A 230,686-nucleotide genomic window follows, 5' to 3' on the forward strand; every position below is an offset into this window, starting at 1 on the left:
GAAGCCCATGCCGACGCACACCGTGATTGATCCTGCCATCCTCTACTTCGGAACACCCGTTGCGCTTCTCAGTACGATCGACCGCGACGGTGCCACTAATACGTCCCCGATGTCGTCCGTTTTCTGGCTTGGCCAGACTGCCCTCCTTGGCATGGGCGCCCGGTCCTTGACTGCACAGAACCTTCTCGACACCCGCGAGTGCGTCATTAACCTCCCCACTGCCGAACTAGTCGAGGCGGTAGACAGGATAGCGTTGACGACCGGTCGCATGCCCGTCCCTCCTGGCAAGGCTGGCGTTGGCTATCGATACGAGCCCGACAAGATAGCCTGTGCCGGTTTGCATGCCCGACCTGGTGACACCGTCCGAGCGGAACGGATCGACGAATGCCCGGTTAATCTCGAAGCCCGCATCGTTCATTCGCGTCCCCTCGAGAAAGATGACCCGGCCGATGGCGACACGTTCATTTTCGAAGCCAGGATCACGAGGGTGCATGTCCACGAGTCGATCCGCGTGAAAGGGTCGAAGAATCGTATCGATCCGAACTTGTGGCGGCCTCTGATCATGAATTTTCAGCGTTTTTACGGACTCGGCGACGAGTTGCATCCCTCGCGTTTGGCTCAGACGGACGAGGAGTGGTACCGCTAATGGCGCCCTGACAGCTCATCTCGCCAACGAGAAGCCCTGGCGCCTTGCCGAATCGGTGATCAGGAATGCGACGAAATGCCCTAACCGGGCCGTCTGAACACGGCAAAACGCGATCGAGAAGTGCCGAACGTCGGTGTCGTTCGTAGAACTGGACGGGCATTCTATTGTTGTGAGTGCAGGTTACGCACGTGGAGCCAGATCGTGATGGCGAAGAGTGGAATGTGGCGTGCCGGAAGATTTCTGGCAAACCAGACTGGCAGGTACGTCGGTGGCTGAGCCGCGTTCATCGCCCAGCGACTTTGCGAATCCCGTCAGCGGGCACCTCCCTGCACCGGCGATGAAAACCATTGACTCAGCGCCGATGATCGTCGAAAAGCGGCATCGGCGGTCTCCGGCGAGACTGCAACGGATGACGGATTAGAAGCCGCGATGGTTCGAGCAATCGGCGACGCCGTCTTGATGTGGTGGACATCGATGGCTTGGCTCGGGCATCTCGGAGCGTTTGGAGATCTTGGAGTCGAGCTTGGTGAAGGACTCGCACCGAAGCCCTGAACATTTTCCGTGGCTCAAAGATCACCAAGTCCGTCATCGTCCGTTCGATTGTGCAATGCGATCCGGATGGCATCTCGCAGCAATCCGTCTTGCCTCTCAGCCTCGACTCGCGCAGCGTCGATTTCGGCGTATGCCTTCATTCCCGCGTCGCACACTTTGGGGATTTTTGCTTGGAGGATCTGTTTTCTTACCGTGTCCTCGTCGGCTTTGTTGCAGGCGTTCCAAGCGTTCAGTACGGATCGTCGAGCGATGGCTTCTGCGCGCCCGGATAAAGCGAATCGATCGGTTGATTCGTACTGTTGAGGGATATCGACACCTTCGATCTTGCCCATGTTTAGTACGGCGCTTCTGTGCTGGCTCCGTTGGGCGATGAAAGTCAAAATATCGGCGTAGAGGAGCATCTGCTTTTCCAGCAGCCGCGCCTGCCTATCTGCCGTGATCGTGCGCTTCAGAGAGGCGTCCGAATTCTCCCCAGCGCGCTTTGTAGCTCGACTGGTATTCCAGAAACCGAACAATGCCACTACCAGCACGGCCAACGGCGGGAGCCACACTGAGACTGGCACGCCGATGATCGACCCGGCAGCGGGCGCTTTCGATAGGGCCGTTGTAAGGATGTCCATTCGGACAGCGTAGCGACGCGCTTTCCATCATTTGACTATGGTCTCGGCTACCTTTGCGGTCAAAGGAGAAGCATGAAGATCGCACCACCCCGGGGTTCGACGACCGGCTGAGGCTCGGCACTCATACGCCGACCGTCGGGATCCTGATCTGCGGCCACCGAAACGACTCGACGCTCCGGTACGCGCTCGGCCGTGCAGGATCCCCAATGGCCGTCGCGACCTATACCTATGACGGCTTTCCCGACGCGGAGAAACGAGCACTTCCTCCTGCCGAACGGTTGCTTGCCGCGTTCAACCGCCGGTCGATGCGATGGCAGTCAGCAATGAGCCCCCCGCACCGTTAGACACTCGTAACTATTTTCTTGCAGCCCTGACATTCCTGTGGGGGATACTGAGCTGGTCGATCCCGCTTGAGCGGTGTCGAAAAAATTGAGCAGCGATGCCAGGAGACCGGATGACCATGACGCAGTCGACCCTCCAAGAAGCTGTAGCGCGGGTAACGGCAGTAGCCGCCGCTCACGCCCAACAGGTTGATGCCGATGGCAGCTACCCTGTTGATTCAGTCGCGGCACTCAGGTCGAGCGGGCTGCTCGGCCTGGTGATCAGCGAGGACGCTGGCGGCATGGGGGCCGGGCCGGTCGAGTTCACGGAGGTGCTGAGCGCAATTGCGGTGGCGTGCGGCTCTACCGCGATGATCTACCTGATGCATGTCGCGGCCGCGGTGACGGTGGCATCCGCCCCGCCTGCCGCGATGCCGGAACTTCTCTCGCGGATGGCTTCGGGCGAGGTGCTCGGTACGCTCGCGTTCAGTGAGAAGGGGTCGCGATCGCACTTTTGGGCTCCCGTGTCCGAGTCGGTAGTCGACGGGGCTGGCCTTCGCTTCACGGCCTATAAAAGCTGGGTGACCTCGGCCGGGTATGCCGACGTGTATGTGATGTCGTCGAAGAGTGCGGTCGACCCGGAGACCGTCGACCTGTACGCGATCCCGGCGGCGACGCCGGGTTTGGATATCGCCGGTCCGTGGAGCGGATTGGGGCTGCGCGGCAATGCGTCGAGCCCGATGACGGTAGCGGTCACTATTCCGTCCAGTTATCGTCTCGGTGAGCCGGGCAGCGGGTTTGGCACGATGATGGCCACCGTGCTTCCCTGGTTCAACCTGGGCAACTCCGCAGTGTCGCTCGGGCTCTGCACCGCAGCTGTTGATGCCGCGGTCGCACACGTGACCGGTGCCCGGCTGGAGCACCTGGACCAGGCTCTGTCCGCTTTGCCAACGATTCGGGCACAGATCGCGAAGATGAGCATCGCGTTGATGGCGCAGAAGTCCTACCTTGCACAGGCGGCCGCGAAAGTGGCGAGCCCCGCCGAGGATACTCCGTTGTTCGTGCTCGGGGTGAAGGCCTCCGCGAACGATGCCGCGTTGATGATCACCGAATCGGCGATGCGGGTGTGTGGCGGAGCGGCGTTCTCAAAACACCTACCTATCGAGCGGGCCTTCCGGGATGCGCGTGCGGGGTCGGTCATGGCCCCGACCGCCGACGTGCTTTACGACTTCTACGGGAAGGCTGTCACCGGCCTTCCGCTGTTCTGAGCGCCTGATGTCGAAACTCGTCGGAGCGCCCCTGCTCATTGGAGCGGTCGCTTACACGCCCAACGTTGTTCCCATCTGGGAAGGCATTCGCGAATATTTCGATGAACCGGATACGGCGATGGATTTCCTGTTGTTTTCGAACTATGGCCGCTTGGTCGACGCGCTGCAAGCGGGGATGATCGACATCGCCTGGAACACGAATCTTGCGTATGCGCGGGCTGTGCTTCAGACCGACGGGCACGTGCGGCCACTGGCCATGCGCGACACGGACGCCACATTTTCGACGGTGTTCGTCGCGGCCTCGGGAAGCGGCTGGTCCGGCCCCGGCGATATCGCGACCCGGCGCCTGGCACTCGGATCGGCAGACTCAGCGCATGCCGCGATTCTGCCCTTGCACTATCTGCGCGAAGCCGGAGTGGATGTCGATCACCTGCACATTCAGCGCTTCAACAGTGACATCGGCAAGCACGGTGACACCGGTCGCAGTGAGCTGGACGCGATCGATGCGGTGCTTGCCGGTGACGCTGATGTCGCTGCGATCGGTATCACGGTGTGGGAGAACATCGGCCGCGGCGACCTGATGCCGGGCATGCTGGAGCCGGTCTGGCAGACCGAAACCTACTCGCACTGCATGTTCACCGCCCTCGACACCTTGCCCGAGTCGGTCTACGCACCGTGGGTGGCGAAGCTGCTCGCGATGGACTGGGAGGTGCCGGCGCACCGTCGCATCCTCGAATTGGAGGGTCTGACCCGATGGGTCGAGCCACACCTCGAGGGCTACAACGGATTGTTTGCGGCGATCAAGGAGCAGGGCGTGGACGCCCGATGGTAGTCATGGCGCTGATGCGGACCGTGGAGCAAATGGCCGAAGGCGACACGGCAGAGTTTGCGGTGGCGTCGGCGAGCGAACTGGAACTCGTGCGCCGATGGTGCGAGAAAACGGGCAACACCCTCGTCAGCACTTTGATGGTCGAGCAGGACACCGGCCACGTGACCGTGTGCCGGGGCCGGCCACGCAATCCTGGCAGCATGATCCCCGCCGACCGGATGCCCGGAGCGCGGCTCTGGCTCTACACGAACTTTCACTGCAACTTGGCCTGCGACTATTGCTGCGTCGCGTCGTCGCCGAAGACCGACCCGCGCCTGCTCGGCATCGACAACATTCAGGCACTCGTCACCGAGGCCGCCGACTGGGGCGTGAAAGAGCTCTACCTCACCGGCGGCGAACCGTTCCTGCTGCCGGACATCGACGTCATCGTGAGAGCCTGCGTCGACCGGCTGCCGACCACACTACTGACCAACGGGATGCTGTTCCGCGGCCACGGGCTACGCAAACTACAGGCGATGCCACGTCAAGGCTTCGCGCTCCAAATCAGTGTGGACTCACCCACCCCCGAGGTACACGATTCCCACCGCGGTGTCGGCAGCTGGAAACGGGCACTCGCCGGCATCCGAGTCGCACTCGACGAAGGATTCACTGTGCGGGTCGCCGCGACGATCTCGGCGCACGACGACCCGGCCCTCGATCAGCTGCACGCGCTCTTCGACGGGCTTGGGATCCCGCGAGCCGACCAGGTCATCCGCCCCATCGCGCTGCAAGGCGTCGCCGAAGAGGGGGTCGCATTCACGCGCGAATCACTGATCCCCGAGGTGACCGTGACGGCGGACGGTATCTACTGGCATCCCGTCGCCGCCCGTGACGAAAACGCGCTCGTGAGTCGCCAGATACTCCCCCTGGCTCCCGCGCTCGACCGGGTCAGCGAACTCTTCACTCAACAGTGGTCATCGGCAACGTCCGCCACGTCGATGTTCGCCTGCGCCTGAAACGAAAGGAGAACGCGATGACCATCACCCGCACCACCGCACCGGCACATATCAACCAGATTGATTCCGGGCGTCTCACTCGCGCGGTGCTCGCCGCCGTGCGGATCGCCGTGGGGTTGATGTGGCTACAGAATGTGAACTGGAAACGCCCGCCCGACTTCGGGCAAGCCGCGCACGACGGCCTCTACCAGTACACCGCTGACGCCGTGGAGCATCCGGTGCTCGGAGCTTTCAGCTGGCTGGTGCAGAATGTCATCTTCCCCAACTTCGCGCTCTTCGGCTGGGGGGTGCTGATCGCGGAATTCTGTCTCGGCGCGTTCCTGCTCGTGGGATTCCTGACACGCTTCTGGGCGGCCATCGGCATTCTCCAGACCATCGCCATCACTCTCTCGGTGCTGAACACCCCCGGGGAGTGGCAATGGAGCTACTACCTGATGTTCGCAGCGCAATTCGTCCTCCTGGCAACCGCCGCCGGAAGGATCGCCGGCGTCGATGGACTGCTGAGACCCCGGTGGTCGCTCGCCTCGGGCCGGCCGGCTCGGATTGCAATGGCCCTCTCATGAGCGCCACCCCACTTACCGGTGGTACAGCTTCCACCTCAGCAATCTGGCGCACCCGCGGCCTGATCGTCGCCGGTTTCACTGCGCTCAGCTCGTTGTTCTCGCTGCTTGACTACACACCGCTACAGTTCATATCTGTCAACCTTGTGCAAGCACTCGTCTTGGTCGGACTCGGTGCCCTCGCCGCGCTCGGCTGTGCACTGCGAATGCCCGCGCTCCTGTTAGCGGCCGGCGCGATCCTCATCGTCGTCGGGCTGGTTCGCCTCGTCACCTACGCTGCGACTATCGGCATCATCTCCGGTTCTGTCAACGCCGCCGCCCTAATGACCGGACTCGGCACTGCTCTCACCGCCATTTGGATCACCTCATGGCCGATGCCCAAACGTGGTTGAAGACACCACGGTTGATTGGCAGGTCCAACAGGCCCATCGTCACGACCACCAGCGCACTCCGCACCTGAAACGGTGCGAGCCACGCATCCCCCTCGAAAGCCCTTTGCGTTGAGTGGGCAGGCCCCGAACAACCCTCTACAGGGTTGCCACGCGATGCAGCATCAGCACGATCAGAAGCCACAAGCGATGGCCTCCCCGTTGGCGCGCAAGCCGACGGGCTTGCGGGACAGCGTTCGGAGGCGTCGGGGCCGGGCGTAGCCTGCCAAGCATGAAACGGGACGTGGACGAGGACCTGAAGGGCGCGGAATTCCGCGAGTGCAACCTGAAGAACACCCGTCTGATCGGCGTGGTTATGCAGGGCACCGTGATCGACGGGCTGGTGACCAACCTCGTTGTGAACGGCGTCGAAGTCATGGAGAACGTCGAGGCCGAGCTCGACCGTCCTCACCCGGTCCGCCGACTCATCAGATCGGACGACCTGGCCGACGTTCGCCGAGGGTGGCGGCAGCTGCGCACCGGCTGTGCGGCGACCGTGGCGCGCATGCGGCAGTCGCCGGGCATCGAGCACGAGCGTGTGAACGACGAGTGGTCGGCTGTGCAAACGCTGCGCCACCTGGTCTTCGTCCACGACTCGTGGTTTCGGCGCTGCTGTCTCGGGTCGACCGACCGATTCACTCCGATGGGGCTCGGCATCGACTCTGTGCCCGGCCGCGAGGAGGAGGGTCTCGACCCATCGGCGAACCCGACGCTCGACGAGGTGCTGGCGAGCCCAGAGCTCATTGTCGGGCAGGCAGTGTCGGGCAGTCACCGTCGGGCCAGAATAGGTGGTACGTGGTTAGAGACGAGGGGGGCGATGAGATCGACAGGGTTCAAGGCGACCTCGGTTCTTGCTAGCGCGGGCGGACTCCTCACCAATAGCGGAGTCGACGACGCGGTCGACGTGCTGCTTATGATTGTGGCGGCCTCGGCGTCGGGCTCGAACGTTCACCCCGAGGTAGTCAACGCCGCCCGGCCCCCTCTCGCGCGAGGGGATCGGGCAATCGAGGCCGAGATCGGTCGGCCTGCCCATCGTGTGGCAGCGACATGAACACCGTGACCCTGATCGGCGACATGTCCGCCCTGCTGCATGGGGCTCGGCGATGACGGCCGTCGTGGTGATCGCCAAGGAGTGCCTGCCCGGTCGGGTGAAGACCAGGCTGCACCCGCCGCTCAGCCTCGAGCAGGCGGCGCTGCTCGCGGCGGCAAGCCTCGACGACACGCTCGCGGCCGTTGGGGCTCTCCCGGCGACGCGTCGCATCCTCGCCTTCGACGGTGTCACGCCGCCGGTCGCCGCCGACGCCTTCGAGATCCTGCCCCAGACGTCCGGCCGTCTCGACGCACGCCTCGCGGCCATCTTCGACTCCCTCGACGAACCCACCCTCCTCATCGGCATGGACACACCCCAGGTCACCACGGCGCTGCTCGAGCCGGTCTTCACCGACTGGGACGACACCACGGATGCCTGGTTCGGCCCAGCGAACGACGGCGGCTTCTGGGCGCTCGCGCTCGGCGACCCGCGCGGCCTGCTGTCGCGTCGCGTGCAGTCGAGCGGCGTGCTGTCGCGTGGCGACCTGATCCGCGGCATCCCGATGTCCCAGGACGACACCGGCGCCCGGCAGCTCGCCCGCCTGCACGAGGCCGGGCTCCGGGTGCGGCGGCTCCCACACCTCACCGACGTCGACACGGTCGCCGATGCCGACCGGGTGGCGGCCCTCGCCCCCGGGGGCCGGTTCGCGGCGAGCCTCGCCACGATGCGGCCCGCGGTGCCAGGCAGGCCCGACGCGGGGCTGACACCGAGCGGGTAGGAGCTGTCGCCGGGCCAGTGATGCATCCGACCTCGCTAGTGTCCTGCGCCGTTAGCGTTAGTTCGTTGTAGAAGTCTGCTGAGGGATTCGAGGATCTGTTCGGCGGGCTTGGTCCAGATGAATGACTTCGGGTTCTCGTTCCAACCCTTGACCCATTTGCGGATGTCGGATTCGAGGGCTTGAAGGTTTTGCCGAGGCGTCCCGGACACACGCGGGCCCGGTGGTTGAACGTTGTCTGGCGGCATCACATGGCTGCGGTTCAGCTATTCAGCTGACTCGAGCCATGTGTCTACGGCGTCTCGTGCGGCGGCGGGCCGTTCATGGAACAGGAAGTGGCCGGCGCCCTCGATGATGGTGAATGTGGCTGCGGGCATTGCGGCGGTTGTTTCTTCGGCGGCGGCGAGGGGGATGAGGCGATCTGCAGCCCCGTGGATGATCGCCGTGGGACACGTTATCGACGGCAGTATCGAGCGGAGGTCAGAGCGCTGAACGACAGCACGCTGTTGGCGCAGGAAGGCGCCCGGGCCAACTGGCGCTGTCATGGCCCGCCATGTGGCCAGCAGCGCCTGGTCAGACTCGTTGTTGGCTGCGACGACGCCGGGGAAGGCGGCGTCGACGAGGGCGTCGAAATGCCCGTCCTCGACGAGTGCGGATTGGCTGGACCGCGCCTTGACCTGCTCTGTGGTGTCGGCTCGGGCGGACGTGCTCACGAGGGCGAGGGCGGTGACTCGGTCGGGTGCTTGCCGGACGACTTCCAAGGCGACGTACCCTCCCATGCTGGTACCAAGAATGGCGAATTCTCCGGCGTTCTCGCGGAGAATCCGTTCAGCCATTGCCGCGATCGTGTCGTCATGGCGGGTATCGGCAATGGTGACCTGACCGTGGGACCAGACAGTGTCGATCACCGGCGCGTAAGCGAGGGGGGAGCAGAGCAGCGGCGGAACCAGGACGATCTTCATGAATCCATTCTCACCCGACCCACCGACAGTCAAGTCGAACGCCACCTCGTAACGTCCAGTTGGATGAGGCAAGCGTGAGTTCATTTGGCTTGTTCTGCCTGGATGGTTGAGGTTGGTGCGTCGATCCAGGCCGCGGCTGGGGAGGCGAGGAACTTTGGCTCGCCTCTGGTGCTGAAACGCTCGCGGTTCCCCTTACGGGTCAGTGAACCGTCCCGGTTTTCCTGCCGCTTTCTTTCTGGTGAAAGGATTCGGATATGCCCAAGAAACACCCAACAGAGGTTCGCGAACGAGCGGTCCGTATGACCCTTGACCGTTTGAAGGATTACCCATCGATGTGGGCCGCGTGCCGCGACCTTGCACCGAAGCTCAATATCGGCGCGGAAACGCTCCGGAAGTGGGTCACCCAGGCCCAGGCCGATGCCGGCGAACGTAGCGGGCCCACAAGCGAAGAGCTCGAGGAAATCAAGCGCTTGAAGCGCGAGAACCGCGACCTTCGAGAAACGAACGACATCCTCAAAGCAGCCGCGTCTTTCTTCGCGAGGGAGCTCGACCCTCGCAACCGTCCATAGTCGCTTTCATCGTTCAGATGAAGGCGAATGGCCATGGAGTCGAGTTGACGTGTGGCGTCCTGCGCGAGCAGGGCGTTGCTGTCACTTCACGGTCATTTCGGGCATGGAAGACCCGCGCCGCCGCAGCGCGAGTTCAGAGCGACGCTGCCCTCGTCGATCGGCTCAAAGCGTTGAAGGCGCGAGATACCCAGGGCCGTCAGCAACCTGAGATTCTCTACGGTCGGCGGAAGATGACGGCGTGGCTGAACCGAGGCGAGTTCGCCGGCGTTTCCAAGCACACGGTCGACCGGTTGATGCGCCTCGAGGGCATGAATGGCCTCGTAAGGGGCCATAAGCCCCGGGAGTCGGCGTCGGCTGGCAAGGACTCACCGCGAGCTCCTGACTTGCTCAAACGTAACTTCAGTGCGCCCCGCCCTAACCATTCCTGGGTCACGGACTTCACCTACGTACCAACGTGGGGCGGCTTCGTCTACGTAGCTTTCGCAATCGACTTGTACTCCCGAGCGATCGTGGGCTGGCATGCGTCAACGGCCAAAGACACGCCGTTCGTGGAAGTCTGTTTGAACATGGCGCTCTGGCGTCGCGATCGCGCCGGCCACGCCGTGGGGCCCGGTTTGATACATCACAGCGATGCCGGATCTCAATACACATCGATTAAATTCACCGAGACTGTCGCTCTGGAAGGGCTCATCGCCTCGATCGGAACTATCGGTGACGCGTACGATAACGCGGCCGCGGAGACCGTCATGGGGCTCTACAAAAACGAGGCCGTGGCGAAGAACTCACCCTTCATGACGGGGCCGTTGAAGACTCTCGCGGACGTCGAGAAACTCACCTTCGATTGGTTGGATTGGTACAACAATCGGCGCCTGCACAGCGCGCTCGGGAACATGCCGCCCGAAGAATATGAACGCAACTACTACGCTGAAACAAACGGCCCGATAGATATCGAAGCCGCCAACAAAACGGCGGCATGAAAACCGGGACGGTTCACAGTGCTGTCCTCTCGCAAACATTGCGCTCCGAATTTTTCCTGGCACTTTCTATCGGCTCAGCTACGCAGCAGTTATCAGGAACGCTTCTCGACAAATAATTCGAACTCGACTCAATTACGGCGACAACACCTCACTGGGCGACGATGTCGTGCTCCGCGGCGCAGACGAACCAACCGATACGTCAGCTGAGGGCGGTCAGAAATTTCTGAGTGGACCTCGCGGCGCACAGAACTGGGAATTCGTTCAACTGCACCGCTACTTCTGGGATCCCTTGTTTCCGCCCAGTGAATCCATCGCCTTGGGTCAGGCCGTGTTCGATGCCCCGGAGCAGCACCTGGACGTCAGATTTGCCTTGGGCCAGACCCTTGTCAATGATTGCCAGACCAATGCTTCGATCAGTGCGGATGACGAGTTGGTGCTTCTCCTCAACGGCCGTGCCAACGGCACCCCCTACAACTGCAAACCGTGAGGACCATCATGAGAAAACGCACTCGTTTCGGCTTGGCCGGCCTCGCCGCCATCGGCCTGGCAGCACTGGTCGTCGCTAACCTTCCCGGTCACGCGGAAGTGGCCGTGAATTTCAGCGATCCCAGCGTCGGCTTCCGTGACCAAGCCAGCGGCGCATACCTGCGCATCGACCTGGACTCCACGGCTGCTGGAGTGGGCCAGTTCTACTTCAGCGCACCGGGCGTGGGACTCGTCGTCCCCGCGAAGCCGGCGACCCTGGACCCACACAGCGCCCACGACGAACAGTTCCGCTTCAACGGTGCCGGCACCCAGTATGCCTCGGCCGTGCTGACCAGCGACATCGCCCAACCCGTCCCGAGCGGGGCATCCAGCAACGCAACTATCAAAATCATTGGTCATGACGACCCGACCGCGCGCGCCGCGAACGTGGAAGTGTGGATCAACGGCAAGCACTTCACCCTGAAAGCTGCGCCCGCCCCGCACAACGCCGGCCCCACCCTGACCGCGGTCATCACAGCGCTCAAGGCAACAGACCTGGGTGCGCTCTACGATCTGGGAGACCCGAGCCTGCGAAACGGGCTCACCCGGGAACAGTTCGTCGCCACCATCGGCGCTACCGGCGGCGGCAGCGTCACAGGTTTGGCTCCCACAGGCGCCACGACGTACGTCACAACCAGTGCCGGGGCGGACTTCGCGCTCACCCCGATCACCTTCGACTACGTCAAGAACGGTGCTCCCGGTGAAGTCACAGCCCACCTCCGCCTCATCTACACCGGAGGCCAGTGGCGTTACATGACCATGCAACCAGACAACGCGCCCTCGAACTCGGACAGCAACACGCCTGACCCGACCGTGCCCTAGGAGCGTGAGTCAGTAACGCCTATTCGGCTTTGATGCCAATGAATGCCTCCGATGTCGTCGGGTTGGGTTGGGGCGTTGCCGACGCGATCGTCGTGGGCTGGGGCTCTGTATCCGTTCGCGTGCCGATCGAAAATAGGGCCACGGCCGTGTTGACGACGCAGGGCAGGATCGCTGTCGCCCGTCAGGGCGGTCTTGCCTGGTCTTTAGGTTGCCGGGTGGGGAGTGCTTTGCGTGGCGAGGCGGGCTTTGGTTTGCAGGGTGTGGAGTTTCATTAGGTTGTGGCAGGCGGCGATCAGGTCCCACTCGTGGGCTGCTTGCTCCAACCCGCGCAGCAGCAGGAATTTTCCTTGCCTCGTGTGGATTTGACCGAACACGGGCTCCACGATCGCTTTGCGCCTGGCGTAAACGGCGCGGCCTTTCTTCGTCTTCAACTTCCGGGCCATGCGTTCCCGGAGCGTCGCATCGGCGGGGATCCGGCCCCGAGGAACCTCGGGAACACGTTCGCCATGCTTGACCCGGCCGGTCGCGATGAAGAACTCGGTCCCGCCGTCGCTGGCCGTCTCAATGGTCTTGGCGTAGTCCAGGTTCGCGGCTGAACAATACCCGGCATCGGCGAGGACCTGCCGGGGCAGAACGCCCGTCGTGGTGTGGAGTTTCTCGACCAGGGGCACGACCTGTTCAACATCCACGCCAATATTCGTCAGCGTCGTCGCGACGATGATCTGATGATCCGCATCCACGATGGCCTGCGCGTTGTAGGCGTAATGGAAGGACCCGTCAGCGGTCTTCATGATCCGCGCGTCCGGGTCGGTGAAGTTGCGTTGAGCCTTCGGATTCACGACCGCGTTCTCGGCCGCATCCTCACCCTTCGCCGTGACAGCATCGTCGTCATCGCCCTTATCCCGGGCTTTCTTCTCGGCCTCTTTCCGCGCCCGGGCGGCCGCGTCCGCCTCCAAAGCGGCGCGCGCCTCGGCCAGTTTCACGAGGCGTGATTCCCGCCTCGCGAGCTCCGGCGGCAACTCATCACCGCGTTTGTCTTTCCCGAACCGGGCATCCTCGGCCTCATCGATCGCATCGGCGTCCGCCAGGAGGGCGGAGACTTCATCGGCGAGGACTTTCTGCTTCTCCGTCAACCGGGCGTAACTCATCGCTTTGCGCCTGGACGCGTTCGCCCGGACCTTGGTGCCGTCCAACGCGACCTGCCCCAGCGACACCATCCCAGCCGCACGACACAGTTCCAACGCCTGCAAAAACACGTTCCCCAGGCTCGCGAGGTGCCGTTTCCGGAACCGGGCGATCGAGCGAAAATCCGGTGCCTGCTGCGCGGCCAACCAACGAAAAGCGACCACGTCCACACAGACCCGCTCCAACTCCCGTGACGAGCGAACCCCGACGCAATACCCGTAAAGCAGCACGCGGACCATCAGCCGAGGGTCATAAGGCGGCTGGCCCTTCGACTTCGCGTAGGACGCGTAGAACTTCTTCAGGTCAATTTGAGTTTCGACGATGTCGGCGATGAAACGAGAGAGGTGGTTCTGCGGCAGCCACTCATCCAAAGACGGTGGAACCAACATCACGGCCGCCGGCTCGAACGCCCGGAACCGCTTGTTCACGCCGGCGCCAGCCTCGACTCCGTCGTCCATGACCAGGTCAACATGTTCGAGTTCTGTCGCGGGAAACAAACCATCAAAATCGCTCATAAGCAATTTTCCCAGACCAACAACCCCAGCCCAGGAAATCCGTCGGCGTTTTAAACTTCGCCGTTACTGACCCACGCTCCTAGTATCCCAATTGACCAACGCGACGCGGCAGGCAGGGAGAACGGTGCGAAGAACGACTCGGTTTCTGAGCGTGGTGACCGCAGCCAGCATGTGTTTGCTCTTGCTGACTGGCTGCGTGCCGGGACAATCCATCGACAGCCTGGCCAAACAACCCGAAGCCGCATTGACCTACCCCGGCAGCACCGATGTCCGGATCAACAATGACCCGGGACGGGTTCAATTCGGCCTCGATGGCGGCGACGTGGCCGTCACCGGTATATCCGGGACGACAACCCACACGCAACGCGAGGTCATCGCCTTCTACTCGCGGGCGCTGGCAGCGAACGGCTGGACACAAACCACGGACACTCCCGGTGCCCATACGGAAGCGGGACTGCCATCTCACTGGATCAGTTGGGACAGGACGAAGCTTCATCTCGGCTATCTCGTTGAGGCTTGGACCGAGGGTGCAACCACGAAGTACTACACACAGCTGCGATCGTTTCGGTGATCCGTTGGATTCGGGGTCTGTCAAGTTTTCGGTGTAACTGGGTTTGATTTTTAGTTGTCGCGGATGGAGAGTCGGCCGTTGAAGGTGATGTCGAAGGCGTTGAGGGCTGCCTTCCATCGTTGGGTCCAGCGGGCTCGTCCTTGGCCGGTGGGGTCCAGACTCATCACGGCCAGGTAGACGCATTTCAGGGCGGCTAGCTCGTTGGGGAAGTGGCCGCGGGCGCGGACGGCTTTGCGGATCCTCGCGTTGACGGACTCGATCGCGTTCGTCGTGCAGACGATCCGGCGGATCTCGGCATCGAACTGCAGGAACGGCACGAACTCGGCCCAGCTCGACTCCCACATCCGCACGATCGCCGGGTACTTCTTCCCCCACGCCTCGCCGAACTCAAGGAAGCGTTCCTCGGCCGCGTCGACAGTCGCGGCGGTATAGACCGGCTTCAGGGCCTTCGCTATCTTGTCCCAGTCCTGCCGGGCGGCGTAACGGAAACTGGCCCGCAGCAAGTGCACGACACAGGTCTGGGTGATCGCTTCAGGCCACACGGCCCCGATCGAGTCCGGGAGGCCTTTCAGTCCGTCGCAGACGACCATGCACACGTCCCGGACACCCCGGTTCTTGATCTCGGTCAACACCTGCAGCCAGTACTTCGCTCCCTCGCCACCATCCCCGGCCCAGAGCCCGAGGATGTCGCGGTTGCCCTCGATCGTCACGGCCAGGGCTACGTAGATCGGCCGGTTCGCGACCTGCCCGTCGCGGACTTTGACGTGGATCGCGTCGATGAAAATCACCGGATACACCGGGTCAAGAGGCCGGTTCTGCCACTCCGTCATGCCCTCGAGCACGCGGTCGGTGATCGTGGAAATCGTCGTCTTAGACACCTCGGCCCCATACACCTCAGCCAGGTGAGCGCTGATATCGCCGTGGGTCAGCCCGCGCGCCGACAGCGACAACACCAGCTCGTCCACCCCGGTCAAGCGCCGCTGGTGCTTACGCACGATCTGCGGCTGGAACGAACCGTCCCGGTCTCGCGGCACCTCGATCGGGACCGGGCCGATATCCGTCAGGACCGTTTTCGTCCGGGACCCATTCCGTGCGTTCGAGGCCGACCCGGACCTCTCGTGCTTCTCGTAGCCGAGGTGATCGGTGATCTCGCCCTCGAGTGCGGATTCCAGGACCATCTTCGTCAGCTGGCCCAGCAACCCTTTCTCGCCCGTCAGCGCGAGACCCTGTTCCCGGGCCCGTCCGACCAGCTGGTCCACGAGCCGGCCATCCACCACGTCCTCCTGCTTCACCGTCGCCACGGCTTCGTCCTCCATCACGTCAAGAATCACATCAGTCATCAGGCACCTCCATTGTTAGGAGTTACACCGAAAATCGTATAGTCCCTGGATTCGCGGTCTAATTATAAAGCCATGCCCGTTGATCTCCGCGTCGGAGTAGAGAAGAGGCAACGCTGCGGCGGGATGGACGAAATCTGGCCGCGGATCTGTCGCGCTAGCCGTTCCCCTTACGGGCGGTTGATGGTGGGCATCGCCTCGACCGGTGCTGGTCCATCTGCACTGTCCTCGGCGGAGCGTGTGGGCTTGACGCGATTCAGGCGTGTTCGCACGGCGATGCCAGCGCAGAGGATGACGGCGGTGCCGCCGATGATGGTCTGCCAGGTGAGTTGTTCGTGGAGGATGAGTGCGGCCCAGAGGATGCTGAGGACGGGTTGGATGAGTTGTACCTGGCTGACCTGGGCCATGGGCCCGATCGCCAGTCCGCGATACCAGGCGAAGAATCCCAGGAACATGCTCACCACTCCGAGGTACGCGAAGGCCGCCCATTGGGTGAGCGTGCCGGTAGGTGGCTGGTCAACGATGGCAATTGTCGTCAGGGTGACCATGAGGGGAGCGGCTAGAACGAGGGCCCACGATACGGTTTGCCACGCTCCGATCTCGCGCGCGAGCAGGCCTCCTTCGGCGTAACCGATGGCCGCGGCCATGACAGCACCGAACAGGAGCAGGTCTGACCATTGCAAGCGGATGCCTTCGCCTCCCTGCAGGGACGCGAAGGCTACGGCCACCATGGCTCCGACGGTGGCCATGATCCAGAACGAGAGCGGTGGTCGCTCTTTTCCCCGGATGACAGCCATGACGGCCGTCGCGGCCGGCAGGAGCGCGATGACCACGGCGCCGTGACTGGCTGACGCCGCCGTGAGGGCAAAGGATGTCAGGAGGGGGAAGCCGATGACGACACCACCCGCAACGACGGCGAGGCGAGACCACTGGTGGCCGCGCGGAAGGCGTTGCCGCGTGATGATCAGGGCGGCCGTGGCGAGCACGGCAGCGACGACAGCGCGGCCGGATCCGATGAACAGGGGAGCCATGCTCTCGACGGCCACGCGGGTGAAGGGCACGGTGAAGGAAAACGCGGCGACACCGAGAAACCCCCAGGCGAGGCCGGCCCGTGAGGGTGATAGCGGTGCGGACATCCGATTGATAGCGCTATTATGATCTGACATGGATAACGATAGCAGTTTTCGGATTGTGGCCGCACTGCATGAGTGGATCGCGGGCCGGGCGCCGGGCGCCCGGCTGCCCACCAGCCGGATGCTCGTCGTCGAGTATGGGGCGAGCCCGGTGACGGTGCAGAAAGCCATCCGGACTCTTGTGGGGCAGGGCTTGATCGAAACCCGGCCCGGCGCCGGCACCTTCGTTCGCGCAGTGCGTACCGCTCGGCCGCTCGACTTTAGCTGGCAGACCGCCGCGATGCGTTCGCCAAACAGCCACCTCGGCGCGTTGAATCCTGCGCTACGTGCCGCTCCACAGGGGAGCATTGCTCTGCATTCCGGGTATCCCGACCGGGAGCTGTTACCGGAACGATTGCTCCGGTCGGCGCTGGCTCGCGCGGCCCGAAGCGAGGCGGCTCTGACGCGTTCACCGGTCGCGGGGCTTCCGGAGCTGCAGTCCTGGTTCGCCGGGGAGCTCGGTTCTGCGACACCGGTCGGCGTGACTCCGCCCCTGCCGAGCGATGTCATCGTACTCCCGGGAAGTCAAAGTGGTCTGGCCACGATCTTTCGTGCCCTGGCCACCGCTGGAGCGCCGCTGCTGATGGAATCGCCCACGTACTGGGGCGCGATCCAGGCTGCGGCTCAAGCCGGGGTTGACGTGGTCCCGGTTCCCTCAGGACCCGAGGGGCCCGATCCCGATGACCTCGCTCGGGCGTTCCAGGAAACTGGTTCGCGGGTCTTCTATGCACAGCCGACCTATGCGAACCCGACGGGCGCACAGTGGTCAGAGTCCACCACGACGCAGATCCTCGACGTCGTTCGGGCGCACGGCGCCTTCCTGGTCGAGGACGATTGGGCCCATGACTTCGGCATCGATACCGACCCGCAACCGGTCGCCGCGCGCGATGACGCCGGCCATGTCGTCTATGTGCGATCCCTCACCAAGAGCGTCTCGCCGTCGCTGCGCGTGGCGGCGATCATTGCCCGGGGTCCCGCCAAAGAACGCATTCTCGCCGACCGCAGTGCAGAATCGATGTACGTCAGCGGGATCCTTCAAGCCGCAGTGCTCGACGTCGTCACCCAACCGGGGTGGCAGACGCACCTGCGCAACCTTCGCCCGCAACTGCGGGCCCGGCGAGACCTGTTACTGACGAGTCTGCGCGAACACGCACCCGACGTGCACATCGCCACCGTTCCGGCGGGCGGTCTGAATTTGTGGGCGCGCCTGCCGGATGGGACGAATCTCGAGCGGCTGGTCGCAGACTGCGAAGCCGCGGGGGTCCTGATCGGTGCCGGCTCGAGTTGGTTCCCGGCCGAGGCCACCGGCCCCTTCATGAGGCTCAACTACTCCGGACCCAACCCCGGGGCATTCCCCGACGGAGCCCGCATCATCGGCCAAGCACTTTTGTCCAATTACTGACGGTGCCCCTGACCCGCGAGCGCGTCTGCTCGAACGCACCGCGCATAGTTGGCGACCGCGGGACTACTGTCTCACCTGCCCCGTAGGGGGTTGGCCAATTGGTCTTCCTCTTCCGTGGCGCTTCACTCAGGGGCGAGTATCGTCCATGACGTGGAAACCTCCTCGCAGCGGTCTGCGCGATTGCACGCCAGCAGCCAAGCGCTCTGGCGGATGGCCAAGTTCGGGTGGGGCCTGGCGCTCCTGATACTTGTCCTCTCAATCGTCGAGCTCTTCCTCACCTGGCCACAGGGAATTGTGCAAGTGACACGGTACGTAGCGTTGGCTCCGGCCGTCATAGCTTCAGGCTTCTGGGGAGGGTCGAGAGCGCGCGAGCGGGATTCTTTGATCGCCGAGGTGGAAGGTGACGAGCCTCCGATTGACGAATAGTGCGCCGTCGTATTCGACGTCCGGCTAACGGGCGCGGACTTCAACGAGGTATCTGGATTCTGGGCAGATCGCCCCGCGCTCGAGAAGTACTCTGGAACGCATGATGCCTGCGTTGCCGATCCTCATCTCTGCGACATCGCCGACGTCCGCTGAAGCCAAGGATGTGTCGTTTCGGTACTACGAAGACATTGTGGGTCGCTACCATGGGCGACCTGCATCACGGCAGGAGATTTTGGATGCCCAGGCCGGGTACTCCAGTGATGACCTTGTCGCACCACGGGGGATTCTTTTACTCGCCCGTCAAGGGCTCACGGTTCTCGGCTGCGCAGGATTGCGGGTTCGCCCCGGCGAGATCGGCGAGGTGACGAGAGTCTTCGTGGAACCGACGGCACGAGGTAAGGGCGTGGGACGCCTGCTCATGGAGGAACTGGAGCGCGAATCCCGCGAACTGGGACTGGATGCGTTGCGGTTGGACACGCGAACCGACCTCGTCGAGGCGCGACGCCTGTACGCGTCGCTTGGCTTCATCGAGGGGGAAGCGCACAATACGGACCCCTACGCGAACCACTGGTTCCGCAAAGAACTGCTGTGAAGTCATGACAGGCGCGGACAGCACGCCAGGCCCCGGACCGGTTCCGGAGCTTCTTGTCACCTCTCTTGAGGAGAGTTTAGATTTCTGGTGCCGTCTCTGCGGATGTGAGATGCTGTATGACCGCCCCGAGGAGGGGTTTTCCTACATCACCAGTGGCACGGCACACATGATGCTCGAGCAAAGGGGCGTGGGGGCGAAACTGGGTGCCAGCTGCGTTGGATCTGCCTTTGGGTCGCGGCGTCAATTTCCAGATCTCCGTAGCGTCGATTGACCCGATCGTAGGTGCTCTGGAGCCGGAGACGAAGTGGTACCGGACAGGCCAGACCGGGGCTGGCGTAGTTCAGTTTCTCGTGCAGGACCCGGATGGGTACTTGATCCGATTCCAAGCATCGCTGGGCCGAAGGTCTGTCGCCCTTGTCGTGTAAGGGGTTCCGCTTGCGGGCATCTCACCTGGTCATCGCTCCGATGCCTGATCCAGTCGCCTGGGCGCCCGTTCAACGTCCGGCTTGCGGGCATTGTAGGGACGCCAACATCACGATGTGTCTGATTATGTGTGAGCGACCTTCGGTCCACGGATTTGACCCTGCACTATGGTGCAGGGTCAACAGTGGGGGAATGACTTCCTCGGCTGTTCGAAACACTGTCCGCATATCCGCTTTCTACGATCTGATTGTCACTGCTGGCTTCGCATTGCCGTTCACAGCACCAGCTCTCTTCGAAGGATTCGGAGCGCTTCAGGTAGCCCTTGGGCTCCCTGGTTCAGTGCCCGATGCGGGCGATGTGTTTACCCTGATGTTCGCCAACTTGATGGGATCGCTGGTGGTGGTGTGGTCGGTGTTCAGGCTTGCGCGCCCATCGAGGGCAGCAGGCGCCGCGGACACTGCAGCAAGGTTCCTTTTCTCGCTCGGGATGGCGGCAGCCCTGATTCACGGCGCGTCGCCGCTCGTGCTTGGCATGCTCATCCTCGAGGTGGTGTGGGCTATCGTGCAGGGAGCTGTCATGGCCTCCGCCCGCCTTCCAGTAGTGGCTTAGAGTCGGCTTGTGCTAATAGCAGAACTAGCCCTGCGAGCCGGGGTTAAAATATCTACGGTTAGGTTCTACGAGCGAACAGGTGTCCTCGCGAAGCCAGAGCGGACAAACAGTGGATACCGCGACTATCGCGACTCCGATGTCCGCCGAATGCGCTTTCTTCGTCGCGGCCAGGAACTTGGTTTCACTTTGGCCGAGTTGCACGAATTCGACCGCTTCTCACAGACAGTACGTGCCGGGAGCGTGACGGCTGGCGACGTCGCGGAGGTTGCTGCGCAAAAGCTCCGCGAGATCGATGAAAAGATCGCTGACCTCCAGCGCACGAGCCTCGCCATCAAGGGACTTCTTGAAGTGCAGTGCGTTGATGCATCAGTGCCTTGCCCAATTGTCAGCGCCCTCGCCGGCCAATAGGGAGACTCCCGCACTAGCGCGCATGAGTGAGAGTGACAGTGCCCGTTGAGCGATCCCCGTGCGTGGTCTTGACCCCGGAGAGTGGACACGGGTTAAGCGGCGAGTTGGATTTCTGCGGCCTGTGACGAGTATTGCATCTCGAACTCCACTGGGGTGACCTGCCCGATCGAGGAGTGGCGCCGGCGGCGGTTGTAACGGTCCTCGATCCAGTCCGCGACGCCTTGGATCGCGCGGGCCCGGGTGGGCCAAACCCGGCGGTAGGACAACTCGGTTTTCAATGTCGCGAAGAAGCTCTCGGCCATGGCGTTGTCCCAGCAGATCCCGGTGTAGCCCATCGACCGGGTGATGCCGTTCTTGGCCGCGAACAGAGTGATCTGTTCCGACGCGTATTGGGCAGATTCAACCGGTGGAAGATCACCGTCGCCGGGCGGTCTCCGCGCAGCACCATGGCCATCGTGAGGGCGTCCTGGATGAGGTCGGTGCGTATGTGGTCCGCGATAGCCCAACCGATCACACGGCGGCTGTGAGCGTCGATGACGGTCGCCAAATACACCCACCCCTCCCACGTCCTCAGATAGGTGATATCGCCGACCCAGACCTGGTTCAGCGCCCCGGTATCCCACTGCCGTTCCACAGCATCGACCGGGTAGGCGTCAGCGTGATCGATGATGGTGGTCGTCTTCCACTTCTTCGGGCAAATGCCCACCAAACCCAGGCGCCGCATGGTCGCGGCGACGGTTTTGCGGGAGATGACCTCCCCGTCCGCTCGGAGATCGGCCAGGATCCTGGGGGCGCCGTAGACCTCGTCGGAATCGCCGTGAAAGAAAGCGACTTTCTGCTCGATGTGCACCCGCCGGATCGCCGCCGGCGACGGCACCCGGCCGGCCCAGGCGTAGTAGTCCGACCGGGACACCTCGAGGAGACGGACCATGCGGGTGATGGTGAAGTTGGTCCTCTCCGCCAGCATCAGTTCGAACGCTTGCCGTTCGTATCCGATGCTTCCTGGGCGAAGAAGATGGACGCTTTTTTCAAGAACGCCCTGTCCATCTTGAGGTCCGCGTTCTCTTTCCGTAGCCGCAGCAGCTCGGCCCGCTCAGACTCCGTCACTTCGGTTTGTCCGGTCTCGTTGCGGGCCTTGAACGCGCTCACCCAGCGGCCCAGCGTGGCCTCGTTGATCCCGAGCTCTCGCGCGACGGTCGCGACCGCTCTGCCGGTAGTCAAAATCAGCTTCACGGCCTCGTCTTTGTACTCAGGAGTGAACTCCCGACGTGATCTTGCCATAGTGAACATTCTCTCTTGTGAGGTGTCCACTCCCCGGGGTCAGGGCCACAGTGTTTACCTCGATGATCCGAAGTGACAGGGAAAAACGTGAACAGAACATCTCGGCTCCTGAGCGCGGCGACCGCCGCCAGTATCTGCATGCTGCTGCTGGCGGGCTGCGTGCCCGGACAATCCATCGACAGTCTGGCCAAACAACCCGAAGCCGCATTGACCTACCCTGGCAGCATCGATGTCCGGACCAACAAGGTCCCAGGACGGGTTCAATTCGGGCTCGACGGCGGCGACGTGGACACGACTGGTATATCCGGGACAACGACGCACTCACCACGCGAGGTCCTCGCGTTTTACTCTCGCGAGCTGGTGGCCAACGGCTGGAAACAGGTCGATGAGGAGCCCTACGGCACAACGGAGTCGGGACGACCAGCGCCTGCGAGACAATGGGAGAAGACGGGGCTCCAGCTCGGCTATTTCGTCGCAGCAACGACGGAGGGTGAAGCAACGAAGTACGAAACTATCCTTGAATCGTTGCGGTAGTTCGTTATTCGCGGTCGGGAAAGACCATGCCCCTTCAGATTCAACTCAGGGGTGCGAAAGACGTTGTGCCGTTCTGAGAAAGAAGGATCACACCACCGTGGAACCGTCCCGCAAGGGGTTCCGATGTGACACAACATCGGCACTCTTGGCAATCGCGCGGAGAGGCCGCGAATTCGTCGCGCTGGAGGTCCCGTCTTACGGGCACATGGCTCGACCCTACCTAGACTCGACCGCATGGTCAACAAGGTCAGCACCGCGGCGTACTCACGCCGAGCAAGGGAGTACACCGAACTCTTGGGGTCGATGGCTGCCGTGCACCCATCCGATCTCCAACTCGTTTCCCAGTGGGCCAGCGATGTCGACGGGGAAATAGTCGATGCTGGGTGTGGTCCAGGTCATTGGACCAACTTCCTCGCGGAGCAAGGCTATGTTGCTCGCGGAGTCGATTTGGTGCCCGAGTTCGTCACGTACGCCACGAATACCTTTCCTGGCGTGAGCTACACGCTTGGCAGTCTCGACTCGCTCGACGCCGACACGGGCTCCATTGGCGGGATCCTCTCCTGGTACTCCCTCATTCACTACGAGCCCGAGACGATACAGATTCCTCTCCAAGAGTTCAGCCGCGCGCTCAAATCCGGTGGCACGCTGCTTGTCGGATTCTTCGAAAGCCAGACGGTCGAGGAATTCGCCCACGCCGTCACGCCGGCCTACCGCTGGCCCGTGGATGACCTCGGTGCCGAGTTGAACGCGACCGGTTTCGACGTGGTCGAATCGCACGTCCGGAAGACCGCCGGCCAGCGCCCGGTGGCAGCTATCGTCGCCCGACGTCGCGATGCCCGCTGAGGGATAGGAGGTACTAGCCAATGTTCGGCTTTCCCTTTTCATCGCGTCAGCCCCGAAGAACGTCAGGGACTGACGTCAGCGTCGCAGTCTCGTTGGCCGTCCTTCAGGTCTTGATCGCGGTGATCCTCACCCTCATTTCTCTCGTGGAGCAGTTCAACGTCGACGCCTGTGGGTTCTCGCGCCACTGCGACTTTGGCCTCCTGACAAGATCAGTTTTTGTCACACCGCTTGCCGCGGTCGGCGCGCTGCTCATTGAGGGTGTCGCCGTCGTCCTTCTGGTCCGCCGTGGCAGTCGTATCTGGTGGGTGCCGGCTGTCGGCATAATGGTGGTGATAGGGGGCTACGTGGTTGCCCACGTGCTCAATGCTGTGGCCACGGGAGTTGCATAGGCCGTTCGGCTACCGCTCGGCGGCGATGAGCAACCTCGTCAGGTCATTGGAGAGCGACACGTGGCGCATCCGGACCATTCCACCTGAACAGGGTCAGATGCCACAGCCCGGGGCGTTTGCGCGAAGGATCGACGAGGCCATTCGCTCCAAGGGCCTCCAGCCGCCGGCGGACCTGCCACGAAGAGGGTTCGTCTCCAGCCTTCGCAATGTCCTGCCAGGGCGCGACTGCGTCCGCAAGGTCGATACCGTGTCTTCGGGCCAGCTCCCTGATCGAGAGGCCCTCCACGCGCGCATCACGTCTGATCCGCGCGAACAACTCCACCCGAAACTCCATCCGAAACCTCCACCTTGAGCAACGAAAACACGTTGCAACAACGGTGGAGGTGGGTCCCGCTTAGATTGCCCTGGTGGGTCCGAATAACACTGCCATAGTCAATTCTCCGCCGAGGTAAGCACCATGTCTGCAGCTGGGGGAGTGAGGGCGAGTTCGCTTTGCCTCGTCTCCTGGTACGGGACACGCCAAGCCGAAACGCTGCGCAGGGCGCCGGTGATGCAGCCGCGGGGCAAATGAAAAACTCCGGGTCCGCCAACGCGAAGTACCGGAGTTCTCAATTCTTGGCCCAAGTAACATGAAACAGCGGTCATCAAGGGCTTGCGGATCAATCGTAGTTCGGAGGGCGGTGTCCCTCAGGAACACGGATTGAAGCGGTAGTTGCTCGTTTGGTCAAAGCGGGTGGAGGTTGGAATCTGGTCGTCGAGCATTTCGGCGAAGAGGCCCCGCCGCGACTTTCGGGCGGGGCCTCTCGTTGCGGAGACGTCAGGTTGTCGGCACGTGCCAGGCTTGTGTGGAGAGCCCATTGCAGTCGTATATCTGCAGTTGAGTTCCATTGGTCGTAGCTGCGCCCGGGTCGTCGAGGCATCGTCCAGACTGCGGGTTATAGAGCGACCCGTCGGCTCGTGCCACCCACTGTTGGCCCCCGACGCCGTTGTTGCATCCCCAAAGCTCGACCTTCGCGAAGTTAGCGGTACCGTTGCCGGTGATGTCGAGGCATTTATCGAAGGCTCGGATGGTGCCGTCGGACTCGAGCGACCATTGTTGCCCAGTTGCGACGCCGCAGTCGTAGAGCTGAACCGCGTTGCCTTGAGCTGACGTGTTGTTGTTCACATCGAGGCACTTAGCTACACTTCCTGGGCCGGTGATTGGTCCGGTCGCGCTCGGAAGATTCGCGGTGGCGAACCGCGTCTCGCATTTGCCGCTCGCAATATGGGTGCCCGCCAGCATGATGAAGCTCGACCCCGTGGTCGCGGCCAGGAGCGGTGAGCTGTAGCCTGCGCAGGCAGTTTCTCCGGCGTCGTATCCGCCGGTAGGTGCCACCGTCACTGCCGTCGTGATCTCCTTCCATGTACCAATCCCAAGGTTTTTATTGATGAGCAAAACGTGGCCGGATTCCGGAAGCACGGTGAGGGCCCCGTCATTTCCTGCGACGACTCGCTGTCCTGAGACGATGAGTGTGCCGTTGGCTCCGCCTGCGGGCGACCATGTCAGGTACGGAGTATGCAGCAGGAAGCGAGAATCACTCGTCTGAATGCGCGTGCCGAGGCTTCCTGGATTCCAGGTCACACCGTCGGTCGATGTCTTAATGTAGACGTCGCACGCCTGGTCCGGATCGAAACCGTTCTTGCAGTCCTCGTAGCTCATCGCGTAGCTGCCGTTTGGTAGGTTGACGACGGTAGCCATGCCAGGACGTTGCACGCCGTCCTGGATTGCTACGTCGTAGACCTCGCTTCCCCACGTTGCACCGCCATCTGTGGATGAAACGTGCGCGAGTACCTGGTTGTAGTTGTTCGATGAGGGTCGCTCGTCCGAGAAGTAGCAGACGAGATTACCGTTGCTCGCGACGTTGAATTCCGGTTCCCAGATGCCGTGCATGATTGTGTTGGGTGTGCCGGTTTCGCTCGTGCACGAGCTCCGGTAGGTCCAGGTCACGCCTTGGTCTTTTGAGATGAACACCTCGACGGACTGCTGCGTGTAGTCACCGTGGTTCCAAGCGGTTCCGGCTGCCAGAAGCGTGCCAGCGGGAAGGTCGCCTTTCGCGCTTGGTAGTTCGTAGAGGGTGGGACCGTCGAGATCCCAGCCGTGCAGCGTATCCGTGACGGTACCGATCGGCGAAGCCGTCCAGCTCACGCCGTTGTTGGTCGACCGGTAGAGGGGAAAGTTTGCTTTCGTCGTTCCGGCACCCGAGTGCGCGAATGTCGCGATCATGGTCCCGTTCGACGAGCCGGAGTGGGCGAGACGGATGACGCGGGGATAGCTCGCGTCTTCACTCGGGTTGGCTGAAGAATTGGGTGTGTAGAGGGTCCCGCTCGAGGTGGTGGCAGCGAATGCTGCGCCTCCCCCAAGAGCGAGGCCGCTTGCCAGGAGGGCAAGCGCCGTGATGGTCACAGCGACCAGCGTCCGAGCGTCTGTGCGCCATTTGGGGCATTGCCGTACTCTATTTTTCATTTTGAACTCCTCGTTTGCGTCGTTGCAGTGATGGGATGAATGGACCCTCCCGTGGGGAGGCCGGCGAATTCGGCAGTTACTGAGCGTCTCGTTCGAGCGGCCCGGCATCGACGAACGTGCGTGCCTTGATGGCACCCTGCTCGTCCACGATCCAGAGGTGGAGCCTCGCAGAGGTCATAGCCGGCGCTGGTAACGAAAGCTTGACTGCATCGGAGATTTGGAACGGGTGAGCGAAGACGGGAGCTTCGGTGACGGAATGGGAGATATTTGGGCCGAAGGGCGTCCCGCTTTGAACCCAGGCCGCGCGCACTTGTCCAGTAAGAGGCTTCCGGCCGTGGTGGGACACGCGCACATCCAGGATGAGTGGCACTGTTGGGGTTGCGATGTCGGTTCCTGCCTCCCTGGGAACGAGGTCAACCACGATCACAGTTTCGGCGTTTGCGTCGGCCGGGTCCAGGCCGCCGAGGTCCTTGCTTTTACGGTCGGCGGTGAACAGGCCCGCAGACTCGTGCTCGACATCGGCCAGTTCGGTATAGACGTAGCCCGCGAACCTATCGTGTCGTCGGATCTCCTGCGTCTGCCACCTCACGTGCCAGGCTCGTTCGAGGCTGGTGAATCCGCCCCCGAATTCGCTGTTGAGGAGGGGTACGCCGCTACGGGGTTGCTCGTTGTCGCCATAGATCGACTTGTCAACGATGTGGGCCGGTCCCAGTGGCACAGGGAACGACTCGCGCTCACCCGAGGCGATCGCCGCGACATTGGCCGCCCACGACGCCGGGTTCTCGTCGTAGTAGTGCCAGTCCATGAGGTCGGTCTTGACGTGCTCCCAGCCAGAGTTCTCGACGATGGGTCGACTGTGGTCGAGGGCTGCGAGCTGATCGTATGCGCGGCGGGCCGCGTCGGCTTTTGCGGGGTCTCCGGGGATGTCCCAGTCCAGACCCCACTCCTCGTTGTACAGGCCCCAGATAATGATGCTCGGGTGGTTGCCGTCGCGCTTGACCATCTCCGGTATTTGCGCCTCGAAGTTCACCGTGGCTTCCTCGCTGAATCGGCTCGTGCTGGCCGGTTCCGCCCAGATGAGCATGCCGAGCGTGTCCGCCCAGTGCAGCCAGCGCGGCTCTTCGAACTTGAGGTGTTTGCGCACGAGATTGAAACCAGCCTGCCGGGCGAGATCGAGGTCGTGCACGAGTGCAGCGTCATCGGGCGCGGTAATGCCGGAGGTCGACCAGTAGCCCTGGTCTAACACTCCGCGAAGGTAGAATCGCTCGCCGTTGAGGTAAAGGTCCTCGCCGAGTCGTTCGATCGAGCGCAACCCGCCTGTGACGACGACAAGATCGTCGCCGACTCGCACGTCGAGCGCATAGAGGTGCGGGTCGATAGGCGACCACAAGCGGGGTGAGTCGATCGGTAGAAAGCCGGAGGCGCGACCGTGCTCGTCGGTAACCACTTCGAGATCGCCGATGCTCACGCGGGCACGCGCGGCCTCGTCGCCCGCGACCTGCACGGTGACCTCAAACCCCGTCAGTGAGTCGCCTCTCAGTGAGACAGATTCAGCGTAGGTGCGGCCGCGTGCTTCGATCCACACGCTTTGCCAGATGCCGGAGCTTGCCATGAACGAGACGCCGTCGTAGTCGTCGCGGGGAAGTGATCGTTGCTTGCCGTGCGGGATCGAGCGCTTATCGGAGGGCGCCGTTACGTCCACGAGCAGCGTCGCGCTCGAACCTGCGGCGAGGTAATCCGTGATATCGAACTCGAACGAGGTGTACCCGCCTGTGTGCTCGCCGACTTTTGCCCCATCGATGGACACCCGCGTCTCGTGGTGCACGGCGCCGAAGCAGACGAACACCCGGGCGCCGGCCCAGGAGTGGGGGATGGTTAGTTCGCGTGAGTAGCTGGCTTGTTCGAGCCAGGTGCGGGCGATGCCCGACGCCTCGGTCTCCCAGGCGAACGGCACGGTGATGCTCTCCTCGCCGTCGAGGCTTGAGAACGCCCACTGGCCGTTGAGTGATTCCCAGCGATTCGACCGGTCGAAGTCGGGTCGAGGGTACTCAGGTTTGGGTACCGACGGCAGTTCTGAAGACATGCGAATGGAGCCTTTCGGGGTGATGATGGTCATGGTCAGCCTTTGACGCTTCCGGCGAGGATGCCGTTGATGAAGTGCTTCTGCAGAAGCACGAAGATGATGAGTAGGGGGATGAGTGCGACGGAGGACGCGGCGAGGAGTTCGCCCGTTACGTGCGCATAGTCGGCGCCGATCTTGTTGCCGCTGATGTTTTGGGCGAGGGTCGATAGGACCACCTGGAGCGTCTGCATCCGGTCGCCCGTGGTGATAACGACGGGCCAGACGAAGTCGTTGTAGATGTTCATCACAGTCAGCACGGCGAGGCCAGCGATCCCGGGTCGGATCACCGGAAGCACGATGCGCCAGAAGATACCGAACTCCCCGCACCCGTCGACGCGGGCCGCATCGAGTAGTTCGTCGGGCACGGCGCTGATCACCTGCCGCATCCAGAAGATCGCGAACGCGTCCACGGAGCCGGGCAGCACGAGGGCCTGGTAGGTGTTGACCCAGCCGAGCTCTTTCATTTCGAGCAGTAGCGGGATGATGAGCACGATTGTTGGGAGCATAAGTGTCAGCAGTACGGCCCCGAAGAAAAAGTTCTTGAACCGGAACTCGTATTTGGCGAACGCATACCCTGCCAGTGGTGCGAAGAACAGTGTGATCAGGCCCTTGGAGAAGAGCACTATGGCGGTGTTGAAAAAGCCGGAGAGGATCGGCACGTCGGTGAACATCTGCGTGTAGTTGTCGAGCGTGAACGTGCCTGGGTTGAATCCCAGTGGGTCGGCGATGATGTCGTTGGCCGGTTTGAATGCCGAGACGAGGGCCCAAGCCACCGGTGCCAGAAAGCCCGCGGTAAGGAGGATCAAGAAGACCTGGGATACGATCTGCGGCTGGAACCGCCGTGTCCGGAAAACGGATGCCGTCCTCATGTCAGTCCTTCGCTCTCAGCAGCCGCACGAACCCGAGCGACAGCGCCATCACGATGATCACGAGCAGGAACGAGTTGGCCGCTCCCGTGCCGAGATCTGCGACGGTGATGTGGTTGTACAGGTAGAGGCCGGCCGTCGTGGTTGAGCCATACGGGCCACCCTTGGTAACGACGTACGGTTCGGCAAACATTTGGAATACCGCGAGAGTCTGCAACACGACGATGAACATGATCGTCCGTCGGATCAGGGGGACAGTGATGCTCCAGAGCTGCCGGAACGGCGATGCCCCGTCAAGCTCCGCGGCCTCGTATACCGTCGTGTCGATGGACTGCAGGCCGGATATCACGATGATGACCACAAATCCGGTCGTCTTCCAGAGGAATAGGAGCGCGAGCGTTGGTTTCGACCACTCGCTCGTTGTTAACCAACCGACGTCTGGAAGCCCGACTAGGTTCAGCAGCCCGTTGATGACCCCGTAGCGCTGGTCGAACAGTACGATCCAGATCTGGGCGATCGCAACGAGGGGTGTGACGAAGGGCACGATGAACGCCGTGCGGTAGAAACCGCGAGCACGGATGCGAGTGCTGTTGAGGAGGACCGCTGCGAGCACGCCCACGCCCAGTTGCGCCGGGATGATCAAGAGCCAGAGCACACCCGAGTTGGCCAGCGACGCCCAGAAGTCCGGGTTCGAAAGCAGGTAGGTGTAATTGCCCCAGCCCACCCAGTCCGCGGTACCCGACCCGCGCCAGTTGGTTAAGCTCAGCCGGAACGTGAACACCAGCGGGTAGATCGAGAACGCGGCAAAGATCGCGACGAACGGAAAAATGAAGAGGTAGGGCGCCGACTTCCGTCGCAGCAGGGACCAACGCGGTCCCCGCTGCGACGATCGCGGAGCCGTACTTGACGCCTTCAAGGCGGTCGTGACGGTCATGGAGCTGCTTTCTCGCGTGGGTGAAGAGGTGTTACTTGTTGCGGTCGACCAGGTTCGTTTGGATCTGATCGGTCGATTGCTGGATCACCTCGTCGGGTGTCATCTGCCCGTCGAGCATCTTCTGCAAGTTGTTACCGAGATAGTTGACGGCGCTCGCCCACCAGGTGGGGGTGGGGGTGCCACCTGGGATCTGGTTGCCCGCCTCGATAGCGGTCTTCCAGAGGTCTTGTCCGCCCATGGCGTCGATGGTGCCGAACAGCGGTGTGTTCGGATCAGCGGCCGCCTTGTAGCTGGGTACCGACGTATTCAGACCCTTCGGGTAGACGGAGTTCGGCCCGTAGACAGCCGTGTATCCGTTCTTGTCGTACATCAGGAAGTTGTAGAACAAGGCCGCAGCTTTCGGGTTCTTCGCGGCCTTGGGGATGACGAACGACGAGCCACCCATCGCGCCCGAGTGGGCTCCATCTGCCGTCCAGGACGGTAGCGGCATGGCCCGCCAATTGCCCGAAGTCTTTGGGAGTAGTTGCTGCGGGGCAAAGTCGAACCAAATCGACCATGGGTAGAACACCTGCTGGCCGGAATCGAGCGTCTGCACGTCCGTGGGCCCGAGGTACTCCGCACGCGTGCCGAGCTTCTCTTTCTGAACGGTATCGAGCCACGTGAGGATTTGCTTATACTCGGGCGAATCAAGGCGCAACTTTCCCGATGCGTCGGTCATGCTCGTGCCTTGCTGGCTCGCGAACATCTCAAGCCACAATTGCCCCAGGAAGGCGCTCTGTTCGAGGTGTATTGGACCCGACGACGGATCGGCGGCTTTAACTTTCTTGGCAGCGGTGAGCAGGTCGTCGTAGGTCTTGATGCCTGCCGGATCGATTCCATCCTTTTCGAGCACGCTCGCGTTGTAGAAGAGAAGACCGGGGTCCAGATCGAACGGGATGCCGTAGATTCCGCCATTGAGCGAGTTGACGTCGACCTTTTGTTTCGCGATGTCCTGAACGTATGGCTTGAGAACGTCGCTGAGATCCCACAGGTCATTGGCAAAGCCCGGGACCTTCGCGTCGTCGAGGAAGACGCCGTCAGGTACGTCAGTTGAGGAGATGAGGGTATTTTGCAGCTTTGCGTCGATGTCAACGGCCTGGTGATTGACCTTGACGTTCGGGTACTTCTCGTTGAATTTGGCGATCGTCGCATCGAAGACGTTGAAGAGATCGCCAGAGCGGTCCCAAATGGTGATCTCCCCTGTGGCGTCCTTATCAGTCGGTGCCGTAAGAACGTTCGGATTCGATGTGCCGGTCACGCTCGAAGAGTCATTTCCAATCGCCGGGCCGCAGGCGCTAACGCCAACGGCTACGGCGACAGCGACGCCAAGCGCTCCGAAACGAGAGAAGGCGCGGTGCTGCCGCAGAGCCGAAGCGCTCGCGCCGGGCCTTCTGGGCTGCGTGGGTGTGCTGTGCATGAACACTCCTTTGTGATCGGTGCCTCGCTCCCGCAGTCGAACACCCAACGGTCTCCGAGAGTGAAATACGGTGCGACGCTGCTGACGTTTGCCAACGTATGCAAAAGGATAGCGCGGAATTGCGTACGTTGCAAAGATAAGCTGGCACAACAGTTGTTCAGCTAGTGGAGGTCCGATGCCCGCAACGCTTAAAGACGTAGCTGATCACGCGAAGGTCTCCATGCGCACTGTGTCAAACGTGGTCAGCGGTTACGAACACGTCAGCAAAAAGATGCGTGAGCGCGTCATGACTGCGATCGCCGACCTTGACTATCGACCCAACCTCGTAGCACGTACCCTGCGCACCGGTCGCACGGGCGTGCTTGCGCTCGTCGTGCCCGAAATCGACGTTCCATACTTCAGCGAGCTCGCCCGGGATGTCATCCGGGCGGCGACTTCGTTCGGGTACCGGGTGATGATCGATCAGACAGGGCACGACCATGAACGCGAACGCGACTTGCTCGTTGGCGGTGACCGCAACATGCTCTTCGACGGCATCCTCTTCAGCCCACTCGCGACAAAAGCACAGCTCGATGCCGTGGAGGATCGCGTGACCCTGCCGTTCGTGCTGCTTGGCGAGCACGAGTTCGACGGCCGGTTCGATCACGTGGCCATCGATAACTTCAAGGCAGCGCAAGAAGCCACCATGCACCTGCTCGCTATAGGACGATCACGCATAGCCGCAATCGGAGAGCAACCCTTCGAGAGCTACGCGACCCCGCACCTTCGCACAGCGGGATACCTCGCTGCGCTCGATTCTGCTGGCATCGCTTCAGATGCGGACCTCATAAAGCCGGCCGTGCACTACCGCCGGGCCGACGGCTATGCGGCCACGCAACAGTTGCTCAAACTGCCAGATCGGCCCGACGCAATCTTCTGCTACTCCGACATCCTCGCCATGGGAGCGATGCGAGCCGTCTTCGACGCGGGGCTTATCGTCCCGAAAGACATAGCGATCATCGGTATCGACGACATCGAAGAAGGTCAATATTCACGCCCAACCCTCTCAACAGTGTCCCTGGACACCGAGTTCATAGCCCACCACGCCGTTGCCACTCTGGCCGCTCGTATCGACGATCCCGAGAGAACGGCTGAAGAAGTCGTAGCACCCCACTCCCTCAAAGTTCGAGAAAGTAGCGCCTAACCGGGCACCTCATATCCTCATCACGATGACGGGGGAACATGTGCTGCCTGACCAACGCCTGGCCAATGGCTCGGCTGGTCCTTAGTTGAAGACCATTCCGCCGTCGACGAGGATCGACTGTCCGGTGATGTAGTTGGAGTCGGGACCGGACAGGAAGGAGACGAGGCCGGCGACCTCGGAGGCTTCGGAGAGGCGGGCGAGAGTGATGCCGTTGGTGAACTGGTCCCAGCCCCACTCTTCGGGCTTGCCCGCGTCGGTTGCTACTTTTTTCGCCAGTTCCTCCATGAGGGGGGGTCTTGACGATGCCGGGGGCGTAGGTGTTGACCGTGATGCCGAACTGGGCAAGGTCCCTGGCCGCTGTCTGAGACAAGCCACGAATGGCGAACTTCGTGGCCGAGTACAACGCAATGCCGGGGTTCCCGACGTGGCCGGCCTGGGAGGCGGCACTAATGATTTTTCCCCCGTGGCCGAGCTCTTTGAACGCCTTCGTGGCTGCCTGAATGCCCCACATTCCGCTGAGGTGGCCATGCTTATATCTGGGGGAGGGGTCGAGTCCGCGGAGTCTCGTTCTCCTGGGTTGGAACACACGCCGAGGGCCCACGCTCGCAGGGTGCCGCGGAAGGGCTTTCACGGCAGGCGGGGAGGGATGCTGGAGTATCAGACTAGGGTCCCGGCCGGCTGCGGCGGTAACCTGACATCACTTCCCGGCATTTCCCGGTGGGCAAGGGGCGCATGGTTCCGGTGGCTGGCATGAGCCGGGGTACCAAAAGGCGTCGATAACGAGAGCGAGCAACTATGGGCGAGACGCACGCGTCTACGACGACGAGCGGGCGGCAGGCAAGGTCGTTGACCGGAGAGCGCAAGCGGGAGCAGATCCTCGACGCTTCTGTACAGGTCTTTGGTACCGGTGGCGCAGCCGCTGTGACTCATCGTGCGGTCGCGAGGGTCGCTCGTGTGCCGCTTGGCTCGACGACCTACTACTTCACCGACCGCAACGACTTGTTACTGCAGACGATGGCCCACGCCCGGAGGACCGAGGCGGCCCGGCTCGCCGCGATCGTCGAGGCGCTGCATGGGGAGCTGACCGTCGAGCGCTCAGTCGAGGTGTTAACTGAGATGTTCTTCGATAAGACGGTCGCAGACCCGCTCTACGACCTTGCGCTGTTCGAGATGTTCATGGAAGCGACCCGGAACATCACAGTGCGAAACGAAGCGCGCGGCTGGTCGACCATGATTGGCGCTTTGGTCGACCGCGTCCTGCCCGCCAGCGAACCGACAGTGCCTCGTGCGACCGTCGTGCAGATCGTCGCGTGCTTAATTGACGGCTTGATGCTTGAGGCCGTGTCCAACGGACAGCTGAGCGTTGCCGACCTCGCCGAGCGGCTTCAGATTGTTGTTGAGCGGTTGTGCCTACGGCTCTAGAGTCCTGCACCTGAAATTTTCTGGTTGTGTTGCAGAACGGAACGCGTTTCGAACTGGACGTCCGAAGACCGAGCTGATTCCTAGGGGCGAAGCGCGGCAGCGGTTATTGCGCTGGGTGAGGCGGCGAAGTCCTCGCAGGGTTTGGCGTTGCGGTCACGGATCGTGCTCGGTCGCGTGAGGGCCTGAATAAGCAACAGGGTGCAGGGCGGGCGCTGTTCGCCGAACGCAGTCAGTAAGTGGCGTGCCCGCTTCCTGGACTCTCGACTGGATGCGTTGGTCGATGAGCCGCGCCCGAGACGCCCGGCAACGATCGCGGCCGAGCAGGTCGAGGCAGCCGTTGTGGCAATTGGAGTCAACGTCGGAGAATGCCGACCGTAGTGGATTGTCGAGATTGTCGATCGGGCGGATCTGGAAGGCACTTGAGCTGAAGCCCACTGAGACAAGTTCAAGCTCACGAACGATCCGCTGAGTATCTTAAAGCCCTGAGCGCCACACAATCGGGTGGTTCAGCGCCGGGGATTGTGCGAGAGTCCGCCAGCAGTTGCGTGGTTTGGCACCGCTGACGCGCTCGGTCGCGTGAATAGACGGTCACGAGTGCTGCATGCTCGCGCATGTTGTAGTTGCCGGTCTCGACCCAGATCCGGACTGGTTTGGGTCGGCGTCAACACGGGCGCAGCGTCCCACCTTTCAAGCCGCGTATCGGCAACATCGACCCATGGTCAAAGGTGCGCTTGCTTGGATGACTCGCCGCGCGCCGTGCCCCCTACCGGGCGTGACGAAAAACAACGCCTGGTGGGTGAACCGGGCCGCTGAAATCAGCCTCAAACGGCTCCTCGAACTCGGACTCGCCACCTCCCACCCCGCCAGGCAACGGCCATGGGAGCTGCCCGGATTAGCCGCTCGGCCCGAAGTCATCAACGCGTCCAGACAGCCACCGGCCCCGCTCGAACTACGCACCGCTCTTCGTGTCATCGACACCCGCGTGAACTCTTACATCGCCCGGGAGCGACTGGGGAACGCCGCCTGAAAACTCAAGACAAACGCCAAAGATCTGACCCCAAGGATCGCTAGGTGCACCAGCGCACAGATGTGTTACGTTAAAGAACAAAGGTTGTACGTTTGTACACGTTGGACAAATCCCGTCTTTGGCAGCGTTCGGCCTTCGAACAATTTCGTTCAGCGGTATGTCAAGTAAAGGATCAACAGCAATGACAATGCAGTCAGATAGTCCTCCGACAGGCGCCGCCGACCCAGCGAAGGGACGTCCGACCTTCCGAATGTTCGACATGGTCCTGTTCTCCGTGGCCGCGATGCTGTTGCTCTCGCAGCTGACCGTAACGGCCGCCGTCGGGCCGACGGCGATTTTCTGGACCGTCGCGATCATTATCTTGTTCTTTGTCCCCTACGGCCTGGTCACGAGTGAGCTCGGCTCGGCTTACCCGGATGCCGGCGGCATCTACGCCTGGGTCGTGCGAGCGTTCGGCAACCGTTGGGGGAGCCGGGTTTCCTGGTGGTACTGGCTCAACGTGGGCTTGTGGGTACCGAGCGTTTACTTGATGTTCTCGGGTGCGATCTCGTCGATGTTCTTCGGTGGGCACCTGAACTTTTGGATCCAGGTAGCAATTACCGTCACTCTGATCTGGATCAACTACTGGGTCAACGCCCATAGCCTGAAGATCGGCACCTGGGTATCAAACCTCGGAGCCGGCATCACGATCGTCGTCATAGTAGCGCTCGTCATTGCCGGCGGGATCTACGCTTCGGCGAACGGCTCGGCAACCTCCTGGACACTGGACACGCTTATTCCTACGGATGCACTGCCCGCGTTTATCGCAGCGCTACCGATTGTGATCTACAACTTCCTCGGCTTCGAGCTGATGTCGTCCGCCTCGACACAGATGGCCAACCCGCAGCGCGACGTACCTAAGACGATCTTCATCGCCGGCGTCCTCATCGGAGGGTTTTACCTCCTCGCGACCGTTGGCATGCAGCTCATCCTCCCAGCCGATGAAATATCTAAAACCACCGGCCTAATCGACGCCCTCCGTCACGGATTCGGCGACTCACCCATTGCCAACGCGGTCGTGACGATCCTCGGCATTGGTGCACTATTCTGCTTCTTTGCCAGTCTGGTGCCATGGACTATCGGCGCGAACCTCGCCGCCGCCGAGGCTGCCCAGCAGGGCGACCTGCCCAAGGCGTTCGCCCGGACACACCCAACCCGTGGCACTCCGGTCGGCGCAGCGATGCTCTGCTCCATCGTCGGGACGGTTTTCACTGTCGGGTACGCGGCGTTGTTCTCCGTGACCGACGGCGCGATCGACGCTCTCTTCTGGAACCTGTTCGCCTTCTCTTCAGTCATCTTCCTGCTGCCCTACATCGTGATGATGCTGGCGTTCGCCAAGCTCCGGCGTATCGACGCGGGCCGGCCGCGGCCCTACCGAGTCCCGGGCGGTCCAATTATGACGTGGCTGATGACGTGGATCCCGGTGGTCCTGCTTGGGGCAGCCGCGGTGTTCTTCGTCTGGAACCCCTACGATTATTCGCTCACGGTGACCGGGTCGATCCTGATCGGCCTCGTCGTGACGGTCGCCTTCCAGGAGTACTTCTGCGCCAAGTCGCCCGAGTGGACACGCCAGCGGGCCATCGAGCGCGGCGAGGACCCGACACTTCCAGCTCCTTCCCAGGCGCCCAACTCTGACCTCATTCAATCTTGAAAGGCTGCTTCTTATGACTCTTACTCTCGATTCCACCCCCGGCTCAGACGGCTACCGGATGCCGGCGGAGTGGGCTCACCACAGCGGTTGCTGGTTGATCTGGCCCGAGCGCCCGGACAATTGGCGCCTCGGCGGCAAGCCGGCGCAGGCCGCGTTCGCCCGGGTAGCGACGGCGATCTCCGGTACGGAGGCCGTGACTGTCGCTGTCTCCGCCCGGCAGTACGACAACGCCCGCAGCGAGCTCGGTGAGCATATCCGGATCGTCGAAATGTCCAACGATGACTCCTGGATCCGGGATTGCGGGCCGACCTTCGTCGTGAATGATGTTGGAGACGTGCGCGGCGTTGACTGGGACTTCAACGCTTGGGGCGGCCTCGTGGATGGGCTCTACTTTCCTTGGGCGGCCGACGACGCCGTCGCGGGCAAGGTGCTGGAGATCGAGGGTGTGGTCCGGTACAAGGCCTCGTTCGTGCTCGAAGGAGGATCGATCGATGTCGACGGCGAGGGAACGCTCCTGGTGACGGAGGAGTGCCTGCTGTCGCCCGGGCGCAACCCCGACCTGACCCAGGAAGACCTCGAGAGGCTGCTGCATAGTTATCTCGGTGTCGACGTCATCATCTGGTTGCCTTTTGGGGTCTACCTCGACGAGACGAACGGACACGTGGACAACTTCTGCCGGTTCGTCGCGCCAGGCAAGGTCATGCTGACGTGGACAGACGACCGGACAGACCCGCAGTACGCCCGTTCGGCGGCCGCGCTGGAGGTCCTCGAAAACGCCGTGGACGCCCGCGGTCGCACGCTCGAGGTCGTCAAACTCCACCAGCCCGGTCCGATCTTCATCACCGCCGAGGAGTCCGGCGGAGTCGACTCGATCGCCGGCACTCTGCCGCGCGGAGCCGGTGATCGGCTGGCCGGCTCCTACGTGAACTCATATATTGGCAACGACGTCGTCGTGCTGCCGATCTTTGATGATCCCCATGATGACGCGGCGGTCGCGGCCTACACCGAGCTGTTCGCGCCGCGCCGGGTCGTCACGGTACCAGGCCGGGAGATCCTGCTCGGCGGCGGCAACGTTCATTGCATCACCCAGCAACAGCCCTCCGGCGACTAGTCGGCCGACGGCGGCCGACCCTACCGGGGCACCGCCACTTTCCCCCCTTTTTCCGCATCTTTGGTACGACTCGCCCATTCGCTGGCGACCGCCCGTGCCTCGCCATGCCCTCAAACGCGCCCAACAAGCCCCGCGTCGACCCTTTCAAAGGAGACCATTATGACCGCACGTAACTTCATCGATACCCAGGACCTCACCAAAGACGAGGTGCTCGATATCGTCCATCTCGGCCTCGCCCTCAAGCGGTGTGTCGCGGTGGGCTACTTCCCCCCGCTGTTGCACGGCCGCACTCTCGGGATGATCTTCGAGCAGTCCTCTACCCGGACCCGGGTCTCGTTCCAGACCGCGATGTCACAGCTTGGCGGACACGCCCAGTACCTAGCGCCTGGCCAGATCCAGCTCGGTGGGCACGAGTCGATCGAGGACACCGCCCGCGTGCTGTCCCGATTGGTGGACGTCGTTATGGCGCGGGTCGCGCGGCACGCGACGGTCGTGGAACTCGCGAAGTACTCGACGATCCCCGTGCTCAACGGCATGTCCGACTACAACCACCCAACGCAGGAGATCGGCGATCTCATTACGATGGTCGAGCACTTGCCGAAGGGCAAGCGCCTCGAGGATTGCAAGGTCGTCTTCGTCGGCGACGCCACCCAGGTCTGCGCCTCCCTGATGATGATCACCACGAAGATGGGCATGCAGTTCGTTCAGTTCGGTCCGAAGGCCTTCCAGCTCCGCGAAGAGATGCAGGCGATCGGTCGCCAGAACGCCGTCGTGTCGGGTGGCAGTATCGTCGTGACCGACGATGCTTCGAAGGCTTTGGCTGGCGCAGACTTCGTCTATACCGACGTCTGGTACGGCGACTACGAGGCCGAGCTGGGCGAGGAGGCGCGCCTGGCCGCCTTCATGCCGAAGTACCAGGTGAACCCCGAGCTCATGGCCTTGGCCGAGCCGGACGCGAAATTCATGCACTGCCTGCCCGCCACCCGCGGTGAAGAGGTCACCGATGGGGTCCTCGACTCGGAAGTCTCGCTGGCCTTCGACGAGGCGGGCAACCGACTTACGGCACAGCGCGCGCTGCTCGTGTACTTCCTACGTCCCGAGGTTGCGAACTCGATCAAGGTCGACGCTGCGAAGGCAGAGCTCGGGACCCTGCTCGCCGAAATTCTGTAGAGGTCCGACATGTCACGCATCGTGATCGCCCTGGGCGGAAACGCCCTGGGCAGCACCGCAACGGAGCAGCGCGCCTGCATCGACGAGGCCACTCCCTCGCTCGTCGGTCTAATCGCCCAGGGGCACGAAATCATCGTGTCTCACGGCAACGGCCCGCAGGTCGGGGCTATCAGCCTCGCATTCGAGATCGCATCGCAACACACCGACCGGGTGACCCCTATGGACCTGGCCGAGTGCACCGCGATGAGCCAGGGGTACATCGGGTATCACCTGCAACAGGGGATCGCGAAGGAGCTCCGGCGGGTCGGCATGCCCTGGCACGTCGCCTCCGTCGTGACACAGGTGGAGGTGGCCGCCGACGACCCCGCATTCGCGCATCCGACCAAACCGATCGGCGGCTTCTATGACGAGGCCGATGCACGGGCACTGATGGCCGGGCGGCCAGGTCTTGTCATGGCCGAGGATTCCGGGCGAGGGTGGCGGACCGTCGTCGCGTCACCGCGCCCGGTAGACATCGTTGAGCGTGATTCGATCCTCAACCTGCTCGATCACGAGTTCATCGTGGTCGCGTGCGGCGGGGGTGGCATCCCCGTGGCCCGGGACAAGGCGGGCGAGCTGCACGGTGTTCCGGCCGTCATCGACAAGGACTTCGCCTCGGCGAAGCTCGCCGAAGTAGTCGGGGCGGACGTTTTCTTCATCCTCACGGCCGTGGACCGGGTCGCAATCGGCTTCGGCACGCCCCAGCAGCGCGACCTGGAAAAGCTCGACCTTGCCGAAGCGCGGCGCTACCTGGACGACGGACAGTTCGGCGCTGGCTCAATGGCTCCTAAGGTCCAGGCCGCGATCAATTTCGTGGCTAGCGGCCCCGGGCGGACCGCGGTGATCTGCTCGCTCAAGAACGCCCCGCTCGCTATGAAGGGTCAGAGCGGGACGGTGATCCACAGGTAGCAGTATTTCGCCAGTGCGCGTAACCGGGGCGGCAACCGCCCACCGTTTGCCCGGCGCGGATAGTCGTGTTCGGCTACGTGATCGCAAGCGAGGGGGCTGCTCGCGTTGACATGGATCAGATGGTGCTCGCTGTTGGGGCGGCGTCCTGGCCGCGATCAGCGACACCAGCAGGCGATCTCTCTCATCGTGGACCAGCCCGGCGGCCACCACCGTTTGAGCTGAGGAGAACCGGATCCGAAATCAGGATCACGCAAAAGCCATACAATTGACCAAGCGATCAATAAACCCGACGTAAAACTAGACATTGGGCTGTCATGTCAACTCTTCCGAGTCGGGCCAAGCGAAAGAGCCGCGCCGAGCGCGCCGCCGAGATCGGGCGCACGGCTCGGGAGATCGCCCGCTACGACGGCCTGGACGCCATCACGCTCCGGGCGATTGCGCTGCGCATCGGCGTGACGTCCGCGCTGGTCAGCCACTATCAGCCCAGCATGGAGGGGCTTGTTGCGTCGACATTCGGCTCGATCGTTTCCGCCGAGCTCGCCGAGGTCCAGCGGGAGCTGGCGGCAATGCCGAGCGCCGTCGAGGCCCTGCGCGCCTTGATCCGAGACCTCCTCGGACCCGAGCGCAGCACGGTCACGAGTCTCTGGTTGGACGCGTGGAGCGTCGCGCGACGAAACGCGGCCCTAGCCCGCGAGGTCGCGGTGCAGATGGACGCCTGGCAGGAGTTCTTGGTCAGCGTGCTGAACCGTGGCTGCGCGCGCGGTGAGTTCGCCGTCGCCGACCCCGGTGCCCTGGCCTGGCAGCTGCTCGCGATCATCGACGGCCTCGACGCCCACGCCGTGATGCACCACGGCGACGCGCGCGACCAGCGCGACCTCGTGCGCACGATCGCCGAACACGAGCTCGGCCTGCCCACAGGAACACTAGCGCCGGCGTACCTTATTGACCGTGGGCGCCCTCTGAAGGGCACGTCGCACTAGTAGCTCGACGTCGCGGCTGTGGGCTACGCCAGCGCATAGAGACGGGGCCTTAGCAGGTCCGTGATGACGACACTGTCGCTTGCGTCGAGGGCGTCGAGGGCGCGATCGCAGTTCGGCTGCGAGGCTCCATCGCCGGAAACGTCGCTGTCGACGTGAGGGTCATCACGCCGGAAACCAGCGGCCAGAAGGTCCACCACTTACCGGTCGGTGAATTGATGGCGCGTCGATACGCGGGCGTAACCGATCAGCTTCATCACCATCCTCTTGGCTGCCTCATAACTAACGGTGAATACGGCTCTCCTGACTCTTCCGTGGGTTAGTCCCGGCCGGGAAGCACGGGTTTGTGCCCGCCGAGGCTGAGCATTGCGAGGGCGATGAGGGCCTCGGGTGATTTGAAGCCGAACGCGATGCGGGTCATGAGGCGGATCTTGGTGTTCATGGATTCGACGCGGCCGTTGGAGAGGCTGTGCTCGATGGAGGCCAGGATCGCGGTGCGGTGTTTCACGATGCTCTTCTGCAGTTTCACGAAGGACGGGATGCGGCAGCGGCGAGCCCAACCAACCCATTTGTCGAGAGCTTCGGTCGCTTCCTCGAGAGGCAGTTTGAAGATCACACGGAGGCCTTCCTTCAGGTAGTACGCCCGAGCCAGCCGGGGGTCGGTCTGCACGATCCAGGCGAGCTTCGTTTGTTGCTTCTCGGTCAGGTTTTCCGGGTTCTTCCAAAGCGCGTATCGGCAGTTCTTGATGCCCGTCGCCCGGGCGCTGTCTGGGCGTGCCGGGGCGTCGGCTGGGGGCCGGCCGCGAGTGCGTCGGGCATCGTTGTGCCGGGCGGCTTTGCGGGCCTCGTTCCACGCGCCCCGGCGGACTTCATCGAGGGCCTCGGTGGCCCATTTCACGACGTGGAACGGATCAGCGCAGCGAACAGCGTTCGGCGCTCGTTCCGCGACAACACTGGCGATCCAGGCCGCACCGTCCGCGGAAACATGCGTGATCAGTGCCGAACGCTCCGGCCCCAACGCATCAAAAAACGTCTCGAGGGTGGCCTTGTCCTGGCCTGGTGCCGCCCAGACGAGACGGCCAGAATCGTGGTCCACGACGCAGGTCAAGTACTTGTGGCCGCGCTTGTAACTGATCTCGTCAATCCCGATCCGGGTGAGGCCCGCGAACTGGTCGAACTGCTTCTCCGTATCTGCCCAAACCCGGGTGATGATCGCGCCCACGGTGCGCCACGCGATGCGCATCAGCACGGTGATGGCGGACTTGGATGTTTGCGTGGCCAGCCACGCGACCTGGTCATCGAAGAACAAAGTGTGCCCGCTCTGATGCCGGGCCCACGGCACGGCGGCGACCGTCACGCCATGCACCCGGCAGCTCACCCGCGGCGCCGCAGCTTCTAAGTGGATTTGCACCGAGCCGGCGTCCAGGGATCGCCAGCGGCGCCGCCCGTCACCGGCGTCGTAGCGCGGGCAGCGCTTCCGGCAGGCCCCGCACCGGTTCCGCATCGATGCCGTTGGGCGCACCGACGCGACCAGCATGCCCGTATCCGCGTCGAGATCGACCGCTTCGACGATGGTTTTGTCGACTCCGAGCAGAGTCCGCCATAGTGTTGAGTTTTGCACGCCGTTTTCTCGTCCCTGTGTTTCTTGCCTTTGTCAGTTAGAAACCTAGACGGAGAGCGGCGTGCACTCGTTAAGGCGCTCGGAAACCACCCACGGTAACGTCAGGAGAGCCCTTTAAACGCCTCAATCCCTACCTCATACCCTCCGGAGCCTCACAGTCGGAAGACATCGACTAAGGAGCGCTCCGCGTGAGTACACGCCCATGATTTCTTCAGTACCTGTGATATAGATCTCCTCGCGTCCGATCGGGAAAGTATCGCGGTCGAAGCTGTGCCATAGAACCGCTGCCGTCGTCGTTGGCACCGATTGACCTCGTGGAACTGCGATCTCCGCGCGCGGCGGAATCGCGTCGATGAGACCGTGGTGTGCCAGCGCGCCGGCCAGTCACAGGGTGGCGTCGGGCCTGCATTTCACGATTTCGAGCAGGACGAGATGGAGGCCATCCAAAGTCTCCGCCACGAGGCTCTCAAGTTCGTCGACGGGAGCGCCCAGAGGATTATTTGGCAGAGCGTAGAGGATGTGCGCGAAAGTGCCGAAAATCTGCCCAGTGATTCACCAGCCTGTGAGTTATAGGAACAACCCGCCACGAATCACCCCCTGCATCCCTTGAAAACACTGGGATGTGGGGGTTTTCTTTTCCCGCAAAACCCCGCAGGGCAACACTTTGGCAACCACCGTCAGAAGTGCGGCCTGATTCTGCCAGCTTCTGAGCGGCTGTGACCTGGCCGTCACAGAGCAGGGGCCGTCGAACCGTGACCGGACGGTCAGGAGGAGCTGAAGTTGAGCCCGCCACGTACTGAACGCCATAAGCGCTTCCGCATCTTGTCCAACGTCGCCTTCGGTTTCACCTTGGGCTTCACGCTCCTGGTCATTGGTACGGCCGGCTTCTCGACCCCGTTGTCTCATGGACTTGTGTTCGAGTTTTTGTTTGGCTCGATAGCTGCGGGAGTCGTCCTTCGACTCCGCTCGAATCCGGACTATGACCGTCCCAAAGGTTGAGAGAACGAGAAGCGGGATCTACAGCACTCAGTCTCTTAGCGTTCCAAGGCGCAATGGGAGACGAGGCGATCTAAGGATGCGTTAGGGGTAATCAGTCGATGCTGAGCGAGCGCGCGTCGTCGAGGGCGTCGGCCACGAGGTCGAGGTCGTCGTCGAAGAAGTCGTCGTAGGAGTCGAGGGTCGCCGCTACCACCCGCGGTGCTGTCGGTGCTGCACTTGGGCAGGTTCACGTTCTCCGTCCTTCCGGTCACGTGGAAAATGACCGCTTCATTGTGATTTCACCCAAATGGCAAGCGTGAATGCTCACCGCAAACGAATCGAACAGGCATACCCCGTGTGACACGCTTGGACCGTATGACGGGACAGAAGCCCCCGCTCACGCCGATTCAGGGGCCATAATTTGGCACTCGATCGGGACAAATTGAGACAAAATTAGCCAACAGGCGATTAGGTCTCGCCCCAAAAAAGAGAGGACGAGTCTCGACGGGCGCTGCCGTCTATCCATTTCCCGCTCTCGCACCGCAGTGCTACCGCGTGCGGGCGGAGCGGGACGTGGAATTCGGCGAAGTCGACTTCCTCCCGTGTGTCGTCATAGCGTGCGGAGCGGATGAAGAGGGAGAGCACGTCGCTGTAGTGTTCGAGTTTGGGGTGCTGGTGGCCGGCGAGCAAGTCCTCTTGGAGGAGGGGGTACAGATCCCATGCATCGGCGAGCTCGGCGACGTTCCCGAGCGTCGGGGCGGGGTATAAGCGCATGGGCATCCTGTCCGTACAGGTGCGAGCAAATTCCAGTGCGTCGGAGGCCGTCGCGCCAGACGGGGCCGCTGTTGGCAGTCCTCGGTTCACATAGCGGGTCAGGAACGACGCCTCGGCCGGTCCCGGGGGTGGGCGGTGCGGCGCTTCGTCGTCCGGCATGTTCCGCCGAACTCGCGATCGCCCGACGGCTCCGCCAGGGATTCATAGCTGCCGCCCTTCCGAATCCTGGCTTCTGCGTGGGCCTGTGCTGAGGTGCGTGGCTGCTGCTGTGGGAACGAGGATCTGTTGGATCGCTGGTCCGACGACGGCGACGAGCGTTTCGGTGTCCGCTGCGACGAGCGTGGGTACTCCGATGATGCGACGTCCGGTGACGATGCCGACGAGCATCGAGGAGGCGAGGCCAGCTCGGAGGACGGCGTCGGGGTCGAGGCGGTCGCGGGTGCCGACGAGCAGGCGGGACTGGATGAAGTCGCGCAGCTGCCCGCTCGCGGTGTCGTTGACGATCGCGCCGCGGAGCATCGCCATCAGCGGCTCCGACTCCTCGGCCACGCCTTCCCACGCGCTCAGGTAGGCGCGGACGACCCGTTCACCGAGGTGCTTGTCCGGCCCCTCAAATGCGGTACTGAAACGCTCCAGCGCCGCTGGGGTGATGGCCATCACCCCAGCGAACAATTCATCCTTCGACCGGAAATACTGCATCACCTGGGATGCATCCACCCCAGCGTCCAGAGCAACAAGCCGGATCGTGGTGGCGGCGAATCCTTCCCGGGCGAAACGAGCCCGGGCGGCCTTGAGCACCACTGCCCGGGTGTTCACGCCACCAGGTCGACGCCCGCGCCGCACGGTCGGTGTTGGCTGCTTCTGTATCGTCATCAACTCAATATAGCTCTTTCGCGCTTATTTTCTCAACGCTTGTTGAGTTTCTGAGTTTTTGGGCGTACGCTCGCACCGGCCCGAGAGTCGATCCCAGGATCACGAAACCAGAGGAGCTCCGCGATGAGCGAAGAACAGAGAATGTACGTCCCTTCCACCCCGCTGCCCCCGGCGCGCACCGGAGCGCTAACCGCGTTCGATCCCGGAACCCGAACCCTCCAGGCGGGCTTTCAGATCGCCCCGCAGTTCAAGCCGCTGCCAGTCGATATCCTGTTCGAGAAGGACGTGCCCGTGCAGATGCGCGACGGTGTCACCATCTACGCCGACGTCTTCCGGCCCGCCAGATCCGAGAAAGTCCCAGTCATCATGGCCTGGAGCCCCTACGGTAAGGCCCAGGGCTCCTCACTCGCCGTAATGGGCGTGTTCGGCTTGGTGGGTCTGGACAACTCGATCGTCTCCGGACTGGAAAAATTCGAAGGCGCCGATCCGGCGTATTGGGTCGCCCAGGGCTATGCGATCTGCAACCCGGACATGCGAGGCATCGTCGACGGCGAGGGCAGCAGCGTGCTCTGGGACCGACAAGACGGCCGCGACTGCTATGACGTCATCGAGTGGCTGGCGGAGCAGGAGTGGTGCACAGGCAAGGTCGGTATGAGCGGAACCTCCTACCTCGCGGTTTCGCAGTGGTTCGCCGCCGCCGAGCAGCCGCCTCACCTGGCGGCGATCAACCCGTGGGAGGGCGTCAGCGACGTTTACCGCGACCTGGTGATGCGCGGCGGCATGCCCGATACCGGCTTCGCCCGCCAGCTCCAGGAAGGCAGTTTCTTCGGCAAGAACCAAAAAGAAGACATCATCGGCGAGGTCGAAAAGTATCCGCTCGTCAACGACCTGTGGGAGAACAAAATCCCCGCGTTCGACAAGATTACGGTGCCGGCATACGTGGTGGCCAGCTATTCGAACACTCTCCACACCGCCGGAACCTTCCGCGCGTGGCGCCGGATGGCGTCGGAGGAGAAATGGCTGCGCATCCACAACACCCAGGAATGGCCCGACTATTACGACGAACAGCACCAGGACGAGCTGCGCCGCTTCTTCGACCACTTCCTCAAAGACCACGACAATGGCTGGGAGCAGACCCCCCCCGTGCGCTATTCACTGCTCGACCTTGAGGGTGGCGACCGGATCGATATCCCCGCCGACCAGTTTCCACCGGCCGACTCCGTGCCGACGAAGTTCTACCTCGACGGCCGCTCTCGCGCGCTGACCATCACGGCGCCCGGCGCCGAGGTGCCGGTGGCGTACACCGTGGCGGCTAACCCGGACGCCGTGTCTTTTCTCACGCGCTTTGCCGACGAAACGGTGCTGGCGGGCTACCCGAAGGCGCGCCTCTTCGTCGAAGCCCGTGACTGCGACGACATGGACATTTTTGTGCTCGTGCAGAAGCTCGACGCCTACGGCACACCATTGGAAGCGTTCACGGTTCCGAATCAGAGCGCAATCGCACACGACCTCACCGACCGTGGTGCGACGATTCTGAAATACAAAGGCTCAGACGGTCGACTGCGGGTCTCGCTGCGTCACCTCGACGAGACGCTGTCGACGGATGAAGTGCCCACACACACCTTCGACCGGGTCGAGAAGCTCGCACCCGGCGAGATCGTCGAGATAGAAATCGACCTGTTGCCGGTCGGGCTGGTGTTCCACCCGGGCGAGCAGCTGCGCTTCGTAGTCAGCTCCCGCAACCTGCTCGGCACGATGATGCCCGGTATCCGCGAGTACGTCGGCGCGAACAGCGGCCAGCACGTTGTTCACACCGGAGGCGAGCACGCCTCATACCTGCAGCTGCCCCTGCAATCGCGATAGCCGGTCCGAGTACCGATAGGGAGCGCTCACCGAGCGTTCCCTATGCGATTTTCGGTGTAACTCCTGACACAGGCCTTGACCCCGGAGAGTGGACACCTCACAAGAGAGAATGTTCACTCCCCGGGGTCAGCGCCAAAGACTTGACAGACCCCGCCGACGGTATGGTGCGGCAGCCCTGAGAACGGAGTCGGGCTATTGTGTGCGCATGTTTGGTTTGACGTTTGAGAAGCTGGTGTTGATCGGAGTGGTGGCGGTCTTTTTGCTGGGCCCGGACAGGCTCCCGCATTACGCAGCAGTGTTGGGTCGTGTGGTGCGGCAGTTGCGGATGTTGGCGTCGGGGGCGTCGGATCGGTTGCGAGATGAAATGGGCCCAGACTTTGACGACGTCGACTGGAAGAAGTACGACCCACGCAAGTACGACCCCCGCCGGATCATCAGGGATGTCCTCCTGGATGCTGGCGACGTAGCGCCCCATGTTCCGAGCCCACCCCGGCGACCGAGCGCCGACCCGCTTTCCCCGTCCAGCGGCGCGGCAGACACGATCTCGCCGGTACCAGCGGCGGCACCGCCGGAGTCCGGACCCCCCCCAGTCAGTCCCGCCGGGGTCTGACGACGCTCGTTGATGTTGCGAACTTCATCAGGCTACGCGGTCATACCTGCCTCCGCGTCGCGGGTGCGTTTGGCGAGTCGGCGGTCGTGGAGAGAGGCGATGCCGTAGGCGGCGAAGTAGAGCAGCACCATCGGGATGGCCAGAAGGAACATAGAGACGACGTCCGCGGCGGGGGTGGCGATAGCGGTGAACAGGATAATGATCAGGCACGCGATTCGCCAGGACTTGATGATGGAGTGGGCGCTGATAACGCCGGCGAAGTTCAGCAAAACGAGGAAGACCGGAAGGACGAACGCGACTCCGATCGCGACGACGAGTTTCAGGACGAAGTCGAAGTAGTTTTGGGCGTTGATGAACGCGGCGTCCTGGGTGGGGGCAAATCCGGTCATGAGTTCCACGACGTGGGGGAGGACGTACCAGCCTGCAGCACAGCCGGCCAGGAAAAGGGGAACGGCGGTGAAGAAAAACCCGAAGGTGTAGCGCTTCTCGGTGCGTGTCAAGCCCGGCATCAAGAACGCGAAGACCTGGTACAGCCACACCGGGCTCGACACGACCAGGCCCACGTAGAGGGAGATTTTCAGTTTCAGGTCGAACGCGGACGTGATATCGGGGTAGTTGATCTGGGCGTTCCGATGCTGCGCATGCACGATCGCGTAGATCGGCTCTCGGAGCGCGTCCCACACGAATCCAGAAAGAAACCAGCCTGCCAGGGCGCCGATCAGGATCCCGGCCGCCGCGAAGAACAGGCGCTTTCGCAGTTCCAGAAGATGCTGGCCCAGGGTCATCTGCCCGTTCGGGTCCGCACGCGAGCGAGCGCCAACGAACATGATGCCTACGGCGCCGGAGGCGGCCCGGCCGGGCCCGACGGTGTCGCGCTCTGCGCGCTGCGCCCTGGCGGGGCGGGCGCCGGGACGGAGGTGTCTGGGACGGGCGTGTCGTAGACGTCTGGTTCCGTTTTGATCTCAGCCTTGAGGATCTTCATCGACTGCCCCACACTGCGCGCCAGCCCGGGAAGTTTGGGTGCGCCAAAAAGCAGCAAAATGATCGCGAGGATGATCAGGAAATGCCATCCAGTCAAATTCCCCAACATATGGTGTGTCCTCTCAGTTCTGAGAATGTCTCAGCAACCTACACCGTCAAGGCGCGTTCGGGTCAGGGGAAGGAGCGTTATATTGCAGCAAAAGGCAAAGTCGATTCCCAAGAGCATGAAGTTTTCATCTTCTGAAATCATGAGGTTGTCTCATCTTCCGTACGCGTTGGGCGCCAGTTAGCCTTTTGAAGTCACCGTTACCTGACTGTGATGCGAGGACGGATGCACCGACGCGACACGGGTGCGAACTGGGGGTCCCGGCCGCGCCATTGACCCACAATGGCAGGAGAAGTCGATGTTCGACCAAAAATTCATCACTCATGCGATCGGCAGGAGCGCAGAATCGCCCCTCGATCGGAGGCGTTTCTTCCAGGCCGCCGGCGTTGCCGGGTTCGGTGTCGGTTCGGCGGTGCTCCTGGCCGGTCAACCAGCTTTCGCTGGCGAAAGCGGCCACGACGACGGCGACAACGGAGACGGGCCCAGCGACTCGTCCATCCTCAACTTCGCCTTGAACCTTGAGTACCTCGAGGCGGAGTTCTACCTGCGGGCGGTTACCGGCTCCGGATTGCCCGACGATATGACGACTGGTCGCGGCGATCGCGGCAGCGTCTCCGGCGGGCGTGCCGTCTCCTTCGACACCCCGCTGATTCGCAAGTACGCCGAAGAGATCGCGGCCGACGAGAAGTCCCACGTGGCCTTCCTTCGCAGCGCACTGGGGAATGCTGCCGTGTCCCGGCCGAAGCTGAGCCTCGACTCCAGCTTCACCGCAGCGGCCCGCGCCGCCGGTCTGATCGGGAGCACCGAGCAGTTCGACGTGTACGCCAACGAGGTCAACTTCTTGTTTGGCGCCTTCATCTTTGAGGACGTCGGCGTGACCTCCTACAAGGGCGCCGCACCGCTGATCAGCAATAAAACCTACCTGGACGCGGCGGCCGGCCTGCTGGCGGTGGAGGCATATCACGCCGGGATCATCCGTACAACGCTTTATGCCCTCGGCGTCAACACGCCGGCCATCTACTCCAGCGTGCAGAAGATCTCGGATGCGAGGGACAGCCTCGACGGGTCCACCGATCTCGACCAGGGCATCGGCACGGCCGACAAGGCGAATCTCGTTCCAACGGACAACAACGGGCTGGCCTTCAGCCGCACCACCGGACAAGTGCTCAACATCGCCTACCTCAACCCGAAGAAGGTACGCTCGGGCGGTTTCTACCCGGCGGGCGTCAACGGCAAGATCAACACGAGCGGCGCCAACTAAGAACCGGCCCCTTTTGCCCGGTAGTCCACAGCGGGCAGAAGGGGCCATTCCGCTCGTCGTCCGTGCCGCCAGCGCCGGACAAGCGGCACGAATGCGGGTTGTCGTAGCGCCAACGGCGTGCGCACGATCGGGACGAAATCGAACGGTGGCGGAGTCCATGGTTCCTGATAGAAGACCTGGCAATGCCTCAATACGTGCAACGCTCGCACGCTGCGACGGACTGAGAGAATTCTTTGGAAGACGCTTGAAGGCGTCCTTCGGTGCCCGCGCAGGGCGCCAGACTGAGCGTGGCACACCGAGACTTCGTCACCGGGCGCCCGTGACAACGGACCCCGGGACAAAGTGGGCCTTGTGCTCGATAGTTTCGCAATGGACACAATGAAGCTGCTGCGGTCGCCGATGCGCCCGAACAGGCGGCGTCGATGAAGCGACCGCTTCCGCGTCGATGAGTTCTTGGTGGAGGGTTTCGGTCGCTACGCGGATGCGATCGGTGACATCGGTGAATTTGAGGTCTCCCAGCAGGGCGAGCACGGCAGACTGGCCAAGAGCCCTCGTGTGGTGTCCTTCGTGAGTTGCTTTTAAAGGGCGTTGGCCGCACGCGGTCAGTGGAACCACGCGGAGCCCAATATCGACTGAAGTTAGGCTGTGGGTCATGAACAACAAACCCCAGACGTGGCATGAGAAACATCGGGATTCCCTGACCAGAGGCCAGCGTGCGGCGGACGTGGTGCGGAACGGAATGGGGAGTTGGCCTTTTGTGGGCAGCTTTGTCGGAGAAGGCGTGGGATCCGTACCCGTATATCCTGCTGAATCTATTTTTGTCGATGCTCGCCGGGCTGCAGGGTGCAATCTTGCTCATAGCCGCTAAGCGTCAGGACGCTATTGCAGGAGTGATGGCCCAACACGATCTCGACACGAATGTGGAATCGAAAAAAGAGATCGAGCTGTTGATGGCGATCAACACTCAGCAACTGCAGATATTGCGGGAGCTGCAGGTTGTGGCTTCTGGGCGCACCACGCCTCAAAGTCCAAAGTAGTTCGCTAGCGCAAAATGTTGCAGTCAAGAATGTTGGACGACGAATTCACGAAATACGACATTGCTCCCGCGAGAGTCGGGAAGACGGCGCGCTCCACCGGGTCAAGGAATACCATCACTTCAAAACTGCCGTGGTTCTTGGCGATGAAGCCAACCAGGCAAAGAGCGATGTCTGTGGCAATGCGGCGGTCAATGATCCTCCATCGCAACCGGACAAAGCGCGGACTTCGATATCCTCTCCCGTTCGCGTCTGCAATCGGACGGCGATCATTGTGCTTCCTCATCTCAATCTGCCCGTGATTCTCGCATGTGGTGCTCGTTTGTTGACGCATCGCCTGCCTTGGCAGTACCGAGCCCGGCTCCCCTCCGCTTCGTCGAGCGGTTCATCACTCCGGCGGCTCCCGGAACTTCGCCCGGCCTCCTGGGAGTGACCATTTTGGGGGTGAATCTTCTCCCTACTGACGTCCAGCTTCACCAGAATTCATGCAAGTCCGGGTCACCCCATTCGTAGCTAGGGACAGCAACCGTCTCTGAATACCCGGTCTCTCCAGGAGTGGACGCCGCCTGGCCGAGAAACTCAAGGTGCATAACGGCGTCTGCGGCATCGGGTTCAGGCCAGAAGGATTCTTCCGGGATAGCGACGAAAGCGCTTGTCGGCCCGAGGAGAAGTGTTGCCGTCACCACTGCGCCCCCGATCAACACCACTGGGATTAACGCGACTGCAGACTTATGTTTGGCGTTGAGCACCACCAAGAGACTGACGAGGGAGTCTGCGATTCGATCTGCCGTCAGGAACGAGGCACCGCCGAACGTAATTCGTCTCATGCGTACACCCTGAACTCGTATCTGTCCATGCGCAACCAGGTTGACATGATGTGCATATCGATGAGATAGCAGGCTCACAACAACGCCTCCTTCGATCTCCGCAACTTCGCCGAACACCATGCACATCTATTCGCGCGCATTTCAAGGCAACGTGTACTTCTGACTCACGTCGGCCGGATACAGGGATGGAAGGGGCCCGGCAAGATTACGAATGTTTTCGAGCTGCTGCAGCGCAGAAACCGGGGCAACTGTGAAGAGAATGTCTTACTGCGGAACGACGTTCCTAACCACAAATACCGTTGCGGATGCGCTCCTGGAGTTCGCCGCAACGCTCAGCGAGTGGCACAAATCCGAAGTAGTAGAGGTGCCGTCCTACACAGCAGACGGTAGCGAAATACTCATTCGCCTTCTCCTTGCCTCCGGCAGCGAACTCATCAGCATTCCCGAGAATACTGTGGGTGACGAACCGGTGACGCACCACGCCGTGTCCGTCCTTCGCTACGACATCAACTCTCTCGCTTCGGTGTCCAGTACTGAAAGCATCGTCACACGTGCAGTGGCATCAGCGTCCGAAGACTGGTCGACCGAGGACCACTGGGACGACGTCTACTAAACCCGGCCAACATCATCTACCAGTCATGCCCGACGATCACACTGCCGCAGCTCATCATCTGAGGTCCTGACTGAGCGAGACCAGCCCTGAACCCTCAGGCGCGGCGAGACCAGCGGCATCCTTCTACATGTCTGAACAACGACAGGACTGACGCAGGAATCTCCGCTGCAACGGGCCGCCCTACGCCCCCAGACACCTGCCCGCGTGTGACTACGCAGTGTCGAGATCCGTGCTGTCCCCATCCAGGATTGCGTTCCGAGCGCCGAGAATGTGAGCGCGCATCATTGCTTCGGCCCAGACGGCGTCGTGTGTCCGAAGCGCCGTGAGTATGTCGCGGTGATGATGATTGCTGCCTGCCCGAAATCTCCCACCATCGCGGCGAAAAACCTGCGCCATCATCGGGATACGGCCAACAGAATCGGTCAGATGGATCAGCTGCTGATTCCCCGACGCCGCCACGCTGATGTGATGGAATTCGGCGTTGAGCTCGCCAAGCCGGGTAACCCCTTCATCGTCAGTGGCGAGTACGAATTCGTCCATCGACACGATGAGATCAGCTAGTTGTCCGAGAATTTCATCGCCGATCCGGGTGGCAGCCAAACCGGCAGCTCTACTCTCCAGGCCTGCGCGCAGGTAATACGTCTCCCGCACCTGTTCCTGAGTCCACGAGGCAACCGTCGCACCACGATTGGGTGTGAAGTCAACGAAACCGGCTTCGTCCAAGCGACGCAAGGCCTCGCGAACCGGGGTCCGGCTCAGACCCAATTCTTCGGCCAAGGACTGCTCCCGGAGCACCGCTCGGGCGGGAATCTCACCCGACAGTATGCGGCGCCGAAGATAAACGAACGCGGCCTGTCCGCCTGTAACTGGCTCCGCACCGCGTGTGACTCCGGTTGTCTGCACTGACACCATGGCGTATCCATTTCATACTCACCTGCGCGCCAACAATCTGAACACGCACGATACTTTCAGGTGAGCTCGATTATTGCCCACTAGCCCCGCGGAGGCAACGACGGCCGAGAAAACGAAAGCGGGTGTGCCTCCCTTGGTCAGGTCGCGGAGGGGGGGAAAATCGCCCTGGGCTACGGGGCTACGGGGCTACGGGGCTACGGGGCTACGGGGCTACGGGGCTACGGGGCAGCGGGCGATGCGGAGTTCGGCGACGAAGGAGACCCGGTCGGGGTCGCGGTGAGCGTGTTGTGCGGCCTCGATCATCAGGGTTCGGATCGCGTAGTGGCAGCAGAGGTGGCCCCAGATTTCCTGCTTGACCAGGTCCGGGGCCTTGGACCGCATCACCATGCGCTGGGCGCGCTGATGCGCTTTCAACTCATCGAACACAGACTCGATCTCCCACCGTTCTGAGTACACGGTCGCGAGCTCTTCCGCAGATGCCTCACCCGGATCAAGGATCGTTGTCAGCAACCGGTAGCCATCGGGATTGTCGCGGCCGTCGTCGATCGTGTAGTCCACGACCCGCACGGTCAACGGTGCTGTCGACTGCCGCCCCGGGAAGCCACGGTCGGCCAGGACCAGCATGCCCGGCCCGAAGCGCCCGGCGAGCTCCCGTGAGAGTTCAATTTCCGACGTCCTGCATGGGCCTATCGCCGCATCCAGAATCGTATGCGTCCCGCACTCGGCCAACGCCACCAGGTGCGCCTGTGGGAAGGCAGATTGCTCGCCACGGCTGACTGGCGGCCGGCCAAAGAACTCTGCATTCACCACGCTGTCGGCCAGATCCAGAATCGTTCCGTCGATGGACATCAAACGCCGCCCAGCCAACCACGAACCCGGCGTGTCCGGCCCGGCCAGGGGCCGCGCGACTCGGGCAAACAGATCCCGCACCGATTCAAATCCGAGCCGTCGACGCGCCTGGAAAATAGCCGACTTCGACGGCGGCATATAAGCGGCGCCCGCGAAGAACGCCTTGTCGCCGACCTTCGCGCGCAACGCGTGCAGGTCGGCCGCTCCCCGCAGGTAGACCGGAGCCGCGAAGAGATCATCGCGACCTGGGTCTGCGATGTTGAGCGTCCAGCCGTTGTTCGCGTCCAGGTATGACACCGCGTCGGCAAACTGCGCAGGCATCGTCGCAGTGCCTTGATGCTCGGCCCGCAGCCATTCGACGTAGGTGGCCCAGCCTTCGTTCAGCCAGATGTCCTTCCAGTCAGATGGCGTCACCGAATCGCCGAACCATTGGTGCCCGAGTTCAGGGACCACTGACTATCGGGAGACCGCGCGGGCCCGTATGGGTGGCCAGGGTGAAGTCACCGACCGTCGCCGTCGACAGGTAACTGGACATCGGGTCCGTCGCCTGCGATGACCAGGTGGTCCACCCGGCTTTGGTCCGTGGCGGGCCGGCCGCCAGACCGTTCGCAACGGCCGCCTTTCCAGCCGGCACCGTGATGTGGAACGAATACGTGGCCTTATCGTGCGGGTCGTCGTTCACGGGATACCAGGTCGAGGCGCCATCGGGTTCGTTGACCACGATCGCGCCATCCGCAGTCGTGACCCATCCATAGAGGGCGCCGGTCGTGTCGAGCGGCCGCCCGGTGCTTCCCCCGTACTCGACGATGATCGTTGTGGACTGTCCCTCCGTGAGCTTCGGCAGCAGACCGACGGTGAGCCCGTGCGCCGCCGCCTTGCCGTCCACCCGGACCGACGTGACGTCGAGACCGCGCAAATCGAAGTTGAGCGACGGCAGGTTCTGCTTCGCGCGGAGTGTGATGGTCGCGACGCCGCTGAGGCGTCCTACCAGTACCGCGGGGTCCCTCGGTGGCGCGTGACGAAGGGCGAGGTCGTAGTGCAGCACGTCGTAGCCGCCGTTGCACTATCAGGCGCGAGCCCTCATGCGGCGTCGGACGAAGCCGAGGATGATGGTGGGCAGCATTCCGACGCCGACCGCAAGCAGGAGGCCGAGAACCAGGAGAAGCGAAGTACGTGCTTGCGCGATCAGCGGTGCCCTCTCCTGTCTGACCCGATCGAGGGGGTACTCGATCATCTTGGACACGGACTGGACGACCGACGAACTGCTGCTCCTCGACAGTTGTTCGAAGGCGGCGTCGAAGCCCTGCGGGCTTCCTGGTGCACCGAGTTCGCCGGCAACCACCGTGGTCGTCGCGCCATCGAGAATCGAGGTCTTCACAACGAGGCCGTGCTTGGTCGTTACGAACCCTTTCGCCGACAGGGCGGAGGTGGTGGCACCTTGCGAGTATCCATAGACCTCGAAGATTGCAGCGGCATCGATCTCCTCGACGCCATCTTTCAGCTCGACGGCAACCCTCGGTCGCCCCCAAGGGAAAGCCGTGTTCATGAGAATGGCAGCGTCTTCGAACCCAAAGACTTTGACGGGCATCGCCGTCGGACCATCTAGTTTCCAGCCTGGGTAGCCGACGGATTCGCCGACCCGGTTGGCTTCCGCATCACCGGCCATGTCGGCGATGACTTTGAGTGAGCCCGGGATGCTGGAGGTCACGCCACCGGTAGTCGTTACTCGGCCGTCTTGGACGTAGCGCTGTCCGGTGACCCAGGAAACCTCGGGGTTCGAAGTTCTGAGCGCGGCGATTCGGGACCAATGGGACGTCGCGCGAAGCCCATCGAGAACTCCGGAGGCGGCGAGCAGCCGGGAGCCCGCACAAATGCCGAGGATGCGAGCGCCCGCGTTGTACTGGTTGACGATGAACTCGCGCGCCGCGGCCTCCTCGGGCCCCGACGGACTGTTCACGGCCGGCACCACGACCAGGTCAGGCGTGGGTGCAGCACCAGCCGCCACCTCACCAAAAGTGTGGGTCGGCACGACCCACATGCCACCGTCGACGACCGCCGGGGCGGCGGAGGCGGCAATCGTGTAGACGAAGAAGTCGGGTGAACTGGCCAGAACGTCATATGGCGCGAGAACGTCGGCGGTGTCGGATCCGGACCGGCCGAGAATGACCGCAACGACGAACTGCCCGTGGAGCGGCACGGCGCCAGGCTGAGGGGGTGGCGCCCCGATGCTCGCCGCGGAGGCAGTCTCAGCGCTCGATTGGGACAACCCGGTGACCGCTATGGCGGCGAAGGCGGTAATAGTGAGGGTAGTGGCGAGTGTGATGCTGCCGACTCGGCGGGCGATTTTTGACACGACGATCTCCTGGTGAGCGGGGGGTTAGCGGGTGAGACGGGAAAGGAAGTCGGAGATTATCCGAGCGAACGCCGGGGACTGCGTCCAATGCAAGTAGTGGCTTCCTTCGAGCACGTTGAGTTCGTGCGTCGTGACGTTCTCGAGTTCGGCCTCGTGGTTCGGCAACCATTGGGGCATCGTCCGAACGCTGTCGCTCGAGAGGATCTCGAGCACCGGCAGGTCCGAGGCGAACGGCTGCATCGCGGTTTTGGTCGAGTTGGCGCCGATGCGGCTCCATTCGTCGGAGACCGACGCGTTGACGTAGTTCCAGTTGGTCATCACGGCGATGCGGTGCCGCTCCTCCGCCGTATAGGCAGACCCTGGAGGCTGAACCAGGTCGGGTGCGATCGTCGTGACCACGCGGAAGAGCCCGGTCGCGGCCTGCATGCTCTCGACGGTCGAGGGTGCGCCCTCATCAAGAGACGACGACAGGGCGGCGGTAGGGTCGACGCCAACGATCGCCATCACCTCGTCCGGGTAGGCGTTCGCGTAGTAGCGGGCGTAGATGCCGCCGATTGAATGGCCGACCAGGATCACCGGCTCGTCCACCCGAAGCTTGGCCAGGACCTCGTGCAGCTCGCGGGTGATGTTCTCGATGGTGCGATCACTGACGTTCAGGTCACTGTAGCCGTAGCCGAAGCCCTCGACCACGATGACGTTGAACGCGTTCAGCTGGCGGATGAGCGGGGCGAAGTCGATTGCCGGTGCCGGCGTCCCATACCCGCTCAGGAGCACCATCGTCGGCCCGGTCCCGCCGTTGCGGTAGACATTGATGTCGCCGGCGTCGATGGCGACCTTCTTCCCATACGGCACGAGGTCGGCGTGTTCCGAGGTGTTCAGTGCCACATTGACGGTCGTCGAGACGGCCGTGAGAGCCAGGACAACAGCGAGGCCGATGCCGGCGGCGCGTGCGATTCTGGGGAAGTTCATATCAGGCTCCATCGGATTCGGGAGGTAAGGGGGTCGCGGATTCGCCGCGCCGACGTGCGTGTTTGCGGGTATGACTTCACGGTAGGGTTCGGTTGTCGGCCCACCTAGGACACGCTGTTGACGATCTCGGCCACGGAGGAAGACAGTGAGCGAACTACGCATCGTGATCGTCGGGTTCCCGTCCGTGCAGATCCTCGACGTGACCGGGCCCCTTGAGGTGTTTTCCACCGCCTCACGATTCCTGCCGATCGCTCGGTACGCCACGGAACTCGTGAGCACCGATGGCGGGCCGGTGCTATCGACGAGCGGCCTCGAGTTCGCGACGGGACCGATCGATGCAGTGGTCGGAAACATCGACACTCTCGTGGTCGCCGGGGGCCGGGATATGGAGGAAGCTGCGGGCGATCCGAGGCTGGTCGACAGCATTCGGCGGCTGGCGTTGGTGTCGCGGCGGGTCGCATCCGTGTGCTCAGGCGCGTTTCTACTCGCTGCCGCGGGCCTTCTGGACGGTCGCCGCGCGACCACCCACTGGGCCGAGTGCGAGGTGCTTGGGCGGGCCTACCCGGAGGTCATGGTCGACCCCGATGCCATCTATGTGCAGGACGGCAACGTCTGGACCTCGGCCGGCGTCACGGCCGGAATCGACTTGGCCTTGGCGTTGGTTGCCGATGACCATGGCCGCAAGGCCGCTGCGACCGTAGCGCGGCGCCTTGTCGTGTACCTCCGCCGTTCGGGCGGCCAGGCGCAGTTCTCAGCGCTGCTGGCCGCACAGTCCGCGAACGACGAGCCCATCCGTGACGTGTTGGCCTGGCTCCCTGACAACCTGACCGCCGATCTCTCCATCTCTGGTATGGCCACTCGCGCCCACCTCTCGGAGCGCCAGTTCAGTCGGGTATTCAAGTCCGAGGTAGGCATCACGCCGGCCGAGCATGTGGAGGCGGTGCGGATGGAGGCAGCGTGCAGTCTTCTCGAGACGACGATGCTGACAGTGGAGGAGATCGCGCGAGCATGCGGATTCGGCACCCCTGAAACCATGAATCGAGCGTTCCGGCGCCGCCTCAACACCACCCCGACCAACCATCGAGATCACTTCGGGTCCGACTGACCGTGCCAAGTCTCCGCGATTGACCGAGTGATCATTGACCGAGTGATCAATGTAGAGTCGGAGCATCGCTTCTCCCTCGCACGCCCCCACGAAAGCCGCAGCATGAACCTCCTCGCACCTCAGAAGACGCGCGCGACCGTGCTTCGCACCGTCTTCAGGATGACGCTGGGAGCCTTCCTCCTTCTCGCCGGCATCAGTCATCTCACCGTGAACCGGGAGGCGTTCCTCGCCCAGGTGCCCACCTGGGTGCCGATGGCGGGGGACTTCGTCGTCCTGGCCTCAGGCGTCGTCGAGATCGTCCTCGGCGCTTCCCTACTCGCCCTGGGCAGGTACCGGGTGCAGGTCGGCTGGATCGTGGCGGTCTTCTTCGTTGCCATCTTCCCCGGCAATATCTCGCAGCTGGCGACGCATACCGATTCCTTCGGGCTGAACACCGACCTCGAGCGCAGCGTGCGGCTGCTGTTCCAGCCCGTGCTGATGCTGTGGGCGCTCTGGTCCTCTGGCGCCTGGCTGGCGTGGCGCCGGTATCGCGCCGCCCGGCGTACCGAGGGAGACGGCTGATCGATGGGCGGCCCCAAGAAGCCCGAACAGGAGCGCTGCGACGCGATCCTCGCCGCGGCGTACGAGATCGCCCTCGGCGAGGGTCTCGATGCCGTCACCGCGCGCCGGGTGGCCACCGCGGCCGGCATCTCCACGGGCCTCGTGTTCTTCCACTTCCAGTCGAAAGACGGTCTGCTGGAGGCGCTGCTCGGCGTACTGCTCGACGGCACGCTCGACGCCCTGTCCGACTCCGGCCTGGCCCGGCTGGAACCGTGGGACCGCCTCGAGCGGATGATCCGGGTCGAGCTGGAGCGCCTGGTCGAGTACCACGATGCGGTCGAACTGATCTTCGCGTTCTACTTCTCCCGACGTGACGACCTGTTCCGCGCCCGCATCGAATCGAGCTTCGGGCGCTACCTCGCGGCGTTCTTGCCGGTCTGTCGTGAGGTCGCCACCGGGACCCGCGTCCAGGGTGACGAACTCGCGGAGACGGTGGTCGCTCTGGTCCAGGGTGCCTCGATCCAGGCGATCCGCAACCCGGAGATCTTCAGCCCGGAAGCGATCCTCGCGACGCTCCGAGCGGTGCGCCCGGCCTGATCGGAATGGCAAGAGCGCTTGCTCCGGTCTGGTGGGCTGCGCCGGGACACAGCGATCGGATCGCCTGGCCGAAAGCGGCCAGGCGATCCGATCCTGGGCTCAGAGGCTCAGAGGCTCAGAGACTCAGAGACTCAGAGACTCAGAGGCCCTGGGCCAGCCGGTAGTACGCCTGGTTCCAGCGGATCCCGTGTTCGAAGCTCCGGAGGTCTGTCGTCGCATCGATGACGAGAAGCTCCGTCTTCGCGATGTCGGCGAAGTCGGTGAACGCTTCGAGGCCGACCGCGGTCGACATCACGGTGTGGTGCGCCGCACCAGCGGTGAGCCACGCGGCCGCCGAGACCGCGAAGGACGGTTCCGGCTTCCAGACGGCGCGGCCGACCGGCAGCTTCGGCAGGGGAGCGGTGGGCTCGACCACCTCGACGACGTTGGCGACGAGGCGGAACCTGTCGCGCATGTCACTCATCGCAACCACGACGGCGGGTCCAGGATCTGCCGTGAATACGAGGCGCACGGGGTCTTCCCGGCCGCCGATGCCGAGCGGGTGGATCTCGAGCGTCGGCTTCGCGGTTGTCAGGCTCGGGCTGACCTCGAGCATGTGGGCACCCAGGATGACTTCCGCTCCGGGGGTCAGGTCGTAGGTGTAGTCCTCCATCAGGGAGGCGCCGCCGGGGAGCCCGGAGCCCATGACGTTGGCGGCGTGCACGAGGATTGCCGTCTTCCAGTCGCCTTCGGCGCCGAAGCCGTAGCCGTCGGCCATCAGGCGCTGCACGGCGAGTCCGGGGAGCTGGCGGAGGGCTCCGAGGTCTTCGAAGCTCGTGGTGAACGCGCCGAATCCGCCCGCTTCCAGGAAGGACCGGAGGCCGATTTCGATCGCGGCACCGTAGCGCAGCGACTCGTGACGCTCGGCGCCCGCCCGTAGCTCAGGAGCGACGTCATAGAGTTCCTCGTACTCGGCGACGAGGGCGTCGATCTGGTCCTCCGTGGCCTGGGCGACGGCCTCCGCGAGTTCGTTGACGCCCCACGTGTTGACCTGCACGCCGAACCGCAGCTCTGCCTCGGTCTTGTCACCCTCGGTGACCGCGACGTAACGCATGTTGTCGCCGAACCGGGCGAGCTTGAGGCTCTTGGTCGCAGCCCAGCCGGCGGCGGCACGGGTCCAGGTGCCGATCTGCGCGGTGACAGCGGGGCTCGTGGCGTGGCCGACGACCGTCTTCCTGGCGACGCCGAGGCGAGTCTGGATGTAACCGAACTCCCGGTCGCCGTGCGCGGCCTGGTTCAGGTTCATGAAGTCCATGTCGATGTCCGCCCACGGCAGTTCGACGTTCGCCTGGGTGTGGAAGTGCAGCAGGGGCTTCTGGAGGGCGTCGAGCCCGGAGATCCACATCTTCGCGGGAGAGAACGTGTGCATCCATGCGATCAAGCCGATCACGTTGTCGGCGGCATTCGCCTCGAGGATCGCGCGCTTGATCGACTCCGAATCCTTCAGCACCGGCTTCCACACGATCGTGATCGGAATGTCGGATGCTGCCGCGAGCGTGTCCGAAATGGCGCGCGACTGCTCCGCCACCTGTCGAAGGGTCTCCTCGCCGTAGAGGTTCTGGCTGCCGGTGAGGAACCAGACCTCGTAGGAGGTCAGGTCGGGAGTGATGCGGTTGCTCATAGGGTGATTTCCTTCAGTGAGAGTGCGTCAACGGCGGTACGTTCGACGGCGAGGCCGGCGGAATAGCGTGCAAGGTAGGTGGTGAATCCGGCGACGTCTGTCGGATCCGGCTGGGTAGTGTCGAACGCGGTGTTCGCGAAGACCTGTTCGTCGAGGTAGTCGTCGAGGCTCTGGCCGTGCTCGGCGGCCCGCAGGTAGGACGCCAGCACCGCGATGCCCCAGGCGCCGCCTTCCGAGGCCGTTTCGGTCACGGTGACGGGGGTGCCGAGCGCCCCGGCGAGGAATCGCTGCGCGACCCCTGCGGTGCGGAACATGCCGCCGTGGGCGAACATCTCCTCGATCACGACGCCCTCGTCGGCAAGGACGCGCATCCCGAGGCTGAGCGTGCCGAAAACGCCGTAGAGCTGGGCCCGCATGAAGTTCGCGAGCGTCAGCCGGCTGTCCGGCGTGCGCACGACGAGGGGTCTGCCCTCGCTGAGGCCGGCGATCGGCTCGCCCGCCAGGTGATTGTAGGCCAACAGCCCACCGGCGTCCGCCTCGCCCTCGAGTGCTTCGCGGAACAGCGCGTCGAACACGACATCGCTGGCGAGCGGCTGGCCGGCGACCGCGGCGAACCGGGCGAAGAGGCCGACCCAGGTCGCGAGTTCGCTCGCACCGTTGTTGCAGTGGACCATCGCGACGGGGTCCCCGGCGGGAGTCGTGACAACGTCGAGCTCGTGGTGCACATTCTCGAGCGGTCGTTCGAGCACGACCATGGCGAAGATACTCGTGCCCGCACTGACATTGCCCGAGCGGGGGGCGACAGATCGGGTCGCGACCATTCCCGTTCCGGCGTCACCCTCGGGCGGGCAGAGGGCCGCGCCGGGCTTGAGCGTGCCGGTCGGGTCGAGAAGCCGGGCACCCTGTTCGGTCAGGGCCCCTGCGGGCTGACCCGCCACAAGCACCTCCGGCAACAGGTCGACGATGCCTGATCCGGGCGTGCCGGCCGCGGAGAGCCCGTCGTATCGCGCCACCAGCTCGGCATCGTAGGTCTTCGTGAGCGCGTCGATCGGGAACATGCCCGATGCGTCGCCGACTCCCAGGACTTTCCGACCCGTGAGCCGCCAGTGCACATAACCGGCAAGGGTGGTGAGAAAGGCGATCTCGGGGACGTGCGGTTCGTCGTCGAGGACCGCCTGACGGAGATGTGCAATGGACCAGCGCAGCGGGATGTTCACGCCGAACAGGTCGGTGAGTTCCGCGGCAGCAGGGCCGGTCGTCGTGTTCCGCCAGGTTCTGAAGGGCGCGAGGAGGTCGCCGGCCGCATCGAACGCGAGGTATCCGTGCATCATGGCCGAGACGCCGATCGCCGCGAAGCCGTCCGGGCGTAAGCCGTAGCGTGATTCGGCATTGTCGATGAGGTCGGCGTAGGCCGCCTGCAAGCCAGACCACACGTTCTCGAGCGAATAGGTCCAGACCTGTCCGACGAACTCGTTGTCCCACTCGTGACTGCCGACCGCGATCACCTGGGACGGGTCGTCGCCGATCAGGCACGCCTTGATCCGGGTCGACCCCAGTTCGATCCCGAGCGAGAGGCGCCCCGCACGGAGGTCGTCTCGTGCGGAATCGCCGGGGGAAACGGTACTCGATGTCGACACAAGACTCCTTTGACTTACGCATGTGATCGATCACATTGGCGATCATATGCAGTCTACGACATCGGCATCCCGTATGTCGACCGTCAGCATTCGGGTCGCGGCCGCTCCGGCGGGGCTCCGGTGGACGCCCGCTCGATGAGCTCAGGGTCGACGGCAGGACGCACGTCAGCTTCTCCGAGGAGAAGGGCCACGGCGCGCCGTCCGGCTTCGGCCAGGTCCTGCCGAACGGTCGTCAGCGCGGGCTGGTAGTACGCGGCCTCGGGAACGTCATCGAAGCCGACGATGCTGAGATCCCCCGGCACGGTCATCCCCAGGGAGACCGCGGCGCTCAGGGCGCCGAGCGCCATCTGGTCGTTACCGGAGAAAATGGCCGTCACGCCCTGTTCGATCAGCGCACGGGCGGCACGATGACCTGACGCGGCGCTCCAGTCGCCGATCTCTACGAATCGCGGATCCAGCTGGCGCGATCGAAGCTCCTCCTGGAAACCGGTCAGGCGCTGTTGCGCGTCGAGCCATTCTGGCGGGCCGGCGATGTGGCCCACGCGCTGATGGCCGAGATCCATGAGATGCGAGGTGGCCAGCCGGGCCCCCCGGATCTGGTCCAGCATCCCGCCATGCAGCCCGCTCCCCGCTGCCGTCTGCAGCGTCACATATGGCACCGGGATCGTCAGGCCTTCGAGAGCGACGAGCACCTGGGTCTGCGGGGCCACCACGATCAGCCCCTCGGCAGAGAGGTCGGCCAGATGGCTGAGTGCGTCATCCACTGATCTTCGGTCGAGTCCGTCCGCGTTCGCGATCGTCACGCTGTAGCCGCGACTGCGTGCTGCTGCCCCGATGGCGGCGACGATGGTCGCGGGGCCGTACTCTCCACTCGAGGTCGACAGTATTCCGATCAGGCGCGATCGACTCGAGGACAACGCGCGGGCGGCCGCGTTCGGCCGGTAGTTCAGCTCCCGAATGGCATCGAGCACCTTCTGTCGCGTGGCTGCGCGAAGGCTGGGGTGATCATTCAGGACACGGGAGACCGTCTGGTGGGACACTCCAGCGACCCTGGCCACATCGAACACACTGGCGGCACGAGGTCTGGCATCCTCGTTGTCTCGATCTGCGCCCATGGTCTGATTATCGCCGTGCGTGGGGGTTGCGCTGGTCACGGGGCCGCCATTCTCCGCCCGGATGACCAGGTCAGGGCTCGCCCAGGCAGAGGTGTACAGTTCGGCGAGTTGGCCACAGCGGTGAAAGGTACGGATATGACGATCAATTTCGGCGCTCGCGGACACGACGTGACGTGGGCGTCAACTCCCGAGGCGCTGGCGCGTGGCCTGGCGGGATACGGGGTGCACAACGTGCAACTGGCCCTGGGCCGGTCCTTCCCCGAACTGAATGGCGCACGCGCTGTCAACCCCGGCCTGGGCGCTTACTTCCGCCGCGTGATGGCCGCCCAGGGCGTGGATATCGCCGTGCTGGGCTGCTACGACAACATCATTCATCCGGATGCCGATCGCAGGGAGGCGATCCTGCGGAAGTTCGAGGCCTATCTGCTCAACGCTCGGCATTTTGGTGCCCCGATGGTGGCGACCGAGACGGGGAGCGTCAATGCGGAGGGTTTTGCCTATACCCGGGCAAACTTCACGGATGAGGCGTACCGGGAGGCCGCAGCGGTGATTCGGCGGCTCGCGGAATTCGGCGAACGCGTGGGGACCATCGTCGCCATTGAGCCGGGCATTAACCACCCGATCTATAACCTCGATCGGGTCGAGCAACTCCTCGACGACGTCGACTCACCCTTCCTCGGCATCGTGTTCGACGCCACGGCGTTGCTCGACCCGAACGAGCCCGTCGATCTTGCGGCATTGACGAGCGACGCCTTTGAACGGTTCGGGGGACGCATCGTCGCGGCCCACCTCGACGACTACCGCCTCTCGGACGGTCGCGTCGTCCGCTGCGACATCGACGACGGGGTCCTCCCGGTCGCCCAGATTCTGGCCACGATCAGCGCGCACGCTCCCTGTCTCGCCGTCATCATGGAGGAAACCGTCAACGACGCGATTGCCAGGACCGTGGATCGCTACACGGAATCGGGATTCTCGAAGTGAATGCCTTCGGGGTTGCGACTCCGGCGGATGAATTCCTTGCTCGTCATGCCGAACTCATCCTTGAAGCAGCGGAGGAAGTGCGTGTACGACGAGAACCCGGCGATCCGATAGACGTCCAGGGCGTTCCCGTGCGTGCTCAGGAGGTCTTTGCTGTGCAGCAGTCGCTTCTTGAGCGTGTACTGGTGGAAATTGAGTCCGGTGTTCGTCTTGAACTGGCGTGACAGGTAGTACTTACTGATGAAGAACCTGCCCGCGACGGCATCGAGTGACAGATCCTCGTCCAGGTTGTCGGCGACGTAGCCCATGACCGCCGAGATGAGGGCCGACACGGGAAGGTCGTGGGGAACGACGGCGTTCTCGGAGCCGAAGACCGCCTTGTTGAGGTCGATCAGGAACTCGATCAGCCGGTTCTCTCGGACGAGGTCCGCGCCGAAGCCCTCCTGATCGGGCTCGTCCAGGTGAGAAATCTGTTCGCGCAACCAGTCGGCATCCACACTGATGACCTGGCTGGTCGGGGTGCCGTCCTTGGCGAACAGGAGGTTGAGGTTGGTGCTGTCTGAGGAACGGCTCGTGAGGAACTCCTCGCGAATGTGGATGTACGCACGTTCGTAGTACTCGCTGGACTGCCTGACGATGTTGTGCAGGTCGTTCCTCCGCACGAAGGTCACGGTTCCCGGTTCCGTGGAGTACTCGGTTCCGCCGAGCCGGAAGACACCCGTGCCGCGCAGTACGCAATTGATCTCGTGGAAGTCGTGATAGTGCAGGTTTGCGTGCTCACGGACGGCATTGTCGACGTGGTACAGCTCGAAATGCCCGGAGACCATCGTGTTCACGATCACTGCGCGGCGAGGCTCCATCGGCGCCTCCTCTCCGAGAGCTCAGGCGACAGTCTGGCACGCAGCCTCCGCTGCAAGAAACGGCAGTTTTTGAGCAACGGTCGACACCACGGGGCCTATATCGACGGATTCCGGGGTTGTAACGTTTCAAATACAAGGAATCAAAGAAGATTGTGAAGAGAAACCATGCATCTAGACACTGCCGTCAGCAGAGAGCAGATCGTTCAAAAGATCGATGCCATGATCTCCAACCTGACCACAATCAGGGACGAGTCAGGTAAGTTTTTACTCCATTTCAGTGATGTCGTCGTCGACGACAAGAGCTGGAATGTCTGGAATTGGCCCCAGGGTGTCGGTCTCTACGGGATCTACAAGAACTACCGGATCACCGGAAATTCCCTGGCAGCGGATGTCGTCCGCGAGTGGTTCGATACCGCGCTCGCCGCGGGCGCTCCGCCGAAAAACGTCAACACGATGGCACCGCTGCTCGCCATGGCCTGCCTGTATGAGGACACCAAGGACAGCAGGTACATCCCGTACCTCAACCAGTGGGCGCAATGGGCCATGCACGACATGCCGCGCACTCACGGTGGTGGCATGCAGCACATGACCTATGCCGGGCCGAACTCTCAGCAGCTCTGGGACGACACCTTGATGATGACGGTGCTGCCCCTCGCGAAGATCGGTCGCCTCCTGGATCGGCCGGAATACATCGAGGAAGCCAAGTACCAGTTCCTCATCCATGCCCAGTACCTCTTGGACAAGAAGACGGGCCTCTGGTTCCACGGCTGGTCGTTCGAGCGCCGTGACAACTACGCAGACGCGCTCTGGGCACGTGGCAACTGCTGGATCACCATCGCCATTCCGGAACTCATCGGCACCCTGGGACTCAAGCCCGGAGACCCGATCCGGGACTGGTTGCTCGAAATTCTGAACAGCCAGGTCTCCGCACTCGCGGAGCTGCAGGACGAGTCCGGCATGTGGCACACGCTGCTCGATGACCCGACCTCCTACCTCGAGTCGTCCGCGACCGCCGGTATCGCATACGGGCTGCTCAAAGCGGTACATGAGCGCTACATCGACAAGAGCTATGCGGCCGTGGCGGAGAAGGCCGTCGCCGCACTGTACGACCGGATCACCGACGAGGGCGAAGTCCAGAACGTCTCGGTCGGAACCGGAATGGGTGACGACCTGGACTTCTACAAGAACATCGACCAGACGGCGATGCCGTACGGCCAATCGCTCACGGTGCTGTGCTTCGCCGAATATCTCGTCTCCTTCTGCTGAGACGACCATGCCTTCCACGAAAAGAGTAAGAAAATGACCGAAAAGTTTGACATGGAGAGCTTCTCCCTGAGCGGCAAAGTCGCCCTGATCACCGGCGCCAGCTACGGCATCGGACTGGCAATCGCCTCGGCGTATGCGGTGGCGGGCGCCCGGATCGTCTTCAACGATCGCGACCAGGCGGCCGTCGACCGGGGACTCGCCGCCTACAAGGAAGCCGGGATCGAGGCTCACGGATATGTCGCGGACGTCACTGACGAAGACGCGATCGTTGCGATGGTCAAGCAGATCGAGGACGAGGTCGGCACCATCGACATCCTCGTCAACAACGCCGGCATCATCAAGCGCGTCCCGATGCTCGAGATGAGCGTCGCCGACTTCCGTCAGGTGATCGACGTCGACCTCAACGGGCCGTTCATCGTCGCCAAGGCCGTGCTGCCGGGAATGATCAAGAACGGCCACGGAAAGATCATCAACATGTGCTCGATGATGTCGGAACTCGGGCGCGAAACCGTGTCGGCTTACGCCGCAGCCAAGGGTGGCCTGAAGATGCTCACCCGCAACATCTGCTCCGAATTCGCCGAGGCCAACATCCAGTGCAACGCCATCGGCCCTGGCTACATCGCAACGCCGCAGACGGCCCCGCTCCGTGAACTCCAGGACGATGGCTCCCGGCATCCCTTCGACCAGTTCATCATCGCGAGGACCCCGGCCGCGCGCTGGGGGACCCCCAGGGACCTGATGGGGCCGGCAGTGTTCCTGGCCTCCGACGCGAGCGACTTCGTCAACGGCCTGGTCCTCTATGTCGACGGCGGCATCCTCGCCTACATCGGGAAAACCCCTCAGTAACGCGGGACTGCCCGCACCACATCGTGAGCACCATCAATGAAAAAGGTCGAAGAACCAATGAAGATTGCTTTGATAAACGAGAACTCCCAGGCTTCCAAGAACGCCATCATCTACAAGGCGCTCAAGGATGTGGCCGACGAGAAAGGCCACGAGTCCTTTAACTACGGGATGACCGGGAAAGAGGGCGAGAGCCGGCTGACCTACGTTCAGAACGGTCTCCTCGCCTCGATCCTGTTGGGCACGAAGGCCGTGGACTTTGTCGTCACCGGCTGCGGCACCGGCGTGGGGGCCATGCTCGCCTGCAACAGCTTCCCCGGCGTGGTCTGCGGCATCGCCATCGAACCGACGGATGCCTACCTCTTTTCCCAGATCAACGGAGGCAACGCGCTCTCCATCCCTTATGCGAAGGGCTTCGGCTGGGGGGCCGAGCTCAACCTCACGCTCATCTTCGAGCGCCTGTTCGCCGAGCCGATGGGTGGCGGGTACCCCAAGGAACGGGTGGTCCCTGAGCAGCGCAATGCACGCATCCTCAACGAGGTGAAGGCGGTCGTGTACAAGCCCCTCATCCAGGTGCTCAAGGAAATCGATCAGGACTTCCTGAAGGAAACCATCGCCACCGAGAACTTCACGGAGTATTTCATCGCAAACGCCGAACCGGGGGAGGTGCGCGACTACATCCTCGCGCCACTCGCCTGACCGGCGAACTGCACTCTGCACCACGAACGATCACACTAGAACCACTTATCAAGGAAGATCAAGGGTTTCGTCATGAGCGAAAACACGGCAACGTCACAGAGGACGCCGTCGAACGACAAACAGGTTTCATCCCGCAATCTCAAGCGCGCCGCCTTCAGTGGGTGGATCGGAAGCGCACTGGAGTACTACGACTTCACGTTGTACTCCCAAGCAGCAGCACTCGTGTTCCCGACGGTGTTCTTCCCCACCGCGAGCCCGGCCGTCGCCATCGTCGCCTCGCTGGCGACGTACGGCGTCGGCTATGTCGCGCGGCCCATCGGCGCCATTGTCCTGGGCAACCTGGCCGACCGCCACGGGCGGAAGCATGTCCTCGTCATCGCCATGATGATGATGGGCCTGGCCACGCTCCTCGTGGGCGTTCTGCCGACGTACTCCCAGGTCGGCATTCTCGCGCCGATCCTGCTGGTGGTGCTCCGGCTCGTCCAGGGCTTCGCCGTCGCCGGGGAGCTGGGCGCCTCCAACGCCCTCATCGTCGAGCACTCGCCCGATGCCAAGCGGGGCTTCTTCGCAAGCTTCAGCCTGCAGGGGTCCCAGATCGGCAGCATCCTCGCCCTCGCCTTCATGCTTCCGCTGGCATCCGCGCTCCCCGCCGAGGCCTTCCAGAGCTGGGGATGGCGGATTCCGTTCCTGCTCAGCGCGGTCGTCATCCTCGCCGGCTACTTGATTCGCCGCAACATCGAAGAGCCGCCCGCCTACCTGAAGCAGTCCCAGGTCAAGGAGTTCAAGACCCCGGCGATCGAACTGGTCCGTCGCTACCCGCGCATGCTCCTCATCTGCGTCATCAGCACGCTCGCCAACGTGATCGGCACCGCGACCCTGGTCTTCGGTGTCACCTACGGCAAGCAGGAGAGTTACGGAGTCGGCTTCACGACGAGTGAGTTCCTGTGGATCATCCTCATCATCAACACGGTCTCTGCCCTGACGATCCCGCTGTTCGGGAAGCTCTCCGACGTCTTCGGCAGGAAGGCGCTCATGATCACCGGCGCCCTCGGCGGCGGCCTCACCTCGATCCCGTTCCTCTTCGCGGTGCAGGAAAAGAACTTCGCCATGGTGCTCATCCTCGGCGTGCTCGCCATGTCGATTTTCTTCCAGATGTGGAACGCCACATTCGCCACGGCCTACCAGGAGCAGTTCCCCACCCGGCTGCGCGTCACCGGCTTCGCCGTCTCGCAGAACGTCGGCCTGATGCTTGCCGCGTTCGCGCCGGCGATCTTCACCCTGATGGCTCCTCCCGGAACGAGCAACATCCCGATCGTGATCGGCATCACCACACTCGTGGTCACCGTGATCGCGGCGGGTGCCACCCTGTTCCTCTGCAACGGATCCGGCGAGAGCCTGGCCGAGTAACGGGCACGACAAAGCCCCCTGCCTCCCGCATTTGACCGGGAGGCAGGGGGCTTTGTCGTGCGCTGCACCCGGGGCTCGCCGCACGACGAGGGAAACAGTGCCACTTTGCTGCGCTGCGTCCACACGCGCAGGTTCCTGGCGTCGAGCGACCATGACCATCCAAGAGAACGCGGAGATTGTCTCTGCCGCAGAGCCCACCCCCGCCGTCTTTGGTTCAGAAGCCCGACTCAATACGAAGGAGAAGGTCGCCTACGGATTCGGCGACCTGGGCAGCGGGTTCATGTTCGACCTGGGTCAGGCCTACCTGACCAAGTTCTGGATCGACACCGCGGGCATCGGCCCGGCGGTCGTCGCCCTGATCTTCGTGCTCGTGAAACTCTTCGACGCCGTCATGGACCCGCTCGCCGCGATCTTCATCGACAGCCGCAAGATCGGCAAGCGCGGCAAGTTCCGCCCGGTGATGATGGTCAGCGCGATCCTCCTCGCGGTCATGACCGTCGTCACCTTCACCATGGTCTCATTCGTGCTCTGCTACCGGGGCACCAAGGAGAATGTCGTCATCAACCGGGCAGCGAGCTCGGGGAAGAACGGCATCAAGGATTACGCCAGGGCAGTTCTCACCAATCGCCCGCTGCTCGGCCTCGTGCTGATGTCCCTCTTCACGATCTCGTCGATGAACGTCAACAACATGATGATGATCTTCTTCGCCCAGTACAACCTCGGGAACCTCGCACTCCAGGCCGTACTGAACCTCGTCATGATCGGTGCCTCCATCGTCGGCATCATGTTCATCCCGAGGCTCGTCATGCGCTTCGGCAAGAAGCGCACCGTGATGGGCAGCTTCATCATCGCGATCGTCGCCAACGGGCTGGACTTCATCATCCCGACCAACCTGTGGACGTTCATGATCCTCGTCACCATCGGCTCCGCCGCACTGGCCATCCCGAACGGCATCACCTGGGCGTTCGTCTCCGACACGATCGACTACGGCGAATGGCACACCGGGGTGCGCAAGGAGGGCGTGACCTCTGCCGCCTTCAGCTTCTCTCGCAAGCTCGCCCAGTCCCGCGCCGCGGTGGTCGGTGCCGGCATGCTCGCCGTCACCGGATATGTGGCCAAGGCCACCAGCCAGTCGGGCGAGACGCTCGAAGGTATCAAGGCGGTCATGACGCTGTATCCGGCCCTCGCACTGGTCATCGCCGCCATCATCATCTACTTCATCTACACCGTGTCCGACGATAAGTACCGCAGGATCGCCAACGACCTCGACGAACGCCGCTGGGAACACGGCATCATCGGTGAGAGCACGAGCTCAACCAGTGCCAAGTAGCGCAGTACCCAGTAGCGCGGTACTAAGTCGCGAGCGTCAAGCGGCGCAGTACCAAGTAGCGAGCGTCTAGCGGCGCAGTACCAAGTCGGGCTGTACCCAGCATCACCGTACCCAGCATCACCGCACCCAGGGGCGTCCGCAGGCACCAGCCCGCTGGCGCCTCTTCGGCTGCGCTGCTGACTAGAACGGGCTTGGGTTGTCGGGGTTGTCGGGGTCGTTGGGTTCGGGGTCGAGGGTCCAGACATCCACGAACGGAACCCGCGGTTTCGGTGCGGGTTTGGGTTTCCGGGGTGGCCTCATGTCGGCGGAGGGTTCCACGATGTAGCGGTACCCGGCCGGGGACGTCCACTCGATCCGACCATCGCCCAGGTGTCTCGGTGTCCATCTTTTGTAGCTCTTGACCGCGTGGTGATACGGGCAGAGGTGGGCGAGGTTCATCGCGTTGGTTTCGCCGCCGTGCTGCCACTCGACGCTGTGGTCCACGTCGGAGCGTTTCGCCGAGCGGCGGCAGCCGGGGAAGGTGCAGGTTTCATCGCGCACCTCGAGCCACTTCTTGAGCGCGGCGGGGACCTTGTAGGTGTCCCGTCCCATCGAGAGCACGACCCCGGTCTCCGGGTGGGTGAGCAGCCGGGTGAAGCTCGGCGCCCCCGCCGCGAGACGCCGTGCCGTGTCGGGGTCGATGGGTCCGTACCCGGCCGGATACCCGGGTTCCTCGCTCGTGCCCAGCAGGGTCAGGACCGGGACGGTGACGTTGACCTGCGCGGCCACCCCGGCACCCAGTCCGTCCGGGGTGACCCCGCTGAGCAGCACGTCGGTGAGCACGTCTGCAGCCAGCTGGGTCAGGGTGCGGGTTTCCTCCGGGCCCTGCAGGCAGAGCGCCGTGTCGAGGGTGCGGTGGTAGGCGGCCTGCACCTTCTCCGCGTCCCCGGTCACATACAACGACGCCATCCCGTCGTTGAGGGCCTGGAAGACCACGTGCCGGTCTTCGACGCTCTTCTGGTGCCTCGCGGTGATGGTTTCCGGGTGGGTGCGTTCCCGCACCCGCCGGGCCCGGTCGGACAGCTTCGCCACGGTGAGGACTTCCGCGACGGGCACCAGGACGTCTTCGAACACGGCGCGGGCCCGGGCGGCCGCTTCCGGGTCGTCTCCCATGCGGATGCCCCAGGCCTGGTCCATGATCACTTGAGCGTGCCGGTAACTGATCGCCCCGATGGCGAGGGCGTCCCGGGTTGCGGGGAGGTCTTCGGCGAGGGTGCGGCTGGCTTCGATCAGGGTCTCCGCCGTGCGCCGCGGCAGCCGGAGCAGGGCCCCGACCTCGCAGGTGAACTCCTCCTTGGTGGCCTCCTCCGGCGACCACGGCGGGCGCGGCCCGCCGGCCTGCTCGGCGGCCTCCGCCCGGGCCCGGCCCGCATCGGCCAGCACCCGTTGCGCGGTATAGATCGCGGCGGCCCGGCGAGCGGTGGCCCGGTTGATTTCCCGGTCTGCTTCCCGGATCGCGTCATAGAAATCGGCGAGGGACGGCTCCACCAGGCCGAGGTGCTGGGCGTTGAGGCTGCTGTCGGGAGGGACATCAGGAGGGATGGCGGGAGGGTTCTCGGGAGGGGTCCCGGGAGGGGGTTCCGCAGCGCTGTCCACACTGCTGTCCACGGGGCTGTCCAGGTGAGATTCTGAGGGTTCTTCAACTGTCATGGGGGCACTCTACGGACCACCACCGACATTCCACCGGCATCCGCCACCCCACAAATGGCCTGTGGAAAACCCGGTCAGAGAAACTTTGTTGAGGACGGGCCGCTGCCGGGGGCGGTCGCGGCGTGCGCTGTGTTCCCCGACCCGGGGACTAGATCAGTTGGCGCTTCTCGATCTGTTCGAAGGTGTTCGTCGCATCCCGGAGTCCACCCCACAGGACCACCTCTCCGGCGGTCAGGGACGCGGGGACGTCGATGATCCGCTGGTTGCTGCTGCCCCGGAACTGCAGTTTCAGGTCACGTTTCGCCAGCTCGAACCGACCGTCGACCAGGACGTCGATTCCGCGGAGCATGGCGAGCTTGTCCGGGCTCTCGAGCAAGAGCTCCTCGAAGGTGTATCCGGTCCAGGACCACACGTCCTTCGACGAGCCGAACTCCCGGCGCACCCGGTCGATCAGCCCGAGGCAGACCCCGGTGTTGAGGAAGGGTTCGCCGCCGAGCAGGGTCAGGCCCTGGACGTACTCCTGGCCGAGGTCGGCCAGGATCTGGTCTTCGAGTTCCTGGCTGTATTCCTGGCCGTAGCGGAAGCTCCAGGTGGCTTCGTTGAAACAGCCCTCGCACGCGAACAGACATCCGGACAGGTAGAGGCTGCACCGCACGCCTTCGCCGTCAACGAAGACGAAGGGCTTGTAGTCCCCGACGTATCGCTGGCTCAGCTTCTCAGACAGCCACTCGCCGGGCCGCGGGTTACGCATCCTCGGAGACCGGTGCCGGGGCATCCGCCCCGCTGATGCCGGTGCCGCCCGCCATGTGCTTGACCCGGGAGGTGATCTCCATGTGCCGGCCGTGCACCATTGGTCGGGCCTGCGGGTTGCCGAGGTAGCCGCAGGTGCGCTTGACGACGTCGCAGGTCATCGGGTCGGCGTTGCCGCATTCGGGGCACTCGAAGCCGCGCTCCGTCGCGTCGAAGTCGCCCGAGAAGCCGCAGGCGTAACAACGATCGATCGGGGTGTTGGTTCCGAGGTAGCCGATCCGGTCATAGGAGTAGTCCCAGACCGCCTCGAGTGCCTTGGGGTTCTGCTGCAGGATCGGGTATTCGCAGTAGTGGATGAACCCACCGGAGGCGAACTCTGGATAGACCTTCTCGAAGTCGAGCTTCTCGAACGGCGTCGGGCTCTTGCGAACGTCGTAGTGGAAGCTGTTGGTGTAGTAGTCCTTGTCGGTGATGTCAGCGACCGAACCGAACTTCGCGGTGTCGAGCCGGCAGAACCGGTCGGTCAGGCTCTCGCTCGGGGTCGAATACACGCTGAACTGGTAGCCGTACTCGTTGCTCCACTCCTGGGTGCGGTCGTGGAGCGTGCGGAGGATGTCGACGGTGAAGTCTTTCGCCTCGGGGTTTGATTCCCAGGCTCCGCCGTAGAAAGCCGAGGCCACCTCGTAGAGGCCGATGTAGCCGAGCGACACGGTGGCGCGCTTGTTCCTGAACACGGTGTCGACGGACTGGCCGGCCTCCAGATGCTGGCCGAAGGCGCCGTAGACATAGAGGATCGGTGCGTTCTCCGGGGTCGCTTCCTTGCAGCGCTCGATCCGGAAGAGCAGGGCGTCGCGGGCAATGCTCACACGTTCGGCGAGGATGCTCCAGAACTTGTCCTTGTCGCCGGCGGCCTCGAGGGCGATCCGCGGCAGGTTGAGTGTCACGACTCCGAGGTTCATCCTGCCCTCTGAGACGTCGTTGCCATCTTCGTCCGTCCAGCCCTGGAGGAAGGACCTGCAGCCCATCGGCACCTTGAAACTGCCGGTGAGTTCCACGATCTTGTCGTAGTTCAGGATGTCGGGGTACATGCGCTTGGTGGAACACTCGAGCGCGAGCTGCTTGATGTCGTAGTTCGGGTCGGTCGGGTCGAGGTTGAGGCCGCGCTTCACCGTGAAGATCAGCTTCGGGAAGATCGCGGTGCGCTTCTCCCTGCCGAGTCCCTCGATGCGGATCTGCAGGATCGCCTTCTGGATCTCGCGTTCGAACCAGCTGGTGCCGAGGCCGAAGCCGAGCGAGGTGAAAGGGGTCTGCCCGTTCGAGGTGAACAGGGTGTTGATCTCGTATTCGAGGCTCTGCATCGCGTCGTAGATGTCCTTGAGGGTCTTCTCCTCCGCGAACTGCTGGTGCTGGGACTCATCGGCGATCCATGTCCTGGCGTCGGCGAGGTGCTTCTGGAGGTTCTTCTCCGCGTACGGGGCGAGCACCTCGTCGATCCGGTTGCCCGAGCATCCGCCGTACTGGCTCGACGACACGTTCGCGATGATCTGCGAGATCTGCGCGGTGGCCGTCTGGATCGAGCGGGGCGGGTCGACGTCGGCGTTGCCGATCCGGAAGCCGGTGCTGAGCATCGTCTTGAAGTCGATGAGGCAGCAGTTCGTCATCGGGGCATAGGGGTGATAGTCGAGGTCGTGGTAGTGCAGGTCGCCCTTCTGGTGGGCGTTGGCGACGTGCGGCGGCAGCATCTTCAGGCCGATCGCCTTGCCCACCGCGCCGGCGGTCAGGTCACGCTGGGTGTTGAAGACATCGCTGTCCTTGTTGGCGTTCTCGTTGACGACTGTTTCGTCTTTGCTGATCAGCTTGATGATCGAGTGGTTGATGTCGGTGGACTTACTGCGCGCGAAGTCGCGCTGGATCCGGTAATTGATGTACGCCTCTGCGGCTTCGTATTCCTTGCTGTCCAGCAGGGCGTGTTCCACGATGTTCTGGACCTCGTAGATCTTGATGTCGACCGCGAAGCGCGAGGCTATCTCGCGATCGATACGAGTGACCAGGTCACGGATGATCCGGTGCGTGAGCGGGGTCAGTTCGCCGTTCACTTCCGTGAAGCTCTTGGCCAGTGCGGCATAGATCCGGGCGTCATCGAAGGCGAGCCGGCGACCGTCGCGTTTCGACACCATAAGGGTGCTGAGACCGCTGCCAGCCGTAGGCGTTCCTGTGCCGGGGTCTTCTGTCTTCAACACGCGCTGCTGCCTCCTTGACTAATACTCCCCACGACAATCGAGCGGGACAGTTAGTCGGGCGAAAGACCATATCTAGTGGTTGGGGCGTGAGATCGATACTACCTGTTGTGGTCAGACCACAGGAGCACATTTTGCTCCGCGCCACGCGAAAGGTGTCGGAAAAGGCCAGATTCCGGATCAAGCGCAGCCGCAAGTCATGGGCGGCACGGTAGGCAGCGTGGCGCAGGGGCGGCATGGTGAGGAGCCTGTGCGGCGAGAAGACGATGTGGCGAGGCGGCTGCGTGGTGCGGAGGCCTGTGGGCAGCTCCGCACCACGCGCACGGCGACGCCCCGCTGTCGCCCGTGAATCCGCATCGTGCGTGGTTCGGACATGCCGGTTACGGCGTTCCCCCCGGAACTGTAACCTAGACATGTCCAACCGAAGGCAAGCGTAGCAGACGATAGACATGTCCAATGTTGAGGTCCGGGGTTGGCTGAACGTGGCATCGACCGGGGGAAAGACCATGGATCACCAAGAACGCCAGAAGCGCGCGCACGAGCTTGTCGCGGCACTCGATTTGCCGCGGCCGCTCACGCCCGAGCGGCTCCACGCGCATATGGAGAGCCTCCGGAAAAAACAGATTGTGATCCGCGAGGGCAGCGAAACGATGCTGCACGCTGGTGTCTGCGGACTCTGGATCGAGGTCGCCGGCGAAGCCTTCGAGCGCATCCACCATGCCCCGACGATCTCAGCAGTGCATCGGCAGCAGCTCATCAACCATGAATATGGCCATATGATCCTCAGCGACGACAAGGAATTACTCTCGGCCGATCAAGTCGCGCGATTCGCGCCCCTGATCCCCTATGACGCCATCGTGCACGCACTTTTGCGAAGCAGTTTGACCGACGAGCTGGAAGCACTCGCCGAAGCGATCGGCGACCGGCTCGCCTTGACTATGCTGAGTGACCGCGCGGAGGCCCGTGACGGCGCCCGGACCGGATTCGGGCGGGTGCTGTAGTGGCCTCCCTCATCGCTGGTGGCGTGAGCGCGCTCCTTTGGCTGGCCGCCCTGTTCTGCCTCCCGTCCGTCGTGCGGGGCCGTCGGCGCCTGCTGTTCTCGTTTCTTGCGGTGTTCGCGCTGACGATGTCGCTGCAGACCGATCTTGTCTTCGACGTGCTCGATGCCGCTCTCGGCGGCGTGAACGTGACGTATTACCTTTTCCACGTCACTGCGGTCATCGCAATAGCACTTCTCAACGAACTCGTGCGGGCCGCATCGTCGGCGCACCCCGGTGGGTGGCGGATCAAACCTCTCTCTGCGATCTTCCCGGGGGTGGTCATTCTCATTCAGTCAGTGTTGTTCTTTGGGGCCGACTGGCGACTGCTGCCGGACATCCGCTTTCTCGATCGGTGGGACTACACGGCGTACGCGGCGACCACCTGGGTGGCCCTGGCGTATTTCTCGGTCACGGTGGCGGCGGCATGTCTCTCGGACCGGCGAAGGCAGCGACGACGGCTGACCCGGGTCTCACTCGGCTTCGTCGTTGTCGGCTGCGCCGGTGTCATCGTGTACGCCGTCGTCAGCCTCCTCAATGCGGTCATGGCGAACGTCAACCACAATGCTGACTTCGCGACCGGGACGGGCGGCGTCTACTATGCGGCGCTATTGATCGCGCCCTCGTGCCTGGCCGTTGGATTCGGCCTCACGGCGGCGGTGGACGGCGTCATACGAGTCCAACGGGAAGTCCAGGTTCGCGTTCTCCTGGTGAGGCTCGCACCTCTCTGGGAGCGGCTGTTGTCCGAGTCGCCCGAACTCAGCCTTGACGTTCCTGAGGCGAGGATCCACTTGGTTCTGACCCGCGGCGCCGCTGCGCGACTCTACCGTCGCTATGTCGAGGTTCGTGATTGCCTCCTGCTGTATCCTCAGGAAATATCGCGGTCGGACCAGGCGCTGTTGGCTACCGCTGAGCACCTCGTTTCCCCGGGTGGCGCTCGAGCGTTGCCCGTTATGACTGTGGAGGGGCAGCCGTGATGCGACGAGACGTAGCGGGGACGGCGCACCGATGAAGAGGGGAACGCCTGACGTGAACGGCAAGACTCCTCCGACCGCACAGGGTCTCAGCGCGCAGATGGAACTGGCGAGGAAGCTCAACCTTCTGCTCGACGTCGTCGTCGCAGAGGGAAATACCCCGTATACCTACCGCGAGATAGCCGAGGGCCTGCGGGACCGGTCGCTTTCCCTCTCCCGAGCCCGGTGGGCATATATGATCGCGGGGACCGGCCCTCTCGTGACAGACGAGAAACTCCTGACCGGAATTGCCGAATTCTTCCGGATCCCGCCGGCCTACCTCCTGGGTTCCGACGACGATATCCCCGTCCGAGTGGACACCCAACTCGCCTTTGTCAAGAAGCTCCGCGCACAACGAGTCGTGAATTTCGCCGCGAGGACTCTCGGCGATGTCTCCCCGGAGACTCTGCGCACCATCACCCAACTTCTGAAAGAGGACACTCTCGAATGACTCCGAACGCATTTGTGGCTCCCGCCGATCTGACTGCCGCGCTTGATCGGTTCCGGACCGCGCATGGCCGCGCCCCGCGTATCGGGGTCGACCTCGATGCGACGACCGCCGACACGGTCGGTGGTCTCCGAAACTGGATGGGGGAGAAGCTCTCGATCCCCCTGGCTGAACGGTCCACGCGATTCCCCGACCTCGACCAGTACGCCATGTGGATCGGCGACGACGCGTGGTTTGTCGATATGCCGGACTTCCTCGGCCATTTTGGTCATGCCGAACGCCACGGCTTCTACCTGGGCCTCGCGGTGTTCGACGAGGCCGTCGTGACGCTTCTCGCCCTTGAGGCTGCCGGATGCGAGCTTGTTGCCGTCACGGCCAGGAGTGACGAGTTCAACCCCGATACGCGGGAGTGGATCGCGTCGAACGGACTGCCCCTGGCCACGGTCGTGCATTCGGGTTTCGACAAGCATGCGCTCGAGGGGATCGACCTGTTCGTCGACGACGCCCCGCCCGTCGTGACCGGTCTGCTGAAGGCCGGACGGAGCGTCGTCGTTTTCGACCAGAGTTACAACCGAACGATTCCGGAGCACGACCGCGGAACGCGGGCGACCGGCTGGGGCGCACCCATGCTCGCGGCCGTGACCCGTCTGCTGACCGCGCAGGCAGCGGTCGACTAGCGTCGGCGTGCGCGCCGAGCGTGGTCGCCACGCGGCGGGCGCTGTTCGTGGGGTTAGCTGAGGCTCGCCAGGACGAGGGCGAGGGCAGCGGGGAAGAACTGGAGTGCGGCCGCGCGTCGGTAGGAGGGTCCCGTTGAAGCGAGGACGACGCCGGCAACCGACATGCAGGCGGTTCCGAAGATGACCGCCGTCTTGCCCGCGATGAACGCGGAACCGGACTGCCCGAGCAGCACGACGCCGACGAGCACCCCGACCGCGAGGGCGAGGTTGTAGAAGCCCTGGTTGTACGCCATCGCGCGGATCGTCGCCGCTTCGTCCCTGGATGCGATCCCGAACCGCCCGTAGACGGCGGGGCGCATCCAGAGCACGCTCTCGAAGAGGAAGAAGACCACGTGCAGGAGTGCGGCGATGGTGGCGACGATTTGGGCGGCGATGAGCATGGGTTCCTCCGGAAGATTGTGAACCAATCGGTACGGAACTCATCCTGCCGTATCGGAGTCTGCGGCGCGACTCACGGGCGTCAGCCGATGCGGGCGACCGTGACAGCGATCTCGGAGATGACCGGGTCTCCGGCGTGACGGAAGTGCTCGGCGATGGCATCGTGAACGCGGCGGCAGACATCCGGTGCCGCATGATCGGGGCCGACGCCGATGTTCGCGGCGATCGAGAGTGCGCCGGACCTCTCGACGACGACGATTGGATTCGGCGCAGCCACGCTCGGGATCAGCGCGGCGACGACTGAGGCCACGACCGTGGTCAGGAGCGGGCCGGCCGGGTAGAGCGCGTCGACGCCGGGGACCGCGAGAATGTAGTCGTCGAGTTGGTCGGCAGCGACAGCGGGCTCACTCATCGGCTTCTCCTTCGGGGGTCGGCAGGGCTGTCGTGAGGTACAGGTCGGTGACCGTGATGTCGACGGCGGCGATCGACAGTTCCGTCTGCTGCACGAGCACGGCGTAGACCGCCGCGCGCAGGCGTGCGGTGAGGGCCGTGATGCTCTCGCCGACATTCATCCCGTCGGCCCCGACCGACACCTCGAGGCGCACCGTGATCGGGGCTCCCGGCTCGGTGACGTCGCCGTCGAGGCGGCAGCGACTGATCAGGATGCCGTCGATCCCGTCCCCCGCCGTGCGCAGGACACCGATGACCGCGCCTTCGGTGAGCGCCAGCCGGGCGACCGGTGAGTCGGACGTGAGCGGGATCCGCCGACCGGCCCGGGTCTCGAGCCGGATGCTGTCGATGATGGTCGCGACCCAGCCGTCAGTCCGTGACGACTCCCGGTCCACGGCGGCCGAGTCGACCCGGCGCAGCGCTGCTCGGAGCCGCTCGAGGCGGGTGAGGGCCGTTGTGCACGCCGGGGAGTCGTCGATGCTCGAGTCGCTCGGGGTGCGACCTCGGTCGAGGTAGTCGTTGAGGTCCTCGATCGTGTGCCCGGACAGGCGGGCCTGCTCCTCGGCCAGCTCTTCGGGGTCGAAAGCCACAAAGGGGGTGTCTGGGGCGTTCATCGCCAGTCCTCCAATTCCCGCAGCAGGGTTTTTCGGGCGCGTGCCAACAAGCCTCGCACGGTCGACACGGGCAGGTCGAGTTCTTCGGCGATATCGGTGTAGCTGTATTCGCCGAGTTCCCGCAGGGTCCAGCAGCGCCGCTGGTCGTCCGGCAGCTCCGCGAGGCATCGCGCGAGCGCCTCGGCCTGTTCCTGCGTCTCGGCGACGTGGTGCGGCGTGAGCGCCGCCGGAGCCGCGGCATCCGTTTCGGTGATGTCGGCGTGGTCGCGGCGGGCGCGAACCCGGTCGATGCTCTTGCGACCGCAGATCCGCATCAGCCAGCTCTTCACCGCGGCGCAGTTCTCAAGGGTCGGCAGTTGCCGCCAGGCCGTGATGAATGACTCCTGCACCACATCGTCCGTCTCGTCGTTCGAACCCAGGATCCGGGTCGCGTGCACGCGCATCAGAGGGCCGTGGCGACGGACGAGAACCTCGAAGGCGCGAACATCGCCGTCGGCCGCGCGGTCGGCGAGCAGGGCGTCGGATGCCGCGTCGAGAGCGGATGGGACGGCGTGCCTCGTAACGGTGGTCATCACGTCCTTCCCGATTCACCCGGTGGTGCGCCCAATAGATTTTCGATCTCCGCGTGACGAACCGGTGGCGGCCTACGTCATACCAGTGACGATCATCACGATCTTCGCCCATCGACAACGAAAGAATACCCAACATGCCGCTCTCCCGTGCTCTCCGCGGTATTTCCGATCGCGACTCGTCCGGCGGTGTCTCCGGCGGCGATTCGGTCGGCGGACAGACCGTCATCAGCGACAGCGTTGTCGCCAAGGTCGCGGGCGTCGCCGCCCGTGGCGTGACCGGGGTGCACTCCCTCGGCAGCGCGCCCGTCCGGGCCTTCGGCGCCATTCGCGAGGCCCTGAGCGGAACGGACCTGAGCCAGGGCGTCAGCGTCACGGTCGGTGACACGGACGTGGTCGTCGACATCGTCATCGTGGCCGAGTACCCGGTTCCGGTGCACCAGATCGCCGCCGAGGTGCGGGCGAGCATCACGCGGGCGATCGAGGACTTCGTCGGCCTCGGCGTGTCGGCGGTGAACGTCACGATCAATGACGTGCACCACCCCTCGGAAGACGACCAGACTTCCCGCGCAACCGCGTCGGGCACCCCCAGAGAAACACCGAGAGAAAGTGACAACACGATGAGCGCATCAGACAAGATCAAGAACGCGGCCGAAGACCTCAAGGGCAAGGCCAACGAGGCCATCGGCAAGGCCACCAACGACGACTCCAAGGTCGCGGAGGGGCGTGCGGAGCAGGCATCCGCGAGCGCCAAGAAGGCCGGCGAGAACATCAAGGACATCTTCAAGGACTAGACCTCTTCCGGCGCGGCGGGCCCCGGCCTGCCGCGCCGCCGTCGTTCCGCCGCCAGACCGCTCCACCGCTAGACCGTTTCAAAATCCGCAACCACGTGTGACCAATCCAGAAAAGAGCACCCCATGGGCTTCTTCGGCTTCCTTTTCCTCGGCCTGATCGCCGGGGCCATCGCCAAACTCATCCTCCCCGGCCAGCAGGGCGGCGGATGGTTCGTGACACTGCTCCTCGGCGTCGTCGGCGCACTCCTCGGCGGGTTCCTCGGCGGCATCCTGTTCAACGCTCCGCTGCAGGACTTCTTCTCGCTGCAGACCTGGCTTCTCGCCATCGGCGGCTCCATCGTCGTCCTCTTGATCTACGGACTCGCAACGGGTCGCCGCCGCGCGGTCTAGGCATCCGTTCTACCCCCCATTCTGGTGGGGCGCCGCGCATTGACAGGGCCGAGAGGTCACCCGTTAATGGGGATTCCGGCGCCCTAACCCGACTGTCTTCCGCGCCATCCCGGCGCGGGAGACAGGGGCCCAGAATGGAGCTCAGCGATATGGACGTTCAGTCAGGCAATCCTGCGGCCGCCAAACACCGGCTGACCGGTAATTTCAGTCGGAGCCGCCCGCGCTGGCTCGCCTGGGTCTCGACCTTCGTGCTTGCACTCGTCTCCGTCGGAGTCGCCGACGGATTCGCTGCCCTTCCGGCCAGCGCTGCCGTTCCCGCCGTCATCACGCTCACCTTCGACGACGCGAACGCGGACCAGCTGACCGCGGCCTCGATCCTTAAGGCGAATGGGTTGCACGGCACCTTCTACACGCCGTCCGGGTATATCAACCAGCCGGGCTACATGACACTTGCCCAGGTGCAGACTCTCGTCGCCGACGGCAACGAAATCGGCGGCCACACCGTGACGCACCCCGACCTCGCCACCCTCCCGACGGACGAGGCGACCCGCCAGGTCTGCAACGACCGGGTCAACCTCACCAACTGGGGATTCCGGGTGACGAGCTTCGCCTATCCCTTCGCCTCGCTGCTGACCCCTGCCACCGAAACCATTGTCAAGAACTGCGGGTACAACAGCGCCCGTGGCCTCGGAGACATCCAGACCCGGTTCGGCTGCACGGGATGCGCGCTCACCGAGAGCGTCCCGCCGCCCGACCCGTACCTGACCCAGGCTCCGGATGAGGTCGACAACACCTGGAGCCTGACCGACCTCCAGAACACCGTCACCCAGGCCGAGACCGCGGGCGGCTGGCAGCAGCTGACCTTCCACCACATCGCGACGGGGCTCACCGACCCGCTCACGATCAGCCCGACCCTGTTCACCCAGTTCGTGCAGTGGCTGAAGACCCGCCCTGCGACGACGACGGTCAAGACGGTCGACCAGGTCATCGGCGGCACCGTCAAAGCCGTCGTCTCCGGCCCGGCCGTCACGCCGAAGCCCGCCGGCATCAACCTGGTCTCCAACCCCGGCTTCGAAACCCTGACCGCCGGACTACCCCAGTGCTGGCAGGGCGCCTCATACGGCACGAACACCCCCGCCTTCACCACGGTCACCCCGGGCCACAGCGGCAACCGGGCGGCCCGCCTGACCATGACGGGCTACTCCAACGGTGACGCGAAATGGCTGCCGACCCCTGACCTGGGCGGATGCGCCCCCGCGGCCACCCCGGGCACGGCGTACGCGCTCGCGGCCTGGTACAAGTCCACGGCAGCGACCCAGATCGAGGTCTACTACCGGACCGGACTCGGCTCCTGGACCTACTGGACCGCGAGCCCGCTCTTCGCCGCGTCCGCGACCTACCAGAAGGCGAGCTGGACGACCCCGGCACTGCCCGCCGGGGCGAGCGCGATCACCTTCGGCCTCAACCTCCTGAGCAACGGCACCCTGACCACGGACGACTACACGGCCTTCGACGCCGCAACCCTGCCCGTATCCCCGCCGCCGGCCCCCGGCGCCAACCTGATCCAGAACTCGAGTCTGGAGACCGCCGGCGTCGCCGCCCTCCCGCAGTGCTACCAGATCGGCGGTTACGGCACCAACACGGCTGCGTTCACGACCGTCGCGACGGCGCACACCGGCACCAAGGCGGAGAAGCTCGTCGTGACGAACTACGCGAACGGCGACGCGAAGCTGCTGCCGAGCCTGGACAGCGGGGCCTGCGCCCCGCCCGCGATAGCCGGGCGCACCTACTCGCTCCGGGCCTGGTACACGTCGACGACCTCCACCCAGTTCGCGGTCTATTACCGGGATGCGAGCGGGGCCTGGCAATACTGGACGTCGAGCCCGTGGCTCGCGACGGCATCCGCGTACACTCAGGCGAGCTTCACGACCCCGGCCCTGCCGGCCGGTGCCACCGCGATCAGTTTCGGGCTGAACCTGTTCAGCAACGGAACCCTCGTGACCGACGACTACGCGATGTTCGACACGGTCGGAGCCCCGGCCTTGTAATGGCAGGGGATGCCGGTCGCGCCGCCCTGGGCCGCGCCCGGCATCCCCTGTGCGCGCGTGTCGTGCCTGTCGTGCCTGTCGTGCCTGTCGTGCCGGTCTCAGATCCAGTCGTTGCGCTTGAAGAGCAGGTAGAGCAGGGCGGACAGGCCGACGATGAGCGCGATGGAGCTGTAGAAGCCGCCGACTTCGCTGAAGCCCGGGTACGGAACATTCTGGCCGTAGAAACCGGTGATCGCCGTGGGCACCGCAATGATTGCCGCGTAGCCGGTGACCTTTTTCGTGATCACGTTGAGCCGGTTGCCCTGGATCGCGAGGTTCGCCTCGAGCACGCTCGTGGCCAGGTCCCTGAGGCTCTCCGTCCACTCCATCGCGCGCAGCACGTGGTCATAGACGTCCTGGAAGTACGGCGCCATGTCGTTTGGCAGCAGGTGCACGTCGCGGCGTAACAGGGTGTTGACGACCTCACGCATCGGCAGGATCACCCGGCGCATCAGCACGAGGCTCTTCCGGAGATCAAAGGAGCGGCGCTGCACAGCCTCCTGGTCGCTCCTCGGTTCGAAGAGCTGGCTCTCGAGCTCCTCGACCTGTTCGTCAAGGGCCTCGACGGCCTCGAAGTAGCCGTCGACGAGGAAGTCGAGGAGTCCGTGCAGGAGGAACGCGACACCGTTCGAGGCGAGGTCGGGGGAGGAGTCCCAGCGGGCGACGACGGCGTCGACGTCGAAGTCAGGGTCCTTGTGCACGGTGACGAAGGCCCGCTCGGTGATGAAAGCGGCGATCTCCGAGGTCTCCACCGAGGCCGTCTCCGGCGAGAACGTGATCGAATACGCCGACAGGAACAGGTGGTCGGAGTACCGGTCGAGTTTGGGACGCTGGTGCAGCTTCAAGGCGTCCTCGACGGCGAGGGCATGCAGGCCGAGTTCCTCCGCGAGCAGGTCCAGGTCCGCTTCTTCAGGCGAGCACAGGTCCACCCAGACCACACAGCCCTCGTCGGCGAGGTGTTCGGAGACGTCGGCGAGCGGGAAGCCCTCGTCGACGAGGTCCCCGTTCCGGTAGCAGCGGGTTTTCGGTGTGCGCACACCTCAGTCAAGCAGCATCCGCGGAGCAGCGGGGTCAACGCTCCTGCCGAGTCTCATCGCCGTCGCGCCGAGGCTCGTCGATGCTGTGTGACGCTGCGCTACGTTTCGTGACCGGGCGTGACCGGCCGGAATGTCGCTCAGGTCATTCGGTGAATAACGTCGTCTCGAGACCACCCCAGGTCTCGAGACCACCCCGGGTGCCGCAGCGTACGCCGTCCACCGAATGGAAGTGAAGCCCATGTCCACCAAGACCCACACCACTGCTCGTCGCACGGGGATGCGCCTCGCCCTCGGCGCGGCATCCGTCGCCCTGCTCGCCACCACCCTGAGCGGATGCGCCGCCTCGGCCGATGCCACCTCCGGTGCCACCGCAGCCGGTCCGGCCGCAGAGCTCCGGCTCGGCTACTTCGACAACGTCACCCAAGCCCCTGCCCTCGTCGGAATCGAGAACGGCCTGCTGCAGGATTCCCTCGGCAGCACCAAGCTCAGCACCCAGATCTTCAACGCCGGCCCCGCGACGATCGAGGCGCTCAGCGCCGGCGCGATCGACGCGGCATACATCGGCCCGAGCCCGGCCGTGAACAGCTACATCAAGAGCAAAGGCGAGTCGGTCGAGATCGTCGCAGGCGCGACAAGCGGCGGAGCAGCCCTCGTCGTGCGCGAGGGGATCAATTCCGCCGCCGACCTCAAGGGCAAGACCCTCGCCTCCCCGCAGCTCGGCAACACTCAGGACGTCGCACTGCGAGCCTGGTTGAGCAGCAAAGGCTTCACAACGGACACCTCCGGCGGCGGCGACGTGAAGATTACGCCGACCGAGAACGCACAGACCCTCACCCTGTTCCAGAGCGGCGCCATCGACGGCGCCTGGCTACCGGAGCCCTGGGTCTCCCGCCTCGTCGTCGACGCCGGCGCCAAAGTGCTCGTCGACGAGTCCTCGCTGTGGCCGGACGGCGCCTTCCCGACGACCGTACTCCTGGTGCGGAAGGGATTCCTGGCCGAGCACCCGGAGACGGTCCGGGCCCTCGTGGCCGGCAACGCGGCATCCGTCGACTGGCTCACGAAGAACCCGACGGATGCGGCAACCGTGATCAACAAGAAGCTCACGGCCGACAGCGGGAAGGCTCTCTCCGATGCCGTGATCACGCGAGCCTTGACCAAGGTGACGTTCTCGACGGACCCGCTCGCGTCGACGTTCGCGGTGAGCCTCGAGAACGGCGTGTCGGCCGGCACCACCAAGACCGGCGACCTGAACGGCCTGTTCGACCTGACCGCGCTCAACAAGGTGCGCACGGCGGCCGGTGAGAAGCCGGTCTCGGCCGCGGGCCTCGGTACCGAATAGCCCCGCTTCCCGCCGCGAGAGTCCACTTTCGGCCCTTATCGCCGGTAACTTAAGGGCCAAACGTGCATTCTCGCGGGAGCGCGGCGGGAGAGCGCGGCGGGATCGCGCGGGCGGCAAGGAGGGCGACGATTGCGCCGAAGAGCACGAGGCTCACCGGTCCCGTGCCGAAGTCGAGGCCGCCCCGCTCGAGCGAGACGGCGGCCCAGTCGGCGAAGGATGCCCCGAGCGGCCGGGTCAGGATGTACGCGAACCAGAATGCGAGCGTTGCGTTCATGCCGAAGCGGCGATACGCCAGTGCGGGGATGGCGATGAGCACAGCGAAGACGATTCCCGACGCGAGGTAGCCGAGGCCGAAGGTCATCGCGGTCAGGTCGCCGGCAGCGGTGCCGAGGGCGAAGGTGGTGAGGACCGTCGCCCAGTAGAAGAACTCGCGGCGGCGGGTCACGATGCTGTGGATGGAGAGCGACTTCTCGGTCGTCCGCCACGCAAGGAAGATCGCAGCGAGCGCGAGGACGAAGGCGACCGTGGACACGAGGTAGGGGATTCCGAGGCCTACGTGCACGGCATCGGCTGCCATCGTGCCGAAGATGCTCACCATGACGACGGCGAGCCAGTAGACCCACGCGACGTAACGGCGAACGGCGAACTGCAGGAGCAGGGCGGCGAACAGGCCGAGGCCCGCGAGGCCGACGGCGACGGGCGGGTCGATCTGGTGCACGAGGTAGTCGGCCGTCGTCTCGCCCATCCCGGTCGTGAGCACCTTGGTGACCCAGAACGCGGCGGTCACCTCGGGGACCTTGCTGAGTATCGGGCGGCCGCTGAACCGCGGGACACGCAACCGTTGGCCACGCGGAGCCGTCTCCTCGGCCGTGCCCAGAGGCGTCGCAGGCTCCGCAACCCGTGCCCGGTCAGTTATCGGAAGGGGATTCTGATCGATCTCTGCCACGTGTGCTCCGCTCGTCCGCTCCCCAACTTACGGAGAGGCGGGCCAGGAACAATGACGGATCGGGTGCGCGGTCAGGTTGCGGTCAGGCGCGCTCGGCCTGGTCCTGCCGGGGCGCCCGGGCGCAGAACTCCCGCACCTCGAGGGTGATCGCGCCCGTCGCAGCCTCGCGCTGCCGGCCGGGGAGAAACGTGCGCTCAGCCCGCCTGCTGTGTGCGCCGAGGGCGTTGACCGGGGAGCGGTGACGCGGGCAGACCCCGGTTACAGGGGGCGGCATCCGCGGCGACCGCGGTGAGCGAGAACGGGAGGAGAGGAGCTGGCCGAAGAAACGGACGACCCGAGGGAGGGTCCGCTCGACGCGTACTCCCGGGTCGTGACCGAGGTCGCCGCGACCGTGACCCGCCAGGTCGCGGCGATCGAGATGTCGGTCGCCACGCCGCGCGGACGGGTGCGCCGCGGCGCCGGTTCGGCCCTGCTCTACTCCGCACAGGGCTACCTGCTCACGAACGCTCACGTCGTGCTCGGGGCGGATGCCGGCCTCGCCCTCTTCTCCGACAGCACGAGCAGCGCCATCGAGATCGTCGGCTCCGACCCGCTTTCCGACCTCGCCGTGGTCCGTTCCCGTGCGCTGACCCCGCCGGAGCCCGCCCGGCTCGGCAACGCCGACACTCTCCGCGTCGGCTGCCCGGGTCATCGAAGACGTCATCCAGACGGATGCAGCCGTCAAACCCCGGCAACTCCAGTGGGGCGCTCGCCGACTCGCGCGGCACCGTCGTGGGCATCAACACGGCCGCCGCAGAGGTCGGACTCGGCCCCGCCGTGCCGATCAACCCCACGTCCCGGCGCATCATCGAGACGCTTCAGCGGGAAGGCAGGGTGCGCCGGGCATACCTCGGCCTGGTCAGTACGCCGATGCCGCTTCCGGTCACCGTGCTCCGGGGCACCGCGATGGTCGACGTGATCGCCGAGACGGAGGAGCTCGCAGCCCTGCGCTGAACCCGCCCTGCGCCAGGCGTTCGGGTGGGAAGGAGACTGCGCGATTCCGTGCTACTTTCACGACTGATGTCCGTTTCCGCAACAGAGGCCTCCGGCCAGCCCCGTCCGGCTCGCACCCGCTCCCGCGTCGAGGTGGCCGACATCGCCGTGCGCCTGTTCCGCACCAACGGCTACGAGGCCACGACCGCGACCGACGTCGCCAGGGCCGCCGGCGTCTCGCGCAGCACCTTCTTCCGGCAGTTCCGATCCAAGGAAGATGTGATCTTCGCCGACCATGACGAACTCGCCGTGCAGATCGCCGCCTACTTCGCCGCGCAACACGACGACCCCTGGCTTGCGGTCCGTGACGCCGCGACGATGGTCTTCGAGCGATTCCGCGAACGGCTCGACAACGTCCGCGTCCGCGATCTCATCGTGCGCGACACCCCGGCCCTCCGCGACCGCGAGACGATCATGGCCATCCGTTACGAGCGGATGTTCGCCGCCTACCTCCGCTCCGCCCGTCCCGACGTGCCGCAGCTCACCGCCATCCGCTACGCCGCAGCGATCACAGCAACGCACAACTACGAACTCCGCCGCCTGATCCGCGGCCCTGTCCCGTCCTCGTCCGAAACGGGGGCCGCGTCGAACGCCGCGTCGAACGCCGAGCCGGTCTCAGTGAGCGACGCCGACATGGATGCCGCGCGGGACGCCGAGCATGCCGCGCATCTCGCAGAGGAACTCGCCGCGGAGCTCCGCGAAGTGGGGCGCCTCTTCCACCCCGACGCGGCACCTGACCAGGCCGGGCAGCACGCGGACGGGCACCAGCGGGCGGGGGAGGCCTCAGCCGAGCTCGTCGTAGCGGTGTTCTCCGAAACGATTTCCCCGGACGAGCTCTCCCGAGAGGTCGCACGCGCCCTCGGTGGACGCCGCGCCGCGAGCACGCCGGGGCGCGCAACTTGACACTCAGTGTCATTTGACCCGACACTGAGTGTCACACCAGCCGAACCCAATGAAGGGGAACCGTGCCCGACTACGACGTATCCGTGCCGCTCGACACCGACTACTACGAACTCTTCCGGGACGTGCCCGCCGCCGACCGCGTCTTCTGGGACCGGGCCCGCGCCTTCGCGATCGAGACGCTCGACGAGGTCACCGAGGCCTGGGACAAGGCCGAGTATCCGCTGCACCTCGTCCGCAGGCTCGGCGAACTCGACCTGCTCACCGACGGCGTCGTCGGCCCCGGCCTTACCCCGATGTCCCCGCTCGCCGCCGGCCTCGTCAACATGGAGATCTCCCGTGGCGACGGCTCGATGGGCACCGTGGTGGCCGTGCAGGGCGGGCTCGCGCTCCGCAGCATCGCCCTCTACGGGAGCGAAGCCCAGAAGGCCGAGTGGCTCATCCCCCTCGCCCGCGCCGAGAAGCTCGGCGCCTTCGCCCTCACCGAACCCGACCACGGCTCCGACTCCGTCGCGCTCGAGACGACCGCGACCCGCGAGGGCGACGAGTGGGTGATCACCGGCGAGAAGAAGTGGATCGGCAACGGCTCCGTCGGCGACGTGACCGTGGTCTGGGCCCGCGACGACGACGGCAACGTGCGCGGGTTCCTCGTGCCGCAGGACACCCCCGGCTACCAGGCCCAGACGATCACCGGGAAGGGCTCCCTTCGCGGCATCCACCAGGCTCGCATCGTGCTCGACAACGTGCGCGTGCCCCTCGACGCCCTCCTGCCGGGCACCCGCACCTTCAAGGACACCGCGACCGTGCTGTTCGCCACCCGCCTCGGTGTGGCCTGGTCGGCGCTCGGCCACGCGACCGCGGTTTTCGAGGCCGCCCTCAGCTACTCGAACCAGCGCATCCAGTTCGGCAAGCCGCTCGCCGGCTTCCAGCTCGTGCAGGAACGACTCACGCGGATGCTGTCCCAGCTGACCGCGATGCAGCTCTACTGCCTGCGCCTCGCCGAACTCGACGCGGCCGGAACCATGCGTCCGATCCAGGCGTCCCTCGCCAAGTACCACAACACTCGCGCCGCCCGCGAGATCGCGGCGACGGCGCGCGACGTGCTCGGCGGCAACGGCATCCTGCTCGAGAACCACGTGATCCGGCACCTCGCCGATATCGAGTCGCTGCACACCTACGAGGGCACCGAGAGCGTGCAGTCCCTCCTGATCGGCCGCGACCTGACCGGCGTGAGCGCCTTCCGCTGACCCGCCTCCCTCCCCACCGCCCGCCCGCCCCCTCCAGCCCCGCTCCCGCCACACCAGGCATCCGCTCACCCTGCGAGGCGTGGCGCTCCTGGCCGATACACTCCCATTCATGGTCCTGTCCCTCATCGGCGCCGGTCTGCTCCTGCTCGGCACCGTCGCCGCGGTCACCGGCCTGCTCCCGCTCCCCGAACTGCTCGTTCTCGTGGACCGGGTGGCGCCGATCCTCGTGTTCGTCGTGGCCATGACCGTCGTCACCGAGCTCTGCAGCGAAGCGGGGGTGTTCCGCTGGATCGCCCGCCGGCTGCGGCACTGGGGTGGCGGCAGGGCCTGGTTGCTCTGGTTGTGGGTGGCCGGCATCGCGATCGTCACGACGGTGTTCCTCTCCTTCGACACCACCGCCGTGCTCCTGACGCCGGTCGTCGTCGTCGTCGCGCGGCAGGCGGGCCTGCCGCCGCTGCCGTTCGCGCTCACGACGGTGTGGCTCGCCAACACCGGCAGCCTGCTGCTCCCGATCAGCAACCTGACCAACCTGCTCGCCCAGAACCGCCTCGGCGGCATCTCACCGATCGCCTTCGCCGGGTTGACCGCGGCCCCGGCGCTCGTCGCCGTGGTCGTGCCGATGGCAATGGTTGCGATCGTCTTCCGGAAAGACCTCGGCAAACGGTATTCGAGCGTCCCCGTGCAGCGGATGCGCGTCGCGGGAACGTCGGGAGCGGTGGCATCCGTCGACCGGGTGCTGCTCGGGACGAGCGCGCTCGTGCTCGCTGCCCTGCTGCCCGCCCTCGTCGTCGGCGTGCCGGTATGGCTGCCGTCGAGCATCGCCGCACTCGTGCTGGCCGTCGTGTTCTTCGTCAGGCGCCAGAGCGTTCTCCGGATGACCCTGATTCCCTGGTCGCTCCTGCTGTTCAGCGGCGGGCTGTTCCTCGCGATGGAGGCCCTGCAGAACCTCGGGCTGCCCGTGCTGCTCACCGCGCTTGCCGGGGCGGGGAACGCGCCGAGGGACCTGTTCCGCCTGGCCGGCACGAGTCTGGTCGGCTCGAACCTGACCAATAACCTGCCCGCCTACCTCGCGCTCGAACCGGTCGCCGACTCGACCCCGCGGCTGCTCGCCGTCCTGATCGGCGCGAACGTCGGCCCGCTGGTCACCCCGTGGGCGTCGCTCGCGACGTTGCTCTGGCACAGCAGGCTCGAGAAGATGAACGTGCTGATCCCCTGGCGCGGGTATGCGCTCTTCGGCCTCGTGCTCGCCCCGGTGACGGTCGGGTTGAGCGTGCTCACGATGATCCTGGTCACCGCGTGACGCCTGGGCAGCCGCACCGGACGGTGCGAGAATACAGAAACCTGTCCGTGCCCCCAGCGCGTGCCTCCAGTGAAGGAATGACCGCATGATCACCCTCGAAGGGATCGACGACATCGTCGTCAACGGCGGTGTCGTCGTGACGAGCGACGGTGCGAAGCTCGGCTCGGTCGAACAGGTCTTCCTGAGCGAGGACTCCGGCGAGCCGGCCTTCGTCACGGTGCGCACCGGCCTGTTCGGCATGCTCGAATCGTTTGTTCCGCTGGCCGGCGCGACCATCGACGGCCCGCGCGTGGTCGTGGCCTTCGACCGCGACCGCATCCGCAACGGCCCCCGCATCGAGAGCGACCGTGGATCGATCACCGCCGACGAGGAGAACGAACTCTACGGCTACTACGGCACCTCCGGGCCCGAGTCGGGTGGTTCGCCCGAGTCGCCCGAGTCGCCCGAGTCGCCCGAGTCGCCCGAGTCGCCCGAGACGCCCGAGTCGGCCGAGTCGGCCGAGTCGAGCGTTTCCGTCGAACCGACCGAAATAGCAGCGGATGCCACGGGCACCCCGGCGCGGCAGGTGCAGTCTCCGGGTGCGCCGCCCACCCCGGACCATCCGCATCCCCACCCGCCTGACGGTCCGCATCCGCCCCCTCCGCATGCTCCGAACGGGCCGCATGACGGGCCGCCCCCGCCCCCGCCCCCGCCTCACTTGCGCAAGCACGAGGTCGACGGTCGCCCGCATCCGCACGACGGCCCGCCACCGCCCCCGCATTCGCACCCGCACCCGCACCCGCACGATTCCGGCCCGGTGACACGCCCGTAACACAGTGACGTTTATGTGACGATTCATCAGTTTTACTGGGCATCCGTCGGCCCCGGCCCTAATCTGGTCAGCAGCAGAACACCGTGCATGGAGTGTCGATCCGTCGACACCCCACGCGAGAGTGACGACCGGCTCGATGCCCGCAGTGGGTGTAGCTCACCACCGTCCGAAGCAGTTGAACCACCAGGCACCGTTGCCGGCGCACGACGCAGGCCGGCGGTGTCGTGCACCACGAAACAGTGCTGGGAACCAGAAATGCACCGCCATGACCGATGATGAACTCCTGCTCGAGACGGATTACACGAGTTACGCCAACTCCTGCCGCGACCCGCACATCACGTCGACCCAGGACCTCGTCGAGTGCCGCCGCCAGAACGGCCACGACGACACCCACGCCACCCGCTCGGGCCTCCGCGCCATCCGCTGGCACCCCGAGGCCGAAAACCTGCCGCTCCCGGGCTGAGCCTCTGGGCTGAACAGGCGAACGGAGTTCGCCGATAGCGGATGCCCGGCTCGGCATCCGCACACGGCGCCGGCCATCCGAGCATACGACTCGCGCCTGCGACCACAGGCGCACGCGATAACCACCGAGAGTCGCCGTTTCCGTCGAGTGACCCTGGTATGGCGGCAACCGTCGGCGCGAACGGCGACTCTCGCGAGGTCGGGTGCGCTCAGGGGTGCGTTCCGCACGTCGGTGCGTGGTCGCCGAGGGCACAGCTGAGGAAGAATCACGCCTAAACGAGGGGTAAGCACTCCCGCCCGTTAGGCTGGTCTGTGGCGCGGTCCAGTTATTCCGGAGCGCACCAAAGAACGAAGAGCTGAGCTCGACGGAAAAAAGGCTGACCATGAAACACGAAGTATCCGTACCTCCTCGCATCCAGGCAACGATTCGTAGCAACGGAACCGGCGAGCTGATCATCGACGGGGTTGGCCAGCAGGTGACGGCCGGCGACGAGGCTGGTGTTCGTGAAGAGATCATCAACCGCGTGACGGATGCCGCCCGTGTACTCGGTCGCCCGGTGCGGCTGACCGCCGACGACGAGCAGGGCCAATGGCCCCTTGTCGTCCACCCGGACGGCGAAGTGGAGGCCGCGGGCGACTTCATCCCGGCCGCCGCACGCACCGAAGCCGAAGCTCCCGCAGCGTCGCAGGGCAAGGCCGCCAAGCGCACCATGGCGCACTCCGGAGACCGCAGCGCAGCGGCATTCATGGCCGAACCGATGGAACCGATCGACGCCCTCGAGGAATTGGCAGAGCTCGCGGCCCTCGGTGACCCCCTCGATGCCGCGGCGCGGACCTCCGTCGACAAGGCGGACGCCGAGTCAGTGTTGGAGCGTGAGGCGGAAGCCGAAGCAGAAGCCGAAGCAGAAGCGGAAGCCGAAGCGGATGCCCTCGCAGGCACGGACGGCGCGGGTGAGCCCGCATCCGGGCACGACGCCTCGCAGGCCGCCGAGTCCCTGCCCGCCGGACCCCGCCGCACGCCAGTACCGCCGCCCGGACTCTTCGAGGACATCATCTTCGAACACCGCGATCTCGACGCCGACGATGACGATGAGGAGATCGCGGCCGGCCCGTTGGCAGCCTTCCGGTCCACGCCGATCTCCGCGTCCTCCGCTCTGCTCGTGCCTGCACAGCACCCGACCCTTGTCGCAGCGGAAGACGGTCCGAACCTCGCCGATTTCATGAGCTCCCGCCCCGCGATCGTGGCCGGCCCGGCCCTCCTCGGCTGGCAGGGCACCGTGCGCAGGGTCACCGGCGGACTCGTGAACCCCTCGCCCGGCCGGAGCGAACTCGCCCGCCGTGCCGCGATCGCGGCCGTGCAGCGCAGCCTGAGCGGTCCTCGCACGATCGTGGTGCTCAACCCCAAGGGTGGCGCGCACAAGACCACCGCGACCCTGTTGATCGCCGCGACCTTCGGCATCCACCGTGGCGGGTACACCCTCGCCTGGGACAACAACGAGACGATGGGCACCCTCGGCGTGCGGGCGCAGGGCGCCCAGCACACGAACACGGCCGTTGACCTGCTGCGCGACCTCGAGGACTTCGCCTACTCGACGTCGGCCAGGGTCGGCGACCTCGACAAGTACGTGCGCAACCAGGGCGACGCACGCTTCGACGCGCTCGCCTCCGACCTGGACCCCGCCGGAGCCGCGAGCATCGACGACGTCGCGTTCGGCAAGCTCCACGCCGCGCTCAGCCGCTTCTACCGGATCCTGATCATCGACACCGGCAACAACATGCGCGCCTCCAACTGGGAGGCGGCCGTCGAGACCGCCGACCAGCTCGTGGTCGTGTCGACGATTCGCGAGGACACCGCGTACGGCGCGGCGTCCCTCCTCGACGGGCTGCGGCTCAAGGGGCACGGCGACAAGGTCGCCCAGGCCGTGACCGTACTCGCGTCCCCGGCGAAGACCGCCGACCGCGCCCTGTCCGCCCGGCTGCACGACCACTTCAGCCAGCTCACCCGCACCGTCGTCGACGTGCCGTACGATCCGGCGCTCGTCGCCGGCGGGCCGCTCAACATCGACGCCCTCGCCCCGCGCACCCGTGAGGCCTGGCTCTACGCGACCGCGGCGATCGCCGAAGGGCTGTAGGCCGCGTCCGGAGCGGGGGACGTGAACCTTCCCGTTCGCCTCGATACGCCATAATGCACGGCGGGCGCGCCAATCGGGGCCGCCCGCCGACAAGAAGGTCCACCCGTGCGCAGCTACCCCGCCCTTATCTCCCTCGGAGTCTCCGCCGGTCTCGTCGCGGTCTGCGTTGTGCTCGCGCTCGCCGGATGCAGCCCGGCAGCGACCCGGTCGCCCGCCGCCCCAGCCGGCTGCGCCCAGCCGGGGGCCGCCTCCGACGCCGTGGTCGCGCCGGGGGCCATCGGCAGTGCGCCAGAGGTCACCTTCACCACGCCGCTGACCGCCGCGGACACCGAGCGCACCGTCATGACCGTCGGTACCGGCGTCCCGGTGCAGACCGGCGACTACGTGGAACTCGGCGTCGCGTTCTACAACGGCAGGACCGGGGCTAAGATCGACGCCCGCGGATTCGGGCCAGGCACCTCGGGACTCGACACCGGAGCCCCCGTCGGCGTGAACCTCGACGCACCGAACGGCACACTGCCCGCTATCGTCAAGGGCGTCACCTGCTCGACGGTGGGTTCCCGGGTGGCCGTCGTCGCGAGTCCGGTGGACGCCTGGGGAGCGAAGGAGAACATCGACCTCGACCTCCACGCGGATGACAACGTCGTCATCGTCGTCGACGTGCTGACGGCGGCGGCGACCGCGCCCGTCGCGACCGGTGTCCCCGCGACAGGAGCTCCCGACACCAACGTCGGTTAGCGACTGCCGCCGGGCGTCCGCTTCCGGGTGCCCGCTTCCGCGTGCCGCCGTCGGGCCTCCGCCGGCTGGCCGACTCAGGTTCCTCATAGATGCATGGTCCATACTGGCCGAGGCCCATCATCGAAGAGACCATTCTCGAAAAAGAAAGATCAGCGTGCGCAAACTTCCTGCCCTCCTCGCCGTCGCAACCGTCGCGGTGCTCGCCCTCACCGGGTGCAGCGGATCCCCGTCGTCGACGCCGACGGCATCCGCCGCCGCACTGACGTGCACCGACCCCGGCACGAGCTCCGACGCCGTCACCGTCGCCGGTGACGCCGGTGTCGAGCCCACCGTTACCTTCACGGCGCCGCTCGCGGCGACCGCGACCCAGCGCACCGTGATCACCAAGGGCGACGGCGAAGCCGTCAACACCGGTGACGCCGTCGAGATCGCCTACACCGCGTACAACGCAACCTCGGGCGCCAAGCTCAACGCCGGCGGTTACGGCGCCGCAGCCGGCCTGACTGTCACCGTCGCCGAGACCGGCTCCGTCATCCCCGGCATCCTCAAGGGCATCGCGTGCTCCAACATCGGCTCGCGCGTCGCCGTCGTCGTCCCGCCGGCCGACGCGTTCGGTACCACGGGCAACACGGACCTCAAGGTGTCCGCGACCGACAACATCATCTTCGTGATCGACGTCAAGGGCAAGGTTCCCACCCGCGCGAGCGGCACGGACCAGGCCCCGCAGGACGGTTTCCCCACCGTCGTGCTCGCCGACGACGGCGCCCCGACGATCACCGTCCCGAAGAACGACGCGCCGACCGAGCTCAAGACCGAGGTCCTCAAGAAGGGCGACGGCGCGACCGTCGCCGACGGTGCGACCGTGACCGTGCAGTACGCGGGCGTCGTCTGGGCCACCGGAACCGTCTTCGATCAGAGCTGGGGCAAGGGCGGCCCGGCCACCTTCGCGACGGCCAACGTCGTCCCCGGCTTCGCCCAGGGCCTGATCGGCCAGACTGTCGGCTCGCAGGTCGTCATCGTCATCCCGCCGGCGCTCGGCTACGGCAGCACCGGCAACACGACCGCGGGCATCTCGGCAACGGACACCCTCGTGTTCGTCGTCGACATCCTCGCGACCGCGTGATCGCGTAGCAACGTAACCGCATAACCAGACACCCGCACCAGGCGGCGGCCTTCGGGCCGCCGCCGGAAGGCCCAGTTCCACCATGCAGCGCACGATGTTCAAGTCCAAGATCCACCGCGCCACCGTGACGCAGTCCGACCTGCACTACGTCGGTTCGCTGACGGTCGACGAGGACCTGATGGAGGCAGGCGACCTGCTCGCCGGTGAGCGCGTCAGCATCGTCGACGTGAACAACGGCAGCCGCTTCGAGACCTACCTCATCGCCGGCAAACGCGGCAGCGGGGTCATCGGCCTGAACGGCGCCGCGGCCCGCCTCGGCATGCAGGGCGACCTCATCATCATCATCTCCTACGCGCAGATGAGCGACGAAGAGTCCCGCAGCTACGTGCCCGTCGTCGTGCACGTCGACGCGGACAACCGCATTGTCGCGGTCGACTCGGACCCCTCAGGTGTACATGTCGCTGGACTCAGCCGCCCGCCGCTCACGGCCTGACGTCGAGCGTTCCTCGAATCGGCCGGTCTTCTCGGTCAGCCGGATCCGGTAGATCACCGGGGCCTGACCGGATGCCGCCACCCGGCCCGCCGAGGGCGGCACCGGCTCCGACGCGGTCGTCCTGATCCCGTGGAACGTGCCGTCGGGACCGGAGACCGGCTGCGCCGTCGTCGAGGTCACGTACGGTGCGAGCCGGGCGAGGAGCTTGCGCAGGCCGTCGTCGGCATCCGCGTCATGGAGCTCCTCGAACTCGCCCCAGGCGACGACCGTGCGCCAGTTCGCGAGGTCGTCGAGCTGCTCGACCTCGAAGCAGACGTCGGGGTTGGCCCGCATCATGTCGACCTTGGTGCCGGCGGCACTGTGGGCGTACACGGTGCCATCATCATAGGCGTACGTGATCGGCACGATATAGGTGCGGCCGTCGCTGTGGCAGCCGATCCGGCCGACCACACTGGTCTGCAGGACTGCGTCGATTTCACGATTGTTCAATTCCCCGAGCATGTCCCCAGCATGGACCCGCCTGGCGAGGTGCACCAGCCCGGACCGCGCCGCACGGCGTGTCCTCTCCGGGTCTGCGGCATCGATGCGACGCGCTGGCGAGGGCGGTACCGCGACGCGCCGGGCGCATGCCATCATCGTGGGATGGAACGTAACGCATCCGCTCGCCTCGCTCTCGACGTGCGCGCGCCCGCCCGTTTGATCCTCTCGATCGGCGTCGCCGACGACCCGGCCGTCTCGGTCGTTGAGACCTTCACTGCGGTGCAGGACGGCGCGCCGCTCGAGTCTCGGATCGTGTTCGACCAGCACGGCACCCGGCTGCACGTCGTCGAGGCGGAGGCCGGTTCGGTCGATATCGACTACTCCGTGACCGCGACCGGGCAGACGAGCGACGCCGGCTACTCGGAGATCGACCTCGTGCGTTACCTGCGCCCGAGCCGGTACTGCGAATCCGACCGGCTCTGGGGCACGGCCGCTGCCGAATTCGCCGGGCTCTCCGGCACCGTGCTCATGAACGCGGTGGCCGACTGGGTGGGCGGGAAGCTGCGCTACGAACCGGGGTCGAGCCTGCCGACCGACGGCGCCGTGCGCACCCTGATCGACCGGCAGGGCGTTTGCCGGGACTTCGCCCACCTCGTCGTCGCGCTGCTGCGCGCGCGGGACGTGCCGGCCCGGGTCGTCTCGGTCTACGCGCCCGGGCTCTCGCCGATGGACTTCCACGCGGTCGCCGAGGTCTTCGTCGACGACGCCTGGCACGTCGTGGACGCCACCGGACTCGCCCCACGGCAGACGCTCCTGCGCATCGCGACCGGCCGTGACGCCGCGGACACCGCCTTCCTGACCACGGTCGGCGGCGCGGTATTCCTCCGCGACCTGACCGTGACCGCGACCGTGGACACCCTGCCGCGCGACGACCGGTACTCCCTGGTGCGCCTGCACTGAGCGGATGCCCCCACACGCATCCGCGGCCGCGCCGGTTTTCGCAGGCCGCGCCCAGATGTATCCGCCGCCGCGCCGGTTCCGGCAGCCCGCGCCCAGATGTATCCGCCGCCGCGCCGGTTCCGGCAGCCCGCGCCCGCCGTTTCTGTAGCGGGCTGCGGATTCGGTAGCGGCGGCGGGGCGCGGGGACCTCAATCGGCGCGCCGCATCACTTGTCGGCGCCCTGGTCGCGGGTGAGATCGGCGACGCGGTCGACGACCCACGAAGCAACGGTCGCCGTGACGGCCCCGATGAGGGCGATCCCGCCGAGCATGATGGCGACCGTGACCAGCCGGCCTTCGATCGTCACGGGGGTGAAGTCGCCGTAGCCGACCGTCGCGATCGTGACGAAGGTCCACCAGAGCGCGTTGCCGAACGAGGCGATGTTCGCGCCGGGAGCGCGCCGCTCGGCGTCGAGCACTGAAAGGGAGGCCAGGAACACGAGAAGGACGGTCGCGGGCGTGACGTAGATGCCGACGCGGGACCGCATCGCTGTCCCCGGCGAGCGAGGGAAGGCGGAGAGGCCGGTCACGAGGCGGAGCAGGCGCAACGAACGCAGCACCGGCAGCACGAGCACGAGCAGGTCCCGAACCGATGCCCGAACAATGGCGGAACCAATTCGACGGAGTATTTGGATTTCTGAGACGTGGGCGGTATTCATCAACCGGTTCAGAACCGAAAATCTCCGTCGAATTGGTTCGGGGCCGGTGTCGGGGTGGCGGATGCCGCGGCGCGCGCGACCGGGGTCAGCTGCCGGTGCCCGGCACGAGGAGTCCGCTCTCGTAAGCGATGACGACGAGCTGCGCGCGGTCGTGGGCGTAGAGCTTGGCCATGGTCCGGTTGATGTGGGTCTTCGCGGTCAGCGGCGAGATGAACAGGCGGGCCGCGATCTCCTCGTTCGACTGCCCGCGCGCGACGAGCGTGAGGACCTCCCGCTCCCGATCGGTCAGGTGCGCGAGGCTCGGCGGCACCACGGCTGCGCGCCCGGGCCCGGCCGGCAGCACGTAGCGGCGGATCAGGCTCTGCGTCGCCGTGGGGGAGAGCAGCGCGTCGCCCTGGTGGATCGTGCGGATCGCCCGCATCAGGTCGGCGGCCTCCGTGCCCTTGCCGACGAAGCCGCCGGCCCCTGCCCGAAGGGCCTGCACGACGTATTCGTCCTCTTCGAAGGTCGTCAGGATCAAGATGCGCACGGTCGAGAGCCCCGGATCCGCGCAGATCGCACGGGTCGCTTCGATGCCGTCGAGTACTGGCATGCGGATGTCCATCAGCACGACATCGGGCAGCAGAAGCCGGGACTGTGCGAGCGCTTCGGCCCCGTCAGCGGCTTCGCCGACGACCTCGAGGTCGGGCTCGTGCCTGACCAGTTCGCGCACGGCCGTGCGGATCAGGGTCTGGTCGTCCGCGATCAGGACCCTGATCACGAGGTCGCTCCTGCTGCAGGGTCCGGAACCGAGGTCGGGGCCGAGATGCGAGCAGGGGCCGGCGGCCCGGTGTTCGGGATGTCGGCGGAGGGATCCGCCCCGGCGCTCGATATCGGCAGGCTCACGGCGAGGCGGAAGGTGTCCGGGGGACGCACGCCGAACTCGACCGTGCCGCCGATGGTGCCCGCGCGTTCGGCGACGCCGACGAGGCCGTGGCCGGCCGGGGCATCCGCTGCGGGGTGGAGCACGTGGAACGCGACCGGATTCTCGACCTCGATGTCGACGCTGCCGCTGCCGTAGCTGATGCGGAGCTCTGCGGTGTGGCCAGCGCCGTGCTTGTGCGCATTGGTGAGCGCCTCCTGCACGATCCGGTAGGCGATGGTGTCGACGGGGGCCGACAGCCGGGTGCCCGCGCCGCGCGCACTCACCGTCACGGCGAGGCCGTCGCGGGCGAAGTCGGCCAGGAGCGCGTCGACGCGGCCGAGGCCGATCTCGGCGGCCGGGGGGCGGGGGCGGCCGGCAGAGTCGTCCCTGAGCACGGCGAGCAGGGTGCCGATCTCGCGCAGCACCGCCTGCGCGGCCTGGCGGATCGTCGTGAGCGAGTCCTGCGCATCGGCCGGGCGGTCGGGGAGGGCCTGGGCGGCGACCCCGGCGTGCAGGTTGATCACGGCCATCTGGTGGGCGACGGCGTCGTGCAGCTCGCGGGCGATGCGCAGGCGGTCCTCGGCGACCCGGCGCAGCGCCTCGGACTCGCGGGTCTCCTCCGCGTTCCTGGCGCGTTCGGTGATCGCCATGATGTATGCGCGGCGCGACCGCATCGCGTCCCCCGCAGCACCGGCGAAGGCGATGACCGCCGCATACTGCACCACGCGGGCGTCGAGCAGTTCGGCCGTTGTGACGGCGAGGCTCGTGCCGACGAGCGTGGCCGCGGCGATCGCCGTGGCGATGAGCGTCGTGCGCCGGTCGGTGCGGATGGCGACGTTCCAGACCGCGATCGCCGTCGCGAGGGAGAACGCCGGATTGAGCACGCCGAGGGCGCCGGCGAGCACGAACAGGGCGACGCACGCCGCGAGTGCCGGCAGCGGCCAGCGGCGGCGCGGCAGCAGCACGATGACCGCTGCGAGGGCGATCAGCACGCCGGTGGGGCTCGACGCGACTCTGGCGTACTGGCCGGCCGGCACGAACGCGCTTCCCAGAACGGCGAGGCTGACCAGCACGTCGGCGGCCCAGCGCGGCACGTGCGCATGGCTGTACATCGAGGTCATCTTTCAAGGATGCCCCCTGCACCGGGCTGCGGCATCCTCCCGTGGGAGGAGGGGTCGTACCGCGCCCGCGGTACGGCAGGTTGCTGCCGCAGGAGGATGCCCCGCGCGACGGATGCCGCGACGCTGGGACAGTGCCGACTCGCGGCATCCGCCACGCCCGGCCCGGCGCACCCAGAGCGCCACAGCACACGGAGGAAAACACGATGTCCCACCCCATCCTCGCCGCCTACGACCTGAAGAAGTCGTATGGTCGCGGCCAGAACCGATTCGACGCGTTGAAGGGGGTCACCCTGGAGATCTTCGCCGGCGAATCGGTCGCCATCGTCGGGAAGAGCGGCTCGGGCAAGTCCACCCTGATGCACTTGCTCGCCCTGCTCGACAAGCCGAGCACCGGCACCGTGCAGCTCGGCGGCAGCGACACCTCGACCCTGAGGGGCAAGCGCCTCAACGAGACGCGCAACAAGACCTTCGGGTTCGTCTTCCAGCAGTTCTTCCTCACGCCGGGGGCGTCCGTGCTCGAGAACGTCGTGTTGCCGCTCAAGATCGCCGGGGTCGGTTCCCGAGGTCGCAAGCTGCGCGGCCACGCGGCGCTCGAACGCCTCGAGCTCGACGACAAGGCGAGGAGCAAGGCCAACGCACTCTCCGGCGGCCAGAAGCAGCGAGCGGTGATCGCACGCGCCCTGGTCAACGATCCGCGGATCATCTTCGCCGACGAACCCACCGGCAACCTCGACAGTGCCACCGGCACGATCGTCGAGGACATCCTTTTCGGGCTCAACCGCGACCAGGGCATCACGCTGATCATCGTGACCCACGACGAGGACCTCGCCGCCCGCTGCGACCGACGGATCTACATTCGCGACGGCCTCGTCGTCGCCGAGGAAGCCCGGGTCGCAGCATGAGGGCCATCGACGTCGTCGGCTCGGCCATCGGCAACAGCTTCCGCAGCCGCCTCCGCACCACCCTCACCGTGCTCGCGATCTTCATCGGCGCGTTCACGCTCACCATCACAAACGGCCTCGGCACAGGGATCAACGCCTACATCACCGACACCGTCGCATCCATCGGCGCGAACGACGTGCTCACGGTGACGAAGGTGTCGGCGGATGCGACAGCGACCGGCCCGCAGGAATACTCGGCAGACCAGATCACCAGCCGCGCCGCGGCGGGACCGGGCAGCACGACGGTCGCCGCGATCACGTCCACGGACCTCACCACGATCGCCGCCATCGACGGGGTCACCTCCGTCGAGCCGAGCCTCTCGGCCACCCCGGACTACGTGACGACGGGCAGCAGCAAGAAATACCGGCTCGGGCTCGGCAGCTTCGTCACCGGGACGACCCTGCAGCTGTCCGCGGGCGCCCAGCTCGACCCGGCATCGTCAGAGCTGCAGATCGCGCTGCCGGTGTCGTTCGTCGCACCGCTCGGGTTCGCGAGCGACGCGGATGCGATCGGCACCACCGTGCAGATCGGCATCACGTCTGCCGCGGGAACGTCGAGCGTCATCGATGCGACCGTCGTCGGGGTCTCGGAAGCGGGACTCGGAGCGACAGGGAACGCGACCGCCAATGCGGCGCTCACGACCGCGCTCTATGAAGCGCAGAGTGTCGGACGCAGCGCGACCGCGAAGGACAGCTACGCCCAGGCCGTCGTGCACTTCGACGCGAACGCCTCGGCGAGCGAGGTCACCGCGCTCCAGGCCCGCTTCACCGACGCCGGTTTCACCGCCAAGACGGTCGCCGACCAGATCGGCACCTTCAAGTCGGTGATCGATGCGATCGTGCTCGTGCTCAACGCGTTCGCCGTGATCGCCCTGCTCGCCGCGAGCTTCGGCATCGTCAACACGCTCCTGATGAGCGTGCAGGAGCGCACCCGCGAGATCGGCCTGATGAAGGCGATGGGTATGGGCGCCGGCCGGATCTTCGGCCTGTTCAGCATCGAGGCCGCGTTCATCGGCTTCCTCGGCAGCGCGATCGGCGCCGGCATCGCCATGATCGTGGGCACCGTCGTGAGCCGCGCGCTCTCAACCAGGCTGTTCGCCGACCTGCCCGGCCTCCAGCTGATCTCGTTCACTCCGGCGTCGATCATCACGATCATCCTGATCGTGATGGGCATCGCGTTCCTCGCCGGCACCCTGCCGGCCTGGCGCGCCGCGCGGCAGGACCCGATCGGGTCCCTCCGCTACGAGTAGCGCGCTCGCGGCTACAGGCCCTGCTCGACCATGGTGACGACGCGGCCGATGAGCGCCTCTGTCGCGGCGGCGGGCAGGGCGCGGAGCGGGCCGTCGAGCAGGAGCGAGGCGAGGCCGTGCACCGCAGACCAGGCCAGGAACTCGGCGCCCGGTCGGCGCTCGGCGGGGAGAACCCCGGTGGTCACGAGGTCGTCGAGCGCCTCGCCGAGCAGTTGGAACGGGGTCAGCCCGCGCGCACCGGCCCGTGCAGCGCTCGTCGCGCTCTCGAGGTCGGACGAGGCTGTGAACGCGGTGCGGAAAAGCCCCGGTTCGGCCAGGGCGAAACGCAGGTAACCGGTGCCGACGGCGCGGAACCGGAGCCGGGCCGTCGCCGCGGTGAGGGCCGGGGCCGGCGCCGGAGCGGCATCCGCCTGGGCGATTGCGGGCGCGGCGGATGCCGCGGGCGGGGCTGGGAGCGCCGCCTGCCCGTCCTCGATCGCGCGGGCGACGCCGGACTGGCACTCCGAGCAGACCGCCTCGAGGAGCGCACTCCGGTCGGCGAAGTGACGGTAGGCGGCGTTCGGGGTGACCCCGGCACGGCGAGTCGCCTCGCGGAGCACGACGGCGGACGGGCCGCCGGACCGGGCGAGCTCGAGGCCGGCGTCGATCAGGGCACGCCTCAGGTCGCCGTGTCGGTAGGTCGTGCGACCATGGCCTTCGGTGGCTGAATCGGTGTTCGTGGTTGTCAAAGTGAGGCCGCCTCGTTACGCTGGATCCACAATGTGTACAACGTCCACAATACCGCGGGGATGAACACGATGACGATCATCGAGGCCACGGGCCTGACCAAGACCTACCGCTCCAAGAGCGGGCCGGTGCATGCGCTCGCCGGGCTCGACCTCTCGGTGCCGCGGGGCAGCGTCAAGGCCCTGCTCGGTCCGAACGGCGCAGGCAAGACCACCGTCGTGAAGATGCTCACGACGCTGATCCGGCCGGACTCCGGAACAGCGTTCGTCGACGGCATCGACGTCGTCGCCGACCCGAAGGCCGTGCGCCGGATCATCGGGGTGTCCGGCCAGTACTCGGCCGTCGACGAGAACCTGACCGGCTTCGAGAACCTCGAGATGGTCGGCCGGCTCTACCACCTCGGTGCGAGCGAGTCCCGGCGTCGCGCCCAGGAACTCATCGATCTCTTCGAGCTCACCGCGGCAGGCAACCGACCGGTCAAGGGGTTCTCCGGCGGCATGCGCCGGCGGATCGACCTCGCGGGCGCGCTCGTGATCAACCCCAAGGTGCTCTTCCTCGACGAGCCGACCACCGGGCTCGACCCGCGTAGTCGCATCGCGCTCTGGAACGTGATCAAGCGGCTCGTCGCCGACGGCACGACCGTGCTGCTCACGACCCAGTACCTCGAGGAGGCCGACCAGCTCGCCGACGACATCGTCGTGGTCGACGACGGCCGGGTCATCGCCGAGGGCACCTCCGATCAGCTCAAGGCGCAGATCGGCGGCCACCGCCTCGAAGTCGCGCTCGTCGACGCCGGCGCCGGCGCGAGCGAGGCGGCTCGCGGCATCCTCGCCCGCTTCGGCGACGGCGAACCGAGCGTCACGAGCGACGGCCGCGGCCTCGAGGTCGCGGTGACCGACGGCCCGCGCGCGCTGCAGCTCGTGCTCGCGGCACTCGGGGACGCCGGCATCGAGCTGCACGACGCCGGCATGCGCCGTCCGACGCTCGACGACGTGTTCCTCAAGCTCACCGGGCACAAGGCCGACAAGGCGCATGGCGCAGCGGATGACGACGCCCTCGACTCGAAGGAGGCGGTGAAGACCCGATGAGCGCGATTTCCACGACCCTGCCGAGCTGGAACCCGTTCTCGCTCTGGTACTCCGACGGCTGGACCGTCACCAAGCGCAACCTCATCAAGATCAAGCGCTCCCCGGACATGCTCGTCTTCGCCGTGATCCAGCCGGTCATGTTCGTGTTGCTCTTCAGCCAGGTCTACGGCGGGGCGATTCAGGTGCAGGGCACCGACTACACCCAGTTCCTGATGGCGGGCATCTTCGCCCAGACCGTCGTGTTCGGGTCGACGTTCTCCGGTTCTGCGATGGCGCTCGACCTCAAGGAGGGCATCATCGACCGGTTCCGCAGCCTGCCGATGAGCTCGTCCGCGGTGCTGATCGGCCGCACGAACAGCGACCTCGTGCTCAACACCATCTCGATGGTCATCATGATGGCCACCGGCCTCGCCGTCGGCTGGCGGGTGAACTCCTCGCCGGCCGAGTTCCTGGCCGGCGTCGGGCTGTTGCTCCTGTTCAGCTACGCGTTCAGCTGGCTGATGGCGCTGCTCGGAATGAGCGTGAAGAGCCCCGAGGTGATCAATAACGCCTCGTTCCTCATCCTGTTCCCGCTCACCTTCGTCTCGAACGCCTTCGTGCCGAGCGACACCCTGCCGACCCCGCTGCGGATCTTCGCGGAGTGGAACCCGGTCTCCTCGCTCGTGCAGGCGGCACGGCAGCTCTTCGGCAACGAGGGCACCGCGCCCGTGCCCGACATCTGGACCATGCAGCACCCGATCCAGACGGTGCTGATCGGCATCACCGTCATGCTCGTCGTGTTCGTGCCGCTCTGCATCCGCAAGTTCGCGTCGATCAGTTCGCGGTAACGTGACACGACCGGCGTGATCCAGCGACTCACCTGTTCCACCGACTAACCTGTTCCATCCGTTCGAGCAAGGGAGTTCGACATGACTGACTCAGAGACCGGAACGGCGACAACCGACCGGGGCATCGGCATCCTCGACGTGTTCAGCGGTTTCGCTGTCCCCGACATCGAGGCCGCCCGCGCCTTCTACGGCGGCACGCTCGGACTCGAGGTGACCGACGGCGGGATGGGACTGCTGCGCATCGAGTTGCCCGGCGGGGCGCACGTGATCGTCTATCCGAAGGCCGACCACGCGCCGGCGACGTACACGATGCTCAACCTTGCTGTCGGCAACATCGACGCCGCCGTCGACACGCTCATGGCCCGCGGGGTGGTCTTCGAACGGTACGAGGGCTCGCCCCAGGACGAGAAGGGCATCATGCGCGGGTACGGACCGACGATTGCCTGGTTCACTGACCCGGCCGGCAACATCCTCTCGGTGCTCGAAGATTCGGTGCTGGAGGAGTCGGCACAGCCCGATGAGTGACGAGGTACCGTTCACGACCGACCGGCGCACCGGTCAGTTGCGTGCGCCGCGGAACACCGCACCGCGGGTGACGGGACCGTACGACGTGAAGCGGGAGGACAAGCCCCTGTATGCGCCGACGAACCGCGACTGGGAGCTGATCGAGGTTCCCGTGCAACGGTTCATCGCGGTCGACGGACGCGGCGACCCGAACGTCGCGCCCGCATACACCGAGGCCGTCGAGGCGCTTTATGCCGTTGCGTACGCGATCAAGTTCGCGGCCAAGCGCGGCCTCGGGCGTGACCTCGTCGTCGCCCCGCTCGAAGGACTCTGGTACGCCGATGACCCGGCCGGCTATGCCGCGTTCGCGGCCGGCGACAAGGCCTCCTGGAGCTGGACGATGCTGATCAGCCAGCCCGAGTGGGTGACGGATGCCGCAATCGACGAGGCCGTGACGGCGACCAGGGCGAAGAAGAAGCTTCCGGCCCTCGCGAGCGTGCGCATCGAGTCCCTCGACGAGGGCCTCTGCGCTCAGCTGCTGCACGTCGGACCCTACGAAGACGAGGGGCCGGCACTCGCGCGGCTGCACGGGGAGTTCCTGGCCCAGCATGGTCTGCGCCCGAACGGGCTGCACCACGAGGTCTACCTCGGCGACCCGCGGCGAAGCGCCCCGGACAAGCTCAAGACCGTCCTCCGGCAGCCGGTCGCGCCCGCCTGAGCCCGACATCCGCTGCGCTGCCGAGATCGCGCGCCAGTTGCGCCGCTTCGCGCCAGCCGCGTCGGTCCGCGCGCCAGTTGCGCCGCTTCGCGCCACGCGTGCCTGGCGCGAAGCGGCGCAGTTGGCGCGCGAAGAACCAATCGCGGCGGATGCGATGGCCGCGCGCGGCATCCGCTGCCGCTGCCGCTGCCGCTGCCGGCGCGGGCTGCGCGGCTCAGCGGCCGGTGCGCTTGCCGAGCTTGAGGTTCGCGGTGCTGCGGGTGCGGCCGGGCGCGGACTGGGTCTTCTTGGCCACGGCGGGCTTTGCCTTCGCGGCGGCGACGCGCAACGCCTTCGCGGCGGCCTTGGCCTTGTCGGTCTTCTTCTCCTTCTTGACCTTCTCGCCGCCGGCAGGCAACGAGTCGACCCGGGAACTCGCCTTCGTGCGGCCGCGCACGATGCCGATGAATTCTTCGATGTCCTCGGTCGTCTCTGCGGCGAGCCAGGCGAGGGAGACCTGGCTCTCGGCGACGTCCTCGACGGGTCGGGAGACGAGGTCCTTGCGGCTGTGCAGCCGGGCGATCGAATGCGGCACGATCACGATGCCGACGCCCGCGGCGACGAGCTCCATGGTCTCGTCCATGTCGCGCACGGCGGCGAGCGGGCGGCGGATGCCCTCGCGCACCTCGGTCGCGACGTCGCGCCACTCGGGAACGGCGTCGGGGTCCTGCAGCAGGTGCTCGTCGGCGAGGTTGGCGACGAGGAGACTGTCCGCGTCGGCGATGAAGTGGTCCTTCGCGGCGACGACGACCGGGATTTCCCGGTAGAGCGCGATCAGGCTCAGGTCGTGTTCGTCGATCGGGAGGCGCACGATGCTGACCTGGGCGCGGCCGTCGCGGAGGACGGCAGACTGCTCGTCCGGCGTGGTGCGGAAGACCTCGAGGGGCTGGTCGGGGCGCCGTTCTGCCCAGGCGCGGGTCCACTTGGTCGGCGTGACGCCGGCGGCGAAGGCGATGGAAAAGGTCACCGGCATCCTCTCTTTTGTGGCGCGCGGGGCGGCGCACCGTTATGAACCGCCGAAGCGGTGGTGCTCTCAGGCTATACGCTGGACTGATGAGCGAGAAGAAGACCCAGACCATGAAGCCCGCAACGGCGGCCCAGAAACTCGGGATTCTGCTCGAGGCAGCCCCCGAGGAGTTCCAGAACACCCTGATCTCGCGCACCGAGCTCACCGAACTCGACACGAACCCGCCGGAGTGGCTCGCCCTGCTGCGCGCCAATGGCCCGCACCCCAAGCAGGTCGTCGCCGCGAAACTCGGCGTCTCGATCTCCGGGCTCGCGCGCGGCAAGGTCACCGAGCCGCTCACGAGCGCCGAGATCCTCGCGTTGCTGCAGCAGCCGCCGGCGTGGCTCGTCACCGAGCGCGCTACCCAGTTCGAGGTGCGTGAGGAGCAGATCCGCGTCAAGGACCGCGACGCCGAGCGCGCACGCAAGGCCGCGCACGCCGCCCGGTTTGCCGCCCAGAACGAGAAAGCCGCCGCGAAGAAGCGCTAACCCTCACGCGCTGTGCCCTAACCAATTCGACGGACTTTTTGATTTTCTAGGACGTACGAGCGTGTTTTTAGCGCTTTCCGGGCAAAAACTCCGTCGAATTGGTTAGGCGAGTGGGTCAGGCTACGTCCGCGGGCGCGTCAGCGTACTGCGTGCGTAGGAATCCGACGATGTCGGAGAGTTCGCCCTGCGAGATCGAGTGGCCCATGCCCTCGTAGATGCGCTCGGTGAGCACCGAGTGGCCGGGCAGCCAGTCCTGGGTGCGGCCGACGGCATCCGCCTGGATCACCGGGTCGGCCGTGCCTCGGCCCCAGAACACCGGAACGGGTCGCTCGGCGAGGTCGGCGTCGCCGGGCTGCGGCGCCGCGGCGACGAAACCCGAGAGCTGCACCGCGAATGCGAATCGGTCGGGCGCCTGGCGCAGAAGCTGCAGCGCCATCGCGCCGCCCTGGGAGAAGCCGAGCAGCCCGACGGATGCCGGCGGCACGACGAGCGCGTCGAGCCAGGCGAGCACGCCGTCCGCTGCCGCCTCGATAGCGGATGCGTTCGGGGCGCTCGGGTTGACCAGGCCGCCGGGCATGCCGACCGGGAACCAGGCCCAGCCGTCGCCGACCGGAAGTGGCGCCCGCAGCGCCGCGAGGACCGGCTTGAGCGGCAGGTGCGGCGCGAGCGAGAACAGGTCACCCTCGTGGGAGCCGTAGCCGTGAAGGATCAGGAGCAGCGGGCGCCCGACCCGGTCGGCTTCGGACGCCGACCAGAGCACTGCGCCGGGATCGATCGGCAGGGCGACCGGTTCCACCGGGTCTCCTGCGCCGTTTCGGGTCTCGTCCATGTCGGTCCTCCTGCCGGGCGTCGAGGCCTGGTGCGTCGACCGGTCAATACTTTCACTGCCCCGGACCTTTCACTGCCCAGGACCCGAATGCGCCTCCCGCGCTGGCGGGTCCGGCTCGCCGGCAGCGACGGGCGCGACCGCCCCCGGAAACGGGTATGGCGCATCGGCTCGCCGGTTAGGGGAGAATGAAGGCATGAGCGTGCGCACCCCTGACCCCGACCCGGACTGGACGCCTGGCCCCGAGAACATCCAGCCACCCAACCAGAACCAGGGCTGGCTGAGCGATGTCGAGCTCGCGGACATCCGCCGGCGCCTGCCGATCCTGTACATCGAGGCCGTCCCCGTGCGGGTCGACGGGCTCGGCCAGGTCGTCGAGCTCGGCGTGCTGCTGCGTGCCCGGCCGACCGGCGAGATGACGCGCACCCTGGTCTCCGGGCGCGTGCTGTACGGCGAGACCTTGCGCGATGCGCTGTTCCGGCACCTCGAGAAGGACCTCGGGCCGATGGCGTTCCCGCAGCTGCCCGCGAGCCCGGTGCCATTCTCCGTCGCAGAGTATTTCCCGCTGCCCGGCATCACCGCCTTCACGGATGAGCGCCAGCACGCCGTCTCGCTGGCCTACGTCGTGCCCGTCACCGGCACCTGCGACCCCCGCCAGGACGCCCTCGAACTCACCTGGATGACGCCGCTCGAGGCGGCATCCGAGGCTGTGTCCGCCGAGATGGAGGGCGGCCGCGGCTCCCTGCTGCGGATGGCGCTCGCTTCGGTCGGCCAGCTGCGCTGACGCGTCCGGTGGGCGAGCCGCCCGCCGCGGCCGTCGCACCCGCCACGCCCTCCGCTACGAACCGGCTGTCGGAGTGGGGGCCGGCGTGGACGTGCCAGGGGCGGTCTGCTGGTGTGCCTTCACGTCGGCGCGCACAAGGTGGCGCAGGGCGTGGCGCCACCGCTTCGGCACGTCGGCCTTGGACTTGTCGGCGGCCGCGGCCTCGATCTTCGTGAGGTACTGGCTGGCCTGCGCGCCGTATGCTCCGGCGAGGACGTCCGTGCGAATGGCGGCGATGGCCGCGGGGCGTGCGGCCGCGTCGAGCTTGAGCGCCGCGCGCAGGTCCGCGCGCAACTGGGCAACGGTCTTCACCGTCTCGTCCGCGGCGACAGCGGTGTTGGCGGATGCAGACACGGCGGTCGCGAGTGAACCGGCGACGGTGGACCCCGATACCGAGGACGCTGCAACGGTCGTGGGCATCTCGGCCGCGCTCGCCGCGCCGACCGCGAACGTGCCGCCTGCAATCAGGCCGAGGCTGAGCGTCCCCGCAGCGACAACGGTCGTGGCTCGCTTCGTGAATGCATTCATATTTTCCTGCCTTTCGCTGGACCGGGAGGGTCCCGGCGGTGAAGCCACAGTGGCAGGCGCACGCAAACGCCGTGTTCGGGAAATGTACGGAAAACGTAAGGCGAGTCCGGCATCCGCCCGCCCGGTTCGCAGCAACCGGCGCCTACTGGCTTAATGGAAGCTGTGGGCGACGACAAAGGGCTGGTGCTGGTCGTCGAAGACGACCCCGCAATCGCGGACATCGAACGCCTGTACCTCGTGCGCGCCGGTTTCACCGTGCATCTGGAGTCCGACGGCCGCGCGGGACTCGAGCAGGTTCGCCGGTTGCGGCCGGCCGCGGTGATCCTTGATGTCGGCCTGCCCGGGCTCGACGGGATCGAGGTGTGCCGGGCCATGCGCGAGGCGGGGGACTGGACACCCGTGCTCTTCGTCACTGCACGCGACGACGAGGTCGACCGGGTGCTCGGCATCGAACTGGGTGCGGACGACTACGTGACCAAGCCGTTTTCGCCGAGGGAACTCGTCGCGCGGGTGAAGGGGATCGTGCGCCGCTCCTCGGGTCTCATCGGCGACGCGGTGCTGCGGGTGGAGGATGTGACGCTCGACCCGGCGACGCGCATGGTCGCGCGCGGCGGCATCCGCGTGGACCTGACCGCGACCGAATTCGACCTGCTCGCCCAGCTGATGGCCCGGCCCGGACGGGTGTATTCGCGGGAGGAACTGCTCTCCCTGGTCTGGGGAATCGCGGACTACAGTGCGAGCAGGACGGTCGACGTGCACGTCGCCCAACTGCGGGCCAAGCTCGGCGAGGGAAATCCGATCCGCACGGTCCGCGGCGTCGGGTATTCCGTCGCCGGCCAGGAGGGCTGAGCGGTGCGGCGCTGGTTCGCGTCACTCGGCGGCAGGATCCTGCTCGTCACGGTGGGCGTGGCGTTCGTTGCGGTTCTCGTCACTGCCGTCGTGTCCCTGCAACTCGTGCAGACCCTCGTCACGACGCAGGCCCAGGCGGACCTCGGCGCACGGACGACCGCGCTGAGCGAGCGGCCGCTCTCGACCCTGCGCATCCTGCTCAAGGACGACACCCTCCTCGGCGCACGCGGCGAGCGCTTTGTGTTGGTCGGCGCCGACGGGAAGGTGCCGGAAACAGGTTCGGGCGCGCTCACGGTCACGCAGGACGTCAAGAGCCGCATCACCCAGGTACTGGATGCCGGCCGCTCGGTGTCGACGTCGCTGCAGATCCGGGGTGAGTCGTACGTGGTGGAAGCGCGGCCGCTCGCGGGAGGCGGTGGGCTCGTGGGCTTCGTGCGCGTTGCGGACATCACCGACTCGGGCAGACTCGTCGCCGGACGCATCCTGCTGGCCGTGCTCGTCGGGCTCGTCGTGGCCGTGCTCGCCGGACTGTTCCTGTCCCGGCGGTTGGCGCGACCCCTGGAGCGGACCGCACGAGCCGCCCGGCGGCTCGCCGACGGTGAACGCGGCGTACTCCTCGCGGCCCAGGGCATTCCGGAGATCGACGACGTGTCCCGCTCGCTCCGTGCCCTCGACCACGCGCTGGGTACGAGCGAGACCCGTCAACGGGAGTTCCTGCTCTCGGTGTCGCACGAGATCCGCACGCCGTTGACCGCGATCCGCGGGTACGCGGAGGCCCTCGCCGAGGGCGTGATTCCGGCAAGCGGCAGCGCGGCGGTCGGTGAAGTCCTGGTCGCGGAGACGAAACGCGTTGACCGTTTCGTGAGTGACCTGCTCGAACTCGCCCGCCTCGAAGCCGATGACTTCACCGTGCACCTGCAGCCGATCGACGTCGGCGGAGTGCTCGCGCAGGCCGCGCTCGCCTGGCAGGGTCAATGCACCCAGCTCGGCGTCGCGCTGCGCGTCGACGGGCCGGGGGACGGTGCGGGGGACGGTGCGGGTGCGGGCGCGGTGCCGGGTGACCTCACGATCGTGACCGACGGCATGCGCCTGCGCCAGATCGTCGACGGCCTGCTCGAGAACGCATTGCGCGCAACGCCGGCCGGCGGCGAGGTCGTACTCGCGGCTCGCCAGGTCGACGGCCGACGCGTACGGGTCGAGGTACGCGACAGCGGCCCTGGCTTGAGCACATCGGATGCCGCCGTCGCGTTCGAGCGCGGAGTCCTGCGAGCCAGGTACCGCGACATCCGCCCGGTCAACACGGGCCTGGGCCTGTCGATCGCCGCCCGGCTGGTGACCAGGATGGGCGGCACGATCACGGTACAGTCCGCGGCCGAGGGCGGCGCGTGTTTCGCCGTGATGCTGCCGGTGGGCGACGGGCCCGTCGCACGCTGACGCGAGCGACGCGCGCCGGGCATCCGCCTGCGGCGAGACCTACCGGACCAGGCGGACCTCGTGCAGCTGCTCGCCGAGCACTTCCTGCACCTGCTCGTGACCGTCGGCGGCGTAGCCGTTGCGGGTGTAAAAGGCGTGGGCACGCGGGTTGACCGCGGCGACCCAGAGGTAGGAGGGCCCGGGGTCGACGACCGCGTCGAAGAGTTTCTGGCCGATGCCGCTTCCGTGCTTGTCCTCGAGCAGGTACATGAAGTACAGCTCGTGGGCGGCGGGGGCGTTCTCGTCGCGGGCGGGGCCGCTGCCGGCGAAGCCGACGACCTCTCCGTCGACGAGTGCGACGACCTGGCGGTATTCCGCTCCCTGGGTGGTGAACCGGCGCCACATGGCGGCGAGGCGCTGCGGCCGCAGCTGGGAAAGGGCCGCCTGGCTCAGCAGGTGGTCGTAGGTTTCGTGCCAGCAGAGGGCGTGTACACGGCCCAGACTCTCGGCGTCCGCTTCTTCGACGGGCCGAACAACGACGGTGGTGGTGTCCATAATCTGACCCTAACCCAGCCGGGGGACACCGGTTTACCGCGCCCGGTCCGGGCAGACAAACGGGCCGGACTCCTGGTGGAGTCCGGCCCGTTGATGTCGTGCTGGTGCTGCTTAGCCCTGCGTGCTGGTGCTGCTTAGCCCTGCGCGCGGCGCGGCGCCGAGCGACGGGCGCCGCCGGCTCCCGAGCCGGATCCGCGGACGAGTCCGCCGACCTGGATGCCGCCGGAGCGACCGGAGCCCTGCGGGGCGTGGCTGCGACCGGATGCCGCCGGGCGGCCAGAGTGCTCCTGGCGTGCTCCGCCGGCCGAGGCGGCGTCGTTGCTGCGGCTGCCGCGGTTGCCGCGAACGGGCGCGGTGCTGGCGCCTTCGCGGTCGTCACGGCCGCGCGAGCGCTGCCCGTCGGACGAGCGCGAGGTGTCGGATGACGACGAGGAGGCGTAGGAACGGCTGCCGCCCTGCGAGCGTCCGCCGTCTGAGGACGAGGAACGACCGCCCTGCGAGCGACCACCCTCGGAACGGCCGCCCTGCGAGCGACCGCCTTCGGAACGGCCGCCCTGCGAGCGACCGCCCTGCGAGCGACCGCCCTGGGACTGGCGCTGCTGCTGCGGCTGCTCGGTGCGCGACGCCGGCTTGACGTATGCGGCGACCTCGCCGACGAGGGCGGCGACGGCGGGGGAGTCCGCGGTCACCCGCTGCGGGGTCACCTTGATGGCGGCCTTGCGCAGCAGGTCTGCGGTGTCGCGACGCTGCTCCGGGAGCACGAGGGTGACGACGTCACCGGCGTGCCCGGCCCGGGCGGTGCGGCCGGAGCGGTGCGTGTACGCCTTGTGCTCTGCCGGCGGGTCGACGTGGATGACGAGTTCGATGTCGTCGACGTGCACGCCGCGAGCGGCGACATCCGTTGCGACGAGCACGCTCACGTCACCGTTGCTGAACGCGGCGAGGTTGCGGTCACGGGCGACCTGCGAGAGGTTGCCGTGCAGGTCGACCGAGGGGATGCCCGCCTCGGTGAGCGCCTTGGCGAGCTTCTTGGCGTGGTGCTTGGTGCGCATGAAGAGGATGCGGCGTCCGGTTCCGGAGGCCAGCTTCTCGATCAGGGCCTTCTTCTGTTCGGCGTTGTCGATCTCGAAGACGTGGTGCGTCATCGCGGAGACGATGCTGTTCGAGTCGTCGACCGAGTGCAGGACCTCGTTGTGGAGGAACTTGCGGACGATCTTGTCGACGCCGTTGTCCAGGGTGGCCGAGAACAGCAGGCGCTGGCCGCCGTTCGGCGTCTTGTCGAGGATGCGGGTGACGACGGGGAGGAAGCCGAGGTCGGCCATGTGGTCGGCCTCGTCGAGCACGGTGATCTCGACGGAGTCGAGGTTGACGTAGCCCTGCTTCATCAGGTCTTCGAGGCGTCCGGGGCAGGCGACGACGATGTCGACGCCGGCCTTGAGCGCGGAGACCTGACGGCCCTGGGAGACGCCGCCGAAGATGGTGGTCGTGTTGAGGCCGTACGCCTCGGCGAAGGGGGTCAGTGCGGTGGTGATCTGGGTGGCGAGCTCGCGGGTCGGCGCGAGGATCAGGCCGAGCGGGCGGCCCGGGCGACGCTTGCCGCCGGCGAGCTTGCCGCCGAGGCGCGCGGCCATCGGGATGGCGAACGCGAGGGTCTTGCCGGAGCCGGTCTTGCCGCGACCGAGCACGTCCCGGCCCTTGAGGGTGTCGGGGAGGGTGTCGACCTGGATCGGGAAGGGGCTGTCGATTCCCTGCGCCGTGAGGACGGCAACGAGGGGAGCCGGCACGCCAAGCGCGCCGAAGGAAGTTTCAGACAAAGTGGTGCCTTTCAGGCATCAGAGCCCTCCATCGAACCGTGTGCGCACCCCGAGTGAGGGAATGCAGGCTTCGGAGCCAGGAGGATTCACATGGCGAAGGTGCCAATGGGCACATCCGTTCGCCGTAAGAATGTTCATTCGCAATATGCGCTCGGCCCACCAGGCAGGTGTGCCGCCGCAACAAGAAGAGGGCGTTCTACGACGCAGCGAGCGCAGCGATGCATTCGCAAGTGGTTTCAGTCTAGCGGATGCTGTCAAGCACCCTCCGAGGAACCCCCGCTCGGTGCGTTCTAGTCGCGGTCGCCGGTGTAGAACTCGCCGACGGGTACGTCCACCGCGACCGTGTTGCCGGCTTGCGCGAGCGGGCACGCCCACATCGGGTCGTAGGCGCAGGACGGGTTGTATGCGAAATTGAAGTCGAGGATCAGGGTGTCGTCGCCGACCCCCGGTCCGAGGTCTGCACCCTTGATCGTGTCGAGCAGGTAGCGCCCGCCGCCGTAGGTTCCGCCGGGTCGTCCGGCGAGACCGTCCTTGAGCGGCAGGAACAGGCCGCCGCCGTAGCTGCCCAGTCGCCACAGGTCGATCGGGCCGAGGTAGGGCAGCCGCACGATGCCGACCAGGTCGAACGGCACGGTGCCGTCCGTCCCGGTCTCGACCGCGATCCGGTGCGGCTCCGGCGCCCGGTGCACCTCGACCTCGAAACGCCAGTCCGGGTCGTACGGCGCGACTGTGAGCCCCGTGAACGCGGACCGATCGTCGGGCAGCAGCGGAGACGACGGATGCCCCGCGAACAGGTCGTCGCGCCCGCTCCGCCAGAGCTCGTGCCCCGCCGCAGGGTTCTGCACGCTCAGCTGGCGCACGCCCGCATACAGTCCGGTCACGCGGCGGCGCCAGTCGGCGAGCTGCAGGGCGCCCAGCGTCGAACTCATGCCGACACCTCCGTCGGCGCAGAATCCCCGTCGGATTCGTCAGGGGCAGCGGATGCGGCGTCGACCGCGTCGACGCCCACGTCGAAACGCCAGGTCGGGGCCAGCCGCTTGAGCTGCAGCATCCGCCACTGCCACATCGCCCAGAACACCGGCCAGCTCGGCAGGGTGAGCGCGCCGGTGCGGAAGACGAGCTGGTCGCGGTAGAGCGTCTTGCCGGTGCCGGCCGGGTCTGCCGACACCGCCATCCGGTGGTCCCAGAGCGTCACGGCCTCGAGGGCGCCGGAGACGCCCCGGCCGGTGTCGCGCACGATGCGCACGCCGTCGCGCCGCTCGGTAGACATCTGCAGCCGGATCACCTGCTTGCCCATCGGCAGGAGGCCGAGCGCGCTCAGCTCGACCGGGTGCTCGCCGGGCTCCCAGATCGAGGGGAAGCCGTCGGCCTCGAGCGACTCCACGCTGATGAGGGGCGAACTCACCTCGCGGAAGACGGCGGGGCTCTGCAGGGCGCGCCACGCGGCATCCGGCGGGCAATCGAGGATTTCTTTCAGGAGAACACGCATGCCCCCAGTCTGTGGCGCTGGGGCATGCAGTACAACTGAGGAGTGGCAATTCGGTACTGGCTCGGGGTCGCGCAGCGCGATAACGTGCAGCGGGGCGTCGCCATGGGCTTCGCGCAGGCCGGCTACCGGCTGCGCACCACGCTCGAGGGCATGCGGGAGAGCGACGGCGTCGTGTACTACTCGCCGAAGACCGCCGTCGAGGGCGAGCTGCTGCGCGAGTTCACCGCGATCGGGTTCGTCGCCGAGGGGAACGCGTACGAATTCCGGAGCCCGGAGACGCCCTCCGGCACCTATGTGCCGTGGCGGCGGCGCATCGACTACGACACGGATGCCGTCAGCACGTCGATCCGCCCGCTCCTGAACGTGCTCGAGTTCACCCGGGAGGATCCCGACTGGGGCTACCAGCTCCGCCGGGGGCTGCTCGAGATCTCCCGGCACGACTACGACGTGATCCGGCGGCAGATGCGCCGCATGTAGGCGCCGGCACGGCATGTTCACGGGTGCTCCCGCTCGCCCCAGCCGCGTTGATTAGACTCGCGGCTATGACTGGCGATCTCTGGTGGGTGCCCTCGGCCATACTTCTCGCGTTCGTGGTCCTCGGGGTGACCCTCGTCGTCGCATCCGCTCGTCGTCGTCGCCGCGACCGCGAACAGGCCGAAGCTGCGGTGGTCGCCGAACGCGCACGCGCCGCAGCGATCTCCCTGGTGCGGGCCGATGACCAGGTCGGCGCCGCGACCGACGAACTCGGGTTCGCGGTCGCCCAGTTCGGCGAGGCGGCGACCCGGGACTTCGCCGCGGCCCTCGAAATCTCCCGCCGCCAGCTGCGCGATGCCTTCGCCCTGCAGCAGAAGCTCGACGACAGTGTTCCGGACACCGAGTCCGAACGCCGACGCTGGACCGAGCAGATCATCGCGCTCGCCGCTGAGGCGACGACCCGCCTCGCCGAACAGGACCGCGCCTTCACCGCCCGCCGAGGCCGCGAGCGCGACGCCCCGCTCCTCCTCGAGCAGCTCACCCGGCGCGTGGATCGGGTGACCGATCGGGTCGCAGCGGGCGCGGCGAGTATCGACAGGCTCCGGCTCAGTTACGCCCCCACCGCGCTCGCCGCGTTCAGCGGCAACGTGGCCGAGGCCCGCACAGCCCTCGGACAGGCGAAACAGGCCACGGATGCCGCCGCCGCTCATCTCGCGGCCGTCCCCGGCTACCCGATCGGCGATGAGCTCTCGGCAGCGGAGCTCGGGCTCTTCCATGCCGGCAAGCTCCTCGACGCGATCGAGACCGGAGAGGACCAGCTCCACATCGGCTATGCGACCCTCAGCGCCGCACTCGACTCCGCGGACGCCGAGATATCCGAGGCGCGCACCCTGCGCGACGGGCACGAGGAGTCCGTCGCGGCAGCCGACCTGAACCGGGTGATCACGGCCGCCGATGCGATCGTGGCCGAGTTGCGGCATCCGTCGCGGGTGAGCGACCCGGCCGCCGACCTCGCCCGGCTGCGCGAGGTGCTCGACGGGCTCGACGTCACCCGGTCGGAGGCTCGCAACCAGCAGCTGCGACTCGACAACGCGCGGGCCGCGCTCGCCGGCGCGCTTTTGGCCGCGCGCAGCCAGGGCACTGTGACCCGCGGCTTCATCTCGGCCAACCCCGGCCGGGTCGGTGCGGAGGCCCGCACCCGCCTCGCCGAATCCGAGCGGCTCGTCGCCCTCGCCGAGGCCGAGGCCGACCCCGTGACCGCGCTCGACGCCGCGCGCCGGGCGATGACCCTCGCAACGGATGCCGACGCCCTCGCCCGCTACGACGCTCGCTTCGCCTGACCGACGGGTAGCCTTTCCCGGTGAGTGAATTCCTGCCCCAGCAGAAGTACCAGGTCCGCTTCGACGTCGGTCTCGCCGGGTTCCAGGCGCTCGCCGGGGACGCGGACGTGATTATCCTCGCGGATGCCCTGCCCACCGTCGGCGACACGGCACCGGCCACGCCCCTGGGCGGGCCCCGCGTGATCGTGGCCGACCTCGGCAACCCGGCGCGCGTCGCCGAGTGGGTGCTCGCGCGTCAGTCCGAGAAGGCCGACCGGTTCTCCGTCGCCGTGATCGCCGTCGGCGAGCAGCGCCGGGACGGTTCCCCGCGCCCGGCAGTCGAAGACTTCCTCCTGGCCGGGGAAGTGATCGACGAACTCGCCCGCCTCGGAATCGACCACTGCTCGCCGGAGGCTGCCGCCCCCTCCGCCGGGTTCCTCGGACTCCATCGTGCCCTCCGCCACCTCGTGAGCGCGTCCGAGACCGCCGTGGCCCTCGGCGCGGCCGGTCGGGGCGACGAGGTTCGCTCCGCCATCGACCTCGCCCGGCCGCACACGGCCACGGATGCCGCCCGGCAATCCGCCGAGATTCGCCGTGTCCGGGAATTCCGGTTTCCGGCCTGACGTTTCATCATCCGCAACCGCCTCGCACCAGCCCGATTCACCGACCGAACCAGGAGCACCCCATGAAGGCAGTATTCAACGGCACCACGATCGCCGAAGCCCCCCAGTCCGACCTCGTCAAGATCGAGGGCAACTGGTATTTCCCGCCGGAGAGCGTCAAGCCCGGTTTCCTCGTGGAGAGCGCGACGCCGTACACCTGCCCGTGGAAGGGCGAATGCCAGTACTTCAGCCTCAAAGACGGCGATGCCCTCCTGCAGGACCGCGCCTGGAGCTACCCGACGCCGTACCCCGCTTCGTTCGACCGGGTCGGCCAGGACTACAGCGGCTACGTCGCCTTCTGGAAGGAAATCTCCGTCACCGAGTAGGTCAGACGCGCGCCTGCGGTGCGTGCGTCGAGCGGGCGTGTGCCCGCACGAGGTACCCGACCGAGCGCACGGCGATACTGCCGATCACGAGGGTCACGGTGGCGAGGATGCCGGTTCCGGCGACCGCCGACACCCAGTCCCCCGACGCCCCCAGGTTCACGGCCGACCCGGTCCCGGCACCGGGCGCTGCGGCATCTCCGATCCAGTGCAGGGCGTAGGTCCCGCTCGCCGCGGCCGTGAAGGTGAACGCCCAGAAGCCGAGGTCGAACCCGAGCCGCCAGTAGGCGGCGAGCATCATCACCTGCACGAGGATCAGCAGCACGAACGTCCCGAGCAGGACGGTCTCGAGGGTGTCGAGCCGGCCGCCGTTGGAGGCGAACCAGGCGTTCCCCGCGACCGCGGGCGGGGCGGAGAAGATCGCGAACGTCGGCAGCAGGCGGGCAGGAAGGGCGGGACGGAACGCCATCCTGCCGAGGATGAGCGCACCCAGCAGCATCCAGAACAGCAGCCCGACCCCGATACAAGCGACGCTCAGCGTCGTCCAGCCGAACGTTCCCGCCGACTGCCCTGCGATGAAGGCGGCGGCGACCGTCGGAAGAAAGTACCCGGCATGGAGTGTGTCGATGTCGCGCATCCGGAGAGCCAGTTGCGCGACAGACCACGCCCCGAAGACGAGCGCCACGACCAGGAACCCGACGACGACCCCTTGCACCAGCGCGACCAGGAGCCCGGCGGGCGATCCCTGCAGTACCCCCGCAAGCGGATGCCCTGAACCGGAACCCGCGGACAGGGATACAGCGACATGGGTGCCCAGCAGCATCCCGGTTGTGGGCGCGAGGGCGGCGAACGGTGCCTGCACCGGGTCGGCGAGGTCCGCCCGGATCGTCCCCCCGTTGTTCCGGCTGCGCACGAGGTAATTGGCGAGGACCGCAACCCAGGCGACGAGCGCGAACACCCACAGGGCCTCACCGATCCCAGCGGGCGTGCCGAGGACTCCCGCGGCCATCGTCCAGGTGCCGGCAAGGCCCGAAAGCCCGAAGGGGATGCCGAAGCTGGTCAGCGGGGCCCGCCCGGTCCGCAGGACTCTCCGGAACGCACGAGGGGAAGCCGGCATGATCGTTCCCCTCGGGCCTCTGTTGAACGGACAGTTGTCCTCTCAATAGAATACCGGAGTCGGAGTGACGTGCCGCAAGAGGGCAGCGCGGGGCCGTCAGGCGCGTGCGTTTCGTTCGTTCCGGCCTCGGGCCGGCGTGCCCAGGAGAGGTACGTGAGGGGGCCGACCGAACCGCATAATCCCGTTGAGTAAGGACACGCCCTTGTTCGGGGGGACAATTGGCTGACAGGATTTGCGATCGCGCGTAGTAAAAGTATCGGACCGACAGACATGGTGAGGCTCAGCGGCGGCGGCATGTACAGGCGGCGGATGGCGGAATCCGTGATCGACAAGCTGCTGCGCGAGCAGACCGGAACGCCCGTGCGTTCAGCGTGGCACCGTTTCCGCGGGCGTTCCCCGCTCGGCAAACGCTGCGAGGGCTGGTACCTGGCCGCACTCGGCGAGATCGCTGTCGGGAAGAGCCTCCAGGCGCTCAGCTCCGACTGGACGATCTTCCACGCGCTTCCGATCGGCCTCGAAGGCTGGGATATCGACCACCTGATCGTCGGCCCCGGTGGCGTGATCACGGTCAACGCGAAACAGCACCGCTCGGCACGCATCCTCGTCGACAAGGCCGTGCTGACCGTCAACGGACGCACGGTGCCCTACCTCCGCCACGCCGAGTTCGAGGCGAACCACATCACCGACCTGATGAGCGACCGGCGCGCCCAGACCGCACCGGTCCGGCCGACCGTGGTCTTCGTCGGCGCCCGCGAGGTCAAGGTCAGGGCTCGCCCGCCGTTCGTCACGGTGCTCGGCGTCGACGACCTCGTCGGCTGGCTCGAGGCGCTCCCGGTCGTCCTCGACCAGAACGAGTGCGGCCGGTTCACCGACCTGTTCGACAACCCGGCGATGTGGGCGAACGTGCCCGTCGAGACCGGCGACGACCTGATCGAACGCTTCCAGGCCCTCGACGCGGAGGTCCGCGCCGCCAGCCGACAGCGCCGCGTCTACATTCCGCTCGCCATCTTCCTCGGCGCCGGCGCCGGCGCCGGCTTCTTCAGCATCGTCGGCCTCCTGTCCGAGGCGATGGGCCTCTCCGGCTGACATTCCGTAGGGTTCGCGGGCGCGCAGGCGCCCCGGCTACCCGATGCTGTCGGTGTCCGCCGGGATCGCAGGCAGGCCGAGCAGCACCCGCAGCTGGGCGTCGGTGAGCGCCACCCACGGGGAGGCGTCCGGATTCTCGGCAGCGGCATCCGGGCTGTCGCCCTGGGTCCACCACTTCGCCTCGAAGGCGCCGGTGTCGAAGAGCACCCGCTGGCCCTTGGTGTAGATCGTCGTGCCGGACCACTCCGGGAAGCTGCCCGCCGGGAGCGTCAGCGTCGGCACCGGCGTCTCGCCGGCGAGCACCGGCCCGATCAGCCGCCACGGCGTCTCGGACGCCTGCAGCACCGGGTTGTCCGGCAGGTCGCCCTGGGTCCAGTATTTCGCCGCGTAGACGTTGTGGTGCCAGACGACCCGGGTGCCCTTCGGGTACGCGATCGTGACCGACCAGATCCGGTACGGGCTCGTCGCGGGATCGTCCGTGGCGGCGGGGTTCTCCGTCGCGACGCCGGTCGCTTGCGCGGTCGAACTGTCGCCGGCGCTCGCGGCCGCGCTTCCCGTGAACGAAGCACCGAGAACGTCCGCGAACAGCACGGAACCCTGCTCGACGCCGCTGCACGAGTCGGAGACCTGCTTCACGTCAGGATAGTTCGCCCCGCAGCTCGCATCGCGGTTGAGCGACCACATCGACATGCGGCCGACGCCGTTCGCGAGCGCGAAGCTGTTGAGCGCCACGGCGTCGGCGAGGGTGAAGATCTCGCCGGGCACGTCGTTCTGCCCGATCATCGCGGTCGCGCCGAGCTTGTTCCAGAGCGTCTTCGACCCGAGCGGCTGGCCCACCCGGCGGTAGAGCGTGGACAGCTGGCCGTGGGCGGCCTGCAGGGCGCTTGTCGCGGCATCCGCCATCGACTGCCCGGCGGCGCGGGAGGAGCCGAAGTCCATGGTCATTAGGTTCACGCCGCTGAGGTTGACGCCGGCCGTCAGCAACTGGGTGACCGCGTTCGTCCCGTCCTCGGTGAGGCCGTCCGGGGTCGTCGGCAGGGTGAGCCAGATCGCGAGCGGGGCAGCGGATGCCGCAGCGGCCTTCTGCAGGGCGGCGAGCGCCACACCGCGGCGCGCCCCGACATCCACGTCAGTGAGGTTCGCGCCCTCGAGGTCCAGATCGATGGTGCTCGGCTTGTAGCGCTCGATCACCGAGGCATACGCGGCCTGGAGCGCTGCGGGGTCGGTGCAGGCGACGGACAGCTCCTGGTTGATCGCCCCGCCGAACGACACGATCACGTCGCCGCCCTGCTGGGTGCGCCGCGCCACGCGCCGGTCGAGGTCGAGATCGCTCTCGGCTGCGGCCATCGTGTAGAAGGTGCCCCAGGTCGGAGTGCAGGCGTCCGTTGGGTCGGCGACGATGAAGGAGAGCACGACGTTGTCGCCGGCGGCGGAGGCGGGATTCTCGAAGGCGAGGCTCGGCGTGGCCGTGACGTCGACGTAACCGGCCATCCACGGCTTGGCGCTCACGGATGCGGCGTCCGCGATCTGGTTCCAGCCCTGGAACCCGGCGAAGACCAGGCAGCCGGCGACGACGAAGACACCGATCAGTCGCACGACCGACAGCCGGCGACCGGGAAAACGTGTGGACATCTGACTCCAAGTCCTCACGTGGATTATTGCAGTGATCGGGAGCACTCTCCGCGCCTAGACTGTGGGGACCGTGACCCCGAGGTCGTTGAACCGGGTGCGCGCGCGGGGACGAACCGGATCATTCTGCGGTTCCTGCTCGTCTCAGGATAGGAAACAGGCACGTGGCGACACCGGAATCAACAACGCAGCGGGATGCCCCGGTGCGGCGGGGGCGGAAACGTCGGCACCAGCGGCATCCGCTGGGGAAGCGACCGAGACCCAGCGGGCGCGTCGCCGGCAATGGGGATCGGAGCGGCGCAGCGAACCACTGTCGATCGTGCACCCGCGGCCCAGCACACGTGCGATCCTCTGGGCGCGCGTCGCCATCATCGCGACGGTCGTCTTCTGGGCTTACTACCTGCTCACGACCATCGTGCGCCTGTTCGTCGACACCCCGCGCCCGGACTTCACATTCACCATGGAGGCGATCGGGTATGCGGTCGTGGTCACGTTCCTGACCTTCTCGGCACTGATGTATCTCGTCGCGCGACTCGGTTCGATGTATCGCTATCAGAGCCATGTCCGGGTGCCGCGCGGCGAACTCGACCGGCATTTCGGCAACTACCGGCAGGGGATCACCGTGCTGGTGCCCTCGTACGCCGAGGAGACGCACGTCGTCCGCGCCACGCTGTGGTCCGCGGCGCTGCAGGAATTCCCCGAGCTGCGGATCGTCCTGCTCCTCGACGACGCACCGTACCCGACCGACCCGGAGACCCTCCGCGTGCTCGAAGCGACCCGGGCGCTCGCCGGGGAGATCGGCGAACTGCTCGCGGTGCCCGCCGGACGGTTCCAGCGCAGCGTTGAACGCAGGCTCGACCGGTTCCTGGACGACCCGCAGGTGACGGCGGCGGATGTCCGTGACCTCGCGTCCGACTACGCCGCCGCCGCGGACTGGCTCGAGGAGATGGCCGGGCAGGAGGAGGTCCACGACCATGTCGACGAGTTCTTCGTCGACCAGGTCATCATGGGCCTGGCCAGGGAGCTGCGCCTCAGCCTGCTCGCACTCGAGGCGGCGGCCGAGGGCGCCGACTTCCCCGACGCGGACCAGATCGTGACGCTGTCATTGCGCCTGGCGCGGATCTTCACCACCCGGCTCGACTACTTCGAACGCAAGAAATACGCCTCCCTCTCGCACGAGGCGAACAAGGCGATGAACCTCAACTCGTACATCGGACTGATGGGCACGTCTTGGGTGACGGACCACACGGCAGAAGGCACCGTGCTGCGTGCCGCCGTCGGCGAGACCGTCGGCGACTTCACCGTGCCGGACACGACCTACCTGCTCACCCTCGACGCGGACTCCCTGCTGCTGCGGGACTACTGCGTGCGTCTCGTCTACCTGCTCGAGGAGCCGGAGAACGCCCGGGTCGCCGTCACGCAGACGCCGTACTCCTCATTCCACGGGGCCCCGACCCGCATCGAGCGGGTGGCGGGCGCGTCGACCGACCTGCAGCACATGCTGCACCAGGGCATGACCTACTACAACGCGACGTTCTGGGTCGGCGCGAACGCCGTCATCCGCAAGAAGGCCATCGAGGACATCGTCGAAGTGGAGGAGGTCGGCGGGTTCGAGATCCGCACCTACATCCAGGACCGCACCGTGATCGAGGACACCGAGTCGAGCATCGACCTCGGCAGCCACGGCTGGACCCTCGTCAACTACCCCGAACGCCTGAGCTACAGCGCCACGCCGCCGGACTTCGGTTCGCTCATCGTGCAGCGCCGCCGCTGGGCCAACGGCGGCCTGCTCATCCTGCCGAAGTTCTGGGACCAGCTCAGGGAGCGTCGATTCCGCCGCGAGCGGGTTCGCTGGAGCGAGGTCTTCCTCCGTACTAACTACATGGCCTCGATCGCCTGGTCGAGTTTCGGGCTCGTGTTCCTGCTGGCATTCCCCTACGACAGCCGGCTGCTCAGCCCCTTCGTCTTCCTCGCGGCCCTGCCGTACTTCCTCGCGATGGGCAGCGACCTGCGCGAGGCCGGCCATCGCTTCAGCGACGTGTTCCGCATCTACGGCTTCAACCTCGTGCTGCTCCCGGTCAACCTCGCCGGCGTGCTCAAGTCTTTCCAGCAGATGTTGTCGGCCGAGAAGATCCCGTTCGTGCGCACCCCGAAGGTGCTGAACCGCACGGCCGCGCCCGCGCTCTACGTGATCGTTCCCTACCTGATCGTGGCGTTCTCGCTACTGACCCTGTACCGGGACATCAACCAACAGAACGTCGGAAATGCCATCTTCGCGGCGTTCAACGCGGTGGCGACCGGTGCGGCGATACTGATGTACATCGGCCTGTGGAACTCGGTCGTCGACGTCTGGCTGGGCCTGCTCAACTTCCTCTACGTCGATGTGAAGAAGCCGAAGCAGCCAGCGGGGTCCCGGATCGACCCGGGCGCGCCGGTCGACTGGCAGGGCATCCTCTACCACGGGGACCGGCGGCTCAACCGGGACAGCCGCACCTCCAGGGACCGACGTCACCGGATCGGCGTGCGCTAGGCATCCACCGCCCGTCGGGCAAGCGCCTGCTCCGGTCACGCCCGCTTCTGTCACGCCCGGCCGGTGGCCGGTCTCCCGGCCCGCCCTAGAGTCCGGCCGACGCCGCGGCGCGCCGCCGAGCCGCCGCAGTGATCTCCCGGCTCGTCCAGGTGACGAGGTGGTCACTGTTGAAGCCGCGCCCGCACAGCCCGCAGGCGAGGGCGCGCGTCGGCCTCCGGTACCGGTAGTGGATATGGCCGGCCGGGCAGACGCCCACCCACGGGGCGAGCTCGTTGGCGATCTCGCCGTCGTGCGTGCGCTTGCCGTCGTAGCCCAGGTCGCGGGCGATGGACCTCCACTTCGGGCCGTGGCCGGCGCGCGGGCCGGCGAGCGCGTGCCCGACCTCGTGCAGCAGGATCTGGTGCACGTCGTCGTCCTCGTACCGAGAGGCGAGGTAACGCGAGATCGTGATGCGTTTCGCCGTGAAGTTGCACAGCCCGGCGCGTTTCTTGGCGTTGTCGAACGCGAAGGTCCAGCCGGCGTCGAGGTGCAGGTCGATGAGCGCTTCGGCCCAGCGCCGCACGCGGGTGAGGTCCGCCATCAGGGCGCCGCCGCAAATCGGGCGGGCTCATTCGCTCGCTGCGCCACCCGAATGCCACGCGCCAGGGGCGTGGTCTGCTCCACTCGAACCGAGTAGAGCTTGTCGTCGCCGTCGGCTCGGATGCCGCGGCCGTCCGTGTTGTTCGTCACAAACCACAGTGTGCCATCCGGGCCGGGCACCACGTCACGCAGCCGGCCGTAGGTGTTGACAAACCACGCGCTCGCCGCGCCTGTTGAGGAGTCGACCCGCCAGAGTCGTTCGCCCCGCAGCGCCGCGAGGAACAGAGTGTCCCCGATGATCGCGAGCCCGCTCGGACTGGCCTCGGACGTGCGCCACTGCACGACCGGGTCGGTGTACCGCGGGTCGTGCGCGATGCCTTCGGCGTCCGGCCAGCCATAGTCGGCTCCCGGCGTGATCAGGTTGAGTTCGTCCCACGTCGACTGCCCGAACTCGCTCGCCCACAGCCGGCCGCGCGAATCCCAGGCGATGCCCTGCGGATTCCGGTGCCCATATGAGTAGACGAGCGTCCCGAACGGATTGTCCGGCGGCACGGCGCCGGTCGGCGTCATCCGGAGAATCTTCCCACCGAGCGACCCGAGGTCCTGCGCGGCGGCGGTGTTCCCGGCGTCGCCGGTCGTCGCATAGAGCATTCCGTCCGGCCCGAAGCGGATGCGCCCGCCATCGTGATTGCCTGCCCGCGGGATCCCCGAGAGCACCGGTTCGGAGCTCCCGAGCGTGAGGCTTCCGAGGGTGCCGGTGAGCGGCATCCGCACGATCTGGTTGGAGGTGGTGCCGGTGAAATACGCGTACACCCAGCCCCCGGGTCCCGCGCTGGGGGCCCCGACGGCCGCGGCCGAGTCGGCGAGGTAGGCGAGGCCGAGCAGCCCGCCCTCGCCGCGCGCGACGACACCGGGAACCGTGCCGGCATCGCGGAGTCCGCCGGACAGCAGCTCGCGCACGCGTGCGGTGCCCCGTTCACTGATCAGGGTGCCGCCGCCGGGCAGGCGAAGGATCGACCACGGCACCTCGAGGCCCGAGGCGAGGACGACGGGGTCACCGACCGGCTCGACCGGCCCCACGCCCTCACCGGGGCCCTGGCCGGGTCCGGCGTTCGGGTCGCCCGGTTGCGCCCCGTGGTCAGGACTCGGCACACCGGTCGAACCCGGGGATGGCGTCGCGGGCGACGGCCCCGACGATGCGGATGCCGCCGCGGGCGTTCCTAGCGCGTCGGAGGTGCACGCCACCAGTACCGGGGCGATCAGCGTGACCACTGCGAGCACGGCCAGGTGCCGGACCACCCGGCCGGCATGGTGCGCCGAACGCCGGGCATGCCGCACTCCACGCGGCTGCGTCGGCGGGAGTGCGCATCCCTGTGCCGGCTCGTGCGGCGGCATCCACTCGTCCACTGCGACCTCCCGACTCCTCCTGCACCGGCCCGCTGCCGCGGGGCCTGCCCTACCGTGTGCCCGCGCATCCGGAACAGTGGGGGAACCGGCTACGCCCGTTCCCCCAGAATGCCCCCGTCCACCGACATCGACCACCGGGTTGCCGCAGCGTCCTCCGCGTGGTCCGTTCCCGCGACTGCCGTCGCGACTGTTTGCGCAGCCCGCTCCCACATCGCGGGCGCGGCTTGCGGAAACCGACGCGGGCGCGAGCACGCGCCAGGGGGGTTAGCGGCCCTGGCCCCGCTCGGCGATGATGGACTCGACGACCGCGACGGCGACGAGAGACCCTTCGAGCTGCTCGACGGATGCCCCGGCCTTCTCCCGCAGGAACACGGCGGCGGTGAGGTCGGTGAGGGCCCCCTCGAGGTCGCCCTGCTCGAACAGGACCTTCCCGCGGTTCTCCCGCGCGAACGCCGCAACCGCGCTCCACTCGTGCGTCTCGGCCTCGAGAACGCAGTGGGTGAGCTCGCTCGCGGCCTCATCGAGCTTGCCCTGGAACTGCATCACCTGGGCCCGGCGGATGCGGCTGGCCGCGAGTTCCTCCCGGGATCCGGTGAACCGGGCCTGGCGCAGGGCGGCGTTGGCCATGTCGAAGGCCTCGTCGAGGCGTCCGATCAGGCGCAGCAGCGCGATCTTCTCGTTGAGCGCGGACAGGCTGCGCAACTCGCCGAGTTCGTCGAGGCGCTGCCCGGCGGCGAGCAGGTCGACTTTTTCACGGAGGGTGACGGCGTCGTAACCAATGATGATGGGCAGGGTGTAGTCCAGAGGCAAGGGCGGCCGGGTGTGCCGCGGACGATCGGGTTCCCTAACAGGATATCCCGACCATGCCGCGGCGACACCCGTACGGGGGTGTGCCGGCGAACTTTCCGGCCCGGCCCCGGTCCGCTCGCCGCACCCCGCTAGTACCCCGTGTACGTGTCCTTGACGTAGGAGTCGACTCCCTCGGCCATGCACGCCTTCATCGACGCCTCGTAGCTGCTCCAGTTCGTCTTTGCGTCCGAGCCGTACATGCTGAGGTTCTCGCCGAACGATCCGACGACATTCATGAACGTTCCCACGTCACTCGTCACCGCCCCGATCGGCACCGCGCCGCTGTACCCCGTTTTCGCGGCGATCCGGGTCTGGAGGTCGGCCTTGGCGGCGTTGAAGATGTCCTCGGCCGTCGCGTTCGGGCCGAGCCCCGCGCCGGCGCCCAGCGTGGGTGTCGCGCTGTTCGAGGACGGCAGGGTGAGGATCTCGCCCTTGCCGTTCGCCCAGTCGTTGAGGCACTTCGTCGCGAGCATCGCGAGGTCGACCTGTGCCTGGATGACCGTTCCGGCCTTGTCGATCGCGTCGGCGACCGCACCACCGGCTCCCGCGGCCCTGAGGCCGGCTGCCGCGAGTTTCAGCCCGACGGCGGCGACCTTGGCGACCATCAACTGGGCGAGGGACACCCCCGTCGCGACGGTGATCACGGCGGCGAGCATGCGTTGGCTGATCGAACTGAACCAGTTGCCGACCTTCTCGCGGGTGCTGTAGCGGTGAATCTTGGCCTCGACGTAGCGGTCCCTGTCCATGATCACCCACGCGGTCTGGTCCCTCGACGCGTCGGCGTAGTCCCAGCCGTCGAAGCGGTTGCCTTCGATGTCCTCGGCCTGCAGCTGCACCGTGGTGCCGCGCGTGTACCGGTTGCCGGCCCCTCCCGGGCAGTTGCCGGGCGTGGTCGCCGACAGGTCCTTCCCGGAGATCGTGTAGCAGATGATCGTCAGGTCGAGGGTGTTCGGGCCGGAGACGTTGCCCTGGGCATCCACCACGCGTGTCGGGCCGGTGCCGTCGGTGCTTCCCCCCACCGAGTAGGTGTACTGCCCGGCAACGGTCACGGCGGTGGTCACGGTGCGGCCGGGGCGCGAATAGAGAGGCGGGCATCCGCCGTCGTCGACGACGATCTTCTTGGCGGTCTCCGGGTCGAGGGCGGATGCCTGGCCCGAATCGTCGATGACCCGAACGTTCAGCCCGATCGGTGCGCAGTACTCGAGGCGATAGCTGCCGCCGCCGTAGACCTTGGCGCGACCTTCGAAGAAGCCCTGGGAGGTGCCGAACTCCGCCATTTCGTCCAGGCCCGAGGCGTTGACCATGCTCGTGATCGGCACGAGATTGGGGGACCCGGCGATGGCGGCAGGCAGCAGGTAGCCGGCCTGGCCCCGGGGCAGTTCGCCGGCGCGTTCGCAATAACTCTCGTCGGCTGACAGGGGAGCGATCATGTAGGAGCCGCCCTGCGGGAGGCTCACGATGGGTGGCTTGCAGCTCGCGTTGTACCAGCCGGCGGTCAGCGTGATGGCGCTGTTCACCCGGGCGAGGTCGATCGTCGTTCCCCCGGACGTCCCCGGGTTGCCGTTCCAGACGACACCCTGTTCGGTGCTGCTGCTCCAGCGCACCGATGCGGTGTTGCCGGTGTAGCCCCGCCAGCCCATGATGCCGTACTCCGGCTGGGTCGTGGTCAGGGACAGGCGTCCCGTTGCAACCATCGAGTCTGTGGTGGTGACCACGTGGTAGCCGCCGAGTGCGCTGTTGCTGGTCGTGGTCGTGGATGCGACGTCGCCGCACTGCGTGAGGGGTCCGTCCTTCGCCCACGTGGCACCGGCGGGCTCGCCCGTGCGCGCGGCGAAGTAGTCGCGGATCGCTTTCGAGACGACGGTGACCGTCACGCACTTGACCATGCTGAACTGGGCTCCGACCTGGAACCTGTCCTCCCACGGCACGGTGAGTTGTGTCGTGGCGGTGGTGGCAGCGCTCGTGAGCAGCTTTCCGGTCGGAGCCGCCAGCAGCGTCGTCGCGGTGTTGTCGCGCGACGAGCCGCCGAGCCATGAACCGAACGCGGCGGTGGGCTTCGCGGTGGCCACGACGGTGATCTTCGTTCCCGGAACGTATCCGGCCTCGCCGCCGACGGTGCAGGCTCCGGACGAGGGCTTCAGGCCCCAGCTGGTGGACGGCCGATCGGCGGCTGTCACCGCGACGCTGCCGCCCTCGGTAACGGGGAGGTCGACCACCGTGCAGGCCTTGACGCGGAACGTGGCGGCGACCGCGCGATCGGCGGTCATCGCCACCTGGGCGGAGTACGGGCCGGTGAGGGTCGCTCCGGTGAGGGTGTCGAGCTCCAATTCGGATTGGGTGTGTTCTTCGGAGAGGTTGGCGGGAACGAGCGTCAGGTCCACGATGGTGCCCGCTGCATAGCGGGAGAAGCCGGTCTTCTGGTCGGCCAGCTCCTGCGCGGTGGACCCGTACGGACTGGCGCAGTTCGGCCGGGTATTCGCGCGCGCCCAGCCCTGCGCGTAGGGGTCGAGCAGGCCCCAGTCCACCGTGGGGGTCAGCTTCAGGGTGAAGCAGGTCGGCGCGTAGTGCTCGGTGTAGCCGACGCGGATGAATCCGGTCACGACGAACAGGAAGGATCGTCCCTGCGAAAGACGCATCGAGCCGTCGATCGTCCAGCTGTCGACGGCGTAGTCGGGATGTGCGTATGCCGTGGCGCGCAGCAGGCTGCCGGTGACGACGCCGAGCTTGTCGTCACCGCAGCGCACGGAGTTGCTGTAGTCGATGGTTCCGAAGACGATCGGGTATACGCACAGCCTGGCGTCGGCCGTTCCGCTCACGACGGCGCCGGGGGCGTCGTCTCGCGAGATGAAGGTGACTGTGTACTCGGTGCTGACGGGTGCCGACTGGGCGGTCGTCACCGGGGTGAGCGTGCAGCTGCCCGCGAGCGCGGGCCCGTTGCATCCGACGCCGGGGAGGTCGAAGTACACCCGGCCGACGGCGGCGGCACCGGTCGTCGTAGTGGTCCAGCTGGCGGTGATCGGCTCGCCGTATACCCACTCGTCGGGGGTCGGGGAGAACGTCACCGCGAGGTCCGTGCCCCGGGCTGACGCGGTGAATTGCGTCACGCTGTGCGACGCTTCGTTGTCGGCGTCGCCGTCGTAGTGCGCGTACAGGGTGTTCTCGCCCATCCGCACGGATGCCCCGGGCAGGGTGCATGCGCCGGTCCCGTCTGCGGCGCAGAGGGTGTCGTTCGAACCGGTGAGGATGATCGTGCCGGTGGGCGCGGGGCTGGTCTGGGAGCCGGCCTGCAGCACCCGGGCGGAGACCGGGAGGGCGTCGCCCGCGCGAGCCCCGTCCGGGACGACCACCGCGACGCTCGTGGCGCGTTTGTCCACGGTGCCCGTCAGGTCCGCGGTCGCGGCGCTCGTGTCGACACCGTCACCCGGTGTGGACGCGGACAGGGCGAGGGACCCTGCGTGCAGGGTGGGGACCGCGACCGTGCCGCGGAAGAACCCGGTGGCGCCGCTGCGGATCAGGCTCAGGGGGTAGTCGGTGCCCAGCACGGTGACCGTGGCCGGCACCGAACGGGAGGACCCCGTCAGGGTGCCGCTCGGCTCGGCCGTGACCGTGACCGTGAGGCTGTCGCCGACCGTGACCGGCTGAACGGCCAGGGACAGGTCGGTCGTGGGCGCGCTGACCGCGAGGTCGAGGACCGGGCTCGACGTGGAGGCCCGCAACGGCCCGTACTCGACGCTCGCATGCACGGCCAGAGTGCCTCCGCGGAGGTTGGCGACGGTCACCGTTCCGCTCAGTCCCTCAGGGGACCCGAACAGTTGCGTGGTGCCGATGACCGTGCCGGTGGCGTCCAGGAGATCCGCTCGTGTGCCGGCGGCGAGTCCCGTCGACGAGAAGGAGAGCCAGGCGGCCGTGATGGTCAGCTCGACGGACGCGCCGGCGACGAGCGCTGCGCCGGGGTCGGTCCGGGAGACCGTGAGCTGGGGGACGGGAACCGGCTGCACGGTCGTGACGGCAGGGTCCGAAGCGGCAGGCGCCAGTTCGCTCGCCGCGGTGAAGGTGACCACCGCACGGATGCCGTGGGCCCCGGCGACGAGCAGGGTGGGGGCCGCGGTGCCGTGGCCTGCCGTGTCGAGGGTGATCGTGCCGAGGTCGCTGACCGTCGCATCCGGGGCCGTCGCCGTGAGGTTCACCTGGGTCACGAGGTCGAGCGGAACGCCGCTGAGGTCGACCGTCACCGGGAAGGCGGTGCCGAGCGGCGCCGAGGCGGGGGCGCCGACGGTGATGACAGGGGTGTAGTTCCGTAGCGCGGAGACCGGCACCACGTCGGTGCGCGTGGCATAGAGGCCGTCGCCGGTGTACTCGGCGCGGAGCACGGGGTGCGCACCGGGTGCGGACAGCCGCAGGGTGACCGAGCCGTCTGCCAGGTTGCCCGTGGCGAGGATGCCGCCGGAGGCATCCAGGATGCGGATGCCGCCGGTCGGCACGGCGCGGTTCGGTGCCGCCGCATAGCTGAGGGTGAGGGTGCGGTCGCTCGGGGTGAGGTCGCCCGTCCAGACGGCGACGGGGGTCGAGGCGATTGCCAACGCGACCGTCAGCGCACCGGTCGCGTTCGACGGCTCGTACTGAGACGTCGTGTCGAAGTAGGAGGCCTGCACGGCGGCAGTGCTCGCTTGGGTCGGAGTGAACGTGTAGCGCGCCGTGCCGTCGGCGGCGAGGTCTACTCGTGCAGAGGAGCGGTCGGGCAGGGTGAAGGTCACGGCACCGGGCAGGGTCGTCTCGCCGGCGGTTGCCGTCGTCGTGGCGACGAGGGTGACGGGGGTGCCGATCTCCACCGTGTCGACCGTCGCGGCGCCCGCCGAGATGGTGAGCGTGGTGCTCGTGAGGCCGGCTCCGATCGAGACGGTCTGGCCGGCGGATGTGGCCGGGGCGTGGTCGGCGTCGCCGACCACGGTCGCCGCCAGCGTGTAGCTGCCGATCGGCAGGAGTCCCGTGAGAACCACGCTTCCGGTGCCGTGCTGGTCGGTGACGGTGACGCTGCCGGTGGCCACGAGGGCGGAGGTGCGGGTGTTGCGCACCTCGACCGTGCGCGGTCCGTCCAGATCCGAGGTGACGTCGACGGTCATCGCGTGGGCGCTTCCGCGCGGCACCAGTGTCGGTGAGGAGGCCGGCTGCAGGGCGGCGGAGACGCTCGTTCGGGCCGGGGCGATGGTGATCGTCGACGTGGTCTCGGAGGCCTCGAATCCGGTGGCTGGAACGAAGGCGAAGCGCAGGTCGGTGCTTCCCGCGTGGAGGGCGGTCGTGGGGATGCTGAGCGTCTGGGTCAGCTTGGACGACTCGGTGAGCAGGGTCTGGCCCGCCCAGACCTGGATCGTCCCCTTCACCACGGTGCCGTAGTCGGCGTTCGGCGCCGTCACGACGGCGGAGGCGTTGATCACCGTACCGAGGGTGAACGGCGGGTTGTAGACGGTGGCGACGATCTGGGTCGGGTCAGGGACGATGACCGCGCCGACCTGGTAGTGGCCGGAGCTGGGCTTGAACAGGGCGGATCCCGCGTAGTCGGCGGTGATGTACGGATCGGAAAGGAGGGTGACCTGCTTCTCCGCCGAGCCGTCCACGAGGGTGAGGGTCTCGGTGGTCCCGTCGATGGTGAGGTCGACGGTTCCGTCCGGCTTCATCGACGTGGCGTAGGTCGGGGCGACCGTCACGGTCACGGTCGCCGGTCCGTTCACCGCGGCGGCGGCATCCGTGCTGATGGTGACCTCGGTGTCGGCGAGGAACGACCAGATGCGCACGTTCGAGGTGCCGGCGGCGACGGCGGTGCCGGCCGGTTCGAAGCTGAAGCTGAGCGGATGCGAGCCCGGATCGAGCGGAGCCATGCCGCTCAGGGAGGCGCGGGCGACGTGCGGGTCGCCGGGCGCGAGGGCCAGGGCGACCCGGGCGCCGAGGGGGACGGCGCCGTCGAGGAACTGTACGGTGCCCATCGGGTCGCCGTCCGGAACGGTGACCTCGGCCGAGAGGACGGGTGTCGCGCCGAAGCCGTCGAATCCGATGCTGAGCACGGGCTCGATCAGTGCGGGCGCGACCGCCGTCGACGGGGTGACGCCCGCCGCCTGGGCGGGTGCCGCAACGGTGACGGCCGGAACGACGCCGGCGACGAGGGCGACGACCACGAGCATGGCGACCCGCCCGCCGGCGGCGGTCAGGGGCAGGGTGCGCTGCCACGGGCGGCGCGGCGCGCTCGTGCCCGCGGTCGTCGCGGCGGATGCGCCGGGCACGGCCGCGACGATGACGGCGAGGGCCATCCCGGTGAGGGCGAGGAGTGCCGCGAGGATCGCCGCGAGCACGAGCAGCCCGGTGGCGCTGGTGCCGTCGCCGTCGATCGCGCGTGATGCAGCGGTGCCGGCCCAGGTGAGGCCGGCGGATACACCGGCGCCCACGACGACGAAGAGAAGCAGGGGGACCAGGCGCTGGCGCAGGCCGATGATCGCGGTGCGGACAAGTGCTCGGAGGGAGCGGGGAGCGTCGAGCGTGGCCGCGAGCAGGGCGGGCAGGAGGAGGAGCAGGGCCAGCGTCGGAACGGACGGGATGGCGGCCACGAGGGCGATGCGGGTGCCGCGGGTGAATCGCCTTCCCTCTGGCTCGCGCACGCGGGCGTTCCGCACGAACAGGACAACGGCCACGATCAGGGCCGCAGCGCTCGCGGGCAGCGCCAGGATCGTGGCGAGCACCAGGGCGACGAGCGTCAGCAGCAGGGCGAGCGCGAGCCGGGGAAAGGTGCGCGCCGCGCCGAGCAGGGAGCGGCCGACCCGGGGCGCGCTCGCGCGAACGCCCTGGGGGAGGTGGGCCCGGCGGTGCAGGACCCCGACCGCGACGATTCCGAAGACCAGGAGCGCGGCACTGACGACGGTGATGAGCGTGGTGACGATCGTGGCCCAGACGAGTGCGCCGTCGGCCGTTTCGGCCAGCCGACCGCCGACGAAGGTGCCACCGAGAAGGAGGAAGACCATCAGCACGAGGGGGCCGGCGGCCACGGAGGCGGCGGCAACGCCCGCAGTGCGCAGCAGCATCATCGGCGACACGCTGCGGCGTAGTCGCTCGGAAAAGGACACACGTTCGAACTCGACAGCAGACATCGCTTGGACCCCCGGATATCAGCGCGCTACCGTGCACGACAGTTTCTCGGAGCCTAGTGGTTTTTTCCAGCCTCGATCGGGTTTTTTATTGCAACGATTTGTCTTCGTCGCCGGGGGCCCCTTCGCGGGGCCGCAACGTCACCAAACGTTCATGTTCTGCTCCGGCTCAGTTGCCGATCTGGAACACCGTGCGGCCGGGCAGCGGGGACGGCGTCGCCGTCGCATCCGTGGTCACGAGCGCGGCCGCCATGAACTGGCGCAGCTCCGCGCCCTCGACGACTTTGGCCGGGTGCGGGCCGCCGGCGAGCAGCCGCGGCACCCAGGTCAGGTCGACCGGCGAGAGCGTTGCGACGAGCACGATGTTGCCGAACCGGCGCCCCTTGAGCACCTGGGTCTCTGCGAGGCCGATCACGTGCGGGAACACCGCGGAGAGCGTCGCCGCCTGCGCGCGCGCGAAGGCGAGCCCCGGCCCGTCGGCGACGTTCAAGACGAGCACCCCGCGCGGGCTCAGCAGCGGCCGGGCGAGCTCGTAGAATTCGCGGCTCGTCACGTGGGCGGGGGTGCGCGCCCCCGAGAAGATGTCGACGACGACGAGGTCGGTCGTGCCGTGCAGCCCGGCGGGCAGCTTGGCGAGCACCTCGCGGGCGTCGCCGTGCCGCACCCGCAGGTTCGCGCGCTTGTCCCAGGGCAGCTCGGCCCGCACGAAGTCGATCAGGTCGCTCTCGATCTCGACGACCTGCTGCCGCGAGCCGGGCCGCGTCGCCTCGACGTACCGGGGGAGGGTGAGCGCACCCGCGCCGAGGTGCACGGCCGTGATCGCTTCGCCGACGTCCCCGAGCAGGTCGATGACGTGCCCGATCCGCTGCACGTACTCGAAGAACAACTCACCGGGGTTGTCGATGTTCACGTGCGACTGCGGCGTGCCGTCGACGATGAGCTCGAAGCTCCCCGGAACGAACCGGTCCGGCACGATTTCCGCGGTCAAACCGCTCAGCTTCAACGTGACCGACGGATGCTGCACTTCTGACCTGCTCATTCCCCCAGTCTCACCCACCCACCCCCACCCCCACCCCCACTCCGCGAGAGTACGAAATAGGCCCCTTCAGCGGCGCCGAAAGGGCCATTTCTCCGCTCTCGCGGAAGGTGGGCGGCGGGGCGGGGGGAGCGGATGCGGCGGGTTATACCTGAGAAAATGGTGAAGGTCAAGATTGGGGTGGACATAGGGGGAAAGAGAGCCTATAGTTGATCTTTGCGCTCCCAGACAAATCTATGCCTTCATATTGCGGTCGGCTTTGCGTGCTCAAGCCACCTTGAGGCATACCTCGTATCAAACTGAGGGTCTGGGGAGCGTACTCGGAATTCATTACTAACAGTGACTAGACCTGACGGGGTCTACGGAGGTTATTTCCTTGGCTGCTGCGCGCAACGCAACCACCAACTCACCCAAGAACGGCCGCGCTGCAGGGCGTCTGTCGTTCGCAAAGATCACAGACAATCTGACGGTCCCGGACCTGCTCGCCTTGCAGACGGAGTCCTTCGATTGGCTTGTCGGAAACGACAAGTGGAAGAAGCGTGTCGAAGAAGGTCAGGCGCAAGGTCGCCAGGACCTCCCGACCCGCACCGGGCTCGACGAGATCTTCGAAGAGATCTCCCCGATCGAGGACCTCGGCGAAACGATGCAGCTGTCGTTCACCAACCCCGAGCTCGAGCCTGAGAAGTACACCATTGACGAGTGCAAGGAAAAGGGCAAGACCTATTCCGCACCCCTCTATGTGAACGCTGAGTTCATGAACCACCTCACCGGTGAGATCAAGACCCAGACCGTGTTCATGGGTGACTTCCCGCTGATGACCCCCAAGGGCACCTTCGTGATCAACGGCACCGAGCGTGTCGTCGTTTCACAGCTCGTGCGCTCGCCCGGTGTGTACTTCAACCGTGAGCAGGAGAAGACCTCCGACAAGGACATCTACTCCGCCCGCGTCATCCCGAGCCGTGGAGCCTGGCTCGAATTCGAGATCGACAAGCGTGACCAGGTCGGCGTTCGCATCGACCGCAAGCGCAAGCAGTCCGTGACCGTGTTCCTCAAGGCACTCGGCCTCACGAGCGAGCAGATCCTCGAAGAGTTCAAGGGCTTCGCGTCCATCGAGCTCACCCTTGAGAAGGACAACATCCTCACCAAGGAAGAAGCCCTCAAGGACATCTACCGCAAGCTGCGCCCGGGAGAGCAGGTCGCCGCAGAGGCAGCCCGCGCGCTCCTCGACAACTTCTTCTTCAACTCCAAGCGTTACGACCTGGCCAAGGTTGGTCGTTACAAGATCAACCGCAAGCTCGGCATCGAAGCGCCGCTCAGCTCTTCCGTGCTGACCCTCGAGGACATCCTCGCCACGATCAAGTACCTGGTTGCCCTTCACGACAACCAGACCACGATCTCCGGCATCCGTGAGGGCGTCCCCACCGACATCCGCATCGACATCGACGATATCGACCACTTCGGTAACCGTCGTATCCGCGCCGTCGGCGAGCTCATCCAGAACCAGGTCCGCACCGGCCTGTCCCGCATGGAGCGCGTCGTCCGCGAGCGCATGACCACGCAGGACATCGAAGCGATCACCCCGCAGACCCTGATCAACGTGCGCCCCGTCGTCGCCGCGATCAAGGAGTTCTTCGGAACCAGCCAGCTGTCGCAGTTCATGGACCAGAACAACCCGCTCGCCGGCCTCACGCACAAGCGCCGCTTGTCCGCGCTCGGCCCGGGTGGTCTGTCCCGTGACCGCGCCGGCGTCGAGGTGCGAGACGTTCACCCCTCGCACTACGGCCGCATGTGCCCGATTGAAACCCCGGAAGGCCCGAACATCGGCCTGATCGGTTCGCTCGCCTCGTTCGCGCGGATCAACGCCTTCGGATTCATCGAGACCCCGTACCGTCGTGTCGTCGACGGCGTCATCACGACGACCATCGACTACCTGACCGCGAGCGAAGAAGACGAGTTCATCGTCGCCCAGGCCAACGCGCCGCTGACCAAGGACGCCCGGTTCGCCGAGCCCCGGGTCCTCGCACGTAAGAAGGGTGGCGAGGTCGACCTCTTCCCCGCAGAAGACATCGGCTACATGGATGTCTCCCCGCGCCAGATGGTGTCCGTCGCGACCTCCCTCATCCCGTTCCTCGAGCACGACGATGCGAACCGCGCCCTCATGGGTGCGAACATGCAGCGCCAGGCCGTTCCTCTCCTCATGAGTGACAGCCCGCTCGTCGGTACCGGCATGGAGGTCTTCGCGGCCATCGACGCCGGCGACGTCATCACCGCCGACAAGTCCGGTGTGGTGATGGAGGTTTCGGCCGACGTCGTCACCATCCAGCTTGACGAGGGTGGCACGCAGGACTACTACATGCGCAAGTTCGCGCGCTCCAACCAGGGCACGAGCTACAACAACCGCGTCATGGTCACCGCAGGTGAGCGGATCGAAGCCGGCGAGGTCATCGCCGACGGTCCCGCCACCGACAACGGAGAGCTCGCCCTCGGCAAGAACCTCCTCGTGGCATTCATGCCGTGGGAAGGCTACAACTACGAGGACGCGATCATCCTGAGCCAGAACCTGGTCAAGGACGACACCCTCTCCTCGATTCACATCGAGGAATACGAGGTCGACGCCCGCGACACCAAGCTCGGCAAGGAAGAGATCACCCGCGACCTGCCGAACGTCTCCCCGGACCTGCTTGCAGACCTGGACGAGCGTGGCATCATCCGCATCGGCGCCGAGGTCCGCCCCGGCGACATCCTGGTCGGAAAGGTCACGCCGAAGGGCGAGACCGAGCTTTCCGCCGAGGAACGCCTGCTGCGCGCCATCTTCAACGAGAAGAGCCGCGAAGTTCGCGACACCTCGCTCAAGGTGCCCCACGGTGAGCGCGGAACGATCATCGGCGTCAAGGTGTTCGACTCGCAGGATGGCGACGACGAGCTCGGCTCTGGCGTCAACCAGCGTGTTGCCGTCTTCATCGCCCAGAAGCGCAAGATCACCGAGGGTGACAAGCTCGCCGGCCGTCACGGCAACAAGGGTGTTATTTCCCGCATCCTGCCGATCGAGGACATGCCGTTCCTCGCAGACGGTACCCCGGTCGACATCATCCTCAACCCGCTCGGTATCCCCGGTCGCATGAACTTCGGCCAGGTGCTCGAAACGCACCTCGGCTGGATCGCGAAGCAGGGCTGGGACGTGGAAGGCAAGCCCAAGTGGGCCGCCAACCTGCCCGAGCAGGCGCACCACGCCGCACCGAACACCAAGGTCTCCACCCCGGTGTTCGACGGCGCGTTCGAGATCGAGATCGAGGGTCTCCTCGACTCGACGACGAAGACCCGCGACGGCGTGCGACTGATCGACTCCACCGGAAAGACGCAGCTGTTCGACGGCCGCTCCGGCGAGCCGTTCCCGAACCCGATCTCGGTCGGCTACATGTACATCCTGAAGCTGCACCACCTCGTCGACGACAAGATCCACGCTCGTTCGACCGGTCCGTACTCCATGATCACGCAGCAGCCGCTGGGTGGTAAGGCGCAGTTCGGTGGACAGCGATTCGGTGAGATGGAGGTCTGGGCGCTCGAGGCATACGGTGCCGCGTACGCCCTGCAGGAGCTCCTGACCATCAAGAGCGACGACATCCTCGGCCGCGTCAAGGTGTACGAGGCCATCGTCAAGGGTGAGAACATCCAGGAGCCCGGCATCCCCGAGAGCTTCAAGGTCCTCATCAAGGAAATGCAGTCGCTGTGCCTGAACGTCGAGGTGCTGTCCTCGGACGGAACCGCCGTCAGCCTGCGCGACACGGATGACGAGGTGTTCCGCGCTGCGGAAGAGCTCGGCATCAACATTTCCACCCGCTTCGAATCATCCTCGATCGACGACATCTAGGGCCGGGCAGAATGACAAATACTCCGAACACTCTTCAAGGAGAGAAATTGCTCGACGTAACCACGTTTGACGAGCTTCGAATTGGCCTGGCGACCGCAGACGACATCCGTCGCTGGTCGCACGGTGAGGTCAAGAAGCCCGAAACCATCAACTACCGCACGCTCAAGCCGGAAAAAGACGGCCTGTTCGGCGAGCAGATCTTCGGACCGTCCCGGGACTGGGAATGCTCATGCGGTAAGTACAAGCGAGTTCGCTTCAAAGGCATCGTCTGCGAGCGTTGTGGCGTAGAGGTCACCAAGTCGTCGGTGCGTCGTGAGCGGATGGGCCACATCGAGCTCGCCGCCCCCGTCACCCACATCTGGTACTTCAAGGGAGTCCCCTCCCGTCTCGGCTACCTGCTGGACATGGCACCGAAGGACCTCGAAAAGGTCATCTACTTCGCTGCGTACATGGTCATCACGGTCGACGAAGACGGCCGTCACCAGGACATGCCGGGCCTTGAGAACGAGCTTCGCCTCGAGATCAAGACCCTCGAAGGCCAGCGCGATTCCCGGATCGCCGACCGCCTCGTCCGCCTCGAAACCGACCTCGCCGCACTTGAGGCCGAGGGCGCCAAGAGCGACCAGAAGAAGCGCACCAAGGACGCCGCCGAGAAGGAAATGGGGCAGGTCCGCAAGTCCCTCGACGAGCAGATCGCGCACCTCGAGCGCGTGTGGGAAGACTTCCGCACCCTCAAGGTCGGCGACCTCAAGCCCGAGGACAGCGTCTTCCACGAGCTCCAGGACCGTTTCGGCATGTACTTCGAGGCCTACATGGGCGCCGAAGCCATCAAGAAGCGCCTGCTGGCCTTCGACCTGGTCACCGAGAGCGAAAACCTGCACCTGCAGATCGCCGAGGGCAAGGGTCAGAAGAAGATCCGCGCCATCAAGCGTCTCCGCGTGGTCAACGCCTTCATCATGACCGGCAACTCGCCGGCCGCGATGGTGCTCGACGTCGTCCCGGTCATCCCGCCCGAACTGCGCCCGATGGTGCAGCTCGACGGTGGCCGTTTCGCCACGAGCGACCTCAACGACCTCTACCGTCGTGTGATCAACCGCAACAACCGCCTGCGTCGCCTCCTTGACCTCGGTGCCCCCGAGATCATCGTGAACAACGAGAAGCGGATGCTGCAGGAAGCTGTCGACGCACTGTTCGACAACGGTCGTCGCGGCCGTCCCGTCACGGGTACTGGCAACCGTGCCCTCAAATCCCTGAGCGACATGCTCAAGGGCAAGCAGGGTCGTTTCCGCCAGAACCTCCTCGGCAAGCGCGTCGACTACTCCGGCCGTTCGGTCATCGTCGTCGGCCCGCAGCTCAAGCTGCACCAGTGTGGTCTGCCCAAGCAGATGGCACTCGAGCTGTTCAAGCCGTTTGTGATCAAGCGCCTGATCGACCTGAGCCACGCTCAGAACATCAAGGCCGCCAAGCGCATGGTCGAACGTTCACGCCCGCAGGTCTGGGACGTGCTCGAGGAGATCATCCGCGAGCGCCCCGTGCTGCTGAACCGTGCGCCCACCCTGCACCGCCTGGGCATCCAGGCCTTCGAGCCTCAGCTCGTCGAGGGTAAGGCCATCCAGCTGCACCCGCTCGTGTGTGCGGCGTTCAACGCCGACTTCGACGGTGACCAGATGGCAGTGCACCTGCCGCTGTCCATGGAGGCCCAGGCCGAAGCGCGCATCCTGATGCTCGCCTCGAACAACATCCTGAAGCCGTCCGACGGCCGCCCGGTGACCCTGCCCACCCAGGACATGATCATCGGTCTGCACCACCTCACGACGCTCAAGGAAGGCGTGATCGGCGAAGGCCGCTCGTTCTCCTCGATCGCCGAGGCGATCCTGGCCTTCGACCAGAAAAAGGGCGAAAACCAGGGCCTCGACCTCAACGCGAAGGTACGCATCCGTCTGACGGACAAGTACTTCGAAGAGGGCACCCAGCCGGAAGGCGTGGAACTCGTCAACGGCCAGGCCGTCGGTACCGTGCTGGTGAACACCACGCTCGGCCGCGCGATCTTCAACGAGGCCATGCCGGTCGACTACCCGTACTTCGAAAAGGTGGCCGACAAGGGCAGCCTCTCGGCGATCGTCAACGACCTCGCCGAGCGGTACCCGAAGGTGGAAGTTGCCGCGACGCTTGACCGCGTCAAGGACGCCGGTTTCTACTGGGCCACCCGGTCCGGTGTGACCGTCGCGCTCAGCGACATCCTCACCCCGCCGGACAAGCCCGAGATCGTGGCTCGCTACGAGAAGCTCGCCGCCAAGGTGCAGTCGCAGTTCGAGAAGGGTCTCACGACCGACCTCGAGCGCCGTCAGGAACTCATTCAGATCTGGACGAAGGCGACGGAAGACGTCGCCGAGGCCATGCAGAAGAACTTCCCGAAGGACAACACCATCAACCGCATGGTCACGTCCGGTGCTCGTGGTAACTGGCTGCAGGTGCGTAACATCGCCGGCATGCGAGGCCTCGTGAACAACCCGAAGGGTGAGATCATCCCTCGCCCGATCATCTCGAGCTACCGCGAAGGCCTGTCCGTCGCCGAGTACTTCATTGCTACTCACGGTGCCCGTAAGGGTCTGGCCGACACCGCCCTCCGTACCGCCGACTCCGGGTACCTCACCCGTCGTCTCGTGGACGTCTCGCAGGATGTCATCATCCGCGAAGACAACTGTGGAACGACCAAGGGCCTCGAGTTGCCGATCGCGATCGTCGACCCGCTCGGTAACCTGGTTCGCCACCCCAACGTGGAGAACGCGGTCTACGCCCGCAGCCTGGCCGCAGCCGCGGTCAACGCCGCTGGCGAGGTCGTCGCCGAAGCCGGAGACGACGTCGGAGACGTGCTGATCGAGAAGCTGGTCGAGGCCGGCATCGAGACCATCAAGGTGCGTTCCGTGCTGACGTGTGAGTCTGCCGTCGGTGTGTGTGCGGTCTGCTACGGCCGTTCGCTCGCGACCGGCCTGCTCGTGGACATCGGAGAGGCCGTCGGCATCATCGCCGCACAGTCGATCGGTGAGCCCGGCACGCAGCTGACCATGCGTACCTTCCACACCGGTGGTTCGGCGTCCGCTGACGACATCACCCAGGGTCTGCCGCGCGTCCAGGAGCTCTTCGAAGCACGTACCCCCAAGGGTGCGTCGCCCATCGTCGACACTGCCGGACGCATCACGATCGAGGACACCGACCGCAGCCGGAAGGTCATCCTGACCCCCGACAACGGCGACGAGCCGATCGCGTACCCGGTGCTCAAGCGCTCCACCCTCCTCGTCGAGGATGGCCAGCACGTCGAGCTCGGCACGCAGATCATCATCGGCGCCGTCGACCCGAAGGAAGTTCTTCGCGTCAAGGGTGTCCGGGCCGTGCAGAAGCACATCGTCGGTGGCGTCCAGGACGTCTACCGTTCGCAGGGTGTGCCGATCCACGACAAGCACATCGAGGTCATCGTCCGCCAGATGCTCCGCAAGGTCACCGTCGTCGAACACGGCGACACCGGCCTGCTCCCCGGCGAGCTCGTCGACCGGTTGAAGTACAACGAACTCAACCGTGCGGCACTCACCGAGGGCAAGAAGACGGCATCCGCTCGTCAGGAAGTCATGGGTATCACCAAGGCGTCCCTGGCGACCGAGTCCTGGCTGTCGGCCGCTTCCTTCCAGGAAACCACCCGGGTTCTCACCCAGGCGGCCATGGAAGGCAAGAGCGACCCGCTGATGGGCCTCAAGGAGAACGTCATCATCGGAAAGCTGATCCCGGCCGGCACCGGACTGCCCCGTTACCGCGACGTCACCGTCGAGGCAACGGAGGAGGCCAAGGCCGAGCGTTACCCGAACCGCATCTTCACCGATGATGCAGCGTTCAACGAGGGTGACCTGAGCTTCGTCGACTTCGACAGCTTCTCGTCCGACGACTTCACGCCCGGTACCTACAAGTAGCGTGTAGTCCTCACCAACGGATGCCCCTCTCGCCTCGGCGAGGGGGGCATCCGTCGTTAACTCCCCGTCGCCGGAGCGCCGACGACACTCGGCGCGCAGGGCGGTTCTCGAGGGAAGCGGTGGTGTGACGCGCTGGGCCGCGCCGGGTACCCTGTGAGGGGGCGCAGGTATTTCCGTGTCTCGCGAGCACGAGGGCAGCATGCAATTACTACTGGCACGCATCAGCGCGGCCGTCACCGGGGCGATGGGACTCGTCGTACTCGCAGGCTGGTATCTCGGCGCGAGCACCCTGCCGGCCCCATTCGCCGGCCCCTGGTCGATGAAGCCGACGCCGGCCCTGGCTCTCATCATGCTGTCGCTGGCCCTGTTCCTGCTCGAGCGGCGTCGGGTGGCACTGGTCCTGGGGCTCGCCGTCGCTCTGCTCGGCGCCCTCACCCTCGCCGAAGACATTCTGGGCGTGACGCTCGGCGTCGACCGGCTGCTGCCCGGCATTGCCTTCGGCGGTCAGGATCCGCGCATGGCGCCGGCGACGGCCGTTTCACTGATCCTTCTGGGCATCGCCGTCTGCGCGAGCCTGCTGCCGCGGGCGTCCTGGATGCTCGGCCTCGCCTTAGGCTCGCTGACTGTGAGCCTGCTCGCATTGCTCGGTTACGCCTATGGGGCGTCCTCGCTCTACTCCGTGGGCGGGTACACGAGCATGGCTCTCATCACCGCTCTCGCGGTGGCGTTCGAGTCGGTCTCGATCCTTCTCACCCGGCCCAACAACGGCCTCGTCGGATTGCTGCGCGACCCGGGTAGCTCAGGGCAGCTGCTCCGACCCGTCGTTCCGCTCCTCCTGCTCGGCCCCTTCGTGCTGGGGTGGCTGCGACTCTGGGGCCAGCGACAGGGCTGGTTCGACACGGTGCTCGGTGTCGCCTTCCTGGTCGCCACGATGACGGTGGTCGGCATCGGCCTGAGCTGGGTGGCCGCCCGGAGGCTGCGCGACCTCGACCGGCAGCGCGACGCCGCCATGGTCGCGATGGACGAGGCAAACCACACCCTCGAGACGGCGGTGGACAGGCGCACCCGCGAGCTGGCGAAGATCGCAGACACGTTGCACACGCTCGTCGCGATCGCCCCGGTGGGCATCGTGCAGATGGACGCGGCCGGCGGACTTCTCAGCGCCAACGACCAGTGGCGCGCCCTGAGCGGCCTCACCAGGGTTCAGTTCCAGCGCGGCGGTATGGCCACAGCTATCCACCCCGACGATACCGAACGCGTGCAACGCGACTGGGCTGCCGCGATTGCCGCCGGGGCAGCGTACGAGACGATGATGCGCTTCCGCACTCCGGGCGGTCAGGTCAACTGGGTACAGGTGAGCACCGCGCCGATCCGGGACGCCGGTCAGGTCACCGGGCACATGGCCACGGTCACCGACGTGACCGCGCTCCACGCTGCAGAACAGGCGGTCTCGGCCGCGCGGGCACGATTCGAGGCCGCGTTCGCGTCGTCACCGCTCGGCACGGCGATCGTGGATCTCGACGGCAGGGTGGTGGCGGCCAACCCGCGGCTGTTCGAGCTCGCCGGGCCGGCATCCGTTGTCGTCGGCCAGCACATCGAGGCCATCTTCATGCCGCTCGATGCCGGAGCGCGCGGCGCTCGCACGTCGGAGGTGTTCGACGGGCCCTCCACGCGGCAGCGCATGGACCGCCGGATGCTCCGGGTCGACGACGAGGAGACGTGGGTCAAGGTGAGTATCGCCGAGATCCCCGCGGGGGAGCAGGCTGGCGCGCTGCTGTACCAGGTGGAGGACATCACCGCCCGCCGCCTCGCCGAGGCCCGAGTGGAGCACCTCGCGTTCCACGACCCGCTGACCAACCTGCCCAATCGCCTGCTGCTTCTCGACCGGCTCAACCAGGCCCTGTTGCAGTCATCACGGCACGGGCACGGCGTGGCCGTGCTGTTCATCGACCTGGACCGGTTCAAGTTCGTCAACGACAGCCTTGGCCACCACATCGGGGACGCGGTGCTGGCTGAGGTCGGGGTGCGGCTCCGGCAGCAGGCGCGGGCCACCGATACGGTATCCCGTATCGGCGGAGATGAATTCGTGATCATCTGTCCGGGCGTCGACAGCAGCGAGGACGTGCACACACTGGCCCACAACCTGCAGCGCTCAATCGCCGAACCGATCCGGATCGGCGACCTCGTCGCATCCGTCGACGCGAGTATCGGCATCGCCTTCGGCCTCGGCCACGACGACGCGGAGGCGCTACTCCGCAACGCAGACCAGGCCATGTACTCGGCCAAGGGCCGGGGCCGGGCCCGCTACGAGGTCTTCGACGACGACTTGCGCGGCCGCATCGACCGGCGGCTGGACACCGAGCTCGCCCTCCGCGACGCCGTCGAGCTCGGCGAGATCGAGACCTGGTACCAGCCGATCGTCGATCTCCAGGAGAACACGGTCGTCGCCACCGAGGCTCTCGCCCGATGGCGCCGCCCCGAGCGCGGCATCGTCTACCCGGGCGAGTTCATCGCGATCGCCGAGGAAGTCGGGTTGATCAAGGGCATCGGCGTGACCGTTCTCGGCCAGGCCTGCCGGGCGGCGGCGACCCTCGAGGGCGGCCTCGCGGTGAGCGTCAACGTCTCTCCACGACAGTTCGCGCAGGACGACTTCGGCGTCGTTGTCAGACGCGCGCTGGCGGAGAGCGGGTTGCCTCCCGAGCGCCTCTGGATCGAACTGACGGAGAGCGCCGTGCTCGAGGCGATCGACTCCGCGGCCCGGACCTTCCAGGAGCTGAGGGAACTGGGTGTCAAACTGGCGATCGACGACTTCGGCACCGGCTATTCCTCCTTCACGCACCTCCGCGCCTTCACCGTCGACCTGCTCAAGATCGACCTCACCTTCGTGCGCGACCTCGAACGCTCCGAACACGACCGGGCGATCGTCGAGGGCATCCTGCGCCTTGCCGATTCGCTCGGACTCGACGTCGTCGCCGAGGGCATCGAGACGGCAGGCCAACGCGACCTGCTCCGGTCCATGGGCTGCCGCTACGGGCAGGGCTACCTCTTCTCCAGGCCGGACCCGTCACCGCTGCCCGTCGTGAGCTTCGACAGCTGACCGACGGGCGCCAACGGAGGATCGTCCGCACCGGTCCGGCAATCTGTAGCGGTCAGCCGCGCGATCTTCCTGAGTTAGCCACCGGAAGGCCGCGCTCAGGCGGCCGGCGGGGTGGGGACGGCGCCTGGCCACGTGCCCAGGTATGCGGGACTGTCGAGGTAGACGCTGTTCACCCCGGTCTGGGCCGGGTACTCGACCCCGGCGAGCAGGTTGGCCTGCGGCTGCAGGTCGAGGGTCCTGCCGTGGTTGCGCACGGTCAGGGTCAGCTCGGCGGGCTGGCTGTCGAACGAGGTCGCCCAGCCAACCCTGAGGACGTAGTCGAGCACGCCGGGGGCCGCTAGCGCGGAGTCGTCATCGACGTAGACCTCGATGACCGCCAGGGTCGACAGGCCGGAGATGACCTCACCAATGCTGGCATCGCTCAGCCCGGGGACGGCGTTCAGGAGCGCGGCAGCGGCCTCGCGGCTGATGCTCGCCCCGGTCGCTGATGCCCCGGTCGCTGATCCTGAGGACGTCGGCGTTGGCGCCGGAGTGGCCCTGACGGCCTGCGGGGAACAAGCAGTGAGCACGGCTGCCATAGTCACGGCCGCGACAAGGGTGACGATCGAGCGAGTGCCGAGTTTCACCTCCGGATCCTCATCGAGTTGTGGTGTAGTCGCGGACGGTGGCGCGTGACGTCCCTCGCGAGGTGCAGCTCGTCTGTCTTCCCCAGGACTCGTGAAGCGAGAGGTTCTGTCGCCTGTGCACTCTTTGCCATGCGTTTCCCCCGTAAGCCCCGTCCAACCTTAACGAGATTGGGGCGGATCAGCGGTTCTCGTCGGACGACGTCACGCCCGGGACGGTGCGGGACCGTCGACTCGCCTGAACCTGTGAACTGCGAATCTCGTTCGCTGGCTCATCCGCGGGCCGTTTCGGCCGACCCAGGCCGGGGGATTTGCACCCTTGCCAGCCCATCCCAATTGCAGCGTGATGCAACATTCCCCAAGTGAGGCGGGGCCGGCGCTCAAGGCCCGTCCTGGTGAAGCTGGCAGTATTGACCAGTTTCGTGGACACGAGCTCCCCGTGCACCTACGGTCGGCCTTGTACACAACTGAGGACGGAGGTGAACGAGATGAATGATGCTGAGGCATTTCGTGCTCCCCGCGCCCTCTGGCTCGCTCTCGTCGCCGTTGCGCTCGGCATCGCCTGGTTCCTGTGCGGCGGGGCGAATCCCGCGTCGGCGACCGATCTGCTCCCCGATGCGCCTCCTGCAACGGATGCCGCCGCACCCGGCCTCCTGAACGCTTCCGTCCCGGAGCTGGTCGCCAGCGTTCCTGCCTTTGCAGTCTCCGTCGTGGCTGACGCACCTGGCGTCGACACCGCAACCATTGACGCGGCGTCCGCAGACGTGCCCGAAGCCGTCGGGACGGCCATGACGCCGATTCTGGCCGCCGTAGCTGCCGAAGTACCCGACGTCAGCATTCCGGACCTCAGCATCCCCGATGTGGCGGGTTCTCCTGTCGCCGTGCCCGTCGCCGTGCCCACGATCGCCCTCGCGGTTTCAGACCTTTCCACCCTCGCGACTCGCACAGTGATCACCTCGGTCGTCCCGGCCGGGACCGTCTTCGTCGCGCCGAGCGCGCATCCGTTCCCGCCCTCTGTGCGCGGCACCGCCGGTATCCCCGACGCGGTCGCGAGCCTGACGCTACTTGATGCCGCGGCATCCGCTACCGGAGCCCCGCTCGGCACGCCGGGGCACCCCGTTAACCTGCCGCAGCCCACTCCGGATGCCGCAGCACCGGGCGGCGGCAGTTCGGCATCTCTGCTCGCAACGTGCGGATCAACACGCGCCGCGTCTGTCGCGGCTCTCCGTCTCACTTTCGAGGACGACGCCCTGCCGTCCTCCCTCTCCATCGACCCCGGTTCTTCTCCCGCCTGAGTAGGTCCCTGCCGTGCTATCCCGACGGCATGCGGACCACCGCCACGCGTCCCTCGCGCGGCTCACTCACACTTTCAAGGAGAACCATCGTGAACATCACTCTGTCCAGGGCGCTCTACGGCACCCTCTTCGTCGGGGCGCTCTCGCTCCTCGGCACGACCGCGGCGCACGCCGCAGACACCAGCGGCGACTCCGGAACCCTCTCGGGATCCCAGGTCGTCACCGACACCACGGCCCCTGTCCAGGTCTCCGGCAACGCGATCAGCGTCGTGGGCGACTCCGCCAGCACGGCACCGGCTCCTGCGGCTGCCTCCGCGTCGGCTCCTGCTCCTGCAGCCACACCGGCGCCAGCCGCTGCAACCACCTCGAGCTCCGACGGGACCGCCTCCGGCACCCAGGTCGTCGCCCCGGTCGCGGCCCCGGTGACCGCGTCCGGCAACGCCATCTCGGTGCTCGGCGACTCGACCTCGACCGGGTCGACCGGACCGGCCCCCGGCCCAGCCCCGGCGGTCACCCTGGCCCCGGCAACGACAACAGGAACCGACTCCCTTCTCGGCGGCACACAGGGCCTCACCAGCGTCGACGTGCCGATCACGGCATCGGGCAACGCGGTGAGTGTCATCGGTGATTCGGCGTCAACGGGCACACCGTCCGCGAGCACGGCGGATGCCTCCGCTCCCGCGGCCGGCTCCGGCCGGGTGACCTCGGGTGCGGACGGCATCGCATCAGGTACGCAGGTCGTCCCTGAAGTCGCTGCACCGGTGACGGTCGGCGGTAACTCCGTCTCGATCCTCGGTGACAGCAGCGCGACATCTGGTTCGCCGGCTCCGTCAGGGTCTGGCGCGGGAACGACCTCCGCTCCCACGGCAGGATCCGCCCCGGTGACCTCAGGTTCGGATGCCACGGCGTCAGGCACGCAGGTCGACCCGGTGGTTTCCGCTCCCGTGACGGTCGGCGGCAACGCGGTCTCCGTCGTCGGTGACAGCGAGTCGGTGACCCCGACCTCCGTGACCCCGATGACCCCGATGACCACGGCTACAATGGTGGCCCCGATGGCCCCGATGGCCCCGATGGCCCCGATGGCCCCGATGGCCCCGGTGACCTCGGCTATCCCGACGGATCCGACCGACGCGGCCGGCCCGACCGCCCTCATCGACACAATCGTGACATTCGGAGCTTCGGCGAAGTCGACCACGCCGGCGCACTCCGGCAAGGTCTCGGCCCCGGCCGCACTGTCGGTCACGGAGCTCGCATCGACCGGCATCGGCACACTCGAGTTCGGCGGTTTCGCCGGCCTGTCTTTGCTCATCGCCGGAGCCGCCTTGATGTTCACGCGACTGATCAACACCGGTCGTATGAACGTCTAGTCTCCACCCCTGATGCACGGATACCGTCGGCCCGACCGGACCGGCGGCATCCGTCGTTTAGGCGGTCCCGTGCTTGCCCTGAGGTGTCGCAGAACGACGTTGGAGGGGCGTAGGAACGTCGATCTGCGACGCTTCAGCGAGGTCGGGCCCACACTCATCGGTGAGTTGCAGAAACTAGATTTCACCTGCGATTCTCCACTACCCACTATCATCGTGGGCACACGTGTTGCGCGGGGGTGGTCCGCGACATGCAGGGGGCCGTCGTCATCGCCGGGTTCTGGCAGCCGCTTTCCGCCGCGCTCATGCCGACCGACGACCCGAGAAGGGCACCACCGTGAGCGACTCCCGCACCCTCCTGTTCGCCGAGGCCGCGAACCCCGCGACCTCGCCAGCCCGCCTCGCCAAGCTCGCCGCGAAGCATTTCGACCTGCATCGGGCGATCGCTGCGAACCCCGCGTGTTATCCAGGTCTTCTCGAATGGATGCGCGGCTGCGGCACGCTCGAACCGCTCGCACCCGCATTGACGCAGTCTCCAATCGCGGCGCAGGCACCGACCCGAAAGGCGGCGCACGCTGAGCCATCCGTGCCCGCCTATGCAGTCTCCCGGCCCGTGTCCCTGCCCATGTCCCTGCCCGTGTCTGGCCCGGTAGGGGCCGGGTCGGGCGCACCCGGCGGCTGGCAGCAGCCCGTCGTTCGGGCCAGCGCCGCGGCATCCGCCGGACGTCGCCGCCGTCGGCCCGGCCTGCTCTGGGGATCGATCGGCGTTGCCGTGCTGTTGCTCGCCGGTGGCGGCGTCTGGGCGTACGCATCCGTCTTCTCCAAGATCGGCGGGTCGTCGACTCCGCAGGCCGCAGTCGAAAAGCTCCTGACCGGAGCGGTGTCGCTGGACCTGCTCAACGTGTACGGCTCCCTGTCTCCCTCGGAGATCACCTCGCTCCGGGGCCCGGTCGAGACGCTCGGCCGGATCAAGCTGGATTCCGCGACCAGCCCGACCGACTACACGGCCGTCTTCGAGAAGCTGCGACCGAACCTGAACGTCACCCTCACCGGCTTGGACTTCTCGGTCACCGACATCGGCGATGGGATTGCTGTGGTCGCCGTGACCGGTGGCCAGCTGCACGTCGACGGTGACCCGAACGCTCTCGCCGGTCTGTGGATGGACGCCGTGAAATCCCAGCTCACCGAGCAGCTGAAGGCGACAGGCTCCACCGACGAGCAGGTCGCGGCCTCGCTCGAGAAAACCCGCGCGGCCGCCGTGGCCGGCATCGACGCCGCGTTGCCCTACGACCGCAGTGCGAGCGACCTTAAGCAGGACCTGGGGAGGGACGTCACCGCAGTCGCCGTGCAGGAGGGCGGCTCGTGGTACGTCAGCCCCCTGCTGACCGGGTTCGAGCAGGGCTTCCAGGACCGCCTGCGCGCGGACCCGACGTTCACCCGCGGGGCCATCGTCGCGCCGGCCACCTATGTCACGCCGGAGGACGCAGTCCGCGGGCTGGCCGACGGGGTCTCCGCCTACCTGGCCCGGGGAGATTCGGGCGCACTCGCCGCCGCGCTTCCCCTCGCCGAGCGGCGCCTTGTGAGCCTATACGGCGTGCCCCCTCTTCAGTCGACGGACGGAGCCTGAACGTCACCAACGTCGGCGTCTCCAGCACGGTGTCCGGCGACACCGCCCGGATCACGCTGGATGACCTGTCCTTCGCGGGGGAGTCGGACTCGGTGCCGTATGCGTTCTCGATCTCGGGAGTGTGCGCCACGGTCGGGAGTGCCTCTGGCGCAAAGATCTGCCTCGATCAGATCCCCGGCTTCGCGAAGCTCGGAGCCCAGGATCTGCGGCTCATCGCCGTGCACGAAGGCGACGGCTGGTTCGTCAGCCCGTTGCGCACCGTGGCCGATGCGAGCTCGATCGTGATCAACCGGGTGGCGCAGCTGAGCCAGAGCGGCGAGCTCGCCGACCTCTTAACCACGACAGCGAATGCCCCGATCACCTCCGACGAAACGGCTCCCGTCGAGGAGGGTGCCTACTGAGGCCCCCGACATCCGTGCGCGGCCGCGACGGTTTTGGCAGGCCGCGCCGGTCTGGTGTCGCGGCCGCGTCGGTTTGCGCAGGCCGCGCCCGCCGTTTCGGGTGCGGCCTGCGGAAACGGTAGCGGCGGCGCGCGCGGCTGACCCGCGGATGCCCCGAGTCAGCGGGCGAGCTGGCCGGCGGCAATGCGCGAGCAGACCGCGGCGACGTCGGCGGATGCGGCCGGTCGCGAGAAGAAGAACCCCTACCCGTACTCGCACCCGTGTGCACGCAACCACTGCGCCTGCACCGCGGTCTCGATGTCCTCGGCGATGACGCTGCTTCCGAGGCCGCGCGCGAGCCCGAGGATCGACTGCACGAGCGGCGCATCCGTTTCGCGCAGCCCGATCGCCGAGATGAACCGGCGGTCGATCTTGAGCACGTTCGCGCGCACCTCGCTGAGCCGGGCCAAGTTCGAGAACCCGGTGCCGAAGTCGTCGATCGCGATCGCCGCCCCGGCCGCTTGCAGCTCGGCCATGTTGTCGTTCACCTCCGCGAACTCGGTGACGTAGTCGCTCTCGGTCAGCTCGATCTTGAGCGCACCGCGCGCGAGCCCCGAGCTGGACAGGATCGCGAGCACCCGGGCGGCGTACTGGGGGTCGCCGAGCTCGATGCCCGAGGCGTTGATGCTGACGAAGAACGGCGGATGCCCCGGCGGGGCCTGGATCGTCCAGCCCGTGGCCGTCGACATGGCCGTTTCGAGTACCCACTCCCCGAGGCGGGGCCTCATTCCGCTCGTCTCGCACAGCGGGATGAATTCCTCGGGGGAGATCGCGCCGCGTACCGGGTGCGTCCAGCGCAGCAGCGCCTCGACGCCCGCCGCGCGCATCGTGTCGAGGTCGATGATCGGCTGGTACACGACGGTGAACTCGCCGTTCGCGATCGCAAGGCCGACGGCGGCGGAGGAGGCGTACTGGCCGCCGTGCACCCGGGTGGTTCCCCGGCCTGAGCATCGCGGCGACCGCCGACGCCAGCACGACGATCGAGTCGCTCGTGAGCATGCCGTCGTGCCGGGAGAGCGCAACGCTGATCGACACCGCGAGACCGGACGGCACCACCTCGTGGTCGCCCCCGGCCTGACCGACCTCGGCGGCCCCCGCATCAACACCCGACCCGTCGCCGGCCTGCCGCTGATCCACGTGGAGACGCCCCGGTTCGAGGTCGGCAAGCGGTTCACGAAGCGCGCCTTCGACCTCGTCATCGGCGGGCTGCTGCTTCTCGTGCTGTCGCTCGTGATGGCGGTCACCGCGCTGTCGATCCGCCTTGTCGGCATCGGCCCGGTGCTCACCCGCGAGCAGCGCATCGGCAGCGGCGGCCGCCCGTTCACCCTGCTCGGCTTCGGGTCGGTGGATGCCCGGCGCCCCGGCGCGCCCCGGCGCGCCCCGGCGCGCCCCGGCGCGCGCCGGCGCCGCTTCGGTCTCGACGAATTCCCGCAACTGTTCAGCGTGCTCACCGGCACGATGTCCCTCGTCGGACCGCGCGCGCCGCTCGAGGACGAGGTCACGGGCTTCGACGGCCTCGAGCACCGCCGGTTCCTGATGAAGCCGGGCATGACCGGCCTCGGCGAGCTCTACGAGCACTCCACCCTGCCCTGGGAAGAACGGCTGCGCCTCGACATGTACTACATCGAGAACTGGTCGATCGTGGGCGACGTGATCATCCTCTGGCGCACCGCACGGGCCGCCCGCCGCCGCACCCGCCGCGGCCGAATCCGAGCCCGCTGACACCTACCCGAGCAGCGCCGGTACCACCACGAGCCCGTTGAACACCACGTGCGCGATGATCGCTACGCCGAGCCGCCCGGTGACCGCGGTGACGGATGCCGCCGCGAGCCCGAACACGAACGTCCCGGCCCCGACCACCCACAGGGCGGTCGGCGAACCGGCATCCACCACGTGCATCAGCGCGAACACCAGCGCACTAACCGTGCACGCGACGGACAGGGCCACCGGGCGGCGGGCATCCGTGGCCGCGGCGACCGCCTGCAGCAGGAGCCCGCGGAAGAACAGCTCCTCGATGAAGGGAGCGATCAGCACCGGGGCGAGGAGGGACAGCACGATCCACCACGCGTCGTGCGCGGGGGCGTCGAGCGTGGCGCCCGCGGTGCCCATCTGCCCGTAGCCGGCGATCTCGAACAGGCTCGCCACCACCCGGGTCAGCAGCCCGATCGTGAGCCCCCAGAGCAGGTCGAGCGGATGGAAGCGCAGCCCGAAGTCACGGGCGAGCGAGCGGGAGCCGCGCAGGTAACAGGCCACGAGCACGCTTCCGAGTAGCGGCACCCACACCACCAGGTAGCTGAGCACCTCGACAAGGCGCGGGTCGGTGAGGTAGCCGTGGCTGAGCGCCCAGTCGGCCGCGAGCACGAGCAGGATCGCCCCGACCGCGCCAGCAGCCGCGTCATCGAGGCCCCAGCGCACGCGCCGGGCCGGGGGAGAGGCAGGGGCAGCGGGTGTGGCGGGGCTCATGCACTCAAACTATCGTGTCGCCGGTGCGCCCCGCCCGCCTATTCAGGGCGCAACGCGGCCGAGCGCGCGCTCAGCCCCGCGCACACCGCGGCAAGGTCGGCGGATGCCACGGGCCGGGAGAACAGGTACCCTTGCGCGAAGCGGCACGCATTTTCCTCGAGCCAGTCAGCCTGGACATCCGTTTCGACGCCCTCGGCTATGACGCTGCTGCCGAGCCCGCGGGCGAGTCCGAGGATCGATTGCACGAGCGGGGCGTCGTCGGCGGCGCAGCCGATCGCCGAGACGAAGCGGCGGTCGATCTTCAGCACGTTCGCCCGCACCTCGCTCAGCCGCTCGAGGTTCGACGAGCCGGTGCCGAAGTCGTCGATCATGATCGGGATGCCCGACGTCTGTAGCTGGGCCATGTTCGCGTGCACCGCGCCGTACTCCACGACGTAGTCGCTCTCGGTGAGCTCGATCTTGAGCACGCCCGCCGGCAACGCCGCAGCCGTGCACAGCGCGAGCAGCCGGTCGGCGTAGTGCGGGTCGCCGAGTTCGATGCCCGAGGCGTTCACGCTCACGTAGAACGGCGGCGCCCCCGGCTCGACCGGCATCGTCCACGAAGACGCGATCGTCACGGCGGTGTCGACGATCCAGTCGCCCAGGCGCGGCATCGCGCCGCTCGCCTCGCACAGCGGAATGAACTCGACCGGCGAGATCGCGCCCCGGGTCGGGTGCGTCCAGCGCAGCAGCGCCTCGGCGCCGACCGCCCGCCGGGTGCGCAGGTCCACGATCGGCTGGAACACCAGACTGAACTCGCCGTTGGCGATGGCCTGCCCGACCGCGGTCGCGGTCGCGTAGTGCCCGCCATGGACGCGGGTGGTCCCGCGCCCCGCCCGCTTGGCGCTCGAGAGCGCCTCGGTCACCCGCGTGCGGAGCCCGGAGGCCGACTCGCCCGGCTCGTGGCCGGCGATGCCCGCGGAGAAGACATGGACATCCGCCCGCATGGCCTCGACCGCGGCCTCGGCTTGCCAGGTGGTCATGCCCGGCAGCAGGATCGCGAATTCGTCGCCGGCCGTGCGGGCGACAACTGCGCCCGAGTCCGGGCCGCCGAGCCGCGTGCACCGTGCGGCGAAGTCGATGAGAATCGTGTCGCCGTAGGACCGCTGGCGCACCTCGTTGGTGAGGGTGAAGTGGTCGAGGTCCACGAGCACGACCGTCGTCACGTCGCCGGGCGAGGCGCTCCGGACATGATCGTTGAGGATGCGTTTGAAGTAGATCCGGTTGCCGAGCCGGGTCAGGTCGTCGGTCTCCGACTTCAGTGTGCTCGTCACGAGCCAGTGCAGTCCGAAATTCGCGATGATCGCCGCAGGGATGATCAGGAGCAGATCGATGCCGCGCATGCCCGGGTGCACGAACAGCGCGGTCGTGACCAGCACCGTGCCGGCCACGGCGAACGGCAGCGACTGCACGATCGGCAGAAACATATAGGACAGCGCGAGGATCACGAGGATCCACGTGCTCATCGCGAGGGCCGAGGAGGTGGTGTCGGTCAGGTAGACGCTGACGGCGGTGTCGAGCAGTAGGAAGGTGAGCACGATCGTGCGCACGGCCCGGGTGAAAAACCGGCGAAAGAGAATCGACAGCAGCCCTACCGGCAGCGAGACACACGCGATGAGGACGAACAGGCCGGCGTGCGGGGCAACGCTCTCCTCCGGTGTGCCCACGTAGACGAAGAGCACGAGGGATGCGAACGTCGTCAGGCTGCCGAGCAGCAGCCCGGCCACCTTCGGGTTGTCGAACATTCCCGGATGGAACGTGACCATCAGCTCGGCGCGGAAAAATCTCCCCAGAGATTCTCTCCATCGGTGTGTGCGATTCCCCCCTGAATCATCCATCAGCCGGTTATCTGTGGTGGGGCCAGGGCTGGCCCGGTTCCGCACGCGGAAGACGACTCCCGCTGCACCTCGTTGTATGCAAATGTCGCGCCCATGCAGCGAGCCTACCGCCGCCGCTCCCGCCCAAACGGATGCCGCCGCTTGGCCGCCGCTCGCCCCACCCCCATTTGCCTAGATCCCCGACCCCCATTCGGGCACATTGCCCAGTCACGGACGGAGAGCGCGAACCTTATGTGACAACATGTCAGGGGCGCACGAATTGTGCCGCCGTGCGCCAAAAGTAAGTCAACACAGGAAAGGCCGCCTAGTGGAACTTCGCGACTACATTCGCATCCTCCACAAGAGCTGGGTGATGATCCTCATCTTCGTGCTCGTCGCCGTCGCGGCCGCGGCCACGTACTCGCTGATGCAGACCCCGAAATTCAGTGCCTCCGCCAAGGTCTTCGTGTCCACCCAGTCCACTGGCACCGCTCAGGACCTCGCCCAGGGCAACAGCTTCTCGGTGCAGCGGGTCAAGACCTACTCCGACCTCGTGGCCGCCCCTATCGTGCTCCTGCCGGTGATCGGCAACCTCGGGCTCGGCATCACTGCCGATGACCTCGCCAAGCAGGTCACGGCATCCGCCCCGCTCGACACGTCCATCATCGAGATCGCGGTCAGCGACACCGACCCCGTGCGGGCCGCCGACATCGCCAACGCCATCTCGATCAGTCTCGCCGCCGTCGTGCAGACCATTGAAACCCCCGAGTCCACCGCGACCGGCGTCGCCGGCGTCTCCCCGGTCAAGCTCACCCGGGCGCAGGAAGCCACCGTACCCAGCGCCCCGGTCAGCCCGAACGTACCTCTTAATATCGCCCTCGGCCTGCTCGTGGGCCTCGCCCTCGGCGTCGGTGCCGCGGTACTCCGCGAAACCCTCGACACCCGCATCCGCAACGAGCGCGATGTGGAACAGGTCACCGACATCCCCATCCTCGGCGGCATCGTCTTCGACTCGAAGGCCCAGGACCGACCCCTGATCGTGCACGTCGACCCGCGCAGCCCGCGGGCCGAAAGCTTCCGTACGTTGCGCACCAACCTGCAGTTCCTCGACGTCGGCCGCACGGACCGCAGCTTCGTGATCACCTCGTCGATCGAGAGCGAGGGCAAGAGCACCACCGGGGCAAACCTCGCCATCGCGCTCGCCGACTCCGGTGCCCGCGTCCTGCTCGTCGACGCCGACCTCCGCCGCCCGAAGATCGCCGACTACATGGGCATCGACGGCACCGTCGGCCTCACCGACCTTCTCGTCGGCCGCGCCGATCTGGCCGACATCATCCAGCCGTGGGGGCGCTCCAAACTGTTCGTGCTGCCGGCCGGCCAGGTGCCGCCCAACCCGAGCGAACTGCTCGGCTCCGCCCGGATGACTTATTTCGTCGGCGAATTCAACAAGAACTTCGACGTCGTCATCTTCGACGCCCCGCCGCTGCTCCCGGTGACGGATGCCGCCATCCTGGCCAAGAGCGTCGGCGGCGCCCTCGTCGTCGTGGCCGCGGGTCGCGTGCACAAGAACCAGCTCACCGGCGCCATCGCCGCACTCGGAAACGTCGGGGCCTCGGTGTCCGGGCTCGTCCTCACGATGCTGCCGACCTCGGGGGCGGATGCCTCGGGTTACGGCCGCTATGGCTACGGCTATGGTTATGGCGCCGATGATGCCGATACTGTGGACATCACCCCCCGAAATGGGGTCCGAAAGGTGAAGGTGCGAAATTGACGATTGACCCAGACCCGACGGCCCCAGCCGCCGAGCCTCCGTTCAGCATTCTGGTCGTCTGCACCGGAAACATCTGCCGTTCGCCGCTCGCCGAACAGCTGCTCACCACACGACTCACGAACGCCGGTATCCCCGTACTCGTGACGAGTGCCGGCACCTATGCCATGGTCGGCAAGGGCATGCCCGATGAAGCCGCCGCCCTGTCCGTGCGCTACGGCGGGGACCCGCGCGCCCACGTCTCCCGGCAGCTCACTGCGCGGCTCGTCGCCGACGCCGACCTGGTCGTGACTGCCGACCGCGAACACCGTGGCGAGGTGGTCTCCCTCTACCCGCGCGCTGCCCGCTACGCCTTCACCCTCAACCAGCTCGCCCGTCTGATCGACGGCCTCCGCGACGCCGAATTCGCCGCAGCGGAACACGCCGCCGCCGAACGAGCAAGCACAGTCAGCGACACCAGCGAACACCGCGGCGACGACGGTGCCGCGGTGCCTCTCACCGCCGCCGACACCCTCCGCGCCTACATTGCCGAAATCGCGGCCAGCCGCGGCCTCACCCCACCGCCCTCCGACCCGGCCGACGACGACATCGAAGACCCGTACCGTCGCTCCCTCGCCACCTACGACCGTGTCGGAGCCGCGATCGACGCCTCGGCCGCGACGATCGCGACGGCGCTCACCGGCGCACTCACCAAGGTGGCCTGACCATGGCACGCAACGTCCGCCACGTGCCGAGGGACAGCTCCCGCCGCCGAGTCTGGGTCTACGTCGGCGTCGCCGCATTCATCCTCTTCGACATCCTGCTGATCCTTTGGGCGATCAACTCCACCCGGGCCACCGCCAGCGGTTCGGCTCCGCGCCCCATCCCCACCTACACGACGGCCCCGGCAACGCCGGTGGCCACGCCGACCGCAACGCCCAGGCCGACCCCGACCGCCGGCGCAGATTCCGCGGGCATCGTCCCGGTCCCGGCCACCCGCATCCTCTCGGCCGTCAGCGCCACCACCGCATGGCGTGCCTCGACCGGCGCCTGCCCCGCCACGGCCGCCACCCCCGAACTCACTACCGATTCGGGCGCCACCTGGGCGAGCACGGACGCCACCGGCCCCACCAAGGTCACCGCGGTTCAGAGCCTGTCCGCGACCTCCGCGACCACCGTCACTCTCATCGGCCTCACCGCCGCCGGCTGCGCACCCGAGGTCGTCAAGACCTTCGTCTCCGGCGACAACTACAAGGCCTACCCCGAGCAGGTCGGCACCAGCTGGTACGTCAACCCGGCCAACCGCGCCGTCGTGCACGCCCCCGCCGGCCAACACCCCGCCCCCTGCGACGCCGTCGTTTCCCTCGCTCCCCGGAGTGACACCGCCGCGGCCGCGCTCTGCGGCGACGGTCGCCTCTTCACTACGACGGATGCGGCCGTCACCTGGTCCACCCCGGCAACCCTCCCCGGTGCGATCGCCCTCGCCCCCGCCACCTCGGGCTACCTCGTCGTCTCGGCGGGCCGCCCCGAGTGCGCCGGCGCCCAGCTGCTCACCGTGACCGACGCTCTCGTACCCACCGTGGCCGGCTGCTACGCCGTGAGCACCCCGTCGACGGCCATGGCCGGAACGGTCGCCGTCTCCGAGGCGGCCGGAACCATCTGGCTCTGGGCCGGCGAGCAGGTCGTGCGTTCCACCGACTCCGGAGCGACCTTCAAGTAACACCCCCTCAATGGGGTACGTCGTTCGTTCCTAGACTGATAGCTGAGCGAGACACCCCGAATGTGTCTGTGCACCCGGATCCTTCCGGGCGCGCACCCGTTCGGAGGAGACATGAGCGCATCCACGGCGTCCCCCGTCGAGAGCACCGCATGCCCTCCTGCCGCGCGCGATTGGCGGCGAACCTACGCCCGTCGACTGATGTTCACGGACTTCCTCGTGCTCATCTGGGTCATGTTCGGCGTGCAGATGCTGTGGTTCGGGGTGGATGCCGCCACTCTGTCCATGAGTCGCAGTCACGTTGACCTCGCCGTGAGTTACAGCATCGTCTCGGTCGTGCTCATCGCCGCCTGGATGATCATCCTGGCGGCGTACGACACGCGCGGTCTCCGGGTGCTCGGAACCGGACCCGACGAATACAAGCTCATCGCCAACTCGTCCCTGCACCTCTTCGGGCTTCTGGCCCTGGTCGCGTACCTGTTCCATATCGACGTGGCCCGCGGCTACATTCTCATCGCTTTCCCGCTCGGCATCGTGGTGCTCATCTTCTCCCGGTGGATGTGGCGCCAATGGCTGGTTGTCCAGCGCACCTACGGCCAGTTCTCGTCCCGCGTGATTCTGGTCGGGTCACCCTCCTCGACGGCGCGCATCAACCGTGAACTGTCCCGCCAGCCCGGCGCCGGCTACTGGGTCGTGGGGGCCTGCGTCACCGGCGCTTCCGCAGGCGACGTGCTCCCGGGCACCCAGGTGCCGGTCTTCGGATCCATCGACACCGTCCATGCGGCCATCGACGTGACGGGTGCCGACACGGTCGTCGTCACGGGCGCCGACGAAATGACCGCTCAACTCATCCGCGAGCTGAGCTGGAGCCTGGAACCCGGGCTGCAGCACCTCGTGGTCGCTCCGCGACTCATCGATGTCGGTGGTCCGCGCATCCACATGCGCCCGGTCGCCGGGCTGCCGCTCATGCATGTCGAGACGCCGAGCTACGAAGGCCGCAAGATCCACACCAAGCGCGCCTTCGACCTGGTGGTATCCGGTCTCCTTCTCGTAGTCCTGTCGCCGGTGTTCGCACTGGTCGCTCTCGCCATTCGGGTGGGCGACGCCGGCCCGGTGCTGTTCAGCCAGGCCCGGGTGGGATTCCACGGCGACACATTCCGCATGTTCAAGTTCCGCTCCATGGTCGTCGACGCGGAAACCCGGCTCGCGGACACCAGCACCCTCCACCGCGCCGAAGGCAATGTCGTTCTGTTCAAGATGAGAAACGACCCCCGGATCACGCCTCTCGGCCGATTCCTGCGCCGGTGGAGCCTCGACGAACTGCCCCAGCTCGTCAACGTCTTCCTCGGCACCATGTCTCTCGTCGGGCCGCGCCCGCCCCTCGCTGCAGAAGTCGACCAGTACGAGAGCCATGTTCATCGCAGGTTCCTCGTCAAGCCGGGAATCACCGGACTGTGGCAGATCAATGGCCGATCTACGCTCTCCTGGGAAGACAGTGTGCGGCTCGACCTGTATTACGTGGAGAACTGGTCGCTCGCGGGAGACTTCACGATCCTGTGGCGCACGGCGAAAACCGTTCTCCAGCGCACCGGTGCTTACTGATCACCGGCAAAAGCCACCCCAGTGCGAGGGTCATTTCGGCGGGTCGGCGGTCGTGGGGCCTCCCGGCCCTGACTTCAGCTGTGAATCTACCCTATGGTGAAGACGTGCTTCCAAGACGTTCGCACGCGCCGGCACATCCAATCACGTTTCAGCAGGGGGGATTCACTCATGGCAAAAAAGGCTTTCGCAGCGGCAGCGCTCACGATTCTGGCTATCTTCGCCGCACCCGCCGCCGCCAACGCAGCCGGCTATGTACCCCCGACCAATGACAGCGTTACCGGCACCCCGGTTGCCGGCGGCAGTGTCGCGGTCGATTTCATCGCCGGTTCTTACACCAACGGCGAGACCGTCAACATCTCGGTAGACGGTTCCGGAACCGCCACCCTGTCGGCCGTCAAGGCCAACGTTGCCACGCTGGCCAAGGCCGCGACCGCAACCGGGTCGTTGGCCGTCAAGGTCACCCTGCCGACAAACGCCACCGGCTCCTACACGCTCACCGGAACCGGCGCGACGTCCGGCCTCATCGGCACCTCGACCATTACCGTCGTCGCAGCGGACGCCGGCACCTCTGCCGGACTCGCGAGCACCGGATACAACGCCCCGATGCTCCTCATCTGGAGCGCAGCGGGCGCCGTCCTCCTCGGCATCGCACTGGTCCTCGTGCTCGGCTATGTTCGTCGCAAGCGCGCCAACGCGTAATACCCCGCGCTGACCCCGGCGCACAGCTTTTCGACAGGCCCCGAGCACACGCTCGGGGCCTGTCGTTTTTGTCTGGTTTACTAGACGAATGTCCCACGCGCACGCATCTGCACCGGTCCAGGGTCGGCGTCGACGGGGACGACGAATTTGGCTCTCGGTAGGTATCCCCCTTGTACTACTCGTCGGGATCGTCGCCTGGGTGGGCGTACGCGCCTACCTCGCCAAGGGTGAGCTCGAGGCCGCCCTTCCGCTCGCGGCGCAGATCCAGGCCCAGGTGGTCGCCGGCGATGGCGAATCGGCCCAGCCAACGGCCCGTGCCCTGTCCGACCATTCCGCGAGTGCCGTAGCTCTCACCAGCGACCCGGTCTGGCGGGCATTCGAAGGCATCCCGGTGCTCGGCCCTAACCTCACGGTGGTTCGTCAGCTCGCCGCCGCGACCGACGACATTGCCCAACAGGCCGTCCTTCCCCTCGCGAAGATCGCCGGAACCATCAGCCTGAGCGACTTCAAACCGGTCAACGGTGCGATCAACCTCAATCCGATGACCGATGCCCAGCCCCAGATCGATGCGGCCGATGCAGCTCTCGCCGCCGTGAAACAACGTGTCGACGCGATCGATACTACGGACACGCTGTCCGTGGTGACTGGCGCAGCCGAGAAACTCTCCTCCTCGGTGGATAAGGCAGCCGCTGCCGTAAACACGCTCGATCGGGCCGTGCGTGTTGTGCCCGGCATGCTCGGGGCCTCCGGGCCACGCAACTATATCGTGCTGTTCCAGAATCCCGCGGAACTGCGGGCCTCGGGCGGCATTCCCGGTGCGCTCGCCCTTATCCACACGGAAAACGGCGCGATCACCCTCGAACAGCAAGCCGCTGGCACTGACTTCCCGCATTACGCGCAACCGGTCTTGCCTCTTCCAACAGATACGCGAGGGCTTTACGGCGACATAGTCGGCGAATATATTCAGGACGTCACTCTCACGCCGAATTTTCCGCTATCGGCGTCACTCGCGCGCGAGATGTGGAAACGCCAGTTTGGTGTCGAGGCAGACGGCGTCATCTCCATCGACCCGGTGGCCCTCAGCTATCTCCTTAAAGCCACCGGCCCCATCACTTTGGCGACGGGCGACGTCCTTACCTCGGACAATGCCGTACATCTCCTGCTAAGCGATGCCTACGCGCGGTACACGAAGCCAGCCGACCAGAACGCATTCTTCGCGGGGGCCGCCTCGTCGGTATTCTCGGCGTTGGCCGGCGGCGGCGCTAACCCGAAGTCGCTCCTCGAGGCGTTCGGCCAAGCGGGTGCCGAACGACGCGTTCTGGTTTGGAGCGCACACGATGACGACCAGGCTGTTCTCCAGGACACTTCCTTGGCCGGTCGTCTACCGGTGACCGACGCCGACACGACGCGGTTCGGCGTCTACCTCAACGATGCCACTGGCGCAAAAATGGACACACATCTCGACGTGCAGGTAGCTGTCGGCAATGCTGTCTGTCGACAGGACGCGCGGCCGTATTATGCCGTGACTGTGAATCTGAAGAACACGGCACCCGCCGATGCGGCGAAGTCATTGCCCGAATATGTGACGGGGGGAGGTCATTTTGGTGTCACCCCCGGAAACGTGAAGACGATCGTATCGGTTTACGGGGCACCAGATATGCAGAACCTGGGCGTCATGCGAGACAACGTCGTCATCGGCTACCACCCGGCGACTGATGCGACCTATCCGGTTAGCGCATCTAGCATCGAATTGGCTCCAGGAGAGAGTGCGGTTCTCACATTTGGATGGCTAGGGGCTGGACCTCTAACGAGTGATGTCTCTGCTCAGATCACTCCTGGTACTTCGCGAGTTGTCGCAACGAATGCGTCGTCACGCTGCGATTCCTTGCTCTGGCCACAGCGATGACTATCTCTTGACCGTCATATGTCGGGGGTGTTAACGCTGCGTCCGACAGGCATTCTTTGACGCACCGTAGGTCGCAACTGTGGCACCATAATGGGGGGCGTCAGAAGTCGGCCTCGAAAGTGAACGTCATAGGAAGGCCGCTGAGTGGAACTTCGCGACTATATTCGGGTCTTACGTAAGAGCTGGGTCCTCATCGTACTTCTGTTGCTCGTTGGTCTGGGAGCGGGTGCCACCTACTCTTTGACGACAACGCCTCTATACAATGCGTCGTCAAAGGTCTTCGTCTCAACGCAGGGCGGAGGCACAAGCCAGGAGCTGGCGCAGGGCAATACCTTTACTGTGGCCAGAGTGAAGACGTATGCCGATCTAGTGGCTACACCGATCGTTCTCCTTCCGGTGATTGGAAGCCTCGGGCTTAACATGACTTCCGTTGATTTGGCAAAGCAGGTCACGGCTTCAGCGCCTCTTGACACGTCGATTATTGAAATCGCCGTCCTGGACCCGGATCCCGTGCGGGCCGCCGATATTGCCAATGCCGCTTCTCAGAGCCTTACTGCCGTTGTCCAGTCCATCGAGACTCCCGAAGCCATTGACGCCGTATCGCCCGTCAAACTCACCCGGGCACAAGAAGCAACTGTGCCCAGCAAACCAGTGAGCCCTAACGTCCCGCTAAATATTGCGCTTGGTGCTCTGATAGGACTTGCTCTAGGAATCGGCTTAGCAGTCCTACGCGAAGCGATGGAGACTCGCATTCGAAATGAGCGCGACGTCGAGCAGGTTACTGATGTGCCGATCTTGGGCGGAATCGTCTTCGACCCGAAAGCCAAGGAACGCCCGCTCATCGTGCATGTGGACCCGCGAAGTCCCCGGGCTGAGTCGTTCCGTTCTCTTCGAACGAATCTCCAGTTCCTTGACGTGGGTCGGACAGAACGCAGCTTCGTCATAACATCGTCTATAGAAAGCGAAGGAAAGAGCACCACGGGTGCAAACCTCGCGATCGCACTGGCTGATGCTGGCGGCCGTGTTCTTCTCATTGACGCCGATCTGCGGCGCCCAAAGATCGCAGACTACATGGGTGTCGAGGGGCGTGTTGGACTCACCGACGTCCTAATCGGTCGAGCGGAATTGTCCGACGTTATTCAGCCGTGGGGCGAGGGTCGTCTCTTCGTACTCCCGGCAGGCAAGATACCGCCTAACCCCAGTGAGCTGTTAGGTTCAGCCCGAATGGCCGATCTCATTGCGCAATTCAATCTCACCTTTGACGTAGTGATCTTTGACTCGTCGCCATTGCTGCCTGTTACGGACGCGGCAATCCTCGCGAAGAATGTGGGTGGGGCCATCATCGTGGTCGCGGCCGGCCGCACCCACAAGAATCAACTTAGGGGCGCAATCGCAGCATTGGGGAGTGTCGGTGCACCGGTTTCGGGACTCGTGCTGACCATGCTGCCGACCAAAGGCCCTGATGCTTACGGATACGGTCACTACGGCTATGGATATGGCTATGGGTATACCCAGGACGTCACGGACGAAAAGGTCCGGAGCCGCGCGCGCATCAAGAAGGTATAGATCGACTGAATTTCGTTGGTTAATGCCACCGTAACCACAATGGGGTACCTTCTTGCCTACGTCGTCGTGGCCTGGCGTTGGCGTCAATCAAATCGAGACATGGCGGAAAGTGTAGCGCCATGAGGAGCAATATGAAAAAGCGCACTGGCATAGCCGGGGTACCTATTGAGATCGAACAGACCGGCGGGCGAAATTGGCGGGTTTCATATGCCGCTCGCCTTGTCGCTTCTGATCTTCTTGTCCTGATTTGGGTAGTTTTCGGGGTCCAAATCGCTTGGTTCGGCATCGCAGCCTCGGATGTGCAATTTCGAGGTAGCCTCGCGGACACAGCGATCAGCTATTCAGTAATCTCCATTGTGCTCATTGTGACATGGATGATTTCCTTGGGTATCTATGGCTCGCGAGGCTACCGAGTGCTGGGCACTGGCTGGCAGGAGTACCGCTTAGTGGCGGGAAGCACTGTCCGTCTTTTCGGTCTGGTGGCGTTAATCGCCTATCTCTTCCAGATCGATTTAGCGCGAGGCTATATTCTCATCGCGTTTCCTCTCGGACTGGCAGTTCTCGCTCTTTCGCGTTGGATGTGGAGACAATGGCTTGGAGTGCACCGTCTCGATGGGCGCTATTCCTCCCGAGTGCTCCTAGTCGGGTCGGAAGTGTCCGCAACGCATTTGGCTCGTCAATTGGCGCGCCAGCCCAAAGCCGGTTATCTCGTCGTCGGGGCCTGTATTCCCAGCGGGCTCGTAGCGGGGTATCTACCGGACAGTGCAATACCTGTGTTCGGAAATCTCGACAAATTGCAGGCGGCGATGACCGCAGTGGGCGCCGACACGGTTGTGATTACCAGTAGTGACGAGCTGTCACCAGAACGAGTTCGAGAATTGAGCTGGAGCCTGGAACCAGGCAGACAACACCTAGTCGTCGCACCGAGCTTGACGGACATCGGTGGTCCACGTATCCACACCCGACCGGTTGCCGGATTGCCGCTCATCCATGTCGAGACGCCAAGGTTCGAAGGCCGGAATTTCTTTGCTAAGCGTGCCTTCGATCTATTGTGCTCGGGTTTGCTTATAGTCGTACTTTCGCCGTTCCTCCTAATCATCGGAGCCGTAATTCGGCTCAGCACACCTGGGGATGTGCTATTTCGGCAGGAGCGAGTGGGTATTAACGGTCGACACTTCAGCATGCTGAAGTTCCGATCTATGGTTACAGATGCAGAAGCACTGCTAGTCGGGCTCCGGGATGAAGCGCGCACTGAAGGCAACTCCGTACTCTTCAAGATGAAGGAGGACCCTCGAGTTACTCCCATCGGAAAGTACCTTCGACGTTATAGCCTCGATGAACTTCCGCAGTTGTTCAACGTATTTGGTGGTTCGATGTCCTTGGTCGGGCCAAGACCCCCCCTAGAACGGGAAGTTGCTGAATATGAGAATCACGTTCATCGTCGATTCCTCGTGAAGCCCGGTATTACGGGCCTCTGGCAGGTAAGCGGTAGGTCCAACTTGTCGTGGGAGGACACGGTACGCTTGGATCTCTACTACGTCGAGAACTGGTCGATCACTGGAGACATCGTGATCTTGTGGCAGACGGCCCGTGCTGTGTTAGCAAGCGATGGTGCTTACTAATGTGCAATGCAGCAACCGGAATGGTGCGCATCGGATACCACTCGATCGCTGATCTGCGGGGCGATCGTTGCTGGGTTGTCTTAAAGACTTCAGGACGACCGCAGTTTTGCGGTGGCTTCGCTCGAAGCGCCGCTACAGTTCCCTGGAACCCGCCAGCTGCTCAGACTCATCTTTCACTTGGTACACCGCGACTGTGGCGCTCTTTCTTCAGAAGAGGAGTACGGTCGCAGAGCGCAATCCCGGCTCGAATAGCCATACCGCAGTCGCAGTCGCAGTCGCAGTCGGGGCAGGGATTTGTAGAGCGGATTTCTCGGGCCCCTAGAGACCTATCGCAAGAGGGCACGGGGCTGCGCCGTAATCCCAAGGCGGAATCCCTCGAGTTCGCGAAGCATGCTGTTCACGGGCGCGGATACCGAAACGAAAGACCGGACTTTTCGTGGGACGATGGAGTGTGGGTTGGCTTCCACGACGAAGGAAGTCTTGTTGGAGTAGGTCGAGCTGAAACTCCGAGGCATCGATACCATTCGGTCCGGGCGAAAGATGGCGCAAATTGAATGCCGTTCGGTCTCGGCGTCTCGGCAGTGTCGGGCTTAGCGCGCTTGTCCGCGTTGGTACATTTCCCGTCACCGCGCTCGCAACATTCCTGACAACTTCTCTAGTCATTGGTCATGCTGGAGCGGCTGGCTATGCCGCGATTGCGGTAGTAATAACCCTTTCCCAGTTGGTGCCCTACGCCGATCTCGGGATAGGGGCCGGTGTCATTAACGCGATCTCCATGTCGGAGGTAGATGATCCGATTCGCACAAAGGCGGTGGCCAGCGCGATCCGCGTGATGCTGGTGTCAATGATCATTGTCTCGAGCCTGGGCTTGCTCGGAATGACCTTCTTCTCATGGTCCGAGGTCCTGAGTCTCGAAAACTCTGGGTTGGGCCGCCTTGATACTGTGACTGCTCTTGTGATCGTGATCTTCGCAGCTACGATTCCGATGGGGATTGGACAACGGGTGCTTTTGGCGCTCATGATGAATCCGATCGCGATCGTAGTTAATTCGCTAGGGCCGATACTGAGTCTCCTGGGCACCGCAGTGATCGTTGGAATGGGCCTTTCTCCAGAGCTATTAGTTTTCCCCCCGGTCGTTGGTGGCCTGATTAGCTCCTTTGTATCCTTGTGGATCGCGACCAAGCGGATTCGATTCCGATGGTTGACTATCTTCCAATACCGCAAGTTTCATCTCCCCGGGCTCCTATCTCAGGGGATGTGGTATCTCATGATTAGTGTTGTTTCGGCTTTTGCCTTTCAATGGGGGCGGATCGTTCTCGCCTCTCGTGGAACGCTTGACCAAGTTGCCACATACTCAATTGCAATGCAGTTCTATGCGCCACTGTGGTCCTTCTTCATTGCGGCTGGAACGTCGCTCTGGCCCATATTTGCGCGCAATAGGTCGCGGAATGAGAGTAATTCGGCGCTACTTTTGCGAATGGTTCTCTACTTTGCAGGTGCCGGTTTGATTTGCCTTATCGGACTTATGTTGTTCGGGCCGTGGCTGGCCGGCGTGATTTCGCATTCGGCGGTGGAAGCAAGCGCAATGATATTCCTGGGATGTGGTCTCCTGATCATTGTTCAATCGGTCCAGCTAGTTCTCGGCGTCTCACTTACTTCTCCACGGGACCTTCGATTTCAGGCGCTTTGGGGCATCCCGATGGCTGCATCCGTGATTGGTGCCACTTGGCTATTCGTGCCTGCCCTCGGAGCAATAACGCCCTTCTTGGCTGCCGGTGTTGGAGTTCTGTCGTTTCAGGTATTTCCTAATGTCTTTCGTGTGCGCGCAAATAGCCGTTCGCTACGTGAGACCACTGCAAATCCGGAACTTGAGACTGTTGCCCAATTATCTAGAAGATCTCAGCATCCGGGAGAGTACGACCGTCGAGATCATGGTTCGCCAATTCGAAGTATTGATAGGAGATTGAAATGGCACAAATCGGAATGGTGATTCCGACGTTAGGTACGCGCCCAGCATGGCTTCGCGGTACCTTGAAATCAATGTTCGAACAGCGTGGCGTTGATCTTAAGGTTGTCATCGTGACACCTCGTCCGGACGAGGTGAGACTGATTGCGGCTGGGACTCCCGCGGTTGTGGTTGCGTCAGACACGCCGGGGATATCGGCGGCCGTCAATGAAGGATGGGCGGAGCTATTAGACTCGACTTTCCTGGCTTGGCTTGGCGACGATGACCTACTTGCACCGGGATCTCTCCGCATTTCGCAGGACGCGCTAGTCAGAAACGCGGCGGCTTCCGGCACGTACGGGTGCGTGCGATACATTGACGCCGCGAATGAGACTCTCTTCGTTGCTCGGCCCGGTCGCTTTGCGAGCGCTTATCTGCCCTGGGGTAAAGACTTGGTCCCCCAGCCGGGTAGTCTATTTCGCCGTGAAGCAGTCGAAGCCGTTGGCGGACTGGATACCAGTCTTCGATATGCGATGGATTTTGATCTGTTCCTAAAGCTTCGAACCACTGGGCCACTCCTCTACCTTTCATCCGAGGTCGCGTCGTTCCGACTGCACCCCGGCAGCATCACGGGTGCGAACCAGTCGAGCGTGGAAGCCGAAAGCGTTCGTGCCAGGTTCCACTCCGCACGAGTGAACTCCATACGTAGGTCGCTGGCGCCCCTTCAATCGGTCACTGATCGGGCGCTATACAAGCTATCTCGGCGACCGGGGGGTGTGGTTCCACAAATGCTCGGGCGCGACTATGTACTCGAGGTCTATAGTCATGCCGATCTCGACGGCTCAACGACATGAAGAACTACGGCCGAATGGTTTCGACGACCCCAGGATTCCGATTTAGTTGGGTCTTTCAAGATTTTGCTGCGAACGCCCACAGGCCCCGCACTCGTCTCCTATTGGCCACATTTAGGTTGGCGCAGGCGGCCCGACATCCATTTTCCGACCGTCCAAGTCTGCTGTCATATTTTGTAACTGCGTGGTACGTGTTCATTTCCGAATGGGTTCTCGGGATGGAGTTGCCGGTTAAGACTCACGTCGGCTCTGCGCTGCAAATCGTGCACGGTTTCGGCCTTGTAATTAATGTGGATAGCCGACTTGGTTCTGACGTCGTTATTCGCCAAGGCGTCACCATCGGCAATAAGGGTGACGGTGGTGCTTCGCCTACTGTCGGAGATGGCGTATCGATTGGATCCGGAGCTTGCGTTATCGGGGCTGTTACCATTGGAGCTCGAGCGCGAATTGGCGCAAATGCGGTCGTAGTAACGGACGTACCTGCAGACGTTTCCGTCGTTGGAAATCCTGGACGAATCCTTTTAGACCGGGCTCCAGGGGTTTGAGTAAGTGACTGAACCATTTGTTATTACGCTCGTCACTGGATCCTCTCTAGTTGCGGCGTGGGTCTGGCTTCGCGGCGTACGTCGTGGTGACGTGGTTTCCAAGTGGAATATCACGACCACCTATGTGGTCCTCATAGCTTGGCTCCTGTTGGCATCATCGGTGTTCACACAGTTTGATGGCGGAAACGTATCCATAGTTAACGTCTTCGGGCAGACGACGATACTTGCTAATCCTCGAGCGGCGCAAATAATGCAGCTCGCTGGCTATGCCATTATCGGAATTGGATTCCTCACCTTCTTTGTGTTCGGTATCGTCCGAAGGAACCGCCTATCGACTCCCCTGCTGCTCATGGGGCTTCTGGTGGTGATGACGGATTTCTCTTCTGCCATCGCGGGTGCGTCTGCCATTGGGAACCCTCGCATCATCGCCTTATTCGCACTGTTTCTGGGTGCTTCAGTGCTGCCGCGCGGCGGTGGCGCTCGGCTCGGGGTGGCGTTTTTTGGATTCTCTGTCTGCGTCGCAAGTGGCATTTTCCTGCTAGTGAACTATGCCGCCGCGTTTAGGACATGCCGTGTAGACAAGTGCGGCCCGCTCGGTAATCTTTTCTTTGGAGTGACTACCGGGGAAAACACAATCGGTCTTATAGTCGCCACCTCAATCCCGTGCATATTCCTTGTGTTGCGCGGCGCGACACGTTGGATCCTGGCGGTTTATCTCCTTAGCGTGGTCTACATCTCTGGTAGTCGAACGGCGCTGCAAGTCGCCCTTATCGTAACGATTCTTGTCGTGGTAACGGGCATGAGTTCCACGTCGATGGGCGGAATTTGGCGACGGTTTTTGACGATTGGGACGGCATCGGTCGGATTAGCTCTTGGCATTGTGCTTCCCTATCTGCCCCTGAATCCAACTGATTTTACAAACCGCGCCTATTTGTGGAAGCTTGCTTCTGCTCAACTAGAGGACAGTCAACTTTTTGGATTCGGCGCGCTCATCTGGGGAAATCAGGTTGCTGTGGGCACAATCTCCAGAGATGAGGCATATTCTGTCCACAATCAATGGCTCGATATTAGATACACGACCGGGGCATTAGGTATAGCACTGTTCATCATCTTGATCGTGATTGCGCTGCGGCAGGCGGATAAGTGGACCGCCCCCCAGACCGCGCTCTTGTTCATCCCGGTAATCTATTCGGGTCTACTCGAGCGCACGTGGGCATTTGGCTTGCTCGACGTCTTTGGGTGGATGGCAGCGGCCACCCTGCTTGCACTTGAGCCTGCGGCTGAACCGGCTGCAAACACCTCTTCTGTGCTGACGGAAGCACTCGCACAAAGAGGACATGGCACGGACCGAGTGCTTACCGGTCTAGACAACACGAATCCGAGGGGAGCGCACGGGAATTGATCAAGCGAAATTCTTATCTGCGTCTAGTCGCGCGAATACGATCGGCCATACAGACTCGAGTGGACCGCATCTGCGCCCAATTTTGGGTACGACTACCGCTTGGCGTTATGGGGCCAACCCGCGATCCACGAAGCGTCGACGATGCAACTCGAGTCATTGCGCTGACCACTTATCCGCCTCGCATTGGCGCTGTGCATTTGACGATTCGAAGCTTGCTTAAACAATCGATAGCCGTTGATGCGATCTACCTTGTCCTCTCGACCCTTGAGTTCCCGGGCGGTGAGTCGGACCTCCCTCCCAATCTACGGCGACTACTTGCCGCTACAAAAGGCAGAGTGAATGTCCATTTCACGCCCGAAAATATGCGGTCGTTCAAGAAGCTTCTTCCGATCATCGAAATCTACCCGGAGGCGACTATTTTAACTGCGGACGACGACGTTCTTTACTGGCGATCCTGGGCTCAACAGCTCGACGCGGCCAGTCTGACCTTTCCTGGAACAGTAGTCGGAACCAGAGGAACTCTGATAAAAATGGAGGGCAATCGTGCCCGCCCATACACGGAATGGCCGGTAGCAGAGGCCGGTGTACCCGGCCAACTCGTTTTTCTGACCGGTCGGGGTGGCATTCTTTACCCGCCACATTCGCTGGATCCGCGGGTTCTTGACTGGGCGACGGCTTCTCTCATTTGTCCGTCCGCGGACGATATCTGGTTCAAGGTCATGGCATCTTTGGCGGGCATCGAAGCGGTAAAGATAGACACCGGTCGCGAATATCCATCAAATGGTGCAAGCCAAGGCAGCGCACTTTGGCGTCGCAACGTCCTCAAGAACGAGAATGACGTGGCTTTCGAGGCGGTTGTGGACCGCTTTGGCCTTTGGGATACATACCTCACCGCACAAAAGCTTCGACGTTGAAGGTGCTAATCGTCGATTGCCTCGCATATCTTTCCAGTTCACGTTGAGAGGTCCTCAAATGTACAGAAAATCGCCGGCCAGTAAATTCGATGCGTTATATCTCGCCGTCCTTCCCTTCTATCGGGAGTATTGCATCCAGGAGCTCAAAGCTGATTTGTCTTTGGACGTGATCCTGTTGGCTGGTGATCGGCACGTCGATCCCACAATTCGAACCGGAATCAGTAGGTCCTTATATGTGCAAGTTAGAAACTACGTCCTTGCTGGACGCGTACTTGTCCAGCTAGGGGGGTGGCGCACAGCGATCAGCGCCAACACCACGATCCTCGACCTCAATCCGCGCAGCCTCACGGCGTGGACATTGCTGGGTTTCAGACGCATTCTGGGTAGGCGAACGCTCCTATGGGGCCATTTGCACCCTCGCTCCGGAAGAGGCAGTCGGACGGCGGTGCTACGCCGCTCGATGCGGCGTCTTTCGAACGGGACGGTGCTCTACGGGTACGATAGCGTTCCCTTTGCGCTCGCAGAACTCCCAGGGTCGCCCGTCTGGGTGGCGCCGAACTCTTTGTACGCAAGGGATGCCTTGACTGTACCGGCCAATGAAGGCCCGTACACCAGCGTCCTATACGTGGGGCGCCTCGTTTCCGATAAGAAAGTAGACCTGCTCATCCGAGGATTCTTGAGGAGCGATCTTGCAACCCGCGGCGTGCGGCTTGTCATCGTCGGAGAGGGCGCCGAACGAAAGGTCCTCGCCGACCTTGTGTCGGAGCTTGGCGGCAATGCTTCGGTAACCTTTCTCGGCCAGGTCGCCGATGTGAATGACCTTCGCCATCTCTATGAAGACGCTCTGTGCTCCGTATCGCCGGGTTACGTTGGGCTAAGCCTCACACAAAGCCTCGGGTTTGGCGTTCCTATGCTGATCTCAAGGGACGAACCGCATTCTCCCGAACTCGAGCTCGCTCGAATCGGTGGCGTCGAGTTCTTCGAGACTGACTCGCCGCTTGCACTTGCGGCCGCTCTTGATGCGCTCGCGCCTGCCGGCAATGCATGCGAGCGACAGCGAATCAGCATCGCAATTCGGAAGACCTATTCGGCGGAAGCCATGGCGGCGGGGATCGCGTCGGCACTCAAGAACACCAAACAGGAACTCGGAGATGATGGATGGCCGTCGAATCGGTAGTCAAGGTACCCAAGAACCGCAGCCGTATCCCAGCACCGCTAGAGGGAATTGTTCGTACATTGCAGCGACGACTAATGATCCATGGGCTGGTGACGTACGGCAAGAACTTGCGAATGGGTAGTGATAGCACCTTGAGTTCGGTGCACGGGCTCAGAGTCGGTCACAATGTTTCGATTGGCCAGCGCACAGTCATCGAAGTCGACGGTGCAATCGGAGACTACTGCCTGATTGGGCGCGGGGTGCAGATTGTCGGTCGTGTGGATCATTCGATCGACGAGGTGGGAATTCCAATGGCGTTCTCGACGTGGGTTGGAGACCGACCCGCAGTCCCGCAGGATGCCGTACAGATTGGAAGTGATGTGTGGATTGGCGGTGGCGTCATTATTCTCGGAGGGGTCACTATCGGCGAGGGGGCCGTGCTTGGCGCTGGTGCTGTGGTGACACATGACATTGAGCCTTACGGAATTGCCGTCGGGAATCCCGCTCGAGTCATCCGGAAACGATTCGATTCTGATGCTCAGAGGCACGTGCACAGTACCGCTCTCCGTGTCGATAGTTCCGACGTGAGCGATAAGGGGTAGTTGAGCACATCACCACAATCTCTTGTGTCTTGCCGCGGTGGCGCGAGGCAGATCTGGAGCCGGTGTGAAGTGCTGCCAACATCCAGTTGGACAGGCGACTCGTTTTCCGGAGCGCCATCGAGCCAACACTTTATGCGCGGAATCGCGGCCCGAGATCCTCTGGGCTACGGGGGCCCCAGACCCGATTTGCAGGAATCGCACCGTTCACAGTTGTTCCGGGTGTCACGAGTGCCGAACGACCGATATCAGCGCCGCCGAGGACAATGCATCGGGAAGTCACCCAAGCCCCGTCGCCTATCCGAATCGCCTTGGTAATCAGCGCCATGTCGCGACGATGGGCGTGGCTGCCTGTCGTTAGGAATGTCTCTTGCGAAATTGAAACATCATGTCCGATAAATACGTCGTCTTGATTGTGGAACCAAACCCCTTCGCCGATCCAAGAGTTCGCTCCTACGTGCAGCTTCCACGGGAACTTCACTCGGGTTCTGGGCCGGAATATAACACCTGGGCCAATGTCTGCACCGAATGCCCTCAGGACCCGAACGCGAAGCCCGGAACTGACTTGCCATGGATTCGTAACGAACAACAGCTCCGCGACAGCCCAAAGATAGATCACAAACTTAGGGCGGTCCCATGCTTCTCTCGAGCCAGGGGCTGCAGCAAGGCTGATGACCGGAATCTCACTTGGGTCCAGTTCATCAGACGGCCTATTCGTCATCTTGTCCTCGCCGTGTCGCGGATGGTCCTCCCGTGGGACACGCCCTAGGAGTTTCGGTCAACACCGTAAGCCTAGGGCCCACGTTCGCCTGCAACGGGGGTGGGAATCGCGCTCGGCTGACACGGGTACGGAAGGTCGTTCGGATGATGCCCTTACGTCATGAGAATGAAATCATGCTGTAACCCGAAGGGGGGAGGCCCGAAACTGGACGACGCTAGGGTGTTAGTGAGTTCAGGAGCGCCTGTTTCGGGACCGGGCACACCTCCAGTTTGAGTAGTTGAACTGACTTTGAGCAAGTATCAAGAACCAGAAAGCAGATCGTCATTGACCAAGCAGACTCAGCTGAAGGTGCTCGTCATCGGCCTGAACTTCTCACCGGAGGTCACCGGGATAGCGCCATACACGAGTGGGCTTGTTCAGGGGCTTGTGGAACGCGGCTTCGCCGTCGATGTCATAACGGCACATCCTCACTACCCGGAGTGGAAAGTGCATGCCGGCTATGGCGGTGGAAAGACGTCCGAATTTCTAGATGGCGTTCGCGTCACACGGTTGCCGCACTACGTTCCATCCAGGCCCGAAGGCCTAAAGCGTTTGGCTTCTGAGATTTCCTTTGGAATACGCGTCATGTTTGCGAAATGGGGTCGCCCAGACGTGATTGTGATGGTGTCGCCAGCGCTTTTTTCGACCGCCCTCGCGATGCTCAGAGCGCGGATGAGCCACCGAAAGCGCATTGTTAACATTTGGATACAGGACCTCTATAGCTTGGGAATGGCCGAAACTGGGACCGGTTCAGATTTCATCACCAGGGTAGTGACTTGGGTAGAGAGGGTCACGATCGCGGCAGCATCGGGCGTGGTCGTAATTCATCCCCGGTTCGCCGCCCACCTGGGTGAAAAGTTCGGCATCGGATCTGCGCAAATTGAGGTAATTCGAAACTGGACCCACCTCAAACCGACGCCACCCTTCGATTTCACCGCCGTCCGTGCGACTCACGGCTGGAATCCCGATGAGACCGTTGTCCTACACGCTGGGAACATGGGGGTTAAGCAGGCTCTCGGGAATGTGGTCGAAGCCGCACGACTTGCGGAAGCACAGGACCTCCCGGTCCGCTTCGTTTTATTGGGAAACGGAAGTCAACGAGACGCGCTCATCGCCCAAGGAAGAGGCATCTCTCGACTGCAGTTCATTGATTCTCTCGACGACTTTGGTTTCCAAAGGGCACTCGCATCTGCAGATATCTTGTTGGTCAACGAGAAGCTCGGTGTTTCCGAGATGGCCGTGCCCAGCAAACTGACGTCTTATTACAATGCAGGTCGGCCCGTGATCGCGGCAACCGATCGACGAGGGGTGACTGCGGCCGAAATCGAGTCAGCGGGGGGAGGAGTCGTTGTAGACGCCGAAGTCCCGCAGGCAATAATCGATGAGGCAATTGGGCTCCGGGACGACCCAGCGCGCGCTGCTTTGTTCGGCGCGAATGGAATGCGCTACCGCGCAGACGTCCTAGGGCAAGAAGTGGCCATTGACCGATTTGCTCAATGGCTAAGGGGCTTGACGTCAATGCAGGACCATGTCGATGGTCACTCGCGTTCGTTAGGCAAAGATGGAGGAAATTCATGACAAAGCGCGCTCTCATCACTGGAATTACTGGTCAGGATGGTTCGTACCTTGCCGAGCTCTTGCTCTCGAAGGGTTACGAGGTGCACGGGCTAATTCGACGTGCTTCGACGTTCAATACGGCCCGAATTGATCACCTGTATGTTGACCCGCACGACCCCGAGGCCAAGTTGTTCCTTCACTATGGCGATCTCAGTGACGGCAGCCGCCTTGTAACTCTGCTCGCCGAGATTCAGCCGCACGAGGTCTACAACCTTGCTGCGCAATCGCATGTTCGTGTGTCCTTCGACGAGCCCGAGCACACCGGTGACACGACGGGTATGGGCACCATCCGCCTGCTCGAGGCCGTACGCATGTCTGGTATTGAGACACGGTTCTACCAGGCGTCGAGCTCGGAGATGTTTGGGGCTACTCCGCCACCTCAGAATGAGGAGACCCCGTTCTACCCCCGCTCGCCGTACGGCGCAGCCAAGGTTTACAGCTACTGGATCACTAAGAATTACCGCGAGGCATATGACATGTTTGCCGTGAATGGAATTCTCTTTAACCACGAATCTCCGCGCCGTGGCGAGACTTTTGTTACTCGAAAGATCACACGCGCCGTCGCAGCCATCAAGGCGGGTAAACAGGATCATGTCTACCTCGGCAACCTCGATTCGATCCGTGACTGGGGCTACGCCGCAGAATATGTAGAGGGCATGTGGCGCATGCTGCAGGTTGACGAGCCCGATGACTTTGTCCTTGCCACCGGCGGAAACTTCACGGTGCGGGACTTCGTGGCAACCTCGTTCAGCCACGCCGGCCTCAAATGGGAAGATCACGTGCGCTTCGACGAGCGATACTTGCGCCCCACGGAGGTGGACGCACTCGTTGGCGACGCCTCCAAAGCTGAGGCCAAGCTTGGCTGGAAGGCCACGGTCGACACCGCTGAACTCGCCCGCATCATGGTGGACGCCGACATCGTCGCGCTCGAGCATGCGGGTGGCCACTGGATCGACGAGGTCAAGCTCGCGAGCTGGGGTACGAAGTAGTCATGGCTGACGACCGCGACCACGTCGAATTCGTGCCAGGAGTCCTGGATCGCTCAAGCCGGTTTTACGTCGCAGGTCATCGCGGCTTGGTCGGATCCGCGATCTGGCGCCGACTCGAGGCGGAGGGATTCACCGATCTGGTCGGTCGGAACTCTTCTGACCTGGATCTCAAGGACCGAGATGCCGTTTTCGCGTTCTTTGAGGAAGCGAAGCCGCGTTACGTAGTATTGGCGGCCGCGAAGGTGGGCGGGATCCTGGCGAACAGCACGTTCCCGGTCGACTTCTTGAGCGACAACTTGCGGATACAGGTGAACGTGCTCGACGCAGCCCTAAAGTATGGCGTCGAACGCCTCCTGTTTCTGGGATCGTCCTGCATCTATCCGCGTCTCGCCCCGCAACCAATACGAGAGGACACCCTCCTCACCGGACACCTCGAACCGACGAACGACGCCTACGCGATCGCGAAGATCGCAGGAATCCTGCAGATTCAGGCCGTTCGGCGCCAGTACGGCTTGCCGTGGATCTCAGCGATGCCGACGAACCTCTATGGTCCTGGAGACAATTTCTCACCGAAAGGGTCACACGTTCTTCCGGCCCTCATCCGTCGATATGACGAGGCGGCGCAGTCTGGCATCGCGACGGTTACCAACTGGGGGACAGGCACTCCACGCCGCGAGTTCCTACACGTCGACGACATGGCCGCAGCGTGTTTGCACTTGATGGAACACTACGACGGTCCCGAGCAGGTAAACGTAGGCACCGGGTCCGACGTGACTATTCGTGAAATTGCGGAGACAATCGCGCGGGTCGTGGGATTCACAGGAGAGACTCTTTGGGACACTGAGAAGCCGGACGGCACGCCCCAGAAACTCCTCGACGTCTCCAAGCTCGCAGACGCAGGCTGGACAGCTCAGATCGGGCTGGAAGACGGGCTTGTGTCAACGGTTCAGTGGTACCGGGACCACGTCACTAGCATTCGACAGTAGGGGTGTTGAGCGAAAAGCGAGCGCACGCCCGCGAGGCGTGCGCTCGCTTTTGGCCTACTCGGGTGTATGCAATGCAACGAAATGTTCACCCGATAGAAACACGCGAACTGGAAGCGGGCTGTGAATGTCCCCTAAAGTAGGGGGTAGCCTCACTCGAGGTCAGCCAGTGTCGGCGAAAAATCATTTGATCCACAGCAGGGATAACACCATGGCAAAAAAGATCCTGGCGGTGATTGGACTCGCAGTCCTCGCCGTTTTCGCAGTACCGGCCGCAGCTAACGCTGCCGGCTACGTCCCGGCAGCAAACGTTGCCGTCTCCGACAGCACCCCGGTTCCCGGCCAGGCAGTGACGGTCTCGTTCGACGGCGCGTCCTTCACGCCCGGCGAGAGCGTCTCCTTCGCTGTCACCGGTTCGGGCCTCGCCACTCTCTCCATCGTGAAGTCCGGAACCGCGACTCTCGTCAAGTCGGCCACCACCACCGGCGCAGCCAGCGTATCCGTCACGCTTCCGACGGATGCGACCGGTTCCTACACAACCACGGCCACCGGCCTCACATCCGGCACCGTCGGTACCGCGACACTCACCGTCGTGGCCGCTGACAACGGCGCCACCGGTCAGACCCTCGCCAGCACCGGCTATAACACCCCGGTCCTTCTGATCTGGGCGGCCGCTGGCGCGCTCCTCCTCGGTATCGCCCTCGTGGTTGTGCTGAGCTTCGTTCGCCGTCGCCGCGTAGCCGCGTAGCGTTTACTCAACAGGCAACTTCTTCCGACACTGTGTGAAGTTGATCGCCACGAAGTGAAACCCCCAGGAAGGCCCCGGACATCGTCCGGGGCCTTTCTTGACGCAGGAGGCAGGTGCGCTGCCGTCCGTTACACCGAGGTGAGTTCGATTCTCGGTTCCGCCGCCGTTAGGCTTTTTGTATGGAGTTAGACGTATGAAGATTTCTGTCATTGGTTGTGGGTATCTCGGGGCCGTGCACGCGGCCGCGATGGTCGAACTCGGGCACGAGGTCGTCGGTATCGACGTCGACGCGAAGAAGATCGCGCAGCTTGCCGTCGGACTTCCGCCGTTCTTCGAACCCGGCCTTCCCGAGATCCTGACCTCGGCCATGGCCACGGGTCGGCTCCGCTTCAGCACGGACATTGCCGAAGTTGCTGGCTCCCGCGTGCACTTCGTCGCGGTTGGCACCCCTCAGAGGCCCGGCAGCTACGCCGCGGACCTCACCTACGTGGACGCCGCAGTACAGGCGCTCCTGCCGCACCTCAGCGCGGGGGACCTGGTTGTGGGCAAGAGCACTGTCCCCGTCGGGACCGCCACTCGTCTCGCGGGCATCGTGGAAGCATCGGGAACCGGTGCGACACTCGCCTGGAACCCCGAGTTCCTGCGTGAGGGCTTCGCCGTGAAAGACACCATCAGTCCGGACCGCCTCGTTTACGGTGTTGCCGCCGGTGAGCCCGGCGAGCACGCTACCGCGCTGCTCAACGAGATCTACGCCGCCGCACTTGCCGCCGAGACGCCGCTCGTGGTCACCGACTTCGCCACTGCAGAACTCGTCAAGGTCGCTGCCAACGCGTTTCTCGCGACGAAGATCAGCTTCATCAACGCCATGGCCGAAATCGCCGAGGTCACCGGTGCTGACGTGACCCAGCTTGCCGACGCGATCGGCTACGACAACCGCATCGGGCGTCGCTTCTTAGGCGCTGGAGTCGGTTTCGGCGGCGGCTGCCTCCCAAAGGATATCCGTGCCTTCACTGCCCGAGCCGAAGAGCTCGGGCGTGGCGAGTCTGTCGGGTTCCTCAAAGAGGTCGATGCGATCAACCTGCGTCGACGCCAGCGTGCGATCGACCTCACCGTCTCGGCACTCGGCGGTAGCGCCTACAACGCCAAGGTGGCCGTGCTCGGCCTCAGCTTCAAGCCGCACTCCGACGATGTGCGTGACTCGCCAGCACTCGACGTTGCTGTGCAACTGCACGGTCTTGGCGCCAACGTCGTTGCGACTGACCCTCAGGGGATCGAGAACTCGCGGGCCCGGCACCCGCAGCTCACCTATTCGACCGACCTCGAGGAGACCTTGCGCGGCGCCGACGCTGTCGTGCTCGTGACCGAGTGGCCTGAATTCCGGCACCTCGACCCGGCGTGGGTCGGTGCCCTGGTCAAGAACAAGATCGTCATCGATGGACGTAACTCCTTCGACGCCGCCGCATGGCGTGCTGCCGGCTGGACGTACCATGGTCTGGGCCGTCCATAACCACACCGACATCGGGCATTCTCAGTATTCAGATAGGAACACAGCACGCTCATGACGACTCTTCCCCGCTTGGTGGCCTTTGACCTGGACGACACTCTTGCCGCCTCCAAGTCTCCGATCGATCCTCGGATGGCAGACCTGATGGTGCGCCTGCTCGGTGTTGTGGAGGTCTGCGTGATTTCCGGTGGCCAGATCGGCCAGTTCCACATGCAACTCATCGACAACCTCATCGACGTCGACGACGCCGCGCTGGCCCGCCTGCACCTGATGCCCACCTGCGGTACGCAGTACTTCCTGCATAAGCAGGGTGGCTGGACACAGATTTACGCGGAGTACCTCTCGGATGATCAGAAGTCGCGCGCGCTCGTGGCCGTAGAGACCACGGCCCGGCAGCTCGGCTACTGGGAGAGCGACACCTGGGGCCCGATCCTCGAAGACCGCGGTTCACAGATCACGTTCTCGGCACTCGGCCAGGCCGCTCCCGTGGCATCCAAGGTCGCCTGGGACCCGACCGGAAGCAAGAAGAACACCCTGCGTGAAGCGGTGCAGCTACTGCTGCCCGACCTCGAGGTGCGCTCCGGAGGGTCAACCTCTGTCGATATCACCCGACAGGGCATCGACAAGGCCTACGGCATGAAGAAGCTCGCCCAGCTGACCGGTGTGCCCCTCGACGACATGCTCTTCGTGGGCGACCGCCTCGACGAGAACGGCAACGATTACCCGGTGCTCGCGCTCGGGGTCGAGTGCTTCGCTGTCGAGGGCTGGGAAGACACTGCCGCGTTCCTGGAGACGTTGATTCCCAAGCTCGCCGCCGCATCCGTCTGACGAGTCGTCAGCCTCCGTCGACTGGGACGTCCAGGGTGCTCAGCGTTAACTTGCGCTCGAGCTTCCGCCATTTCGCGAGCACGAGGGTGGCCCCGTCGGCGCGGAGGTCTTGGACGAGCCCGATCGTGAGTACAGCGCGCTTCATCGAATTGTTCCAACCCTGCAGGGGGTAGTAGACCGAGACGATCTTCGGCACGGCCTTCGGGTTGTCGAACTTGTCGAGAACGAGCGGGTGGATCGATTTTAGGTCGACCTGCCAGGCGGCAGGAAAGGAGTCGGGCGAGGGTGGCGGCGTTTCGGGGCGCGGTGACGACATTGTGAATCCTCTGGTGACGATTGGCGGGGTCGGGGCGGAATCGTTAGTGCACTCTGGCCAGAATACGGCCGAAGAAGTACGAACGTGCTGAACTTTTACAAAGCGCAATGTCCGGGAAATGAACTCGTCACGCACTGCCGGTGTACCCACAAGAAGGGGCACGGAACCAGACGGTTCCGTGCCCCTTCGGGGTGCTGCGTGCTCCCGCTATTCGAGGGTCGCGGCGAACTCCTGCAGCCAGACGCGCAGGTCCGGGCCGAGGTCGGGGCGGTCGACAGCGAGCTGCACGATGGCCTTGATGTAGTCGAGCCGGTCGCCGGTGTCGTAGCGGCGACCGCGGAAGATGACGCCATAGACGCCGCCCGTGAACTGCGGGTTGACCGCCATCACCTGCAGGGCATCGGTGAGCTGGATCTCGTTGCCCTTGCCGGGCTTGGTGTTCTGCAATACCTCGAAGATCTCGGGGCGGAGCACGTAGCGACCGATGATGGCCAGGTTCGACGGGGCATCCGCTGCGGAAGGCTTCTCGACCAGGCCGGTCACCTTCACCACGTCGGGGTCGTCCGTGGTCGCGACGGCGGCGCAGCCATAGAGGTGGATGGCCTCCGGCTCGACCTCCATCAGGGCGATGATCGTGGCGTTGCGTTTGGTCTGCTCGGTGAGCATCTTGGACAGCAGCACATCGCGGTCGTCGATGATGTCGTCGCCCAGGAGAACGGCGAAGGGCTCGAACCCGATGTGCATCCTTGCACGCAATACGGCGTGGCCGAGACCGAGCGGGTCGCCCTGGCGCACGTAGTGCACGTCGGCGAGTCCGGTGGCGAAACGCACCTTGGCGAGGCGGTCCTGGTCGCCCTTCTTTTCGAGGAGGTCCTCGAGCTCGGTCATCCGGTCGAAGTGGTTCTCGAGCGCGTTCTTGTTGCGGCCCGTGATCATGAGCACGTCGGTGAGGCCGGCGGCGACGGCTTCCTCCACGACGTACTGGATTGCCGGCTTGTCCACGACCGGGAGCATCTCCTTGGGCATGGCCTTCGTGGCGGGCAGGAAGCGCGTACCCAACCCGGCGGCGGGGATGACGGCTTTGGTTATCTTCGTGGTCATGCCACTCAGGTTATTGAAGAAAGGTTACGGCGTCATTACGCGGTGATAGACGGCGTGTCGCCCCCCGTTTGCGGGTGTATTTGGGCTTTCGTCCCCCGGGACAGGGCTTGCGGCCCGAGCTATATTGTTTGCACCTGAAACGCACCGTTCTTACACCGCGACTGCTGGAGGCCCACCGTGTCGAATCCGAATCGAGAATCGTGACGGAGGCGGCCGCTGTACGCCAGCCGTCGGGGGTCTGGCGAATCACCTCCATCGTGCTCGTGCTCGTTCTGGCGGCGGCGGCCGGTGTCGCGAGCATCGGGTCCATCGTGGGGCGACTCTTCGACCTTAAGCTCCCCACCCTGTCTCACCCGTTTCCGGCGGATGCCGCCCGGCCGCCAGCATCGACCGGGCTCGCCGCAGGGGCGCAGAACATCCTGCTGCTGGGCTCGGACACGTGGGATCAAGTCAACGGTTCGCTCGTGAACATCAGTAAACAGCGCTCCGACACCATCATGGTTGTACACATTCCGGCAGACAGGCACCACGTCTACGTGATGTCGATCCTGCGGGACAGTTGGCTCGACCTGCCCGGCCATGGCTCGGACAAGATCAACGCGGCGCTCTCCTATGGCGGCGTTCCGCTCGCCGTGCAGACGATCGAGGGACTCATCGGCACGCGCATCGACCACGTCGCACTCGTGGACTACGCCGGGTACAAGGGGCTCACCGATGCGCTCGGCGGGGTGGACATCCTGAACCCGGTCGGTTTCCAGTCCTCCGCGAGCGATCACTACTACCCGTCGGGGATGCAGCACCTCACCGGCGACGAGACCCTCGCCTTCGCGCGCGAGTGGCGGGCGTTCCCCGACGGGGACTTCCAACGGGTGCGCAACCAGCAGCTGGTGATGCGGGCCACGCTCACCAAGGCGATGCAGCCGGAGACGCTGACCGATCCCGGCAAGGTCTCCGCCCTCTTGTCTGCGGTGCGTCCGTACATTGCCGTGGACGAAGGCCTCAACGTGGACTACCTGACGGCGCTTGCGGGGTCGCTGGCCAGCATCGGCTCGACGGATTTCACGTTCTTCACGGCGCCGACCAAGGGGATCGCAGTGTCGAGCGACGGGCAGTCGATCGTGAACCTCGACCTGGCGAAGCTCGCGACAGTGCAGCACGCGTTCCAGACGGATACCCTCGACACGTTCGAGCCAGAGTACCAGACCATGCAGATAGTCCCGGCGCCGTAGGTCCTGGGGCGGCAGTCGTACAGCGTGGCGTGGTCGTCGGGCCGGTTGCAAGGAAGTGACCTCTACCGCGGGGATGTGACACTGCGTGGCTGGCTCCTCAAGCCAGATTGTGCCTACGATGATCGCATGTTCATTCTCTTGTGCCCGAACTGCGACAGCCCTGTCGTGCGCGGGCCTTATGCCATGCTGGCGGAGCTTGACGTGCGGTCCTGGGTGGATCGGTGCCCGCGAGAGGGCTGCGGGTGGGAAAACTCGGGGATGGACCTGATCTGAGGCGAGGTCGACACCACAGCGGCGGGGGGAGCGCTAACACCGAGCGTTAAAGTCGTTGCCCAGATGGCGCTTCTGGACGATAATCGTGTTCACCCGAAAGTGTTCTGCGCGTTCAGAGGTTTTGCGCGCATGCTCGTAAGAAATGGATAGGCCATGACGTCAGTGCAGACAACCCAAGCCACACGTGCTCCGGAGGGAGTGACGGGCGGGGAGGCCGCGTTCGAGTACCTCCGTCGTCGCATCCTTTCGGGCGAGATCCCCGCACGAGCGGTGATCAGGGAGCAGTCCCTTGCGGAAGAGCTGGGTCTCAGCCGCACCCCGGTTCGTGAGGCTCTCCGCCGCCTGCACGAGTCCGGGTTGGTGGAATTCACGCCCCATCGCGGTGCGACGGTCGTCTCCTGGACGAAGGAACAGGTGCGGGACACGTACGTGCTGCGCGGCGATCTGGAGAGTCGCGCCGCCGGCCTGGCTGCGGCCCGCATCGACGACGTCACTCTCGCTCGACTCGCTGAACTCATCGTCGCGATGGACGATTTTGTGCTGTCCACTGACGACGAGGGTGTCGCCCGCCTGGGCGAGCTCAACGCCGAATTCCACCACGTTGTCATAGCGGCATCGGGGCATCAGAAGCTGGTCCGGCTGATCAACTCCGTCGGCCGTGTGCCGATGATGGCGGAGGTCTTCCGCCGTGAGGGCGGACATTTTCGGGCTATCAGCAACCACCACCATAGAGACCTCCTCGCCGCGCTCCGAACGCACGATGCGCTGTGGGCCGAAGCGACGATGCGCGCTCATGTACTCGGCGCGCGAAACGCGATTCTAGGCTGGGACGGTGCTGAGCCCGGACCTGGTGATGGTGCGGGGTTCGAGAATGCGGATGCGGGTCGTGGTGCGCGTTTTGATACTGACTAGGGGTCGGGGAACGGTGCACGCCGGGCTCGGACGGAGCTAGTAGACGTCGTCCCAGTGGTCTTCGGACGCCCAGTCGGCACTCGACGATGCGACCGCCCGTGTGGTGGTGATTCCGGTGTCGCGCTCGGAAGTGAGGACGTCGATTTGATCGCGCAGGACCGCCACTGCGCGGGACGTGTCACGTTCGGCCCCGAAGTCGTCCTCTGGAATGCTGATGAGTTCGCTGCCGGGGGCGACAAGAAGGTTGACGAGTTTTTCGCTGCCGTCCAGGGTGAAGGAGGGAACCACGAGCAGTTCCGAATTGTGGCCGTACGTGAGCAGCGCTGTCAGCTCCAGCACCGCGTCGGCAACGGCATCCGTGGTGAGGAACGTCATGCCGCAGAACGACATTCTCTTCATGATTCCCCCGACCTTCGCAGCGCCGAGGCTGCCCGGCTGATAAGCAAAATGCTAGGCCATTCCCCGGCCGACGGCCAGTAAGAAAAACCGGCTCCCGTCATCACGGCCGGTGCTGAACTTGCCCGGCGTCCCCGGCCGAGGTTCCTCGGGACGGTGAGTTAGACATCCGCAGCGTGGGTGCGCGGGCGGGCGATCTCGGCGAGGATCAGCAGCACGAGGCCGAGGAGGGCGCCGACGACGGCCCCGCTCGTGTTGGCGATGACGTCGTTGAGGGTCGCGAAGCGGTTCGAGAGGAAGAACAGCTGGCAGAGCTCGATTGTGCAGCTCGCGGCGAACCCGACGAGAATCGCCAACCACCAGCGCCGGGCGCCGGCGAGCACCACGATGAACACCCCGACCGGGATGAACAGCACGATGTTCGCGCCGAACTCGACCGTGCTGTAGCGGAACCAGCCCGGGGCGCCGTGCTGGTGCAGCCAGTTGATCAGGTGCAGCAGCGGGCCGTCGATGTTACGGTCGACCGGAACCGGCCAGAACGCGATCAGGGCGAGGGCGACCACGTAGACGACGGCGAGGGCGATCACCCAGCGGCGCAGAAGCGGATGCCGGTGCCCGGTCCCCGCGGGGACGGGTCGTCCCTGCCGTCCAGCGATCGTGTCGAACACCACAGCACCTCCCCGGAACAGAGCGGGTGAGCGACCGGTCCGACGGCGTCGGGTTGTGGACCACGTCACCAGCGATCCGTCCACTGTATGCCTTCCGGCTGGTCGCCCGCTGGAGTCCGCGCGAACCAATTCGACGGAGTTCTCGGGTTTTTGGCACGCGGGACGGAGGTTGAACCGGTTCCGAACGGAAAAAGTCCGTCGAATCGGTCAGGGGCGGATGTGGGGCGGCGCGCGGTGTTGGGGGAGGGGGTTAGCCGGTGCCGGCGCCGTGGTAGAACGCGGAGGCGCTCACGGAGTGCAGCGCGACGACCTCCGGTACGCCGGACCTGGCCCCGGGTGCGAGGTCTGCGGGACTGAGGGTATACGGCTGGCGGGCGTCGAGCATCCGCTGGGTGTGCGGATGCTGCGGGGACTCGAGCAGCTCGTGGACCGAGCTTTGTTCGACGATGCGTCCGGCCTGCAGAACCGCGATGCGCTCGCAGCACTCGGCGGCGACGCCGACGTCGTCGGTGACCAGGATGAGCGCGAACTGGAGCTTGCTCTGCAGGGCGCGCACGAGGCGGAGCAGGTCGGCGAGCGGGCGGGCGTGCGCGGGGTCGGCGGGGATCGCGGCGATGAGGAGCTCGGGGTCAATGGACAGGGCCGCGGCGACGGCCACACGCTGGATGACGACGGGGGAGAGGTCGCCCGGGTAGGAGAGTGCGACGACCTCGGGGCTGTCCAGGCCGACGCGGGCGAGGGCCTTGAGGGTGCGCGCGCGGGCGGCGGGGCGGTCGAGTCCGAGGCGTCGCCTGAGCGGGGTCGCGAGCTGGCTGAGGATGGTGCGGGTGGGGTCGAGAGACCCCAGCAGGTCGGGGGGAAGGTATCCAATGTTCGCGCCGAGCAGGCGCGCTTGGGCGCGACGGCTCAGACCGACGAGTTCCTGGCCGTTGAACAGGATCGACCCGTTCGTCACGGTCTTGGTCGGGGGCAGCAGGCCGGCGATGGCGAGCGCCGTGGCGGTCATGCCGCTGCCGGACTCGCCGACGAGGGCCACCGCCTCGCCCTGCATCAGGGTGAGCGCGACGCGGGACACCTCTTGTTCACCGGGCGTTGCGGCGCGGTCGCGAGTGCCCGGACGGGCGGTGGCCACGGTGAGTCCGCGCACGTCGAGCAATGCCATCGCTCGGAACGCGTGTGAGGGCATCGGGTCCTGGTCGGCGCGTTCGCGCTGCGAGAAGGAAGACTTGGAACCGGCATCAATGACGGTGTGGTCACGTAATTGATTCATGGCCGGGCCTATCGTGTGCTGTTGGTGGTGATACTGTATCCAATCGAATGTGCCTTTGGTCAGATCCGGAGAGACTCTCAGGAACGGCATAACTCCTGCACATCCTCTCGAAACAGGCCCAAAGTGCCCACTTTGCGGGGTTTTCCGAGAGTTTGCAGGAGTTATGCACCGGCGGGGTGCGCAAAGCAGGGAATCTCGCACGTTCAAACGTTGTTTGAATAGAAGATGAAAACTTTGCCGATCAGCGTGCTCGACCTGGCCAGCCGCCCCGCGGGCGGCAGTAACGCGGAGGCCGTGGCCGGCAGCATCCGTCTGGCGCAGCGTGCGGAGGAGCTCGGCTACGACCGGTTCTGGGTGGCCGAGCACCACAACATGCCGGCGATCGCCTCGAGCGCGCCGCCCGTGCTGATCGCGGGGATCGCGGCGCGGACGACGCGGATCCGGGTCGGGTCTGGCGGCGTGATGCTGCCCAACCATGCCCCGCTTGTCGTCGCCGAGCAGTTCGGCACCCTGCGCGCCCTCTACGGCGACCGGATCGACCTCGGCATCGGGCGGGCGCCCGGCACCGACGGCGCGACGGCGCTCGCCCTGCGCCGGAGCGAATCCGGGCTGGGTGTCGACGATTTCCCGCAACAGCTTGTGGACCTGATCGGGTTCTTCCACGGCGGCATGGCGGCGGATAACCCACTGCGCGGCATCACGGCCTACCCGGGGCTCGGCGATGCCCCGGAGACGTGGCTGCTCGGCTCGAGCGGGTTCAGCGCGCAGCTCGCCGGGGCGCTCGGGCTGCCGTTCACGTTCGCGCACCACTTCGCGGGCGAGCACACCGAGGAAGCCCTCGACCTGTACCGGGCGCACTTCGAGCCGAGCGCGTTCCTGGCCGCCCCGCACGCGATGATCGCGGTCGGGCTGATCAGCGACGACGACCCCGAAGTGGTGCGCCGGGAGTCGCTGCCCGGGCTGATCACGTTCCTGCGGATGCGGCAGGGCAAGAAGCCCGCTCCGGTGTCGTTCGAGGAGGCGCTCGCCTACCGTTTCACCGAGTATGAGCTCTCGTTCGTGGCGTCACGGAATCGCCGCCAGGCCGTGGGCACCCCGGCCGAGGTGGATGCCCGGCTCACGGCGCTCCTCGATGCCACAGGGGCCGATGAGCTCATGCTCAGTGCGCAGTCCGCGACGCTTGTGGGGCGCATCCGCTCGCTCGAGATCGTGGCCGACCTGCGTGCGGACCCCGCGGACGCCGCGGCATAATACCCCTGTTCGGGGAAGAAGCTGAGGGGTAGTCACGTCCCGCTGACCGGGATTTACTGACTGGGCCGCCCCCACCCGAACAGGGGCGGCACGGGCAGGTTGCTATGGACGCGCCACAACACCGGTCGTGGTTTCGCCGAACGGTCGGCGGGTGTGCCCGCGTCGTCGGGGCCGTGAGCCTCGTGCTCGTCGCGGCGACGCCCACGTTCGCCGCGGCCCGCATTACAGCGGATGCCCCCGCGCCCGACCCCGCCTCCGCGTCCGCCGCTGTCGCGACCGGCTCCTCCGGCTCCTCCGACTCGTCCGACTCGGCGGTCGGCGCCGTGGGGTCCGGCCGGTACGCGAACCTGCAGCGCACACCTTTCCGGTCGAGAGTGACCTTTGTGCCGGTCACTCTCGACCGGAAAGGTCCCTCTCGTGGTCTCGTCGACTGGCAGTCCCCTCGGCCGGGGTTCCCCGGGGCGGCGGCCCGGCTCGCGTTCGGCGCCACGCAGTCCACCGCCGCGCAGACGGAACGGATCGCAGAAGCGGCGCGCATCGCCGAGGTCGCACGGGTCGCGGAAGTTGCCCGGGTTGCCGAAGTCGCCCGGGTCGCGGAGGTTGCCCGGGTTGCGGAGGAGGCGCGGGTCGCGGAAGCTGCGGCCGTTGCTGCCGAGGCGGCACGGGTCGCCGCGGCCGCGCAGGCCGTTGCGGAGGCGGAAGCGGCAGCATCCGCCGCCGCGCAGGGCGTGCCCACCTACACAAAATACGTCTGGACGAGCGGCTGGCAGGCCGAGATCGACAGCTGCCAGGGTGCCGTCGACCTCAGCGGCAACTACGGAGTCGCGGTGATCGCCGAGCACTGGTCGTGCGGCGGGTCGCACTTCCCGGCGGACGGCACTCTCATCGCGCTGACCGGGGTGCGGTCGGGCACCTACCGGGTCGGCGCGGTCGTCGCAGTTCTCAACGCGAACACCGAACGCACCGACTCCATCCCGCGCGGCTACGGCCTGCTGTACCAAACCTGCATCAACGGTTCGAACGCGACCATGTCGTTCACCGAGCTCACCCGGGTCGGCTGACCCGCTGCATCCGATCGTCGAACGCCGACGCGATGCCGCGTGCGACGCGACGGGCGGATGCCGCGGGCTAGAAGTGCGCGTCGACCCGCTTCGGCAGCACGAAGACGAGCAGCAGCGCCAGCACGCTGAACGCGGCGCTGACGGCCATCGCATCCGTCGCGGCGGTCGTGAATGCGGACGCCAGCGCGTCCTTCCCCGGCCCGGCGACGACGAGGTTGCCGAAGAGCACACTGCCGATCACGGCGATGCCGACGGCGGCGCCGACCCGCTGCATCACGCCGACGACACCGCTCGCGGCACCGGCCTCTGCGCGGTCGACGGTCGCGACGATGAACTGCGCGTTCGGGGCGATGAAGAATCCGCTGCCGAGGCCTGCGATGAGCAGCGGCGGCAGCAGCTCCCAGTTGGTGATCGACGGGCCGATCAGGAGCAGGGCGAGGTAGATCCAGATCAGGCCGGTCGTGACGAGGGTCACGCCGATCACGAGCACCGTGCGGCCGAGGCGCTGCGCGAGCCGGTTGCTCTGCGAGGCGCCGACGATGTTGCCGATCGCGAAGGGGATCGAGACGAGCCCGGACTCGAGGGCGGTGTGGCCGAGGCCCGCCTGCCAGAGGATCGAGATCGTGAAGAAGATGCTTGTGAACGCCGCGAAGTAGACGAGCGCGAGCACGACTCCACCGGAGAAGGCCGGGTGCGAGAACAGGTGCGGCGGCACGAGCGGGCTCTTGCCGCGGCGGGTGTAGTTGACTTCCCAGGCCCCGAACGCGGCGAGGAGCAGCGCGCCGGCGACGAGGGTGAGGTAGGTCCATAGTGGCCAGCCCTGGTCCTGGCCCTCGATGAGCGGCACGAGGAGGGCGACGAGGCCGCCGGAGAGCAGCACGAGCCCGACGAAGTCGATGCCCGAGCTCGGCTTGTTCGGGTCGCGCTCGGCGCCGGCGGGGAGCATGAACACGGCGGCGATGAGCGCCGCGACGCCGATCGGGAGGTTGACCCAGAACACCAGGCGCCAGCCGTTCTCGTCGCCGAACGCCTGGATGATCAGGCCGCCGAGGATCGGGCCGAGCGCGGTCGAGACGCCGATGACCGAGCCCATGATGGCGAACGCCTTGCCGCGCGCCATCGGCGGGAACAGGAGCTGGATCACTGCTGTGACGGCGGGCACGAAGATACCGCCGGCGAGGCCCTGCACGACGCGAGCGATGATCATCTGCAGGTCGTTCTGCGCGAGGCCGCAGGCGAGGCTCGCGAGGGTGAAGAGCGCGAGCCCGGTGAAGAAGACCCACTTGTGGCCGATCCGGTCGCCGAGGCGCCCGGCGGGGATGAGCGCGAGCCCGAACGCGAGCGCATACCCGGAGATGATCCAGGACAGCGTCGCCTCTGAGGCGTTCAGGCTCTCCCGGATGGTCGGCAGGGCGACGTTCACGATCGTGGTGTCGAGCAGCGCCATGAACATGCCGGCCAGCAGCACGATCAGGGCCTGCCACGCGTGGCGGGGGATCACGACGGGAGGTCGGGTGCCGGGCGTGCCGTGGCTGTTGGTCGCGCCGGGCGTGCCGGGCGTGCCGGTGCCGGCCCCGGTGGAGGTCGGAGCGTTGGTGTCTGACATGGTCAGTCGGCCTTTCGGGCTAGTTCGTCCGCGACGATGTCGGGGAGGACGGTGACGAGGTGTTCGTGCCAGGCGATCTCGGCGCGCAGGCGGGCTGCCTTGTGCTGCATGACAAAACTCTCGCTGGCGGTGAGATAGGGGAGGGCGTGCGCCGTGGTGGCTTCGGAATCGGTGAGCATGGCGCGCAGGGCGAGCAGGCGTGCCTCGATCATCAGGGGGAGTTCATCGAGGCGGTCGGGGTCGAGCCGGGTCATCGCGAGGTCGAACGGGTCGGGCTTGAGCACGATCGTGCGCAACCCCTCGAGCCGGAGCGCGGCGAGGTCCCGGCGCCCGGCATCCGAAATCTCGTAGACCTGTCGCTCGGGGTAGTGGCCCTCGCGCTCGACGTGGGCCACGCTGATCAGCCCCTCGGTCGCGAGGCGTTTGATCGCCCCGTACACCGCGCCGACGGAGATGTCCGTCCACATGTGCACGTGCTCCTCCTCGGCGAGCAGGCGGAGCTGGTGGCCGTGCATCGGTCCGCGCTCGGCGAGGGAGCCGAGAATGAACAGGCGAATCGATGACATGCGTTTACTCTCGCACGAGTAGTCATGCGAGTCAAGGCCGAGGGTGATCGCATTCACCAAGCGGATGCCCGCCCTGCGCACAGCAGAAAACCCCCACTCTCGCGAGTGGGGGTTTTCCGTTTCTGTGTTTTGCTGTCGGGGTAACAGGATTTGAACCTGCGACCTCGTCGTCCCGAACGACGCGCGCTACCAAGCTGCGCCATACCCCGATGGCCCGTAAGCCGTGTCAAGTATAACCCCATGCACATGGATGCTCGGTGCAGCCCCCGAACGGATCCCGTGAGCGCCGCCTACGACGAGGCGGTCAGGGTCAGCAGGGTCGCCTCGGGCGGGCAGGCGAAGCGCACCGGGGCGTAGATCGACGTGCCGAGGCCGGCCGAAACGTTGAGGTATGCGCTGCGGAGTCCGGATCCCCAGAGGCTGAGCCCCTTGACCTGAGACCGCGGAATGTCGCAGTTCGTGACGAGGGCGCCGAAGCCGGGCACGCAGACCTGGCCGCCGTGGGTGTGCCCCGCGAGGATCAGTTGCGCGCCGTGGTTCACGAACGAGGTGAGCACCCGGCGGTACGGCGCGTGCGCGACGCCGATCGTGACCGTCGGCCGTGGCTCGCGGTGCTCCGCGGAGTCCGGCCAGGTCTCGTCGCCGAGCGGGTCGTCACCGCGGAGGTCGTCGACGGCCCGGGTGATCAGGTCGAGGCGATCGCGTCCGATGTGCGGGTCGTCCACGCCGAAGAGCTCGAGGTGGGTGCCGTTGATGTCGAGAGCCTCCGCGGCATTGTTGATGTCGTTCCAGCCGAGATTCGCGAAGATCCCGTGCAGACGGTCGGTGTCGAGCCGGTTCTGCGGGGCGGCCTTGAGCAGCGACGGTCCGCCGAAGTACCGGAACGGATTCTTCAGCTGCGGTCCCCAGAAATCGTTGGAACCGTTGACGAAGATCCCGGGGATCCCCGCGAACGGCTCGAGCGTGTACGCGAGGGCGTCGAAGGCATCCGTGTGGCCGAGGTTGTCTCCGGTGTCGACGACGAGGTCGGGCTTCAGCGCGGCGAGGCTGCGCACCCACTCCTGTTTGTCCTTCTGCCAGGGCGCGAGGTGCAGGTCCGAGATGTGCAGCACACGGATCGGTTTCGAGCCTGGGGCGAGCACGGGCACGGATGCCTCACGCAGGGTGAACATCCGACGTTCGAGCAGAGATCCCCAGGCGAACGCGCCGGCACCGGCCGCGGCTAGCGCGCCCGTGCCGACGAGGAGGGCCTTGGCCCCGGTGCCGAGGGTACTCATCCGCCCGCCTTGCCGTTGCCGTTGGTGGCGGCGAGCCTTCCGATCACGATCGTGATGGTGTCACCGGGCTTGGCTCCGCCACCGGCCGCCGGGGACATCGAGATGACCTTGCCCACCTGTGTCGGATCGGTGGTGTCGCCGTCCGTCTTCGCGACGGCGAACTTGCCGAGCGTCGATCGAGCCTCACCCTCACTCTTGCCCACGACGTCGGGCACGACGATCTGCGAGGCGTTGCTGGTGTACACGGTCACGCTCGAGCCGCGGCTCGTGCTTGTTGCTCCTGCCGGGTCGGTCTTGGCGACAGTGCCGCCCGGGAGCTCCGAGTCAATCGGGCCGCCGTCGACGAACAGGAAGCCGGCCGCCTCAAGGGTGGACTGGGCCTCACTGATGCTCTTGCCGCGGAGGTCCGGGATGGGGATCTGAACCGCATTGACGATCGTTCCGGTCGCGGCGGGGAACGCGTCTCCGCCGTACTTGGCGTTGGCGACGCTCATGATGACCGGCCACATCCGGTGCCGGGCGGTGGCCGCCTGGCCGCTCGCGAAGGTGGTGTTGCGCTGGTCCTTGTCGCCGGTGACGCTCATCACTCCGACGATGGTCGCGACCTTGCTGCTTGCGCCGCCCATCCAGGTGTCCTTGTTGCCGTCGGTGGTACCGGTCTTACCGATCATCGGGACCTTCGGGCTCGTGGCCGCGTTCGAGGCGGCGGCAGTTCCCCCCGATCCCATGACCTGCTGCATGGCGGTCGTCATGCCGGCCGCGACGTTGGGGTCGACTGACTGGTGGCAGTCGCTTGTCGGCGCCGGGAGTGTGGCTCCGTCGGAGCCGGTGATGTGGTCGATCACGATCGGGCTGCAGGTGGCGCCCTTGTTGGCGATGCCGGCGAAGGCGACCGCCATGCTCAGGGGCGCGACCTCGTTGGTGCCGAGCACCGCTGAGGCACCCTGCTCGAGCGGGGCACCGTCGGCGCGCGTGACGTCGAAGGCCTCGGCGGTCTTGCGGATGGCACACAGGTCGAGTTTCTTCGCCATGCCGATGAAACCGGTGTTGATGGACCCGATCGTCGACTGCAGCGCACTGTAGTTGGCGCCGGTCTCGGACGACGAGTCGTTCTTCGGGTTGTAGCCGGGGAAGCTCACGGTGCCGCCGGTCGCGCAGCTGTCCCGGAAGGGGCCCCAGTTCGACTTGATACGGGAGTCGACCCGCTCATTGAGCGAGTGACCCTCGGTCAACCACTCGGCGAGGGTGAACACCTTGTACATCGATCCGGGCTGGAACCCGTGCGAACCGCCCTGGTCGACGTTGGTGTTGTAATTGATCCCCGTGTAGTTCGCGCCGGTGGCTTGCACGGCCGGGTCCTGGCTGTAGTCCTTGTTCTGCGCCATGGCGAGAACCTTCCCGGTGCCCACACCGACGCTCACGGCCACTCCGCCGACGTCCCAGCCGGGGAAGGTGTCGGGGACGTTGGCCTTCATCGTCGCCTCAGCAGCCTGCTGGAGGTCCAAGTCGAGGGTCGTGTAGACGTTGAACCCACCACGCCGGAAGTTGGCCATCCGGGTGGTGTCGTCGGCGCCGAAGACCGGGTTGTTCTGCAGAGTACTTACGACGAGGTCGCAGAAGTACGCGCTGCCGCCGGCGGTCTGGCAGCCGGTCGAGGGTTCGTGGATGCTGGGCTCGATGGCCGACGCGATCGCGGCATCGTGGTCGGCCTGGTTGATCTTGCCGTACTTGAGCATCTGGTCGAGGATGTAGTCGCGGCGGTCCTTGTTCGCGGCGTAGCCGTTCGCGGCGCCGTTGGTCGCGCTGTCCGGCTGGTCGAGCTGGAACTTGACCGGGTTGTTCACGATCGCGACCAGGCTCGCGGCCTGCGGGAGCGTCAGCGTCGCCGCCGTCGCGCCGAAGTAGTACTCCGCGGCCGATTCGATGCCGTAGACGGTGCCGCCGAAGCCGGTGATGTTCAGGTACTGGCGGAGGATGTCGTCCTTCGCGTACTTCTTCTCCACGCCGATCGCGAGGCGCATCTCCTTGAGCTTGCGGTCGGGAGTGGTCGCGGTGGCCGCGTCATAACAGTCCGACTTCTTCTGCGCATCCGTGAGCACTTCGCACTTCTGCACGAGCACGTTCTTCACGTACTGCTGGGTGATGGAGGAACCACCGCGAGTGCCGCCGCCCGCGAGGGTCGAGACGAGGCCGCCGACGGTGCCCTGCAGGTCGACGCCGCCGTGGTCGTAGAACCGGGGGTCTTCACCGGAGGTCGCGGCGTCCTTGACGAACTGGTTGATCGCATCCGAGGCGACCTCGACGCGGTTCTGGTCGTAGAACGAGGTCAGGAGGTAGGGGGCGCCGGTGCTCGTGGTCGCGTAGATGTTGCTCTTCTGCGAGAGCTGGTCGATCTTCAGGTAGTCGGGCAGGTTCTCGAAGACGTTGATCGTGTTCGTGGCAGCCATGCCCGACAAAGCGAGAGCGGGAGTGACCGCGGCCGTCACGAGAACACCGACGATTGCACTCATTCCAACGAAACCCAGGAGACCGCCCAGGGAGCCGCTGACCGTTCGATTTTTGGCAGACATACAATTGAGCGTAAGGGACAAATCTGTAAAACCGCCTGAATCGGAGTCTTATGCCTGCCTGGGAGTACCTCACCACCCCGCTGATGATCCACAACACCGCCGCCATCCTGAACAGCTGGGGATCGGACGGCTGGGAGCTCGTCCAGGTCGTGCCGGGACCGGAGGGCGGCCTCGTCGCATACCTCAAGCGTCCCGTCGTGAAGGAGGCCTGATCGTGTCGATCATTGATGCGCGTCTCGCCGAACTGGGAATCGACCTGCCGAGTGTGGTTCCCCCGGTGGCGTCCTACGTTCCCGCTGTCGTCTCTGGCAACCTCGTCTTCACCTCCGGCCAGCTGCCGATGGTGTCCGGCGTGCTGCCGGAGACCGGAAAGGTCGGCGACGGCCACGGTCTCGTGCCCGCCGCGGACGCCCAGGAGTACGCCCGCCTGTGCGCGCTCAACGCCCTCGCCGCGATCAAGGCCGTGATCGGGTCGCTCGACCGCATCACGCAGGTGGTCAAGGTCACCGGGTTCGTCGCATCCGACCCCGGGTTCACCGGCCAGCCCGGCGTCGTCAACGGGGCGTCGCAGGTGCTCGGCGAGATCTTCGGCGACCGCGGCGTGCACGCCCGGTCGGCAGTCGGCGTCGCCGTGCTGCCGCTCGACTCGCCCGTCGAGGTGGAGCTCATCGTCTCGTTCGCTTAGGCGCTCGCGCGCTCGTTCTCGGGCACGGGAGAGGTGGGGGCGGCGGATGCCGCGGCATCCGTTCGCCTGCCGCCGCGCCTCCGTAGCGCACCGGCCGTCTCGCTCGCCCACCGGCCCGTCCAATTCGCGAGGCGTTGCGAGGGCAGCTCGACCCACAGGTACATCAGCTGCGCGAGCGCGAGGCTGAGCGGCACAGAGACGAGCGCGCCGAGCCACCAGCGGCCAGGGCCGAACATCGTGCCGAAGGCGACGACGACCGGGAAGTGCACGAGGTACAGGCTGAAGCTCACCTGGCCGAGCCAGACCAGCGGCCGGGCGGAGAGCGGGCGCTGCAGCGGGGGCCAGAGCGCGACGACGGCGACGACGAGCACGGCGCCGGGCACCCGCAGCGCGAGCGTCAGGTCGCCCCAGAGCCCGCTGAGTTGCGGGCGCAGCAGCCAGTGCGACACGAGCAGCGCGGGGCCGAGGGCGGTGAGCCCGATCCAGATGGCGGTGCCGCCGCGTCGTGCGGCGACCCGGGCCGCCCAGACGCGGAGTGACTCGTGGTTCGCGGCGAGCAGGGCGCCGAGGCCGAACGCGGGCAGGTACATCAGCGGTTCGATGCCGGTGACGTACCCGGTCGCACTCACGGCGAGGAACGCCGCCGCCCAGAGCGCGGGCAGCCGGCGGGTCGCGACGGCGAGCAGCACGCAGATCGGCAGCAGAAGCGAGAACCACATCTCCCAGGTCAGCGACCAGAGCGGCGGGTTGACGTCCGGCCGGCCGGAGCCGCCGATGACGCTCGCCTCGCCGAGCAGGTTGGGGAGGCCGATGTCGGGATTGTCCTGCCGCTTGAGCCAACTGCCGCCGACGTCGATGCCCGCACGCGGCACGAGGAGGATCCACGCGGCGGCGAGGGCGACGGACACGACGACGGGGATCGCCAGGCGGATGATGCGGCGCGGGTAATAGGCCACCCAGTCGTAGCCGCGGGCGGCGAGCCCGTTCGCCGTGCTCGCGGCCCGGCTCGCGAGCGGTGAGCGTACGAGCACGAAACCGCTGAGGACGAAGAAGACCAGCACGAACTCGGGGCCGGCGACGAGGAACTTGAGCGGGGTCAGGGTCGACCACCAGCCCGCCGAACCGGTGTCGACGCCGACGGTCGACTGGTATGCGGCCGCGATGCCGGGAGCGGTCATCGAGACGTGGTGCACGAGCACAATGCCCGCGGCGACACCGCGGAGGGCGTCGAGCGCGACCAGGCGTCCGGACGAGGGAAGACGAGGCATTGTCCCCACGATAGGGGGGCCGCTTGTGAAAACCCTCACTGCCCCCTCGTCCGGCCGGCCCGGCTACCCCAGGGTGTTCTTGATCACCTGCATCACGGAGGTGTCGGCGAGGGTCGTCGTGTCGCCGATTTCGCGGCCCTCTGCGACGTCCTGCAACAGGCGGCGGATGATCTTGCCCGAGCGGGTCTTCGGCAGCTCGTTCACGATGAAGATCTGCCGGGGCCGGGCGATCGCGCCGATCTGCTGCGTCACGTGCGCACGCAGCACCGCCTGGATGTCCTCGTGCGAGGACTCCTCGAGGTGGCTGTACTTGATGATCACGAATGCGACGACGGCCTGGCCGGTCGTCTCGTCGTGCGCGCCGACCACGGCCGCCTCGGCCGTCATCGGGTGCGACACGAGCGAGGACTCGATCTCCGCGGTGGAGAGCCGGTGCCCGGAGACGTTCATCACGTCGTCGACCCGGCCGAGCAGCCAGATATCGCCGTCCTCGTCGAGGCGGGCGCCGTCGCCGGCGAAGTAGCGCGGGTTCTCCTCACCGAACTTCTCCCAGTACGTTTCGATGAACCGCTCCGGGTCGCCCCAGATGCCGCGGAGCATCGACGGCCAGGGCTCGGTGACGACGAGCAGCCCGCCGTTACCGTGGCCCACGTGCACGCCGGCCTCGTCGAGCACGTCGATCGACACCCCGGGGATCGGTACCTGCGCGGCGCCCGGCTTCGCGACGGTGACCCCGGGAAGCGCCGAAATCATGATCGCGCCGGTCTCGGTCTGCCACCAGGTGTCCACGACAGGGGCGACGTTGCCGCCGATCACCTCGCGATACCACATCCACGCCTCGGGGTTGATCGGTTCGCCGACCGAGCCGAGCAGCCGCAGGCTCGACAGGTCGAAGCCCTGGGGAATCTGGCGGCCGAGCTTCATGAACGTGCGGATGGCGGTGGGCGCCGTGTAGAGGATGCTGACCTTGTACTTCTCGACGATCTCCCACCAGCGGCCCGGGTGCGGGGTGTCCGGGGTGCCCTCGAAGAGGACCTGCGTCGCCCCGTTGGCGAGCGGGCCGTAGGTCACGTAGCTGTGACCCGTGATCCAGCCGACGTCCGCGGTGCACCAGTAGACATCCGTTTCGGGGTGCAGGTCGAAGACGTTCTTGTGGGTGAAGGCGACCTGGGTGAGGTACCCGCCGCTCGTGTGCAGGATGCCCTTGGGCTTACCGGTCGTGCCGGAGGTGTAGAGAATGAACAGCGGATTCTCGGCGGGGAAACCCTCGGCCTCGTGCTCGGCGTCGACGCTCGCGAGCTCGTCGTGCCACCACAGGTCGCGGTCGGTCCACTCCACGTCGTTGCCGGTGCGCTTGACGACGAGCACGTTGCGCACGGTCGTCGGCACACCGGTCAGCGCCATGTCGACCGCGGGCTTGAGGGGCGTGACGCGGCCCTTGCGGTAGCCGCCGTCCGCGGTGATCACGAGCACCGCGTTCGCGTCGTCGATTCGTGAGCGCAGGCTCTCAGCGCTGAAGCCGCCGAAGATGACCGAGTGCACGGCGCCGATCCGGGCGACGGCGAGCATCGAGATCACCGCCTCCGGGATCATCGGCAGGTAGATCGCGACCCGGTCCCCGGCCTGCACGCCGAGCTTTGTCAGCACATTCGCAGCGCGCTTCACCTCGGCCGTCAACTCGGCGTAGGTGATCGCGCGGGAGTCTCCTGGCTCGCCTTCGAAGTAGAGCGCGACCCGGTCGCCATTGCCCGCGAGCACGTGCCGGTCGAGGCAGTTCCAGGCCACATTGAGGTGCCCGTCCTCGAACCATTTCGCGAACGGCGGGTTGGTCCAGTCGAGCACGGTGGTGAACGGCTTGTGCCAGTGCAGCAGCTCGCGGGCCTGATCGCCCCAGAATCCGAGGCGATCGTTCGCGGCATCCGTGTAGAGCTGCGCGGTGCCGATGGCTTGGTCCGCGAACTCGGCAGTCGGTGCGAACCTGCGGGTTTCGTTGAGAAGGTGGTCGATCTGAACGCTCATAGCTTGTCGCTCCTTTGCGATGACGGCCGGGTGCGTAACAAGCCCCTCGTGCACCATACCCTGACGATCCGCGAACTCACGTTGCGGGGAATTGCGGAGCGGCTCTCTCCCCGGAGAACTCTCCGGGATCGCCCGAGGTCACCCCTGAATGGGGGCCGCGTCACCGTGTCCTCATTTATGAGGACACGGGGGACTTGCGCATCTTGATTTTCCTTATACACTTGGACTCGTCCGAACGAAAGTTTTGACCTGCATCACGTTTGGTTCCCCCCAATCAGCGTGATGCCGAGGCGGCACCTGTTCCCCCCAATAGGTGCCGCCCCCCTTTTTTAAACGAACCGACGGGTTTCCCGACAGTTTTCCGGCGGTTCGGTGGCTCGTCCTCCACCGTCGTCGCGCACGGCGACGCGTCCCCAGTCTGGTGTTGTGGCCCCGTCCACGAGGTCATCGCCGGATACTTTCGGGTCATGGTGCAACCGTTCGTCGCCGCCCCGTCGCTCAGCCGTGAGCGGATGCCCGAGGTCGCCGACCCGGGCCCGCGCCGGTGACGGGGCCGGTGCCCGGGTCGGTGACGGGGTTGGTGCCCGGGCGGGACCTGGCCGGACTGGGCCCGCTCGCGCGGTACGCGGCATCCGCAGGTGTGACCGACCTGTTCGTGAACGGCGAGGCCGGCCTCTGGGTCGATGCGGGCCTCGGCCCGGTGCGGCAGTCGGGCTGGCGGTGCGCCGAGGCCAAGGTGCGGGCGCTCGCCGTGCGGCTGATCGCGCTCGGTGGCCGGCACATCGACGAAGCGAGCCCGTGCGTCGACGTGCGGCTCGCCGACGGCATCCGGGTGCACGCCGTGCTGCCGCCGGTGTCGAGCACGGGCACCCTGCTCTCGATTCGGCTGCCGCGGCCCGACCGGCCGCGACTGGACGCGCTCGCCGCCGCGGGCCTGTTCGGCTCGGGGACGGCGGGCCTCGCGCTCAGCGACCGGCTGCGTGCAACGGTGCAGGGCCGGGAGAACCTGCTCGTGACCGGGGCGGCGGGCAGCGGCAAGACCACCCTGCTGGCAGCACTTCTCGGCGAGGCTCCGCCGGGGGAGCGCATCGTCGTCATCGAGGACGTCGCCGAACTCCGCATCGAGCACCCCCACGTCGTGGCGCTCGAATCGCGGCAGCCGAACCTCGAGGGCGCCGGGCGGGTCGGCCTGGACGCGTTGCTCCGCGAGGCCCTGCGGATGCGCCCGGACCGGCTGGGGCTTGGCGAATGCCGCGGCGGCGAACTGCGCGAGCTGCTCACCGCCCTCAACACCGGCCATGACGGCGGGGCGGGTACCCTGCACGCGAACTCCCTGGGCGACGTGCCCGCCCGGCTCGAGGCCCTCGGGGCGCTCGCCGGGATGAGCCAGGCGGCCGTCGCCCGGCAGGCGGTCAGCGCGATCGGCCTTGTGCTGCACCTCGAACGCCGCGGCGGTGAGCGCAGGCTCGCGCAGCTCGGCCGGTTCGAGCTCGACGGCCGCGGGCTGCTGGTGGCTCTGCCGGTCGCTGTGCAAGTCGCCGTGCCGGTCGGGGGCGCCCGGTGATGCGCCGTGGAGCGGTGAAGCAAGCCCGAGGGGACGCCGACATCGAGGATGCGGCCCGGATCGTGCAGCGGCTGGCCGTGCTCCTCTCGGCGGGCGTGTCGCCCGTGAACGCATGGGGATACCTGGACGAGGACGCCGCCCCTGACGCCTCTCGTGCTCCGCAGAGGGGTGCGGATCGGAGGCGACCGCGGGTGAATCGGGCGGGTGGCGATTCGCCGGCCGTCGGCATCCGTGTCGTGCGCGCCGCCGGTCTCGCCGCGAGCCGCGGGGACAGCGTTGCGGAGGCCATTGCGGGGGAGGCGCGGGCCGTTGGCGGGCAGTCGGGCTACGCCTGGTGCGCGGTCGCCGCCGCGTGGGAGGTGGTGACCCGGTCCGGGGCGCCGCTCGCCGCGTGCCTGCGTCAGCTCGCGGCCAGCTTGCGCGACCTCGGCCAGCTTCATGCGGACCTCAAGACGGCGCTCGCCGGCCCGGCCGCGACCGCCCGGCTGGTCGCCGTCCTGCCGCTCGTCGGGATCCTCTTCGGCGTGCTGCTCGGGTTCAACACCGTCGCGACGCTGTTCCTGACCGTACCGGGCTGGCTGTGCCTCGGCAGCGGTACCGGACTCATGCTCGCGGGGAGCCGGTGGAATCGCCGGCTGCTCCGGCGGGCCCGGGCCCGGGCGCCGACGCCGGGCCTCGATCTGGACCTGACCGCGATCGCGATGAGCGGCGGCGGTTCGGTCGATCGCGCCCAGGCCCTCGTGACCGAGGCCCTCGGCCGCTATCTCCCCGCCGCGCCAGACCCGCATCCGGAACGAGGCCGGCGGTGCGAGCCCGCGAAGCCCGGCCGCTCCGCCGCCCTCGGCCGCACCGCAAGACGCGGCCGCTCAACCGACCCCGGCTACTCAGCAGACCCCGTCCGCTCCGATGCGGACCGGGTGCTGGACCTGGCCGTGCGCGCCGGCGTGCCCGCCGCCGAGTTCCTGCGCAGCGAAGCCGAGCAGTTGCGCCGCGACGCCCGGACAGCGGGCCAGCGGCGGGCGGTCACCCTCGGGATCGCCCTGCTGGTTCCCATCGGCGTGTGTGTCCCGCCGGCCTTCATGCTGCTCGGCGTGGTTCCGCTCCTCGCGACGGTGCTGTCGACGACGCTCTCGGAGTTCTAGCCGCGGCAGCCGTGCACGAAGAGACCCGGGCACGAAAAGACCCGGGCACGAAAAAAGAGCCGGGCCCTTGGGCCCGGCTCTTTCGAAGTCACGGTGAAACTGTCCAGCTGCTCTAGTCCTTGCGCTCCGGACGAGCTTTCTTGTCGGCGCGTTTTTCCTTCAGAGTCTTCGCTGCGGCAGTCTTGCCGGTGCTCTTCTTTGGGGATTTGTCTGCCATCAGCGCCTCGTTCCCCGGACCCTTGTGGGTGCCGTTGGGAAGACACTACGCTCATCTTTCGCCAAAGGTAACCCCTTTCTGAAATTGGTCGTCGTGGAGCAAAAATCGCCTCCTCAGTGCCGTCCTCGCCCGATCGCGAGAGCGCAGTTTTGGCCCTTAAACCGCGGTCTTAGGGGCCAAAAGTGTACTCTCGCGATCCCACGCGGGGCGGGCGTCCTCAACGGGGCCGGGTCGGGCGGCGTTGTCCACCGAATCCGGATCGGCCGCGGGATTCGGTGTCTGGCGGGCGAATCTGGAACCGATCGTGCCGCCGGACAACCGCGTCGATCGACGCGAGAGGAGAAGAACAGATGCCGAGCTCAACAGACACGGTGAAACGACGACCATGCCGGGCCGTCAGGCGCCTGCGGGAGGATGCGGGCGCCGCGACCGCCGAGTACGTGATCGCCACGATGGCGGCCGTCGGCCTCGCGGGATTGCTCATCCTCATCCTCCGGGGAGACGAAGTGCGCGGCATCCTCACCGAGCTGGTGCGCCATGCCCTCACGGTCGGGTAGCCGGAGGGCCGCATCCCGTGCCGCGGCCGGTGACGCGACCGGCACCGACGGGAGCAGCGTCCCGGCCGAGCGCGGCAGCATCACGGCCGAATTCGCCGCCGTCATTCCGGCCGTGCTCCTCGTGCTGCTGCTCTGCCTCGGCGGGGTGCAGGTCGGCGGTCAGCAGGTCCGGCTGGCGGACGCCGCGGCCCAGGCGGCCCGGTCCCTCGCCCGGGGCGACGGGCTCGACCACGCGACCAGTCTGGCCCGGCAACTCGTGGGCGGCGCGGCCGTCTCAGTGGACCAGCGCGGCGACGCGGTCTGCGCCCGGCTGAGTGCTCCCGCAGAGCTCGGTATCACGGTGACGGCGGGCTCCTGCGCGCTCGGAGGCGCCACGTGACCCGCAACCGCGATCGTGGCTCCGGGTCGGTGCTCGCGGTGGGCATCCTCGGGGCGGTCGTGCTGCTGACCGCGCTCCTGCTCCCGTTCGTCGTGGTGCTCGTCGTCGGCCAGGCCGTGCGGGCGGCGGTGGATGCCGCGGCGCTCGCCGCAGCGGACACGCTGTCGGGACTCGTGGCCGGGGTGCCCTGCGAGGCCGCGGCCGAGATCGCGGCCCTCGACGGGGCATCCGTGGCGCGCTGCACAACGGCCGGCCCGATCGCGAGCGTCACGGTCACCCGGGAATTTCTCGGCTGGAACCTGAGAGCGCGCGCCAGGGCCGGTCCACCGGGTTCGGCGGGTGCACCGGGAGGCGGAGCTTCGCCCGGGAACGATCGGGGCGGAGTGGCCGGCTCAGTCGAAAATGGCCTCGAGGTAGCGGTAGTCGACAGCCGTCGGTCGCTCGGGAAACTCTGTGGAGTCGAACTCCAGGCCGGCGCCGCGGGTATAGAGGTAGCGCTTGCCACCGGACTCCGCGGGAATCTCCAGACGAGGCCGGATGTCGCCCGTCTCGAGGAACTCCGTGGTGATCGTCTTGCCTTCGAGGGGGCCGTCCGTAAGCTTCGCGGTGTACGTGCCCGTAGCTGCTGTACCCATGCCTCCATTGTCCTCACCCAGGCGAGGCTGGCAAGCCCCAAAGCCCTTTGTGACGTGTGGCCGATTAGGTGGGCACCATCTTTGTGTGTGTATGGTGTGCCTTGGCCCTTCAACGGGCCGATACCTATAAAGAGGAGTCTGGTGCCAGGCACTAAGAAGCTGGTCATTGTCGAATCGCCGACAAAAATGAAGTCGATCGCCGCGTATCTCGGCGACGGCTACGAGGTCCTGTCCTCGGTCGGCCACATTCGGGACCTGATCGAGCCAAAAAACCTGCCCCCTGAACTGAAGAAGGGGCCCCTCGGCAAGTTCTCCGTCGACGTCGACAACGGCTTCGAGCCGTATTACGTCGTCTCCGACGCGAAGAAGAAGACCGTCGCCGAACTGAAGCGGGCGATGAAGACGGCCGATGAACTCCTGCTCGCAACTGATGAGGACCGCGAAGGAGAGGCCATCGCCTGGCACCTCCTGCAGGTCCTCCAGCCCAAGGTCCCCGTGAAGCGCATGGTGTTCCACGAGATCACCAAGGAAGCGATCCTCAAGGCCAAGGACAACACCCGCGACCTCGACACGGCCCTCGTCGACGCGCAGGAGACCCGGCGCATCCTCGACCGCATCTACGGTTACGAGATTTCCCCCGTGCTCTGGCGCAAGGTCGGCCCCGGCCTCTCCGCCGGCCGCGTGCAGTCCGCTGCGACCCGCCTCGTCGTCGACCGCGAACGCGAACGCCTCGCGTTCGTCTCCGCCGGCTACTGGGACCTCTCGGCCCAGCTCGCGTCCGGTACGGCGCGCGAGGATGCCGCGTTCCAGGCCAAGCTCGTGCGCCTCAACGGCGAACGCATCGCCTCCGGCGGCGATTTCGACGATCTCGGCCGCCTCAAGCCCAAGGTCACGGCGACGACGCTCGACGAGGCATCCGCCCTCGCCCTCGCCGACGCGCTCAAGGAACCGAGCGTCGCGATCACCGTGACCAAGGTCGCCTCCAAGCCGTACCGTCGCAGCCCGGCCGCCCCGTTCACGACGTCGACCCTGCAGCAGGAAGCCGCCCGCAAGCTGCGCTTCACCGCCCGGCAGACCATGAGCGTCGCCCAGTCGCTCTACGAAAACGGCTACATCACCTACATGCGTACCGACTCGCCGTCGCTCTCGCAGCAGGCGATCACCGCGGCCCGCAACCAGGCATCCTCTCTCTACGGCCCCGAAACGGTGCCGGCCCAGCCGCGCCTCTACAAGGGCAAGAGCAAGAACGCGCAGGAGGCCCACGAGGCCATCCGCCCGTCTGGCGATACCTTCCGCACGCCCTCCTCGCTCGCGAACACCATCCGCGGTAACGACTTCCGCCTCTACGACCTGATCTGGAAGCGCACGGTCGCCTCGCAGATGGCCGACGCGACCGGTTCGACCGCGTCCGTCACCATCGCGGCAGGCCCGACCGGCGTCTCGCCGCACCCCGCGGCGTCCGGCGTGCTCGCCGAGTTCTCCGCGAGCGGCACGGTGATCACCTTCCGCGGCTTCATGCTCGCCTACGAGGAATCCCGCGACGAAGAGCGCAACGCGCCCACCGATCCGACCGAGTCCAAGCTGCCGCCGCTCGAAGAGGGCCAGTCGCTGTCCCTGCTCGAGGTCGAGGCCAAGGGCCACGAGACCACCCCGGCCGCCCGGTACACCGAGGCGAGCCTCGTCAAGAAGCTCGAAGAGCTCGGCATCGGCCGCCCGTCGACGTATGCCTCGATCATCTCCACGATCACCGACCGCGGCTACGTCACCCCGCGCGGCCAGTCGCTCGTGCCGAACTGGATCGCCTTCTCCGTGGTGCGCCTGCTCGAGGAATACTTCACCGATCTCGTCGAATACGACTTCACCGCCGAGATGGAAGATGACCTCGACCGCATCGCAGACGGCAAGGCCGACCGCGTCGACTGGCTCAACAGCTTCTACTTCGGCTCCGAGAAGCACCGCGGTCTCCGCCAGGTCGTCGACAACCTCGGGGAGATCGACGCCCGGTCGATCAACTCGATGCCGATCGGTGACGACATCACCCTCCGCATCGGCAAGTACGGCCCCTACCTCGAGGTCATCGACCCTGCCGCCGCAGCGGATGCCCCGCCGCGCCGGGTGAACATCCCGCCGGACCTCGCACCCGACGAACTGACCCCCGCGAAAGCACGTCAGCTCATCGACGCGCCCGTCGTCATCGACCGCGTCATCGGGGTCAACCCGGAGACCGGCAAGAACATCGTCGCCAAGGACGGTCGTTTCGGCCCGTACGTGACCGAGCTCGACCCGGCACCCGCCGAGCCCGCCGTCGTCGAACTCGTCGAGACCCAGACCGAGTCCGCCGGCGAGACCATCGACCCGCTCACCGGTGAAGTGACCCAGCTGGTCGACGCCGGCGCTCCCGCAGCGAAGCCCAAGCGCAAGCCGGCCGCGAAGAAGATCGCCCCCGCCGACAAGCCGCGCACCGCCTCGCTGTTCAAGTCGATGGACCTCGCGACGATCGACCTCGAGACCGCGCTCCGGCTGCTCGCCCTCCCGCGCGTCGTCGGCCTCGACCCCGAAACGCAGACCGAGATCACCGCACAGAACGGCAAGTTCGGCCCGTACCTGAAGAAGGGCGTCGACACCCGCTCGCTCACGAGCGAGGACCAGATCTTCGAGATCGACCTTCCCGGAGCGGTCGAACTGTACAGCGAGCCCAAGTACGGTGCGCGGCGTGCGTCGAGCGCCCTCAAGGAATTCGAGACGCCCGACCCGGACAGCGGCAAGGCGATCAAGATCAAGGACGGCCGATTCGGCGCCTACGTCACCGACGGTGTCACGAATGCGACGATCCCGAAGGCCGAGACGGTCGAAGAGGTCGATTTCGACCGGGCCGTGCAGCTCCTCGCCGACAAGCGCGCCAAGGGACCGGCCGTCAAGAAGGCGCCCGCGAAGAAGGCCCCCGCCAAGAAGCCGGTCGCCAAGAAGCCCGCAGTGAAGAAGCCCGTCGTGAAGAAGGCCACCGCCACGAAGACCACGGTCACGAAGACCACGGTCACCAAGACCGCGGTCCGCAAGCCGGCCGTCACCAAGACCGGGACCTCCACCAAGACCGCGACGACCAGGACTGCAGCGACGAAGACTCCCGCGGGTTCGACCACCCAGTCGTGACCGCAGCAGACGTGACCGGGGCGGCCTCCACCGAGGCCGCCCCGACCGGCCTCTTCATCACCCTCGAGGGCGGCGACGGTTCGGGCAAGTCCACCCAGGCCCGGCTGCTCGCCGAGTGGCTCGGTGAGCAGGGCCGCACGGTGCTGCGCACCCGGGAGCCCGGCGGCACCGTCGTCGGCGTCGAAATCCGCGAGATCGTCCTGCACCACACCGGCGAGGTGTCCCCGCGCGCCGAGGCCCTGCTCTACGCGGCCGATCGCGCCCAGCACATCGCCACTGCCGTGCGTCCGGCGCTCGCCCGCGGGGAAGTGGTGGTCCAGGACCGCTACCTCGACTCATCCGTCGCCTACCAGGGCGCCGGGCGGGTACTCGGCGCCGCGGAGATCCGCGAGCTGTCGCTCTGGGCCGCGGAAGGCCTGCTGCCAGAGCTCACCATCCTGCTCGACCTCGATGAGACCGTCGCGCGCGGCCGGCTCGACGCCGCCAACAAGCGTTTCGACCGCCTCGAGGCCGAGAAGGGCGAGTTCCACCGGCGGGTGCGTGCCGCGTTCCTCGACCTCGCCAGCGCCGAGCCCGACCGTTTCCTGGTCGTGGATGCAGCGAGCCCGGTCGACGAGATCGCCGCCGCCATCCGCGCCCGCGTCGCCCCCCTCCTCTGACCTCGCACGCGTCGGGGCGGGATGTCAGCGGCGACCGGTACCCTGAGGGAATGAGCGTGTGGGACAACCTGACCGGCCAGGCGGATGCGATCGCGATCTTCCGCGCCGCCGCCGCGCCGCAGCAGAGCGCGGCTGACGCCCCCGCGAGCACCGCCGGCAGCACCGTCGCCCCCGGCTCCTCGGCTTCGAGCACCTCCGCGTCCATGACGCACGCCTGGCTCATCACGGGCCCGCCCGGTTCGGGCCGGTCCAACCTGGCCTTCGCCTTCGCCGCCGCCCTCCTCAGCCCGGGAACGCCCGCCGAAGACGCGACCGCCGAACGGCTCGTGGAGGCCCGCACCCACCCCGACCTCGTCGTGCTCGCCACCGAGGGCGTCATCATCAAGATGGAATCCGTCAAGGAGGCCGTCAAACGCTCCCAGTATTCGCCCTCGGTCGGCCGCTACCGGGTCATCGTCGTCGAAGACGCCGACCGCATGGTCGAGCGCACCTCCAATGTGCTGCTCAAGGCCCTCGAAGAGCCGCCGGAACGCACCGTGTGGATCCTCTGCGCCCCGAGTGAGGCCGACCTGCTGCCGACCATCCGGTCCCGGGTGCGCACGGTCAGGTTGCGCGTGCCGAGCGTCGCCGACGTCGCAGCACTCCTTGTCGCGCGCGAGGGCGTCGACCCTGTCATCGCCGAGCGCTGCGCCCGCGAAGCACAGAGCCACATCGGCATGGCGCGGCGGCTGGCCACGAACCCCGAGGCCCGCGAACGGCGCGAGGAAACCCTGAAGGCCGCGCTCGGCATCCGTGGGGTCTCGCACGCGGTGAACGCCGCGGCGCGACTGCTCGCGATCGCCGGTGACGACGCGAAGGCGATCACCCTCGAGCGGGACGCCGCCGAACGCGAGGGTGTGCTCCGCTCCCTCGGCGTCGAGCCCGGCAAGTCGGTGCCGCCCGCGCTCCGCGGCCAGATCAAGGCGCTGGAAGACGACCAGAAACGGCGGGCCACCCGGAGCCTGCGCGACGGGCTCGACCGGATCCTCGTGGATCTGACCTCGCTGTACCGGGATGTGATCATGGTACAGTTCGGCCGCGAGAATGAAGTGATCAACCGCGAGCTCCTCGTCGGAGTGCGCGCCGCAGCGGCGGCGTGCGCGACCGTCACGACGCTCGCGACACTGGACGCCATCGCGATCGCGCGGCAGAGAATTGAATCCAATGTGGCACCGGCCCTGGCCCTCGAGGCAATGCTGGTGTCCGCCATCCGGCGATGAAGCGATGACTACGACGATGACCGCACGATGCCACCGCCCACGCGCGGCGCTCGTGAGAGCCTGAACCGCCTGCATGACCAGACCAGTAAAGAGGAACCGTTGACCACACGCATCCGCCAGCGCCCGGCGTCGAACGGCCCGGTGTCGAATGGCACCCGGACGCGCCGCCCGGCCGCCCGCCGCTTCGCGATCCTGGCCGCCGCCGTCGTCGTCACGATGGGGCTCAGCGGATGCGTGCCCGCGTTCCTGCCGCAACCCTCGGCCTCGACGTCGTCCCCCACCGGGGAGAGCGTCAGCAGCGCCCTCGACCCGTTCTACAACCAGGTGCTCACCTGGACCGACTGCGGTAACAGCCTGCAGTGCACCACCGCGAAGGCCCCGCTCGACTGGAGCGCGCCCGGAACCGACACCGTCGACCTCGCCCTCGTGCGGCACGTCGCGACCGGCACCCGGGTCGGCTCGCTTCTGGTCAACCCCGGCGGTCCCGGCGGCTCCGGGTACGACTTCGTGAAGGGGTCCCTCGACTACGCCACGGATGCGAAGCTGCAGGCCGGATTCGACATCGTCGGGTTCGACCCGCGCGGCGTCGGGCGCTCGTCAGCGGTGAAGTGTTACGGGGCTGCCGAGATGGACCAATACCTGTACGCCATCCCGACAGCAGCCCGCGGCACGGATGCCTGGATCCAGGAGGTCGAGAAGTCCTCGACCGACTTCGGAGCCGCCTGCGCCACCAACACCGGCGCCCTCCTCGCCCACGTCGACACCGTGAGCGCCGCCCACGACCTCGACATGCTGCGTGCCGTGCTCGGCGATGCCCAGCTCAACTACCTCGGCTATTCCTACGGCACCTTCCTCGGTGCGACATACGCCAACCTGTTCCCGGACAAGGTCGGCCGCCTCGTCCTCGATGGAGCCCTAGACCCGTCCACGAGCAACGCCGAGGTGACCCGGGTGCAGGCCGTCGGCTTCGAGAGCGCGCTACGCTCCTACCTCGCCGATTGCCTCGCTGGATCGAAGTGCCCGTTCAACGGCACCGTCGACCAGGCGATGACCACCATCTCCGCGCTGCTCGACTCGGTCGACCGGAGCCCGATCGCCGCGAGCGATGGCCGGATGCTCGGCGCCAACACGCTGCTGACCGCCATCATCTACCCGCTGTACCAGGCGTCGGCGTGGCCGAACCTGAGCGAGATGCTGTCGAGCGTGATGCAGGGCAACACCAAGATCGCGTTCCAGTTCGCGGATGCCTACAACGGCCGTAACTCCGACGGGACATACCTCGACAATTCGACCGAGGCCTTCCTGGCGATCAACTGCCTCGACTACAGCTACAACGACGACCCGGCCGTGATGCGCGCCGACGCCGCGGCCATCGAGGCCGCAGCGCCGGTCATCGGCAAGTACATGGCCTACGGCGACACCGGCTGTGCGAACTGGCCGGACAAGTTCACCGGAACCCGCGCCGAGATCCACGCGCCGGGAGCGGCGCCGATCCTCGTCGTCGGCACGACGAACGATCCGGCGACCCCGTACGTGTGGGCGCAGAGCCTGGCCAGGCAGCTCGACAGTGCGCAGCTCGTCACGTACGCGGGCGAGGGGCACACCGCGTACAACAAGTCCAATGCCTGCGTGAACAACGCGGTGGACTCCTACCTGCTGCAGGGGACGGTGCCGGCCACCGACCCGAAGTGCTGACGTGCGGGGGCGGCCGTGCGGCATGCGGTGACGACTCGAGGACTGCACATTTGCGCGCCGTGTAAGAATGTGACCATGGTGGATGTTGCGGAAGAACCCGGCCTGCGTGAACGGAAACGTCTGGCGACCCACCGGGCCATCCAACTCGCTGTGCTCACGCTCGCGTCCGAGCGCGGGGTCGACAAGGTCACCGTCGAGGACATCAGCCGGATCGCCGATGTGTCCCCGCGCACCTTCTTCAACTACTTCCCGTCGAAGGACGCCGCCCTCGCCGGTGACGATCTCACCCTCGGTTCCGAGGCGGAGATCGAGGACTTCGTACACAGGAGCCCGTCCGGTGACATCCTCGCCGACCTCGCGGTGCTGCTCTCGACCAGCGTGCAGAATTCCCAGGATGACCGGGAGATTCACCAGTTGCGGCGTCAGGTGATGAAGGAGAACCCCTACCTGTTCGGCATGCGGATGGCTACCCTCCGCAGCTTCGAGGGACACCTCGACGACGTGATCAGCCGGCGCCTCGCGGCGGACGATCCCGTGCTCGCCGCCGACCCGATCGCGCTGCACCAGCGCGCCCTGTTGCTCACGCTCGTCGCGGTCGCAGCCCTGCGACACGCCTGGCGCTGCTGGGCCGAGGGAGACGAGTCGGAGCCGCTCGCCGATCGGGTGCGGGCGTCGTTCGCGGGGCTGTACGAATTGACCCTCCGGACCAGCTAAGCTTTGTTGCTGTGTCACCGCGCGTTTCCGGAAGGAAGCATTCGGGCGTCACGCCGCCTTAGCTCAGTTGGTAGAGCATCTCACTCGTAATGAGAAGGTCGTCAGTTCGATTCTGACAGGCGGCTCCCTTTCCTCATCGCCCGGCCCGCTCTCTTCGTGCTGCCGATGTGCTCGTGCTATCGGTCTGCGAGGAGCAGGTTGAGTCGCCTTCCCGCCGGCGCGGTTTCCTTGTTCGTGCCCATCAGCTGGGCATCGTTCAAATAGGTGAGGTCGTCGACGGTGATGCCGAACCGGGCGGCCACGTCGGCGCGGTTTTCATTCGCTGCGGCGGTATAGCCCGCGGGCTTGCCGTCGATGACGTCGACCGTGCCCCGGGCGCCGGGCGTCGCATCGGAGTCCACGGGGTTGAGGTAGCCGCGGAGCGGCGTGAAGGTCCAACGGATGTCGGCGCGCGCGACGACGGCCTCAAGGCAGTCCGGGTCGGTTGTGTCCGGTTGGGCGGGGGTTGTGACCAGAATGACCTGGTCGATTCCGCTGGGATCGCCGCTGAGGATGCTGAGGTCACCCCAGCCGTAGGCGCCGCTTCCGCTCGTGAACGGCCCGAAGTCCATGCGGAAGCCGCTGTCGTAGCAGGTTTGGTTCGCCGGTATGGGCTGGGTCGCGGTCACCGCGTCGACCGTGGCCGCTGCCGGAGTGACGAGGTCATCGATGTGGAGTGTGAGCTCGGTTCCGTGGAAATCGAAGCTCACATTGCCGGTAGTACCGTTGTCGGACGTCAGCGTGCCCGTTCCGATGGTCCCGGTCGGGAGCGTCCCCGGAACGCCCGGTTGTGTTGCTGGTGGATCCGCGGATGCCGACGGCGTTGGGGCTGGCGTGCCGACGGCCCCGCCGCTCGAGCAGCCCGTAAGAGCCACCAGCATCGATATCAACCCGCATGTTGCCGCGATTCCGCGCATCCCATACCCCCGTGTGCAGATCCTAAGGGATGGAACACCTTCACCCCGGCCCTCGGAGGAGCCGGCACCGAGCCCGAGTCTTCATGTCTGGGACGCCGGTGGTTCATTGGCCAGCCATCGGGCCTTCCTAGATTGCGAGAGGGGGCGAGCGCCCCACGAGGGGGTTCACTGGTGGACGCGGGGCTCGAAACACGACCGGTGTGGTGGGCGCGGACATCCGTGCAGGCGACGCGGATCGGTGTGATCGCGATCGGAGCCGCACTGCCGTGGTTGCCGTTCATCGTCTGGCTGGGCCAGCCAGACCGGAATTTGCTCGGGCCCATGGGCCGCACGGGCGTCATCGTCACCGTCGTGCTGCAGTGTCTCTCCGTGGTGGTCGGGCTCGTTTTCGTCGTTGTGATGTCCGCCTGGACCGAGACCCGCGGGTGGCAGGCGGCCCGAATCTGGGGCTCGATCGCGTTCGTCTGGGGCATTCCGCTTGCCTGGCTCGCGGCGGTCGTGTGGCCCGACGGGGTCTGGCCCCGGGAATCCGGCCTGCCGCTGATCGTGTTCGGGGTGATCTGCGTGATCCTGGTCGTGCCTGCGCTGATCAACCCGCGCCGGACCGGCCTGGTGGCCGTCATCGGCACGATCCTGCCCCTGGTCATCCTCGTCGCGATCATCGCTTCGACAATCTCCGTCCCTGCGGTCTTCATCCTGCTCGGCCCGGCGACGGCGTACTGCGTCGCTGTGTCCCTCAGCGCTTCCGCGGCCGCCTTCGCCAGAATCTGACGCTCCGAGCGTTGCTGTTGCCGTGATCTCTCCGGACGCACTGGCCGCCGACATCTCAGGGACCGTCGAGCAGAGGTCCCGGCGCTTCGTCGAGCGTCCCTATCGCTCGGGGGGAAGCGGCGGTACGGTCTGCGCGATGGCCGGTTCGCGCGCGAACGAACCGCTCACCCTCCTGTCCCAGCGTCGGAACCGAGAGAGGCAATCATGACAACTGTGTTGATATTCCATGAGGTCGATGACGTCGAGCACTGGCTCACCTCACCCCGGCGGGACGAGGTGTTCGGGCCGCTCGGCATCAGCATCCAGACCTTCATCGACCCGACCGACGACCACAGGGTCGGCCTGATCGCCGACGTGCCCGACATGGACGTCTTCCAGCGGGTGATGGCGTCCGAAGTCGCGGCTGAGGCGATGCAGTTCGACGGCGTCCGCCCGGAAACCGTCGTGATGATGGTCGAGGGCTGACGATGTATGCCCGAATCAGCACCTTCAGGACCGGTCCAGACACCGACCCCCACGCGAATGAGAATGCGACCATGCTGCGGGTGCTGGCGAACCCCGGCTGCCGCGGCATGTACTTCCTGAAAGGCACGGAGACCGACACGGCCCTGGCCATCACCCTCTGGGACTCGGAGGACTCCCTCGCGGGGAGCAGGGAGCCCGCAGAGTCGATTCGCGCCGACTCGAGCGCCGAACAGCACCTGACGATCGTCGACGTCGAGGAATTCGAGGTGACGGCGAGCACCTTCATCGGCTGAGCCCTGCGGCGCCCTCCCCGGTGCGCTCGTTACGATGGGGGAGTCCCAGGCCCCGCTCGGAAGGCATCCATGGAGTACGCCCTCGCGCCCGACGGCGCCCGCATTGCCTGGTCGTCGACCGGCGGCAACGCGACAGGTGACCCCGTCGTCCTGGTCGCGGGACAGGGCGTCTCGAGCCGGTCCTGGTCTCCGCTGCTGCCGACGCTCGGTGCCCGGCACCGGGTGATCACATTCGACACCCGCGGGGTCGGCGACAGCGAGCCCGGCGCCGACGTGCGCTTCACGACGGCGGCGCTCGCCGAGGACATCGTCGCCGTTCTGGACGCCGCAGGGATCGACAGGGCGCACGTGTACGGGCACTCGATGGGCGGCCGGGTCGCGCAGTGGTTCGCGATCAACCACCTCGATCGCCTGGGCGCCCTCGTGCTCGGCGCGACGAGCGGCGGCGATGACCGGGGTCTGACCCGCACGGCTGACGTCGCCCAGCGCATGGCCCGGGGCGACGCGCTCTCCATGGGTCCGCTGTTCTTCACGGATGCCTTCATCGCGTCCCACCCGGAGCTCGTCGCGGCCATGTTCGTACGACCGACCTCGGTCCACACCCGGCGCCTCCTGTTCGGCGCGAGCACCGCGCACGACGCCTGGGACCACCTCCCCGGGATCACCGCGCCGACGCTTGTGCTGCACGGCGACGCCGACGAGGTCACTCCTCCCGGGAACGGCGAACGCCTCGCCGAACATATTCCGAATGCCGCATTCGGGGAGCTGCCCGGGCTCCGGCACGGCTACTTCCTCGAGAGCGCGTGGGCGACGGATGCCGTCCTCAGGTTCTTCGCGGCGCATCCGCTCGCCGCCTGACGCAGCTTTTCTCCTCGCGCACCCCCTGCGCCGCTTCGCGCCAGGCATGCCGGGCGCGAAGCGGCGCAACGGGCGCGCCTGCGCTGGGTTGCGACACGTGACGCGCGACGCGTGCCGGCCGCCGAAGCTAGGGGCGGGCCGAGTGAGAGCGCGGGCGCAGCGGGATCGTCGCGAGCACGGCGCGACCGGCCGGGTCGGCCCGGGGCGCCATGTCGACGAGAGCGATCTGGCCGAGTTCGAGGATGTCGCCGGTATTCACCCGCGCGTGGTGCTTGTCGGTGACGTGCGCCCGGAACTCGGTTCCGGTGAACGCCGCCTCCCCTGGCGCAGTCGCGAACGGCCGCACGGCCGCGACCACGAGGTCGTGCAGCGCGGTCAGCCCGGGGTCGGGTTCGAGCACGGTCACGGGAATGTCGTGGCGGCGCTCGAAGCGTTCCGCGCCGCCGGCGACCACGCTCAGCGCGGGCACGGCGGATGCCGAGGCCGCGAGAGCCTCCCTGATCGCGCCGGGCGCGGCATCCGTCAGGAACGGCGCCAGCACCGTCACGTGCAGGGGCCAGTCGCGCACCAGGAAGGTGGCGCCGACAGCGAGCGGCGTGAGCGGGAGGACCACGACGAGCCGGGGCATCAGCGCATCACCGCATCACCGGATCGCGCCGGTCTCGTCGTCGGCGAGGGCCAGGTCGATGAAGGCCCGCACCGCCGCCGAGAGCCGCCGGGTGCGCGACGCCGCGAGGTAGACGGTGAAGTCGGGCATGCCCGCGACGGGGAGGCGTCGCACGTTGCGGGCGTCCCGGGCGGCGAATTCGGGCAGCAGGGCGACGCCGAGCCCGTTGGTCACGTATTCGGCGGCGGTGCCGATGTCGGAGACCTCGATCATCACCCGGCGTTCGAGGCCGGCCGCGGCGAAGGTCTCGTCCACGATCTGCCGGCTCGCGTAGCCGGGCGGCAGGTCGATGAATTCCTCGGGGGCGAGGTCGTCGAGATGGTCGAGGCCGACGTGCCCGGCCGTGGCGAGGCGGTGATCGGCCGGGACCACGAGCACCATCGGCGAGGAGGAGATCGGCGCGGCCACGAGCTGGGTGGGCACGGGTCCGCTGAGCGCGAGGAAGGCGAGGTCGAGTTCGCCGGTCGCGAGCTCGTCGAGGAGCCCGGCCGAACCGCGCCTGGCCGCGCGCAGCCGCACCCCGACCCCCGGGTGGCCGGTGCGGAACAGCCCGAGCAGTCGCGGCACGTTGACGAGGGTGACCGAGGTCATCAGGCCGATCACGATCGACCCCGTGATCGCGTGGGTGGTCTCCTCGGCGGCATCGCGCACCCCGTTCACGGCATCGAGCGCCTCGCGCACCTTGGGCAGCAACAGCTCGCCCGTCGAGGTGAGCCGGATCTGCCTGCGGCTGCGGTCGAAGAGCTCGACGCCGAGTTCGTTCTCGAGCGACCGCACCCCCGCGGACACCGCGGACTGCGCGATCGTGAGCCGGTCGGCGGCGCGCGTGAAGCTCAGTTCGCTCGCCACCGCGCTGAAGAATTCGAACTGTCGCACATCCACTCGTGCATCATCTCATTTACAGATCGTTTCCATCACCATTCGGCGTTGTTTCTTATCTGTCGGAGCGGGACGATAGATACAGGGAGCCGCTCGAATGGCGAACCGGAAGGCATGACGTGACGAACAATTCAACTGTCCTGGGCAGCGGCCCCGTGGCGGACGCCCCGATCCAGGCGGATGCCCGCGTCCAGACCGATCCTCATTCCGCGGTCCCCTCGATAACGGATGGCCTCGGCGCGCCCGCCGCGCCCCGGCGCTCGGCCGACCGGGTCGTCGAGGTGCTCAAGGCCCACGGGGTGAAATGGGTGTTCGGCGTTCCCGGCGCCAAGATCGACCCCGTCTACGACGCCCTCGTCGACGACGGCCCCGAACTCATCGTCTGCCGGCACGAGCAGAATGCGGCCTTCATGGCCGCGGCCGTCGGCCGGCTGAGCGGCCAGCCCGGGGTCGTGCTCGTCACGAGCGGGCCCGGCACCTCCAACCTCGCGACCGGCCTGCTCACGGCCACGACAGAGGGCGACCCGATGGTCGCGATCTGCGGCGCGGTCTCCCGCGCCGACCGGCTCAAGCGCACCCACCAGTCCATGGACGCCGTCGGCATGCTCTCCGCCGTGACCAAGTCCGCAGGCGAGGTCAGCGTCGCCGACAACGTGCCGGAGGCCATCGCCAACGCGTTCCGACGCGCGACCCAGGAGCCCAAGGGCGCCGCCGCCGTCGTGCTCCCGTATGACGTGCTCGTCGACACGACGACCGTGTCGATGACGGGACCGCACTGGGTGCCGCGCCTCGGCGCCGCCCCGGCGGAGAGTGTCACGCGCGCGGCCGCACTTCTGAAGGGCGCGAAGTTCCCGGTCATCCTCGCCGGCGCACGTGCAGGGTCCGACCGCGCGACCGTTGCCCTGCATCGCCTTCTCGGCGTCGCCGACCTGCCCGTCGTCGAGACGTTCCAGGCGGCCGGCGTGCTGTCCCACGAGCTCGAAGAGCACTACCTCGGCCGGGTGGGCCTGTTCCGCAACCAGCCGGGCGACATCCTGTTGCACAAGGCCGACCTCATCCTCGCGATCGGCTACGACTTCGTCGAGTACGAGCCCTCGAAGTGGAACAAGGACCACCAGCGCCGGATCATCCACCTCGACGAGCTCTCCGCAGACCTCGACGACTACTACCGCCCGACGGTCGAGCTGCGCGGCGACGTCGCCGAGACCATCGACGCGCTCGCCCGGCAGATCGACGGCCTCGAGCTCAGTGCCGCGGCATCCGCTGTCGTCGCCACCGAACGGGCCCGCCTCGCCGAGGCCGACGAACCGCACTGGAACGACGACGAGTCGGAGGGTGTGCACCCCGCGGCCCTGACCCTCGCGATGCGCAACCTGCTGCCCGATGACACGACCGTGCTCTGCGACGTGGGGTCGCACTACATCTACATGGCCAGGCACTTCCGCACCTATCACCCGCGTACCCTGCTCTTCTCCAACGGGCAGCAGACCCTCGGCGTCGCCCTTCCGTGGGCGATCGCCGCGAGCCTCGTGCGGCCGGGCACCCCGGTCGTCTCCGTCTCGGGCGACGGCGGGTTCCTCTACTCGGCGATGGAACTCGAGACCGCGGTGCGCCTCGGCTCGACGTTCACCCACGTGATCTTCAACGACGGCACCTACGACATGGTCGCGTTCCAGCAGCAGGGCAAGTACGGCCGCACCTCCGGCGTGCAGCTCGGCGACTACGACGCGGTCAAGTACGCCGAATCCTTCGGCGCCCACGGTTACCGGGTCACGCACCTCGACGACTTCGCGGGCGTGCTGAAACAGGCCATGGCCGAGCCAGGGCCGAGCATCATCGACGTGCGCGTCGACTACCGAAACAACCGGGATGAGCTCATGGCTGATCTGGAAAGCGATGTGCTGCAGTGAGTGAATTCACGGTCTCCCGACACGAGATCTTCCAGACGAGCCTGATGAGCGCCCTGCTCGACGGCGTGTACGAGGGCGAGATGACCGTGCGCGACCTGCTCGGCCACGGCAGCTTCGGCATCGGCACCTTCAACGGGCTCGACGGCGAGATGCTGATTCTCGACGGCAGCTGCTACCAGCTGCGTGCCGACGGCGGAGTCTCCAAGGCCGATCTCGGCGCGCACACCCCGTACGCGGTCGTCACGAACTTCGTCCCTCACGTCGAGAGCGATCTGCCGGAGGGTGTCCTGCGCGCGGAGGCATCCGCCTTCATCGACCGCATGACCTCGTCGGAGAACTACATGTACGCGCTGCGGATCGACGCCGAGTTCGAGTGGATCACCATGCGCACGGTCGTCAAGCAGGAGAAGCCGTATCGCCCGATGGTCGAGGCCACCGATGAGGACGCGATCGTCGAGCTGCACAACGTGACCGGCACGATCGTCGGCTTCCGCACCCCGCTCTACGAGCAGGGCATCGGCGTTCCCGGCTGCCACGCCCACTTCGTCACCGACGACCGCCGCGCCGGCGGCCACGTGCTCGACTTCAAGCTGAAGTCCGGCCACGCCGCCCTCTGCCTCGGCACCGACCTGCGCCTGCAGCTGCCGCTGACGGATGCCTTCCGCGACGCCAATCTCTCGCCAGACGACCTCGAGTGGCAGCTGCAGAAGACCGAGGCGCACGCCAAGTAGGCGCTCCTGCGGTCTCGGGTCACGGGGGCGCGGCAGAACGGGACGCCGACACTAGTGTCGGAAAACCCTTTCCTGCCGAGCCGTAGGATCGATGGAACGGTGTGCTCCAGCCTTCCGACTGTGCCGGTCCACCGGCAACGGAAGGACCATACGTGCTCTCTCGACCCCGGGTCGTCATCGTCGGCGGCGGAATCAGCGGACTGGCGACAGCCCACTATCTGCACCAGTCTCTCGGGGACGGGGTCCTGATCACCGTGCTCGAGGCCTCCCCCCGCCTCGGCGGCAAGATCATCACCGAGGACTTCGCCGGGCACTCGGTCGACGCCGGCCCCGATGCGCTGATGGTGCGCGCACCCGTCGCCGTGAACCTCCTCACCGACCTGGGCCTCGCCGACCTCGTCGTCGCACCCGCGAGCGGGGGATCGCGGATCTGGTCCCGCGGACGCCTCCGCACGCTGCCCGCAGGAACCGTGTTCGGCATCCCCGACCGACTGCTGCCGCTGCTCCGGTCACGCCTGCTCTCCCCGCTCGGCTTCGCCCGGGTACTCCTCGACCTCGTGCTCCCCGCCGGGCGCACCCTGCCGGCCGATCCCACGATCGCCGAGATCGTGGTCCCGCGGATGGGCCACGAGGTCTTCGACCGGCTCGTCGACCCCCTTCTCGGCGGCATCCACGCCGGTCGCGCCGATGAGCTCAGCGCGCACAGCACCGCCCCCGACATCGAGGTGCTCGCCCGCGGCAACCGCAGCCTGAACCTCGCGCTCCGCCGCCGGCGCCGCGCCGCGGCCGCGAAGGCCGCCGCCGCGTCCCGCTCCGCATCCGTGCCCGTCGCCACCGCGGGGGATGCCGCGGCCGGGTCCCGCGCGACGGCGCCCGCCGGAACGGCACCCCGGCTCGCCCGGGCCGGCGGGGCCACCCTCGTCACTGTCGAGGGCGGACTCGCCCGCCTCATCGACGCGCTCGCCGCGCGGGCGGCGAGCGACGACATCCGCCTCGGCACGGCCGCCACGAGTCTGGCCCGCGAGGGTGCCGGCTACCTCGTGGGTCTCTCCGACGGGACGAGTGCCGAGGCCGACGCCGTCGTGATCGCCACCCCCGCCTTTGTCGCCGCCGGCCTGCTCCTGGCCGAGAACCCCGTGCTCGGGGCCGCGCTCGCCGGGATCCCCTACACGGACGTCGCGACGATCTGCCTCGCCTACCCGCGCTCCGCGCTCGGTCGCCCGCTCGGCGGCAACGGGTTCCTGGTTCCGCCGGTCGAGGGCAAACTCGTGGTCGGCTGCACGTTCTCGAGCGAGAAATGGCCGCACCTCGCCGATGAGGCGACCGTCATCATCCGCTGCATGGTCGGGCGCGCCGGGGACACCCGCTGGGCCGGCCTCGACGACACGACCCTCGTCGCGCAGGTGCACGCCGAACTCGTCGAGGCGCTCGAGCTGACCGGGAGACCCACCAGCCACCACATCGAGCGCTGGCCGCTCGGGATGCCGCAATACGTCGTCGGGCACCAGGGCCGGCTCGACACCGCCGACCTGGAGCTCGCTGCACTGCCCGGGGTGCACCTGACCGGATCGGGCTATCGCGGAGTCGGCCTCGCGAGTTGCGTCGCCGACGCCGAACGGGTCGCCACCCGGATCGCCGAAAGCATCGCCGCCGGCACCATCGCCGCGGCGCAGGCACCGAGCGAGGTCGGCGCATGAGCATCGTCGACGAGACCAGAAGCCACGTGCTCGGCTACCCCGCCGTGCTGCCGACGCTGCCCGCCGCCCGGCGCGGCCCCGGCCCCGACTACTCGAAGCGCCCGATGCTCGTGTTCTGGGAGACGACCCGGGCCTGCGCCCTCGCCTGCAAACACTGCCGCGCGAGCGCGACGATGCAGGCGCTGCCCGGTGAACTCACGACGGCCCAGGGCAAGGACCTGATCGACCAGATCGCCGGTTTCGGCCGGCCGTACCCGATCCTCGTGCTCACCGGCGGCGACTGCCTGATGCGCCCCGACCTGTTCGAACTCGTCGAGTACGCCACCGGTCTCGGACTGCCGACGGCCCTCTCACCCTCGGTCACGCCCACCCTCACCGCCGCGATGATCGAGAAGATCGTCGCGAGCGGGGTGAAGGCCGTATCGGTCAGCCTCGACGGTGCGAGCGCGCCGACCCACGAGGGCGTGCGCGGCATCCCCGGCCACTTCGAGGACACCGTCAACGCCATCCGCGCCCTCGCCTCGGCCGGGCTCAGCGTGCAGGTGAACACGACGGTGATGCGCGCGAACGTCGACGAACTGGCGGATGTCGCCGCCCTCATCTCGAACGCGGGCGCGGCCATCTGGGAGGTCTTCTTCCTGGTCCAGGTCGGACGCGGCGTCTCGACGGAGGCTGTCACGCCCGAGGAACACGAGGAGATCTGCCACTTCCTCTTCGATGCTTCCCAACACGGTTTCATCGTCCGCACGGTCGAGGCCCCGTTCTTCCGCCGGGTTGTCGCCCGGCGCCGCGCGGGAGACCCTGCACCGGAGACCGCGCTATACCAACGGCTGGCCGGCCGGCTCGAGTCCCTGATGGGGCCGCCGATCGGACTGCCCCGCGCGCAGACGGCGTCGACCCGCGACGGCAAGGGCATCGTCTTCGTCGCCTACGACGGCGAGGTCTACCCGGCCGGTTTCCTGCCGCTCGGCCTCGGCAATGTCGAAACGACCCCGCTCGCCGAGATCTATCGCGACAACCCGCTGCTCAAGCAGATCCGCGCGACCGAATTCAGCGGCCGTTGCGGCAGCTGCGAATACGCCGACCTCTGCGGCGGCTCGCGGGCGCGCGCCTTCGCCTCGAGCGGAGATCCCCTCGGCGAAGACCCGGCCTGCCCGTACCAGCCGGGCGCGGATGCTGCGGCCGGCCTGACGGCATGAGCGAGCCGGGGGAGGAAACCCAGCCTGACCGCACATACGACGCCGTGCTCCTGCTCGGCTTCGGCGGCCCAGAGGGGCAGGACGACGTCATCCCCTTCCTCCGCAACGTCACCCGTGGTCGCGGCATCCCCGAGGAACGGCTCGAGACCGTCGCGACCCACTATCGGGCCTTCGGGGGAGTGAGCCCGGTCAACGGGCAGAACCGGGCCCTGCGGGCCGCCCTCGAGGCGGAGTTCACCGACCGGGGTGAGCCGCTGCCGGTGTACTGGGGCAACCGCAACTGGACGCCCCTACTCGCGGACACCGTGCTGGCGGCATCCGCTGCCGGTCATACCCGGCTCCTCGCGATCACGACGAGCGCGTACAGCTCATATTCGAGCTGCCGCCAGTACCGTGAGGACATCGCCGGGGCCCTGACCGCGACGGGGCTCGACGCCACCGGGCGCATCGACGCGGTGCGCCCGTACTTCGGCGAGTCCGGCTTCGTCCTGCCCTTCGTCGAGGGCGCGCGTGCCGCTCTCGCGCGCCTCGCGGCGCGGGGCGTGCCGGTCGATCGCACCCAGGTGCTCTTCACGACGCACTCGATCCCGACAGCGGATGCCGACCGGAGCGGTCCGCGCGACGCCGGCTGGGGCACGGGTGGGGCCTACCTCGCCCAGCACCGGGCCGTCGCGGTCGCCGTGATGGCCGCCCTCGCCGAACCGGGCGCTGCCGCCCCCGATGCACGCCAGCCGGCCTGGTCGCTCGCCTTCCAGTCCCGCTCGGGCCCGCCGGCGATGCCGTGGCTTGAACCCGACGTCAACGACGCGCTCAGGGCGCTCGCCGCCGACGGAACCGAGGCAGTCGTGATCGTGCCGATCGGCTTCATCTCCGACCACATGGAGGTGCTCTGGGACCTCGACACCGAGGCCGCCGCCACCGCAGCCAGCCTCGGACTGGCGGTGGAACGAGTCGCAACCCCCGGCATCCACCCCGCCTTCGTCGCGGCCCTCGCCACCCTCGCCCTCGAGCGCCAGCACGGCCCCGTACTGCCCGGCTGCCCCGGCGGATGCTGCGAGAAGGGGGCCGGCCGTGCCGCACGCTAGTCCTGCCCGGCCCCGCACTGAACACCTGGGACGGGCGGGGCCGGGGACACTTGTAGTCTGGTTGCGATATTTCCCCCGGGCGAAGGCGCAGGCACGATGAACCAGATCGAGACGGATGCCGGGGCGCTGCCCCCGATCGAAGCCGAGCTGCAGCGGGTGGTCCGGCCCCGCGCCCGCGTCATCATCGACAACGACTTCTCCGGGGATCCGGACGGCCTCGTCCAGCTCGCGCACCACGTGCTGTCGCCGTCGGTCGAGATCCGGGCGATCATCGGTTCGCACCTGCGCCCCGGCGACCCGTTCGATCCCTCGGAGCAGACCGCGACGAACGCGGCCGCCGCCGCCGAAAAGGTCCTCGACCTGCTCGGGCGCACCGGGAGCATCCCGGTCATCGCCGGGTCGAACGTCGGGCTCAGCGACCGGACCACGGCCATCCGCTCTGCCGCAACCGACCTGATCATCCGGGAGGCGCTCCGCGACGACACCGAGCTTCCGCTCTTCGTCGCGTGCGGCGCCGGGCTCACCGAGATCGCGAGCGCCTACCTGCTCGAGCCGCGGATCGCCGACCGGCTGACCCTGGTCTGGATCGGGGGGCCCGAACACGACGGGATCGCGGCCGCGCCGCCGGGGACGAGCGGCGCGGAATACAACCTCGCCATCGACATCCGTGCGGCCCAGGTGATCTTCGACTCCCGGATTCCGCTCTGGCAGGTGCCGCGGGACGCCTACCGGCAGACGCTTTTCTCCTGGGCCGAGCTGCTCACCTCGGTACGGCCCTGCGGTGCGATCGGCCGGCACCTCTACGCGGCGCTCGCCGGGGTCGCGGGCACGGCCGGACGGCACGGGATCAACCTCGGTGAGACGTACATCCTCGGTGACAGCCCGCTCGTGCTCCTGACCGCGCTGCACTCCAGTTTCGAGCCTGACCCGTCCTCGAGCGCATGGGTCACCTGCACCGCCCCACGGATCCTCACGGACGGCAGCTACGATCCCACGCCGCGGCAGGGTCCGCGCCCGATCCGGGTCTACACCCGGCTTGACCTGCGCCTGCTCTTCGCCGACTTCACCGCCAAGCTCGCTGCCCACGCCGCCGCTGGAGAGTGACCTTTCCGGTCGAGAGTGCCAGGCCTACCGGTGACTCTCGACCGGAAAGGGCCGGGGAGAGTTCTAGAAGTCGATCGTGAAGAGGGGGCGCAGGTAGCGCCGGAGCTCCTCAGCCATGTCGAGGGTGTCCGGGGCGAGCAGCCACTGCACCTGCAGGCCGTCGCTGAGCGCGATGAGTGACCGCGCGGCGCTCGCCGGCTCGACTCCATCGACCAGCTGGCCCGCCGCCTGGACATTGGTGAACGCGTCGACCATCAGGCCGACGACCCAGGTATACCGGTCGAGGAAGTACTGGTGGGCCGGGTGTTCTGGCGCCGTCGCCTCGGCGGAGAGCACACAGTGCAGTTCCACAAGACCCGGTGCGAATTCGGCGTTGTACTCCGCCACGCGCACGATGCCGCGAATCGTCTCGATGTCGGGCGTGCCATCGATGGGGACGAGCGCCACGGAGCGCTCGTCGCGCAGTGCGAGCACGCCCGCGAGCAGTTCGTTCTTGTTCGAGAAGTGGTGCAGCAGGCCGGCCTGGCTCATTCCGACCCGCTCGGCGATCTCCCGTAGCGAACCGTTGCGAAAACCGTGGTTGGCGAACACCTCGATGCCGGCCTCGAGGATTTCCCGACGTCGGCCTGCCGTTTTGGCGTAGCTCCCACGCGACTTCCCCGTCATAGTCATGCGCTGACTCTAGCGCGGAAAATAACGATTTGACGAAAACCTAGTAGTTAATCGCTTTTCCTGTTAGCTTTTCAGCCACGCGACCCAAAGAGGGGTCACCCACTGAAAGGGAACACCGATGTTCCGATGGAAAAGCCTCACGGCGGCCGCAGCAGTTCTTGCTCTCGGCCTGACCGGTTGCTCGGCAACCAGCACCACGACCACCTCCGGCGCCCCGACCACACTCACCCTCGGCGTGATCGTTCCAGCTACCACCTTCTCGGCCGCGGATATCGCATTCGCCAATGAGGCCCCCTACGGCCAGGCGGTCTACGACACCCTCCTCAAGGCGGATCCGACCGGCGAGGTCGGACCCGACCTGGCCACCAAGTGGGAGTACAACGACACCAAGACGGTGCTCACCCTGACCCTTCGCGACGACGTCACCTTCACCGACGGCACCAAGTTCAACGCGGATGCCGCGGCCCAGAACCTGATCCGCTTCCGTGACGGCGCCTCGCCGAACAAATCCTTCCTCGCGTCACTCGCCGACGCGAAAGCCGTCGACGACACCCATGTCGCCCTCACCCTCACCCAGGCCGACCCGGCCCTGCTGCACTACCTGACCCAGAACGCCGGTATGCAGGAGAGCCCCAAGGCCTTCGGCAACGCCGACCTCAAGACCAACCCGGTCGGCAGCGGCCCGTACATCCTCGACACCACCAAGACCGTCGTCGGTACGAACTACGAGTTCACCAAGAACCCGAAGTACTGGGACCCGAGCTCCGTGCACTACGACAACCTCTCCATCAAGGTGCTCGCCGATGTCACCGCGATGCTGAACGCCGTCAAGGGCGGCCAGCTCAACGGCGCCAAGCTCACCGTCAACACCAACAACGCCGAGGTCGAAGCGGCCGGCTACACGCTGAACCCGTTCGAGCTGGACTGGACCGGTCTCATCCTGCTCGACCGCGACGGTTCGATGAACCCGGCCTTCAAGGACGTCCGGGTCCGCCAGGCGCTCAACTACGCGATCGACACCAAGGCCATGCTGACCGCGGTCGGTGAAGGCCTCGGCACCCCGACCACGCAGATCTTCCCGAAGAGCTCCGTCGCCTACGACGCGTCCCTCGACTCCCGCTACGCCTTCGACCCGGCCAAGGCCAAGTCGCTCCTCGCAGACGCCGGCTACGCGGGCGGCCTCACGATCGACATGCCGAGCACCTCGCTCATCGGCCCGGCGATCTTCACCCTCGTCCAGCAGCAGCTCAAGGACGTCGGCATCACGGTGAACTACACCGACACCGGCACGAACTTCATCGCCGACCTCCTCGCCCCCAAGTACGCCGCGTCCAGGATGCAGCTGCAGCAGGACAACGACTGGGCGCTCGTGAACTTCGAGATCACCCCGACCGCGACCTTCAACCCGACCAAGTACCAGGACCCGAAGGTCGACGCGTTCGTCGCGACCATCCTGAACGGCAGCAAGGACGAGTCCGACGCCGCGCTCAAGGACCTGAACGCCTACGTCGTCGAGCAGGCCTGGTTCGCCCCGTGGTACCGCGTGCAGTCCAACTACGCCACGGATGCGAAGACGAAGGTCATCCCTCAGGTCGGCAACGCCTACCCGTACCTCTGGAACTTCACGCCCGTTTCCTAGCCGCGGCATGGTCCCGTCATAGACCGGGTCGGGGGCCGGCGCGCAGCCCAGCGCGCCGGTCCACGACCGGGTTTCAGCCCGGAAAAATAAAAAGCTAATAACTATTCGTAATTCATGGTTGAAAACCTAGTGCTCGTTCGTTTTTGATGTTAGCTTTGCTGCACGGAGCCCACAGTGGGGCTGCACTTGTACGTGAAAGGGACCGAAGATGTTCCGATGGAAAAGCATGACCGCGGTAGCCGCCGTCGTGGCCCTGAGCCTGACCGGCTGTGCCGCAGGGTCGACCTCGTCCAGCTCCGCTGCGACGACTCTCACCCTGGGCGTCGTCGTCCCGGCCTCGACCTTCGCCGCAGCGGACATGAACTTCGCGACGCAGACCGCATACGGTCAGGCCGTCTACGACACCCTGCTCAAAGCGGATCCGAGCGGTGAGGTCGGCCCGGACCTGGCAACAAAA

Annotated in this window: 209 protein-coding genes, 2 tRNA genes and 7 pseudogenes (1 of these 218 cut by a window edge); 135 read left to right on the forward strand and 83 right to left on the reverse strand. The window is 66.0% G+C overall.

Annotation, left to right across the window (positions count from 1 at the left end; all coding sequences use genetic code 11):
- Nucleotides 1-7: 7 nt before the first annotated feature.
- Nucleotides 8-646, forward strand: coding sequence for a flavin reductase family protein (locus RHM57_RS00005; RefSeq protein WP_322136682.1), 639 nt, complete (start codon nt 8-10; stop codon nt 644-646).
- 566 nt (nt 647-1,212) lie between these two features.
- Here RHM57_RS00005 and RHM57_RS00010 read toward each other — a convergent pair.
- On the reverse strand, nt 1,213-1,818 hold the full coding sequence (locus RHM57_RS00010; protein WP_322136681.1) for a hypothetical protein: 606 nt from the start codon (nt 1,816-1,818) through the stop codon (nt 1,213-1,215).
- Nucleotides 1,819-2,272: 454 nt separating this feature from the next.
- On the opposite strand from RHM57_RS00010, the gene RHM57_RS00015 reads away from it, so the two are divergent.
- The 7 genes from RHM57_RS00015 to RHM57_RS00045 all read left to right on the forward strand — a co-directional run bounded on the left by RHM57_RS00015 (nt 2,273) and on the right by RHM57_RS00045 (nt 8,026).
- Nucleotides 2,273-3,406, forward strand: a complete 1,134-nt coding sequence (locus tag RHM57_RS00015; RefSeq protein WP_322187975.1) for an acyl-CoA dehydrogenase family protein — start codon at nt 2,273-2,275, stop codon at nt 3,404-3,406.
- Between the two features lie 7 nt (nt 3,407-3,413).
- Complete coding sequence (locus RHM57_RS00020; protein ID WP_322136679.1) at nt 3,414-4,238, forward strand: phosphate/phosphite/phosphonate ABC transporter substrate-binding protein; 825 nt, start codon at nt 3,414-3,416, stop codon at nt 4,236-4,238.
- Between the two features lie 29 nt (nt 4,239-4,267).
- Nucleotides 4,268-5,230 carry a radical SAM protein gene (locus tag RHM57_RS00025; RefSeq protein WP_322187973.1) on the forward strand — a complete coding sequence of 321 codons (963 nt, stop codon included), beginning with the start codon at nt 4,268-4,270 and terminating at the stop codon, nt 5,228-5,230.
- A 17-nt stretch (nt 5,231-5,247) separates the two neighbouring features.
- Nucleotides 5,248-5,793, forward strand: coding sequence for a DoxX family protein (locus RHM57_RS00030; protein WP_322187971.1), 546 nt, complete (start codon nt 5,248-5,250; stop codon nt 5,791-5,793).
- Nucleotides 5,790-6,182 carry a hypothetical protein gene (locus tag RHM57_RS00035; protein WP_322187969.1) on the forward strand — a complete coding sequence of 131 codons (393 nt, stop codon included), beginning with the start codon at nt 5,790-5,792 and terminating at the stop codon, nt 6,180-6,182. Before RHM57_RS00030 ends, RHM57_RS00035 begins: the two co-directional genes overlap by 4 nt.
- 268 nt (nt 6,183-6,450) lie before the next feature.
- The gene (locus RHM57_RS00040; protein ID WP_322187967.1) at nt 6,451-7,269 is read left to right on the forward strand and encodes a hypothetical protein; all 819 of its coding nucleotides are present in this window, start codon (nt 6,451-6,453) and stop codon (nt 7,267-7,269) included.
- A 52-nt stretch (nt 7,270-7,321) separates the two neighbouring features.
- Nucleotides 7,322-8,026 carry a TIGR04282 family arsenosugar biosynthesis glycosyltransferase gene (locus tag RHM57_RS00045; protein ID WP_322135538.1) on the forward strand — a complete coding sequence of 235 codons (705 nt, stop codon included), beginning with the start codon at nt 7,322-7,324 and terminating at the stop codon, nt 8,024-8,026.
- A gap of 263 nt (nt 8,027-8,289) precedes the next feature.
- Here RHM57_RS00045 and RHM57_RS00050 read toward each other — a convergent pair whose 3' ends face one another.
- Nucleotides 8,290-8,985, reverse strand: a complete 696-nt coding sequence (locus RHM57_RS00050) for an alpha/beta hydrolase (RefSeq protein WP_322189240.1) — start codon at nt 8,983-8,985, stop codon at nt 8,290-8,292.
- 254 nt (nt 8,986-9,239) lie between these two features.
- Here RHM57_RS00050 and RHM57_RS00055 point away from each other — a divergent pair.
- The 3 genes from RHM57_RS00055 to RHM57_RS00065 all read left to right on the forward strand — a co-directional run bounded on the left by RHM57_RS00055 (nt 9,240) and on the right by RHM57_RS00065 (nt 11,878).
- A protein-coding gene (locus RHM57_RS00055) for an IS3 family transposase (protein ID WP_322189242.1) occupies nt 9,240-10,531 on the forward strand; the annotation gives its coding sequence in 2 pieces (ribosomal slippage) (nt 9,240-9,510 and nt 9,510-10,531; 1,293 coding nt in all).
- A gap of 166 nt (nt 10,532-10,697) precedes the next feature.
- Nucleotides 10,698-11,018, forward strand: a complete 321-nt coding sequence (locus RHM57_RS00060; RefSeq protein WP_322136672.1) for a hypothetical protein — start codon at nt 10,698-10,700, stop codon at nt 11,016-11,018.
- A gap of 8 nt (nt 11,019-11,026) precedes the next feature.
- Nucleotides 11,027-11,878, forward strand: coding sequence for a hypothetical protein (locus RHM57_RS00065; RefSeq protein WP_322136671.1), 852 nt, complete (start codon nt 11,027-11,029; stop codon nt 11,876-11,878).
- Nucleotides 11,879-12,081: 203 nt separating this feature from the next.
- Here RHM57_RS00065 and RHM57_RS00070 read toward each other — a convergent pair whose 3' ends face one another.
- A complete protein-coding gene (locus RHM57_RS00070) occupies nt 12,082-13,521 on the reverse strand; it encodes an IS1182 family transposase (protein ID WP_322135178.1) in 1,440 nt (479 codons plus the stop codon).
- A 208-nt stretch (nt 13,522-13,729) separates the two neighbouring features.
- Here RHM57_RS00070 and RHM57_RS00075 point away from each other — a divergent pair, with 208 nt between their 5' ends.
- Nucleotides 13,730-14,149 (forward strand): hypothetical protein, encoded by a 420-nt coding sequence (locus tag RHM57_RS00075; RefSeq protein WP_322189244.1) that lies wholly within the window; start codon nt 13,730-13,732, stop codon nt 14,147-14,149.
- A 50-nt stretch (nt 14,150-14,199) separates the two neighbouring features.
- Here the strand turns inward: RHM57_RS00075 and RHM57_RS00080 are convergent, their stop codons facing one another.
- Together RHM57_RS00080 and RHM57_RS00085 are read right to left on the reverse strand one after the other, a co-directional pair.
- Nucleotides 14,200-15,465 carry an IS256 family transposase gene (locus RHM57_RS00080; RefSeq protein ID WP_322141107.1) on the reverse strand — a complete coding sequence of 422 codons (1,266 nt, stop codon included), beginning with the start codon at nt 15,463-15,465 and terminating at the stop codon, nt 14,200-14,202.
- Nucleotides 15,466-15,656: 191 nt separating this feature from the next.
- On the reverse strand, nt 15,657-16,622 hold the full coding sequence (locus RHM57_RS00085) for a DMT family transporter (protein WP_322189245.1): 966 nt from the start codon (nt 16,620-16,622) through the stop codon (nt 15,657-15,659).
- A gap of 28 nt (nt 16,623-16,650) precedes the next feature.
- Here RHM57_RS00085 and RHM57_RS00090 point away from each other — a divergent pair, with 28 nt between their 5' ends.
- From RHM57_RS00090 to RHM57_RS00105, 4 genes are all read left to right on the forward strand, one after another.
- Nucleotides 16,651-18,060, forward strand: a complete 1,410-nt coding sequence (locus RHM57_RS00090) for a PLP-dependent aminotransferase family protein (protein WP_322136669.1) — start codon at nt 16,651-16,653, stop codon at nt 18,058-18,060.
- A 526-nt stretch (nt 18,061-18,586) separates the two neighbouring features.
- Entirely contained in the window at nt 18,587-19,078 is a 492-nt protein-coding gene (locus RHM57_RS00095) for a GNAT family N-acetyltransferase (RefSeq protein WP_322136668.1), read from the forward strand.
- A gap of 615 nt (nt 19,079-19,693) precedes the next feature.
- Nucleotides 19,694-20,110 (forward strand): hypothetical protein, encoded by a 417-nt coding sequence (locus RHM57_RS00100; protein ID WP_322136667.1) that lies wholly within the window; start codon nt 19,694-19,696, stop codon nt 20,108-20,110.
- 9 nt (nt 20,111-20,119) lie between these two features.
- The gene (locus RHM57_RS00105; protein WP_322136666.1) at nt 20,120-20,518 is read left to right on the forward strand and encodes a MerR family transcriptional regulator; all 399 of its coding nucleotides are present in this window, start codon (nt 20,120-20,122) and stop codon (nt 20,516-20,518) included.
- Between the two features lie 92 nt (nt 20,519-20,610).
- Here RHM57_RS00105 and RHM57_RS00110 read toward each other — a convergent pair whose 3' ends face one another.
- The 3 genes from RHM57_RS00110 to RHM57_RS00120 are packed head-to-tail and all read right to left on the reverse strand — an operon-like array spanning nt 20,611 to nt 21,808.
- Nucleotides 20,611-20,820 (reverse strand): IS3 family transposase, encoded by a 210-nt coding sequence (locus RHM57_RS00110; RefSeq protein ID WP_322189248.1) that lies wholly within the window; start codon nt 20,818-20,820, stop codon nt 20,611-20,613.
- Complete coding sequence (locus RHM57_RS00115; RefSeq protein ID WP_322189903.1) at nt 20,793-21,515, reverse strand: IS3 family transposase; 723 nt, start codon at nt 21,513-21,515, stop codon at nt 20,793-20,795. The genes RHM57_RS00110 and RHM57_RS00115 overlap by 28 nt, the downstream gene beginning before the upstream one ends.
- Complete coding sequence (locus RHM57_RS00120) at nt 21,485-21,808, reverse strand: transposase (protein ID WP_322189904.1); 324 nt, start codon at nt 21,806-21,808, stop codon at nt 21,485-21,487. Before RHM57_RS00120 ends, RHM57_RS00115 begins: the two co-directional genes overlap by 31 nt.
- 63 nt (nt 21,809-21,871) lie before the next feature.
- On the opposite strand from RHM57_RS00120, the gene RHM57_RS00125 reads away from it, so the two are divergent.
- From RHM57_RS00125 to RHM57_RS00135, 3 genes are all read left to right on the forward strand, one after another.
- Nucleotides 21,872-22,333 (forward strand): hypothetical protein, encoded by a 462-nt coding sequence (locus RHM57_RS00125; RefSeq protein ID WP_322140589.1) that lies wholly within the window; start codon nt 21,872-21,874, stop codon nt 22,331-22,333.
- Nucleotides 22,334-22,567: 234 nt separating this feature from the next.
- Nucleotides 22,568-23,176 carry a class I SAM-dependent methyltransferase gene (locus RHM57_RS00130; RefSeq protein WP_322136664.1) on the forward strand — a complete coding sequence of 203 codons (609 nt, stop codon included), beginning with the start codon at nt 22,568-22,570 and terminating at the stop codon, nt 23,174-23,176.
- A gap of 119 nt (nt 23,177-23,295) precedes the next feature.
- Nucleotides 23,296-23,565, forward strand: a complete 270-nt coding sequence (locus tag RHM57_RS00135) for a hypothetical protein (RefSeq protein WP_322136663.1) — start codon at nt 23,296-23,298, stop codon at nt 23,563-23,565.
- Between the two features lie 817 nt (nt 23,566-24,382).
- Here RHM57_RS00135 and RHM57_RS00145 read toward each other — a convergent pair.
- From RHM57_RS00145 to RHM57_RS00165, 5 genes are all read right to left on the reverse strand, one after another.
- Nucleotides 24,383-26,008: a ricin-type beta-trefoil lectin domain protein gene (locus RHM57_RS00145; protein ID WP_322136661.1), complete on the reverse strand. Its 1,626-nt coding sequence runs from the start codon at nt 26,006-26,008 to the stop codon at nt 24,383-24,385.
- Between the two features lie 136 nt (nt 26,009-26,144).
- On the reverse strand, nt 26,145-28,184 hold the full coding sequence (locus RHM57_RS00150; RefSeq protein WP_322140590.1) for a glycoside hydrolase family 2 protein: 2,040 nt from the start codon (nt 28,182-28,184) through the stop codon (nt 26,145-26,147).
- Between the two features lie 2 nt (nt 28,185-28,186).
- A complete protein-coding gene (locus RHM57_RS00155; protein ID WP_322136659.1) occupies nt 28,187-28,996 on the reverse strand; it encodes a carbohydrate ABC transporter permease in 810 nt (269 codons plus the stop codon).
- Between the two features lie 64 nt (nt 28,997-29,060).
- Complete coding sequence (locus RHM57_RS00160; RefSeq protein ID WP_322136658.1) at nt 29,061-29,990, reverse strand: sugar ABC transporter permease; 930 nt, start codon at nt 29,988-29,990, stop codon at nt 29,061-29,063.
- Between the two features lie 31 nt (nt 29,991-30,021).
- Entirely contained in the window at nt 30,022-31,446 is a 1,425-nt protein-coding gene (locus tag RHM57_RS00165; protein ID WP_322136657.1) for an ABC transporter substrate-binding protein, read from the reverse strand.
- A 175-nt stretch (nt 31,447-31,621) separates the two neighbouring features.
- On the opposite strand from RHM57_RS00165, the gene RHM57_RS00170 reads away from it, so the two are divergent.
- The gene (locus RHM57_RS00170) at nt 31,622-32,629 is read left to right on the forward strand and encodes a LacI family DNA-binding transcriptional regulator (protein ID WP_322136656.1); all 1,008 of its coding nucleotides are present in this window, start codon (nt 31,622-31,624) and stop codon (nt 32,627-32,629) included.
- 81 nt (nt 32,630-32,710) lie between these two features.
- Here the strand turns inward: RHM57_RS00170 and RHM57_RS00175 are convergent, their stop codons facing one another.
- Nucleotides 32,711-32,914 (reverse strand): SDR family oxidoreductase, encoded by a 204-nt coding sequence (locus tag RHM57_RS00175; protein WP_322140591.1) that lies wholly within the window; start codon nt 32,912-32,914, stop codon nt 32,711-32,713.
- Between the two features lie 16 nt (nt 32,915-32,930).
- Nucleotides 32,931-33,140, reverse strand: a pseudogene (locus tag RHM57_RS00180) (SDR family NAD(P)-dependent oxidoreductase); the annotation flags it as partial.
- Nucleotides 33,141-33,475: 335 nt separating this feature from the next.
- Here RHM57_RS00180 and RHM57_RS00185 point away from each other — a divergent pair.
- The 7 genes from RHM57_RS00185 to RHM57_RS00215 all read left to right on the forward strand — a co-directional run bounded on the left by RHM57_RS00185 (nt 33,476) and on the right by RHM57_RS00215 (nt 40,977).
- Nucleotides 33,476-34,051: a TetR/AcrR family transcriptional regulator gene (locus RHM57_RS00185; protein WP_322136654.1), complete on the forward strand. Its 576-nt coding sequence runs from the start codon at nt 33,476-33,478 to the stop codon at nt 34,049-34,051.
- Nucleotides 34,052-34,823: 772 nt separating this feature from the next.
- Nucleotides 34,824-35,078: a hypothetical protein gene (locus RHM57_RS00190; RefSeq protein ID WP_322136653.1), complete on the forward strand. Its 255-nt coding sequence runs from the start codon at nt 34,824-34,826 to the stop codon at nt 35,076-35,078.
- Nucleotides 35,079-35,328: 250 nt separating this feature from the next.
- The gene (locus RHM57_RS00195) at nt 35,329-36,768 is read left to right on the forward strand and encodes an APC family permease (RefSeq protein WP_322136652.1); all 1,440 of its coding nucleotides are present in this window, start codon (nt 35,329-35,331) and stop codon (nt 36,766-36,768) included.
- Between the two features lie 13 nt (nt 36,769-36,781).
- Complete coding sequence (gene aguA, locus RHM57_RS00200; protein WP_322136651.1) at nt 36,782-37,879, forward strand: agmatine deiminase; 1,098 nt, start codon at nt 36,782-36,784, stop codon at nt 37,877-37,879.
- Between the two features lie 159 nt (nt 37,880-38,038).
- Nucleotides 38,039-39,049, forward strand: coding sequence for a putrescine carbamoyltransferase (ptcA, locus tag RHM57_RS00205; protein ID WP_322140592.1), 1,011 nt, complete (start codon nt 38,039-38,041; stop codon nt 39,047-39,049).
- Between the two features lie 9 nt (nt 39,050-39,058).
- Nucleotides 39,059-39,997 (forward strand): carbamate kinase, encoded by a 939-nt coding sequence (gene arcC / locus RHM57_RS00210; protein WP_322136648.1) that lies wholly within the window; start codon nt 39,059-39,061, stop codon nt 39,995-39,997.
- Nucleotides 39,998-40,311: 314 nt separating this feature from the next.
- Entirely contained in the window at nt 40,312-40,977 is a 666-nt protein-coding gene (locus RHM57_RS00215) for a TetR/AcrR family transcriptional regulator (protein WP_322136647.1), read from the forward strand.
- A gap of 316 nt (nt 40,978-41,293) precedes the next feature.
- Here RHM57_RS00215 and RHM57_RS00220 read toward each other — a convergent pair whose 3' ends face one another.
- The 3 genes from RHM57_RS00220 to RHM57_RS00230 all read right to left on the reverse strand — a co-directional run bounded on the left by RHM57_RS00220 (nt 41,294) and on the right by RHM57_RS00230 (nt 45,220).
- Entirely contained in the window at nt 41,294-42,595 is a 1,302-nt protein-coding gene (locus RHM57_RS00220) for an ISL3 family transposase (RefSeq protein ID WP_322135197.1), read from the reverse strand.
- 1,446 nt (nt 42,596-44,041) lie between these two features.
- On the reverse strand, nt 44,042-44,347 hold the full coding sequence (locus RHM57_RS00225; RefSeq protein WP_322136645.1) for a hypothetical protein: 306 nt from the start codon (nt 44,345-44,347) through the stop codon (nt 44,042-44,044).
- A gap of 201 nt (nt 44,348-44,548) precedes the next feature.
- Entirely contained in the window at nt 44,549-45,220 is a 672-nt protein-coding gene (locus tag RHM57_RS00230; RefSeq protein ID WP_322136644.1) for a TetR family transcriptional regulator, read from the reverse strand.
- Nucleotides 45,221-45,343: 123 nt separating this feature from the next.
- Between RHM57_RS00230 and RHM57_RS00235 the strand changes: the two genes are divergently transcribed.
- Together RHM57_RS00235 and RHM57_RS00240 are read left to right on the forward strand one after the other, a co-directional pair.
- On the forward strand, nt 45,344-47,083 hold the full coding sequence (locus RHM57_RS00235; protein WP_322140593.1) for a CocE/NonD family hydrolase: 1,740 nt from the start codon (nt 45,344-45,346) through the stop codon (nt 47,081-47,083).
- A gap of 205 nt (nt 47,084-47,288) precedes the next feature.
- Nucleotides 47,289-47,693 carry a twin-arginine translocase TatA/TatE family subunit gene (locus RHM57_RS00240; protein ID WP_322140594.1) on the forward strand — a complete coding sequence of 135 codons (405 nt, stop codon included), beginning with the start codon at nt 47,289-47,291 and terminating at the stop codon, nt 47,691-47,693.
- Nucleotides 47,694-47,725: 32 nt separating this feature from the next.
- Here RHM57_RS00240 and tatC read toward each other — a convergent pair whose 3' ends face one another.
- A complete protein-coding gene (gene tatC, locus RHM57_RS00245; RefSeq protein ID WP_322136641.1) occupies nt 47,726-48,478 on the reverse strand; it encodes a twin-arginine translocase subunit TatC in 753 nt (250 codons plus the stop codon).
- Nucleotides 48,479-48,525: 47 nt separating this feature from the next.
- The gene (locus RHM57_RS00250) at nt 48,526-48,783 is read right to left on the reverse strand and encodes a twin-arginine translocase TatA/TatE family subunit (protein WP_322136640.1); all 258 of its coding nucleotides are present in this window, start codon (nt 48,781-48,783) and stop codon (nt 48,526-48,528) included.
- A 295-nt stretch (nt 48,784-49,078) separates the two neighbouring features.
- On the opposite strand from RHM57_RS00250, the gene RHM57_RS00255 reads away from it, so the two are divergent.
- Nucleotides 49,079-50,041: a ferritin-like domain-containing protein gene (locus RHM57_RS00255; protein WP_322136639.1), complete on the forward strand. Its 963-nt coding sequence runs from the start codon at nt 49,079-49,081 to the stop codon at nt 50,039-50,041.
- Between the two features lie 383 nt (nt 50,042-50,424).
- On the opposite strand, the pseudogene RHM57_RS19505 reads toward RHM57_RS00255, so the two are convergent.
- A pseudogene (locus RHM57_RS19505) lies at nt 50,425-50,647 on the reverse strand (hypothetical protein); the annotation flags it as partial.
- 149 nt (nt 50,648-50,796) lie between these two features.
- On the opposite strand from RHM57_RS19505, the gene RHM57_RS00260 reads away from it, so the two are divergent.
- On the forward strand, nt 50,797-51,078 hold the full coding sequence (locus tag RHM57_RS00260) for a DUF1003 domain-containing protein (RefSeq protein ID WP_322140595.1): 282 nt from the start codon (nt 50,797-50,799) through the stop codon (nt 51,076-51,078).
- A 4-nt stretch (nt 51,079-51,082) separates the two neighbouring features.
- On the opposite strand, the gene RHM57_RS00265 is transcribed toward RHM57_RS00260, so the two are convergent.
- Nucleotides 51,083-51,361 (reverse strand): hypothetical protein, encoded by a 279-nt coding sequence (locus RHM57_RS00265; RefSeq protein WP_322140596.1) that lies wholly within the window; start codon nt 51,359-51,361, stop codon nt 51,083-51,085.
- A gap of 187 nt (nt 51,362-51,548) precedes the next feature.
- Complete coding sequence (locus tag RHM57_RS00270) at nt 51,549-52,022, reverse strand: hypothetical protein (protein WP_322136637.1); 474 nt, start codon at nt 52,020-52,022, stop codon at nt 51,549-51,551.
- Nucleotides 52,023-52,161: 139 nt separating this feature from the next.
- Here RHM57_RS00270 and RHM57_RS00275 point away from each other — a divergent pair, with 139 nt between their 5' ends.
- Entirely contained in the window at nt 52,162-52,515 is a 354-nt protein-coding gene (locus RHM57_RS00275; RefSeq protein WP_322189253.1) for a hypothetical protein, read from the forward strand.
- Nucleotides 52,516-52,725: 210 nt separating this feature from the next.
- Here the strand turns inward: RHM57_RS00275 and RHM57_RS00280 are convergent, their stop codons facing one another.
- The 6 genes and pseudogenes from RHM57_RS00280 to RHM57_RS00305 form a co-directional block, all read right to left on the reverse strand.
- Entirely contained in the window at nt 52,726-53,427 is a 702-nt protein-coding gene (locus tag RHM57_RS00280; protein WP_322136635.1) for a GntR family transcriptional regulator, read from the reverse strand.
- 210 nt (nt 53,428-53,637) lie between these two features.
- Nucleotides 53,638-54,417 (reverse strand): annotated as a pseudogene (locus RHM57_RS00285) (transposase); the annotation flags it as partial.
- 63 nt (nt 54,418-54,480) lie between these two features.
- Nucleotides 54,481-54,729 (reverse strand): annotated as a pseudogene (locus RHM57_RS00290) (M1 family aminopeptidase); the annotation flags it as partial.
- The gene (locus RHM57_RS00295; protein WP_322136634.1) at nt 54,719-55,321 is read right to left on the reverse strand and encodes a hypothetical protein; all 603 of its coding nucleotides are present in this window, start codon (nt 55,319-55,321) and stop codon (nt 54,719-54,721) included. The pseudogene RHM57_RS00290 and the gene RHM57_RS00295, both read right to left, overlap by 11 nt.
- A 21-nt stretch (nt 55,322-55,342) precedes the next feature.
- A complete protein-coding gene (locus RHM57_RS00300) occupies nt 55,343-56,629 on the reverse strand; it encodes a DJ-1/PfpI family protein (protein WP_322140598.1) in 1,287 nt (428 codons plus the stop codon).
- A gap of 24 nt (nt 56,630-56,653) precedes the next feature.
- Entirely contained in the window at nt 56,654-57,598 is a 945-nt protein-coding gene (locus RHM57_RS00305) for an alpha/beta hydrolase (protein WP_322136632.1), read from the reverse strand.
- 145 nt (nt 57,599-57,743) lie between these two features.
- On the opposite strand from RHM57_RS00305, the gene RHM57_RS00310 reads away from it, so the two are divergent.
- From RHM57_RS00310 to RHM57_RS00320, 3 genes are all read left to right on the forward strand, one after another.
- A complete protein-coding gene (locus RHM57_RS00310) occupies nt 57,744-58,703 on the forward strand; it encodes a GlxA family transcriptional regulator (protein ID WP_322189255.1) in 960 nt (319 codons plus the stop codon).
- A 102-nt stretch (nt 58,704-58,805) separates the two neighbouring features.
- Nucleotides 58,806-59,264: a hypothetical protein gene (locus RHM57_RS00315; protein ID WP_322136630.1), complete on the forward strand. Its 459-nt coding sequence runs from the start codon at nt 58,806-58,808 to the stop codon at nt 59,262-59,264.
- A 3-nt stretch (nt 59,265-59,267) separates the two neighbouring features.
- The gene (locus tag RHM57_RS00320; protein ID WP_322136629.1) at nt 59,268-59,840 is read left to right on the forward strand and encodes a TetR/AcrR family transcriptional regulator; all 573 of its coding nucleotides are present in this window, start codon (nt 59,268-59,270) and stop codon (nt 59,838-59,840) included.
- Nucleotides 59,841-59,979: 139 nt separating this feature from the next.
- On the opposite strand, the gene araA is transcribed toward RHM57_RS00320, so the two are convergent.
- From araA to RHM57_RS00335, 3 genes are all read right to left on the reverse strand, one after another.
- Nucleotides 59,980-61,500 (reverse strand): L-arabinose isomerase, encoded by a 1,521-nt coding sequence (gene araA, locus RHM57_RS00325; RefSeq protein ID WP_322136628.1) that lies wholly within the window; start codon nt 61,498-61,500, stop codon nt 59,980-59,982.
- Entirely contained in the window at nt 61,497-63,137 is a 1,641-nt protein-coding gene (locus tag RHM57_RS00330) for a xylulokinase (protein ID WP_322189257.1), read from the reverse strand. The genes araA and RHM57_RS00330 overlap by 4 nt, the downstream gene beginning before the upstream one ends.
- An 83-nt stretch (nt 63,138-63,220) precedes the next feature.
- Nucleotides 63,221-64,417, reverse strand: a complete 1,197-nt coding sequence (locus RHM57_RS00335; RefSeq protein ID WP_322140600.1) for a LacI family DNA-binding transcriptional regulator — start codon at nt 64,415-64,417, stop codon at nt 63,221-63,223.
- Here RHM57_RS00335 and RHM57_RS00340 point away from each other — a divergent pair.
- Nucleotides 64,388-65,233 carry a sugar phosphate isomerase/epimerase gene (locus RHM57_RS00340; RefSeq protein WP_322136624.1) on the forward strand — a complete coding sequence of 282 codons (846 nt, stop codon included), beginning with the start codon at nt 64,388-64,390 and terminating at the stop codon, nt 65,231-65,233. The genes RHM57_RS00335 and RHM57_RS00340 overlap by 30 nt on opposite strands.
- Here the strand turns inward: RHM57_RS00340 and RHM57_RS00345 are convergent.
- Nucleotides 65,206-66,090 carry an AraC family transcriptional regulator gene (locus RHM57_RS00345; RefSeq protein ID WP_322136623.1) on the reverse strand — a complete coding sequence of 295 codons (885 nt, stop codon included), beginning with the start codon at nt 66,088-66,090 and terminating at the stop codon, nt 65,206-65,208. The two genes, RHM57_RS00340 and RHM57_RS00345, sit on opposite strands and share 28 nt — an antisense overlap.
- Nucleotides 66,091-66,255: 165 nt before the next feature.
- On the opposite strand from RHM57_RS00345, the gene RHM57_RS00350 reads away from it, so the two are divergent.
- From RHM57_RS00350 to RHM57_RS00370, 5 genes are all read left to right on the forward strand, one after another.
- Nucleotides 66,256-67,356 (forward strand): glycoside hydrolase family 88/105 protein, encoded by a 1,101-nt coding sequence (locus tag RHM57_RS00350; protein ID WP_322140601.1) that lies wholly within the window; start codon nt 66,256-66,258, stop codon nt 67,354-67,356.
- Nucleotides 67,357-67,389: 33 nt separating this feature from the next.
- Nucleotides 67,390-68,202, forward strand: coding sequence for a gluconate 5-dehydrogenase (locus tag RHM57_RS00355; RefSeq protein WP_322189259.1), 813 nt, complete (start codon nt 67,390-67,392; stop codon nt 68,200-68,202).
- Between the two features lie 36 nt (nt 68,203-68,238).
- Nucleotides 68,239-68,898: an RpiB/LacA/LacB family sugar-phosphate isomerase gene (locus RHM57_RS00360; RefSeq protein WP_322140602.1), complete on the forward strand. Its 660-nt coding sequence runs from the start codon at nt 68,239-68,241 to the stop codon at nt 68,896-68,898.
- Between the two features lie 72 nt (nt 68,899-68,970).
- The gene (locus RHM57_RS00365) at nt 68,971-70,305 is read left to right on the forward strand and encodes an MFS transporter (protein ID WP_322189261.1); all 1,335 of its coding nucleotides are present in this window, start codon (nt 68,971-68,973) and stop codon (nt 70,303-70,305) included.
- Between the two features lie 151 nt (nt 70,306-70,456).
- A complete protein-coding gene (locus RHM57_RS00370) occupies nt 70,457-71,635 on the forward strand; it encodes an MFS transporter (protein ID WP_322136617.1) in 1,179 nt (392 codons plus the stop codon).
- Nucleotides 71,636-71,815: 180 nt separating this feature from the next.
- Here the strand turns inward: RHM57_RS00370 and RHM57_RS00375 are convergent, their stop codons facing one another.
- The 3 genes from RHM57_RS00375 to nrdD all read right to left on the reverse strand — a co-directional run bounded on the left by RHM57_RS00375 (nt 71,816) and on the right by nrdD (nt 76,314).
- Nucleotides 71,816-73,324, reverse strand: a complete 1,509-nt coding sequence (locus RHM57_RS00375; protein WP_322140603.1) for an HNH endonuclease signature motif containing protein — start codon at nt 73,322-73,324, stop codon at nt 71,816-71,818.
- A 148-nt stretch (nt 73,325-73,472) separates the two neighbouring features.
- On the reverse strand, nt 73,473-74,075 hold the full coding sequence (gene nrdG, locus RHM57_RS00380) for an anaerobic ribonucleoside-triphosphate reductase activating protein (RefSeq protein ID WP_322136615.1): 603 nt from the start codon (nt 74,073-74,075) through the stop codon (nt 73,473-73,475).
- Complete coding sequence (gene nrdD / locus RHM57_RS00385; RefSeq protein ID WP_322136614.1) at nt 74,068-76,314, reverse strand: anaerobic ribonucleoside-triphosphate reductase; 2,247 nt, start codon at nt 76,312-76,314, stop codon at nt 74,068-74,070. The genes nrdG and nrdD overlap by 8 nt, the downstream gene beginning before the upstream one ends.
- Nucleotides 76,315-76,760: 446 nt before the next feature.
- Between nrdD and RHM57_RS00390 the strand changes: the two genes are divergently transcribed.
- From RHM57_RS00390 to RHM57_RS00405, 4 genes are read left to right on the forward strand one after another with little or no spacing between them, the layout of a single operon-like run.
- Nucleotides 76,761-77,312, forward strand: coding sequence for a hypothetical protein (locus tag RHM57_RS00390; protein ID WP_322136613.1), 552 nt, complete (start codon nt 76,761-76,763; stop codon nt 77,310-77,312).
- Complete coding sequence (locus RHM57_RS00395; RefSeq protein WP_322136612.1) at nt 77,312-78,325, forward strand: DUF6545 domain-containing protein; 1,014 nt, start codon at nt 77,312-77,314, stop codon at nt 78,323-78,325. Before RHM57_RS00390 ends, RHM57_RS00395 begins: the two co-directional genes overlap by 1 nt.
- A gap of 31 nt (nt 78,326-78,356) precedes the next feature.
- Nucleotides 78,357-78,812, forward strand: a complete 456-nt coding sequence (locus RHM57_RS00400) for a hypothetical protein (RefSeq protein WP_322136611.1) — start codon at nt 78,357-78,359, stop codon at nt 78,810-78,812.
- Nucleotides 78,809-79,486 (forward strand): 5' nucleotidase, NT5C type, encoded by a 678-nt coding sequence (locus RHM57_RS00405; RefSeq protein ID WP_322136610.1) that lies wholly within the window; start codon nt 78,809-78,811, stop codon nt 79,484-79,486. Before RHM57_RS00400 ends, RHM57_RS00405 begins: the two co-directional genes overlap by 4 nt.
- A 53-nt stretch (nt 79,487-79,539) precedes the next feature.
- Here the strand turns inward: RHM57_RS00405 and RHM57_RS00410 are convergent, their stop codons facing one another.
- The 4 genes from RHM57_RS00410 to RHM57_RS00425 all read right to left on the reverse strand — a co-directional run bounded on the left by RHM57_RS00410 (nt 79,540) and on the right by RHM57_RS00425 (nt 81,560).
- On the reverse strand, nt 79,540-79,926 hold the full coding sequence (locus RHM57_RS00410) for a DUF1304 domain-containing protein (protein WP_322136609.1): 387 nt from the start codon (nt 79,924-79,926) through the stop codon (nt 79,540-79,542).
- An 80-nt stretch (nt 79,927-80,006) separates the two neighbouring features.
- Nucleotides 80,007-80,336: a hypothetical protein gene (locus RHM57_RS00415; RefSeq protein ID WP_322136608.1), complete on the reverse strand. Its 330-nt coding sequence runs from the start codon at nt 80,334-80,336 to the stop codon at nt 80,007-80,009.
- Nucleotides 80,329-80,988: a hypothetical protein gene (locus RHM57_RS00420; protein WP_322136607.1), complete on the reverse strand. Its 660-nt coding sequence runs from the start codon at nt 80,986-80,988 to the stop codon at nt 80,329-80,331. The genes RHM57_RS00415 and RHM57_RS00420 overlap by 8 nt, the downstream gene beginning before the upstream one ends.
- The gene (locus RHM57_RS00425; RefSeq protein WP_322136606.1) at nt 80,985-81,560 is read right to left on the reverse strand and encodes an RNA polymerase sigma factor; all 576 of its coding nucleotides are present in this window, start codon (nt 81,558-81,560) and stop codon (nt 80,985-80,987) included. Before RHM57_RS00425 ends, RHM57_RS00420 begins: the two co-directional genes overlap by 4 nt.
- A 134-nt stretch (nt 81,561-81,694) precedes the next feature.
- Between RHM57_RS00425 and RHM57_RS00430 the strand changes: the two genes are divergently transcribed.
- The 3 genes from RHM57_RS00430 (at nt 81,695) to RHM57_RS00440 (ending at nt 84,789) form a co-directional block, all read left to right on the forward strand.
- Nucleotides 81,695-82,351 (forward strand): Asp23/Gls24 family envelope stress response protein, encoded by a 657-nt coding sequence (locus tag RHM57_RS00430; RefSeq protein WP_322136605.1) that lies wholly within the window; start codon nt 81,695-81,697, stop codon nt 82,349-82,351.
- 123 nt (nt 82,352-82,474) lie between these two features.
- Nucleotides 82,475-82,741: a GlsB/YeaQ/YmgE family stress response membrane protein gene (locus RHM57_RS00435; protein WP_322136604.1), complete on the forward strand. Its 267-nt coding sequence runs from the start codon at nt 82,475-82,477 to the stop codon at nt 82,739-82,741.
- A gap of 149 nt (nt 82,742-82,890) precedes the next feature.
- Nucleotides 82,891-84,789: a polysaccharide deacetylase family protein gene (locus tag RHM57_RS00440; RefSeq protein ID WP_322189263.1), complete on the forward strand. Its 1,899-nt coding sequence runs from the start codon at nt 82,891-82,893 to the stop codon at nt 84,787-84,789.
- Between the two features lie 98 nt (nt 84,790-84,887).
- Here the strand turns inward: RHM57_RS00440 and RHM57_RS00445 are convergent, their stop codons facing one another.
- The gene (locus RHM57_RS00445) at nt 84,888-85,865 is read right to left on the reverse strand and encodes a magnesium transporter CorA family protein (protein ID WP_322140604.1); all 978 of its coding nucleotides are present in this window, start codon (nt 85,863-85,865) and stop codon (nt 84,888-84,890) included.
- A gap of 238 nt (nt 85,866-86,103) precedes the next feature.
- On the opposite strand from RHM57_RS00445, the gene RHM57_RS00450 reads away from it, so the two are divergent.
- Nucleotides 86,104-87,204, forward strand: a complete 1,101-nt coding sequence (locus tag RHM57_RS00450) for an ABC transporter substrate-binding protein (RefSeq protein WP_322136602.1) — start codon at nt 86,104-86,106, stop codon at nt 87,202-87,204.
- A gap of 49 nt (nt 87,205-87,253) precedes the next feature.
- On the opposite strand, the gene RHM57_RS00455 is transcribed toward RHM57_RS00450, so the two are convergent.
- Nucleotides 87,254-87,991, reverse strand: coding sequence for a hypothetical protein (locus RHM57_RS00455; RefSeq protein ID WP_322136601.1), 738 nt, complete (start codon nt 87,989-87,991; stop codon nt 87,254-87,256).
- Between the two features lie 241 nt (nt 87,992-88,232).
- On the reverse strand, nt 88,233-88,424 hold the full coding sequence (locus RHM57_RS00460) for a hypothetical protein (RefSeq protein WP_322136600.1): 192 nt from the start codon (nt 88,422-88,424) through the stop codon (nt 88,233-88,235).
- A 144-nt stretch (nt 88,425-88,568) separates the two neighbouring features.
- On the opposite strand from RHM57_RS00460, the pseudogene RHM57_RS00465 reads away from it, so the two are divergent.
- The 11 genes and pseudogenes from RHM57_RS00465 to panD form a co-directional block, all read left to right on the forward strand.
- Nucleotides 88,569-88,811 (forward strand): annotated as a pseudogene (locus RHM57_RS00465) (trypsin-like peptidase domain-containing protein); the annotation flags it as partial.
- A 50-nt stretch (nt 88,812-88,861) separates the two neighbouring features.
- Nucleotides 88,862-89,143 (forward strand): hypothetical protein, encoded by a 282-nt coding sequence (locus RHM57_RS00470; protein ID WP_322137420.1) that lies wholly within the window; start codon nt 88,862-88,864, stop codon nt 89,141-89,143.
- A gap of 66 nt (nt 89,144-89,209) precedes the next feature.
- Entirely contained in the window at nt 89,210-90,085 is an 876-nt protein-coding gene (locus tag RHM57_RS00475; RefSeq protein WP_322140605.1) for a helix-turn-helix domain-containing protein, read from the forward strand.
- Between the two features lie 62 nt (nt 90,086-90,147).
- The gene (locus RHM57_RS00480) at nt 90,148-91,329 is read left to right on the forward strand and encodes an acyl-CoA dehydrogenase family protein (RefSeq protein ID WP_322136598.1); all 1,182 of its coding nucleotides are present in this window, start codon (nt 90,148-90,150) and stop codon (nt 91,327-91,329) included.
- Between the two features lie 109 nt (nt 91,330-91,438).
- Nucleotides 91,439-92,629: an SLC13 family permease gene (locus RHM57_RS00485; protein ID WP_322136597.1), complete on the forward strand. Its 1,191-nt coding sequence runs from the start codon at nt 91,439-91,441 to the stop codon at nt 92,627-92,629.
- 85 nt (nt 92,630-92,714) lie between these two features.
- Entirely contained in the window at nt 92,715-93,440 is a 726-nt protein-coding gene (locus RHM57_RS00490) for a PRC-barrel domain-containing protein (RefSeq protein ID WP_322189266.1), read from the forward strand.
- Between the two features lie 265 nt (nt 93,441-93,705).
- Nucleotides 93,706-93,903: a hypothetical protein gene (locus tag RHM57_RS00495; RefSeq protein ID WP_322136595.1), complete on the forward strand. Its 198-nt coding sequence runs from the start codon at nt 93,706-93,708 to the stop codon at nt 93,901-93,903.
- A gap of 382 nt (nt 93,904-94,285) precedes the next feature.
- Nucleotides 94,286-96,034 (forward strand): chromosome partitioning protein, encoded by a 1,749-nt coding sequence (locus tag RHM57_RS00500; protein ID WP_322136594.1) that lies wholly within the window; start codon nt 94,286-94,288, stop codon nt 96,032-96,034.
- 105 nt (nt 96,035-96,139) lie between these two features.
- Complete coding sequence (locus RHM57_RS00505) at nt 96,140-96,772, forward strand: hypothetical protein (RefSeq protein ID WP_322136593.1); 633 nt, start codon at nt 96,140-96,142, stop codon at nt 96,770-96,772.
- 154 nt (nt 96,773-96,926) lie between these two features.
- A complete protein-coding gene (locus tag RHM57_RS00510; RefSeq protein ID WP_322140606.1) occupies nt 96,927-97,895 on the forward strand; it encodes an FKBP-type peptidyl-prolyl cis-trans isomerase in 969 nt (322 codons plus the stop codon).
- A gap of 82 nt (nt 97,896-97,977) precedes the next feature.
- On the forward strand, nt 97,978-98,388 hold the full coding sequence (gene panD / locus RHM57_RS00515) for an aspartate 1-decarboxylase (RefSeq protein WP_322136592.1): 411 nt from the start codon (nt 97,978-97,980) through the stop codon (nt 98,386-98,388).
- Here panD and RHM57_RS00520 read toward each other — a convergent pair.
- Complete coding sequence (locus RHM57_RS00520) at nt 98,341-98,889, reverse strand: pyridoxamine 5'-phosphate oxidase family protein (protein WP_322136591.1); 549 nt, start codon at nt 98,887-98,889, stop codon at nt 98,341-98,343. The two genes, panD and RHM57_RS00520, sit on opposite strands and share 48 nt — an antisense overlap.
- 141 nt (nt 98,890-99,030) lie before the next feature.
- On the opposite strand from RHM57_RS00520, the gene RHM57_RS00525 reads away from it, so the two are divergent.
- Nucleotides 99,031-99,828 carry a transglutaminase family protein gene (locus RHM57_RS00525; protein WP_322136590.1) on the forward strand — a complete coding sequence of 266 codons (798 nt, stop codon included), beginning with the start codon at nt 99,031-99,033 and terminating at the stop codon, nt 99,826-99,828.
- 205 nt (nt 99,829-100,033) lie between these two features.
- Here the strand turns inward: RHM57_RS00525 and RHM57_RS00530 are convergent, their stop codons facing one another.
- The 3 genes from RHM57_RS00530 to RHM57_RS00540 form a co-directional block, all read right to left on the reverse strand.
- On the reverse strand, nt 100,034-100,441 hold the full coding sequence (locus RHM57_RS00530; protein WP_322189268.1) for a potassium channel family protein: 408 nt from the start codon (nt 100,439-100,441) through the stop codon (nt 100,034-100,036).
- A gap of 169 nt (nt 100,442-100,610) precedes the next feature.
- A complete protein-coding gene (locus RHM57_RS00535; RefSeq protein ID WP_322136588.1) occupies nt 100,611-101,285 on the reverse strand; it encodes a response regulator transcription factor in 675 nt (224 codons plus the stop codon).
- Nucleotides 101,282-102,550: a sensor histidine kinase gene (locus RHM57_RS00540; RefSeq protein WP_322140608.1), complete on the reverse strand. Its 1,269-nt coding sequence runs from the start codon at nt 102,548-102,550 to the stop codon at nt 101,282-101,284. The genes RHM57_RS00535 and RHM57_RS00540 overlap by 4 nt, the downstream gene beginning before the upstream one ends.
- Nucleotides 102,551-102,753: 203 nt before the next feature.
- Here RHM57_RS00540 and RHM57_RS00545 point away from each other — a divergent pair, with 203 nt between their 5' ends.
- Together RHM57_RS00545 and RHM57_RS00550 are read left to right on the forward strand one after the other, a co-directional pair.
- Entirely contained in the window at nt 102,754-103,452 is a 699-nt protein-coding gene (locus RHM57_RS00545) for an ABC transporter ATP-binding protein (protein ID WP_322136585.1), read from the forward strand.
- Nucleotides 103,449-104,741 (forward strand): ABC transporter permease, encoded by a 1,293-nt coding sequence (locus RHM57_RS00550; protein ID WP_322136584.1) that lies wholly within the window; start codon nt 103,449-103,451, stop codon nt 104,739-104,741. Before RHM57_RS00545 ends, RHM57_RS00550 begins: the two co-directional genes overlap by 4 nt.
- An 11-nt stretch (nt 104,742-104,752) precedes the next feature.
- Here the strand turns inward: RHM57_RS00550 and RHM57_RS00555 are convergent, their stop codons facing one another.
- Complete coding sequence (locus RHM57_RS00555; RefSeq protein WP_322136583.1) at nt 104,753-105,469, reverse strand: TetR/AcrR family transcriptional regulator; 717 nt, start codon at nt 105,467-105,469, stop codon at nt 104,753-104,755.
- A gap of 69 nt (nt 105,470-105,538) precedes the next feature.
- Here RHM57_RS00555 and RHM57_RS00560 point away from each other — a divergent pair, with 69 nt between their 5' ends.
- The 4 genes from RHM57_RS00560 (at nt 105,539) to RHM57_RS00575 (ending at nt 108,604) form a co-directional block, all read left to right on the forward strand.
- Complete coding sequence (locus RHM57_RS00560) at nt 105,539-106,555, forward strand: ATP-binding cassette domain-containing protein (protein ID WP_322137363.1); 1,017 nt, start codon at nt 105,539-105,541, stop codon at nt 106,553-106,555.
- Nucleotides 106,552-107,382, forward strand: coding sequence for an ABC transporter permease (locus RHM57_RS00565; protein WP_322136582.1), 831 nt, complete (start codon nt 106,552-106,554; stop codon nt 107,380-107,382). Before RHM57_RS00560 ends, RHM57_RS00565 begins: the two co-directional genes overlap by 4 nt.
- 81 nt (nt 107,383-107,463) lie before the next feature.
- Nucleotides 107,464-107,907: a VOC family protein gene (locus RHM57_RS00570; protein WP_322136581.1), complete on the forward strand. Its 444-nt coding sequence runs from the start codon at nt 107,464-107,466 to the stop codon at nt 107,905-107,907.
- Nucleotides 107,900-108,604: a GyrI-like domain-containing protein gene (locus RHM57_RS00575; protein WP_322136580.1), complete on the forward strand. Its 705-nt coding sequence runs from the start codon at nt 107,900-107,902 to the stop codon at nt 108,602-108,604. Before RHM57_RS00570 ends, RHM57_RS00575 begins: the two co-directional genes overlap by 8 nt.
- Before the next feature lie 214 nt (nt 108,605-108,818).
- Here RHM57_RS00575 and RHM57_RS00580 read toward each other — a convergent pair whose 3' ends face one another.
- Nucleotides 108,819-109,610 (reverse strand): LysR family substrate-binding domain-containing protein, encoded by a 792-nt coding sequence (locus RHM57_RS00580; protein WP_322189271.1) that lies wholly within the window; start codon nt 109,608-109,610, stop codon nt 108,819-108,821.
- An 86-nt stretch (nt 109,611-109,696) separates the two neighbouring features.
- On the opposite strand from RHM57_RS00580, the gene RHM57_RS00585 reads away from it, so the two are divergent.
- Nucleotides 109,697-110,137: a DUF5997 family protein gene (locus RHM57_RS00585; protein ID WP_134558379.1), complete on the forward strand. Its 441-nt coding sequence runs from the start codon at nt 109,697-109,699 to the stop codon at nt 110,135-110,137.
- 115 nt (nt 110,138-110,252) lie between these two features.
- Here RHM57_RS00585 and RHM57_RS00590 read toward each other — a convergent pair whose 3' ends face one another.
- Nucleotides 110,253-110,966: an alpha/beta hydrolase gene (locus tag RHM57_RS00590; RefSeq protein ID WP_322189273.1), complete on the reverse strand. Its 714-nt coding sequence runs from the start codon at nt 110,964-110,966 to the stop codon at nt 110,253-110,255.
- A 193-nt stretch (nt 110,967-111,159) separates the two neighbouring features.
- Between RHM57_RS00590 and RHM57_RS00595 the strand changes: the two genes are divergently transcribed.
- Complete coding sequence (locus tag RHM57_RS00595) at nt 111,160-111,747, forward strand: NUDIX hydrolase family protein (RefSeq protein WP_134446366.1); 588 nt, start codon at nt 111,160-111,162, stop codon at nt 111,745-111,747.
- 54 nt (nt 111,748-111,801) lie between these two features.
- Here RHM57_RS00595 and RHM57_RS00600 read toward each other — a convergent pair whose 3' ends face one another.
- Nucleotides 111,802-112,314: a hypothetical protein gene (locus RHM57_RS00600; protein WP_322136577.1), complete on the reverse strand. Its 513-nt coding sequence runs from the start codon at nt 112,312-112,314 to the stop codon at nt 111,802-111,804.
- Between the two features lie 153 nt (nt 112,315-112,467).
- On the opposite strand from RHM57_RS00600, the gene RHM57_RS00605 reads away from it, so the two are divergent.
- Both RHM57_RS00605 and RHM57_RS00610 read left to right on the forward strand, forming a co-directional pair.
- Nucleotides 112,468-113,163 carry a response regulator transcription factor gene (locus tag RHM57_RS00605; protein ID WP_322136576.1) on the forward strand — a complete coding sequence of 232 codons (696 nt, stop codon included), beginning with the start codon at nt 112,468-112,470 and terminating at the stop codon, nt 113,161-113,163.
- A gap of 3 nt (nt 113,164-113,166) precedes the next feature.
- A complete protein-coding gene (locus RHM57_RS00610) occupies nt 113,167-114,597 on the forward strand; it encodes a HAMP domain-containing sensor histidine kinase (protein WP_322136575.1) in 1,431 nt (476 codons plus the stop codon).
- Between the two features lie 39 nt (nt 114,598-114,636).
- Here the strand turns inward: RHM57_RS00610 and RHM57_RS00615 are convergent, their stop codons facing one another.
- The 4 genes from RHM57_RS00615 to RHM57_RS00630 all read right to left on the reverse strand — a co-directional run bounded on the left by RHM57_RS00615 (nt 114,637) and on the right by RHM57_RS00630 (nt 118,434).
- Nucleotides 114,637-115,131, reverse strand: a complete 495-nt coding sequence (locus RHM57_RS00615) for a GNAT family N-acetyltransferase (protein ID WP_134449718.1) — start codon at nt 115,129-115,131, stop codon at nt 114,637-114,639.
- 134 nt (nt 115,132-115,265) lie between these two features.
- Entirely contained in the window at nt 115,266-116,945 is a 1,680-nt protein-coding gene (locus RHM57_RS00620) for a DEAD/DEAH box helicase (RefSeq protein ID WP_322189275.1), read from the reverse strand.
- 290 nt (nt 116,946-117,235) lie between these two features.
- A complete protein-coding gene (locus tag RHM57_RS00625) occupies nt 117,236-117,874 on the reverse strand; it encodes a DUF1684 domain-containing protein (protein ID WP_134560823.1) in 639 nt (212 codons plus the stop codon).
- Entirely contained in the window at nt 117,871-118,434 is a 564-nt protein-coding gene (locus RHM57_RS00630; RefSeq protein ID WP_322136572.1) for a hypothetical protein, read from the reverse strand. Before RHM57_RS00630 ends, RHM57_RS00625 begins: the two co-directional genes overlap by 4 nt.
- Before the next feature lie 42 nt (nt 118,435-118,476).
- Here RHM57_RS00630 and RHM57_RS00635 point away from each other — a divergent pair, with 42 nt between their 5' ends.
- The 4 genes from RHM57_RS00635 (at nt 118,477) to RHM57_RS00650 (ending at nt 121,215) form a co-directional block, all read left to right on the forward strand.
- Nucleotides 118,477-118,911 carry an EVE domain-containing protein gene (locus tag RHM57_RS00635; protein ID WP_241984918.1) on the forward strand — a complete coding sequence of 145 codons (435 nt, stop codon included), beginning with the start codon at nt 118,477-118,479 and terminating at the stop codon, nt 118,909-118,911.
- Nucleotides 118,912-118,976: 65 nt separating this feature from the next.
- Nucleotides 118,977-120,248 (forward strand): hypothetical protein, encoded by a 1,272-nt coding sequence (locus RHM57_RS00640; protein ID WP_322136571.1) that lies wholly within the window; start codon nt 118,977-118,979, stop codon nt 120,246-120,248.
- 20 nt (nt 120,249-120,268) lie between these two features.
- Complete coding sequence (locus tag RHM57_RS00645; RefSeq protein WP_134449714.1) at nt 120,269-120,850, forward strand: hypothetical protein; 582 nt, start codon at nt 120,269-120,271, stop codon at nt 120,848-120,850.
- Between the two features lie 62 nt (nt 120,851-120,912).
- Nucleotides 120,913-121,215 carry a DUF427 domain-containing protein gene (locus RHM57_RS00650; protein ID WP_134449713.1) on the forward strand — a complete coding sequence of 101 codons (303 nt, stop codon included), beginning with the start codon at nt 120,913-120,915 and terminating at the stop codon, nt 121,213-121,215.
- Between the two features lies 1 nt (nt 121,216).
- On the opposite strand, the gene RHM57_RS00655 is transcribed toward RHM57_RS00650, so the two are convergent.
- A complete protein-coding gene (locus RHM57_RS00655; protein WP_322136570.1) occupies nt 121,217-122,329 on the reverse strand; it encodes a hypothetical protein in 1,113 nt (370 codons plus the stop codon).
- 309 nt (nt 122,330-122,638) lie between these two features.
- Between RHM57_RS00655 and RHM57_RS00660 the strand changes: the two genes are divergently transcribed.
- On the forward strand, nt 122,639-123,415 hold the full coding sequence (locus RHM57_RS00660) for a nuclease-related domain-containing protein (protein ID WP_322189278.1): 777 nt from the start codon (nt 122,639-122,641) through the stop codon (nt 123,413-123,415).
- A gap of 36 nt (nt 123,416-123,451) precedes the next feature.
- Here the strand turns inward: RHM57_RS00660 and RHM57_RS00665 are convergent, their stop codons facing one another.
- Nucleotides 123,452-125,047 carry a glycosyl hydrolase family 18 protein gene (locus RHM57_RS00665; protein WP_322136568.1) on the reverse strand — a complete coding sequence of 532 codons (1,596 nt, stop codon included), beginning with the start codon at nt 125,045-125,047 and terminating at the stop codon, nt 123,452-123,454.
- A gap of 511 nt (nt 125,048-125,558) precedes the next feature.
- On the opposite strand from RHM57_RS00665, the gene RHM57_RS00670 reads away from it, so the two are divergent.
- Nucleotides 125,559-127,574 carry a glycosyltransferase family 2 protein gene (locus RHM57_RS00670; RefSeq protein WP_416172970.1) on the forward strand — a complete coding sequence of 672 codons (2,016 nt, stop codon included), beginning with the start codon at nt 125,559-125,561 and terminating at the stop codon, nt 127,572-127,574.
- Nucleotides 127,575-127,659: 85 nt separating this feature from the next.
- Here the strand turns inward: RHM57_RS00670 and RHM57_RS00675 are convergent, their stop codons facing one another.
- The 5 genes from RHM57_RS00675 to RHM57_RS00695 form a co-directional block, all read right to left on the reverse strand.
- Nucleotides 127,660-128,154: a SprT-like domain-containing protein gene (locus RHM57_RS00675; RefSeq protein WP_322136567.1), complete on the reverse strand. Its 495-nt coding sequence runs from the start codon at nt 128,152-128,154 to the stop codon at nt 127,660-127,662.
- Nucleotides 128,154-129,560 carry a PQQ-dependent sugar dehydrogenase gene (locus RHM57_RS00680; protein WP_322189280.1) on the reverse strand — a complete coding sequence of 469 codons (1,407 nt, stop codon included), beginning with the start codon at nt 129,558-129,560 and terminating at the stop codon, nt 128,154-128,156. The genes RHM57_RS00675 and RHM57_RS00680 overlap by 1 nt, the downstream gene beginning before the upstream one ends.
- 264 nt (nt 129,561-129,824) lie before the next feature.
- Nucleotides 129,825-130,370, reverse strand: a complete 546-nt coding sequence (locus tag RHM57_RS00685; RefSeq protein WP_322136565.1) for a hypothetical protein — start codon at nt 130,368-130,370, stop codon at nt 129,825-129,827.
- Between the two features lie 128 nt (nt 130,371-130,498).
- A complete protein-coding gene (locus RHM57_RS00690; RefSeq protein WP_322140612.1) occupies nt 130,499-137,476 on the reverse strand; it encodes a hypothetical protein in 6,978 nt (2,325 codons plus the stop codon).
- 229 nt (nt 137,477-137,705) lie between these two features.
- The gene (locus RHM57_RS00695; protein ID WP_322136561.1) at nt 137,706-138,575 is read right to left on the reverse strand and encodes a fused MFS/spermidine synthase; all 870 of its coding nucleotides are present in this window, start codon (nt 138,573-138,575) and stop codon (nt 137,706-137,708) included.
- Between the two features lie 373 nt (nt 138,576-138,948).
- Here RHM57_RS00695 and rpoB point away from each other — a divergent pair, with 373 nt between their 5' ends.
- The 3 genes from rpoB to RHM57_RS00710 all read left to right on the forward strand — a co-directional run bounded on the left by rpoB (nt 138,949) and on the right by RHM57_RS00710 (nt 149,496).
- Complete coding sequence (gene rpoB, locus RHM57_RS00700) at nt 138,949-142,440, forward strand: DNA-directed RNA polymerase subunit beta (RefSeq protein ID WP_134449706.1); 3,492 nt, start codon at nt 138,949-138,951, stop codon at nt 142,438-142,440.
- Between the two features lie 47 nt (nt 142,441-142,487).
- Entirely contained in the window at nt 142,488-146,399 is a 3,912-nt protein-coding gene (locus RHM57_RS00705) for a DNA-directed RNA polymerase subunit beta' (protein WP_134449705.1), read from the forward strand.
- A 199-nt stretch (nt 146,400-146,598) separates the two neighbouring features.
- Nucleotides 146,599-149,496 (forward strand): putative bifunctional diguanylate cyclase/phosphodiesterase, encoded by a 2,898-nt coding sequence (locus tag RHM57_RS00710; RefSeq protein ID WP_322136560.1) that lies wholly within the window; start codon nt 146,599-146,601, stop codon nt 149,494-149,496.
- 95 nt (nt 149,497-149,591) lie between these two features.
- On the opposite strand, the gene RHM57_RS00715 is transcribed toward RHM57_RS00710, so the two are convergent.
- A complete protein-coding gene (locus tag RHM57_RS00715; protein ID WP_322136559.1) occupies nt 149,592-150,122 on the reverse strand; it encodes a hypothetical protein in 531 nt (176 codons plus the stop codon).
- A 485-nt stretch (nt 150,123-150,607) separates the two neighbouring features.
- Between RHM57_RS00715 and RHM57_RS00720 the strand changes: the two genes are divergently transcribed.
- From RHM57_RS00720 to RHM57_RS00735, 4 genes are all read left to right on the forward strand, one after another.
- A complete protein-coding gene (locus RHM57_RS00720) occupies nt 150,608-151,414 on the forward strand; it encodes a hypothetical protein (protein WP_322136558.1) in 807 nt (268 codons plus the stop codon).
- Nucleotides 151,415-151,503: 89 nt separating this feature from the next.
- Nucleotides 151,504-152,781 carry a chaplin family protein gene (locus RHM57_RS00725; RefSeq protein ID WP_322136557.1) on the forward strand — a complete coding sequence of 426 codons (1,278 nt, stop codon included), beginning with the start codon at nt 151,504-151,506 and terminating at the stop codon, nt 152,779-152,781.
- A gap of 334 nt (nt 152,782-153,115) precedes the next feature.
- Nucleotides 153,116-154,405 (forward strand): hypothetical protein, encoded by a 1,290-nt coding sequence (locus RHM57_RS00730; RefSeq protein WP_322136556.1) that lies wholly within the window; start codon nt 153,116-153,118, stop codon nt 154,403-154,405.
- Nucleotides 154,406-154,434: 29 nt separating this feature from the next.
- A complete protein-coding gene (locus RHM57_RS00735; protein WP_322136555.1) occupies nt 154,435-154,806 on the forward strand; it encodes a hypothetical protein in 372 nt (123 codons plus the stop codon).
- Between the two features lie 242 nt (nt 154,807-155,048).
- Here the strand turns inward: RHM57_RS00735 and RHM57_RS00740 are convergent, their stop codons facing one another.
- Nucleotides 155,049-155,771 (reverse strand): EAL domain-containing protein, encoded by a 723-nt coding sequence (locus tag RHM57_RS00740; RefSeq protein ID WP_322140614.1) that lies wholly within the window; start codon nt 155,769-155,771, stop codon nt 155,049-155,051.
- 79 nt (nt 155,772-155,850) lie between these two features.
- Between RHM57_RS00740 and RHM57_RS00745 the strand changes: the two genes are divergently transcribed.
- Nucleotides 155,851-156,567 carry a sugar transferase gene (locus tag RHM57_RS00745; RefSeq protein WP_322189282.1) on the forward strand — a complete coding sequence of 239 codons (717 nt, stop codon included), beginning with the start codon at nt 155,851-155,853 and terminating at the stop codon, nt 156,565-156,567.
- Nucleotides 156,568-156,570: 3 nt separating this feature from the next.
- Here the strand turns inward: RHM57_RS00745 and RHM57_RS00750 are convergent, their stop codons facing one another.
- Both RHM57_RS00750 and RHM57_RS00755 read right to left on the reverse strand, forming a co-directional pair.
- Nucleotides 156,571-157,308: a CPBP family intramembrane glutamic endopeptidase gene (locus RHM57_RS00750; RefSeq protein WP_322136553.1), complete on the reverse strand. Its 738-nt coding sequence runs from the start codon at nt 157,306-157,308 to the stop codon at nt 156,571-156,573.
- Between the two features lie 38 nt (nt 157,309-157,346).
- Nucleotides 157,347-159,092, reverse strand: a complete 1,746-nt coding sequence (locus RHM57_RS00755) for a bifunctional diguanylate cyclase/phosphodiesterase (protein WP_322136552.1) — start codon at nt 159,090-159,092, stop codon at nt 157,347-157,349.
- Nucleotides 159,093-159,492: 400 nt separating this feature from the next.
- On the opposite strand from RHM57_RS00755, the gene RHM57_RS00760 reads away from it, so the two are divergent.
- The 21 genes and pseudogenes from RHM57_RS00760 (at nt 159,493) to RHM57_RS00850 (ending at nt 184,864) form a co-directional block, all read left to right on the forward strand.
- The gene (locus tag RHM57_RS00760) at nt 159,493-160,935 is read left to right on the forward strand and encodes a polysaccharide biosynthesis tyrosine autokinase (protein ID WP_322140615.1); all 1,443 of its coding nucleotides are present in this window, start codon (nt 159,493-159,495) and stop codon (nt 160,933-160,935) included.
- The gene (locus tag RHM57_RS00765; protein ID WP_322189284.1) at nt 160,932-161,636 is read left to right on the forward strand and encodes a low molecular weight phosphatase family protein; all 705 of its coding nucleotides are present in this window, start codon (nt 160,932-160,934) and stop codon (nt 161,634-161,636) included. The genes RHM57_RS00760 and RHM57_RS00765 overlap by 4 nt, the downstream gene beginning before the upstream one ends.
- 2 nt (nt 161,637-161,638) lie before the next feature.
- Nucleotides 161,639-162,631 carry a hypothetical protein gene (locus RHM57_RS00770; protein WP_322136548.1) on the forward strand — a complete coding sequence of 331 codons (993 nt, stop codon included), beginning with the start codon at nt 161,639-161,641 and terminating at the stop codon, nt 162,629-162,631.
- 111 nt (nt 162,632-162,742) lie between these two features.
- Nucleotides 162,743-164,230 carry a sugar transferase gene (locus RHM57_RS00775; protein WP_322136547.1) on the forward strand — a complete coding sequence of 496 codons (1,488 nt, stop codon included), beginning with the start codon at nt 162,743-162,745 and terminating at the stop codon, nt 164,228-164,230.
- A 168-nt stretch (nt 164,231-164,398) separates the two neighbouring features.
- Nucleotides 164,399-164,929, forward strand: coding sequence for a hypothetical protein (locus tag RHM57_RS00780; RefSeq protein WP_322140617.1), 531 nt, complete (start codon nt 164,399-164,401; stop codon nt 164,927-164,929).
- A 199-nt stretch (nt 164,930-165,128) separates the two neighbouring features.
- Complete coding sequence (locus RHM57_RS00785; protein WP_322140618.1) at nt 165,129-166,835, forward strand: DUF4012 domain-containing protein; 1,707 nt, start codon at nt 165,129-165,131, stop codon at nt 166,833-166,835.
- A 144-nt stretch (nt 166,836-166,979) separates the two neighbouring features.
- Nucleotides 166,980-168,401, forward strand: a complete 1,422-nt coding sequence (locus tag RHM57_RS00790; RefSeq protein WP_322140619.1) for a polysaccharide biosynthesis tyrosine autokinase — start codon at nt 166,980-166,982, stop codon at nt 168,399-168,401.
- A gap of 131 nt (nt 168,402-168,532) precedes the next feature.
- On the forward strand, nt 168,533-170,023 hold the full coding sequence (locus tag RHM57_RS00795; protein WP_322140620.1) for a sugar transferase: 1,491 nt from the start codon (nt 168,533-168,535) through the stop codon (nt 170,021-170,023).
- 550 nt (nt 170,024-170,573) lie between these two features.
- The gene (locus tag RHM57_RS00800) at nt 170,574-172,013 is read left to right on the forward strand and encodes a hypothetical protein (protein WP_322140621.1); all 1,440 of its coding nucleotides are present in this window, start codon (nt 170,574-170,576) and stop codon (nt 172,011-172,013) included.
- Between the two features lie 50 nt (nt 172,014-172,063).
- A complete protein-coding gene (locus RHM57_RS19510; RefSeq protein WP_416172927.1) occupies nt 172,064-172,822 on the forward strand; it encodes a hypothetical protein in 759 nt (252 codons plus the stop codon).
- Nucleotides 172,823-173,037: 215 nt separating this feature from the next.
- Entirely contained in the window at nt 173,038-173,364 is a 327-nt protein-coding gene (locus tag RHM57_RS19515; protein ID WP_416172971.1) for a serine O-acetyltransferase, read from the forward strand.
- A gap of 91 nt (nt 173,365-173,455) precedes the next feature.
- Nucleotides 173,456-174,766 carry an O-antigen ligase family protein gene (locus RHM57_RS00805; protein ID WP_322189287.1) on the forward strand — a complete coding sequence of 437 codons (1,311 nt, stop codon included), beginning with the start codon at nt 173,456-173,458 and terminating at the stop codon, nt 174,764-174,766.
- 335 nt (nt 174,767-175,101) lie between these two features.
- Nucleotides 175,102-175,680, forward strand: coding sequence for a hypothetical protein (locus RHM57_RS00810; RefSeq protein WP_322140623.1), 579 nt, complete (start codon nt 175,102-175,104; stop codon nt 175,678-175,680).
- A gap of 58 nt (nt 175,681-175,738) precedes the next feature.
- Entirely contained in the window at nt 175,739-176,857 is a 1,119-nt protein-coding gene (locus RHM57_RS00815; RefSeq protein WP_322140624.1) for a glycosyltransferase, read from the forward strand.
- A gap of 347 nt (nt 176,858-177,204) precedes the next feature.
- Nucleotides 177,205-177,372, forward strand: a pseudogene (locus RHM57_RS19520) (DapH/DapD/GlmU-related protein); the annotation flags it as partial.
- Nucleotides 177,373-178,480: 1,108 nt separating this feature from the next.
- Entirely contained in the window at nt 178,481-179,773 is a 1,293-nt protein-coding gene (locus tag RHM57_RS00825) for a glycosyltransferase (protein WP_322140625.1), read from the forward strand.
- Nucleotides 179,770-180,801 (forward strand): GDP-mannose 4,6-dehydratase, encoded by a 1,032-nt coding sequence (gene gmd / locus RHM57_RS00830; RefSeq protein ID WP_322136533.1) that lies wholly within the window; start codon nt 179,770-179,772, stop codon nt 180,799-180,801. Before RHM57_RS00825 ends, gmd begins: the two co-directional genes overlap by 4 nt.
- Before the next feature lie 2 nt (nt 180,802-180,803).
- Nucleotides 180,804-181,787 (forward strand): GDP-L-fucose synthase, encoded by a 984-nt coding sequence (locus tag RHM57_RS00835; protein ID WP_322136532.1) that lies wholly within the window; start codon nt 180,804-180,806, stop codon nt 181,785-181,787.
- 208 nt (nt 181,788-181,995) lie between these two features.
- Nucleotides 181,996-182,532, forward strand: a complete 537-nt coding sequence (locus RHM57_RS00840; RefSeq protein ID WP_322136531.1) for a sortase — start codon at nt 181,996-181,998, stop codon at nt 182,530-182,532.
- Nucleotides 182,533-182,725: 193 nt separating this feature from the next.
- Nucleotides 182,726-184,039: a UDP-glucose/GDP-mannose dehydrogenase family protein gene (locus RHM57_RS00845; protein WP_322189289.1), complete on the forward strand. Its 1,314-nt coding sequence runs from the start codon at nt 182,726-182,728 to the stop codon at nt 184,037-184,039.
- 51 nt (nt 184,040-184,090) lie between these two features.
- Nucleotides 184,091-184,864, forward strand: coding sequence for an HAD-IIB family hydrolase (locus RHM57_RS00850; RefSeq protein ID WP_322189290.1), 774 nt, complete (start codon nt 184,091-184,093; stop codon nt 184,862-184,864).
- 7 nt (nt 184,865-184,871) lie between these two features.
- Here the strand turns inward: RHM57_RS00850 and RHM57_RS00855 are convergent, their stop codons facing one another.
- Nucleotides 184,872-185,180 (reverse strand): hypothetical protein, encoded by a 309-nt coding sequence (locus RHM57_RS00855; RefSeq protein ID WP_322136530.1) that lies wholly within the window; start codon nt 185,178-185,180, stop codon nt 184,872-184,874.
- A gap of 207 nt (nt 185,181-185,387) precedes the next feature.
- Nucleotides 185,388-186,281 (reverse strand): UTP--glucose-1-phosphate uridylyltransferase GalU, encoded by an 894-nt coding sequence (galU, locus tag RHM57_RS00860; RefSeq protein WP_322189292.1) that lies wholly within the window; start codon nt 186,279-186,281, stop codon nt 185,388-185,390.
- A 200-nt stretch (nt 186,282-186,481) separates the two neighbouring features.
- On the opposite strand from galU, the gene RHM57_RS00865 reads away from it, so the two are divergent.
- Both RHM57_RS00865 and RHM57_RS00870 read left to right on the forward strand, forming a co-directional pair.
- Nucleotides 186,482-187,510 carry an LCP family protein gene (locus RHM57_RS00865; RefSeq protein ID WP_322136528.1) on the forward strand — a complete coding sequence of 343 codons (1,029 nt, stop codon included), beginning with the start codon at nt 186,482-186,484 and terminating at the stop codon, nt 187,508-187,510.
- A gap of 426 nt (nt 187,511-187,936) precedes the next feature.
- Nucleotides 187,937-188,695 carry a GntR family transcriptional regulator gene (locus RHM57_RS00870; protein ID WP_322189294.1) on the forward strand — a complete coding sequence of 253 codons (759 nt, stop codon included), beginning with the start codon at nt 187,937-187,939 and terminating at the stop codon, nt 188,693-188,695.
- A 36-nt stretch (nt 188,696-188,731) separates the two neighbouring features.
- On the opposite strand, the gene RHM57_RS00875 is transcribed toward RHM57_RS00870, so the two are convergent.
- The 3 genes from RHM57_RS00875 to RHM57_RS00885 all read right to left on the reverse strand — a co-directional run bounded on the left by RHM57_RS00875 (nt 188,732) and on the right by RHM57_RS00885 (nt 191,029).
- Complete coding sequence (locus tag RHM57_RS00875) at nt 188,732-189,094, reverse strand: hypothetical protein (protein WP_322189296.1); 363 nt, start codon at nt 189,092-189,094, stop codon at nt 188,732-188,734.
- A gap of 158 nt (nt 189,095-189,252) precedes the next feature.
- The gene (locus tag RHM57_RS00880) at nt 189,253-189,759 is read right to left on the reverse strand and encodes a VanZ family protein (protein ID WP_322189298.1); all 507 of its coding nucleotides are present in this window, start codon (nt 189,757-189,759) and stop codon (nt 189,253-189,255) included.
- A gap of 250 nt (nt 189,760-190,009) precedes the next feature.
- Nucleotides 190,010-191,029 carry an ATP-binding cassette domain-containing protein gene (locus RHM57_RS00885; RefSeq protein ID WP_322189300.1) on the reverse strand — a complete coding sequence of 340 codons (1,020 nt, stop codon included), beginning with the start codon at nt 191,027-191,029 and terminating at the stop codon, nt 190,010-190,012.
- Between the two features lie 225 nt (nt 191,030-191,254).
- Here RHM57_RS00885 and RHM57_RS00890 point away from each other — a divergent pair, with 225 nt between their 5' ends.
- Both RHM57_RS00890 and RHM57_RS00895 read left to right on the forward strand, forming a co-directional pair.
- Entirely contained in the window at nt 191,255-192,280 is a 1,026-nt protein-coding gene (locus tag RHM57_RS00890) for an LLM class flavin-dependent oxidoreductase (RefSeq protein WP_322189302.1), read from the forward strand.
- A 104-nt stretch (nt 192,281-192,384) separates the two neighbouring features.
- The gene (locus RHM57_RS00895) at nt 192,385-193,341 is read left to right on the forward strand and encodes a hypothetical protein (RefSeq protein ID WP_322189304.1); all 957 of its coding nucleotides are present in this window, start codon (nt 192,385-192,387) and stop codon (nt 193,339-193,341) included.
- Nucleotides 193,342-193,408: 67 nt separating this feature from the next.
- Here RHM57_RS00895 and RHM57_RS00900 read toward each other — a convergent pair whose 3' ends face one another.
- From RHM57_RS00900 to RHM57_RS00920, 5 genes are all read right to left on the reverse strand, one after another.
- Entirely contained in the window at nt 193,409-194,947 is a 1,539-nt protein-coding gene (locus tag RHM57_RS00900) for an MFS transporter (RefSeq protein WP_322189306.1), read from the reverse strand.
- A 2-nt stretch (nt 194,948-194,949) separates the two neighbouring features.
- Nucleotides 194,950-195,513 (reverse strand): PadR family transcriptional regulator, encoded by a 564-nt coding sequence (locus RHM57_RS00905; protein ID WP_322189308.1) that lies wholly within the window; start codon nt 195,511-195,513, stop codon nt 194,950-194,952.
- A 135-nt stretch (nt 195,514-195,648) separates the two neighbouring features.
- A tRNA-Pro gene (locus RHM57_RS00910) sits at nt 195,649-195,722 on the reverse strand.
- A gap of 81 nt (nt 195,723-195,803) precedes the next feature.
- The gene (locus RHM57_RS00915; RefSeq protein ID WP_134449665.1) at nt 195,804-196,790 is read right to left on the reverse strand and encodes a metallophosphoesterase; all 987 of its coding nucleotides are present in this window, start codon (nt 196,788-196,790) and stop codon (nt 195,804-195,806) included.
- Nucleotides 196,787-199,300 carry a transglycosylase domain-containing protein gene (locus tag RHM57_RS00920; protein WP_322189311.1) on the reverse strand — a complete coding sequence of 838 codons (2,514 nt, stop codon included), beginning with the start codon at nt 199,298-199,300 and terminating at the stop codon, nt 196,787-196,789. Before RHM57_RS00920 ends, RHM57_RS00915 begins: the two co-directional genes overlap by 4 nt.
- A gap of 110 nt (nt 199,301-199,410) precedes the next feature.
- Between RHM57_RS00920 and RHM57_RS00925 the strand changes: the two genes are divergently transcribed.
- A complete protein-coding gene (locus RHM57_RS00925; RefSeq protein WP_166787392.1) occupies nt 199,411-199,572 on the forward strand; it encodes a DUF4177 domain-containing protein in 162 nt (53 codons plus the stop codon).
- 2 nt (nt 199,573-199,574) lie between these two features.
- Nucleotides 199,575-200,045 (forward strand): RidA family protein, encoded by a 471-nt coding sequence (locus RHM57_RS00930; protein WP_134449663.1) that lies wholly within the window; start codon nt 199,575-199,577, stop codon nt 200,043-200,045.
- Here RHM57_RS00930 and RHM57_RS00935 read toward each other — a convergent pair.
- A complete protein-coding gene (locus RHM57_RS00935; protein WP_322189314.1) occupies nt 200,042-201,313 on the reverse strand; it encodes an acyltransferase in 1,272 nt (423 codons plus the stop codon). The genes RHM57_RS00930 and RHM57_RS00935 overlap by 4 nt on opposite strands.
- Before the next feature lie 63 nt (nt 201,314-201,376).
- Nucleotides 201,377-203,332 carry an acetate--CoA ligase gene (gene acs, locus RHM57_RS00940; RefSeq protein ID WP_322189316.1) on the reverse strand — a complete coding sequence of 652 codons (1,956 nt, stop codon included), beginning with the start codon at nt 203,330-203,332 and terminating at the stop codon, nt 201,377-201,379.
- Nucleotides 203,333-203,900: 568 nt separating this feature from the next.
- On the opposite strand from acs, the gene RHM57_RS00945 reads away from it, so the two are divergent.
- From RHM57_RS00945 to RHM57_RS19525, 5 genes and pseudogenes are all read left to right on the forward strand, one after another.
- Entirely contained in the window at nt 203,901-204,896 is a 996-nt protein-coding gene (locus RHM57_RS00945; protein ID WP_416173098.1) for a TadA family conjugal transfer-associated ATPase, read from the forward strand.
- 14 nt (nt 204,897-204,910) lie between these two features.
- Nucleotides 204,911-206,038 carry a pilus assembly protein gene (locus RHM57_RS00950; RefSeq protein ID WP_322189318.1) on the forward strand — a complete coding sequence of 376 codons (1,128 nt, stop codon included), beginning with the start codon at nt 204,911-204,913 and terminating at the stop codon, nt 206,036-206,038.
- Nucleotides 206,039-206,605: 567 nt separating this feature from the next.
- Complete coding sequence (locus RHM57_RS00955; RefSeq protein ID WP_322189320.1) at nt 206,606-206,812, forward strand: DUF4244 domain-containing protein; 207 nt, start codon at nt 206,606-206,608, stop codon at nt 206,810-206,812.
- Nucleotides 206,793-207,191 carry a TadE family type IV pilus minor pilin gene (locus RHM57_RS00960; protein ID WP_322189322.1) on the forward strand — a complete coding sequence of 133 codons (399 nt, stop codon included), beginning with the start codon at nt 206,793-206,795 and terminating at the stop codon, nt 207,189-207,191. The genes RHM57_RS00955 and RHM57_RS00960 overlap by 20 nt, the downstream gene beginning before the upstream one ends.
- 59 nt (nt 207,192-207,250) lie before the next feature.
- Nucleotides 207,251-207,457: pseudogene (locus RHM57_RS19525) on the forward strand (hypothetical protein); the annotation flags it as partial.
- Nucleotides 207,458-207,583: 126 nt separating this feature from the next.
- On the opposite strand, the gene RHM57_RS00970 reads toward RHM57_RS19525, so the two are convergent.
- On the reverse strand, nt 207,584-207,826 hold the full coding sequence (locus RHM57_RS00970) for a hypothetical protein (protein WP_134535327.1): 243 nt from the start codon (nt 207,824-207,826) through the stop codon (nt 207,584-207,586).
- Between the two features lie 141 nt (nt 207,827-207,967).
- On the opposite strand from RHM57_RS00970, the gene topA reads away from it, so the two are divergent.
- The 6 genes from topA (at nt 207,968) to RHM57_RS01000 (ending at nt 215,428) form a co-directional block, all read left to right on the forward strand.
- Nucleotides 207,968-210,976: a type I DNA topoisomerase gene (gene topA / locus RHM57_RS00975; RefSeq protein ID WP_322189326.1), complete on the forward strand. Its 3,009-nt coding sequence runs from the start codon at nt 207,968-207,970 to the stop codon at nt 210,974-210,976.
- Nucleotides 210,973-211,635 (forward strand): dTMP kinase, encoded by a 663-nt coding sequence (gene tmk / locus RHM57_RS00980; protein ID WP_322189328.1) that lies wholly within the window; start codon nt 210,973-210,975, stop codon nt 211,633-211,635. Before topA ends, tmk begins: the two co-directional genes overlap by 4 nt.
- Before the next feature lie 50 nt (nt 211,636-211,685).
- A complete protein-coding gene (locus RHM57_RS00985; RefSeq protein WP_322189330.1) occupies nt 211,686-212,894 on the forward strand; it encodes a DNA polymerase III subunit delta' in 1,209 nt (402 codons plus the stop codon).
- A gap of 99 nt (nt 212,895-212,993) precedes the next feature.
- A complete protein-coding gene (locus RHM57_RS00990) occupies nt 212,994-214,589 on the forward strand; it encodes an alpha/beta hydrolase (RefSeq protein WP_322189332.1) in 1,596 nt (531 codons plus the stop codon).
- A gap of 75 nt (nt 214,590-214,664) precedes the next feature.
- Nucleotides 214,665-215,303 (forward strand): TetR/AcrR family transcriptional regulator, encoded by a 639-nt coding sequence (locus tag RHM57_RS00995; RefSeq protein WP_322189334.1) that lies wholly within the window; start codon nt 214,665-214,667, stop codon nt 215,301-215,303.
- Nucleotides 215,304-215,355: 52 nt separating this feature from the next.
- Nucleotides 215,356-215,428 (forward strand) — tRNA-Thr (locus tag RHM57_RS01000).
- Between the two features lie 51 nt (nt 215,429-215,479).
- On the opposite strand, the gene RHM57_RS01005 is transcribed toward RHM57_RS01000, so the two are convergent.
- On the reverse strand, nt 215,480-216,052 hold the full coding sequence (locus RHM57_RS01005; protein ID WP_322189336.1) for a hypothetical protein: 573 nt from the start codon (nt 216,050-216,052) through the stop codon (nt 215,480-215,482).
- Nucleotides 216,053-216,430: 378 nt separating this feature from the next.
- On the opposite strand from RHM57_RS01005, the gene RHM57_RS01010 reads away from it, so the two are divergent.
- The 4 genes from RHM57_RS01010 (at nt 216,431) to RHM57_RS01025 (ending at nt 218,646) form a co-directional block, all read left to right on the forward strand.
- Nucleotides 216,431-217,030, forward strand: a complete 600-nt coding sequence (locus RHM57_RS01010) for a hypothetical protein (protein WP_322189338.1) — start codon at nt 216,431-216,433, stop codon at nt 217,028-217,030.
- 204 nt (nt 217,031-217,234) lie between these two features.
- Nucleotides 217,235-217,495, forward strand: coding sequence for a hypothetical protein (locus RHM57_RS01015; RefSeq protein WP_322189340.1), 261 nt, complete (start codon nt 217,235-217,237; stop codon nt 217,493-217,495).
- Nucleotides 217,496-217,566: 71 nt separating this feature from the next.
- Nucleotides 217,567-217,788, forward strand: a complete 222-nt coding sequence (locus tag RHM57_RS01020) for a hypothetical protein (protein ID WP_322136502.1) — start codon at nt 217,567-217,569, stop codon at nt 217,786-217,788.
- Nucleotides 217,789-217,857: 69 nt separating this feature from the next.
- Nucleotides 217,858-218,646: an alpha/beta fold hydrolase gene (locus tag RHM57_RS01025; RefSeq protein ID WP_322189342.1), complete on the forward strand. Its 789-nt coding sequence runs from the start codon at nt 217,858-217,860 to the stop codon at nt 218,644-218,646.
- A gap of 127 nt (nt 218,647-218,773) precedes the next feature.
- Here RHM57_RS01025 and RHM57_RS01030 read toward each other — a convergent pair whose 3' ends face one another.
- Together RHM57_RS01030 and RHM57_RS01035 are read right to left on the reverse strand one after the other, a co-directional pair.
- Nucleotides 218,774-219,274, reverse strand: coding sequence for a 2'-5' RNA ligase family protein (locus tag RHM57_RS01030; RefSeq protein ID WP_322189344.1), 501 nt, complete (start codon nt 219,272-219,274; stop codon nt 218,774-218,776).
- Nucleotides 219,275-219,289: 15 nt separating this feature from the next.
- Nucleotides 219,290-220,195: a LysR family transcriptional regulator gene (locus RHM57_RS01035; protein WP_241975239.1), complete on the reverse strand. Its 906-nt coding sequence runs from the start codon at nt 220,193-220,195 to the stop codon at nt 219,290-219,292.
- Nucleotides 220,196-220,311: 116 nt separating this feature from the next.
- Here RHM57_RS01035 and alsS point away from each other — a divergent pair, with 116 nt between their 5' ends.
- The 6 genes from alsS (at nt 220,312) to RHM57_RS01065 (ending at nt 227,918) form a co-directional block, all read left to right on the forward strand.
- Complete coding sequence (gene alsS, locus RHM57_RS01040) at nt 220,312-222,102, forward strand: acetolactate synthase AlsS (RefSeq protein ID WP_322189346.1); 1,791 nt, start codon at nt 220,312-220,314, stop codon at nt 222,100-222,102.
- The gene (gene budA / locus RHM57_RS01045) at nt 222,099-222,833 is read left to right on the forward strand and encodes an acetolactate decarboxylase (protein WP_322189348.1); all 735 of its coding nucleotides are present in this window, start codon (nt 222,099-222,101) and stop codon (nt 222,831-222,833) included. The genes alsS and budA overlap by 4 nt, the downstream gene beginning before the upstream one ends.
- Before the next feature lie 152 nt (nt 222,834-222,985).
- Nucleotides 222,986-224,530, forward strand: coding sequence for a protoporphyrinogen oxidase (hemG, locus tag RHM57_RS01050; protein ID WP_322189350.1), 1,545 nt, complete (start codon nt 222,986-222,988; stop codon nt 224,528-224,530).
- Entirely contained in the window at nt 224,527-225,729 is a 1,203-nt protein-coding gene (locus tag RHM57_RS01055; RefSeq protein ID WP_322189352.1) for a TIGR04053 family radical SAM/SPASM domain-containing protein, read from the forward strand. The genes hemG and RHM57_RS01055 overlap by 4 nt, the downstream gene beginning before the upstream one ends.
- A complete protein-coding gene (locus RHM57_RS01060; RefSeq protein ID WP_322189354.1) occupies nt 225,726-226,814 on the forward strand; it encodes a ferrochelatase in 1,089 nt (362 codons plus the stop codon). Before RHM57_RS01055 ends, RHM57_RS01060 begins: the two co-directional genes overlap by 4 nt.
- Nucleotides 226,815-226,910: 96 nt before the next feature.
- Nucleotides 226,911-227,918, forward strand: coding sequence for a nucleoside hydrolase (locus RHM57_RS01065; RefSeq protein ID WP_322189356.1), 1,008 nt, complete (start codon nt 226,911-226,913; stop codon nt 227,916-227,918).
- A 63-nt stretch (nt 227,919-227,981) separates the two neighbouring features.
- Here the strand turns inward: RHM57_RS01065 and RHM57_RS01070 are convergent, their stop codons facing one another.
- Nucleotides 227,982-228,590: a TetR/AcrR family transcriptional regulator gene (locus RHM57_RS01070; protein WP_134447060.1), complete on the reverse strand. Its 609-nt coding sequence runs from the start codon at nt 228,588-228,590 to the stop codon at nt 227,982-227,984.
- A 118-nt stretch (nt 228,591-228,708) separates the two neighbouring features.
- Between RHM57_RS01070 and RHM57_RS01075 the strand changes: the two genes are divergently transcribed.
- Nucleotides 228,709-230,229, forward strand: coding sequence for an ABC transporter substrate-binding protein (locus RHM57_RS01075; protein WP_322189358.1), 1,521 nt, complete (start codon nt 228,709-228,711; stop codon nt 230,227-230,229).
- A 226-nt stretch (nt 230,230-230,455) separates the two neighbouring features.
- Nucleotides 230,456-230,686: the 5' end (the start) of an ABC transporter substrate-binding protein gene (locus RHM57_RS01080; protein WP_322189360.1), read on the forward strand. The gene runs 1,269 nt beyond the window's last position; only the first 231 of its 1,500 coding nucleotides appear in the window; its start codon is at nt 230,456-230,458; its stop codon lies off the right edge, out of view.

Source organism: Cryobacterium sp. 10S3, from assembly GCF_034344045.1.
In the GTDB taxonomy this organism is placed as follows: domain Bacteria; phylum Actinomycetota; class Actinomycetes; order Actinomycetales; family Microbacteriaceae; genus Cryobacterium; species Cryobacterium glucosi.

Coding starts and splice junctions, on each gene's coding strand:
- RHM57_RS00100 (WP_322136667.1), top strand. CDS start 19,694: ATGACTTCCTCGGCTGTTCGAAACACTGTCCGCATATCCGCTTTCTAC.
- RHM57_RS00360 (WP_322140602.1), top strand. CDS start 68,239: ATGAAAAAGGTCGAAGAACCAATGAAGATTGCTTTGATAAACGAGAAC.
- RHM57_RS00590 (WP_322189273.1), bottom strand. CDS start 110,966: ATGGACGAGACCCGAAACGGCGCAGGAGACCCGGTGGAACCGGTCGCC.
- RHM57_RS01060 (WP_322189354.1), top strand. CDS start 225,726: ATGAGCGAGCCGGGGGAGGAAACCCAGCCTGACCGCACATACGACGCC.
- RHM57_RS00935 (WP_322189314.1), bottom strand. CDS start 201,313: ATGCCTCGTCTTCCCTCGTCCGGACGCCTGGTCGCGCTCGACGCCCTC.
- RHM57_RS00755 (WP_322136552.1), bottom strand. CDS start 159,092: ATGTTCGACAACCCGAAGGTGGCCGGGCTGCTGCTCGGCAGCCTGACG.
- RHM57_RS00470 (WP_322137420.1), top strand. CDS start 88,862: ATGCAGCCGTCAAACCCCGGCAACTCCAGTGGGGCGCTCGCCGACTCG.
- RHM57_RS00575 (WP_322136580.1), top strand. CDS start 107,900: ATGAGTGACGAGGTACCGTTCACGACCGACCGGCGCACCGGTCAGTTG.
- RHM57_RS00835 (WP_322136532.1), top strand. CDS start 180,804: ATGGCTGACGACCGCGACCACGTCGAATTCGTGCCAGGAGTCCTGGAT.
- RHM57_RS00250 (WP_322136640.1), bottom strand. CDS start 48,783: ATGTTGGGGAATTTGACTGGATGGCATTTCCTGATCATCCTCGCGATC.
- RHM57_RS00005 (WP_322136682.1), top strand. CDS start 8: ATGCCGACGCACACCGTGATTGATCCTGCCATCCTCTACTTCGGAACA.
- RHM57_RS00525 (WP_322136590.1), top strand. CDS start 99,031: ATGGAACGTAACGCATCCGCTCGCCTCGCTCTCGACGTGCGCGCGCCC.
- RHM57_RS00095 (WP_322136668.1), top strand. CDS start 18,587: ATGATGCCTGCGTTGCCGATCCTCATCTCTGCGACATCGCCGACGTCC.
- RHM57_RS00040 (WP_322187967.1), top strand. CDS start 6,451: ATGAAACGGGACGTGGACGAGGACCTGAAGGGCGCGGAATTCCGCGAG.
- RHM57_RS00050 (WP_322189240.1), bottom strand. CDS start 8,985: ATGAAGATCGTCCTGGTTCCGCCGCTGCTCTGCTCCCCCCTCGCTTAC.
- RHM57_RS19515 (WP_416172971.1), top strand. CDS start 173,038: ATGGAGTTGCCGGTTAAGACTCACGTCGGCTCTGCGCTGCAAATCGTG.
- RHM57_RS00030 (WP_322187971.1), top strand. CDS start 5,248: ATGACCATCACCCGCACCACCGCACCGGCACATATCAACCAGATTGAT.
- RHM57_RS00015 (WP_322187975.1), top strand. CDS start 2,273: ATGACCATGACGCAGTCGACCCTCCAAGAAGCTGTAGCGCGGGTAACG.
- RHM57_RS00640 (WP_322136571.1), top strand. CDS start 118,977: ATGACTGGCGATCTCTGGTGGGTGCCCTCGGCCATACTTCTCGCGTTC.
- RHM57_RS00365 (WP_322189261.1), top strand. CDS start 68,971: ATGAGCGAAAACACGGCAACGTCACAGAGGACGCCGTCGAACGACAAA.
- RHM57_RS00775 (WP_322136547.1), top strand. CDS start 162,743: ATGAGCGCATCCACGGCGTCCCCCGTCGAGAGCACCGCATGCCCTCCT.
- RHM57_RS00430 (WP_322136605.1), top strand. CDS start 81,695: ATGCCGCTCTCCCGTGCTCTCCGCGGTATTTCCGATCGCGACTCGTCC.
- RHM57_RS00475 (WP_322140605.1), top strand. CDS start 89,210: ATGTCCGTTTCCGCAACAGAGGCCTCCGGCCAGCCCCGTCCGGCTCGC.
- RHM57_RS00675 (WP_322136567.1), bottom strand. CDS start 128,154: ATGGCGGACCTCACCCGCGTGCGGCGCTGGGCCGAAGCGCTCATCGAC.
- tatC (WP_322136641.1), bottom strand. CDS start 48,478: ATGACCCTGGGCCAGCATCTTCTGGAACTGCGAAAGCGCCTGTTCTTC.
- RHM57_RS00815 (WP_322140624.1), top strand. CDS start 175,739: ATGTACAGAAAATCGCCGGCCAGTAAATTCGATGCGTTATATCTCGCC.
- RHM57_RS00370 (WP_322136617.1), top strand. CDS start 70,457: ATGACCATCCAAGAGAACGCGGAGATTGTCTCTGCCGCAGAGCCCACC.
- RHM57_RS00905 (WP_322189308.1), bottom strand. CDS start 195,513: ATGTCATCGATTCGCCTGTTCATTCTCGGCTCCCTCGCCGAGCGCGGA.
- RHM57_RS00920 (WP_322189311.1), bottom strand. CDS start 199,300: ATGAGTGCAATCGTCGGTGTTCTCGTGACGGCCGCGGTCACTCCCGCT.
- RHM57_RS00235 (WP_322140593.1), top strand. CDS start 45,344: ATGAGCGAAGAACAGAGAATGTACGTCCCTTCCACCCCGCTGCCCCCG.
- RHM57_RS01070 (WP_134447060.1), bottom strand. CDS start 228,590: ATGACTATGACGGGGAAGTCGCGTGGGAGCTACGCCAAAACGGCAGGC.
- RHM57_RS00090 (WP_322136669.1), top strand. CDS start 16,651: ATGGATAACGATAGCAGTTTTCGGATTGTGGCCGCACTGCATGAGTGG.
- RHM57_RS00020 (WP_322136679.1), top strand. CDS start 3,414: ATGTCGAAACTCGTCGGAGCGCCCCTGCTCATTGGAGCGGTCGCTTAC.
- RHM57_RS00165 (WP_322136657.1), bottom strand. CDS start 31,446: ATGCACAGCACACCCACGCAGCCCAGAAGGCCCGGCGCGAGCGCTTCG.
- RHM57_RS00305 (WP_322136632.1), bottom strand. CDS start 57,598: ATGAACTTCCCCAGAATCGCACGCGCCGCCGGCATCGGCCTCGCTGTT.
- galU (WP_322189292.1), bottom strand. CDS start 186,281: ATGACCACGAAGATAACCAAAGCCGTCATCCCCGCCGCCGGGTTGGGT.
- RHM57_RS01015 (WP_322189340.1), top strand. CDS start 217,235: ATGACAACTGTGTTGATATTCCATGAGGTCGATGACGTCGAGCACTGG.
- RHM57_RS00085 (WP_322189245.1), bottom strand. CDS start 16,622: ATGTCCGCACCGCTATCACCCTCACGGGCCGGCCTCGCCTGGGGGTTT.
- RHM57_RS00900 (WP_322189306.1), bottom strand. CDS start 194,947: ATGTCAGACACCAACGCTCCGACCTCCACCGGGGCCGGCACCGGCACG.
- RHM57_RS00410 (WP_322136609.1), bottom strand. CDS start 79,926: ATGCTCATCGCCGCCCAAATCGTCGCCACCATCGCCGCACTCCTGCAC.
- RHM57_RS00500 (WP_322136594.1), top strand. CDS start 94,286: ATGAAACACGAAGTATCCGTACCTCCTCGCATCCAGGCAACGATTCGT.
- RHM57_RS00895 (WP_322189304.1), top strand. CDS start 192,385: ATGGACGCGCCACAACACCGGTCGTGGTTTCGCCGAACGGTCGGCGGG.
- RHM57_RS00960 (WP_322189322.1), top strand. CDS start 206,793: ATGCCCTCACGGTCGGGTAGCCGGAGGGCCGCATCCCGTGCCGCGGCC.
- RHM57_RS00720 (WP_322136558.1), top strand. CDS start 150,608: ATGAATGATGCTGAGGCATTTCGTGCTCCCCGCGCCCTCTGGCTCGCT.
- RHM57_RS00770 (WP_322136548.1), top strand. CDS start 161,639: ATGGCACGCAACGTCCGCCACGTGCCGAGGGACAGCTCCCGCCGCCGA.
- RHM57_RS00375 (WP_322140603.1), bottom strand. CDS start 73,324: ATGACAGTTGAAGAACCCTCAGAATCTCACCTGGACAGCCCCGTGGAC.
- RHM57_RS00560 (WP_322137363.1), top strand. CDS start 105,539: ATGACGATCATCGAGGCCACGGGCCTGACCAAGACCTACCGCTCCAAG.
- RHM57_RS00710 (WP_322136560.1), top strand. CDS start 146,599: ATGCAATTACTACTGGCACGCATCAGCGCGGCCGTCACCGGGGCGATG.
- RHM57_RS00010 (WP_322136681.1), bottom strand. CDS start 1,818: ATGGACATCCTTACAACGGCCCTATCGAAAGCGCCCGCTGCCGGGTCG.
- RHM57_RS00415 (WP_322136608.1), bottom strand. CDS start 80,336: ATGAGTGAGCCCGCTGTCGCTGCCGACCAACTCGACGACTACATTCTC.
- RHM57_RS00660 (WP_322189278.1), top strand. CDS start 122,639: ATGGCGGAATCCGTGATCGACAAGCTGCTGCGCGAGCAGACCGGAACG.
- RHM57_RS00265 (WP_322140596.1), bottom strand. CDS start 51,361: ATGAGGAAGCACAATGATCGCCGTCCGATTGCAGACGCGAACGGGAGA.
- RHM57_RS00435 (WP_322136604.1), top strand. CDS start 82,475: ATGGGCTTCTTCGGCTTCCTTTTCCTCGGCCTGATCGCCGGGGCCATC.
- RHM57_RS00230 (WP_322136644.1), bottom strand. CDS start 45,220: ATGACGATACAGAAGCAGCCAACACCGACCGTGCGGCGCGGGCGTCGA.
- RHM57_RS00915 (WP_134449665.1), bottom strand. CDS start 196,790: ATGAGTACCCTCGGCACCGGGGCCAAGGCCCTCCTCGTCGGCACGGGC.
- RHM57_RS00355 (WP_322189259.1), top strand. CDS start 67,390: ATGACCGAAAAGTTTGACATGGAGAGCTTCTCCCTGAGCGGCAAAGTC.
- RHM57_RS00390 (WP_322136613.1), top strand. CDS start 76,761: ATGTCCAATGTTGAGGTCCGGGGTTGGCTGAACGTGGCATCGACCGGG.
- RHM57_RS00195 (WP_322136652.1), top strand. CDS start 35,329: ATGTTCGACATGGTCCTGTTCTCCGTGGCCGCGATGCTGTTGCTCTCG.
- RHM57_RS00855 (WP_322136530.1), bottom strand. CDS start 185,180: ATGTCGTCACCGCGCCCCGAAACGCCGCCACCCTCGCCCGACTCCTTT.
- nrdG (WP_322136615.1), bottom strand. CDS start 74,075: ATGCGTAACCCGCGGCCCGGCGAGTGGCTGTCTGAGAAGCTGAGCCAG.
- RHM57_RS00240 (WP_322140594.1), top strand. CDS start 47,289: ATGTTTGGTTTGACGTTTGAGAAGCTGGTGTTGATCGGAGTGGTGGCG.
- RHM57_RS00845 (WP_322189289.1), top strand. CDS start 182,726: ATGAAGATTTCTGTCATTGGTTGTGGGTATCTCGGGGCCGTGCACGCG.
- RHM57_RS00045 (WP_322135538.1), top strand. CDS start 7,322: ATGACGGCCGTCGTGGTGATCGCCAAGGAGTGCCTGCCCGGTCGGGTG.
- RHM57_RS00545 (WP_322136585.1), top strand. CDS start 102,754: ATGTCCCACCCCATCCTCGCCGCCTACGACCTGAAGAAGTCGTATGGT.
- RHM57_RS00080 (WP_322141107.1), bottom strand. CDS start 15,465: ATGGAGGACGAAGCCGTGGCGACGGTGAAGCAGGAGGACGTGGTGGAT.
- RHM57_RS00070 (WP_322135178.1), bottom strand. CDS start 13,521: ATGGACGACGGAGTCGAGGCTGGCGCCGGCGTGAACAAGCGGTTCCGG.
- RHM57_RS00925 (WP_166787392.1), top strand. CDS start 199,411: ATGCCTGCCTGGGAGTACCTCACCACCCCGCTGATGATCCACAACACC.
- RHM57_RS00870 (WP_322189294.1), top strand. CDS start 187,937: ATGACGTCAGTGCAGACAACCCAAGCCACACGTGCTCCGGAGGGAGTG.
- RHM57_RS00160 (WP_322136658.1), bottom strand. CDS start 29,990: ATGACCGTCACGACCGCCTTGAAGGCGTCAAGTACGGCTCCGCGATCG.
- RHM57_RS01020 (WP_322136502.1), top strand. CDS start 217,567: ATGCTGCGGGTGCTGGCGAACCCCGGCTGCCGCGGCATGTACTTCCTG.
- RHM57_RS00110 (WP_322189248.1), bottom strand. CDS start 20,820: ATGGCCGAGAGCTTCTTCGCGACATTGAAAACCGAGTTGTCCTACCGC.
- RHM57_RS00955 (WP_322189320.1), top strand. CDS start 206,606: ATGCCGAGCTCAACAGACACGGTGAAACGACGACCATGCCGGGCCGTC.
- RHM57_RS00585 (WP_134558379.1), top strand. CDS start 109,697: ATGAGCGAGAAGAAGACCCAGACCATGAAGCCCGCAACGGCGGCCCAG.
- RHM57_RS00595 (WP_134446366.1), top strand. CDS start 111,160: ATGAGCGTGCGCACCCCTGACCCCGACCCGGACTGGACGCCTGGCCCC.
- araA (WP_322136628.1), bottom strand. CDS start 61,500: ATGAGCAACCGCATCACTCCCGACCTGACCTCCTACGAGGTCTGGTTC.
- RHM57_RS01055 (WP_322189352.1), top strand. CDS start 224,527: ATGAGCATCGTCGACGAGACCAGAAGCCACGTGCTCGGCTACCCCGCC.
- RHM57_RS00520 (WP_322136591.1), bottom strand. CDS start 98,889: ATGCTCGGGGAATTGAACAATCGTGAAATCGACGCAGTCCTGCAGACC.
- RHM57_RS00120 (WP_322189904.1), bottom strand. CDS start 21,808: ATGTTCACTATGGCAAGATCACGTCGGGAGTTCACTCCTGAGTACAAA.
- RHM57_RS01030 (WP_322189344.1), bottom strand. CDS start 219,274: ATGCCCCGGCTCGTCGTGGTCCTCCCGCTCACGCCGCTCGCTGTCGGC.
- panD (WP_322136592.1), top strand. CDS start 97,978: ATGCAGCGCACGATGTTCAAGTCCAAGATCCACCGCGCCACCGTGACG.
- RHM57_RS00970 (WP_134535327.1), bottom strand. CDS start 207,826: ATGGGTACAGCAGCTACGGGCACGTACACCGCGAAGCTTACGGACGGC.
- aguA (WP_322136651.1), top strand. CDS start 36,782: ATGACTCTTACTCTCGATTCCACCCCCGGCTCAGACGGCTACCGGATG.
- RHM57_RS00985 (WP_322189330.1), top strand. CDS start 211,686: ATGAGCGTGTGGGACAACCTGACCGGCCAGGCGGATGCGATCGCGATC.
- RHM57_RS00650 (WP_134449713.1), top strand. CDS start 120,913: ATGAAGGCAGTATTCAACGGCACCACGATCGCCGAAGCCCCCCAGTCC.
- RHM57_RS00695 (WP_322136561.1), bottom strand. CDS start 138,575: ATGAGCAGGTCAGAAGTGCAGCATCCGTCGGTCACGTTGAAGCTGAGC.
- RHM57_RS00025 (WP_322187973.1), top strand. CDS start 4,268: ATGGCCGAAGGCGACACGGCAGAGTTTGCGGTGGCGTCGGCGAGCGAA.
- acs (WP_322189316.1), bottom strand. CDS start 203,332: ATGAGCGTTCAGATCGACCACCTTCTCAACGAAACCCGCAGGTTCGCA.
- RHM57_RS00690 (WP_322140612.1), bottom strand. CDS start 137,476: ATGATGCTGCTGCGCACTGCGGGCGTTGCCGCCGCCTCCGTGGCCGCC.
- RHM57_RS00280 (WP_322136635.1), bottom strand. CDS start 53,427: ATGGTGTCAGTGCAGACAACCGGAGTCACACGCGGTGCGGAGCCAGTT.
- RHM57_RS00995 (WP_322189334.1), top strand. CDS start 214,665: ATGGTGGATGTTGCGGAAGAACCCGGCCTGCGTGAACGGAAACGTCTG.
- RHM57_RS01065 (WP_322189356.1), top strand. CDS start 226,911: ATGAACCAGATCGAGACGGATGCCGGGGCGCTGCCCCCGATCGAAGCC.
- RHM57_RS00035 (WP_322187969.1), top strand. CDS start 5,790: ATGAGCGCCACCCCACTTACCGGTGGTACAGCTTCCACCTCAGCAATC.
- arcC (WP_322136648.1), top strand. CDS start 39,059: ATGTCACGCATCGTGATCGCCCTGGGCGGAAACGCCCTGGGCAGCACC.
- RHM57_RS00275 (WP_322189253.1), top strand. CDS start 52,162: ATGTCTTACTGCGGAACGACGTTCCTAACCACAAATACCGTTGCGGAT.
- RHM57_RS00425 (WP_322136606.1), bottom strand. CDS start 81,560: ATGACCACCGTTACGAGGCACGCCGTCCCATCCGCTCTCGACGCGGCA.
- RHM57_RS00320 (WP_322136629.1), top strand. CDS start 59,268: ATGGGCGGCCCCAAGAAGCCCGAACAGGAGCGCTGCGACGCGATCCTC.
- RHM57_RS00350 (WP_322140601.1), top strand. CDS start 66,256: ATGCATCTAGACACTGCCGTCAGCAGAGAGCAGATCGTTCAAAAGATC.
- RHM57_RS00565 (WP_322136582.1), top strand. CDS start 106,552: ATGAGCGCGATTTCCACGACCCTGCCGAGCTGGAACCCGTTCTCGCTC.
- RHM57_RS00795 (WP_322140620.1), top strand. CDS start 168,533: ATGAAAAAGCGCACTGGCATAGCCGGGGTACCTATTGAGATCGAACAG.
- RHM57_RS00215 (WP_322136647.1), top strand. CDS start 40,312: ATGTCAACTCTTCCGAGTCGGGCCAAGCGAAAGAGCCGCGCCGAGCGC.
- RHM57_RS00840 (WP_322136531.1), top strand. CDS start 181,996: ATGGCAAAAAAGATCCTGGCGGTGATTGGACTCGCAGTCCTCGCCGTT.
- RHM57_RS00850 (WP_322189290.1), top strand. CDS start 184,091: ATGACGACTCTTCCCCGCTTGGTGGCCTTTGACCTGGACGACACTCTT.
- RHM57_RS00750 (WP_322136553.1), bottom strand. CDS start 157,308: ATGAGCCCCGCCACACCCGCTGCCCCTGCCTCTCCCCCGGCCCGGCGC.
- RHM57_RS00175 (WP_322140591.1), bottom strand. CDS start 32,914: ATGGAGGAACTGGCGAAAAAAGTAGCAACCGACGCGGGCAAGCCCGAA.
- RHM57_RS00655 (WP_322136570.1), bottom strand. CDS start 122,329: ATGCCGGCTTCCCCTCGTGCGTTCCGGAGAGTCCTGCGGACCGGGCGG.
- RHM57_RS00885 (WP_322189300.1), bottom strand. CDS start 191,029: ATGAATCAATTACGTGACCACACCGTCATTGATGCCGGTTCCAAGTCT.
- RHM57_RS00540 (WP_322140608.1), bottom strand. CDS start 102,550: ATGACCTCGATGTACAGCCATGCGCACGTGCCGCGCTGGGCCGCCGAC.
- RHM57_RS00405 (WP_322136610.1), top strand. CDS start 78,809: ATGACTCCGAACGCATTTGTGGCTCCCGCCGATCTGACTGCCGCGCTT.
- RHM57_RS00570 (WP_322136581.1), top strand. CDS start 107,464: ATGACTGACTCAGAGACCGGAACGGCGACAACCGACCGGGGCATCGGC.
- RHM57_RS00345 (WP_322136623.1), bottom strand. CDS start 66,090: ATGGAGCCTCGCCGCGCAGTGATCGTGAACACGATGGTCTCCGGGCAT.
- RHM57_RS00625 (WP_134560823.1), bottom strand. CDS start 117,874: ATGAGTTCGACGCTGGGCGCCCTGCAGCTCGCCGACTGGCGCCGCCGC.
- RHM57_RS00340 (WP_322136624.1), top strand. CDS start 64,388: ATGACGATCAATTTCGGCGCTCGCGGACACGACGTGACGTGGGCGTCA.
- RHM57_RS00130 (WP_322136664.1), top strand. CDS start 22,568: ATGGTCAACAAGGTCAGCACCGCGGCGTACTCACGCCGAGCAAGGGAG.
- RHM57_RS00665 (WP_322136568.1), bottom strand. CDS start 125,047: ATGTCCACACGTTTTCCCGGTCGCCGGCTGTCGGTCGTGCGACTGATC.
- RHM57_RS01025 (WP_322189342.1), top strand. CDS start 217,858: ATGGAGTACGCCCTCGCGCCCGACGGCGCCCGCATTGCCTGGTCGTCG.
- RHM57_RS00615 (WP_134449718.1), bottom strand. CDS start 115,131: ATGGACACCACCACCGTCGTTGTTCGGCCCGTCGAAGAAGCGGACGCC.
- RHM57_RS00170 (WP_322136656.1), top strand. CDS start 31,622: ATGCCCGCAACGCTTAAAGACGTAGCTGATCACGCGAAGGTCTCCATG.
- RHM57_RS00420 (WP_322136607.1), bottom strand. CDS start 80,988: ATGAACGCCCCAGACACCCCCTTTGTGGCTTTCGACCCCGAAGAGCTG.
- RHM57_RS00490 (WP_322189266.1), top strand. CDS start 92,715: ATGATCACCCTCGAAGGGATCGACGACATCGTCGTCAACGGCGGTGTC.
- RHM57_RS00495 (WP_322136595.1), top strand. CDS start 93,706: ATGACCGATGATGAACTCCTGCTCGAGACGGATTACACGAGTTACGCC.
- RHM57_RS00630 (WP_322136572.1), bottom strand. CDS start 118,434: ATGCGTGTTCTCCTGAAAGAAATCCTCGATTGCCCGCCGGATGCCGCG.
- RHM57_RS00450 (WP_322136602.1), top strand. CDS start 86,104: ATGTCCACCAAGACCCACACCACTGCTCGTCGCACGGGGATGCGCCTC.
- RHM57_RS00875 (WP_322189296.1), bottom strand. CDS start 189,094: ATGAAGAGAATGTCGTTCTGCGGCATGACGTTCCTCACCACGGATGCC.
- RHM57_RS00460 (WP_322136600.1), bottom strand. CDS start 88,424: ATGCCGCCCCCTGTAACCGGGGTCTGCCCGCGTCACCGCTCCCCGGTC.
- RHM57_RS00440 (WP_322189263.1), top strand. CDS start 82,891: ATGGACGTTCAGTCAGGCAATCCTGCGGCCGCCAAACACCGGCTGACC.
- RHM57_RS00065 (WP_322136671.1), top strand. CDS start 11,027: ATGAGAAAACGCACTCGTTTCGGCTTGGCCGGCCTCGCCGCCATCGGC.
- RHM57_RS00600 (WP_322136577.1), bottom strand. CDS start 112,314: ATGAATGCATTCACGAAGCGAGCCACGACCGTTGTCGCTGCGGGGACG.
- RHM57_RS00225 (WP_322136645.1), bottom strand. CDS start 44,347: ATGCGCTTATACCCCGCCCCGACGCTCGGGAACGTCGCCGAGCTCGCC.
- RHM57_RS00255 (WP_322136639.1), top strand. CDS start 49,079: ATGTTCGACCAAAAATTCATCACTCATGCGATCGGCAGGAGCGCAGAA.
- RHM57_RS19510 (WP_416172927.1), top strand. CDS start 172,064: ATGTTCGAACAGCGTGGCGTTGATCTTAAGGTTGTCATCGTGACACCT.
- RHM57_RS00605 (WP_322136576.1), top strand. CDS start 112,468: ATGGAAGCTGTGGGCGACGACAAAGGGCTGGTGCTGGTCGTCGAAGAC.
- RHM57_RS00670 (WP_416172970.1), top strand. CDS start 125,559: ATGTATCTCGTCGCGCGACTCGGTTCGATGTATCGCTATCAGAGCCAT.
- RHM57_RS00400 (WP_322136611.1), top strand. CDS start 78,357: ATGAAGAGGGGAACGCCTGACGTGAACGGCAAGACTCCTCCGACCGCA.
- RHM57_RS00150 (WP_322140590.1), bottom strand. CDS start 28,184: ATGACCATCATCACCCCGAAAGGCTCCATTCGCATGTCTTCAGAACTG.
- RHM57_RS00315 (WP_322136630.1), top strand. CDS start 58,806: ATGAACCTCCTCGCACCTCAGAAGACGCGCGCGACCGTGCTTCGCACC.
- RHM57_RS00780 (WP_322140617.1), top strand. CDS start 164,399: ATGGCAAAAAAGGCTTTCGCAGCGGCAGCGCTCACGATTCTGGCTATC.
- RHM57_RS01075 (WP_322189358.1), top strand. CDS start 228,709: ATGTTCCGATGGAAAAGCCTCACGGCGGCCGCAGCAGTTCTTGCTCTC.
- ptcA (WP_322140592.1), top strand. CDS start 38,039: ATGACCGCACGTAACTTCATCGATACCCAGGACCTCACCAAAGACGAG.
- RHM57_RS00270 (WP_322136637.1), bottom strand. CDS start 52,022: ATGGTGTTCGGCGAAGTTGCGGAGATCGAAGGAGGCGTTGTTGTGAGC.
- RHM57_RS00485 (WP_322136597.1), top strand. CDS start 91,439: ATGGTCCTGTCCCTCATCGGCGCCGGTCTGCTCCTGCTCGGCACCGTC.
- RHM57_RS00550 (WP_322136584.1), top strand. CDS start 103,449: ATGAGGGCCATCGACGTCGTCGGCTCGGCCATCGGCAACAGCTTCCGC.
- RHM57_RS00890 (WP_322189302.1), top strand. CDS start 191,255: ATGAAAACTTTGCCGATCAGCGTGCTCGACCTGGCCAGCCGCCCCGCG.
- gmd (WP_322136533.1), top strand. CDS start 179,770: ATGACAAAGCGCGCTCTCATCACTGGAATTACTGGTCAGGATGGTTCG.